This window comes from Mesorhizobium sp. LNHC209A00, from assembly GCF_000502915.1.
Taxonomy (GTDB): Bacteria; Pseudomonadota; Alphaproteobacteria; order Rhizobiales; family Rhizobiaceae; genus Mesorhizobium.
Genome location: NZ_AYWT01000002.1, coordinates 511697 through 738086, shown reverse-complemented (window position 1 = coordinate 738086; position 226390 = coordinate 511697). Strand labels below are relative to the sequence as shown.

The 226390-nt window shown below is 64.4% G+C and carries 219 protein-coding genes, 1 tRNA gene and 3 pseudogenes (2 of these 223 cut by a window edge); 124 read left to right on the top strand and 99 right to left on the bottom strand.

Annotated features, from left to right (window positions below; genetic code table 11):
- A protein-coding gene (locus tag X739_RS159055) for a threonine/serine dehydratase (RefSeq protein ID WP_023793426.1) crosses the window boundary here: on the top strand, positions 1-460 show its 3' portion. The gene continues 515 nt to the left of window position 1, outside the view; 460 of the gene's 975 nt are visible here — the last part of the coding sequence; its start codon lies off the left edge, out of view; the stop codon is at positions 458-460.
- A gap of 21 nt (positions 461-481) precedes the next feature.
- Here X739_RS159055 and X739_RS159060 read toward each other — a convergent pair whose 3' ends face one another.
- The 4 genes and pseudogenes from X739_RS159060 to X739_RS159070 all read right to left on the bottom strand — a co-directional run bounded on the left by X739_RS159060 (position 482) and on the right by X739_RS159070 (position 4212).
- On the bottom strand, positions 482-1618 hold the full coding sequence (locus X739_RS159060; protein ID WP_023771976.1) for an ABC transporter permease: 1137 nt from the start codon (positions 1616-1618) through the stop codon (positions 482-484).
- Positions 1615-2535 carry an ABC transporter ATP-binding protein gene (locus X739_RS159065; protein WP_023793423.1) on the bottom strand — a complete coding sequence of 307 codons (921 nt, stop codon included), beginning with the start codon at positions 2533-2535 and terminating at the stop codon, positions 1615-1617. The genes X739_RS159060 and X739_RS159065 overlap by 4 nt, the downstream gene beginning before the upstream one ends.
- Positions 2532-3496, bottom strand: a pseudogene (locus X739_RS01000000165840) (HlyD family efflux transporter periplasmic adaptor subunit). The gene X739_RS159065 and the pseudogene X739_RS01000000165840 overlap by 4 nt, the downstream one beginning before the upstream one ends.
- A complete protein-coding gene (locus X739_RS159070) occupies positions 3493-4212 on the bottom strand; it encodes a CerR family C-terminal domain-containing protein (protein ID WP_023793421.1) in 720 nt (239 codons plus the stop codon). The pseudogene X739_RS01000000165840 and the gene X739_RS159070 overlap by 4 nt, the downstream one beginning before the upstream one ends.
- Before the next feature lie 91 nt (positions 4213-4303).
- Here X739_RS159070 and X739_RS159075 point away from each other — a divergent pair, with 91 nt between their 5' ends.
- The 3 genes from X739_RS159075 to X739_RS159085 are packed head-to-tail and all read left to right on the top strand — an operon-like array spanning position 4304 to position 6592.
- Positions 4304-4777 (top strand): CYTH domain-containing protein, encoded by a 474-nt coding sequence (locus tag X739_RS159075; RefSeq protein ID WP_023793419.1) that lies wholly within the window; start codon positions 4304-4306, stop codon positions 4775-4777.
- On the top strand, positions 4774-5718 hold the full coding sequence (locus tag X739_RS159080; protein ID WP_023793417.1) for a CHAD domain-containing protein: 945 nt from the start codon (positions 4774-4776) through the stop codon (positions 5716-5718). Before X739_RS159075 ends, X739_RS159080 begins: the two co-directional genes overlap by 4 nt.
- A gap of 46 nt (positions 5719-5764) precedes the next feature.
- Complete coding sequence (locus tag X739_RS159085; RefSeq protein ID WP_023782009.1) at positions 5765-6592, top strand: YiiX/YebB-like N1pC/P60 family cysteine hydrolase; 828 nt, start codon at positions 5765-5767, stop codon at positions 6590-6592.
- A gap of 79 nt (positions 6593-6671) precedes the next feature.
- On the opposite strand, the gene X739_RS159090 is transcribed toward X739_RS159085, so the two are convergent.
- Positions 6672-8048 (bottom strand): adenylate/guanylate cyclase domain-containing protein, encoded by a 1377-nt coding sequence (locus tag X739_RS159090; RefSeq protein ID WP_023782008.1) that lies wholly within the window; start codon positions 8046-8048, stop codon positions 6672-6674.
- Between the two features lie 280 nt (positions 8049-8328).
- Positions 8329-9120, bottom strand: a complete 792-nt coding sequence (locus X739_RS159095) for a helix-turn-helix transcriptional regulator (protein WP_023771983.1) — start codon at positions 9118-9120, stop codon at positions 8329-8331.
- Between the two features lie 114 nt (positions 9121-9234).
- Between X739_RS159095 and X739_RS159100 the strand changes: the two genes are divergently transcribed.
- The 3 genes from X739_RS159100 (at position 9235) to X739_RS159110 (ending at position 11183) form a co-directional block, all read left to right on the top strand.
- The gene (locus X739_RS159100) at positions 9235-10095 is read left to right on the top strand and encodes an ATP/GTP-binding protein (RefSeq protein WP_023793413.1); all 861 of its coding nucleotides are present in this window, start codon (positions 9235-9237) and stop codon (positions 10093-10095) included.
- Positions 10096-10197: 102 nt separating this feature from the next.
- Complete coding sequence (locus tag X739_RS159105; RefSeq protein ID WP_023793411.1) at positions 10198-10578, top strand: nuclear transport factor 2 family protein; 381 nt, start codon at positions 10198-10200, stop codon at positions 10576-10578.
- Positions 10557-11183: a DNA-3-methyladenine glycosylase gene (locus X739_RS159110; RefSeq protein WP_023771986.1), complete on the top strand. Its 627-nt coding sequence runs from the start codon at positions 10557-10559 to the stop codon at positions 11181-11183. Before X739_RS159105 ends, X739_RS159110 begins: the two co-directional genes overlap by 22 nt.
- On the opposite strand, the gene X739_RS159115 is transcribed toward X739_RS159110, so the two are convergent.
- The 4 genes from X739_RS159115 to X739_RS159130 all read right to left on the bottom strand — a co-directional run bounded on the left by X739_RS159115 (position 11173) and on the right by X739_RS159130 (position 14572).
- On the bottom strand, positions 11173-12903 hold the full coding sequence (locus X739_RS159115; protein ID WP_023793408.1) for a SulP family inorganic anion transporter: 1731 nt from the start codon (positions 12901-12903) through the stop codon (positions 11173-11175). The two genes, X739_RS159110 and X739_RS159115, sit on opposite strands and share 11 nt — an antisense overlap.
- Before the next feature lie 62 nt (positions 12904-12965).
- Complete coding sequence (locus X739_RS159120; protein WP_023771988.1) at positions 12966-13244, bottom strand: helix-turn-helix transcriptional regulator; 279 nt, start codon at positions 13242-13244, stop codon at positions 12966-12968.
- Between the two features lie 273 nt (positions 13245-13517).
- A complete protein-coding gene (locus X739_RS159125) occupies positions 13518-14222 on the bottom strand; it encodes a phosphatase PAP2 family protein (protein WP_023793405.1) in 705 nt (234 codons plus the stop codon).
- Positions 14223-14230: 8 nt separating this feature from the next.
- Positions 14231-14572, bottom strand: coding sequence for a hypothetical protein (locus tag X739_RS159130; protein WP_015314759.1), 342 nt, complete (start codon positions 14570-14572; stop codon positions 14231-14233).
- A gap of 169 nt (positions 14573-14741) precedes the next feature.
- Here X739_RS159130 and X739_RS159135 point away from each other — a divergent pair, with 169 nt between their 5' ends.
- Both X739_RS159135 and X739_RS159140 read left to right on the top strand, forming a co-directional pair.
- Positions 14742-16133 carry a sensor histidine kinase gene (locus tag X739_RS159135; RefSeq protein ID WP_023771990.1) on the top strand — a complete coding sequence of 464 codons (1392 nt, stop codon included), beginning with the start codon at positions 14742-14744 and terminating at the stop codon, positions 16131-16133.
- Entirely contained in the window at positions 16130-16792 is a 663-nt protein-coding gene (locus X739_RS159140) for a response regulator transcription factor (protein WP_023771991.1), read from the top strand. The genes X739_RS159135 and X739_RS159140 overlap by 4 nt, the downstream gene beginning before the upstream one ends.
- 162 nt (positions 16793-16954) lie before the next feature.
- On the opposite strand, the gene X739_RS159145 is transcribed toward X739_RS159140, so the two are convergent.
- On the bottom strand, positions 16955-17449 hold the full coding sequence (locus X739_RS159145; protein ID WP_023793402.1) for a hypothetical protein: 495 nt from the start codon (positions 17447-17449) through the stop codon (positions 16955-16957).
- 277 nt (positions 17450-17726) lie between these two features.
- Here X739_RS159145 and X739_RS159150 point away from each other — a divergent pair, with 277 nt between their 5' ends.
- Complete coding sequence (locus X739_RS159150; protein ID WP_023793399.1) at positions 17727-19730, top strand: PhoX family phosphatase; 2004 nt, start codon at positions 17727-17729, stop codon at positions 19728-19730.
- Positions 19731-19864: 134 nt separating this feature from the next.
- The gene (locus tag X739_RS159155; protein ID WP_023793397.1) at positions 19865-20089 is read left to right on the top strand and encodes a hypothetical protein; all 225 of its coding nucleotides are present in this window, start codon (positions 19865-19867) and stop codon (positions 20087-20089) included.
- Positions 20090-20121: 32 nt separating this feature from the next.
- Here X739_RS159155 and X739_RS159160 read toward each other — a convergent pair whose 3' ends face one another.
- Positions 20122-21309, bottom strand: a complete 1188-nt coding sequence (locus X739_RS159160) for an NAD(P)/FAD-dependent oxidoreductase (RefSeq protein ID WP_023793395.1) — start codon at positions 21307-21309, stop codon at positions 20122-20124.
- A 444-nt stretch (positions 21310-21753) separates the two neighbouring features.
- Between X739_RS159160 and X739_RS159165 the strand changes: the two genes are divergently transcribed.
- Positions 21754-22791 carry a phosphatidylglycerol lysyltransferase domain-containing protein gene (locus X739_RS159165; RefSeq protein WP_023782002.1) on the top strand — a complete coding sequence of 346 codons (1038 nt, stop codon included), beginning with the start codon at positions 21754-21756 and terminating at the stop codon, positions 22789-22791.
- Positions 22792-22819: 28 nt separating this feature from the next.
- Here X739_RS159165 and X739_RS159170 read toward each other — a convergent pair whose 3' ends face one another.
- A complete protein-coding gene (locus X739_RS159170) occupies positions 22820-23581 on the bottom strand; it encodes an ABC transporter permease (RefSeq protein ID WP_023771996.1) in 762 nt (253 codons plus the stop codon).
- Positions 23578-24504, bottom strand: coding sequence for an ABC transporter ATP-binding protein (locus X739_RS159175; RefSeq protein ID WP_023782001.1), 927 nt, complete (start codon positions 24502-24504; stop codon positions 23578-23580). Before X739_RS159175 ends, X739_RS159170 begins: the two co-directional genes overlap by 4 nt.
- Positions 24505-24799: 295 nt before the next feature.
- Between X739_RS159175 and X739_RS159180 the strand changes: the two genes are divergently transcribed.
- Together X739_RS159180 and X739_RS159185 are read left to right on the top strand one after the other, a co-directional pair.
- On the top strand, positions 24800-26161 hold the full coding sequence (locus X739_RS159180; RefSeq protein WP_023793391.1) for a cytochrome ubiquinol oxidase subunit I: 1362 nt from the start codon (positions 24800-24802) through the stop codon (positions 26159-26161).
- 286 nt (positions 26162-26447) lie between these two features.
- Positions 26448-27452: a cytochrome d ubiquinol oxidase subunit II gene (locus tag X739_RS159185; RefSeq protein WP_023771999.1), complete on the top strand. Its 1005-nt coding sequence runs from the start codon at positions 26448-26450 to the stop codon at positions 27450-27452.
- Between the two features lie 79 nt (positions 27453-27531).
- Here the strand turns inward: X739_RS159185 and msrA are convergent, their stop codons facing one another.
- The 4 genes from msrA to X739_RS159205 all read right to left on the bottom strand — a co-directional run bounded on the left by msrA (position 27532) and on the right by X739_RS159205 (position 30781).
- Positions 27532-28257: a peptide-methionine (S)-S-oxide reductase MsrA gene (msrA, locus tag X739_RS159190; protein ID WP_023772000.1), complete on the bottom strand. Its 726-nt coding sequence runs from the start codon at positions 28255-28257 to the stop codon at positions 27532-27534.
- A gap of 150 nt (positions 28258-28407) precedes the next feature.
- Positions 28408-28704: a hypothetical protein gene (locus tag X739_RS159195; protein ID WP_023772001.1), complete on the bottom strand. Its 297-nt coding sequence runs from the start codon at positions 28702-28704 to the stop codon at positions 28408-28410.
- Between the two features lie 113 nt (positions 28705-28817).
- Complete coding sequence (locus X739_RS159200) at positions 28818-29522, bottom strand: DUF1223 domain-containing protein (RefSeq protein WP_023772002.1); 705 nt, start codon at positions 29520-29522, stop codon at positions 28818-28820.
- Positions 29523-29701: 179 nt separating this feature from the next.
- On the bottom strand, positions 29702-30781 hold the full coding sequence (locus X739_RS159205; protein ID WP_023772003.1) for a pilus assembly protein TadG-related protein: 1080 nt from the start codon (positions 30779-30781) through the stop codon (positions 29702-29704).
- Positions 30782-30989: 208 nt separating this feature from the next.
- Between X739_RS159205 and lepA the strand changes: the two genes are divergently transcribed.
- The 5 genes from lepA (at position 30990) to X739_RS1000000170285 (ending at position 34432) form a co-directional block, all read left to right on the top strand.
- The gene (lepA, locus tag X739_RS159210) at positions 30990-32795 is read left to right on the top strand and encodes a translation elongation factor 4 (protein ID WP_023793385.1); all 1806 of its coding nucleotides are present in this window, start codon (positions 30990-30992) and stop codon (positions 32793-32795) included.
- Between the two features lie 239 nt (positions 32796-33034).
- Positions 33035-33214 carry a hypothetical protein gene (locus X739_RS159215; RefSeq protein WP_023772005.1) on the top strand — a complete coding sequence of 60 codons (180 nt, stop codon included), beginning with the start codon at positions 33035-33037 and terminating at the stop codon, positions 33212-33214.
- Between the two features lie 22 nt (positions 33215-33236).
- A complete protein-coding gene (locus X739_RS159220) occupies positions 33237-33893 on the top strand; it encodes a Fic family protein (RefSeq protein ID WP_023772006.1) in 657 nt (218 codons plus the stop codon).
- A gap of 116 nt (positions 33894-34009) precedes the next feature.
- Entirely contained in the window at positions 34010-34150 is a 141-nt protein-coding gene (locus tag X739_RS1000000170290; RefSeq protein WP_156939378.1) for a hypothetical protein, read from the top strand.
- 30 nt (positions 34151-34180) lie between these two features.
- The gene (locus X739_RS1000000170285; protein WP_245273787.1) at positions 34181-34432 is read left to right on the top strand and encodes a hypothetical protein; all 252 of its coding nucleotides are present in this window, start codon (positions 34181-34183) and stop codon (positions 34430-34432) included.
- Positions 34433-35210: 778 nt separating this feature from the next.
- Here X739_RS1000000170285 and X739_RS159225 read toward each other — a convergent pair.
- The 3 genes from X739_RS159225 to X739_RS159235 form a co-directional block, all read right to left on the bottom strand.
- The gene (locus X739_RS159225; protein ID WP_023793381.1) at positions 35211-36851 is read right to left on the bottom strand and encodes an ABC transporter substrate-binding protein; all 1641 of its coding nucleotides are present in this window, start codon (positions 36849-36851) and stop codon (positions 35211-35213) included.
- 347 nt (positions 36852-37198) lie between these two features.
- Complete coding sequence (gene secB / locus X739_RS159230) at positions 37199-37696, bottom strand: protein-export chaperone SecB (RefSeq protein WP_023772008.1); 498 nt, start codon at positions 37694-37696, stop codon at positions 37199-37201.
- Between the two features lie 392 nt (positions 37697-38088).
- Positions 38089-38586: an FxsA family protein gene (locus X739_RS159235; protein WP_023793378.1), complete on the bottom strand. Its 498-nt coding sequence runs from the start codon at positions 38584-38586 to the stop codon at positions 38089-38091.
- 198 nt (positions 38587-38784) lie between these two features.
- Here X739_RS159235 and X739_RS159240 point away from each other — a divergent pair, with 198 nt between their 5' ends.
- Genes X739_RS159240 through X739_RS159255 form a run of 4 tightly spaced genes read left to right on the top strand, consistent with a single transcriptional unit; the run spans position 38785 to position 41506 of the window.
- The gene (locus X739_RS159240) at positions 38785-39492 is read left to right on the top strand and encodes a Tim44/TimA family putative adaptor protein (protein ID WP_023793376.1); all 708 of its coding nucleotides are present in this window, start codon (positions 38785-38787) and stop codon (positions 39490-39492) included.
- 21 nt (positions 39493-39513) lie between these two features.
- Positions 39514-40614: a murein transglycosylase A gene (locus X739_RS159245; protein WP_023793374.1), complete on the top strand. Its 1101-nt coding sequence runs from the start codon at positions 39514-39516 to the stop codon at positions 40612-40614.
- Positions 40611-41141 carry a Smr/MutS family protein gene (locus X739_RS159250; protein ID WP_023781992.1) on the top strand — a complete coding sequence of 177 codons (531 nt, stop codon included), beginning with the start codon at positions 40611-40613 and terminating at the stop codon, positions 41139-41141. The genes X739_RS159245 and X739_RS159250 overlap by 4 nt, the downstream gene beginning before the upstream one ends.
- Positions 41138-41506, top strand: a complete 369-nt coding sequence (locus X739_RS159255; RefSeq protein ID WP_023793371.1) for a helix-turn-helix transcriptional regulator — start codon at positions 41138-41140, stop codon at positions 41504-41506. Before X739_RS159250 ends, X739_RS159255 begins: the two co-directional genes overlap by 4 nt.
- Positions 41507-41552: 46 nt before the next feature.
- Here X739_RS159255 and X739_RS159260 read toward each other — a convergent pair whose 3' ends face one another.
- The 4 genes from X739_RS159260 to X739_RS159275 form a co-directional block, all read right to left on the bottom strand.
- On the bottom strand, positions 41553-41792 hold the full coding sequence (locus X739_RS159260; RefSeq protein WP_023772014.1) for a hypothetical protein: 240 nt from the start codon (positions 41790-41792) through the stop codon (positions 41553-41555).
- Positions 41793-42152: 360 nt separating this feature from the next.
- The gene (locus X739_RS159265; protein ID WP_023772015.1) at positions 42153-42767 is read right to left on the bottom strand and encodes a transglutaminase-like cysteine peptidase; all 615 of its coding nucleotides are present in this window, start codon (positions 42765-42767) and stop codon (positions 42153-42155) included.
- A gap of 159 nt (positions 42768-42926) precedes the next feature.
- The gene (locus X739_RS159270; protein ID WP_023793368.1) at positions 42927-44204 is read right to left on the bottom strand and encodes a polyhydroxyalkanoate depolymerase; all 1278 of its coding nucleotides are present in this window, start codon (positions 44202-44204) and stop codon (positions 42927-42929) included.
- Positions 44205-44484: 280 nt separating this feature from the next.
- Complete coding sequence (locus tag X739_RS159275) at positions 44485-44853, bottom strand: septal ring lytic transglycosylase RlpA family protein (RefSeq protein WP_023772017.1); 369 nt, start codon at positions 44851-44853, stop codon at positions 44485-44487.
- A 309-nt stretch (positions 44854-45162) separates the two neighbouring features.
- On the opposite strand from X739_RS159275, the gene X739_RS1000000169915 reads away from it, so the two are divergent.
- Positions 45163-45348: an LPXTG cell wall anchor domain-containing protein gene (locus X739_RS1000000169915; RefSeq protein ID WP_023781990.1), complete on the top strand. Its 186-nt coding sequence runs from the start codon at positions 45163-45165 to the stop codon at positions 45346-45348.
- Positions 45349-45396: 48 nt separating this feature from the next.
- Here the strand turns inward: X739_RS1000000169915 and X739_RS159285 are convergent, their stop codons facing one another.
- The 4 genes from X739_RS159285 to tauA form a co-directional block, all read right to left on the bottom strand.
- Positions 45397-45585 carry a hypothetical protein gene (locus X739_RS159285; protein WP_023772019.1) on the bottom strand — a complete coding sequence of 63 codons (189 nt, stop codon included), beginning with the start codon at positions 45583-45585 and terminating at the stop codon, positions 45397-45399.
- A 19-nt stretch (positions 45586-45604) separates the two neighbouring features.
- On the bottom strand, positions 45605-46465 hold the full coding sequence (locus X739_RS159290; protein WP_023793364.1) for an ABC transporter permease subunit: 861 nt from the start codon (positions 46463-46465) through the stop codon (positions 45605-45607).
- Positions 46462-47235 (bottom strand): taurine ABC transporter ATP-binding protein, encoded by a 774-nt coding sequence (locus tag X739_RS159295; protein WP_023793362.1) that lies wholly within the window; start codon positions 47233-47235, stop codon positions 46462-46464. Before X739_RS159295 ends, X739_RS159290 begins: the two co-directional genes overlap by 4 nt.
- A 110-nt stretch (positions 47236-47345) precedes the next feature.
- Positions 47346-48359, bottom strand: coding sequence for a taurine ABC transporter substrate-binding protein (tauA, locus tag X739_RS159300; protein ID WP_023793360.1), 1014 nt, complete (start codon positions 48357-48359; stop codon positions 47346-47348).
- Between the two features lie 631 nt (positions 48360-48990).
- Here tauA and X739_RS159305 point away from each other — a divergent pair.
- Positions 48991-49479 (top strand): Rrf2 family transcriptional regulator, encoded by a 489-nt coding sequence (locus tag X739_RS159305; RefSeq protein WP_023772023.1) that lies wholly within the window; start codon positions 48991-48993, stop codon positions 49477-49479.
- A gap of 31 nt (positions 49480-49510) precedes the next feature.
- On the top strand, positions 49511-50854 hold the full coding sequence (locus X739_RS159310; RefSeq protein WP_023772024.1) for an FAD/NAD(P)-binding protein: 1344 nt from the start codon (positions 49511-49513) through the stop codon (positions 50852-50854).
- 546 nt (positions 50855-51400) lie between these two features.
- Here X739_RS159310 and X739_RS159315 read toward each other — a convergent pair.
- On the bottom strand, positions 51401-52171 hold the full coding sequence (locus X739_RS159315; RefSeq protein ID WP_023793356.1) for a type 1 glutamine amidotransferase domain-containing protein: 771 nt from the start codon (positions 52169-52171) through the stop codon (positions 51401-51403).
- Between the two features lie 39 nt (positions 52172-52210).
- Here X739_RS159315 and X739_RS159320 point away from each other — a divergent pair, with 39 nt between their 5' ends.
- Positions 52211-52642, top strand: a complete 432-nt coding sequence (locus tag X739_RS159320) for a helix-turn-helix domain-containing protein (RefSeq protein ID WP_245273786.1) — start codon at positions 52211-52213, stop codon at positions 52640-52642.
- A gap of 82 nt (positions 52643-52724) precedes the next feature.
- Here the strand turns inward: X739_RS159320 and X739_RS159325 are convergent, their stop codons facing one another.
- Complete coding sequence (locus tag X739_RS159325) at positions 52725-53372, bottom strand: cysteine hydrolase (protein ID WP_023793354.1); 648 nt, start codon at positions 53370-53372, stop codon at positions 52725-52727.
- The gene (locus X739_RS159330; protein WP_023772027.1) at positions 53369-53701 is read right to left on the bottom strand and encodes a hypothetical protein; all 333 of its coding nucleotides are present in this window, start codon (positions 53699-53701) and stop codon (positions 53369-53371) included. The genes X739_RS159325 and X739_RS159330 overlap by 4 nt, the downstream gene beginning before the upstream one ends.
- A 209-nt stretch (positions 53702-53910) precedes the next feature.
- Between X739_RS159330 and X739_RS159335 the strand changes: the two genes are divergently transcribed.
- The 3 genes and pseudogenes from X739_RS159335 to X739_RS1000000170280 form a co-directional block, all read left to right on the top strand.
- Complete coding sequence (locus X739_RS159335; RefSeq protein ID WP_023772028.1) at positions 53911-55350, top strand: pyridoxal-phosphate dependent enzyme; 1440 nt, start codon at positions 53911-53913, stop codon at positions 55348-55350.
- Positions 55347-56516, top strand: a complete 1170-nt coding sequence (locus tag X739_RS159340) for a PLP-dependent aspartate aminotransferase family protein (RefSeq protein WP_023772029.1) — start codon at positions 55347-55349, stop codon at positions 56514-56516. Before X739_RS159335 ends, X739_RS159340 begins: the two co-directional genes overlap by 4 nt.
- Positions 56517-56623: 107 nt before the next feature.
- Positions 56624-56743: pseudogene (locus X739_RS1000000170280) on the top strand (transporter); the annotation flags it as partial.
- Between the two features lie 73 nt (positions 56744-56816).
- Here X739_RS1000000170280 and X739_RS159345 read toward each other — a convergent pair.
- Positions 56817-57002, bottom strand: coding sequence for a hypothetical protein (locus tag X739_RS159345; RefSeq protein ID WP_023772030.1), 186 nt, complete (start codon positions 57000-57002; stop codon positions 56817-56819).
- A 168-nt stretch (positions 57003-57170) separates the two neighbouring features.
- Here X739_RS159345 and rsmI point away from each other — a divergent pair, with 168 nt between their 5' ends.
- Complete coding sequence (gene rsmI, locus X739_RS159350) at positions 57171-58067, top strand: 16S rRNA (cytidine(1402)-2'-O)-methyltransferase (RefSeq protein WP_023772031.1); 897 nt, start codon at positions 57171-57173, stop codon at positions 58065-58067.
- An 81-nt stretch (positions 58068-58148) separates the two neighbouring features.
- Positions 58149-58526 carry a YraN family protein gene (locus tag X739_RS159355; protein WP_023772032.1) on the top strand — a complete coding sequence of 126 codons (378 nt, stop codon included), beginning with the start codon at positions 58149-58151 and terminating at the stop codon, positions 58524-58526.
- Between the two features lie 259 nt (positions 58527-58785).
- Here the strand turns inward: X739_RS159355 and X739_RS159360 are convergent, their stop codons facing one another.
- Positions 58786-59592: an undecaprenyl-diphosphate phosphatase gene (locus tag X739_RS159360; RefSeq protein WP_023793346.1), complete on the bottom strand. Its 807-nt coding sequence runs from the start codon at positions 59590-59592 to the stop codon at positions 58786-58788.
- A 232-nt stretch (positions 59593-59824) separates the two neighbouring features.
- Here X739_RS159360 and X739_RS159365 point away from each other — a divergent pair, with 232 nt between their 5' ends.
- From X739_RS159365 to X739_RS159415, 11 genes are all read left to right on the top strand, one after another.
- Complete coding sequence (locus X739_RS159365) at positions 59825-60517, top strand: glutathione S-transferase family protein (protein WP_015314714.1); 693 nt, start codon at positions 59825-59827, stop codon at positions 60515-60517.
- Positions 60498-61652, top strand: a complete 1155-nt coding sequence (gene queG / locus X739_RS159370) for a tRNA epoxyqueuosine(34) reductase QueG (protein WP_023793343.1) — start codon at positions 60498-60500, stop codon at positions 61650-61652. The genes X739_RS159365 and queG overlap by 20 nt, the downstream gene beginning before the upstream one ends.
- Positions 61649-62557 carry an SDR family oxidoreductase gene (locus tag X739_RS159375; RefSeq protein WP_023793340.1) on the top strand — a complete coding sequence of 303 codons (909 nt, stop codon included), beginning with the start codon at positions 61649-61651 and terminating at the stop codon, positions 62555-62557. The genes queG and X739_RS159375 overlap by 4 nt, the downstream gene beginning before the upstream one ends.
- 64 nt (positions 62558-62621) lie before the next feature.
- The gene (gene mepA, locus X739_RS159380; RefSeq protein ID WP_023793338.1) at positions 62622-63728 is read left to right on the top strand and encodes a penicillin-insensitive murein endopeptidase; all 1107 of its coding nucleotides are present in this window, start codon (positions 62622-62624) and stop codon (positions 63726-63728) included.
- 345 nt (positions 63729-64073) lie between these two features.
- Positions 64074-65114: a glucokinase gene (locus X739_RS159385; RefSeq protein WP_023793336.1), complete on the top strand. Its 1041-nt coding sequence runs from the start codon at positions 64074-64076 to the stop codon at positions 65112-65114.
- A gap of 81 nt (positions 65115-65195) precedes the next feature.
- Positions 65196-67055 carry an ABC transporter ATP-binding protein gene (locus tag X739_RS159390; RefSeq protein ID WP_023781978.1) on the top strand — a complete coding sequence of 620 codons (1860 nt, stop codon included), beginning with the start codon at positions 65196-65198 and terminating at the stop codon, positions 67053-67055.
- A complete protein-coding gene (dapB, locus tag X739_RS159395; protein ID WP_023793333.1) occupies positions 67052-67891 on the top strand; it encodes a 4-hydroxy-tetrahydrodipicolinate reductase in 840 nt (279 codons plus the stop codon). The genes X739_RS159390 and dapB overlap by 4 nt, the downstream gene beginning before the upstream one ends.
- A gap of 87 nt (positions 67892-67978) precedes the next feature.
- Positions 67979-68599, top strand: a complete 621-nt coding sequence (locus X739_RS159400) for a 2,3-bisphosphoglycerate-dependent phosphoglycerate mutase (RefSeq protein WP_023793331.1) — start codon at positions 67979-67981, stop codon at positions 68597-68599.
- 73 nt (positions 68600-68672) lie between these two features.
- Positions 68673-68757 (top strand) — tRNA-Leu (locus tag X739_RS159405).
- A 151-nt stretch (positions 68758-68908) separates the two neighbouring features.
- Positions 68909-70588 carry an FAD-dependent oxidoreductase gene (locus tag X739_RS159410; protein ID WP_023793329.1) on the top strand — a complete coding sequence of 560 codons (1680 nt, stop codon included), beginning with the start codon at positions 68909-68911 and terminating at the stop codon, positions 70586-70588.
- Between the two features lie 69 nt (positions 70589-70657).
- On the top strand, positions 70658-70966 hold the full coding sequence (locus X739_RS159415) for a UBP-type zinc finger domain-containing protein (protein ID WP_015314705.1): 309 nt from the start codon (positions 70658-70660) through the stop codon (positions 70964-70966).
- A gap of 39 nt (positions 70967-71005) precedes the next feature.
- On the opposite strand, the gene X739_RS23090 is transcribed toward X739_RS159415, so the two are convergent.
- Both X739_RS23090 and X739_RS159420 read right to left on the bottom strand, forming a co-directional pair.
- Positions 71006-71185 carry a hypothetical protein gene (locus X739_RS23090; RefSeq protein ID WP_032922059.1) on the bottom strand — a complete coding sequence of 60 codons (180 nt, stop codon included), beginning with the start codon at positions 71183-71185 and terminating at the stop codon, positions 71006-71008.
- Between the two features lie 95 nt (positions 71186-71280).
- Entirely contained in the window at positions 71281-73239 is a 1959-nt protein-coding gene (locus X739_RS159420) for a BTAD domain-containing putative transcriptional regulator (RefSeq protein WP_023793326.1), read from the bottom strand.
- A gap of 248 nt (positions 73240-73487) precedes the next feature.
- Here X739_RS159420 and cysK point away from each other — a divergent pair, with 248 nt between their 5' ends.
- From cysK to X739_RS159435, 3 genes are read left to right on the top strand one after another with little or no spacing between them, the layout of a single operon-like run.
- Positions 73488-74576: a cysteine synthase A gene (gene cysK, locus X739_RS159425; RefSeq protein WP_023793324.1), complete on the top strand. Its 1089-nt coding sequence runs from the start codon at positions 73488-73490 to the stop codon at positions 74574-74576.
- A 12-nt stretch (positions 74577-74588) separates the two neighbouring features.
- Positions 74589-76076, top strand: coding sequence for an aspartate aminotransferase family protein (locus tag X739_RS159430; protein WP_023793321.1), 1488 nt, complete (start codon positions 74589-74591; stop codon positions 76074-76076).
- Positions 76077-76126: 50 nt separating this feature from the next.
- On the top strand, positions 76127-76483 hold the full coding sequence (locus tag X739_RS159435; protein ID WP_023793319.1) for a hypothetical protein: 357 nt from the start codon (positions 76127-76129) through the stop codon (positions 76481-76483).
- Positions 76484-76515: 32 nt separating this feature from the next.
- On the opposite strand, the gene X739_RS159440 is transcribed toward X739_RS159435, so the two are convergent.
- Positions 76516-78036 carry a winged helix-turn-helix domain-containing tetratricopeptide repeat protein gene (locus X739_RS159440; protein ID WP_023793317.1) on the bottom strand — a complete coding sequence of 507 codons (1521 nt, stop codon included), beginning with the start codon at positions 78034-78036 and terminating at the stop codon, positions 76516-76518.
- A gap of 253 nt (positions 78037-78289) precedes the next feature.
- On the opposite strand from X739_RS159440, the gene X739_RS159445 reads away from it, so the two are divergent.
- The 6 genes from X739_RS159445 (at position 78290) to X739_RS159470 (ending at position 85152) form a co-directional block, all read left to right on the top strand.
- Positions 78290-78526, top strand: coding sequence for a hypothetical protein (locus X739_RS159445; protein WP_023772049.1), 237 nt, complete (start codon positions 78290-78292; stop codon positions 78524-78526).
- Between the two features lie 118 nt (positions 78527-78644).
- Positions 78645-79016, top strand: coding sequence for a hypothetical protein (locus X739_RS159450; RefSeq protein WP_023772050.1), 372 nt, complete (start codon positions 78645-78647; stop codon positions 79014-79016).
- Between the two features lie 173 nt (positions 79017-79189).
- A complete protein-coding gene (locus X739_RS159455; protein WP_023793313.1) occupies positions 79190-79816 on the top strand; it encodes a CDGSH iron-sulfur domain-containing protein in 627 nt (208 codons plus the stop codon).
- A gap of 189 nt (positions 79817-80005) precedes the next feature.
- Entirely contained in the window at positions 80006-82048 is a 2043-nt protein-coding gene (locus X739_RS159460) for a hydantoinase/oxoprolinase family protein (RefSeq protein ID WP_023772052.1), read from the top strand.
- 136 nt (positions 82049-82184) lie between these two features.
- Positions 82185-84353, top strand: coding sequence for a malate synthase G (locus tag X739_RS159465; RefSeq protein WP_023772053.1), 2169 nt, complete (start codon positions 82185-82187; stop codon positions 84351-84353).
- 178 nt (positions 84354-84531) lie between these two features.
- Complete coding sequence (locus X739_RS159470; protein ID WP_023772054.1) at positions 84532-85152, top strand: class I SAM-dependent methyltransferase; 621 nt, start codon at positions 84532-84534, stop codon at positions 85150-85152.
- Positions 85153-85233: 81 nt separating this feature from the next.
- Here the strand turns inward: X739_RS159470 and X739_RS159475 are convergent, their stop codons facing one another.
- The 3 genes from X739_RS159475 to gshB all read right to left on the bottom strand — a co-directional run bounded on the left by X739_RS159475 (position 85234) and on the right by gshB (position 88833).
- The gene (locus X739_RS159475) at positions 85234-86766 is read right to left on the bottom strand and encodes a YifB family Mg chelatase-like AAA ATPase (RefSeq protein WP_023772055.1); all 1533 of its coding nucleotides are present in this window, start codon (positions 86764-86766) and stop codon (positions 85234-85236) included.
- 139 nt (positions 86767-86905) lie between these two features.
- Positions 86906-87514, bottom strand: coding sequence for a class I SAM-dependent methyltransferase (locus tag X739_RS159480; protein WP_023772056.1), 609 nt, complete (start codon positions 87512-87514; stop codon positions 86906-86908).
- Positions 87515-87891: 377 nt separating this feature from the next.
- Positions 87892-88833 carry a glutathione synthase gene (gene gshB / locus X739_RS159485; RefSeq protein ID WP_023772057.1) on the bottom strand — a complete coding sequence of 314 codons (942 nt, stop codon included), beginning with the start codon at positions 88831-88833 and terminating at the stop codon, positions 87892-87894.
- Positions 88834-89051: 218 nt separating this feature from the next.
- On the opposite strand from gshB, the gene X739_RS159490 reads away from it, so the two are divergent.
- From X739_RS159490 to X739_RS159530, 9 genes are all read left to right on the top strand, one after another.
- On the top strand, positions 89052-90287 hold the full coding sequence (locus X739_RS159490; RefSeq protein ID WP_023772058.1) for a glycosyltransferase family 2 protein: 1236 nt from the start codon (positions 89052-89054) through the stop codon (positions 90285-90287).
- Positions 90284-90706, top strand: a complete 423-nt coding sequence (locus X739_RS159495) for a GtrA family protein (protein ID WP_023772059.1) — start codon at positions 90284-90286, stop codon at positions 90704-90706. The genes X739_RS159490 and X739_RS159495 overlap by 4 nt, the downstream gene beginning before the upstream one ends.
- 125 nt (positions 90707-90831) lie before the next feature.
- Entirely contained in the window at positions 90832-92649 is a 1818-nt protein-coding gene (locus X739_RS159500) for a hypothetical protein (RefSeq protein WP_023772060.1), read from the top strand.
- Between the two features lie 185 nt (positions 92650-92834).
- Positions 92835-94184, top strand: coding sequence for an EAL domain-containing protein (locus tag X739_RS159505; protein ID WP_015314675.1), 1350 nt, complete (start codon positions 92835-92837; stop codon positions 94182-94184).
- Between the two features lie 167 nt (positions 94185-94351).
- Positions 94352-95119 (top strand): SDR family oxidoreductase, encoded by a 768-nt coding sequence (locus X739_RS159510; protein ID WP_023772061.1) that lies wholly within the window; start codon positions 94352-94354, stop codon positions 95117-95119.
- The gene (locus X739_RS159515; RefSeq protein ID WP_023772062.1) at positions 95116-96075 is read left to right on the top strand and encodes a 2-dehydro-3-deoxygalactonokinase; all 960 of its coding nucleotides are present in this window, start codon (positions 95116-95118) and stop codon (positions 96073-96075) included. Before X739_RS159510 ends, X739_RS159515 begins: the two co-directional genes overlap by 4 nt.
- Positions 96072-96710, top strand: a complete 639-nt coding sequence (locus X739_RS159520; protein ID WP_023772063.1) for a 2-dehydro-3-deoxy-6-phosphogalactonate aldolase — start codon at positions 96072-96074, stop codon at positions 96708-96710. The genes X739_RS159515 and X739_RS159520 overlap by 4 nt, the downstream gene beginning before the upstream one ends.
- A complete protein-coding gene (locus X739_RS159525; RefSeq protein ID WP_023772064.1) occupies positions 96710-97591 on the top strand; it encodes an SMP-30/gluconolactonase/LRE family protein in 882 nt (293 codons plus the stop codon). The genes X739_RS159520 and X739_RS159525 overlap by 1 nt, the downstream gene beginning before the upstream one ends.
- Positions 97592-97727: 136 nt before the next feature.
- The gene (locus X739_RS159530) at positions 97728-98786 is read left to right on the top strand and encodes a hypothetical protein (protein ID WP_023772066.1); all 1059 of its coding nucleotides are present in this window, start codon (positions 97728-97730) and stop codon (positions 98784-98786) included.
- Here X739_RS159530 and X739_RS159535 read toward each other — a convergent pair.
- The 6 genes from X739_RS159535 to dnaK form a co-directional block, all read right to left on the bottom strand.
- On the bottom strand, positions 98783-99070 hold the full coding sequence (locus X739_RS159535; RefSeq protein ID WP_023772067.1) for a DUF1330 domain-containing protein: 288 nt from the start codon (positions 99068-99070) through the stop codon (positions 98783-98785). The two genes, X739_RS159530 and X739_RS159535, sit on opposite strands and share 4 nt — an antisense overlap.
- A 26-nt stretch (positions 99071-99096) precedes the next feature.
- Positions 99097-99810 (bottom strand): orotidine-5'-phosphate decarboxylase, encoded by a 714-nt coding sequence (gene pyrF / locus X739_RS159540; RefSeq protein WP_023772068.1) that lies wholly within the window; start codon positions 99808-99810, stop codon positions 99097-99099.
- Complete coding sequence (locus tag X739_RS159545; RefSeq protein WP_023772069.1) at positions 99807-100403, bottom strand: NADPH-dependent FMN reductase; 597 nt, start codon at positions 100401-100403, stop codon at positions 99807-99809. Before X739_RS159545 ends, pyrF begins: the two co-directional genes overlap by 4 nt.
- Positions 100404-100637: 234 nt before the next feature.
- The gene (gene pmtA, locus X739_RS159550; RefSeq protein ID WP_023772070.1) at positions 100638-101243 is read right to left on the bottom strand and encodes a phospholipid N-methyltransferase PmtA; all 606 of its coding nucleotides are present in this window, start codon (positions 101241-101243) and stop codon (positions 100638-100640) included.
- A 104-nt stretch (positions 101244-101347) separates the two neighbouring features.
- A complete protein-coding gene (dnaJ, locus tag X739_RS159555) occupies positions 101348-102475 on the bottom strand; it encodes a molecular chaperone DnaJ (RefSeq protein ID WP_015314665.1) in 1128 nt (375 codons plus the stop codon).
- A gap of 223 nt (positions 102476-102698) precedes the next feature.
- Entirely contained in the window at positions 102699-104615 is a 1917-nt protein-coding gene (gene dnaK, locus X739_RS159560) for a molecular chaperone DnaK (RefSeq protein ID WP_023772071.1), read from the bottom strand.
- A 242-nt stretch (positions 104616-104857) separates the two neighbouring features.
- Here dnaK and X739_RS159565 point away from each other — a divergent pair, with 242 nt between their 5' ends.
- The 5 genes from X739_RS159565 to X739_RS159585 all read left to right on the top strand — a co-directional run bounded on the left by X739_RS159565 (position 104858) and on the right by X739_RS159585 (position 114647).
- A complete protein-coding gene (locus X739_RS159565) occupies positions 104858-107071 on the top strand; it encodes a hypothetical protein (RefSeq protein ID WP_031251959.1) in 2214 nt (737 codons plus the stop codon).
- A 10-nt stretch (positions 107072-107081) separates the two neighbouring features.
- Positions 107082-110942, top strand: coding sequence for a hypothetical protein (locus X739_RS159570; RefSeq protein ID WP_023793305.1), 3861 nt, complete (start codon positions 107082-107084; stop codon positions 110940-110942).
- 219 nt (positions 110943-111161) lie between these two features.
- The gene (gene rpe, locus X739_RS159575) at positions 111162-111839 is read left to right on the top strand and encodes a ribulose-phosphate 3-epimerase (RefSeq protein WP_023772073.1); all 678 of its coding nucleotides are present in this window, start codon (positions 111162-111164) and stop codon (positions 111837-111839) included.
- Positions 111840-112227: 388 nt separating this feature from the next.
- Entirely contained in the window at positions 112228-112965 is a 738-nt protein-coding gene (locus tag X739_RS159580; RefSeq protein ID WP_023772074.1) for a GntR family transcriptional regulator, read from the top strand.
- A gap of 155 nt (positions 112966-113120) precedes the next feature.
- Positions 113121-114647 (top strand): malonyl-CoA synthase, encoded by a 1527-nt coding sequence (locus X739_RS159585; protein ID WP_023793302.1) that lies wholly within the window; start codon positions 113121-113123, stop codon positions 114645-114647.
- Positions 114648-114680: 33 nt separating this feature from the next.
- Here the strand turns inward: X739_RS159585 and X739_RS159590 are convergent, their stop codons facing one another.
- From X739_RS159590 to X739_RS159610, 5 genes are all read right to left on the bottom strand, one after another.
- On the bottom strand, positions 114681-115793 hold the full coding sequence (locus X739_RS159590; RefSeq protein ID WP_023772076.1) for an NAD(P)/FAD-dependent oxidoreductase: 1113 nt from the start codon (positions 115791-115793) through the stop codon (positions 114681-114683).
- 10 nt (positions 115794-115803) lie between these two features.
- Positions 115804-116976 (bottom strand): N-acetylglucosamine-6-phosphate deacetylase, encoded by a 1173-nt coding sequence (gene nagA / locus X739_RS159595; RefSeq protein ID WP_023772077.1) that lies wholly within the window; start codon positions 116974-116976, stop codon positions 115804-115806.
- Positions 116973-118022: an SIS domain-containing protein gene (locus X739_RS159600; protein WP_023793299.1), complete on the bottom strand. Its 1050-nt coding sequence runs from the start codon at positions 118020-118022 to the stop codon at positions 116973-116975. Before X739_RS159600 ends, nagA begins: the two co-directional genes overlap by 4 nt.
- Positions 118019-118801, bottom strand: a complete 783-nt coding sequence (locus X739_RS159605) for a GntR family transcriptional regulator (protein WP_023772079.1) — start codon at positions 118799-118801, stop codon at positions 118019-118021. The genes X739_RS159600 and X739_RS159605 overlap by 4 nt, the downstream gene beginning before the upstream one ends.
- Positions 118798-119679, bottom strand: coding sequence for an N-acetylglucosamine kinase (locus X739_RS159610; RefSeq protein ID WP_023772080.1), 882 nt, complete (start codon positions 119677-119679; stop codon positions 118798-118800). Before X739_RS159610 ends, X739_RS159605 begins: the two co-directional genes overlap by 4 nt.
- Before the next feature lie 199 nt (positions 119680-119878).
- Here X739_RS159610 and X739_RS159615 point away from each other — a divergent pair, with 199 nt between their 5' ends.
- The 7 genes from X739_RS159615 (at position 119879) to X739_RS159645 (ending at position 126804) form a co-directional block, all read left to right on the top strand.
- Positions 119879-120829 (top strand): N-acetylmuramic acid 6-phosphate etherase, encoded by a 951-nt coding sequence (locus tag X739_RS159615; RefSeq protein WP_023772081.1) that lies wholly within the window; start codon positions 119879-119881, stop codon positions 120827-120829.
- Positions 120830-120945: 116 nt separating this feature from the next.
- Positions 120946-122205, top strand: coding sequence for an ABC transporter substrate-binding protein (locus tag X739_RS159620; RefSeq protein ID WP_023772082.1), 1260 nt, complete (start codon positions 120946-120948; stop codon positions 122203-122205).
- A 230-nt stretch (positions 122206-122435) separates the two neighbouring features.
- The gene (locus X739_RS159625) at positions 122436-123365 is read left to right on the top strand and encodes a sugar ABC transporter permease (RefSeq protein ID WP_023772083.1); all 930 of its coding nucleotides are present in this window, start codon (positions 122436-122438) and stop codon (positions 123363-123365) included.
- 10 nt (positions 123366-123375) lie between these two features.
- The gene (locus tag X739_RS159630; RefSeq protein WP_023772084.1) at positions 123376-124215 is read left to right on the top strand and encodes a carbohydrate ABC transporter permease; all 840 of its coding nucleotides are present in this window, start codon (positions 123376-123378) and stop codon (positions 124213-124215) included.
- Entirely contained in the window at positions 124212-124679 is a 468-nt protein-coding gene (locus X739_RS159635) for a DUF4304 domain-containing protein (RefSeq protein ID WP_023772085.1), read from the top strand. The genes X739_RS159630 and X739_RS159635 overlap by 4 nt, the downstream gene beginning before the upstream one ends.
- Positions 124680-124682: 3 nt before the next feature.
- Positions 124683-125738, top strand: coding sequence for a Gfo/Idh/MocA family oxidoreductase (locus tag X739_RS159640; RefSeq protein WP_023772086.1), 1056 nt, complete (start codon positions 124683-124685; stop codon positions 125736-125738).
- A 67-nt stretch (positions 125739-125805) separates the two neighbouring features.
- Positions 125806-126804: an ABC transporter ATP-binding protein gene (locus X739_RS159645; RefSeq protein ID WP_023772087.1), complete on the top strand. Its 999-nt coding sequence runs from the start codon at positions 125806-125808 to the stop codon at positions 126802-126804.
- A 245-nt stretch (positions 126805-127049) separates the two neighbouring features.
- Here the strand turns inward: X739_RS159645 and X739_RS159650 are convergent, their stop codons facing one another.
- The 5 genes from X739_RS159650 to X739_RS159670 form a co-directional block, all read right to left on the bottom strand.
- On the bottom strand, positions 127050-127895 hold the full coding sequence (locus tag X739_RS159650; RefSeq protein WP_023772088.1) for a fumarylacetoacetate hydrolase family protein: 846 nt from the start codon (positions 127893-127895) through the stop codon (positions 127050-127052).
- 199 nt (positions 127896-128094) lie between these two features.
- Positions 128095-128826 carry an SDR family oxidoreductase gene (locus X739_RS159655; RefSeq protein WP_023772089.1) on the bottom strand — a complete coding sequence of 244 codons (732 nt, stop codon included), beginning with the start codon at positions 128824-128826 and terminating at the stop codon, positions 128095-128097.
- Between the two features lie 170 nt (positions 128827-128996).
- Complete coding sequence (locus X739_RS159660; protein WP_023793292.1) at positions 128997-131369, bottom strand: aldehyde dehydrogenase family protein; 2373 nt, start codon at positions 131367-131369, stop codon at positions 128997-128999.
- 68 nt (positions 131370-131437) lie between these two features.
- Positions 131438-132484 carry a deoxyribose-phosphate aldolase gene (gene deoC, locus X739_RS159665; RefSeq protein WP_031251958.1) on the bottom strand — a complete coding sequence of 349 codons (1047 nt, stop codon included), beginning with the start codon at positions 132482-132484 and terminating at the stop codon, positions 131438-131440.
- Positions 132485-132695: 211 nt separating this feature from the next.
- Positions 132696-133523 carry a ferredoxin--NADP reductase gene (locus X739_RS159670; RefSeq protein WP_023793287.1) on the bottom strand — a complete coding sequence of 276 codons (828 nt, stop codon included), beginning with the start codon at positions 133521-133523 and terminating at the stop codon, positions 132696-132698.
- 219 nt (positions 133524-133742) lie between these two features.
- Between X739_RS159670 and X739_RS159675 the strand changes: the two genes are divergently transcribed.
- From X739_RS159675 to X739_RS159690, 4 genes are all read left to right on the top strand, one after another.
- Entirely contained in the window at positions 133743-135827 is a 2085-nt protein-coding gene (locus X739_RS159675; RefSeq protein WP_023793285.1) for a hydantoinase/oxoprolinase family protein, read from the top strand.
- A 1-nt stretch (position 135828) separates the two neighbouring features.
- Positions 135829-137538, top strand: coding sequence for a hydantoinase B/oxoprolinase family protein (locus X739_RS159680; RefSeq protein ID WP_023793283.1), 1710 nt, complete (start codon positions 135829-135831; stop codon positions 137536-137538).
- Between the two features lie 111 nt (positions 137539-137649).
- Entirely contained in the window at positions 137650-138426 is a 777-nt protein-coding gene (locus tag X739_RS159685) for an ABC transporter substrate-binding protein (RefSeq protein ID WP_023793280.1), read from the top strand.
- Positions 138427-138475: 49 nt separating this feature from the next.
- Complete coding sequence (locus X739_RS159690) at positions 138476-139606, top strand: aminomethyltransferase family protein (RefSeq protein WP_031251957.1); 1131 nt, start codon at positions 138476-138478, stop codon at positions 139604-139606.
- Positions 139607-139908: 302 nt separating this feature from the next.
- Here X739_RS159690 and X739_RS1000000169135 read toward each other — a convergent pair whose 3' ends face one another.
- The 4 genes from X739_RS1000000169135 to X739_RS159705 form a co-directional block, all read right to left on the bottom strand.
- A complete protein-coding gene (locus X739_RS1000000169135; RefSeq protein ID WP_023781936.1) occupies positions 139909-140127 on the bottom strand; it encodes a hypothetical protein in 219 nt (72 codons plus the stop codon).
- The gene (locus X739_RS159695; protein ID WP_023793275.1) at positions 140127-140783 is read right to left on the bottom strand and encodes a methionine ABC transporter permease; all 657 of its coding nucleotides are present in this window, start codon (positions 140781-140783) and stop codon (positions 140127-140129) included. Before X739_RS159695 ends, X739_RS1000000169135 begins: the two co-directional genes overlap by 1 nt.
- Entirely contained in the window at positions 140764-141846 is a 1083-nt protein-coding gene (locus X739_RS159700) for a methionine ABC transporter ATP-binding protein (protein ID WP_023793272.1), read from the bottom strand. The genes X739_RS159695 and X739_RS159700 overlap by 20 nt, the downstream gene beginning before the upstream one ends.
- 82 nt (positions 141847-141928) lie before the next feature.
- Positions 141929-142783 (bottom strand): MetQ/NlpA family lipoprotein, encoded by an 855-nt coding sequence (locus X739_RS159705; protein ID WP_023793270.1) that lies wholly within the window; start codon positions 142781-142783, stop codon positions 141929-141931.
- Between the two features lie 2 nt (positions 142784-142785).
- Here X739_RS159705 and X739_RS1000000169130 point away from each other — a divergent pair, with 2 nt between their 5' ends.
- The 14 genes from X739_RS1000000169130 to X739_RS159770 all read left to right on the top strand — a co-directional run bounded on the left by X739_RS1000000169130 (position 142786) and on the right by X739_RS159770 (position 156815).
- The gene (locus X739_RS1000000169130; RefSeq protein ID WP_156939821.1) at positions 142786-143172 is read left to right on the top strand and encodes a hypothetical protein; all 387 of its coding nucleotides are present in this window, start codon (positions 142786-142788) and stop codon (positions 143170-143172) included.
- Between the two features lie 78 nt (positions 143173-143250).
- Positions 143251-143733 (top strand): hypothetical protein, encoded by a 483-nt coding sequence (locus X739_RS159710; RefSeq protein ID WP_023793268.1) that lies wholly within the window; start codon positions 143251-143253, stop codon positions 143731-143733.
- A 196-nt stretch (positions 143734-143929) separates the two neighbouring features.
- A complete protein-coding gene (locus X739_RS159715; protein ID WP_023772100.1) occupies positions 143930-145024 on the top strand; it encodes a transporter substrate-binding protein in 1095 nt (364 codons plus the stop codon).
- Positions 145021-145698 carry an ANTAR domain-containing protein gene (locus tag X739_RS159720; protein ID WP_023793265.1) on the top strand — a complete coding sequence of 226 codons (678 nt, stop codon included), beginning with the start codon at positions 145021-145023 and terminating at the stop codon, positions 145696-145698. Before X739_RS159715 ends, X739_RS159720 begins: the two co-directional genes overlap by 4 nt.
- Positions 145676-146581 (top strand): ABC transporter permease, encoded by a 906-nt coding sequence (locus X739_RS159725; protein ID WP_023793262.1) that lies wholly within the window; start codon positions 145676-145678, stop codon positions 146579-146581. The genes X739_RS159720 and X739_RS159725 overlap by 23 nt, the downstream gene beginning before the upstream one ends.
- A 13-nt stretch (positions 146582-146594) precedes the next feature.
- The gene (locus X739_RS159730) at positions 146595-147515 is read left to right on the top strand and encodes an ABC transporter permease (RefSeq protein WP_023793260.1); all 921 of its coding nucleotides are present in this window, start codon (positions 146595-146597) and stop codon (positions 147513-147515) included.
- A gap of 67 nt (positions 147516-147582) precedes the next feature.
- Positions 147583-149226, top strand: coding sequence for an ABC transporter substrate-binding protein (locus X739_RS159735; RefSeq protein WP_023793258.1), 1644 nt, complete (start codon positions 147583-147585; stop codon positions 149224-149226).
- Positions 149216-150160, top strand: coding sequence for an acetamidase/formamidase family protein (locus X739_RS159740; protein WP_023772104.1), 945 nt, complete (start codon positions 149216-149218; stop codon positions 150158-150160). The genes X739_RS159735 and X739_RS159740 overlap by 11 nt, the downstream gene beginning before the upstream one ends.
- A 97-nt stretch (positions 150161-150257) precedes the next feature.
- Positions 150258-152021, top strand: coding sequence for an ABC transporter ATP-binding protein (locus tag X739_RS159745; RefSeq protein WP_023793255.1), 1764 nt, complete (start codon positions 150258-150260; stop codon positions 152019-152021).
- Between the two features lie 202 nt (positions 152022-152223).
- Positions 152224-153432: an ABC transporter substrate-binding protein gene (locus tag X739_RS159750; protein ID WP_023772105.1), complete on the top strand. Its 1209-nt coding sequence runs from the start codon at positions 152224-152226 to the stop codon at positions 153430-153432.
- Complete coding sequence (locus X739_RS159755; RefSeq protein ID WP_023772106.1) at positions 153429-154223, top strand: ABC transporter ATP-binding protein; 795 nt, start codon at positions 153429-153431, stop codon at positions 154221-154223. Before X739_RS159750 ends, X739_RS159755 begins: the two co-directional genes overlap by 4 nt.
- Complete coding sequence (locus X739_RS159760) at positions 154216-154926, top strand: ABC transporter ATP-binding protein (RefSeq protein WP_023772107.1); 711 nt, start codon at positions 154216-154218, stop codon at positions 154924-154926. The genes X739_RS159755 and X739_RS159760 overlap by 8 nt, the downstream gene beginning before the upstream one ends.
- Positions 154927-154933: 7 nt before the next feature.
- Positions 154934-155821: a branched-chain amino acid ABC transporter permease gene (locus X739_RS159765; RefSeq protein ID WP_023772108.1), complete on the top strand. Its 888-nt coding sequence runs from the start codon at positions 154934-154936 to the stop codon at positions 155819-155821.
- Between the two features lies 1 nt (position 155822).
- On the top strand, positions 155823-156815 hold the full coding sequence (locus tag X739_RS159770; RefSeq protein ID WP_031247918.1) for a branched-chain amino acid ABC transporter permease: 993 nt from the start codon (positions 155823-155825) through the stop codon (positions 156813-156815).
- A 28-nt stretch (positions 156816-156843) separates the two neighbouring features.
- Here X739_RS159770 and X739_RS1000000170275 read toward each other — a convergent pair.
- The 8 genes and pseudogenes from X739_RS1000000170275 to X739_RS159805 all read right to left on the bottom strand — a co-directional run.
- Positions 156844-157026: pseudogene (locus tag X739_RS1000000170275) on the bottom strand (restriction endonuclease); the annotation flags it as partial.
- 59 nt (positions 157027-157085) lie between these two features.
- On the bottom strand, positions 157086-158066 hold the full coding sequence (locus tag X739_RS159775) for a 2-dehydropantoate 2-reductase (protein ID WP_023772110.1): 981 nt from the start codon (positions 158064-158066) through the stop codon (positions 157086-157088).
- Positions 158063-159589 carry an acyl--CoA ligase gene (locus tag X739_RS159780; RefSeq protein WP_023772111.1) on the bottom strand — a complete coding sequence of 509 codons (1527 nt, stop codon included), beginning with the start codon at positions 159587-159589 and terminating at the stop codon, positions 158063-158065. Before X739_RS159780 ends, X739_RS159775 begins: the two co-directional genes overlap by 4 nt.
- 259 nt (positions 159590-159848) lie before the next feature.
- Entirely contained in the window at positions 159849-161435 is a 1587-nt protein-coding gene (ggt, locus tag X739_RS159785) for a gamma-glutamyltransferase (protein ID WP_023772112.1), read from the bottom strand.
- A gap of 63 nt (positions 161436-161498) precedes the next feature.
- Complete coding sequence (locus tag X739_RS159790; RefSeq protein WP_023772113.1) at positions 161499-162299, bottom strand: ABC transporter permease; 801 nt, start codon at positions 162297-162299, stop codon at positions 161499-161501.
- Positions 162296-163222 carry an ABC transporter permease gene (locus X739_RS159795; protein ID WP_023772114.1) on the bottom strand — a complete coding sequence of 309 codons (927 nt, stop codon included), beginning with the start codon at positions 163220-163222 and terminating at the stop codon, positions 162296-162298. The genes X739_RS159790 and X739_RS159795 overlap by 4 nt, the downstream gene beginning before the upstream one ends.
- Positions 163219-164304: an ABC transporter ATP-binding protein gene (locus X739_RS159800; protein ID WP_023772115.1), complete on the bottom strand. Its 1086-nt coding sequence runs from the start codon at positions 164302-164304 to the stop codon at positions 163219-163221. The genes X739_RS159795 and X739_RS159800 overlap by 4 nt, the downstream gene beginning before the upstream one ends.
- 73 nt (positions 164305-164377) lie before the next feature.
- Positions 164378-165418 carry an ABC transporter substrate-binding protein gene (locus tag X739_RS159805; RefSeq protein ID WP_023772116.1) on the bottom strand — a complete coding sequence of 347 codons (1041 nt, stop codon included), beginning with the start codon at positions 165416-165418 and terminating at the stop codon, positions 164378-164380.
- Between the two features lie 215 nt (positions 165419-165633).
- Here X739_RS159805 and X739_RS159810 point away from each other — a divergent pair, with 215 nt between their 5' ends.
- Positions 165634-166335 (top strand): GntR family transcriptional regulator, encoded by a 702-nt coding sequence (locus tag X739_RS159810; RefSeq protein WP_031240303.1) that lies wholly within the window; start codon positions 165634-165636, stop codon positions 166333-166335.
- 27 nt (positions 166336-166362) lie between these two features.
- Here the strand turns inward: X739_RS159810 and X739_RS159815 are convergent, their stop codons facing one another.
- From X739_RS159815 to X739_RS159845, 7 genes are all read right to left on the bottom strand, one after another.
- Complete coding sequence (locus tag X739_RS159815; protein ID WP_023793248.1) at positions 166363-167295, bottom strand: alpha/beta hydrolase; 933 nt, start codon at positions 167293-167295, stop codon at positions 166363-166365.
- Positions 167296-167340: 45 nt separating this feature from the next.
- Entirely contained in the window at positions 167341-168123 is a 783-nt protein-coding gene (locus X739_RS159820) for a carnitinyl-CoA dehydratase (RefSeq protein WP_023793246.1), read from the bottom strand.
- Entirely contained in the window at positions 168116-170194 is a 2079-nt protein-coding gene (locus X739_RS159825) for an acetate--CoA ligase family protein (RefSeq protein ID WP_031251955.1), read from the bottom strand. Before X739_RS159825 ends, X739_RS159820 begins: the two co-directional genes overlap by 8 nt.
- A gap of 86 nt (positions 170195-170280) precedes the next feature.
- Positions 170281-171444, bottom strand: coding sequence for an acyl-CoA dehydrogenase (locus X739_RS159830; RefSeq protein ID WP_023772121.1), 1164 nt, complete (start codon positions 171442-171444; stop codon positions 170281-170283).
- 4 nt (positions 171445-171448) lie between these two features.
- On the bottom strand, positions 171449-172543 hold the full coding sequence (locus tag X739_RS159835) for a carnitine 3-dehydrogenase (protein WP_023793241.1): 1095 nt from the start codon (positions 172541-172543) through the stop codon (positions 171449-171451).
- Positions 172540-173169, bottom strand: a complete 630-nt coding sequence (locus X739_RS159840) for an HD domain-containing protein (RefSeq protein ID WP_023772123.1) — start codon at positions 173167-173169, stop codon at positions 172540-172542. The genes X739_RS159835 and X739_RS159840 overlap by 4 nt, the downstream gene beginning before the upstream one ends.
- Positions 173170-173251: 82 nt before the next feature.
- Entirely contained in the window at positions 173252-174169 is a 918-nt protein-coding gene (locus X739_RS159845; protein ID WP_023772124.1) for a 3-keto-5-aminohexanoate cleavage protein, read from the bottom strand.
- Positions 174170-174248: 79 nt separating this feature from the next.
- Here X739_RS159845 and X739_RS159850 point away from each other — a divergent pair, with 79 nt between their 5' ends.
- A complete protein-coding gene (locus X739_RS159850) occupies positions 174249-175226 on the top strand; it encodes a GlxA family transcriptional regulator (protein WP_023793238.1) in 978 nt (325 codons plus the stop codon).
- 11 nt (positions 175227-175237) lie between these two features.
- Here X739_RS159850 and X739_RS159855 read toward each other — a convergent pair whose 3' ends face one another.
- Positions 175238-175447 carry a hypothetical protein gene (locus X739_RS159855; RefSeq protein ID WP_015314600.1) on the bottom strand — a complete coding sequence of 70 codons (210 nt, stop codon included), beginning with the start codon at positions 175445-175447 and terminating at the stop codon, positions 175238-175240.
- Positions 175448-175656: 209 nt separating this feature from the next.
- Positions 175657-176982: a xylose isomerase gene (gene xylA, locus X739_RS159860; protein WP_023781909.1), complete on the bottom strand. Its 1326-nt coding sequence runs from the start codon at positions 176980-176982 to the stop codon at positions 175657-175659.
- Positions 176983-177095: 113 nt separating this feature from the next.
- Here xylA and X739_RS159865 point away from each other — a divergent pair, with 113 nt between their 5' ends.
- A complete protein-coding gene (locus X739_RS159865; RefSeq protein WP_023772128.1) occupies positions 177096-177458 on the top strand; it encodes a nuclear transport factor 2 family protein in 363 nt (120 codons plus the stop codon).
- Positions 177459-177757: 299 nt separating this feature from the next.
- On the opposite strand, the gene xylB is transcribed toward X739_RS159865, so the two are convergent.
- The 3 genes from xylB to X739_RS159880 all read right to left on the bottom strand — a co-directional run bounded on the left by xylB (position 177758) and on the right by X739_RS159880 (position 181526).
- On the bottom strand, positions 177758-179212 hold the full coding sequence (gene xylB, locus X739_RS159870) for a xylulokinase (RefSeq protein ID WP_023772129.1): 1455 nt from the start codon (positions 179210-179212) through the stop codon (positions 177758-177760).
- Positions 179213-179291: 79 nt separating this feature from the next.
- Complete coding sequence (locus tag X739_RS159875) at positions 179292-180617, bottom strand: tetratricopeptide repeat protein (RefSeq protein WP_023793234.1); 1326 nt, start codon at positions 180615-180617, stop codon at positions 179292-179294.
- A 285-nt stretch (positions 180618-180902) separates the two neighbouring features.
- Entirely contained in the window at positions 180903-181526 is a 624-nt protein-coding gene (locus X739_RS159880; protein ID WP_023772132.1) for a LysE family translocator, read from the bottom strand.
- Positions 181527-181953: 427 nt separating this feature from the next.
- Between X739_RS159880 and X739_RS159885 the strand changes: the two genes are divergently transcribed.
- The 4 genes from X739_RS159885 (at position 181954) to X739_RS159900 (ending at position 186548) form a co-directional block, all read left to right on the top strand.
- Complete coding sequence (locus X739_RS159885; protein WP_023772134.1) at positions 181954-182724, top strand: L,D-transpeptidase; 771 nt, start codon at positions 181954-181956, stop codon at positions 182722-182724.
- A 153-nt stretch (positions 182725-182877) separates the two neighbouring features.
- Complete coding sequence (locus X739_RS159890; protein WP_023781905.1) at positions 182878-184044, top strand: diphosphate--fructose-6-phosphate 1-phosphotransferase; 1167 nt, start codon at positions 182878-182880, stop codon at positions 184042-184044.
- A gap of 50 nt (positions 184045-184094) precedes the next feature.
- Positions 184095-184814: an MBL fold metallo-hydrolase gene (locus X739_RS159895; protein WP_031251954.1), complete on the top strand. Its 720-nt coding sequence runs from the start codon at positions 184095-184097 to the stop codon at positions 184812-184814.
- 186 nt (positions 184815-185000) lie between these two features.
- Positions 185001-186548, top strand: coding sequence for a DegQ family serine endoprotease (locus X739_RS159900; protein WP_023772138.1), 1548 nt, complete (start codon positions 185001-185003; stop codon positions 186546-186548).
- Between the two features lie 58 nt (positions 186549-186606).
- On the opposite strand, the gene coaA is transcribed toward X739_RS159900, so the two are convergent.
- From coaA to hisB, 9 genes are read right to left on the bottom strand one after another with little or no spacing between them, the layout of a single operon-like run.
- The gene (gene coaA, locus X739_RS159905) at positions 186607-187566 is read right to left on the bottom strand and encodes a type I pantothenate kinase (RefSeq protein ID WP_023772139.1); all 960 of its coding nucleotides are present in this window, start codon (positions 187564-187566) and stop codon (positions 186607-186609) included.
- 24 nt (positions 187567-187590) lie between these two features.
- The gene (locus tag X739_RS159910; RefSeq protein ID WP_023793227.1) at positions 187591-187914 is read right to left on the bottom strand and encodes a phosphoribosyl-ATP diphosphatase; all 324 of its coding nucleotides are present in this window, start codon (positions 187912-187914) and stop codon (positions 187591-187593) included.
- 59 nt (positions 187915-187973) lie between these two features.
- The gene (gene hisF, locus X739_RS159915; RefSeq protein WP_031251953.1) at positions 187974-188765 is read right to left on the bottom strand and encodes an imidazole glycerol phosphate synthase subunit HisF; all 792 of its coding nucleotides are present in this window, start codon (positions 188763-188765) and stop codon (positions 187974-187976) included.
- Positions 188765-189601, bottom strand: a complete 837-nt coding sequence (locus X739_RS159920) for an arginase family protein (RefSeq protein ID WP_023793223.1) — start codon at positions 189599-189601, stop codon at positions 188765-188767. Before X739_RS159920 ends, hisF begins: the two co-directional genes overlap by 1 nt.
- Positions 189598-190347: a 1-(5-phosphoribosyl)-5-[(5-phosphoribosylamino)methylideneamino]imidazole-4-carboxamide isomerase gene (hisA, locus tag X739_RS159925; protein ID WP_023793221.1), complete on the bottom strand. Its 750-nt coding sequence runs from the start codon at positions 190345-190347 to the stop codon at positions 189598-189600. Before hisA ends, X739_RS159920 begins: the two co-directional genes overlap by 4 nt.
- The gene (locus tag X739_RS159930; RefSeq protein WP_023793218.1) at positions 190348-190638 is read right to left on the bottom strand and encodes a DUF1330 domain-containing protein; all 291 of its coding nucleotides are present in this window, start codon (positions 190636-190638) and stop codon (positions 190348-190350) included.
- Between the two features lie 3 nt (positions 190639-190641).
- Positions 190642-191292, bottom strand: coding sequence for an imidazole glycerol phosphate synthase subunit HisH (hisH, locus tag X739_RS159935; RefSeq protein ID WP_023793216.1), 651 nt, complete (start codon positions 191290-191292; stop codon positions 190642-190644).
- 1 nt (position 191293) lies between these two features.
- Complete coding sequence (locus X739_RS159940) at positions 191294-191770, bottom strand: DUF2628 domain-containing protein (protein ID WP_023793214.1); 477 nt, start codon at positions 191768-191770, stop codon at positions 191294-191296.
- 4 nt (positions 191771-191774) lie between these two features.
- Positions 191775-192374, bottom strand: a complete 600-nt coding sequence (hisB, locus tag X739_RS159945; RefSeq protein WP_023793212.1) for an imidazoleglycerol-phosphate dehydratase HisB — start codon at positions 192372-192374, stop codon at positions 191775-191777.
- 233 nt (positions 192375-192607) lie between these two features.
- On the opposite strand from hisB, the gene hslV reads away from it, so the two are divergent.
- The 5 genes from hslV to X739_RS159970 all read left to right on the top strand — a co-directional run bounded on the left by hslV (position 192608) and on the right by X739_RS159970 (position 196775).
- The gene (gene hslV / locus X739_RS159950; RefSeq protein ID WP_023772148.1) at positions 192608-193159 is read left to right on the top strand and encodes an ATP-dependent protease subunit HslV; all 552 of its coding nucleotides are present in this window, start codon (positions 192608-192610) and stop codon (positions 193157-193159) included.
- Positions 193160-193206: 47 nt separating this feature from the next.
- On the top strand, positions 193207-193722 hold the full coding sequence (locus X739_RS159955) for a GNAT family N-acetyltransferase (protein ID WP_023781893.1): 516 nt from the start codon (positions 193207-193209) through the stop codon (positions 193720-193722).
- Between the two features lie 8 nt (positions 193723-193730).
- Positions 193731-194330 (top strand): DUF2585 domain-containing protein, encoded by a 600-nt coding sequence (locus tag X739_RS159960; RefSeq protein ID WP_023772150.1) that lies wholly within the window; start codon positions 193731-193733, stop codon positions 194328-194330.
- A gap of 4 nt (positions 194331-194334) precedes the next feature.
- Entirely contained in the window at positions 194335-195645 is a 1311-nt protein-coding gene (gene hslU / locus X739_RS159965; protein WP_023793208.1) for an ATP-dependent protease ATPase subunit HslU, read from the top strand.
- A 170-nt stretch (positions 195646-195815) separates the two neighbouring features.
- Positions 195816-196775, top strand: a complete 960-nt coding sequence (locus tag X739_RS159970; protein ID WP_023793206.1) for a DUF1402 family protein — start codon at positions 195816-195818, stop codon at positions 196773-196775.
- A 151-nt stretch (positions 196776-196926) separates the two neighbouring features.
- On the opposite strand, the gene X739_RS159975 is transcribed toward X739_RS159970, so the two are convergent.
- From X739_RS159975 to X739_RS159985, 3 genes are read right to left on the bottom strand one after another with little or no spacing between them, the layout of a single operon-like run.
- Positions 196927-198156: an FAD-dependent oxidoreductase gene (locus tag X739_RS159975; RefSeq protein ID WP_023781891.1), complete on the bottom strand. Its 1230-nt coding sequence runs from the start codon at positions 198154-198156 to the stop codon at positions 196927-196929.
- 5 nt (positions 198157-198161) lie between these two features.
- Positions 198162-198476 carry a MocE family 2Fe-2S type ferredoxin gene (locus tag X739_RS159980; RefSeq protein ID WP_023793203.1) on the bottom strand — a complete coding sequence of 105 codons (315 nt, stop codon included), beginning with the start codon at positions 198474-198476 and terminating at the stop codon, positions 198162-198164.
- A gap of 26 nt (positions 198477-198502) precedes the next feature.
- Positions 198503-199594 carry a fatty acid desaturase family protein gene (locus X739_RS159985; protein WP_023793201.1) on the bottom strand — a complete coding sequence of 364 codons (1092 nt, stop codon included), beginning with the start codon at positions 199592-199594 and terminating at the stop codon, positions 198503-198505.
- Between the two features lie 136 nt (positions 199595-199730).
- Between X739_RS159985 and X739_RS159990 the strand changes: the two genes are divergently transcribed.
- From X739_RS159990 to X739_RS160015, 6 genes are all read left to right on the top strand, one after another.
- The gene (locus tag X739_RS159990; protein ID WP_023793199.1) at positions 199731-200762 is read left to right on the top strand and encodes a LacI family DNA-binding transcriptional regulator; all 1032 of its coding nucleotides are present in this window, start codon (positions 199731-199733) and stop codon (positions 200760-200762) included.
- 556 nt (positions 200763-201318) lie between these two features.
- Positions 201319-202260, top strand: a complete 942-nt coding sequence (locus X739_RS159995; RefSeq protein WP_023772156.1) for a sugar ABC transporter substrate-binding protein — start codon at positions 201319-201321, stop codon at positions 202258-202260.
- A gap of 108 nt (positions 202261-202368) precedes the next feature.
- Complete coding sequence (locus X739_RS160000) at positions 202369-203445, top strand: ABC transporter permease (protein ID WP_023772157.1); 1077 nt, start codon at positions 202369-202371, stop codon at positions 203443-203445.
- Between the two features lie 2 nt (positions 203446-203447).
- Positions 203448-204215, top strand: a complete 768-nt coding sequence (locus X739_RS160005) for an ATP-binding cassette domain-containing protein (RefSeq protein WP_023772158.1) — start codon at positions 203448-203450, stop codon at positions 204213-204215.
- Between the two features lie 114 nt (positions 204216-204329).
- Positions 204330-205325: an inositol 2-dehydrogenase gene (gene iolG / locus X739_RS160010; protein WP_023772159.1), complete on the top strand. Its 996-nt coding sequence runs from the start codon at positions 204330-204332 to the stop codon at positions 205323-205325.
- A 32-nt stretch (positions 205326-205357) separates the two neighbouring features.
- Positions 205358-206152 carry an SDR family oxidoreductase gene (locus tag X739_RS160015; RefSeq protein WP_023772160.1) on the top strand — a complete coding sequence of 265 codons (795 nt, stop codon included), beginning with the start codon at positions 205358-205360 and terminating at the stop codon, positions 206150-206152.
- Between the two features lie 35 nt (positions 206153-206187).
- Here X739_RS160015 and X739_RS160020 read toward each other — a convergent pair whose 3' ends face one another.
- Both X739_RS160020 and X739_RS160025 read right to left on the bottom strand, forming a co-directional pair.
- Entirely contained in the window at positions 206188-206613 is a 426-nt protein-coding gene (locus tag X739_RS160020) for a type II toxin-antitoxin system VapC family toxin (protein ID WP_031240294.1), read from the bottom strand.
- Complete coding sequence (locus tag X739_RS160025) at positions 206610-206855, bottom strand: type II toxin-antitoxin system VapB family antitoxin (RefSeq protein ID WP_023772162.1); 246 nt, start codon at positions 206853-206855, stop codon at positions 206610-206612. The genes X739_RS160020 and X739_RS160025 overlap by 4 nt, the downstream gene beginning before the upstream one ends.
- A 265-nt stretch (positions 206856-207120) precedes the next feature.
- Here X739_RS160025 and X739_RS160030 point away from each other — a divergent pair, with 265 nt between their 5' ends.
- The 3 genes from X739_RS160030 (at position 207121) to X739_RS160040 (ending at position 209188) form a co-directional block, all read left to right on the top strand.
- Entirely contained in the window at positions 207121-208212 is a 1092-nt protein-coding gene (locus X739_RS160030; RefSeq protein WP_023772163.1) for a 3-deoxy-7-phosphoheptulonate synthase, read from the top strand.
- Between the two features lie 117 nt (positions 208213-208329).
- The gene (locus X739_RS160035) at positions 208330-208695 is read left to right on the top strand and encodes a metalloregulator ArsR/SmtB family transcription factor (RefSeq protein ID WP_023772164.1); all 366 of its coding nucleotides are present in this window, start codon (positions 208330-208332) and stop codon (positions 208693-208695) included.
- Complete coding sequence (locus X739_RS160040; RefSeq protein ID WP_023772165.1) at positions 208673-209188, top strand: SRPBCC family protein; 516 nt, start codon at positions 208673-208675, stop codon at positions 209186-209188. The genes X739_RS160035 and X739_RS160040 overlap by 23 nt, the downstream gene beginning before the upstream one ends.
- Positions 209189-209231: 43 nt before the next feature.
- On the opposite strand, the gene X739_RS160045 is transcribed toward X739_RS160040, so the two are convergent.
- Positions 209232-209867, bottom strand: a complete 636-nt coding sequence (locus X739_RS160045; RefSeq protein WP_023793192.1) for a LysE family translocator — start codon at positions 209865-209867, stop codon at positions 209232-209234.
- Between the two features lie 129 nt (positions 209868-209996).
- Between X739_RS160045 and X739_RS160050 the strand changes: the two genes are divergently transcribed.
- Entirely contained in the window at positions 209997-210695 is a 699-nt protein-coding gene (locus X739_RS160050) for a YafY family protein (protein ID WP_023793190.1), read from the top strand.
- Positions 210696-210715: 20 nt separating this feature from the next.
- On the opposite strand, the gene X739_RS160055 is transcribed toward X739_RS160050, so the two are convergent.
- A complete protein-coding gene (locus X739_RS160055; protein ID WP_023793188.1) occupies positions 210716-211825 on the bottom strand; it encodes a Gfo/Idh/MocA family oxidoreductase in 1110 nt (369 codons plus the stop codon).
- Positions 211826-211977: 152 nt separating this feature from the next.
- On the opposite strand from X739_RS160055, the gene X739_RS160060 reads away from it, so the two are divergent.
- The 11 genes from X739_RS160060 (at position 211978) to X739_RS160110 (ending at position 222693) form a co-directional block, all read left to right on the top strand.
- On the top strand, positions 211978-212823 hold the full coding sequence (locus X739_RS160060) for a MurR/RpiR family transcriptional regulator (RefSeq protein ID WP_023772168.1): 846 nt from the start codon (positions 211978-211980) through the stop codon (positions 212821-212823).
- A gap of 157 nt (positions 212824-212980) precedes the next feature.
- Positions 212981-214915 carry a 5-dehydro-2-deoxygluconokinase gene (gene iolC, locus X739_RS160065; RefSeq protein ID WP_023793185.1) on the top strand — a complete coding sequence of 645 codons (1935 nt, stop codon included), beginning with the start codon at positions 212981-212983 and terminating at the stop codon, positions 214913-214915.
- Between the two features lie 38 nt (positions 214916-214953).
- Positions 214954-216804, top strand: coding sequence for a 3D-(3,5/4)-trihydroxycyclohexane-1,2-dione acylhydrolase (decyclizing) (gene iolD, locus X739_RS160070; RefSeq protein WP_023793183.1), 1851 nt, complete (start codon positions 214954-214956; stop codon positions 216802-216804).
- A 122-nt stretch (positions 216805-216926) separates the two neighbouring features.
- Entirely contained in the window at positions 216927-217844 is a 918-nt protein-coding gene (gene iolE, locus X739_RS160075) for a myo-inosose-2 dehydratase (RefSeq protein WP_023793180.1), read from the top strand.
- Positions 217845-217906: 62 nt separating this feature from the next.
- Positions 217907-218125, top strand: coding sequence for a DUF3329 domain-containing protein (locus tag X739_RS160080; RefSeq protein ID WP_023772172.1), 219 nt, complete (start codon positions 217907-217909; stop codon positions 218123-218125).
- 4 nt (positions 218126-218129) lie between these two features.
- On the top strand, positions 218130-218942 hold the full coding sequence (gene iolB, locus X739_RS160085; protein WP_023793178.1) for a 5-deoxy-glucuronate isomerase: 813 nt from the start codon (positions 218130-218132) through the stop codon (positions 218940-218942).
- Between the two features lie 151 nt (positions 218943-219093).
- A complete protein-coding gene (locus X739_RS160090; protein ID WP_023793175.1) occupies positions 219094-219801 on the top strand; it encodes a DUF1045 domain-containing protein in 708 nt (235 codons plus the stop codon).
- A 34-nt stretch (positions 219802-219835) separates the two neighbouring features.
- Positions 219836-220975: an alpha-D-ribose 1-methylphosphonate 5-triphosphate diphosphatase gene (locus X739_RS160095; RefSeq protein WP_023772175.1), complete on the top strand. Its 1140-nt coding sequence runs from the start codon at positions 219836-219838 to the stop codon at positions 220973-220975.
- Complete coding sequence (phnN, locus tag X739_RS160100; RefSeq protein WP_023772176.1) at positions 220972-221601, top strand: phosphonate metabolism protein/1,5-bisphosphokinase (PRPP-forming) PhnN; 630 nt, start codon at positions 220972-220974, stop codon at positions 221599-221601. Before X739_RS160095 ends, phnN begins: the two co-directional genes overlap by 4 nt.
- 124 nt (positions 221602-221725) lie before the next feature.
- On the top strand, positions 221726-222478 hold the full coding sequence (locus X739_RS160105) for a COG4280 domain-containing protein (protein ID WP_023772177.1): 753 nt from the start codon (positions 221726-221728) through the stop codon (positions 222476-222478).
- Positions 222478-222693, top strand: coding sequence for a hypothetical protein (locus X739_RS160110; RefSeq protein ID WP_023772178.1), 216 nt, complete (start codon positions 222478-222480; stop codon positions 222691-222693). The genes X739_RS160105 and X739_RS160110 overlap by 1 nt, the downstream gene beginning before the upstream one ends.
- A gap of 94 nt (positions 222694-222787) precedes the next feature.
- Here X739_RS160110 and X739_RS160115 read toward each other — a convergent pair whose 3' ends face one another.
- The 3 genes from X739_RS160115 to X739_RS160125 form a co-directional block, all read right to left on the bottom strand.
- Entirely contained in the window at positions 222788-223783 is a 996-nt protein-coding gene (locus X739_RS160115) for an ABC transporter permease (RefSeq protein ID WP_023772179.1), read from the bottom strand.
- 12 nt (positions 223784-223795) lie between these two features.
- Positions 223796-225340 carry a sugar ABC transporter ATP-binding protein gene (locus X739_RS160120; protein WP_023781874.1) on the bottom strand — a complete coding sequence of 515 codons (1545 nt, stop codon included), beginning with the start codon at positions 225338-225340 and terminating at the stop codon, positions 223796-223798.
- A gap of 120 nt (positions 225341-225460) precedes the next feature.
- Positions 225461-226390 carry the 3' portion of a sugar-binding protein gene (locus X739_RS160125; protein ID WP_023772181.1) on the bottom strand. 33 nt of this gene lie beyond the right edge of the window, so the window shows 930 of its 963 coding nt (coding positions 34-963); the start codon falls outside the window, past its right edge; its stop codon occupies positions 225461-225463.

Below are 226390 nucleotides of genomic sequence, written 5' to 3'. Positions count from 1 at the left end.
TGTCTCGCTCGACGCGGTCGTCATCCCCTGTGGCGGCGGCGGCCTGACCAGCGGCATCTCGGTTGCCGTGAAGGATACCTCGTCCGGCACCGCGATCTGGGCGGTCGAACCCGAGCATTTCGACGACACGCGCCGCTCGCTGGCGGCGGGCGCCAGGGTGTCGAACGAGCCGGGCCATAGTTCGATCTGCGACGCCATCCTCACCGCCGAGCCGGGTGCGATCACCTTCGAGATCAACCGCCGCAACCTCGCCGGCGCCGTCGCCGTCTCCGAGGATGCCGTCAGGCAGGCGATGCGCGACGCCATGGCCTTTGTGAAGCTGGTGGTCGAGCCCGGCGGCTGCGTCGCGCTGGCGGCGCTGTCATCGGGCGAGATCGAGCTGTCGGGCAAATGCGTTGCCGTGGTGCTGTCCGGCGGCAATGTCGATTTCGGCACCTATGCCGGGATCATGGCGGCGTAGGGCGGCACGGTTCAGCTCTCGTCAGTCCAGCGTGCGCCTGAACCGCACCAGCGCAACGCCGGCGAACAGCGCGACAAAGACCACCAGCCAGCCGATCTCGGTCGCCACCGCCGGCAGTTCCGCGCCCTTCAGCATCACCGCGCGGGTGATGCGCAGGAAATGCGTCAGCGGGAAGATCTCGCCGAAGGTCTGCGCCCAGTCCGGCATGCCGCGATAGGGGAACATGAAGCCCGACAGCATGATCGAGGGCAGGAAGAAGAAGAAGGTGAGCTGAAGCGCCTGCATCTGCGTGCGTGCGATCGTCGAGATCGTGTAGCCGAGCAGCACCAGCGACAGCACGAACACCAGCACCGCCGACAGAAGCAGCGTCATCGAGCCGGTGAACGGGATGGCGAACAGAAGCTTCGACGCCGCCAGCACCACCCCCACTTGCACCGCTCCGACCGCCAGGTAGGGCAGCACCTTGCCCATCATGATCTCCAGCGGGCTCGACGGCATCGCCAGGAGATTCTCCATCGTGCCGCGCTCGGTCTCACGCGTCAGCGCGATCGAGGTCATCATCACCATCGTCATCTGCAGGATGACCCCGAGCAGGCCGGGCACGATGTTGTATTGCGAGATGCCTTCGGGATTGTAGCGGCGGTGGACGACGACATCGAGCTGGCCCCTGGCGGCTTCCGCCGCGGCTTCCTGCGTGCCCTGCGCTCTCAGCAGCGCCTGGCCGGCGATGGTGCCGAGCGTCGAGATGGCGCCGCTGGCGACCGCCGGATCGGTGGCATCGGCCTCGATCAGGATTTGCGGCTTGTCGCCGCGCTCGACGCGCCGGGCGAAATCGGCCGGGATGGTGACGACGAAAGCGACGTCGCCACGCGCCATCAGGAACTCGGCCTCGTCCGCGCTTTGCGCGACATGGTCGAAGCGGTAATAACCCGTGGTCTGCAGCGCCGCGACCATGGCGCGGGTATAGGGATCGCTGCTGGTCGCCACCAGGGCCGCCGGCAGGCTTTTCGGGTCGTTGTTGATGGCGTAGCCGAACAGCACGAGCTGGATCAGCGGCACGCCCAGCATCATGGCGAAAGTGATGCGGTCGCGCCGCATCTGGATGAACTCCTTGATCAGCAGGGCGCCGAGCCTGGCGAAGGAAAAGACGCTGTTCATGCCATGTTGTCCTTCGATCCCGACATGAACTGGATGAAGACATCCTCCAGGCTGGTTTCGCCCGGCGTCACCGTCACGCCCTTGTGCTCTCTCTCGACATCGGTAAGCGCGCCCTCGAGCTTCTCGCGGTCGGAACCGACGACGTGCAGCGTCGCGCCGAACGGCGCCACCTGGTCGACGCCGGGGCGGCCTTGCAGCGCTTGCGCCACCTCGTCGAGCTTTGGACCCTGCAGTACGAAGGTGGTCAGGCCCGCATTCTTCACCACCTCGGCGACGGTGCCGGTGGCCAGCATCTTGCCATAGGAGATGTAGCTGATGCGGTGGCAGCGCTCGGCCTCGTCCATGTAATGTGTGGACACCAGCACGGTCAGCCCGCCGCTCGCCAGGCGATGGATCTCGTCCCAGAACTCGCGCCGCGCCTTCGGGTCGACGCCGGCCGTCGGCTCATCCAGCAGCAGCAGTTTCGGCTTGTGCATGATGCAGGCGGCCAGCGCCAGGCGCTGCTTCCAGCCACCGGACAAGGTGCCGGCCAGCTGATTGCGGCGCGTCGTCAGCCCGAGCTCCTCCAGTGTGCGCGAGACATAGTCCTCGACCGGCCGCAGCCGGTAGAGCCGCGCCACGAATTCGAGGTTCTCGCCGATCGTCAGATCCTCGTAGAACGAGAATTTCTGCGTCATGTAGCCGACTTCGCGCTTGATCCTGAGGCTGTCGGTGCGGATGTTGAAGCCCAGCACCGTGCCTTCGCCCTCGTCCGGCGTCAGCAGGCCGCACATGATGCGGATGGTGGTGGTCTTGCCCGAGCCGTTGGGGCCGAGGAAGCCGACGATCTCGCCCTCGGCGACCGACATCGTTACATGGTCGACGACGGTCTTGTCGCCGAAGCGCTTGACCAGGCCGTGAACGTCGATGGCGTTCATTTTCCCATATCCGCGAGATCGACATCGACGATCTGGCCGGGCTGCAGCGGCCCCGCATCGCCCTCCGGCCGCGCCTCGACGAGGTAGACCAGCTTCTGCCGGTTTTCGAGGGAGTAGATCACCGGTGGGGTGAATTCGGGATCGGGCGAGACGTAGCTGACGCGCGCCTTCACCCCCGGGCCGCAGCCGTCGCAATGGACGCGGAGCAGGCTGCCGACCTTGACCGAGGAGAAGGCGCTTTCCGGAATATAGACGCTGAGCTTCACCGCGCCGTCGGGAAGCACCGAGATAACCGGCGCGGTCGGGCCCGCCGTGTCGCCGGGATTGCGGATGACGTCGTTGACGCGGCCTGGCGAAGGTGCCGCCAACACCCGTTTGGAGAGCCGCCATTGCGCCTGATCCAGTGCCGCCTGCGCCTGTTTGACCTGATTGTCGGCGGCCTTGATCGTTTCGGCGCGCGCCGGCAGGCCGCCGACCGCCAGGTTGGCCTCCGCCTGGCCGACCTGCGCATTGGCCGTCTCCAGCGTCGCGGAAGCCGTGTCGAAATCTGCCTGCGTGCCGGCGCCGCGTTTGAACAGGTCGCTGGCGCGGTCGAATTTTCGCTTTGCGTCGGCGGCCTGTGCCTTGGTCATGTCGACCTCGGCCTTCAGCACGGCGATCTCTTCCGGCCGCTTGCCGACCTGGAGATCGGCATACTGCGCCTGCGCCTGGGCCAGCGCCGCCTGCGCTTGCGCCACCGCGATCNCACCGCGATCTTGGCGTCGGCATTTTCGAGTGTCACCACGGTGGCTCCCGGCATGACGCGGTCGCCTCGCTTCACCGCCACCGTATCGACCTGCGCCACCTCGATCGGCGCCAGGAGCACATAATCGCCCTCGACATAACCGACGGCGAGCGGCGCCACCGGCGCGCAGGCGCCGAACAATTGCGCGGCGAGCGGCAGCGAGCACAGAAAGCTCATTGTTTTGATCCCTTCATTCCTGGTCCCTTCCGGGCGGCCAGTATGGCGCCGAGATTGTCCGTGGTGACCGCCACCACCTTGGCGGCCTCGGCGGCGCCGATGTCGCGCCAGCCCATGCGGCGCATGACAGCCTCGCGGCCGATGCGGAAATAAATGACCTGCCCGATCAACGTGAACACAGTGAGCCGGGTGCGTTCGCTCTCGGCCGGCTCTCCGGTGGCCTGCTCCCAGATCTGGCACAGCCGGCGGTGCGTCGGCTCAAAGACGCCGTCATAGATGCGGTCGAGCGCCGCCGTCGGATAAGACAGCTCGCGCAGCACGAATTGCACGATCTCTCCGGCCTGCGGCTGAGCCACGATGAAGCCGACCATCCGCTCGAGCGCCGTGAAGAGCTGCGCGCCTGCCGCTTCCGGATCGCTTGCCGCCGCCTGTCCATGGCCGAGCCTCTCGCCTGCGCCCAGTGCCTGCCCGGCGACGGCCTGGATGGTCGCGACGATGAAGTCGGCGGCAGCGGCGCGAAGACCTTCCTTGCCGCCGAAATGATAGGCGATCGAGCCTATATTGGCGCCCGCCTCGGCGGCAATCTGGCGCGTCGAGGTGCCGTCGAAGCCCTGCCGCCCGAACAGTTTCAACGCCGCCTGGACCAGCGCGGCGCGCGTCGGCTCTGCCGGGGAGATCTCGCGGCGGGGCCGCCTGGCATCTGGCAATTTTATCATGCAAAAGACTTTAATCAATCGATTGATTAAAGTCAACTTGCATGCGGCGCTGTCTTGCCATCGCGCGCGGCAACCGCTTTAGTGCGCGGCCATGGGCAAGGAAGTCGAGCGTAAATTCCTGGTCTCCAGCACCGCATGGCGGGATCTGGCGGAAGCCGATATCCGCATTCTTCAGTTCTATCTCGCCACGGCACCCGGGCGAACCGTCCGCATCCGCATCAGTGATGGCGCCTCCGCCAAGCTGACGCTCAAATTCGGCAGCAGCGCGCGCGAGCGCGACGAATTCGAATATTCGATCCCGCTGGCGGAGGCGGTGGAGATGCTGGACTTCGCCATCGGACGTGTCATCGAGAAGACACGTCACCATGTTAGGCATCGCGGCTATCTCTATGAAGTCGATGTCTTTGGCGGTGCACTGGCGGGACTTGTGGTGGCCGAGCTCGAGACCCCAGAAGAGGTTCCGGACGAAATGCTGCCTGATTGGCTCGGCCGCGAAGTGACCGGCGAGCAGAAATTCTACAACGCGTCGCTCGCCCTCGGGGGGATACCGGAGATCGCCGCATGAGCTTTCGTATCGATCCGCGCCTGCCGCTGACCGGGGAGGTCAGGCGTATCCTTGCCGAGGAGATCGGCAAGGCCCTGCAGCATCTGGAGATGGCGCACACCCGGCCGGAACAGGGGCTGCATAAGTGCCGCAAGCGGCTCAAGAGCGCGCGTGCCTTGTTGCGCCTGGTTCGTTCCGGTGACGAAACTTTCTGCGCCACGGAAAACCAGTGCTATCGCAATGTCGCGGCGCTGCTTGCCGGTCCGCGTGAAGCCACGGCCCTGATCGAAACCATCGATCGGCTGGCGGCGGACTTTGGCAGGGAAAGCACCGGTAGCGGGCTTGATGCCGTGCGCGACAGGTTGATCGTACGCCAGCATGATCTGCACGAAGGCGCCGGGCTGAAGGCGGCGATCGGGGCGGCCACCGCCGCCTGCGAAGACGGCCTGAAGCGCATTGGAACCCTTGCTTTGCCCGATCAGCCGGAACAGGCCGCCGACGTGCTTGCCGAAGGCGCCCGCGTCGCCTTGCGGCGCGCCAGGAAGGCGCTCGACAAGGCCGGCGCGCGCGGTGAAGCCGACGATTTCCATGACCTGCGCAAGGCTGCCAAGACGCATGGCATGCACCTGTCGCTGCTGGGCAGGCTGTGGCCGACCCCGATCAAGGCGCGGCGCAAGGCCGTGGATCAACTGGGCGAGCGGCTGGGTGAACTGCATGATGTGTTCGTCATGCGCGCGCTGCTCGAGGCGGACAGCGAGCCGCTGGGGCCGCCCGAGGACACAAAACTTCTCGGCAAGTTGCTCAAGCGCTCGGAAAAGAGCCTCAGGAAAGCCTGTCTCGCCGAGGCCGCCGAACTGTTCGGCGACAGCCCCAGGCGCGCGACGAAGAAGCTCGCCCGCAAGGCGCGCGACGATCTCGCCGGCGCTGCCTCGCTGGAAGACACGAACGCCGCCGCCAATTGACCGCGGCTGGCGCCCAGCCGCCCGTCCGTGGTAATCGCCTTATGGAATGACCAAGCCCGGCGACACGCTCCTGGATCGACTTGGCCGCTGGCTTGCGGGCCGGCTGCAGGACGAATCCTCCGGCTACGAACCCTATACCCCATCGGAACCAGAAACGCTGCGCCGCACGCTGGAGCCGGGCGACATCCTGCTGATCGAGGGCAACCAGAAGATTTCGGCGGCGATCAAGTACCTCACCCAGTCAACCTGGTCGCACGCGGCTTTCTATGTCGGCGACGCGCTGGCCGAACCGGAGGACGGTACGGAACGGCGGCGGCTGATCGAGGTCACGCTCGGCGAAGGCAGCGTCGCCGTACCGCTGTCGCGCTACCGGACCTACAACACCCGCATTTGCCGCGCGAGCGGACTGGCGCCGGAGGATCGCGACAAGGTGGTCGCCTTCATGATCGGCAAGCTCGGTTTGAAATACGACCTCAAGAATATCTTCGACATGCTGCGCTATTTCCTGCCGACGCCGCCAGTGCCGGTGCGTTGGCGGCGCCGCATGCTGGCGTTCGGTTCCGGCGACCCGACACGCGCCATCTGCTCGACGCTGATTGCCGAGGCCTATGGCCAGATCCGCTACCCGATCCTGCCCGAGATCACCCGCGCGCCCGGCCGTGCCTCGGCGCAGTCGAACTATTCGCGCAGGGAAATCCTGCACATCCGCCACCACTCGCTCTATACGCCACGCGATTTCGACCTGTCGCCGTTTTTCCGCATCGTCAAACCGACGCTGGAATATGGTTTCGACTACCGGCAGATGGTCTGGGACGACAAGGCAAGCACAGACGCCGAAGCCGCAAAGGCCGGAACAATCGCCTCGGACACGTGATGGCTTGGGCCTGGGTCAGGACATGCCCTGTGGCGCGGCCTGTCCGACGAGGTGCATGCGTTTCACATGGCGGCCTACATCATGCCGAAACCGCTACAGGGCCCTGGTTTTCGGCTCTGTGTTCGACCCAGACATGGACCGGTTCGTCCCGGCCGCGGATGCTCACCGGTCCATGATCGCGCGCATTCAACTGTGTCGTGGGCGATTCCGCCTTCGCGGCCTCGATCAGTCGTGATCCAAAACAGATATTCGCCTGAACCTCACGGCACAGCGACTGCAAACGGCTGGCGACGTTGACGGTGTCGCCCACCACCGCGAAGGACAGATTGCGCTCGCTGCCGACAGCGCCGATGACGACTGCGCCGTATTGTGCACCGATCCGAACGTCCAACGGCGGATATCCCCTGGACACACGCTGCACATTCCAGTCTTCGAGAGCGGCGATCATCGCTTCAGCGCACTGAATGGCGCGAGTCGCGTCGTCATGGCTGGCTTGCGGAACCCCGAATGTCGCCATGATGCAATCGCCGATATAGTTATCGACGGTGCCGTGGTGGTCGAAAATAACCTGCTCCATGCGACGGTGGAACTGACGCAGAAGTTCAAACACTGCTTCGGCCGGATGATCCTCGGAATAATGTGTGAAGCCGACGATGTCGGCGAACAGCACCGCGATATTCTGCCGGCGGACCGGGCCGAAGGGCTCGTCATCCGTGGCGAGCTGGTCGACGACGTTGGGCGAAAAATGCCGGGCAAGATTGGCGCGGGCACGCTCTGCCTTGACATAGTCCTCCGACAGACGTCGGGAACGAGAGACGACCAGCGCCATGATCGCGCCGATAATCAGCACAACCAACACATTGGTCGCCTGCGCGAACGTATCGACGAAATTGGGGTTGAGATAGAGCCTCAACCGCTCTGTCATCGGCAGCGAATAGAGGTTCGTCGCCGGAATGACGGTTCCCGGATGAAAAATCACCCATCCCACCCCGATCGCCCACGTCAAGGCTGCGAGCGCGCCGAGATAGAGCGCCAATCGTGTCGAAAGGGTCAGCGCGCCAAGGCACACGAAAATCAGCAGGAATTTGAAGCTGCCCTCGCGCAGTTGCATTGCGGCCGGCACCACCTCCGCGGAAAACGGGTTGGGCGTTACCAGCAGAATGGTCAACAGAATGATGTCAAGCGTACCGACGAGGTAACCGATCCACCATGGCCCCGTGCGACGGCGCACAAGAAGAAACTGGATCAGGCCGACGAGCTGGAACAGCACGAGGCCCGCCAGCACGAAGAGCAGTGAGGCATCCCAGCGGCTGATCAATGAAAAGAAGCAGGAGATCACAGCGAGCGATGCCGTACGCGCCCAGAACTGCAATGCAGCACCCTGGCGTTCTGCGCGCTCCCGCAAATTCTTCAGGCGCGAATAGCGGCGAAGTTCAAGTGTCGGTGAGGTCGGCATAGCATCACTTCGATTTCACGGGGACGAGTCACGCATTCGGCAAACTCGCCTAATACAGTCTGGCCCGCCTACTACAGTCTGGCAAATCAGTGTGCGAATTCTATCATGAATGTTGGTGCCGGATCTGTTCTATCCCAACGCGCCCTACCGGCGCGGTCGGTATCGCGGGCCGCGTGGCTGGTCCGGGCGGCCAGCCGGTGGCGAATGGTGGCAGTCGGCGCCGCGGGAGCGGTGCGCGACAAGCTCAGCCGCCAGGTGCAGCCAGGCTCGGGATGATTGGTCAGGCCGGCAGGGGGTGGCGTTTTGCAGGAGCGGCGGGCTGGGCGCCGGCATCGCGCGGATGCGGGCCGATCGGCATGATCGCGGGAAACGGCGTCGCCCCGAAGGCAAACGTCCATTTGTAACCGGTGAGCCCGTCCTCGGGCGTCGTATGCTGGTCGTGATGGGCGAGCAGTTTGGCGCGCTCGGCCAGCTCCTCCGCCTCGCGCCGCACCATCTCCGCCGTCTCCGGACGCATCCGCCTGGAGAAGCTGACGAAGGTCGCCCCCTTATCGATATGGCTGATGGCCCAGCCGATGAAATTCTTGTTGGTCATCTCGAACAGCGGCCTGAGTGGCCCCTCGAAATTCCACTGGATCGGCGTTTCGACCAGCAATTTCGCCGACAGGCCACGGCCAAGCGCGATCAGGCCGAGCTGCTCGAGGTCGCGCAGATAGAGGAACATCGAGGCCTCGCTCAGGCCTTGCGAACGCATGATGCCTTCAGGCGTGAATTTCTCCGAGAGCATGACGAAGATGAACAGCAACGCCGGCCGGCCGGCGAGCCGGCGCTCGATCTCGGGCGCGATGTGGTTGACCGGCCCCGGCCCGCGGTTCATCGAGCCGAGCACGTTGTCCAGCTCGACACCGGCGGCGGCACAGATATCCACCAGCCGGTCGAGCTTGCAGTTCTTCTCGTGGAAGATGCGCTTCACCGTCGGCTCGGAAATGCCCATGCGCTCGGCAAGCTCACGATAGGTGACACCTTTCGCCTTCAGCGTCCGCTTCAGCGCCTCGAAGATCAGAGCGTTCATGGGATGCACCTCTTGCCGGCATTTTAGTATCGATATTCGAGACTAGCGGTAATCGAGCTTCCGGAAAAGTATCAAAGACACTAGCTACCCGCCTGTCATCACAGGAGAACAGCCATGAACCGTTTCATCCTCCCAGCCTTTGCCGCCATCATCGGCATCGCCACCGCACCCGCCGTCCGGGCCGGCGAACTCTGGCGCGCCACGGGCCTCGAACAACCGGAATCGGCGCTGTTCGATGCCGCCAACAATCGCATCATCGTCTCCAACATATCAGGCAATCCGGGCGAAGCTGACGGCAACGGCTATCTCAGCCTGCTGTCGCTGGACGGCAAGACGGTCACCCAGCATTGGACCGACGGCATGGACGCGCCCAAGGGCATGGCGATAGCGGGCGGCAGGCTCTATGTCGCCGACATCACCAAGATCCGCGTCGTCGATCTGGCCAGCGGCAGGCTGATCGCCAGCATCGCGGTGCCGAATGCGGTCTTCCTCAACGACATGACCTCGGACCAGACGGGCAAGGTCTATGTCAGCGACATGCTGGCCGAGACGATCTATCGCATCGACGGCGACAAACCGGAGCTGTTCGCCAGGGATGCGTTGCTGGCTTCACCCAACGGCGTCTTCGCCGATGGCGACAGGCTGATCGTCGCCTCCTGGGGCAAGGGCATCAAGGCGGATTTCAGCACGGCGGAGCCCGGCGGGCTGCTGGCCGTCGACCTCGCCACGAGGAAAATCACGCCTTTGCCCGGCGCGCAGAACTTTGCCGACCTCGACGGCGTCGTCGCCATTGGCGACGCCATCTATGCCACCGCCTACATGACCGGCACGCTCTACCGGTACAAGGCCGGCGGAACCCCGGAAGCGGTGGCGCATTTCAAGCCCGGCAGCGCCGACATCGGCACCGACGGCAAGTCGATCCTCTATGTGCCGCTGATGAGCGAGGGCGAAGTGGCGGCATTGAAGCTCGACTGAGCACCGGCGCTTCGGGGTCGATCCATGCGACCCATGCTAACAGCCGTGGAATGGACCGTGCTCCGACGGTCGATCCCACGGTAATGGTCAAGGAGGATTGCCATGGACGACCGGGAAATCAGGGCGGCCCTGGATCGCCACTGGGCCGCCTCCGATGCCGGTGACTTCGAGGCCGAACACGAGATCTACCGGGAGGATGCGGTGCTCGACTATCCGCAATCGGGCGAGCGCATCCGCGGCCGGCGCGACATCCAGTCGTCGCGCGCCGCGCAGCCGGACCGCAAGCGCTTCAGCGTGCGGCGGATCACCGGCGCCGGTAACCTCTTGGTCACCGAATATGTGCTGACCTATGACGGGCGGCCCTCCTATACGGTCAGCATCATGGAGTTCCTTGACGGCAAGGTCGCCCGCGAGACGCAGTATTTCGGCGATCCGTTCGAGCCGGGAGCTTCGCGGGCGCAATGGGTCGAGCGGATGCCGTGAGTCACGGGGAGGATCATCAGCCGCTCGCCCGCTCCGAGCTGCCGGACGATACGGCCGCCCTCGCCCGGTTTCTCGTCGGCAAGCTGGTGGTGCGCGACTTGCCCGAAGGCAGGGTCAGCGGCCGCATCGTCGAGACGGAAGCCTATGTCGTCGGTGACGCGGCCGGGCACGGCTTTCGAGGGATGACGCAGCGCAACCGGTCGCTGTTTCTCGAAGCCGGGCACGCCTATGTCTACCTCGCCTATGGCACCTCCTTCATGCTGAATGTCTCGAGCGAGACGCCAGGGGTGGGGACCGGTGTGCTGATCCGGGCGCTGGAACCGCTGGAAGGCGTCGCGATCATGCGGCTGAACCGAGGCGTCGAGCGCCTGCGCGACTTGGCGCGGGGGCCCGGAAGGCTGGCCGCGGCGTTGCGGATAGATCGTTCGCTCGACGGGATCGACCTGTGCCGGGAAGGCCCGCTGTGGCTCGCCCACGATGAATGTGAGCCCTGTGCGATCGGACAGGGCATCAGGATCGGCATTTCGAAGGACGCCGACCGCCTGCTGCGGTTCTACGTCAGGGAAAGTCCGTTCGTCAGCGGCCCGGCATCGCTCAATCGTTGAGAGACAGCTGCTCCGCCCCTTGTTTCCCCGCCAATTGGCCCCGCGCGTCGCGGATCGACGCGGCATAGGTCACCAGCGGCGGCTTGACGCCGTGGTTGATCAGCATGCGCCGGATCTGCGGCGAGGCGCCCGAGATGATGAAGCGCACGCCGGCGCGCCCCGCCTTGTGGGCCGCGCTTTCGATGACATTGGCCGCCGTCGAATCGAAAAGCGGCACGGCCGAACAGTCGAGCACGAAGTTGCGGCGCTGGTCGGCGATGCGGTCGAGCACGCTGCCGACGGTGGACGCGGCACCGAAGAAGAAGGCGCCCGAGATGCGGTAGACGACGGTGTCGGCGTCGCTTGCCTCCGCGGAATCATAGGCGCGGGCGCCGCCGACGCTGTCGGCGACGTCGTCCTGCGCCAGGTCCGCCTCGACCGCGACGGACTTGGCCATGCGGCCGATGAACAGGATCGAGCCGAGCGCGAAGCCGACGACGATGCCTTCGGTGAGATCGCGGAAGACGACGATGAGGAAGGTCGCCATCAGCACCAGCGCATCGCCGCGCGATGCCATGAGCAGCGTGGCGAAGGCTTGTTTCTCGACCATGTTCCAGCAGACCACCGCCAGGACGCCGGCAAGGGCCGCGAGCGGGATGTAGCTGGCAAGCGGCGCCGCCACCAGCATCAGCACCAGCAGGATTCCCGAATGGACCATGCCCGAGACCGGGCCGTGCGCGCCGGCCCGCACATTGGTGGCGGTGCGGGCGATGGTGCCGGTGGCGCAGATGCCGCCGAACAAAGCCGACGCGACGTTGGCGAAGCCCTGCGCCACCAACTCGCAATTCGAGCGGTGCCGCCGGCCCGTCATGCCGTCGGCGACGACGGCCGACAGCAGCGATTCGATGGCGCCGAGCAGCGCGAACGCGATGGCGTCCGGCAAGACGTCGAGCATCCTGCCGAAGCTGACGGGTGGCATGCCAGGCCATTCCAGGCTGCGCGGAATGCCGCCATAGCGCGTGCCGATCGTCTCGGCCGGCAACGCCAACAGCGCCACGACCAGCGAGGCGAGCCCGATGGCGATCAACATGGCCGGCCATTTCGGCCGCCAGCGCTTCAGGAAGACGATGGTCGCGATGGTCAGCGCCGCCACGGCGGTCGCCGCGAGGTTGATCGTGCCGGCTGCTTCGCCAAGCTCGATCAGCTTGGGCACGAACGGTCCGGGCTCCCGGCCCGGCAAGGTCAGCCCGAACAGTTCGACGATCTGGCCGGAGAAGATGATGACGGCGATGCCGGCGGTGAAGCCGACAGTGACCGGATAGGGAATGAACTTGATGTAAGTGCCGAGTCGGAGATAGCCGATAGCAAGCAGGAACACACCGGCCATCATCGTCGCCAGCAGCAGGCCGTCAACGCCGACGCGCGCCACCGTCGCCGCCACCAGCACGATGAAGGCGCCGGCCGGCCCGCCGATCTGGAAGCGGCTGCCGCCCAAGGCCGAGATGATGAAGCCGCCGACGATGGAAGTGTAGAGGCCTCGCTCCGGCGTCACGCCAGAAGCGATCGCGATCGCCATCGACAGCGGCAGCGCGACGATGGCGACAGTCAGCCCGGCGATGACGTCGGCCTTGAAATGCGGCAGGCGGTAGCCCTCCCGCCAGACGGTCACCAACTTCGGCGTGAACAGCTCGGAGAATGTCGGCTTCACCGCCTGATGCACTGCCTGACGCGCTTGATCCATGAACTGCCCCTGCAAAAGGCGGCGGGATCGTCGGCAGGACTGTCGGCGGTCGCCGTCGCGATTTATTCCGGCTCAGCCTTGGGTTCCGGCGGCATGGCGGGCTTGAGGCGCACGCCCCTGCCGCCGCGCTCGCTGGCCTGGTTCTCGCCGATCAGTTCCACCCCGGCTTCGTCGAGAGCCTGGATGACCTTCATCAGCGTATCGACCACGCCCCTGACCACGCCGCCGCTCGCCTCCATGCGCTGGATGGTGGGAAGCGAGACGCCGGCGCGCTCGGCGAGCGTCCTCTGGTCGATGCCGGCCAGCGCCCTTGCGGCGCGCATCTGCGCGGCAGTGATCATCGGCCGGAATCCCCGTCTGAGCCTGCTGACATAACGTATAATACCATTATTATCATGTTTCAAGCATCATTAATGAAGTTTTAGACGTAACCACTGCCGGCTAATATCCATTTTCTTCGGTACTCACCAAGGATTTCGGGTAGGGTGGTGCAACAGAGGCAGGGGGTACGCGGGTGAACGTTTTCAAGACCTTGGTGATATCGGCAGGCTTGCTGTCGACGGTTTTGTCGCTGACAGGCTGCGGAGGCCACCTCATCAACAGGTTGATCTGACTCAGTCAGGCTCCTCGCTCACCGCCCTACGCCGTTGCAGAAGCCTCGCCACCAACCAGCATAGCATCGCCCAGGCGAAGCCGGCACACCAGCCCGCCAGCACATCCGACGGCCAGTGGACGCCGAGATAGATGCGGCTGACGCCGACCAGCACTGTCGTCAGCACCGCCAGGAACAGCACGTAGACCTTGGTCGTCCGGCCCGGCAGGAAGCGCGCCGCCAGCGAACCGAGCGTGAGGTAGGTCACCGCCGACAGCATGGCATGGCCGCTCGGGAAGGAAAGCGACATCTCGTCGACGAGATGCGAAACCAGTTCCGGGCGTGGCCGGTCGACGCCGACTTTCAGCAGGCTCGACAGCACCTGGCCGCCCGCCACGGCAACGAACATGAGAAGCGCCGTCGCCGGGCGGCGAATCAACAGCAGATAGATGATCGTCGCCGCCGTGATCAGCACCAGAACACTGGAGCTGCCGAGACTGGTGATATCGCGCATCGCGCCTTCCAGCCATGGCGGACCGATCGGGATCGCCGGTTGACCGGCCCGGCGGAATGCAAGGAGGATTTCGGTATCGAAGGCGTGCGGCGTGGTGGCCCGTGCCACCTCCATCAATTCCTCGAACCCCCACAGCCCACCGGCGATGACCAGGCCGGCCAGCAGCACCGGGAATTCCACCCGGTTGAGCAGAGCCTTCGCGACGTTCTTCATCGGCACCGTTACATCCGCCCTTGCAGATACGGTCCAAGCGTGATCAGCGCGACTGCGGCGATCGCCAGCGCGATGCCGGCCGCCTGCAGCGCGTTGACGCGCTCGCCGAAGAACACCAGCGCAACGACGTTGACCGAAACCAGCTGGATCACCGCCGAAAGGCTGAACGATACCGACATGCCGAATTCGCGGATCAGCCGCAGCATGATCAGATTGCCCAGCGAATAGAGCGCCAGCGTCAGCAGGATCTTGCCCAGGCTGGGCGCCAGTCCCCATTGCTTGGCGGCGGTAGCCGCCAGGAGGAAGATCACCGTCGAAAAGCCGAGCTGCAGAAGTCCCGAAAAACTCAACGTCCCGTCCCCCTTCGAAGCGGCTTTCGCCTGATAGCGCCGACCTTGTTTCCGAAGCGTGCCGGTACGTCAAGCGACGTCGTTCAAACGAGGGTCTTGGCAACCGCGAGGCTGAAGCTCAATGTGCCGCAATCGCCCAGCCTGTCGATAAAAGGGCGGCAAGGGGTTCATGATTCGTATTTTTCAGAACTTGGCGCGGCGCTGGAGCGAGCTTTCCCTTGCTCTGCAATTCGTCGTTGCCGGCGGTTTTGGGCTCCTGGTCGTCATGGTGATCGTCGGGACCTGGGTGACGACGCAGATCCGGGACGGCGTCATTCGCAATTCGGCCGCCACGACGGCGCTCTATGTAGACAGCGTGATCGCGCCGCTGCTGCCCGACCTGCGCAAGAGCGAGGAGCTCAGCGCATCCGTCAAGCAGGCCCTCGACGAGACGCTCGGCCAGGGCGCGCTCGGCAAACGCCTGGCGTCCTTCAGGCTCTGGCGCCGCGACGGCACGATCCTCTATTCGAAGGACCCGGTTTTGACCGGCCGCCGCTTCGACCTGAACGACAATCTGCGTTCTGCCTTCCAGGGCAGCGTCGTTGCCCAGTTCGATACGTTCGACGAGAACGAAGACAAGGAGCGGGCCGCGGGTGTGCCGTTGCTCGAGATCTACAATCCAGTGCGCGAGCCCTGGTCCGGCGAAGTGGTCGCCGTCACCGAATTCTACGAGGTCGCTAGCGATTTCAAGGCGACCCTTGCTTCCGCCCTGCTGTCGAGCTGGCTGGTCGTGGCAGGCACCACCTTGACGGCATTCCTGCTTCTGTCGGGAATTGTCCTGCGCGGCAGCCGCATTATCGACGACCAGCGCGGGGCGCTGCGCCGCCAGGTGGCGGAGCTGCAGGGCCTGGTGACGCAGAACAGCGCCTTGCGGCATCGTGTGCAGCGGGCGTCCCGCCGCGCCACGGCGCTCAACGAAAGATATCTGCGCCGGATCGGCGCCGATCTGCATGACGGCCCTGCCCAGCTCGTGGCGCTGGCCGCGCTGCGCATGGACAGTCCGGTGTTTACCGGCGACGGCCATGGCAGCGAAGGCCGCTCGACCGAGGTCGCCATGATCCGCAAGACGCTGGAGGATGCAATGCGCGAAATACGCGGCATCTGCACCGGTCTGGTCCTGCCGCAGATAGAAACGGCGGCGGCGGCGGACGTTCTGCGGCTGGCCGTCGAGGAGCATGAGCGCCGGACGGGCACATCGGTGACGCTTACGATGCCGAAACATTTGCCGGAGCCTGGCGCTTCTGAGAAGATCAGCATTTATCGCTTCGTGCAGGAGGGGCTGAACAATGCCTACCGCCACGGACGGGGCAAGGATCAGGCGGTGCGTGCAGGCATGAAAAATGGTCGGTTTTTCGTTGAAGTATCGGACGGCGGACCGGGCTTCGATCTGGCGCGGGCAGAGGGGTTGGGCCTTGCCGGTCTCAGGGAGCGGGTTGAAAGCATTGGCGGCCAATTCGAAACACTGACAGGGCCGAAAGGCACGAAGCTGGTGATCCGTCTTTCGGTCGAGGAGCAAGCATGATCGGCGCCATCCGCATTGCCATTGTCGACGATCATCCGCTGTTCCGCGAAGGCGTGACGCGCAGCCTGTCGGAGATCGGCGGCTTCGAGATGGTCGGCGAAGGTGCGACCGCGCAGGACGCGGAGCGCATCGCCTCGACCATGCAGCCCGACATATTGCTCATCGACATTTCCATGCCGGGCGGCGGCCTGGCCGCGGTTGCCAGCATCCTTGCCGACCATCCCGCCCAAAAGATCGTCATGCTGACCGTTTCGGAGGCGAATGCCGATGTGACCAAGGCCTTGAACGCCGGGGTGCTCGGCTATGTCCTCAAAGGTGTCGGATCGCGCGCGCTTGCCGATATCCTGCGCAACGTGGCAACCGGCGAAAGCTATCTTTCGCCGATGCTGTCAGCCCGGCTGCTTTCCGATGTGCAGTCCCTGCAGCCCGCCAACGGGGTCGCGGACCGGCTGCGGCAACTCACCGGCCGGCAGACCGAAATACTGCGGCTGGTGGCGGAGGGACTGAGCAACAAGGAAATCGCCTTGCGCCTGGAGCTGCAGGAGAAGACCGTCAAGCATCACATGACGGGGGTGCTGTCGAAACTCAACGTGCGAAACCGTACTGAAGCGGCCCTCATCATGCGCGAGTTTCGCGACCGCGACAGGGACCGTTCGTAGCCATCGCGGAACGCCGCGAGACGAGGTCACCTCCGCCGGGGGCGGCGGAGGTGACGTGTGAAACTGGTCGTTGCCTGTCGACCAACTTCACAAGGCCGAAATTCAGGGGGCCGAAATTCATGGGGCCGAAATTCATGGGGCCGAAATCCAAATCGCCGAAATTCAAAGCGCCTTGAGCCGGCTGGCATCGGCCGGTGTGGCACGGCGATCGATGATCGTGCGGCCGAGCTTATCCATCATGCTGAAACGGCCGTTCTCGATCTTTTCCGTCAAGCCGTCAGGGTGCTGAACTGTAATCTTGTTGCCGTCCACGTCGACCGTGTCGCCGGTCATGGCGTTGACATGGCTTGTGCTCTGGTCGCCCTGGCCCTGGCTCTTACCCTTTCCGCTATTCCCGCCGCCGCTGTTTCCGCCATTGCCACTGTTGCCGTTGTTGCCGCCACCGTTGCCGTTGTTACCCCCACCACCGTTGCCGCCATTGCCACCGCCATTGCCGCCGCCACCGCCGTTGCCGCCCTTGTCGGCATGTGCGGTCGCGGCATCGAGTCCAGGCACGAAGCCATGGAAGACTATTTCATAGGGAGCGATGGCTAGCGCCAGGACGGCCGCCGATCCGATAGCCAGACGGCAACAACGGGCCGTGATCGATCCACGCATACTGATCTCCGTCGATTGAGCCGGCGTGCCCACCCCAACGTTGCAGTGCAACAACATCGCCGAAAGACGTGGTGGCCGGAAGCGACCCCCGACCGTTGCGTTTGTCCCCCAGGACCTTTGCAGGCGCAAGATCGGACCAAAGTCCCAGGGCGACGCGTGGAGAATCGCCCTCGCGAGTGAGCAGCAGCGGAGATACCATGTCACGAAAATGTGATCAGCCTGCCGTAAGCGGTCGAACAGGCAACAAGCTCCAGCCAAAACCAAGCCAGAGGTTCCCATGACCGAACATCGATCCCCCGACGCCCGATTCCGCACCAGCCTGCTCGAGGAAAACGAGGGCCCCGCCAACAATCCTAGCCAAAACCGCACCATGGGCGAGATCATCGCCGCGCGATTCTCGCGCCGCGGCTTCCTCAAGGGTTCGCTTGCTGTTTCGGCGATCGCCGCCACCGTCAGCCCGCTGGCCATGATCGCCGCCGACGATGCCCGTGCCGCGGAAGGTTCGGCCTTCAAATTCGACGAGCTGGAGGCCGGTATCGACGACAAGCACCACGTCGCGCCCGGCTACGACGCCGACGTTTTGCTGCGCTGGGGCGATCCGCTGTTTGTCGATTCGCCGGAATTCGACCCCACGAAGCAGTCGGCGCAAGCCCAGGCCAGGCAGTTCGGCTACAACAACGACTATGTCGGTTACATCCCGCTCGACGGCTCGGCCGAACATGGCCTGCTGGTGGTCAACCACGAATACACCAACCCGCATCTGATGTTCCCGGGCATCGTCAAGATCGTCGAGAAGGACGGCAAGAAGTCGGCCGAGGTGGCGCCGCTCTCGAAGGAGCAGGTCGATGTCGAGATGGCCGCCCATGGCGGCACCATCGTCGAGATCCGCAAGGAGGGCGGCAAATGGCGGGTGATTCGCGACGGCAAGCTCAACCGCCGCATCACCGCCAACACCGAAATGGCGTTGTCGGGCCCGGTCGCCGGCCATGACCGCGTGAAGACCAATGCCGACCCGTCCGGCGTCAAGGTGTTCGGCACCATCAACAATTGCGCCGGCGGGGTCACGCCCTGGGGCACCTATGTGATGTCCGAGGAGAACATCCATGGCTACTTCTCCGGCGAGCTGCCGGAGGGCCACAAGGAGGCCGCCAACTACAAGCGCCTCGGCATTCCGGAAGGCGCCTATGAATGGGGCGCGCACTATGACCGCTTCAACCTGGCCAAGGAGCCGAACGAGCCCAACCGCTTCGGCTGGATCGTCGAGGTCGATGTCAACGACGCGGCCTCGGTACCGCGCAAGCGCACCGCCATGGGCCGCTTCAAGCATGAGGGCGCCGAATCGATCGTCGCCAAGGATGGTCGCGTGGTCTTCTATCTCGGCGACGACGAGCGCTTCGACTATGTCTACAAGTTCGTCACCAAGGGCATGTTCAACGCCGGCGACCGCGCGGCCAACAAGGATATGCTCGACGACGGCACACTGCATGTCGCAAAATTCGCGGAGGACGGCTCGGTCGAATGGATGCCGATCGTGTTCGGCCACGGCCCGCTGACGGCGGAAAACGGTTTTGCCGGCCAGGCCGACGTGCTGATCGAGACACGCCGCGCCGCCGACCTGCTTGGCGCCACCAAGATGGACCGGCCCGAAGACATCCAGCCCAACGCCGGCAACGGCAAGGTCTATGTCATGCTGACCAACAATTCCAAGCGCAAGGCCGATCAGGTCGACGCCGCCAACCCGCGTGCCGAAAACGCTTTCGGCCACATCATCGAAATCGTCGAGGACGACGGCGACTTCGCCGCCACCAAGGGCAAGTGGGAAGTGCTGCTGAAATGCGGCGACCCGTCGGTGGCCGCCGTCGGCGCCACCTTCTCCACCGCGACGAGCGCCAATGGCTGGTTCGGCATGCCCGACAATTGCGCGGTCGATTCGGCCGGGCGCCTGTGGGTCGCCACCGACGGCCAGGGCCCGAAGGCCACCGGCCGCACGGACGGCCTGTGGGCGGTGGACACGGAAGGATCGGCGCGGGCGACCTCGAGACTGTTCTTCCGGGTGCCGATCGGCGCCGAGATGTGCGGCCCGCAGTTCGCGCCCGACGATCAGACCGCCTTCGTCGCCGTCCAGCATCCGGGTGACGGCGGCGAGGATTGGGAAGCGTTCGGCCGGCCCTCCTATTATGAGGACCTGTCAACCCGCTGGCCCGATTTCAAGCCCGACATGCCGGTGCGGCCGGCGGTGGTCGCCATCACCAAACAGGGTGGCGGCAAGATCGCCATCTGAGGTCAGGCGAGACAAAAAATGAGAGGGGCTCCGGCGATCCGGGGCCCCTCCTTTGTGCGACATCGTATTCAAGCCTCGGGAAAGATTGGAAATTTACACGTGGCGCCCTAGATCGTGATCAGGAGATCATCGCCATGCCCAAGTCGATCTACGACCGTGGCCTGCTCAAACCTGACGAAGTGGCCACCTTGCAACGTGTCTTCGACGAGGCCTGCCGCCGACGGCAAGCGCATCCCGAATCCGCCGAGGCGCGTGAATTGGCGCTCACCTTGCTGGCCCTCTACAATGCCGGCATGGTCGACGAGGAGATGCTGACCGAGGCTGTCGGTTTCCGGCGGCTGGCGCCGAAATCGGCGTGAGGCCGACGGAAAATGTTGTCCTATGCGGTCGCTCAGCGTGATGCGCCGGAGGGGCGGGATGAGCCGGCGATCCGAGCAGCTATCGCCTTGGCCAATATGCCGGCATTGGCAAAGCAGCCGCGGATGCTCGGCCGCATGCCGGTGAACCACAGGCCGGGCAGTTTCGGATCGGCCTGGCCGCCGTTGAAGAGCGGAACGCCCTTGTCGTCGAGCACGCCGAGATTGCCGACCATCCGCTCCAGCCCGGTGCGGTAGCCCGTCGCGGCAATGACGATGTCGGGAGCGATCAAGCTGCCATTGGCCAGGATGACGCCGTCGCGGGTGAACTCCCGTACCCCGGGCACCACCACGATCCTGCCCGATTTGATGGCATCGACGGCGCCATCGTCGGCGGCGATCGCGGTGTAGTCCGAGCTCAGGCGACTGGCGCCGCCGGCGGGCGCGGGTGGCATGCCGAATTTGGTGAGATCGCCGAATACCAGGCGCTGCGTCACCGCCATCACCGCATCGGCGACGCGCAGAGGCAGGCGCGCCATGAGCGGCGAGAGGCGGTGCACGGCGATCTTGCCGACGCGCTTGGGCAAAAGGGCGGGGCCGTTGCGGGCCGACAGCCAGACAGCGGCGGTATCGACACCCGCCAGATGATTGAGTGCGTCGAAGCCCGAATTGCCGGCGCCGACAACCAGAACCTTCTTGCCCGCATAGGCCTGGGCATCGCCAAAATCCGCCGAATGGATGATCCGGCCCGCGAACGCCTGCATGCCCGTCCACTGCGGCGTGAAGGGTTCCCGGTCGCGGCCGGTGGCGACAACGACATGACGCGCCAGGCGCGAGCCGGCGCCGGTGCGCACGAGCCAGTGATCGCCCCTGAACGTGATGGCCTCGACGGAAACGTCAAACTCCACCGGCAGACGGTTCGCCTCATGGAAATCGCTCATATGACGGATGACGACGTCCCGGTGCGGAAAAGCGGGGGTGCCCTTGGGATAGGCAAGGCCGGGCAGCGCCGATAGATCGCGGTGGGTGTTGAGGTGCAGCTGCTCGTGGCGCCGGCGCCAGGGCTCGGCCAGCCGGCTTTCCTTCTCCAGGATCGCCGTCGCCACGCCGGCCTTCATCAAGGCCCTCGCGACGGCCAGCCCGGCGGCGCCGGCGCCAATGACGATCGCCGGCTCGACCGTCTCCGCCTGCTCCACCATCGATCTGCTTGTCGTATCAGCCATTCACTCTCGAATCCCATTCGCCCTCGCGGCAGCCCCTGAAGGCTCGCAGGCCGCTGTAACAGTTTGATCGCGCGCAAGAACCCGAACGGCAACTCGATGCCGATTTTCGATGGTCCCGCGCCGAGGCGGCTTCGCTTCCGGAGCGTTCCACCGCCCGGCGCAAACAGCCGGTCGCGGCACCGCGTCAAAACCACGACATGGAGCGGATTACCCGCTTCTGTCCGAATACATACAACCTATATGGCATATCGGCGACATCGGCGATAATCAGGTCGCGGCAAAGTGATTGATTCGAGGTCCGGGGGCAGGCGGATCTCGTCACGGACGCGGGCATTCGAAACCGGCAACCCGATTTCGGCTTCCCTGCGGAAAATCAAGACGCCGTGGCGCGTCTTGCGTGTCGTCGGACACGTCGCGCCACGGACGGCACGCGGAATCTCGACCATGCCCTCCTTGCGGATCTATTTCGACAACATCCTCGAGGGGGCCTCGCCCAAGGTCGAGCGCCGGGCGCTGACGCATGTCGAACGGCTGGCGCTGGTGCGCCGCCATGGCGGCTTCTCGCTCGCCTATTCCACCGCCGTGCAAAGCAAGCTTTCCTATTTTGGCGATGCCGACGGTTACATCGCCTTCGGCACCAAGATGAAGCATCATTTCGCGCTCGGCGATCCGGTGGCGGCGCCGGATCGGCGGCCCGATTACATCAGACGCTTCGTCGAGAGCGCCGGCGGCCCGTGGTTCGTGCAGATCGGCGAACAGACCGCCCAGGTCCTTGCCGGCCTTGGCTACAAGATCAACCGGCTGGGCATCGACACGCGCCTTGTTCTGCCCGACCATGACTTTTCCGGCAAGCGGAACGAAACGGTGCGTTATTCCGAGCGCTGGCTGCTGAAAAAGGGCTTTTCATTCGAGGAGGACAAACGCACGATCCATCTCGACGAGATCTCCCGGCTGTCTCAAAACTGGCGCGGCGACCGCATCGTCAAGCGATGGGAGATGGGTTTCCTCAACCGACCGTTCTACGATCAGCTCGGCACCGATATGCGCCGTTTCGTGCTGCACGGTCCCGATGGCGATCTGGTCGCCCTGCTCGATTTCGATCCGATGTTCGCCGACGGCAAGGTGATCGGCTACACCACCGCCTTCAAGCGCAAGCATATCGATGCCTCGCCGCATGCCGAGATCGGCCTGACCAAATTCGCCGTCGACCGCTTTCGCGACGAGGGCATTTCGGTGGTGACGCTCGGCCTGTCGCCGCTGGTCGATATCGGCCCGAGCGGATTTTCCGAAAGCGAGTTCTGGCGCAACACCTTCCAGCGCGCCTACGATTCGCCCTGGGTCAACCGCCGCAGGTTCAACCTGCAGGGACAGGCGGCATTCAAGCGCCGCTTCCACGGCGCCGAGGAGCCGGTCTATATCGCCTTTCGCGAGGGGACCTACATCGAGATGCTGGGATTGCTGCGGCTGGTCAAGGCCATTTGAGGCCTCCCCTCACGACTTTAGGGCCGCGTCAGTTCCTCAGCCGGTAGCCGGTCCGGAAGATCCAGGCGACGATCGCGATGCAGACGGCCAGGAACACCAGCGTCATGCCGAGGCTGACGACGACCGAGACATCGGCCTTGCCGTAGAAACTCCAGCGGAAGCCGCTGATCAGGTAGACCACCGGGTTGAACAGCGTGATCGTCTTCCAGATGCCAGGCAGCATGTGGATCGAATAGAAGCTGCCGCCGAGGAAGGTCAGCGGGGTGATGATCAGCAGCGGCACCAGCTGCAGCTGCTCGAAGCTTTTCGCCCAGATGCCGATGATGAAGCCGAACAGGCTGAAGGTCACCGCCGTCAGGATCAGAAAGGCGAGCATCCAGAACGGATGTTCGATGTGCAGCGGCACGAACAGCGAGGCCGTGGCCAGGATGATCAGGCCGAGGATGATCGACTTGGTCGCGGCGCCGCCGACATAGGCGATGACGATCTCCAGGTAGGAGACCGGCGCCGACAAAAGCTCGTAGATCGAACCGACGAATTTCGGGAAATAGATGGCGAATGAGGCGTTGGAGATCGACTGCGTCAACAGCGACAGCATGATCAGTCCCGGCACGATGAAGGCGCCATAGGCGATGCCGTCGATTTCGGTGATGCGCGAGCCGATGGCGGAGCCGAAGACGACGAAATAGAGCGACGTCGAGATGACCGGCGAGATGATGCTCTGCAGCACGGTGCGGAACGCACGCGCCATCTCGACCCGGTAGATCGCCCATACCGCACGCAGGTTCATGGCTCTTGCCTCAGGAGATTGACGAAGATCTCTTCGAGCGAGCTGTTCTTGGTGTCGAGGTCGCGGAACTCGATGCCGGCGGCCTCGAGATCCCTGATCAGCGAGGCGACGCCCGGCCGGTCGCTCTGGTTGTCATAGGTATAGATGAGTTGTGTGCCGTCCGGCGACAGTTCGAGCGCGTAGCGCGAGAGCCCGCCGGGCACGTTGCCTAGCGGCGCGCGCAGCTCCAGCCTCATCTCCTTGCGGCCGAGCTTGCGCATCAGTTCGGCCTTGCCCTCGACCAGGATGATCTCGCCGCGGTTGATGACGCCGACGCGGTCGGCCATGGCCTCGGCTTCCTCGATATAGTGCGTGGTGAGGATGATGGTGACGCCGTCCTCGCGCAGCCGGCGCACCATCGCCCACATGTCCTGGCGCAGCTCGACGTCGACGCCGGCGGTCGGCTCGTCGAGGAACAGGATGCGCGGCTCGTGCGACAGCGCCTTGGCGATCATCAGCCGCCGCTTCATGCCGCCCGACAGCGTGATCGCCTTGGCGTCCTTCTTGTCCCACAGCGAAAGGTCGCGCAGCACCTTCTCGACGAAGGCCGGATTGGCCGGCTTGCCGAACAGGCCGCGGCTGTAATTGACGGTCGCCCAGACGCTCTCGAAGGCGTCGATGGTGAGTTCCTGCGGCACCAGCCCGATCATGCCGCGCGCGGCCCGATAGTCCTTGTTGATGTCATGGCCATCGACGGTGACGGTGCCCGACGAGCGGTTGACGATGCCGCAGACGATCGAGATCAGCGTCGTCTTGCCGGCGCCGTTGGGGCCGAGCAGCGCGAAGATCTCGCCGCGTTCTATGTCGAGGCTGACTTCCTTGAGCGCGGTGAAGCCGGTGGCGTAGGTCTTGGAGACCCCGGAAATGGACAATATGGAGGGCATGGTTGAAAACGGCTGCCTGAAAGAGGTGACTTGATATAGGCCTGTTGTCGCCCGGTGCAACCGCAAGTCCATGCCCTGCTGCCAGTTCTGGACATCGAAGCTCGAGGCTGGCCAGGAATGCGCCGCGTCTATCCGGAAAATTGTCCTGCGGCGTTCAGCCTCGCGGCAGGACGCCGCTTTGACCTGACCCTGCTTCGGGCCTATCCTTCGCCGGTATTGGAAGCAATCCCAGGAAAATGTGAACGGTTTTCCGTCCGGAATGCGTCGAAAAAAATAATAGCAGCCGGAGCCCGCCATGGACCCGCTCATACTGTCGCGCATGCAGTTCGGCGCGAATATTTCGTTTCATATCCTGTTTCCGACAATCACCATTGCCCTTGGCTGGGTGCTGCTGTTCTTCAAGCTGCGCTACAACGCGACCAGTGATTCCGCCTGGATGCGCGCCTATTTCACCTGGGTGAAGGTGTTCGCGCTGTCGTTTGCCATGGGCGTGGTTTCGGGCGTCACCATGAGCTTCCAGTTCGGCACCAACTGGCCGGGCTACATGCAGCATGTCGGCAACATCGCCGGGCCGCTGCTCGCCTACGAGATCCTTACCGCCTTCTTCCTCGAAGCGGCCTTTCTCGGCATCATGCTGTTCGGCTTCCGCCGCGTCTCCAACCGCATCCACACGCTGGCGACGGTGCTGGTCGCCGGCGGCACGACGCTGTCGGCGTTCTGGATCATCGCGCTCAATTCCTGGATGCAGACGCCGGCCGGCTTCGAGATGCGCGACGGCGTCGCGCACGCCGTCGACTGGTGGGCCATCGTCTTCAACCCGTCCATGCCCTACCGGCTGGTGCACATGCTGCTCGCTTCGGGGCTGACGGTGTCGTTCCTGATCGCCGGCCTGTCGGCGCTGCGCTACCTCAACGGCGACCGTTCGGAATCGATGTGGAAGGCGCTGCGCACCGGCGTCTTCACCGCGGCGATCCTGATCCCGGTCCAGATCCTGGCCGGCGACCAGCACGGGCTCAACACGCTGGAACACCAGCCGCAGAAGATCGCCGCCATGGAGGCCAACTGGAACACCGGTCCCAACGTGCCGCTGGTTTTGTTCGCGCTGCCCGACGAGGCGGCCAGGGAAAACAAGTTCGAGGTCGCGATTCCGGACGGGGCCAGCCTTATCCTGCGGCACTCGACCGCCGGCGTCGTGCCAGGGCTGAACGACTATCCTGGCAACCATCCGCCGGTCTTTCCGCTCTTCTGGAGCTTCCGCATCATGGTCGGCACCGGGCTTTTGATGCTCGCCGTCTCCTGGTCGGCCGCCTTCTTCCTCAAGCGCCGGCACGCGCTGCCAAGACCGCTCGCCATGCTGATGGTGCCGATGGCGTTGTCGGGCTGGCTGGCGACGCTGGCCGGCTGGTACACCACCGAGATCGGCCGCCAGCCCTGGCTGGTGACCGGCGTGCTGAAAACCGCCGACGCCGTCGGCCCGGTGGCCGGCAACCATGTCGCGCTGACGCTTGCCATTTATCTCCTCCTCTACGTGCTTTTGCTGATCGCCTATCTCGGCGTGCTGGTGCACCTGGCGCTGAAGGCGGCCAAGGATGGCGACACCTCGCCGCTGCCGGGGGTGATGAAGACGGCCATGTCGCAACCGGCGGCGGGAGAGTGAGCATGTCTTCATCGCAGGTCCGCGCCGCCCCTCACCTGCCTGCCGGCATCCTCTCCCCGTATAGCGACGGGGAGAGGGGCGCTGTCGTCGCCGGTTTCGCCAATCATCATCGTGGTAGCAGGAAGGGCGCCGGCGCTGCGGCCAGCCTCCTACTCCCCGTCACTATACGGGAAGAAGTGCCCGGCAGGGCGATGAGGGTCAGCGCCAACCCCGACAATCGATTTAAAACGATTGCTTCAAGCGGTAGGGCAGTGCACCCGGCCCATCGCGGCTGGGAGATATACCGATGACCTTCGACTGGCCAACCGCCCTCCCGCTGATCTTTGCCGGCCTGATGGGCCTTGCAATCCTGATCTACGTCATCCTCGACGGCTTCGACCTCGGCATCGGCATCCTGTTCGCCGCCGCCGAAGACACTGAGCAGGACACCATGATCGCCGCGATCGGCCCGTTCTGGGATGCCAACGAAACCTGGCTGGTGCTGGCCGTCGGCCTGCTGCTGGTCGCCTTTCCGCTGGCGCACGGCGTCATCCTGACGGCTCTCTACATTCCGGTCTTCGTGCTGCTGGTCGGCTTGATCCTGCGCGGCGTCGCCTTCGATTTCCGCGCCAAGGTGCCGGCGGGGAAGAAACATCGCTGGAACCGTATTTTCTTCCTGGGCTCGCTCATCGCCTCGCTGGCGCAAGGCTATATGCTGGGCGTTTACGTGCTCGGCCTCGATGTCGGACCAGGCGGCATGGCGTTTGGCGTGCTGGTGGCGTTTTGCCTGGCGGCGGCCTACGCAGCGATGGGCTCCGCCTGGGTGATCTACAAGACCCAAGGCGCGCTGCAGAAGAAGGCGGTGCTCTGGCTGCGCACCGCCCTGGTGCTGACCGCGCTCGGCATGGCCGCCGTGTCGCTGGCGACGCCGTTCGCCAGCCCGCGCATCTTCGCCAAATGGTTCGTCTGGCCTGAGATGCTCTATCTGTCGCCGCTGCCGATCGTGTCGGCGCTGCTGTTTGCCTGGCTGTGGCGGCAGACCTTCCATCTGCCGAGACCTGACGATCGCCATTCGCTGACGCCGTTCCTGACGCTGGCCGCCATCTTCGCGCTCGGTTTTGCCGGCCTGGCCTGGTCGTTCTATCCCTATGTGGTGCCCGATCGCCTGACCATCTGGCAGGCGGCGTCGGCGCCCGAAAGCCTGGCGATCATCCTGGCCGGCACCGTGGTGGTGCTGCCGGTCATCATCTTCTATTCGTTCTATGCCTACCGCGTGTTCGGCGGCAAGGCGACGGATCTGACGTATGATTGAGGCTTGTTAGAGCGGCAGGCAGGCCGGCGGGGCAGGCTGTCCCGCCGGCCTGTCGTCCTTTGTGCACCCTCGCGAGCAACTAATTGCTCGCCGACAGCACCAGCACCGGCTTTTCGCTATAAAGCGCCGGGAAAAGCGTCTTCAAATTCGCCACCTTGGGCAGGTCGTTGTAGACGATGTAGGGATAGGTCGGGTTCAGCGTCAAAAAGTCCTGGTGGTAGTTCTCGGCCGGGTAGAAGGTCTTGCCTGTCTCCAGCGTGGTGACGATCGGCTCGCCGAACACTTTGGCCTTGTCGAGCTGGGCGATGTAGCTCTGCGCGATTTTCTTCTGGGCGTCGTTCTCGGCGAAGATCGTCGAGCGGTACTGGGTGCCCGAGTCCGGACCCTGGTAGTTGAGCTGGGTCGGGTTGTGGGCGACCGAGAAATAGACCTGCAGCAGCTGGCCGTAGGTCACCTTGGACGGATCATAGGTGATCTCGACGGACTCTGCATGGCCGGTGCGGCCGGTGCCGACCGTCTCGTAGACGGCGTCGTCCTTGGCGCCGCCGGTATAGCCCGAGACCGCCTTGCTGACGCCCTTGACGTGCTGGAACACGCCCTGCACGCCCCAGAAGCAGCCGCCGGCGAAGATCGCCTTCTCGCTGCCGGTGGCGGCCTTTTCATCGATTGCCGGCGGTGGGATCTTCACGGCATCCTCGGCGGAAATGGCCGGCGTCAGCCAGAAGGCGGCGCCCGCGACGGCAAGGGCGAGTGCGGCGAGCGCGCCGCGGACAAAGCCTGTCGAACGGTTGTTGATAGTGGTCATGGTTGCAGTCCTCATGGCTTCCATTTGGGATCAGTCTATTGGATCAGCTACGGTGGCGCGATGCGTGAGTTGCGGCGGAGGCTCACATTCGCGTGCGCCTCCCGACTGTCCCCGGCTGGACAGGGAGCCGCCAGGGACAGAAGGCCAATCTCAATTGGCGGTGGCATCCGTCGCCGGCTTCATCGCGTCCGTCGCCGGTTTCATCGCATCCGTGGCGGGTTTCATGGCATTCGCGGCTGGCTTCATGGAGTTGGTGGCCATCGGGTCGGCCGGCTTCATCGCATCGGTTCCCGGCTTCATGGCGTCCGCGGCCGGCGCCATGGCGTTGGCGGCGGGCTTCATCGCATTGGTGGCATCGTCGGCATGCGCGATGCCGCCGGCAAACAGCGCCGTGGAGCACAAAGCGAGGGCGAGCGCAGGCAGCGTCAAGCGGGAGAAAGTGGTCATGGTCGGTTCCTTGGGTTTAGGGTTGTTGGCACGCCTTGTGGCGGCCGGGCTCTTGCACCGCTGCTCATGCGGCGGCGCAAATCTCTGTTTGAACAATTCCGCTCGAACGCGATCTAATTGGCGGCTGCGGCCAGGATCGGTCCGCCGCCGGGCGACTGCACCAGCACGGCGGTGCTGAGGCCGCCCGAGGCCGCCGGCAAATCGAGCGTCTTGGCGACGCCGCTCCAGCTGCCGAGTTTTGTCAGCGCATGCACGACATTGGCATGCGGCAAGGTGCGGCCGGTATTTTCGCCGCGCGCCACCGGCACCTCGACGACACCCTTGGTGTAGCGCACCAGCCAGACATCGGCGTGGCCGCCCGGAGCGGCGCCGGCGCCGATCGCGACCTTGCCGCCCTCGAGCGACAGCGACGGGCCTCCGGCCTTGGCCGTAGCCGCGATCAGATGTTCGATCTCGCCGGGCGCGGCGCCGACGACGTCGGCATGGCCGTTGACCACCACTTGCGGCGTGAACGGCCCGTCATGGCCGAGCGGCGGCTCGTAGGACACCTGGCGCTGGGTGAATTCCTGCTTGCCGAACGTGTCCTTCCAGCCGAGGTAGTCCCAGTAGGTGACGTTGAACGACAGCGCCAGCACGCCGGGGCGGTCCTTGACCTTGATGAGGTTGGCGTTGGCCGGCGGGCACGACGAGCAGCCCTGGCTGGTGAACAGCTCGACCACGGTGAGCGGTTGGGCGATGGCGCCGGCAAGCGATCCGGCGAGCGCCAGCGCGGCGAGGCCGGACAGTGCGAAAAACCTGCTTGATAGGACTGGCGACATCGGCTTGCTCCGTGGGGACGACGCCACGATGCGCCGCTCATATCCCCACTTCGCCGCGACCGACCGTTTCGTTACGGCACTCACCGGTTTGTGATTGAAGGCGCCTCTTCCCTGCGGGCGTCATTGGCGAACTCGGTCGCCGCATCCGATCTCCCCCACGCGGGGGGAGATCGTCCACGTCACTGCGTCAGTGCCGTCTCCGAGGGTCGCTTGTTGAAGTCGCATTTGCCGGTGACGTTGTAGAAGAAGTCGGCGTTGCTGACAGGCGCCGGAACCGAGTTGCCGCCGTCTTCCCAGGCCTGATAGGCTGTCGAGCCGCAAGGCACGACGCTGAAGATATCGACCATCTGGCCGGTCGCGGTCTCATTGTAGGTGATCTGGTTGGTCTGCGGATCCTTGACCCCGCTGTAGAGTCGGTTCGAGGTGGTCGGATCATTTGTCTGGAGATATTGCGGGTTCCCCGATGGCACATACATCTGCAGAGAGAGGCCACCCATCTGGCTGACGTCGATCGATGCGCCGGAGCCGTTAGCGGGGTACATCGTGTCGACACAGTAATAGGACGTGCCACTCGCATCTTTCAGGAGCGTCACGCCGTTTGGCGGGTTTTTGCCGACGGTGCAGACCTGCTTCTGCACCAGCGTGGTGACGGTCTTGCCGGTTGAATCGGTGGTGAGGACGTTGACATTGGTGGTGCCATAGCCCTTCGGGTCCCCGGTGTTCCCATAGGTGTAGTCGATCGTCATCAGCGGCTTGGCCGTCGTCGCGCCGAATTGCGTGCCGTAGAGCGTCATCTTCTTGTTCCAGTAACCCGACACCCCGGAGACCTTGAAGGTGGCATTCACCAGTGCCGGCGGCTTGTTGACCGCCGCGCCGACGGCGATCGGTACGGTGTTGATCCTGGCAATCGACATGAAAACGGTCGGCATGGCGAAGCTTGCCGTGGCCTGCGCCGTGGTGGCGGTGGTGGTGTTGCCAGCCACGAAGTTGGTCAGCGTCGCGGTGCCCTGCCCGCCATTGGCGGCGAAGGAATCCTGCAACAGCGTCTGGCGTTGCGCCAGCGTCGACGTGGTGTCCATGGTGGTGATCGTCAGGATCGCGGCATCAAGCGCCTGCTGCTGGTTGGATTTGGTCTGGACCGCGCCGGTATAGTCGACCGAGAAGCCGATGACCGCGATCAGCGGCATCAGCATCACCAGGAAGAGCGGCATCATCGACCCGCTGCGGGAGCGGGCAAACCCGCGCAAAACCCTGAACATTTCAAACCCCCGACAGACAATAGCGAGCGTGCAATTACCACGCAGCCGCCAAACCAAGCTCTAATGTGATCGATCAAAGTTTATGCATTCCTCCCTCGAGGGCCGGTTTTTCCGATTCTTTTGCCGATCTCACCGCTTTGTGAGTGGTAAGGTAGCCCTTGGGCGCCAAGCCTTGCCGCCGCTTGCCGCCCCTGCTAAAGCGCGCGGCATGAGCACGCCCCTCGACCACATCCGCAATTTTTCCATCGTCGCCCATATCGACCATGGCAAATCCACGCTTGCCGACCGCCTGATCCAGTCGACCGGCGGGCTGGAGCTGCGCGACATGAAGGAGCAGGTGCTGGACTCGATGGACATCGAGCGCGAGCGCGGCATCACCATCAAGGCGCAGACGGTGCGGCTGAAGTACCGCGCCAACAATGGCGAGGACTATATCCTCAACCTCATCGACACGCCCGGCCATGTCGACTTCGCCTATGAAGTGTCGCGGTCGCTCGCCGCCTGCGAGGGTTCGCTGCTGGTGGTCGACGCTTCGCAAGGCGTCGAGGCGCAGACGCTCGCCAATGTCTACCAGGCCATCGACAACAACCACGAGATCGTCGTGGTGCTGAGCAAGGTCGACCTGCCGGCCGCCGAGCCCGAACGCATCCGCGAGCAAGTCGAGGAGGTGATCGGCATCGACGCCTCCAATGCCGTGCTGATCTCGGCCAAGACCGGCCTCGGCATTCCCGATGTGCTGGAAGCCATCGTCCACCAATTGCCGCCGCCGCGCGAGGGCGATGCATCAGCACCCTTGAAGGCGATGCTGGTCGACAGCTGGTACGACGCCTATCTCGGCGTCATCGTGCTGGTGCGCATCATCGACGGCGTGCTGAAGAAGGGCCAGACCATCCGCATGATGGGCACCGGCGCCAAGTACCTGGTCGAGCGCACCGGCGTGTTCACGCCCGCCCGCATCAATGTCGACGAGCTCGGCCCCGGCGAGTTCGGGTTCTTCACCGGCTCGATCAAGGAAGTGGCCGACACCCGCGTCGGCGACACCATAACCGAGGACAAGCGCCAGACCGCGCACGCGCTGCCCGGCTTCAAGCCGGCGCAGCCGGTGGTGTTCTGCGGCCTGTTCCCGGTCGACGCCGCCGATTTCGAGGACCTGCGCGCCGCCGTCGGCAAGCTGCGCCTCAACGACGCGTCCTTCTCCTATGAAATGGAAACCTCCGCCGCGCTTGGCTTCGGCTATCGCTGCGGCTTCTTGGGTCTCTTGCATCTCGAAATCATCCAGGAACGGCTGGAGCGCGAGTTCAACCTCGACCTCATCGCCACCGCGCCATCAGTTGTCTACCGGCTGCTTCTCAACGATGGCTCGGTCAAGGAGTTGCACAACCCCGCCGACATGCCCGACGTGGTGAAAATCGCCGCCATCGAGGAGCCGTGGATCCGCGCCACCATATTGACGCCCGACGACTACCTCGGCGGCATCCTGAAACTTTGCCAGGACCGGCGCGGCATCCAGGCCGACCTCTCCTATGTCGGCAAACGCGCCATGCTGACTTACGACCTGCCGCTCAACGAAGTCGTCTTCGACTTCTACGACCGGCTGAAGTCGATCTCGAAAGGCTACGCCTCGTTCGACTATCACCTGACCGACTATCGCGAGGGCGACCTGGTGAAGATGTCGATCCTGGTCAATGAGGAGCCGGTCGACGCGCTGTCCATGCTGGTGCACCGCACGGCGGCCGAAAAGCGTGGAAGACAGATGTGCGAGAAGCTGAAGGAGCTGATCCCGCACCATCTCTTCAAGATCCCGATCCAAGCCGCCATCGGCGGCAAGGTCATCGCCCGCGAAACCATCTCCGCCCTGCGCAAGGACGTGACCGCCAAATGCTACGGCGGCGACGTGTCCCGCAAACGCAAGCTGCTGGACAAGCAGAAAGAGGGCAAGAAGCGGATGCGGCAGTTCGGCAAGGTGGATATCCCGCAGGAGGCGTTTATCCAGGCGCTGAAGATGGGAGATTGAGAAGTCAAACGGTTCTTGATATGTTCTGGATGAGAAGAGCCACACCGCCCGGAAGGTCTCCAACCTTATCTTTACGGCCATCCTCTGCTGGTGGTTGGCTTGGTAGGGCTAGGTGTTTGGGCTATGCGCGATGCGCGGTTGGCCTTCATACAAATTCATTGGCAAATTCGGCTGGTATCACGCATGCTCGCCAAAGTGATTTGCGTTTACCAGTTAGGCGATAAGCGCAGGAGGTATCAATGACTGAAGCACTGAAAAAACTGATTGAAGCTACCAAGACGCTCGATCAGACAAAAACCGATAAGGAACAGCAACGCCGAAGCTTTGCTTATGGTAATACGAAGTTCGAGAACGATAGAATAACTCGTGAAATGGTCGATAAGCAGGCGGAACTTTTGAGCAAAAGTGCTAAGGGTTAATTGTCGGCTGAAGGTCATTATAGTGGTCGATTCCACACAACGTCACAGCCGAGCATTTGAAGCTGAGCTGATATCGGACCCGGAGCTTAAGGCGGAGGCTGAGGCCAGGAATGGCCTGAGGCAGTATGATTACGGCATCCAGACGGTTTATCAGGCGCTTGACCGCGGCAGCTTCAAGCTCCGACCGTCTCTGATACTTGCCTTGCAGCGAGAAGCGCTGGCTGGAATTAGCGCATATGCGGGTAATTTTCGGCCCGCAGGCGTTGAAATAGTTGGCAGTAAACACAAACCGGCTGAAGCTCACCTTGTGCCAGAACTAATTGAAGAGCTTTGTGACTACGTCAACGAGAATTGGGACAAGACAACGGCTATACATCTCGCAGCATACATAATGTGGCGACTTAATTGGGTGCATCCTTTTGCCGATGGTAACGGTCGGACATCCCGTATATTGTCCTATGTTGTTTTGTGTATAAAGGCGGAGAGCGTGTTTCCCGGAACACCAACCATTCCGGAACAGATAGTAGAGAACAGAAATCCGTACTTCGATGCATTGGATGCGGCGGACGCTGCCTCCAAAGAGGGGCGTATCGATCTTTCTCAGATGGAAGAATTGCTGTCTGGAATGTTGGCGCGGCAGCTAACAAACGCTTATGAAAAGGCTGGTGGTCGAGCTTAGAGTTCGCTCGGCTAACGGCTGCCCTCATCCTTCCTTCCCTTTCGCTTAACTCTCACTACGTCGCCTCTCTCTGTGGTGCCTTCGGCCTTGCCGGCACCTTCGTCGCCGGCGCGCCGTTGCGCGAAACCCTTTGGGCGATCGATGGCGTAGCCCTCGTCGTGGCCGCAGCACTTCTGAGCATGAAATACCAGCGTCTCGGCAATGATTGCGTGGCGGCAGGGTTCCTGACCTTCCTGGCTGGCGAGAGTCTGCTTTAGGCCGGCAATGCGGCGGGGCTGGAGGCGAGCGTGCCTTCCTATGTCGGCGGCATCTCGCTGTGGGCGGCGGCGCTGATGCTGATCAGCGTGCCCAATACCTTCGCGGTATGGATGCGGTTCACCGCCTTCATCGCTGCCGCGCTGTTCCTGGCCTCGGTGGGCATGGTGCTGTGGGGTACGCCCTTGCTGCCGACCTCGGCGCCGCTGCCGGCGGCAGGCTATCCCTTCCTGGTGGCGACCTTTGCCGGTTGGATCTGGACGTTGGTGAAGCTGGCGCGGTGAGCGGGACCGCCTTGTCTCCATGCGTCGGCGCCGCCCCTCACCTGCCTGCCGGCATCCTCTCCCCGCGGGGCGAGGGACGCTGTCGTGGCGGCTTTCGCCAATCGCCACCGCTTGCACAAAAGGCGCCGGCCTTGCTGCCAGCCCCTCTCGCCCGTTTACGGGGAGAGATGTCCGGCAGGACAGTGAGGGGCGGCGCCGACCTTGGCGATAGGAACAGTCCGCCTGAACCATGGCCGGCCCGTATTGACATCAGGTCCACGCATTGGACGCGGGCCGATTGGGGGATTATCCGTGAAAAAGATCTATGCAAAACCGACGCTGAGCAAGCGCGAGACGCTTTCGGCCGTGACGGCTGTCGCGGTCCAGTGTCGGTCTGCCTGCGCTAAAGACGTTTTCTGGGAACGGGCAGGCCTGCTGCCGCCGCTCGCGTTCCCGCGACAAATCCCAGCAGGGTTGGTACGAATTCATACCAACCATCCGGCTCGGTTGATCGCGCGGCGCGGGGCCGGTACACAAATCTGGCGGCGGACCTTCATCAGGTCGCTAGTGGCCGGCGCGGGGCTCAGGCAATTGTCTCACAGGCATCGCGCCGGCCATCTTTCCCGAACGATATGAGTGTGGACCAAAGGCGCTCCACATCGCCAGGAGGTCCCGGTTTGACCTTCGCCAGTTGGATCTGAACGCTGCTGGGGACCGGGCTGGTACGTCGAGATCATCCCCCGTCCGCGACAGGAAGAACAGCGTCGGCGCGACGTCCAAGATTGGCGCCGCGCCCGCGTCAGCTTTCAATCCAGACCTTCTCGAAATGCTGCTCCAGCGCCTGGTGCTGTTCGCAGCCTTCGATGCCCTTGCGGTAGGTCCGGTAGACGGAGCGCCAGTAGGGCTGGATGATGATGCCTGAGTCGCGCAGATTCTTCTCGATCTTGGCCATGATCTCCTTGCGCGCCTTGGGGTCGGGCATGGCGAGCGCCTTGTCGAGCAGCTCGTCGAACTCCTTCGAGGCATAGGCGCTTTCGTTCCAGGCGGCGCCCGACTTGTAAGCCAGCGCCAGCACCTGGACGCCGAGCGGGCGGCCGAGCCATTCGGTGCACGAGAAGGGATATTTGCTCCAGTCGTTCCAGAAGGTGGCGGCGGGCAACACGGTGCGCTTGATCTTGAGACCCGCCTCGCGCATCTGCGCCGATATGGCGTCGCCGGTGCTCTTCTGCCATTCGACGTCGACCGAGATGAGGTCGTACTCATGGTCGGCCTTGCCGCTATCGGCCAGCAGCTTCTTCGCCGCCTCCATATCGCGCTTGGCCGGGCCGATATCGGCATATTCGGGGTGCATGGGGCCGACATGGTGGTTGTCGGCGGGCTTGCCGCGGCCGTCGAGGCCGAGCTTCAGCACGGCGGAATTGTCGACGGCGAGCTGCGCGGCGCGGCGCACCTTGATGTCGTCATAGGGCGGATTGGCGACATTGAAGCGGGCGACGATGGTCGAGCCGGTGGCGATCTCGGAATTCTTCAGCCCCATCTTGTCGGTCTGCGAGACGGCGTCGGAAGCGGTTTCGTGGTCGGTGTCGATCTCGCCGGATTCGAACGCCGACAGCATGGCGTTGGGGTCGGAGCCGTAGTCGATCCACTGGATGCCATCCAGATAGAACTCGCCCTTCCACCAGGGCTTGTCCCTGCGCTTGACCTCCGCTCCCGTCTCGGCGTCCCATTTCACCAGTTCGCACGGGCCGGTGGTGATCGCCAGCGCCTTCATCGGATCGCCGTCGCCATCATAGGAGCGGTGCATGATCAGCGCCGGATAGTCGGCCATGCCGGCGATCAGCGAAATGTCCGGCTTCGGCAGATTGAGCTTGATCGTGTAGTCGTCGAGCTTCTCGATGCCGCCATCGACCACCTTCTTGGTGTCGGCATTGACCAGCGCGCCCATCCGCGCGGCGACCGAGTTGCCGGCAACGCCGGCCTCGCACCAGCGGGTGAGGTTGTGGATCACGTCGTCGGCGTTGAAGGCGTCGCCGTTCGACCAGGTGATGCCCTTGCGCACATGCAGCGTCAGCGTTTTGGCGTCATCGCTCATCTCCCATTTTTCGAGCAGCCAGGGCTCGAAGGAGAAGTCGGTGTTCCAGCGCACCAAATATTCGTTGCAGTGGCGCGCGACGTTGGACATTTCGACGCCGTCGAAGGTGCGCGGGTCCTTGAACCCCTTGACGTTCATGGCGACGCGCAGCACGCCGCCCTTCTTCGGCTCGGTTGCGCGGGCAGGCGTCGGGGCAATGCCGCCCAGCGCAAAAGCGCCGGCGGCGCTGACGCCGAGGCCGGCCATCAGCGCCAGATATTCGCGACGGCTGATGCCGCCCGCCTTGAAATCGGCGGCGACAGGTTTGGCGCGCGGGTGAAGTTTGCGGTCGGTCAGCATGAATTTCATCGTCGTTCCCTTTGTCGTTGGTGCATGCCCAAAAGTGCCCAGCAGCTTTAGGACGAGGCATGCACGGAAACAGGCTGCGCCCCGGCGGACAAGCCGACGCGGCGCCGCTGCGACCGCCGGTGCGCCATTGCCTGAGAGGGAATGATAGGGCTGGGTGACGTGGCGGAATGTTCTGGAATCCGCAGGACTTGTGCGGAGCTCCGCAGGGACCGTTGCCTTCGTCATCCTCGGGTCTGCGCCGCGTCGCCGCGCTCCTTGCTCCGCCCGTCACGACGAAGCGATGGCGGCGCCCAACAAAAAACCCGGCAAGAGGCCGGGTTTTTCAAGCGATGCCTGTCAGCCGCGGATCAGCTCACCTGGACCTTTGACGCGGCCTGGTCCTCGGCCAGCTTCTGCTGGAACATCTGCGCGAAGTCGATCGGGTCGAGCATCAGCGGCGGGAAGCCGCCATTGCGCGTCGCCTCGGCGATGATCTGGCGGGCGAAGGGGAACAAAAGGCGCGGGCATTCGATGAACAGGATCGGCAGCATGTGCTCCTGCGGGAAGCCCGAAATGGCAAAGACGCCGCCATAAACCAGCTCGACGTTGAACAGCACTTCCTGGTCGAAGGAAGCCTTGGCGTTCAGCGTCAGATTGACGTCGAACTGCTTGTCGGAAAGCGGGTTGGCGTTGACGTTGACATTGATGGCGATGCCGGGGGCCTTGTCGCGGCCGCGCAGCGAGTTCGGCGCGCCGGGGCTTTCGAAGGACAGGTCCTTCACATACTGGGCCAGCACGTTGAGCGATGGCTGCGCCGCGTTGCCGTTGCCGTTGGCGCCGACCGGCGCGTCATCATTGCTGGCCATGAGCCTTATCCTTTTCCCCTGGGCAGTCTCGCTCACCGAATTGAATCGGGGCTGACCGAATTGAAATCGGGCGTTCGCTACCATGGCCGGCATGACAAGACAAGGTTTGCCGCCCGGTGGTTCCGAGGCAATCGACGCGGACGCTTTGTGACGGGAAGATCATCGCCGAGGGCAGTGCCGCCCCTCACCTGCCTGCCGGCATCCTCTCCCCTTATAGTGACGGGGAGAGGGGTGCTGTCATCGGCGCTTTCGCCAATCGCCAACGTTGCAGGATTGAGCGCCAGCGCCGCCCCAATCAGCCCTTTCTCCCCGTCACTATACGGGGAGAAATGTCCGGCGGGACAATGCGGCGCCGGCCTCGACAAAACAGACCGGAACGCCGCGGCCGCGAGCTAGTCGTCCTTCAGCCGCCGCCACGGCGAATTGTGGTCCGGGCCGCGCTTCAGGTCGTCCTCGCGCGAATAGTCGCCGTCGTCGAGGTCGATGACCTTGTCGCGCTGCCGGCGGAAGCCGCCGGTGGAGAAATTGCTGGCCACGACGATGCGGCCCTTCAGCTTGCTCCAGGCAAGGTCGCGCACCGGCGGCAGGAACAGGAGCAGGCCGACAATGTCCGTGATGAAACCGGGAATGATCAGCAGGATCGCCGCCACCACGATCATGGCGCCATGGGCGAGCTGGCCGCTGGGGTCGCGGCCGGCGGCCATCTCGGTGCGGATACGGGTCATGACGCCGAAACCCTGGTGGCGCAGCAAAAGCACGCCGGCGAAGCTCGAGGCCAGCACCAGGCCGACCGTCGCCAGCGCGCCGACCTCACGGCCGACGACGACGAAACCGGCGATTTCCAGCAGCGGAAGCGCCAGGAGAAAGAGGGGAAGCAGCGAAATGCGCAAGTCTTTACCGATCATTCGATTGTTTTGTCCCCCTGGCGGCCAATCGCCGCTGGCACGGAGGCTGTTAGATAGGTATGCCTGCCTTTGATTTGAATGATTGCGCCTTGCGTTCTATATGCTTTGAATGGTGAACGCTATGCGACCGCGGCCTTCGGCTGGACGGTCCGGCCTAGAGGCAGGGATTGATTGGCGGAAAATATGGGCTTCTTCGACTTCGGCACGATTTTCTTCCTGATCGCGGCGGTGGTGATCTTCTTCCAACTGCGCAACGTGCTGGGCCGCCGGACCGGTAGCGAGCGGCCGCCTTTCGACCCCTACACGGCGGCGCGCACCGACAAGGACGCCACGCAGAAGCCCGAGAACGTCGTTTCGCTGCCGCGCAAGCGGGCGCCTGGCGAGCCGGCGGCGGCCGACACCTATACGGCCATCGACGCCTTCGCCAAGCCCGGCACCGATCTCAACAAGGGCTTGCGCGCGATCAAGGACAACGACTCCTCCTTCGACCCCAAGGGGTTCGTCGACGGCGCCAAGATGGCCTATGAGATGATCGTCATGGCCTTTGCCGACGGCGACCGCAAAACGCTGAAGAACCTTCTGTCCCGCGAGGTCTATGACGGCTTCGTCGCCGCGATCGGCGAGCGCGAGGCCAAGTCGGAGAAGATCCAGTCCTCCTTCGTCGGCATCGACAAGGCCGACATCGTCTCGGCCGAGATGAAGGGCGGCGAGGCGCATGTGACGCTGCGCATCATCAGCGAGCTGATCTCGGCGACGCGCGACCAGGCCGGTACGGTCATCGACGGCGATCCCGAGACGGTGGCCGAGGTCAAGGATGTCTGGACCTTCGCCCGCGACACACGCTCGCGCGATCCGAACTGGAAGCTCGTCGCCACCGAAGAAGAAGACTGAGTCCGAAAAAGGCAGGCTCCGGTGTCGCTGTCGCCTCTCCTTGTAGAAAGGTCCTTCGGCGGCCTGCCCGGCTGGGGCGACGACGACCACCTGCCGGCCTTCGCTGCTTTTGCCCGGTCCGCCTTCCATGTGCCGGTAAAACCCTATCGCAGCGGTGCGCTCGGCGTCGATTTCGGCGCCTTCGCAGGGGCCTATGCGCAAGCACGCGAAGCCCCTGCCGCCAGTTCGTCCGAAGCGCGTGCCTTCTTCGAGCGCCATTTCGTGCCCATGCTGGTGCGGCCGGACACCGGCGCCGGTCTCGTCACCGGTTTCTACGAGCCGCAAGTCGAGGCATCGCCGGTACGGACGGAGCGTTTCTGCGTGCCGCTGCTGTCGCGTCCGGCCAATCTCATTGACGTGGACGACGCCAACCGGCCCGCCGGGATGGATCCTTACCTCGCCTTCGCGCGCCGGACCGCCGACGGGCTGGCCGAATATCCCGACCGTGGCGCGATCGAGCGCGGCGCGCTCGCCGGCCAGGGGCTGGAGATCGCCTGGCTGGCCGACAAGGTCGATGCCTTCTTCATCCATGTCCAAGGCGCGGCGCGGCTTGTCATGACGGACGGGCGGCTTAGCCGCGTCACCTACGCCGCCAAGTCAGGCCAGCGCTTTACTGGCCCCGGCAAAATCCTGAGCGGGCTCGGTGAAATCCCGCTGGCGCAGGTGACGATGCAGTCGATCCGCGCCTGGTTCAAGGCGCATCCGGAGCGGGTCGACGAGATCCTGTGGCAGAACCGCTCCTACATCTTCTTCCGCGAGGCTGCAGTGGAAGATGCCGCGCTCGGTCCGATCGCCGCCGCCAAGGTGCCGCTGACGCCGGGCCGCTCGATGGCCGTCGACCGGCTGCTGCACACATTCGGCACGCCCTTTTACATCGACGCGCCGACGCTCACCGCCTTCGATGAAAGGCCGTTCCGGCGGCTGATGATCGCGCAGGACACCGGCTCGGCCATAACAGGGCCGGCGCGGGGCGACCTGTTCGCCGGCTCGGGCGATGCCGCCGGCGAGATCGCCGGCGTGGTGCGCAACGCCGCCGATTTTTATGCGCTGGTGCCGCGCGCGCTGGCCGGGGGCGCGAGATGAGCAAGCGCGGGGATAAGCTCAGCGACGACGATCGGGTGCTGTGGAACCTGGTGGCGCGCACCGCCAAGCCGCTCAAAGGCCGCGCCGCCGTCGACATTCCGGACATGGCCGTCGATGCCAGGCCGACGCCGGCGCAGCCGGTCCAGCCTTCCGCCAACGCGCCGGGCACGGTAAAGCCGAAGATCCAGCATGTCACGCACCGCCTCGACGAGCCGACGCTGGACAAGCTGCAAAAAGGCCGGCTGCCGATCGAGGGCCGCGTCGACCTGCATGGCATGACGCAGGACGAGGCCTATTCGCTGCTGTTCTCATTCCTGCACCGGGCGCATGCCGGCGGCGTCCGCTATGTGCTGGTCATCACCGGCAAGGGGTCTTCCTCGGGCGGCGATGGCATCTTGCGGCGCGCCGTGCCGGCCTGGCTGTCGACACCGGCGTTCCGGCCGCTGGTTTCCAGTCACGACCATGCCGCCCGCAACCATGGCGGCTCGGGCGCGCTTTATATCAGGTTGCGGCGGGCGCGCTCATGACGCCGTTCGGCGAGCGGCTGCGGGCGCTGCGCGCCGAGCGCGGCGTCAGCCAGAAGGACATGGCGGCGGCGATCGGCGTCAGCGCCGCCTATCTCTCGGCACTGGAGCACGGCAGGCGCGGCGCGCCGACCTGGACGCTGATCCAGAAGATCATCGGTTATTTCAACGTCATATGGGACGATGCGGAGGAGCTGGCGCGGCTGGCCGAAACCTCGCATCCGCGGGTGAAACTCGATACGTCGGGTCTTTCCCCCACCGCCACCGAACTTGCCAATCTTCTGGCCGAGACCATCGAGAAACTCGATGAGGCCGAGCTTCTGCGCATTACCGCTTCGATCCGCGCGGCGCTGGGCCGGCGGTCTTAGCTTGACGGCGCCCGTCGGCGAGCAGCAGGCGGGCGCCGTGCTGAGATCAATTCTTGCCGGCTGTGCTGCCGCCATTGCCGCCACGACCATGGTCGCCATGACCCTGGCCCCCATTTCCACCGCCCAGGCAGTCCGAAGCGCCGGCCTCGCCGCAACAGCGGCCGGCCCACAAATCGTTGAGGTTGGTGTTGGCGCAGCTTGGAATGGTCTGCCCGGCCAGAGCGGATCCGGTCAGCGCCGCAACGGCAGCCGCGGCGAGGAGAGTATTGCGCAGAAAAGCAGTCATTTGAAATCTCCATGATTTGGGTTTCTATCGTTCACGGCTATGTGTCGCCGGGCGAACGGAAATGGTTCACGCAGGGATGAAAGATTTACTGGAAGGCGACGCGAGACGCGCGATCGGCAATGTTAGCGCCGCCCCTCATCTAACGGCATCTTCTCCCCGGAGAAGGCGAGAAGGGGCAACCTCGCCACCCTTCTTGCACTACTAACAATTGGCAAAACCGTTGATGACGGCACATTTCTCCCCGTCACGGGGAGAAATGCCCGGCAGGGTAATGACGGGCGGCGCCGGCCATCGCAAGGAAAAAGCGGGAAGACACTTTCGGCACGAGAGCTGCGCGGTTCGAACCCGCGGCGCTCTTTGCTACTGCACCGAGCCGACCAGGACCTGCTGGCCGCCGCGGATCGAGACCCAGCGGCCGGTGTTGTCGATCGCCTGCCGCTTGAGGAAGCGGTAGCCGGTCTGGTCCCAGGACTTGACCTTGTCGGTCAGATTGTCGAGCACATAGTCGCCGCCGTCGGTGCGCACCGTCAGCACGGCGTGGCCTTCACCGTCGGGCTTGCGGACCACGGTTATCAGGAGGTCGGCGAGCGACATGCCCATGCGGGACAGCTGGCGCCGCTTCTCCAGCACGTAGTCCTCGCAGTCGCCGACGCCCTTGTCCGGATAGGCCCAGACCTCGTCCTTGCCGTAAATGTCCATGTCGCTCATCGGCTTTACGGCGGCATTGACCCTGGCGGTAACGTTGACCAGCTTGCGCATCAACCCCTCGGTCAGGACCGCCGGCGCGAGATTGGCCGGGCGGATCGAGCATTCGCCCGGACGCTGCTTGCAGAAATCGTAGTGGCCGATCGGCTGCGAGGTGAGGCCCCCGGTCGCCATGGCGCCCGAAGCCCAGGCCGGTGCCATCCAGCCCCCCGTTAACGCCAGCCCTGCTGCCGCGCATACGCGCAGCCTTCGCATGGTTGAGGAATTCATTGTCCCCGCTCGCCCTGTTGTTAACGAAACGTTAAGGGCGATTTACACTCCGTGTCAATTACGACGTCGGCCTCATTTACGGCATGGTTACCAGCAGGGAGACGCAGCGGCCCTTGTGCAACAGAATCGGACCCGCGGCCGGTTCCGTTTGCAAACCGCCTACCGCTTGGCGGTGCGGACCAGCTTCGGCTTCACCGGGACGCGGTTCTGGCGGCCATAGCTGGTGATGAAGTCGACGATGCGCGGCACGATTTCGGAGCGGAAGCGCGAGCCGTTGAAGACGCCGTAATGGCCGACTGCCGGCTGCATGTAGTGCGCCTTCTTGTCGCCGGGGATGTTGACGCACAAATCCTGCGCCGCCTTGGTCTGGCCAAGACCCGAAATGTCGTCGTTCTCGCCCTCGACCGTGAACAGGGCAACGTTGCGTATGACGGACGGATCGATCCTGGTGCCGCGATGCGTCATCTCGCCCTTGGGCAGCGCATGGCGCACGAAGACCGTGTCGACCGTCTGCAGATAGAACTCCGCCGTCAGGTCCATCACCGCCAGATATTCGTCATAGAAGTCGCGGTGCTTTTCGGCGTTGTCGCCATCGTGCTTCACAAGGTTCATGAAGAATTCCTTGTGGGCGATGATGTGGCGGTCGAGGTTCATGCTCATGAAGCCGGAAAGCTGCAGGAAACCGGGATAGACCTCGCGGCCGAAGCCCGGCACTGGCCAGGGCGCGCGCATGACGACATTGTCGCGGAACCAGTCGATGCCCTTTTCCTTGGCCAGCAGGTTGACGGCGGTCGGGTTGCGGCGGGTGTCGATCGGTCCGCCCATCAGGGTCATCGTCGAAGGCACGAACGGGTCGCCCTTCGCTTCCATCAGCGCCACGGCCGCAAGCACCGGCACGGAAGGCTGGCACACGGCCATCACATGCGTGTCGGGACCCAGCGTGTGCAGCATGTCGATGACGTAGTCGATATAATCGTCGAGATCGAAGCTGCCATCGGCCAGCGGGACCATGCGGGCGTCGACCCAGTCGGTGATATGGACGTCGGCATAGGGCAGCATCGCCTCGACCGTGCCGCGCAGCAGCGTGGCATAGTGGCCCGACATCGGCGCCACGATCAAAAGCTTCGGGTCGGCCTTGCGCCCGGCAGGAACGGCGCGCTCGAACCGGATGAGATTGCAGAACGGCTTCGACCAGACTGTCTTTTCGGTGACCGCGACGCTCGTCCAGTCGACCACCGTCTTGGCTAGGCCGAATTGCGGCTTGCCGTAGCGGCGCGTGGTGCGCTCGAACAGCTCGGCGCCCGCGGCGATCGAACGGCCCCAGGGCGTATGCGAAACCGGGTTGAGCGGGTTGGAGTAGAACAACCGGACCGCGTCGGCATAGAGCCGCGCCGGCTGCAGGGCGGCGTGGTTCATTTCGTAGAGCTGGTAGAACATACGTTACCCCGCGACCGAAGGGACGACGATCAGCGCCGTGCCCAGATGTCTCGCGGGAACGTTAACAACTAATTGCTGCGATGCAATACGTCACGTGGCGTGACCAATGCTTCTTTCGTTGAAAGCCTTTAAAACCGGGCACGGCCGGCCCAGCCGGCTCAATGTGCAGTGCCGAAATGTGTACGATATGTGTCGCCTGCACCCGACCATGATCCCGAAAGTTCCCGGTTGCTCCGCTGATCCGCGGTCGGCAAGAGATCATGGTCAGGAGACGATCAAATCAGACGCGCGCCATGCAGACGGAAGTCTGTCCGGAGCCGACGAAGCCGAGCTGGCCGGCGGCGCCTTTCGACAGGTCGAGCACCCGGCCCTTGATGAAGGGCCCGCGATCGTTGATGCGCACGACGACGCTGCGGCCGTTGTTCTTGTTGGTGACCCGCAATTTGGTGCCGAAAGGCAGGGTGCGGTGGGCGGCGGTCATCGCCGAGGGGTTCATGCGCTCGCCCGATGCGGTCCTCGAGTGCAGCGCGTACCAGGAAGCGCGGCCACACTGACCGGCGGCGGCGGTTGCCGAAGTGGCGGAAGCGCCTACCATCAGGCCAGCAGCGATCGTTACCGCGACAAGCGCGGTCTGTTTCGTGGTCTTCATATTTGGGGGATGGCTCCGTTTTTGACAGACCCAAGCCGTTAGGTGGGAAATAAGGCAGGAAATGCGGCAGTGATCTGGCGGTTCCATGGCAAGATCACACGTTTGGAGTCGGGGGGTAACAGTTTGTCAGGGATTTTCGGACCGGACTTCATCAGTTATCGATGATGTTCGTGCCGATATCCGAGATCCGTTTGACAAGATCCGGGATTAATCTCCAAGTAGAAACCGCTGGGATCGAGCCACTTCCTCTGGCTCTTTCATCGCGGCTATGGCGCCGCTGTCGATCGACTGGGAAAGCGAGATCCGACAATGAAACTGACCAAGAATCTGCTGGCGTTGATTGTACTCGCGATCGGTGCGTTGTGGTCGCTGCAAGGCATCGGCGTGGTCGGCGGCAGCTTCATGACCGGCCAATCGCAATGGCTCTATATTGGCCTCGCCGCTATGCTGGCCGGCCTGGCGGGACTGGTATGGGCGAACCGTAGGCAGGGTTGAGGTTCGAGCAAACGCGCCCGGTGCTGAGCGCGCCGGCCGTGACCGCGTTCACTGCGACCAGTACTGCCAGGCCCAGTAAAAACTCTCGTCGCGCGGTGGCAGGCGATCGCGCCCGGCGCGAAGATGGACCGGCGCCGGCGAGTGCGGGCTGTCCTCACTTGCCGCGTTCTCATCGGAAGCAAGGCCGAGCAGCCAGGCGCCGACATGGGCAAACAACACCGCGGTGGAATGGGTCATCGTCATTCTCCTTTTCCGATCATTCCCGCCCCGCCCATGGGACCAGCACGCGCTCGATGCGGCGGATGGTGAATTCGAGCACGAAGGCGATGGCCGCGATCACCAAGATGCCCATGATCACCACGTCGGTGACGAGAAACTGGGCCGCCGACTGGATCATGAAGCCAAGCCCGCGCGTCGCCGCCACCAGCTCGGCCGCGACCAGTGTCGACCAACCGGCGCCGAGCGCGATGCGCAGGCCGGTCAGGATCGAGGGCAGGGCGCTGGGCAGGATCACGTGGCGGACCACTTGGCGCCGAGTCGCACCAAGCGAACGCGCGGCGTTGATGCGCTCCCGCGAGACGCCGCGGACGCCCGAGGCGGTCGACAGGGCGACCGGCGCCAGCATGGCGATGGCGATCACCAGGATTTTCGAAGGCTCGCCGATGCCGAACCAAATGATGACCAGCGGCAGGTAGGCCAGCGGCGGGATCGGCCGCAGGAATTCGAGCAGCGGATCGAAGATGCCGCGCCCCACCGTGCTGATGCCGATGGCGAGCCCCACCGGCACCCCGACCAGGATGGCGGCGACCAGCGCGGCAAAGACGCGGCCCAGACTGGCGACGACATGCTGCGACAGCGTCGCGTCGACGAAGCCGTCGTTCATAGCCACGATGAACTTGTTCCACACGGCAAGCGGCGAGGGCAGGAACACCGGCGACACCAGTTGCAGGCGGGCCGAGAGTGTCCAGAGCGCCAGCACCGCCAGGATGGTGGTGGCGCTGACCATGCGCGCCGAAACGCCCGTCCGTTTCGCCCGTGGCCTGGACCAGGGCACCGACAGGCCGTCGGTTTCGTCTGTCCTTGAACCGGGCCGTTCCGTGTAGGAGGAAATGGTCATGCCGCCTCTCCCTCGAAGATCGCGTCGGTCAGTTCGCCGCGCGCAGCCCCGAAGGCCGGATCGGCCTTGATGGCGCGAATGGGCTCGCCTGCCGCGTAACGCCTGGAGAAGCACGGCTCGAAGGTTCGCACCACGCGGCCCGGGCCGGGCGCCAGCACGACGATGCGGGTGGCGAGCACCAGCGCCTCCTCGATGCCGTGCGTGACCATCAGCACGCCGGCATGGCTTGCCGTCCAAAGGTCGAGCAGCGTCGTCTGCATGCGCTCGCGCGTCAGCGCGTCAAGCGCGCCGAGCGGCTCGTCGAGCAGCAGGAATTCGGGTTCGGCGGCGAGCGCCCGGGCAAGGCCGACACGCTGGCGCATGCCGCCGGAGAGCTCCCAGATACGTTTGTCGCCGGCTTCAGCGAGTTTGACCAGCGCCAGCAGTTCATCGGCGCGGCGCGCCCGTTCGGCTGGCCTCACACCGCGCAACCTGAGCGCGAAGGCGACGTTCTCGCGCGCCGTGAGCCACGGAAACAGAGCATCGTTCTGGAACACCACCGCCCGATCAGAACCGGGCCCGGTGATCGGCTTGCCATTGACCGTGGCACTGCCGCGCGCGGGCGTGACCAGGCCTGCCGCGACGTTGAGCAGCGAGGTCTTGCCACAGCCGGAGCGGCCGACAAGGACGACGAAATCGTCCTTGGCAACGCCGATCGACACGTGCTCGACGGCGGGTGCCGGCTGGCCGTCATAGTGGATGGAGATCTTGTCGAGCAAGAGATGCTGCATGGGCCTCGCCGATTTGAAGGATATCCGCCTGCCCCGAAACCGCGCGTCGTCTGCGACTTCGGGACAGGCAACGCGCGGCGTCAGGGAAGGAGAGCCGCGTGTGCGACGCGTCAGTTCGAGGCCAGCGCCTCGGTGACGTATTTCGAAGTGACATATTTCGAATAGTCCGGCAGCACCGCGTCGACCTTGCCTTGCTCCTTGAGGAAGGCGGATGCCGCCGCGATCGCAGTGACCGTGCCGCCGCCGAGGAACTTCCCGGATGCCTGCTCTTCAAGGGTGGGGAAGACGTAGCCCTTGAGCAACTCCGGCACCTCTTCCAGCTTGGCGCCCGTGAGCTTGGCGATCGCCGCGGCCTGCGGCGACGACACCGACCAGGCGTCGGGCTTGGCGAGATAGTCCCCATAGGCGGTGCCCGTCACCTTGACGAAGTCGCGCACGGCTTCCGGGTTCTTCTCGGCGAAGTCGGTGCGCACTATCCAGGCGTCGAAGGTTGGCGCGCCCCAGGCGGCGACCTGCGAGGAATCCAGCACCACCTTGCCGGATGTCTTGATCTGGCCCAGCGCCGGATCCCAGACATAGGCGGCGTCGATATCGCCGCGCGCGAAAGCGGCGGCGATTTCCGGCGGCCTTAGGTTGAGGATCTGGACCGATTTCGGATCGACATTCTCGTGCTTGAGCGCGGCAAGCAGGCTGTAATGCGTCGTCGACACGAACGGCACGGCGACCTTCTTGCCGGCGAGGTCCGCGACCTTCCCGATGCCGGCGCCGTTGCGGGCGACCAGCGCCTCGGATTGCCCGATCAGGCCGACGACGAAAATGGTCTGGATCGGCAGTTCTCGGCTTGCGGCGGCCGCCAGCGGGCTCGAGCCGACATAGCCGATATCGACCGAGCCGGAGGCGACGGCGGCGATGACATCGGCGCCGGAATCGAACTTGCGCCAATCGATGCTGGCCTTGGTGGCCTTCTCATAGGCGCCGTCGGCCTGCGGCACTTTCGAGGGCTCGACCACCGTCTGGTAGCCGATGGTGATCTTCAAGTCGTTGGCCATGGCCGGGCCGAGGAAGGCGGCGCCGGTAAGGGCAGCGGAAGACAGGAGGAGGATGCGTCGCGAAATGCTGGACATGAAAGGCTCCTTGAAAGGAAAAACCGGATTGCATGTCCATAGTTCGCTAATTCCATGGTTCTTGTAGAGTTAAATCCTTCCAAGGAAGAGGAGCTTGTTGGAAAAAAGCCACCGCCGGCGGGTCGCCACGGCGGAAGTGACGGTTGCCGGCGTCCAAGAGCGGCGGCCCACCAACTTTGACCCGAGGGCGCGACCTCGACGGTTGCAGATACAGACAGGTTCAAACGAGATTCCGATTTTTCCCTACTTCCTGCGAACTTGTGCTTCAAACTGCAGAGAATTTGAAACCGGGTTCCGCGTACCGGCATTTAAGTATAGCAACCTTATGGACATAGGAGTGAGGTGCCGATGCCAGGCCATACCAAGCGTATTATGGCGACCGCTGGGGCCACTGGGTTCCGGCTGCAGGCCTTCGTGCAAGTAAGCCATGTTTTCCGTGTCATCGGTGTCACAAGTCGGGGGTAAAATCGCCACAACGGCTTGAAAACCAAGCAAGATCAACCGCAATTGGCTTGAATATCATGTCGCTGGAATTTATGTGTCATGGTGGCTTCGGCGCGGCGGGGAGGCACCCGAGGCGTTTCGCAACGGATGGCTTAGGGCCATCGCAGGACAGAGAAACGTTCGGTTCATGCTCACCAAAAAAGGCAAGTACGGCCTCAAGGCGCTCGTACATCTCGCGCACATGCCCGCCGGACGGCTCGCCTTCGTCGGCGATATCGCAACCGGCAACAACATCCCGAAGAAATTCCTCGACGCCATACTGGGCGAGCTGCGCAATGCCGGCTTCGTCCAGAGCCGCAAGGGCAAGGAGGGCGGCTATCGCCTGGCCCGGCCCGCCGACGAGATCAAGGTCGGCCACGTCGTGCGCGTCCTCGACGGGCCGTTGGCCCCGATCCCCTGCGCCAGCCGCACACAATATCAGCGCTGTGAAGATTGCAACGAGGCGACATGCCAAGTCCGACATCTGATGCTGGAAGTCCGGCAGGCGATCGCCGAGGTGCTCGACCAGCGCAGCCTCGCCGAGATGCGCGACATTGCCGACGACCTCCCGGTCGCGAGGGACGACCTGCCGGTGGTGCGGAACGGCCTGTCGGTCGCGGTGAAGGCCCAGGCCTGAAATCGGTACTTCGCAGGGGGCTCGCTCGCGCATGACCGGGCGAACCAACCCGACCCGTTCCATCATCATCGTTGGCGGCGGCGCTAGCGGCGTCGTGCTGGCCGCGCATCTGCTCAAATCGCCCAATCCGGACCTGCGCGTCACACTGATCGAAAAACGCCCGCATTTCGGCCAGGGCATCGCCTATTCGACGCTGCTGTCGGCGCATGTGCTGAATGTCAGCGCCGCCGGCATGAGCGCCTACGCCGACGATCCCGGCAATTTCTGGCGCTGGCTGCTGGAGCGGGGGTTTGCGACACCGGAGCAGGCTCCGGTCTATGCGCCGCGCAGCCTCTATGCGCTTTATCTCAAGGAATTGCTCGACGACCTGGAAGCGCGCGAGCGCGAGGCCGGCCGGCTGCGCCTGATCCGCGAGGAGAGCCTGTCGATCACGCCGACTGCGTCCGGGGTCGAGGTGGCGCTCGCCAACGGCACCAGCGTGGTCGCCCATCTTGCCGTGCTCGCCACCGGCCATGACGAACAGCCCGCGCAGGGCCATGCGATCCGGATGGGCTCGGAAGCCGACACCGCGCTTGATCCCGATAGCCGTATCCTGGTGCTGGGCACGGGCTTGAGCATGGTCGATGCATTCCTTTCCCTGGAGCAGCGCGGCCATCGCGGCGACATCATCGCGGTGTCGCGGCGCGGCCTGCTGCCCTCGCCGCATCGCAAGGGCAATCCGATCAAACTCGACGTCGCCGATATCCCGCTCGGCACCCAGCTCTCCTATTTCGTCGGCTGGTTCCGCGACCTCATTCGTGAGAACCAGAAGGCCGGCGTCGACTGGCGCGACGTGGTGGACGGCCTGCGCCCCTTCAACCAGAAGATCTGGCAGAACTGGCCGGCCTCGGCCAAGCGCCGCTTCGTCGAACACACCAAGGCCTGGTGGGACATCCATCGCCACCGCATGGCACCCGAGGTCTACGCCAGGGTGACGGAAGCCGTGCAATCGGGCCACGTCCGGCCGCTCGCCGGGCGCGTCGTCGGCGTCACGCCGGGCGACGGCTTCGCGGTGGAGGTCCAGTCGCGCCATACCCAGCGTCTCGAAACATTCGACGTCGCCCGCATCTACGATTGCTCGGGTATCGTGCGCGACATCTCGACCTCGCCGAACAGCGTGGTGCGCTCGCTGGTCGGCCGCGGTCTGGCGCGGCCGGATCCGCTTCGCATCGGCCTCGACGTCTCGGCCAATTGCGAGATCATCGCCGCCGACGGCACCGTTTCGCGAAAAATCCTCGCCGTCGGCCCGCTGACGCGCGGCACCTTCTTCGAGATCGACGCCATTCCCGATATCCGCGTCCAGTGCGCCAGGCTGAGCAAGCGGTTGCTAGGGTAAGCAATCTCGGCGGGTGATCGCCTTCCGCGATCGCACCATATCCGGCTGAGTGCAGTCTGGTATCTATTCGGCCGGAACAACTTCTGTCTTTAACTATAAGACGGCAGGACTAAAGTCTTGCGCGCTGGTAGGCCTTGGTCCGAGAGGCCTTCAAACGTTCTGTTCTTGTCCATTGGACGTTCCGTACTTTAGTCAATTGATATATATACGAGACGTGACGCAGTCCCGTTGCCAAGGCGTTCTCATCCTCGACCGTGCGGAAGTGCATTTCAGCCGGCGCGAAGAGCCATTCTGGTTCGGCGCATCGATCACCGCTCTCCTAGTGGCGACATCGCGCGCCCAGCTTACGAGTTCAAGCTGGCCGCGGGCTATCCAGCGGACAAAGAATGGCCGGTGCGGGGATGCTTGGGTTGGAAGCAGGTCGCACCGGCCATCGCGGGTTAGGCTTCGATTGGGATCGTCCCCCGCATGGCCAAGCTACACATATATTAGCGATTGCTCAACTAAGACTGAAGTCCCTCCAGCTACCGGCCGGAGGGATGGCGTTCAGCCGCCCAATGCCTCACACACAGCGCGCGCGGTCTCGGCGCCGGAAAAATTCTGCTGGCCGGTGATCAGGTTGCCGTCGCGCACCGCAAAGGCGCGCCACAGGCCGGCCTGGACATAGTTGGCGCCGATCGCCTTCAGCTCATCCTCGATCCGCCACGGCATCAGATGTTTGCCGCGCTCCAGCGCACCCATCCCCCAGGTCGCTTTGTCGGCGAAATCCTCCTCGATATTCGCGAACCCGGTCACCGTCTTGTCGGCGACGAGCAGCGAACCGTCGGCGCGCCTGGCATAGCGCAGCAGCGCTGTGCCATGGCAGAGCGCCGCGGCCACCTTGCCCGCTTCGTGGAAGGCGACGAAGATCCGTTGCAGCGCTTCCGCCCGGGCGTAGTTGAACATCGGCGCCTGGCCGCCGGCGACGACGATCGCGTCGAAGCCGTCGAGCGCGATCTCCGCGACAGGCCTTGTGTTGTCGACCAGGCTCGCCAGTTTCGGGCTCGAGATGAAGCCGAGCGAGATGAGGTCGGTTTCCGAATAGCCCGAGGGATCACGCGGATCGCTCAGCGCGTCCGCCTCGCATCTGCCGCCATCGGGCGAGAAGATCTCGACGTCGTAACCCCGCTCGGTGAAAACGAACCACGGATGCGTCAGCTCGCTCCACCAGAAGCCGACCGGCCAGCCGGTCGTGGTCGAGACGGCCGGATTAGCGATGACGATCGCCACCCGTTTCGGCCTGCGCGCATTGACCGGATTGGTATCCCGTACACTCATCCTGGCTCTCCTTCATGAAGCTGTCGCCGATAAAGCCGAATGCTGCAATCTGGCCGTATGGGCGGGCAAAATCCGCTTTCGCCGCCGCCGGGCGTTGCCTACGGTGGCGGCATGGCACCACGCGGCAGACTTTACGGTTGTCCAGTCGAGTTCGCGCTCGACGCACTGGGCGGCAAATGGAAGACGGTAATCCTGGCCCGGATCAAGCAAGGTCCGCTGCGCTATTCCGAGTTGCGCCGATCGATCCCTTCGCTTTCCGACAAGATGCTGACGCAGCGCCTGGCCAACCTGGTCGAGATCGGCTTTGTCGCGCTGGAGGCGTCGCCCGACGGCAAGGGACGCTATGTCTTGACCGAGCGTGGTCGCGATCTGGCCGCCACGCTGCAAGCGCTCTACGACTGGGGCGATGTGCACGGGCGCGCGGACGGCGTCCGCTTCCGCACCGACACAGAGACCCGGCAAGGCGCCTAGATCTTTTATTTTACGCAATTCCCTAGGGAAAGCGCGACGCGCTTTTCCCTGGAAAACCGATCGCACTTTTCCTGGAATTGCTTTAGCTCCCGCCGGCAAGCGCGCCGCAAAAACCCGCGACATCGGTGATGGCAGCCTCGCCGAGGAAGCCAAGCGTGGCTATCGAGCGGTCGCGGGCCTCACGGTTGCCGAAGCCGCAGGCGTCCTCGATCACCACGGCGACAAAACCATTGTCGGTCGCCTGGCGAACGGTCGGCTCGATGCCGATCTCCATCGCCACGCCGGCGAGCGCGACGGCGCGCACACCGCAATCGCGCAAGGCAAAGCTCAGCGCCGTGGAATCGAAGGCCGACATGGTCAGCTTGTCGAACACCGCCTCGTCGGCGCGTGGCGCGAGTTCGGGAACGATCTTCGTCGCCTCGGCATCGCGCGGGAACCAGGGCTCGACCGTGTCTGGACTGTCACGCCGCTGCCAGGCCATGGCGGTGCGCAGCTGGGTGGCGCCCATCCACCTGCGTGGCAAGGAGAGATGGCGTGTGAACGCCACCCGCATGCCGGCCGAGCGGGCTGCTTCGAGGACGCTGCCGGTGCGCTCGACGATGTCGGCCGCGCCAGCGATCTGGCGGCAGATGCCGACCTGCATGTCGTAGATCACCAGCGCCATGCGGCGGGGATCGCACCATTCAGCCAGGCTGGCGGGGATCTCGATGTCTTCGCTGGATCGGATCATGCTGCCGTCCGGTCCCATGGCTTGGCGATGTCGACAGTCGGGTCGAACAGATATTCGAGCGGCAAGGGGGCGGGGTCGAAGGCAAGAAAATGCCATTCCAGCAGCCCGGCCTTCGACAGCGGGAAGTCGTCGGTGTAGTTTCTTGCTTCTTCGACGCTGTCGAGCTCGAAAACGACGATGACGCCGCCGACATCGGCGCGCGCATGGTTTTCGCGCACGATGCCTGCCTTCCAAAGCCGCCAGACATTCGAGACTTCATCGCGCAAATAGGGTTTCAAATCGTCGAGGGTGACGCCGGGCTTGAAGTTGTCATAGGCGAGGATCTTCATCGGCCGTCTCCTTGAATTGATATGGCGAATGTTCGGCTAGCACGGCGAAATCGGCGGCGGCAACGAACGAGGTGGTTCGTTAGACGCCTCGCCTGGGACGGGCCCATGGAATTTCATTCCCCGTCTGGCCACCGGATTGGCACGATCTATCTTCTTTCCAACTGCGATCGGCTGGAAAAGACGCTAGGTTGACCCATGGAGGCTCCGACATGAGCGAGCATAGAAAAACCACGGCCGACAGTGGCTCCTCGGACAGCGCACTCTCGCGCCTGCGCCCGCCCTATGCGTCGTTGCTCGATCTGATAGGGCAGACGCCCATCGTCGAGCTGACCAAATTCGACACCGGAAAATGCCGGCTGTTCATCAAGCTCGAGAGCCAGAACCCTGGCGGCTCGATCAAGGACCGTATCGCGCTGTCGATGATCGCGGCGGCCGAGAAACAGGGCAAGCTGAAGCCCGGCGGCACCATCGTCGAGGCGACAGCCGGCAATACTGGCCTTGGCCTTGCCCAAGTCGGCATTCCCAAGGGGTACCGCATCATCCTGGTGGTGCCCGACAAGATGTCGCGTGAAAAAATCCAGCATCTGCGCGCGCTGGGCGCGGAAGTGCGCATGACGCGTTCCGATGTCGGCAAGGGCCATGCCGAATATTACCAGGACATGGCGGAGAAAATCGCCGCCGAACTGCCCGGTGCCTTCTACGCCAACCAGTTCGCCAATCCGGCCAACCCGCTTGCGCATCAGACGACCACCGGCCCGGAGATTTTCTCGCAGCTTGACGGTGATGTCGACGCGGTGGTGGTCGGCGTCGGCTCGGGCGGCACGCTGACCGGGCTTGGCCGCTACTTCGCCGAGGTGTCGCCGAAGACGGAGATGGTGTTGGCCGATCCGGTCGGCTCGGTGCTGGCGCCGCTGATCAAGACCGGCAAGATGGAAGAGGCGGGAAGCTGGACGGTGGAAGGTATCGGCGAGGATTTCGTGCCGCCCAATGCCGATCTGTCTCTGGTCAAGAAGGCCTATTCCATCACGGACAAGCAGAGCATGCTGGCGGTGAGGGATCTGTTGTCCCGGGAAGGCATCCTGGCCGGTTCGTCTTCGGGCACTTTGTTGTCGGCGGCGCTGCGCTATTGCCGCGAGCAGACGGTGCACAAGCGCGTCGTCACCTTCGTCTGCGACAGCGGCAACAAGTACCTGTCAAAAGTGTTCGACGATTTCTGGCTGGCCGAGCAGGGCTTGGCCGAACACGAACAGCATGGCGACCTGCGCGACCTCGTGATGCGCACTCACCGCACTGGCGATACCGTCTATGTCGGGCCGGACGAGAGCCTGCTCAACGCCTATGGACGCATGCGCCGCTCCGATGTCTCGCAACTGCCGGTGCTCGACAATGGCAAACTCGTCGGCATCGTCGACGAGAGCGACATCCTTGCCCATGTCGACGGCCCCTATGACGGGCGCTGGGAGCGCTTCAACGGCCCGGTGCGCACGGCCATGACCTCGAACCTGCACACGCTGCAGGCCAGCCAGACGCTGGACGCGCTGCTGCCGGTGTTCGACCGCAACGAGGTCGCCATCATCTTCGACGGCGACGAGTTCGTCGGCCTGATTACCCGCATCGACCTGATCAACCATTTGAGGCGCGCACGATGACAACATCCGGAAAGAACCGCCTGGCGTTCTCGACGCGCACCATCCATGGCGGCCAGAGCCACGACCCGCTGACCGGTGCGGTGATGGTGCCGATCTACGCCACCTCGACCTATGGCCAGCAGTCGCCCGGCGTGCACAAGGGTTTCGAATATGCCCGCAGCCAGAACCCGACGCGCTTCGCCTTCGAGCGCGCCGTGGCCGATCTCGAAAGCGGCTCGGCGGCTTTCGCGTTCGCCTCCGGCCTGGCGTCGATCGCCACGGTCCTCGAATTGCTCGATTCGGGCGCGCATATCGTCGCCACCGACGACATTTATGGCGGCTCGTTCCGGCTGATGGAGCGGGTGCGAAAGCGCTCGGCCAATCTGCAGATTTCCTTCGTCGATTTCACCAATCTGGCCGCGGTTGAAGCCGCGATCCGGCCGGAAACAAAAATGCTTTGGGTCGAGACGCCGACCAATCCATTGCTGCGTATCGTCGATCTCGAAGGCGTAGCGGCGTTGGCGAAGCGCAAGGGGATCTTGTCCGTCGCCGACAACACCTTCTGCAGCCCCTATATCCAGCGGCCGCTGGAGCTCGGCATCGACATCGTGGTCCATTCGACAACGAAATATTTGAACGGCCATTCCGACATGGTCGGCGGCGTTGCCGTGGTCGGCGACAACAAGGATCTGGCCGACCGGCTGAAATTCCTGCAGAACGCCATCGGCGCCATATCAGGTCCGTTCGACAGTTTTCTGGCGTTGCGCGGTTTGAAGACCCTGGCGCTCAGGATGGAGCGCCATTCCGCCAACGGCCTGAAGATCGCGCAGTGGCTGGAAGCGCGAAAAGATGTGCGCCGCGTCATCTATCCCGGGCTTGCCAGCCATCCCCAGCACGCCATCGCGGTGCAGCAGATGCATGCCTTCGGCGGCATGATCACCGCTGTGCTCGATCGCGACCTTGCCGGCACCAAACGCTTTCTCGAACGCACGCAGCTGTTCACGCTGGCCGAAAGTCTTGGCGGGGTGGAGAGCCTGATCGAGCACCCGGCGCTGATGACGCATGGTTCCATTCCCGCCGAGAAACGGGCTGAGATCGGCATATCGGATTCGCTGGTGCGGCTGTCGGCGGGGATCGAGGATGGCGACGATCTGATCGCCGATCTGAATCAGGCGCTGGGGGGCTGAGTGCCTTCGGCATGACCAAGGAGCCCGCGTTGCTCGCTGCATGCTCCGAGGCGCGCCTTGCTCCGCCCCACGGACTGATGGCCGTCTCGCCGATCTGAGCCAGATCAAGCGTCGTGTTTGTGGCGGTGCTTTCCGCGATCCTTCTCGGCGTGCGACTCTCCGGAGCGCACCGGCTTGGAGTTGTCCTTATCGCGGCGCCCTCGGTGCTGGTCGCCTATCGGAGATAGCGGCACGCCGTGGCGCGCGGTTTTCGTTTCGAGACGGGTGATGAAGATATCGAAGCGATTGGGCATCGTCCGGTCAGTGCTCCGTCGTACTGTCGGGTTTGTTGTCGGAAAGCCTGACGTCTGTCGGCAAGGCACTCGCGGCCTGCTTGGTCAGGCTGGTGTCGTTCCGGGCTGGCAGCCGCTTGTCCTGGCGTGCGGCAATCCGGTCGCGACCGGCATAGTAGGGTTCGAAAGCATCCTGTATCGTCAGGCTGTCCATCCTGTCCTCCCTTGGGAATCAGGGGCTAAATCTGCCAAAACCGGTTTCGTTCCCTACTGTGGCGAAGGAATGGCGATTGGCTTAAATCAGTGTGAGTTTTGCAAGCCGGCGCCAGCCATGCCAAATGGGTTTGGCGGGCCAAACAGGGGCTGCACGGAGACGGCATCGGTGACTGGCGAGACGGGCAAGCGAAGCTATGTGGTCGGACAGACCGAAATCGCGGCCCGTCCGCTCGATCCGGCGCTCTACCTTGTGGCGACGCCGATCGGCAACCTCGCCGATATCACGCTGCGCGCGCTGGAGACGCTGGCCTCCGCCGACATCGTCGCCTGCGAGGACACGCGCGTGTCGCGCGTGCTGCTCGACCGCTACGGCATTCGCCGCCGCACCACGGCCTATCACGAGCACAATGCCGGCGAGGCCGGGCCGAAATTGATCGCGGCGCTCGAAGCCGGCCAGAGCGTGGCGCTGATCTCGGATGCCGGGACGCCGCTGGTCTCCGATCCCGGCTACCGGCTGGTCGGCGAGGCACTCGACCACGGCCTCCGCGTCGTGCCGATCCCCGGCCCGTCGGCGCCGCTTGCCGCGCTGACGGCGTCGGGCCTGCCGTCGGACGCCTTTCTGTTCGCAGGCTTCCTGCCGGTTAAATCGGGACAACGCCTGGCCCGGCTGGAGGCGCTGAAAGCCGTGCCGGCAACGCTGATCTTCTTCGAATCGCCGCGCCGGCTGGCCGAGTCGCTCGGCGCCATGGTCGAGGCGCTCGGCGGCGAGCGCAAAGCCGCCATCGGCCGGGAATTGACCAAGACGTTCGAGGAGATGCGCACCGGCACGCTGCGGGCGCTCGCCGACCACTACGCGGCGGCCGATACCCCCAAGGGCGAGATCGTCGTCTGCGTCGGCGCCGCCGAGGCCAAGACCGACGAACCTGAAGACATCGATCGCCTGCTTTTGTCGCTCGCCGCTGAAATGCCCGCTTCCAAGGCGGCGGCGGAAGCGGCGAAAATGACCGGCGGCCAGAAACAGACGCTGTATCGGCGGCTGCTCGAGCTCAAGGACAGACCATGATCCCGAACCGAAGGTCAGCGAGTGCAAAAAGCGGAAACCGGTTTTCAGAAAAGGTCATGGCCGAGCAAAGAGAGAGAAGCGGTGGCTGAGCGCCCGAGCGCCAGCCGCCAAAAGGCCTACCGGCGCGGCCATCGCGGCGAATGGCTGGCAGCGGCCGCGCTGATGTTGAAGGGCTACCGGATTCTCGCGCGCCGCCACCGCACCCGCTTCGGCGAGATCGACCTGATCGCGCGGCGTGGCGACCTCGTGCTGTTCGTCGAGGTCAAGGCGCGCCGCACGCTGATCGAGGCCATGGAGGCGATCGGCCACGAATCGGAGCGCCGCATCGAGGGTGCGACCGATATCTGGCTGTCGCGGCAGCCCGATTATGGGAGGCTATCGATGCGCTTCGACATGGTCGCCGTGCTGCCCTGGCGCTGGCCGGTCCATGTCCCGAATGCGTTTTATGGAAGGAGTTAGGCTCGTTGCCGGAGGCAATCCATTCGTCGAGGTTAGCGCTGCCCCTCATCGCCCTGCCGGGCACTTCTCCCCGTATAGTGACGGGGGAAGGAGGCTGCCGCACCCTTGGCGCCTAACCTGCAACGCGTTGATGGTTGGCGAAACCGGCGGTGACAGCGCCCTCTTCCCGTCACGCTACGGGGAGAGGATGCCGACAGGCAGGTGAGGGGCGGCGCTGACGTTCGGGGATAGGTGACTGCAATCGAACCGGTCGCTGCGCTCACCCCCAGATCATCAGGGCCACCAGCCCGGCGATCCCCACCACCAGGCGCCACCAGCCGAACAGCGAGTAGCCGTTGCGCGAGACGTAGTCGAGCAGGTATCGCACCACCACCAAGGCCGTGACGAAGGCGGCTACGAAGCCGATGGCGATGATCGGCAAGTCGGCCGAGGTCAGCACGTTGCGGTTCTTGAACAGGTCGAAGGCAAAGGCGCCGACCATGGTCGGGATGGCGAGGAAGAAGGAAAATTCCGCCGCCGCCCGCTTGTCGACACCCAGGAGCAGCGCGCCGACGATGGTCGAACCCGAGCGCGACGTGCCGGGGATCAGCGAGAGGCACTGGAACAGGCCGATCTGCAGGTAAAGTCTGGTCGGGAAGCGCTCAACGTCGCGATAGACCGGCTTGAGGTTCATGCGGTCGACGACCAGCAGCACGACGCCGCCGATGATCAGCATGATGCAGATCAGTCGGGGTGATTCGAACAGCACCGTCTTGATGAAATCATGCGCCAGCGCGCCGATGATCGCCGCCGGCAGGAAGGCTATAAGGATGCCGATGACGAAATGCCGAGTCAGCCGGTCATGCGGCAGGTCGAGGAGCATCTGCCACAGGCGCCGGAAATAGGCGTTGAGGATCGCCAGGATGGCGCCGAGCTGGATCAGGATCTCGAAGGCTTTGCCGGTCGACTGGAACCCGAGGAAATGGCCAGCGAGCAGGATGTGGCCGGTCGAGGACACCGGGATGAATTCGGTCAACCCCTCGAGCAGGCCAAGCAGCAGGGCTTCGACGATGGTCTGGCTTTCCATTTCTACCTCGGCATTGGCGTGACGGCTAACAGAATGGCTTGCTTGTCATGGCGCCGAAGTCCCCCTATAGGTCGCAACACCCCTGACGGCCCGCTAGCCGGGCGGCCAAGACTTACCGGTGCGCCCTGCGATTCGCCAGTGTGGCAATCCGGAATTCGCCACACCTGGGACGAGCGCGATGCGCGAATTCCGGATTCTGAACCATACCAGTGCGCTTTATCATCGCGGAACCATGCTGACGCTTTTCCACCATCCCATGTTCGCCACCTGCCGCTTCGTCCGCCTCGCCTTTGGCGAGTATGGCGAGGAGTTGGCGCTGATCGAGGAAAAGCCGTGGACGCGGCGCAAGGAGTTCCTGGCGCTGAATCCGGCCGGGACACTGCCGATCCTGCTGGCCGAAGGCGACGTGCCGATCATCGGCGCGACGGTGATTTCCGAATATCTCGACGAGACGCGGGGCGTGCTCAAGCGCGACAAGCGGCTGTTCGCCGAGGACCCGATGCAGCGCGCCGAAATCCGCCGGCTGATCGACTGGTATCTCAACAAGGCCGAAAGCGAAGTGACGCGCCATCTGGTGCGCGAACGCGTGCTGAAGCCGGTGATGCCGGAAACGGCGGGCGGCGGTTCGCCCGATTCAGGCGCCATCCGCGCCGCGCGCGCCAATATCCGCCAGCACATGAAATACACCAACTGGCTGGCCGGCACCCGTCACTGGCTGGCCGGCGGCAGGGTCACCTATGCCGATCTGGCGGCCGCCGCGACGCTGTCGGTGCTCGACTATCTCGGCGAGATCGACTGGCGCGAACACCCCGCCGCGCGCGAATGGTACACGCGGGTGAAGTCGCGGCCCTCCTTCCGGCCGCTCCTGACCGACCGCGTGCGCGGCCTGTCGCCGGTATCGCACTATGCGGATCTCGACTTCTGACGCGCCAAAACTGCGCGCGCTGATCGACGCGGAGGCGCGGCGCGCCGGCTTCGACGCGGTCGCCGTCACCGCCCCAGATGCCATCCCGCTGGCGCCGGCCCGCCTGGCCGAATTCATCGCCGATGGCTTTCACGGCTCAATGGACTGGATCGCGGAGACGATTGCGCGCCGCGCCGAGCCATCCACGCTGTGGCCCGCCGTGCGCTCGATCGTCGTGCTGGCGATGAATTACGGGCCGGGCCATGATCCGCGCGACGTGCTGGCCAAGCGCGATCGCGGCGCGATCTCGGTCTACGCGAAAAACCGCGACTATCACGAGATCATGAAGGGCCGGCTGAAGCAGATCGCCGGCAAGATCGTCGCGCGCGCCGGCGGCGACGTGAAGGTCTTCGTCGACACGGCGCCCGTGATGGAAAAGCCGCTGGCTGAAGCAGCGGGCCTGGGCTGGCAAGGCAAGCACACCAATCTGGTCAGCCGTGAGCACGGCTCCTGGCTGTTCCTCGGCACCATCTTCACCACGGCCGAACTGGAACCGGACAAGCCCGAGATCGACCATTGCGGCTCCTGCCGTGCCTGCCTCGACGCCTGCCCGACCGACGCGTTCCCCGCGCCCTACAGGCTCGATGCCCGGCGCTGCATCTCCTACCTCACTATCGAGAACAAGGGGCCGATCCCGCATGAATTTCGGGAAAAGATCGGCAACCGCATCTATGGCTGCGACGACTGCCTCGCCGCTTGTCCTTGGAACAAATTCGCCCGCGCCGCGTCCGAGGCCAAGCTCGCCGCGCGCGACGATCTGCGCGAGCCGCCGCTCGCCGATCTTTTGGCCCTCGACGACGCTGGCTTCCGCGCCTTCTTCTCCGGCTCGCCGATCAAACGCATCGGCCGCGACCGTTTCGTCCGCAACGTGCTGATCGCCGCCGGAAATTCCGGCGATGGCGCACTTGCCGGCGTCGTCCGGGATCTGCTCGGCGATGCCTCGCCGCTGGTGCGGGGCGCGGCAATATGGGCGCTGGCGCGGCTGGTGCCGGAAACCGAATATGCCGAACGGGCCGCGAACGGCTTGAACAGCGAGGACGACGCGGCGGTGCGCGAGGAATGGCGCCTGGCGCGGCCGAACAGGGCACATGCATGAGCGAAAAACAGGTCTTCATTTTCGGCGCCGGTTATTCGGGCAAGGCCTTTGCCCGTGCCAATAGGGGAGCCGCCACGATCGCCGGCACGACACGCTCCGAGGAAAAATTCGAAGCGCTGCGCCAGGCCGGCATCGTCCCGCTGCTGTTCGACGGCAAGTTGACGAACGAAATCGGCGATGCGCTGGAGAAAACCACGCATCTGGTGGTTTCGGTCGGTCCGGAAGAAGCCGGCGATCCGGTGTTGAATGCCACCCGCCAGGCAATCGCAGGGATGCCGGAGCTGGAATGGATCGGCTATCTCTCGACCGTTGGCGTCTATGGCGATCATGGCGGCGCCTGGGTCGACGAGACGGCCGCCTGCCGGCCGGTGTCGAAGCGCTCGGTCATGCGGGTCGAGGCCGAGCAGGCCTGGGAGAAGCTCGGCCGGGAAATCGATTGGCCGGTGGCGATCCTGCGCCTCTCCGGCATCTACGGTCCGGGCCGCAACGCGCTGGTCAATCTGGAGAACGGTACTGCCAAGCGGCTGGTCAAGCCGGACCAGGTGTTCAATCGCATCCATTGCGACGACATATCAGGCGCGCTGTGGCATCTGATCAGCGGCAATAGAGGCGGCATTTTCAACGTCACCGACGATGAACCGGCGCCGCCGCAGGATGTCGTCGCCTACGCCGCACATCTGATGAGCGTTGAGCCGCCGCCCGAAATCCCCTTCGACACCGCCCAACTTTCGCCCATGGCGCGGTCCTTCTATGGCGAGAACAAGCGTGTCGCCAATGCGGCGATCAAGGCGGCGGGCTATCGGTTTCGCTTTCCGGACTATCGCGCCGCTTTCGACCATATGTGGGCAAGCGGCGACTGGCATGACGGTGCGCCGCGCAGCCCGATGAGGGGCGCGGAGGGCTAGGATGATCGAAGCGTGGCGCTTGGCGTGGTATGATTCGGCGATTGCAGGCACGGGGGTGCGGTTCATGAAATCATCGATGCGGCCGCTTGGCGCAAGAAATGCGTTATTGGCGGCAGTGCTGGCTCTGGCAGGCCTCGCCGCGCAGCCGGCAGCAGCCGAGGAACGGGCGAAAGACCTGTTCGGCGCCGAGAAGCTGCCGACGGCCACCGCCCCGCAATCCTTCGGCTTCTATTCCAAGGGCTGCTTTGCCGGCGGTGTCGCCATCCCCATGGACGGCCCGACCTGGCAGGTGATGCGGCCCTCGCGCAACCGCCGCTGGGGTCATCCGGCCATGATCGCCTTGATCGAAAAGTTGTCGCGCGACGCGGTCGCCGACGGCTGGCCTGGCCTTCTGATTGGCGATATCGCGCAGCCACGCGGCGGCCCGATGACGACGGGCCATGCCTCGCACCAGATCGGCCTCGACGCCGACATCTGGCTGACGCCAATGCCTGACCGCACGATGACCAGGGCACAGCGCGAAAACATGAGCGCCACCTTGATGGTCGACGAAAAGACGCATCTGGTGAAAGACGCGCTGTGGACGCCGCAGCACACGGCGTTGCTCAAGCGGGCAGCGAGCTATCCGCAGGTCGAGCGCATCCTCGTCAATCCGGGCATCAAGAAAAAACTTTGCGATACCGTTAAGGGCGACCGCTCCTGGCTGCGCAAGATCCGACCGTTCTGGGGCCACGACTATCATTTCCACATGCGCATAGGCTGCCAGCCGGGCTCGCCCAATTGCAAGGCGCAGGAAACGACGCCCGATGATGACGGTTGCGGCAAGCCGCTGGCCTGGTGGTTCACGGAAGAGCCGTGGCGCCCCAACAAGAACCCGGATGCGCCGAAGGCGCGCGACCTGATGACGATGGCGAACCTGCCCAAGGAATGCCGCGCCGTGCTCGACGCACCCGGACCGGCCTCCGCCGAGGCGGCGACCTATTACAGTGGCGCCGTGCCGGTCGCGGTGGCAGGGCCCGAACCGGAAACGCCGTCGCAGCCTGCCACCACCGCCAGTGGCGGCGGCGATTTGCCGGGCGCGGCAAATGCTTTCGCGGCGACGCCCAGAATGGGCGCGCCCGTTCCCCGGCCACGGCCGCCGGTTCCCGGGTCACAGCCGCCGGTGAACTGATTGCCAGCAGGTCATTTCCTGCGTCCAAAGATTGCCGCAGACGAGCCGATCGCCGAAGCGGGCGTTGCCCCTCATTGTCCTGCCGGACATTTCTCCCCGTATAGTGACGGGGAGAAAGGAGCTGATCGTACCGATGACGCCCTTCTTTTAACGTTGGCGATTGGCGAAATCATCGACGTGAGCGCCCCTCTCCTCGTCTCTATCCGGGGAGAGGATGCCGGCAGGCAGGTGAGGGGCGGCGCCTGCGCTTGAAAACCGGCACTGAAGCGGCTTTCCCTTTGTGGGGTCATGCGCTAGTCAACGACCGGGCGGTGAGAGGCCGCCGAAAAGAGGCGGACGAAGAGCATGGCAGGCGAAGACGACACCTCGTTGCGGTTTCCGATCCTGATCGGTGACATTGGCGGCACCAATGCGCGCTTTTCGATCGTGCTCGACGCCAATTCCGAGGGCGGCGAGCCGATCATCGTCCAGACCGCCAATTACAACACCATCGATGAGGCGATCCAGGCGGCGGTGCTCGACCGCTCCTCGGTCCGGCCCAATTCGGCGGTGCTGGCCGTGGCCGGCCCCGTCGACGGCGACGAGATCGAGCTCACCAACTGTCCCTGGGTCGTCAAGCCGAGGCAGATGTTCGCCAATCTGGGGCTGAGCGACATCGTCGTGCTCAACGATTTCGAGGCCCAGGCGCTGGCCGTCGTGGCGCTGGGCGAAGAGCATATGGAAAAGATTGGCGGCGGCACGCCGGAGCCCAATGCCGGCCGCGTCGTGCTGGGTCCGGGAACCGGGCTCGGCGTCGCCGGGCTGGTCCACGCGCTGCATCACTGGATCCCGGTGCCCGGCGAAGGCGGCCATATGGACATCGGGCCGCGGACGCCGCGCGATTTCAAGGTCTTCCCGCATATCGAGAAGCTCGAGGGCCGCATTTCGGGCGAACAGATCCTGTGCGGACGCGGTCTCGTCAACGTCTACCGGGCGGTGGCCAAGGCGGATGGCAAGCCGTCGCCCTTCACCACGCCGGCCGAAGTCACCGCTGCGGCGCTGGCCAAGACCGATCCGGTGGCGCAGGAAGCGCTCGAGACCTTCGTCACCTGCCTCGGCCGCACCGCCGGCGATCTGGCGCTGGTGTTCATGAGCCGGGGCGGCGTGTTCCTCACCGGCGGCATCGCGCAAAAGATCGTGCCGGCGCTGAAACAAGGCAATTTCCGCGCCGCCTTCGAGGACAAGGCGCCGCACAGCGCGCTGATGCGCACCATGCCGGTCTATGTCATCACCCACCCACTGGCCGCCCTTCTCGGCCTTGCCGCCTATGCCAGGAACCCCTCGCTGTTCGGTGTCCAGACATCGGGCCGGCGCTGGCGCGACGAAGTTAGTCACCCCAAGGCATAGGCAAGCCGGCTGCTTGGCGTTAATAATAGGGGGGCCGAATTGCCCGGCCACGGGACGCGGAAACCGACAAAGCCCTCTGATTTGACACTTCAAACTCCAAACAAGCTGAAAGCCAGGCCCGGCGAGGTCACAGCGGTGCTGCGCCGCATTCTCGCTGAGAACAGCCGTGACTATCGCTGGACCTATGTGATGGTCATCACCTGCTCGCTGATCGTTTCGGGCACGACCGCCTTCACGGCCTGGATCATGGCCCCGATGGTCAACCAGATCTTCTACGAACGGCGTGGCGACGCGATCGTGTGGATCTGCGCCGGCTTCATGGCGGCCTTCCTGCTGCGCGGCTTTGCCGGCTATGGCCAGGCGGTGGCGCTGGCCAAGATCGGCAACAATCTGGTGGCGCGCTACCAGAAGCGCATCTTCGATCACCTGATGAAGCTCGGCGTCGGCTTCTTCAACGACACGCGTTCGGGCCGGCTGGCGGCGCAGGTCAACGAAAACGTCGGCGGCATTCGCGACCTCCTGTCGTTGACGCTGACCTCGATCACCCGCGACGCGGTGACGCTGATCGGCCTGCTCGGCGTCATGGTCTACCAGGATCCGGTCCTGTCGCTCAGTTCGCTGCTGATCGGCCCGCCGCTGATCTGGGCCGTCGTCTACCTCACCCGTCGCGTGCGGCGCATAACCCGCGAATCCGTGCTGATCAATTCGCGCCTGATCGGCGCCGTTCAGGAGGCCACGCAAGGCATCGCCATCGTCAAGGCCTTCACCATGGAGGACGAACTGTCCGGCCGCATCGGCAAGCTCGCCAGCGACGCCGAACAGCGCTCGAACAAGATTGCCCGCGTATCCGAACGGCTGTCGCCGATTTCCGACATGCTGGCCGGCTTCGCCGTCACTTCCGTCATCGCCTATTCCGGTTACCGGGCTCTGGTTCTCGGGCAGCCGCCGGGCGCGGTCTTCTCGTTCATCACCGCGCTGATCCTGGCCTATGATCCGGCGCGCCGCCTGGCACGCATGCAGGTCGGCATGGAACGGGCGCTGGTCAATGCACGCATGATCTACGAGCTGCTCGACCTCGAGCCGAAGCAGGGTGACGCGCCTGGCGCCACCAAGGCAAACTTCACCACGGGCGAAGTGCGCTTCAACAACGTGTCCTTCCGCTATGTCGAGGAGGCGCCTGTCCTTCAGGACCTCAGCTTTGTCGCCGCGGCCGGCAAGATGACCGCCGTCATCGGCGCGTCCGGTGCCGGCAAGACCACGCTGGTAGCGCTGCTGCAGCGCTTCTACGACGTCGAGAGCGGCGCGATCGAGATCGATGGCCAGGACATTTCCAAGGTCACCAAACAGTCGCTGCGCGGCTCGATAGCCTATGTTTCGCAGGCGCCCTACCTGTTCGAAGGCACCATCCGCGACAACATCCGCTATGGCCGCCCCTCGGCCACCGATGCCGAGATCGAGCAAGCCGCGCGACTGGCCGCGGCCGACGAGTTCATCCGCCAGCAGCCGCAAGGTTATGACACGCCGGTGGGCGAGAATGGCGCCACGCTGTCCGGCGGCCAGCGCCAGCGCGTGTCGATCGCCCGCGCCATCGTGCGCCAGGCACCGATCCTGCTGCTCGACGAGGCGACATCGGCGCTCGACAACGAGGCGGAAGCGCGCGTCCAGCAGGCGCTCACCAAGGTCATGGAAGGGCGCACAACCATCGTCATCGCGCACCGCCTGTCCACCGTGGTCAATGCCGACCACATCATCGTGCTGGAACAGGGCCATCTGGTCGAAGAGGGCACGCACGCCTCGCTGATGGCCGATCCGCACAGCGTCTATGCCCGTTTCCACCGGATACAGGGCGTCAAGGGCCTGGGGCTTGTCGACGACAGCGCCCCGGTCGAGACGTCGGTTCAGGAACTAGAGACCCAGAACATCGCCGGGAGCACGGCATGAGCGAGACAACATCAGGCAAGCCGGCCAGCGATATGGGCCTTGTGGTGGTCGGCGCCGCCGGCCGCATGGGCCAGACGCTGATCCGCGCCATCCACGCCATTCCGGGCGCCTGCGTCATCGGCGCGGTCGAGCGCCCGGATTCGCCTCACCTGGGCAAGGATGCAGGCGAACTCGCCGGCGTCGGCCGCATCGACGTGGCGATCGGCAGCGATCCGTTGCCGGTCTTCGCGAGGGCCGACGGCGTGCTCGATTTCACCACCCCGGCCTCGACGGTCGAGTTCGCCGGTTACGCGGCGCAGGCGCGCATCGTCCATGTCATCGGCACGACAGGCTGTTCGGCCGACGACAACGCGAAAATCGCTGCCGCGGCGCGCCACGCGACCATCGTCAAGTCGGGCAATATGAGCCTCGGCGTCAATCTGCTGGCGGTGCTGGTCGAACAGGCGGCACGCGCGCTCGATGCCGATGATTTCGACATCGAGATCCTCGAAATGCACCACAGGCACAAGGTCGACGCGCCTTCGGGCACGGCGCTTCTGCTCGGCGAAGCGGCCGCCGCCGGGCGCGGCATTGCACTGGCCGGAAATGATGTGCGTTCACGCGACGGCCATACGGGTGTGCGACAAACCGGCTCGATCGGTTTTGCCACGCTGCGCGGCGGCTCGGTGGTCGGCGACCACAGCGTGATCCTGGCCGGCACCGGCGAGCGCATCACGCTATCGCACCACGCCGAGGACCGCGCGATCTTTGCCCGCGGTGCCGTCAAGGCCGCACTTTGGGCGCATGGCCAGAAGCCGGGACTGTATTCAATGCGGGACGTGCTTGGGCTTGCCTGAAACGACCCTGAACCATCTTCGTTCTTACGCAGGACGGAAAACCGTTACACACTTTTCCTGGAATGCTCAGACCCCAGAGGAGCAAAAATGTCGAGAACCCTCGTGCTCGTGCGCCACGGCCAGAGCGAATGGAACCTGAAGAACCTGTTCACCGGCTGGCGCGACGTCGACCTGACGGAGCAGGGCCATGCCGAGGCCAAGGCCGCCGGCCAAAAACTCAAGACGCGCGGCCTGAAGTTCGACATCGCCTTCACCTCGGCGCTGATCCGGGCGCAAAAAACCTGCCAGCACATTCTCGACGCCGTCGGCCAGAGCGACTTGCGGACCATTCGCGACCAGGCGCTGAACGAGCGCGACTATGGCGACCTCTCCGGCCTCAACAAGGACGACGCGCGCCAGAAATGGGGCGAGGAGCAGGTGCATGTCTGGCGCCGCTCCTATGATGTGCCGCCGCCCGCCGGCGAAAGCCTGAAGGACACCGGCGCCCGCGTCTGGCCCTATTACCTGCACGATCTGCAACCTCATGTGCTGCGCGGCGGCACGGTGCTGGTCGCCGCGCACGGCAATTCGCTGCGCGCGCTGATCATGGCGCTGGACGGCAAGTCGGGCGAGGAGATCGTCAAGCTGGAACTCGGCACCGGCGTGCCGGTGATCTACCAGCTCAATGCCGATTCGACCGTGGCTTCGAAGGAAGTGCTGGAAGGCTAAGCCGGCAAGCGAGCAGCGGGTTTAAAAAAGCGCGTTGACAGCAATCGCTTGCCCGCTTATTGAGCCCGCACCAGCCCAGATGGCGGAATTGGTAGACGCGCACGGTTCAGGTCCGTGTTCCGCAAGGAGTGGAGGTTCGAGTCCTCTTCTGGGCACCAAATTCCAGTTTCGAACCATTCGACCGGTTCAGAAACCCTGAGAAAAAGCCCGGTTCGTCCGGGCTTTTTTCTTGCGCGATGACCTGCCCTCCTGGCCAGTCCACGAACAAACCGCTTCAAACCGCGCGCCCCCTTCGCTACGCTCGCAACCATGTCTCAATCCAGCACCGCGATCTTCGGCGCCCGCCGCGACCAGGCCTTTCCCGTCCTCGCCGAGGCGGACATCGAGCGCATGCGCCGGTTCGGTGAGGCCAGCACCTATGCCGCCGGCGAGCACATTTTCGAGGCCGGCGATGTGTCCCCGGGGCTGATCGTCGTCCTGGCGGGCAAGGTAGATATCACCCAGGACGGCAAATTTGGCCGGCGCGAGACGATCGTCACCCATGGGCCCGGCAACTTCGCCGGCGAGCTGGCGCAGCTTTCGGCCCATCCCTCGCTGGTCAATGCGCAGGCGGCCGAGCCGGTCGAGGCGTTCGTCATCTCGTCGCGGCGGCTGCGCGACCTGATGGTGCAGGAGGCCAATCTCGGCGAGCGCATCATGCGGTCGCTGATCCTGCGCCGCGTCGGGCTGCTCGAGAGCGGCACGATTGGTCCCATCATCGTCGGACCTGCCGATAATGGCGACGTCCTTCGCCTGCAAGGCTTTCTCGCCCGCAGCGGCCAGCCCCACCGCGTGCTCGATTCCAAAACCGATCCTTGCGCGAAAACCCTGTTCGAGCACTTCCATGTCGATCCCCACCATCTGCCGGTTGTGCTGTGCCCGAACGGCAGGCTGCTGCTCAATCCGGCGGAGAAAGACCTCGCCCGCTGCATCGGCCTGCTAAGGCCGGTCGACGCCAGCAAGATCTATGACGTCGCTATCGTTGGCGCCGGGCCGGCCGGTCTGGCGGCGGCGGTCTACGCGGCCTCGGAAGGGCTGTCGACCATCGTGCTCGACTGCCGTGCCTTCGGCGGCCAGGCCGGCGCTTCGGCGCGCATCGAGAATTATCTCGGCTTCCCCACGGGCATTACCGGCATGGCGTTGATGGCGCGCGCCTACAACCAGGCGCAGAAATTCGGCGTCGAGATGGTCATCCCCGACGAGGTGAAGCTGCTCGGTGCCGCCACCGACGGTGCGCGTTACCAGCTTGCGGTCGGCGACGGCGAGACGGTGCGCACCCGCTCGGTGGTGATTGCCAGCGGCGCGCGCTATCGCCGCCTCGATGTCGCCAATCTCGCCGAGTTCGAGGGCACCTGCGTGCATTATTGGGCCTCGCCCATCGAAGCACGGCTTTGCGGCGGCCAGGAAGTGGCGCTGGTTGGCGCCGGCAATTCGGCCGGCCAGGCGGCCGTCTATCTGGCCAGCCAGGTCAGGAAAGTGGTGCTGCTGGCCCGTGGCGGCAGCCTCGAGGCCTCGATGTCGCGTTACCTCGTCGAGCGCATCAGGGCGCAGCCGAACATCGAGGTGCTGACCGGCGCCGAAATCGAGGCGCTGGACGGCGAGGACGGCAATCTTGCCACGGTACGCTGGCGCGACCGCTCGAGCGGCGCCTCGACGACGCGGCCGATCCGCCATCTCTTCCTGTTCATCGGCGCCGACCCGAACACCGATTGGCTCGCCCAATCCGACGTGGCGCTGGATGCCAGGGGTTTCATCCGCACCGGATCGGACATAGCATCGGCGCATGGCGTGATGGAGACCAGCCGCAGCGGCGTGTTCGCCATCGGCGACGTGCGCTCCGGCTCGGTCAAACGCGTCGCGGCGGCTGTCGGCGAGGGCGCCCAGGTGGTGGCGGCGTTGCATGCATTTCTTGCGCGGGACGGCAGCCAGGCCGACGCGCCTCACGTATGATCCCGCAAAGTAGGAACCGGTTTTCGGAAAAGATCATGCTTCAAATGAGAGATAGGTCGGGAGAGTGTGATGGCGGATGAATGCAAACACGCCGCTGGGATCAAGGACGTGACGCCGAGCGCGCTCGGCTGCGAGGAGTGCCTGAAGAGCGGTTCGTGGTGGGTGCATCTGCGGCTCTGCCGCACCTGCGGTCACGTCGGCTGCTGCGACGACTCCCCAAACCGCCACGCCACCAAGCATTTTCATGCCACCAGCCATCCCGTCATAGAGGGCTACGACCCGCCGGAAGGCTGGGGCTGGTGCTATGTCGACGAGGTCTTTCTCGACCTCGGCGACCGCACGACCCCGCAGAACGGCCCGATCCCGCGCTTCTATTGAGTGTTTCCCAGAGCCGGGGAAAAGCCGGTTCGGCCTGCTTTATCGCACCGAGCCCGTGACGGTCCGGTCGACATCCGGAACGGATTTGCGATCGTTGCCGGCAAGGGCTGCAATAAGCAGCAGGCTGGCCACGACCGGAACGAACAGCACGGCGATGCGGGCCTGTACATGAAGGATGGCGCGCCATTCGCTGCGCTTGTCGGGGCTGTCGCTCATCATACTCACTTTGCCATGGATCCCCCGCGAGGTCACATAGGCCCTAACGGTTAAGCAAGTCCTTCCGACTTCGTTAACGCAGCTATTCAAGGACGGGTTCAGCCGAGCCCGATCCGCCTGGCGCCTTGCCGAAACAACGCCTCGGCATCCGGCTCGAAGCGGAACGTGGCGATGAAATCGTCGGCGCGGTAGTCCGGCAACGTCTTGCGGATGCCGGCGGCAAAGGCGCGCGCCTCGTCGAGGCGCCCCGCCAGCGCCAGGCAATGTGCCGCGATCGCCAGGATGATGGCGTGCGCGTTGGGCCGGGCCGCTGCCTTCAGCGCCCATCCAGCCGCCTCCTCGAACTGGCCAAGCCGGACATGCGCCATGGCCCGCGCCCCCAGCATGCCGAACAGCAGCGGATCGAAAGGGCTGAGATGGCGCGAATGATCGGAAGAGCCGATCGCCGCCTGCGGGTCGCCCGACTGCGAATGGACGAAGGACAGCGCGTAATGGCCGAGCGCGAAATTGGGGCTGAGTTTGACCGCCTGTTCCAGTTCGCTGAGCGAGCCGTCCTGTTCGCCGCGCAGCCACAGCGCGCGGCCCATGGCCCAGTGCGCGGCCGGATTGTGATCATCGACCAGCAGGCTCTGGCCGGCGCTCTCGAAGGCGAGCGCGCTTTCCCGGTCGCGGTCGCCCCAGCGCTGGAAGGCGTTCTGCCAATGAGTAAAGGACAGGCCGGCATAGGCGCGGGCAAAGGTCGGATCGAGTTGCAGAGCCCTGGCAAAGAAGTGCCGCGCCGTTTCGTTCTCGGCCTGTGTGAAACGGTACATGTGCCAGAGGCCGCGATGATAGGCCTCCCAGGCGTTGAGCGAGTTGGGCGCCTTGAGCAGGGCGCGGTTGCGCTCGACGGTTTCGATCTCGGCCGAGATCGACGACACGATGCTGTCCCCAATGTCGTCGAGCACGGCGAAGATGTCGTCCGGACGGCACTCGAAAGTCTCGGCCCAGACGATCCTGGCAGTACGCACCTCGACCAGTTCGACGCTGACGATCAGGCGGCCGGCCGGGTTGCGCACCGCGCCGGTGGCCACATAGTCGACATTCAGCCGGCGGCCCGCCTCCTCGGGCGCGATGGCTTCCTCGGCCAGCGCAAACACCGATCCGCGCGCGATGACGAAGAAATCCCGCAGCTTGGCGAGACGGGTGATGATATCGTGCGTGAAACCGTCGGCCGGTCCGCCGCGCGTCTCTCCGGCAAACGGCATCACCGCCAGCGAAGCGTGGCTCGGCTTGGTGGTCTCGGCGACGGTCGGCCCGGCCACCGGCTGCGATACCATGGACAAGGCGGCCGGCCGCCGCTCGCGGATCGCATGCCAGGCCGCGCGCAGAGGCGCGAAATCCAGGTCTTCCGACCCGAACAGCTGCTCGGCCGCCGCCAGATGTTGCTCGGCCGCGCCGACGGCGCCACGCCGCGCCAGACTGGCCAGCAGCGCCCGGTGCGCGCGCTCCTCGAACGGCGACAGTTCCAGCCATCTGTCGAGATGAGCGACGGCTTCGTCGCAATCCGCCGGCAAGGTTTCGACGAGCCTTTCCAGCACGGCCACGTGCCAGGCACCGAAGCGACGGCGTTGTGCCGTCAGCCAGCTGTTGAAAAGCGGGCTTCGCGATAGCTCCAGGCCGTCAAGGAACTCGCCGGCGAACAATTTCGCCAGCGCCTGCAGGCGCTCGACACCAAGCGTTGCGATGCCTTCGAAGCCGGCGCGGCTGACCTCCAACGCATCGACAAGGCAGGCGCCGAGATCGAGCGCGACCGTATCGTCCTGCGTGCGGACACGGCGCCGGTCCGGCGTGTCGAGAGCGCTGCGCAACTTGCTCAGGCACCAGCGCAGTTCGCCTCGCGGATCGTTGGGCACGTCCCACAGAAGTTCGCACAGGCGGCTGCGCCCCACCGGATGTGGCGCCAGCACGAGGTAGGCAAGCAGCGCTCGCAGCTTGCGCGAGGCCGGCAACGCCGTTGGCACGCCGTTACGGGTGATCGCCAGCGGCCCGAGCAGCCGCACCGACAGGCACGGCATGCCGCTGTCCTGCCTCGACGCTGCGGATTCCACGTCCGTTTCCACGCCTGCTCCCACGCTGGCCTGCCGGCCCTTGCTCTAGCACCAAACATGACACGGCGCATCCGGCGGCGAATCTCGTGCCGGCAGCGGTCCTTGCCGCATCGCTGGAACGTCAGTGTTAGCGCGGCAAGGTCTCGAAACCTCGCCGCCTAGGCCGCCGGTTTGTAACCGGCCCGTGAAGATCAACACGATCGAGGAGATCAACGATGTTGAACACACAAAGCATCAGGAGCACCGCAGGGCGCGGCCGCCTGTTCGATAGCATTCTGGACACCGTCGGCGACACGCCGGTGGTGCGCATCAACAATCTCGCGCCGGCGCATGCGACCATCTTCGTCAAGGCCGAGTTCTTCAACCCTGGCGCCTCGGTGAAGGATCGGCTGGCGCTCAACATCATCGAAGAGGGCGAGCGCAGCGGCGCGCTGAAGCCGGGCCAGACCGTGGTCGAGGCAACCAGCGGCAACACCGGCATTGGCCTCGCCATGGTCTGTGCGCAGAAAGGCTATCCGCTCGTCGTCACCATGGCCGACAGCTTTTCGGTCGAGCGCCGCAAACTCATGCGCATGCTGGGCGCCAAGGTGGTGCTGACGCCACGCGCCGAAAAAGGTTTTGGCATGTACAAGAAAGCGATCGAACTGGCCGAGGCCAATGGCTGGTTCCTTGCCCGCCAGTTCGAGACCGCCGCCAATGCCGCCATCCATGAAGCAACGACCGCGCGCGAAATCCTAAACGATTTCGCAAGCTCCCGGCTCGACTGCTTCGTCAGCGGCTATGGCACTGGCGGCACCGTCGTCGGCGTGGCGCGCGTCTTGCGCCGGGAACGGCCCGATGTCCGCATCGTGCTCTCCGAGCCGGCCAATGCGCAACTGATCGGCAGCGGCAAGGCGCAGCAGCGCGGGGCCGGCGGCGCCCCCGCCGCCAGCCATCCGGCCTTCGAGCCGCATCCGATCCAGGGCTGGACGCCGGACTTCGTCCCCAACGTGCTGCAGGAGGCGATCGACGCCAGCCTCTATGACGAGGTGATGCCGATCGCCGGGCCAGAAGGCATCAAATGGGCTCGGGCGCTGGCCCAGAAGGAAGGAATCTTCACCGGCATTTCCGGCGGCGCCACCTTCGCCGTGGCGCGTCAGGTCGCGGAGAAGGCGCCACCCGGATCGGTGATCCTATGCATGCTGCCTGACACAGGCGAGCGCTACATGTCGACACCGCTGTTTGACGGCATCGAGGCCGAGATGGACGCCGACGAAATGGCCCTGTCGCGCTCGACGCCCGGCTGCCAGTTTCCGGCGGCTTGACGGGAGGCTGTCATGGACATCGCGCAGGAAAGCCTTGGCGTGTCGGCCGAGGAAACGCTTGACCCCGCCGACTGGGCCGGTTTGCAGGCCTTCTCGCATCAAATCATCGACGATGCGGTGGACTACCTGCGTGAGGTGCGCGAGCGCCCGGTTTGGCGGGAAATGCCCGGCGAGGTGCGGGATCTTTTCACCGCACCCCTGCCGCGCTCGCCGGCACCGCTTGCCGTCGTGTACGGAGAGGTCTCCCGCACCGTTATGTCCTATCCCATGGGCAACATCCATCCGCGCTTCTGGTCGTGGTACATGGGGTCCAGCAACTTCACCGGCGCGCTCGGCGATTTCCTCGCGGCGATCCAGGGCTCCAACCTGGGCGGCGGCAACCATGCCGCCGGGCTGATGGACGGCCAGGTGGTGAACTGGTGCAAGCAGATGCTGGGCTTTCCGGCCTCGGCCTCCGGCACGCTGGTCAGCGGCGGCTCGATGGCCAACATCATCGGGCTGACGGTGGCGCGCAACGTCAAGGCCGGCATCGACGTGCGCGAGCACGGCGTCGCCGCGATCGAGAAGCCGCTGCGCTTTTATGGCTCGGACCAGATCCATTCCTGCCACCGCAAGGCGATGGAAGCGCTGGGCCTGGGCAATCGGGCGCTGCGCCGAATCCCGACGGATGCCGGACTACGGATCGACATATCGGCCTTGCGCGCGGCGATCGTCGAGGACCGGGCAGCCGGGTTCAAGCCGGCCTGCGTCATCGGCAATGCCGGCACGGTCAACACTGGGGCGATCGACGACCTCCGGGCGCTTGCCAAACTCGCTCACGAGGAAGGCCTTTGGTTCCATGTCGATGGCTGCATCGGCGCGCTGATCGCCATCGCCCCGCAAAATGCCCACCGCGTCACCGGCATCGAATGGGCCGATTCGGTCGCGCTCGATCCCCACAAATGGCTGCATTCGCCCTTCGAGGTAGGCTGTGCCCTGGTCAGGGACGCCGCCGCGCACCGCCGGACATTCGCGGTGACGCCGGAATATCTGGAATCGACACCACGCGGCCTCGCTTCCGGCGAATGGCTACACGATTATGGTCTGCAGACGTCGCGCGGCTTTCGCGCCTTGAAAGTGTGGATGGCGCTGAAGGAACATGGTGTCGAAAAGTTCGGCCGCCTGATCGACCAGAACATCGCGCAGGTCTCCTATCTGGCCGGGTTGATCGAGGCCGAGCCTTCGCTGGAACTGGCGGCAGCGCCGACCATCAACATCGTCTGCTTCCGCTACCAGCCCGGGTTGGCGGGCGAAGCGCTGAAGGCGCTCAACACCGAGATCATGCTGCGGTTGCAGGAGCAAGGCATCGCGGCGCTCTCCGACACCACCGTGCATGGCGGGCATTGGCTGCGTGTGGCGATCACCAACCATCGCACCCGACGCGACGATCTCGATCTGCTGGTGCGTGAACTGGTGAGGCTCGGGCATGAGATCACGGCACAGGGCCACGTGTCTTCCTAGTTTCCGGCCGCCGTGCGAACCTGCCCGCGATGATTCGAGGGAGGTCGGCGGTGACGCTGTTTCGCATGCTTGCGCTGGCGGCACTGGTCCTGGCCAACTCGGCCAAGGCCGCCGACATGGCCTTTTTCGTCAAGAACCTGCGCAAGGAGGGGGTCGCGGTCGAGCTGTTCAGCCGCGATCGCGAAACCGTCTGGCCGGGCAACGACAAGGTGTTCCTCGTCGATCCCGGCTCGCGGAAATCAGTGCCGATCTCCTGCAACCAGGGCGAACGCATCTGCTACGGCGCCTGGGTCGATGGCAATGACAAGATTTCCGCCGGCGTCGGGCCAGACAACGACCAGCCTTGCGATACCTGCTGCTTCATCTGCGTGGAGCACACGACCGAAACCATCGACCTTGTGCCGTAGCGGCGCTTCGGTGCAGAAGCCAACCCGGTGCGTCAGTCCGGAAGGCCGGCCTTGCGAAAGCCATCGACGAAGTGCTCGCGCGTCGCGTCGTCGCGGAAGGGCTCCGTCCAGACCCAATGCCGGGTCGTGAAATGCGGGTTGCCGACGAGGAACAGTTCTACCTCCGTGCGCGCCTCCTCGAGCCGACCAAGTTGCGCAAGGCTTGCCGCAAGGAAGCGGCGTGAGCTCGTGCGGTAAGTCTCGTCCCGGCGCAGCGTCTCGACGGCGGCTGCGTAGTCGCGCGCCGCGTATTGCGCCTGGCCGAGCGTCAGGTAGTACCAGCTCGGTGGAAACGGGTTCAGCCGGAACGCCTTGCGGATTTGCTCCAGGGCCTCCTCGACCCGCCCGGCCAGGGTCGTTATATCGGACAATGTCGCCCAGGCATCGGCCTCGTTCGGGTCGAGTTCGAACGCCCTGGCGAATTCGGCATCCGACTCCGCGAACTTATGCTCATAGGCAAGCAAATTGCCGAGCACCCAGTGGCATCCTGCATCGTTGAGATCGATCGCGACCGCCTTGCGCGCCAGCTCCAGGGCAATGCGGCGGTTAGGGTCGATCGGCTCGCCCCAATGCACCCATCCCATCCAGTGGTTCATGGCAAGCCAGCGATAGGCCTCCGCGTAGTGGGGATCGAGCGCAACCGCGCGCGTCAACATCAGATGCGCTTCCCGTGCGGTCTGCGGCGAATCATCGATCAGCTTGCGCGCCCGCACGCACAAGTCGTAGGCGTCGAGATTGGTGGGCCGGTTGCGTGGCGGCGGCGCGCGCAGCCGGCCAAGCAATGCCTCCACGATCTTGGCGGTCACCTCGTCCTGGACGGCAAAGATATCGTCCAGGCCGCGGTCGAAACGTTCCGCCCATAGATGGTCGCCGCTCGCCGCGTCGACCAGCTGCGCGTTGATGCGTACCCGCCCCGCATCGCGCCGCGCGCTGCCCTCCAACAGATAACGAACGCCGAGTTCCCTGGCGATCTCGCGCACGTCCATTGCCTTTCCTTTGTAGGCGAAAGTCGAATTGCGCGCGATGACAAACAGGCCGGAGATCCTCGACAGGTCGGTGATCAGGTCTTCGGTCAAGCCGTCGCAGAAAGAGTCCTGCCCGGCATCGTTGCTAAAATTGACGAAGGGCAGCACCGCTATGGAAGGCTTGTCCGGCAGCGGCAAGGGTTTTGGCTTGGCGCCGGCGAGCTGTTCGACGGCCCCCGTGAAGCGATAGCCGACGCGCGGAACGGTCGTGATCCATTCCCCGCCTCCTTCACCCACAATGCCTGGCGGGCCGAGCAGCTTGCGCAACTGCGCGATCTGGACGGTGAGGTTGCCTTCCTCGACGGCCGTGCCGGGCCACGCCGCGTCCATCAGTTCGGCTTTTCCCAGGATTTCGCCGGGTTTTGCGACGAGCGCCGCAAGCAACTTCAGCCCCCGATAGCCGACGGCCACGGGATCGTCGTTCCTAAGCAGCGTTCCCGCGCCCGGATCAAGCACGAACGGACCAAAGGCGAAGCGCTCTCCCTGCATGGGCGCATCTATAGAGCAATTCCGGGAAAAGTGCGAAGCGGTTTTGCCGGGAAACGCGTGGCTAGCTCTCCCCGAGAGTGGCGTCAAAACAAAGAGTTATCGCAAGTTTGGAACTTTTGAGAACTATTTGGGAGGGCTTAATTACGGCGCCGCTCATATCCTGCAGAATTCAATCTCTTTCCGGGTGAGGTCCACGGTTCGCGACGGTGTCGGACCCCCAAACCCAATGGAGGTTGCCCCAATGGAGGTTGCCATGAACAGTACAATCACATCGATCCAGCATCGGGCAGTGCGGCCGGGTGTGCCCGTCCAACGATCGTCGCATCCGCGCTCCCTGCGAAGCATGGTGGCAAGCTGGCGCGAGCGGACACGCTTTCGCTGGGACCTCAAGCGACTATCGGAGGTCAGCCCGCATTTGATCGATGACATCGGCATGACGACACGACAGGTCGAAGCAGAGATCGCCAAACTGCCATTCTGGCAGCGCTAAGGCGAAAATGCCGCGACGATTTGGAGGGGATTGCCGAGCATCGTGCCTTTAGCATCCGCCCGCGTCATGTCATGATCCTGCATCGGCCGTGGGGGCCGATTCTACATCGGGGGTTTCCATGTCCTTCACATCCGCGCGCCGGCTCGCCGCCGCGTTTTCGCTTGCCGTCCTGTTTGTACCAGCCGCCCATGCCGGCGACGTCACCTTCGCTGTCAAGAACAGCCATCCCAACGCGATGCGCCTCGAACTCTATAGCCAGGACCGCGACTATGTCTGGCCGGGCGATGGCAAGGATTTCTATCTCGACGACGGCGAGACCAAGTCGTTGCCGATATCCTGCAACGAAGGCGAATCGATCTGCTACGGGGCCTGGGTCGATGGCGATGAGGGTACCTATTGGGGCGTCGGTCCCGGCAACAAGGAAAAATGCGAGGATTGCTGCTACACCTGCAGCGGCGGCGAGACCGAGGAGATCGATCTGGTCCCCTGACCGGTTTGCCAGCTTGACGGTTTTCCTGTTCGAGCCATAGCTTGGCCATGCATGCCGCCCAAAACCGGTTCGCGGCTTTGGCGCAACGACATGCATGGAACCAAGACCATACCAAGGGCACGCCGCGCCTGTGCATTCAGACGCGGCGTACTCCAGGCAACAGGAGCATCGCGATGGCCGGCACGGTCGAGGGTGAAAAAATCGACGTCGGGTTTTCCGGCAAGCGCTGCATCCACTCGCGCAATTGCGTGCTCGGCGACCCGCATGTCTTTGTGCCCAATGCGCCGGGCCAATGGATCCATCCCGATGCGGCCAGCGTCGAGAAGATCGTCGCGCTGGCCGAGAACTGCCCCTCGGGCGCCATCACCTATGCGCGCAAGGATGGCGGCCCGCGGGAAAAGCCGCCCGTGGTCAACACCGTGCGGCTGCGCGAAAACGGCCCGCTGGCGGTGCATGCCGAGATCGTGCTTGGTGCCGAGACGTTTTTCCGCGCCACACTTTGCCGCTGCGGCGCCTCGCAGAACAAGCCGTTCTGCGACAACAGCCATATCAAGGCGGGCTTTGCCGCCACCGGAGAACCGGCGCTGAAGGACACGCCGGCGCTGGAGGTCCGCGACGGCCCGCTGCGGGCGATGCCGACCACGAACGGCCCGCTCAAGCTCGAAGGCAATGTCGAGATCGTTACCGGCACCGGCCACACGGTCGACCGCACCACGAAGGTCTTCCTGTGCCGCTGCGGCCACTCGGCCAACAAGCCGTTCTGCGACGGCAGCCATAAGAAGGTTGGGTTCGTGGGATAGGTGGGTAGCCAATCTCCCTCTCGGGGGGAGATGTCCCGCGGGACAGAGGGGGCGCCTCTTGCCAACCTTTCAATATGTTCTCCACCGCGCCAGTGCCGCGTCCCTTGGCCCATCTCTCCCGGCTTTATCCGCAAGCCGGCATCGGCTAAGGGCAGGCAACCAAACAATCTGCCCGGACTTTCGCCCAAAATGACCGCCAAGACCAAGCCCGCCCCTCTCTTCCTCGGCATCGACACCGGTGGCACCTACACCGATGCCGTGTTGTGGTCCGAGACCGAAGGTCCGCGGGAGGGGCCGAACAAGGGCAAGGTGCTGGCCAAGGCCAAGGCGCTGACCACGCGGCATGATCTGGCCGTCGGCATTTCGGGCGCCGTCGATGCGGTCCTGGAAAAGGCGGGCACCAATCCGGCCGACATCAAACTGGTCTCGATGTCGACGACGCTCGCCACCAATGCGCTGGTCGAGGGCCAGGGCGGCCGCGTGGCGCTGGTCATGATCGGCTTTTCCGAGGCCGATCTTGCCCGCGACGGTTTGAAGACGGCACTCGGCACCGACCCGGTGGTGTTTTGTGCGGGCGGCCATGATGTGCACGGCAGCGCCGCCAAGCTCGACCTGTCCGGATTGGAGGCGATGCTGCCGGAACTCGGCGTGTCGGTGTCCGGCTTTGCCGTATGTGCCTATTTCGCCACCCGCAACCCGGCGCACGAGATCGCCGCCCGCGAGCTGATCCGCGACAGGACCGGCCTGCCGGTCACGGCGAGCCATGAGCTATCGGCCAAGCTCGGCGGTCCGCGCCGGGCGCTCACGACGCTGCTCAATGCCAGGCTGATCTCGATGATCGACCGGCTGGTGGCGGCGACCGAGGGGTTCCTTCAGGCCCGCAACATCGCCGCTCCTTTGATGGTGGTGCGCGGCGATGGCGCACTGGTTTCGGCGGCGTTTGCCCGCCAGCGGCCGATCGAGACGATCCTCTCCGGTCCCGCCGCCAGCCTGGTCGGCGCCCGCCACATGACCGGGTTCGACAACGCGGTGGTCTCCGACATTGGCGGCACCACCACCGACGTGGCGGTCCTCGATGGCGGCCGGCCGCGGCTCGATCCGGAAGGCGCCACCGTCGGTGGTTTCCGCACCATGGTCGAGGCGGTCGCGATGCGCACTTTCGGCCTCGGCGGCGATTCCGAAGTGATGCTGGAGGATGGCGCGCTCAATCCGAAAATTCTGCTCGGGCCGCGCCGCCTGGTGCCGCTGGCGCTGTCCGGCATGGCGCATGGCGAGGCGGTGACCGCGGAACTCGAACGCCAGTTGCGCGCGCCCAACACAGGCCGCATGGACGGCCGCTTCGCGGTCCGCACCGGCGTGCCGGACAGGCTCGCCGCGGGGCTGACCGCCCCGGAGGCAAAGCTCTACGAAGCACTCGGCGCGACGCCGCTTGCCCTCGACAGGCTGCTGACCTCGAATGCCCAGAATGCCACGCTGAACCGCCTGGTCTCGCGCGGGCTGGTGCATATCTCGGGCTTCACCCCGTCGGACGCCGCGCACGTGCTTTGCAAACAGGCGAACTGGGATGCCGCCGCCGCCCGGCTTGGCGCCGAACTGTTCGCCCGCAGGCGCGATGGCCGGGGCCAGGCGATCGCGGCCTCCGCGGAAGCGATCTCGGAACGGGTGCTCTTGACCCTGACGCGCTGGTCGGCCGAATACATCCTGGAGACCGCTTTTGCCGAGGACGGGCTCGACGGCGCGGCGACGGTGGCGCATGCGCTGGTGCAGCGCGCCGTCGATGCCCACCCCGGCATCGCCCGCCTCAGCGTCGCGCTCGACCGGCCGGTCATCGGGCTCGGCGCTTCGGCGCCGCTGCACTATGCCGGCCTGGCGCCCTTGGTCGGCAATGACTGCGTCGTGCCCCGGGATACCGACGTCGCCAACGCGCTTGGCGCCGTCGTCGGCCAGGTCAGGGTTTCGGCGGAGGCCCGCGTCAGCCAGCCCACGGAAGGCCTGTTCCGGCTTGCCTCGGGTGAGACGGTGCGCGATTTCCTCGACGAGACGGCGGCGATCGCGGCCGCCGAGGCCGATGTGCGGGCGATTGTCGCCCAGCGGGCTCTTGATGCCGGCACCGACAGTGCCGAGATCGACGTGGCGACGGAGTTCCGGGTCTCGACTGTCGAAGCGCAGCGCATGTTCATCGAAGCGCATATCGTGGCGGTGGCCTCGGGCAGGCCGAGGATAGCGGTGTGAGGAGAAGAGCCATCTCCCCCTCGTCGGGAAGATTGGCTAACCGCCCAAAATGCCCCACCTTCACCCTAAGCTGAATTGACCCTGCACCCCCTGACATGCCAAACGCCCCGCAACGCCTTTCATCTGGAGTAGCCTGATGACCGATCGCATCGAGATCGCCGGATTGCGCATTGCCCGCGAGCTGCATGACTTCGTCGTCGACCAGGCTTTGCCCGGCCTCGGCATCGAAGCGGCGCGTTTCTGGGACGGGTTCTCGGTCATCATCCATGATCTGGCACCCAAGAACCGGGCGCTGCTGGCAAAACGCGATGCCATGCAGGAAAAGCTCGATGGTTGGTATCGCGACAATGGCGCGCCCATCGACATGGACGCCTACAAGGCGTTCCTGAAGGTGATCGGTTATCTCGTGCCGGAAGGGCCGGCCTTCAGCGTCTCGACCGACAATGTCGACCCGGAAATCGCGGTCGTGGCCGGACCGCAGCTGGTGGTGCCGGTGATGAACGCGCGCTATGCGCTCAACGCCGCCAATGCACGCTGGGGCTCGCTCTATGACGCGCTCTATGGCACGGACGCCATCCCCGAAACGGATGGCGCCGAGAAGCGCAAGGGCTTCAACCCGGCGCGCGGCGCCAAGGTCATCGCCTGGGCCAAGGATTTTCTCGACCAGTCCGTGCCGCTCACCTCCGCAAAATGGGCAGGGGTCAACGGCCTGTCGGTCGCCAACGGCGCCCTGAAGCTCAGCGCCGGCGCCGGCTCGACGACGCTGGCCGATCCCAGGCAATTCGTCGGCTATCGCGGCGACGCCGCCAATCCGCAAGCCGTGCTCCTGGTGAAAAACGGGCTGCATGTCGAGATCGTCATCGACCGCGACAACCAGATCGGCCGCACCGATCCGGCTGGCATTGCCGACGTCATCCTGGAATCGGCGCTGACCACCATCCAGGACTGCGAGGATTCGGTCGCGGCCGTGGATGCCGAGGACAAGGTCGTCGTCTACCGCAATTGGCTCGGCCTGATGAAGGGCGATCTCGCCGAAGAAATCAGCAAGGGCGGCAAGAGTTTCGTCCGCAAGCTCAACCCCGACCGCGCCTACATCGCCCCAGCCGGCGGCACGGTGACCGTGCCTGGCCGCTCGTTGATGCTGGTGCGCAATGTCGGCCACCTGATGACCAATCCAGCGATCCTGGACCGCGACGGCAACGAGGTGCCGGAAGGCATCATGGACGCGGCGATGACGGCCCTGATCGCGCTGCACGATGTCGGGCCGAAAGGACGGCGGATGAACTCCCGCGCCGGCTCGATGTATGTCGTGAAACCCAAGATGCATGGCCCGGAGGAGGTCGCCTTCGCCGTCGAGATGTTCGACCGTGTCGAAGCCCTGCTCGGCATGGCCCAGAACACCATCAAGATGGGCATCATGGACGAGGAGCGGCGCACCACAATCAACCTCAAGGAAGCGATCCGCGCCGCAAAGGAGCGCGTGGTGTTCATCAACACCGGCTTCCTCGACCGCACCGGCGACGAGATCCACACCTCGATGGAAGCCGGCCCGATGATCCGCAAGGGTGACATGAAGCAGGCCGCCTGGATTTCCGCATATGAGGCCTGGAACGTCGACACGGGCTTGGAATGCGGGCTCGCCGGTCATGCCCAGATCGGCAAGGGCATGTGGGCGATGCCCGATTTGATGGCCGCGATGCTGGCCGAGAAGATCGCCCACCCCAGGGCCGGCGCCAACACCGCCTGGGTACCGTCGCCAACGGCGGCGACGCTGCACGCCACGCACTATCACAAGGTCGATGTCCATGCGGTTCAGGCCGCGCTGAGGACCCGCCCGAAGGCGAAGCTCGACGACGTATTGTCGGTGCCGGTGGCCGTGCGGCCCAACTGGACGCCCGACGAGATCCAGCGCGAACTCGACAACAACGCGCAAGGCATTCTGGGCTATGTCGTGCGCTGGATCGACCAGGGCGTCGGCTGCTCCAAGGTTCCCGACATCAACGATGTCGGGCTGATGGAAGACCGCGCCACGCTGCGCATCTCCTCGCAGCACATCGCCAACTGGCTGCGCCATAAGGTCTGCTCGGAAATCCAGGTGATGGATTCCTTGCGGCGCATGGCGGCAATCGTCGATCTGCAGAACGTCGGCGACCCGCTCTACCGGCCGATGGCCGCCGACTTCGAAAAGTCGATCGCCTTCCAGGCCGCCTGCGACCTGGTGTTCAAGGGAACAAGCCAGCCCAACGGCTACACCGAGCCGGTGCTGCACAAGCGGCGGCTGGAGCTGAAGGCCCATCAAGGGTAGGACGATGTCGCGTTGAAAGGGTTTGGAGCGCCGACTGGATGTCGCCGGTCCGCGTCGGCGAAGACGGCGGCGTCAGCCCAGCGGCAATGTCGTGCCGAAGGCGGCAGGCTCTTATGGCTGGATACGGTTCCTTTGCTTTTTTCAGCTAGTGTTGGCTGGAAGGCTGCGGAGCATTGGCATGGCCAACACGATGGCGATCGAAAAGAAACTGTTGAATTCCGTCCATGACCGGGCGGTTTTCCAGCGCCGCGTGCGCATCCTGTGTCAGCGGCTGGCCGACGAACTGGGCCCGGCCGGCACCGTTCTCGATCTTGGCTGCGGCGACGGCTCCATCGCCAAGGCGATCATGGAAAAAAAGCCGGGGCTGACGTTTCGCGGCATTGACGTGCTGATCAGGCCGCAAACCCATATCCCGGTCGAACTGTTCGATGGCGGCACCATTCCCGCCGCGAATGGCTCCTATGACTGGGTGACGATCGTCGATGTACTGCATCATGCCGACCACCCGGGCCATCTCGTGCGCGAGGCGGCCCGCGTGGCGCGCAAGGGCGTTGTCATCAAGGATCACCTGCGCGAAGGCTTCGCGGCCTACCAGACGCTTCGTTTCATGGATTGGGTGGGCAACAAGGGGCACAATGTCCGCCTGCCTTACAACTATCTCTCCAAGGCGGAGTGGGACGCCGTTTTTGCCGCCGCGGGTATCACACCCCGCACCTGGCGTGAGAAGCTGTCGCTCTATCCGTTCCCGGCCAGCGTGTTTTTCGACCGTCGCCTGCATTTCATCTCGACCTTGCGATAGGCAAGGCGGACCGGCTGTTGACAGCTTCATTGACGGGCGCCGTGAAGGTGGGGTGCATGCGTGTGCTGCCGCGGGCAGGCCCTACGCCGCCTGCGCCACGCGCTCCGAACTCATGCGATAGGAAATTGCTTCGGCCAGATGGATGCGGCCGACAGCTTCGCTGGCGTCGAGATCGGCGAGCGTGCGCGCCACTTTGAGCACCCGGTGGTAGGCCCGCGCCGAAAAGGCGAGTTTTTCGCTGGCATCCTTGAGCAGCGACAGGCCGGCGGCGTCCGGCATGGCGATCGTTTCGATGACGGCTGGAGAACAATGCGCGTTGGTGGTGGCGCTGTTGACGCCGAGCCGCTCGAAACGCTCACGCTGAATGGTGCGGGCACGCGCCACCCGCAGCGCCACGTCGGCGCTCTTTTCCGCCCGGTCGGGCCGGATCAGGTCGCTGGCCGAGACCGCCGGCACTTCGATCCTGAGATCGATGCGGTCGAGCAGCGGACCTGAAATACGCGCCTGGTAATCGGTGCGGCAACGGTCGCCGCGCAGGCAGCGATAACCCGGTTCGCCGGCCATGCCGCAGCGGCACGGGTTCATTGCCGCCACTAGCTGGATGCGGGCCGGATAGGTGACGCGATGGTTGGCCCGTGCGATCATGCAGTCGCCGGTTTCAAGCGGCTGGCGCAGCGCATCGAGTGTCTGCGGCGTGAATTCGGGAAACTCGTCGAGGAACAGCACGCCGTGATGGGCAAGCGACACCTCGCCCGGCCGCGCGCGCAGGCCGCCGCCCACCATCGCCGCCATCGAGGCCGAATGGTGCGGGGCGCGGAACGGCCGCCGGTCGGTCAGCTTGCCTTCGCCGAGTTCGCCGGCCACCGAGGCGATCATCGAGACTTCGAGCAGTTCCTTCGGCGCCAGCGGCGGCAGGATCGACGGCAGGCGCTGCGCCAGCATCGATTTGCCTGAGCCTGGCGGACCGATCATGAGCAGATTGTGCCCGCCGCCGGCCGCCACTTCCAGAGCCCGCTTCGCTGTCTCCTGGCCCTTGATGTCGGCAAGGTCGGGCAGGTCGCGTGCCGCCGCGCGGATGCCGGCCTCCGGGCGCGACAGCACCTGCGTGCCGCGGAAATGATTGGCGATCGCAATCAGGCTGCGCGGCGCGAGAATGTCGAATTCCCGCCCTGCCCAGGCTGCTTCCGGCCCGCAAGCGAAGGGGCAGATCAGCCCTTTGCCTTCGCCATTGGCGCCGATTGCCGCCGGCAAGGCACCGGCAACGGCGGTGATCGTACCGTCGAGCGATAGTTCGCCCAGCACGACATAGCCAGCCAGCATGTCGCCCGGAATAGCGCCAAGGGCCGCCATCAAGCCGAGAGCGATCGGCAGATCGTAGTGGCTGCCTTCCTTCGGCAGATCGGCAGGCGCCAGGTTGACGGTCACCTTCTTCGACGGCATCGACAGGCCCGACGCATGCAATGCCGCCTGCACCCGCTCGCGGCTTTCCGCCACCGCCTTGTCTGGCAGGCCGACGATATGCATGTTGACCTTGCCGGGCGCGATCATCACCTGCACATCGACCGGCACCGCCTCGATGCCCTGGAAAGCGACCGTACGAACCCGCGCCACCATTGTCTGCCCCCGATGCCGGCTCGCCCTTGCCCTTGTGAACGGGCCGCGAGTGACGTCAACGCAAGACAACCACGGATTTCAGGCCAAGGCAAGAACATTACAGGAACAAAAGTAGAGTAGACGCATGGCTCGCGCCCGATCATGACGGCCTCATCGCCAAGAAGGTGTTCCAGCCCTGCTCATTTCTACCGATGCGGAAGCTGTGGCTGAGAAGCTCCATGCAGGCGGCCTCGATGCGCGCCGCGAAGGCGTCCCTACGCCAGTCGACGGTATGGTACTTGCCACCCGTTTCGCCGTCACCATCTCGCATCGAGACGACGAAGGCACCGCCTTGGCGCGACGAACGCGCAATCTTCTCCAGAACATGGTCGATCTGGTCGCGAGGCACATGGATCAGCACGGCGAGCGCCACCACCGCGTCGTAGGGACCGCCAAGCTCGTCGGTGATCACGTCGAGGAGTTCGCCTGCCTTGCCGCGCGCGGCCTGCAGTTCGAGAAAGCGCCGCGTGGCGTCGGTTCGCCGGACCTCGACCCCAAGGCCCTCCAGGAAGTCCGCGTCGCGGCCCGGGCCGGATCCGATTTCCAGGATGCGGCCGCCCGCTCCGGCGATCGCGGCGGCGCGCTCGAGCGCGGCCCTGTCGTTCGGGTGAGGAACATGCCCAACGATCTCGTCATAATGGACCGCATAGTCCTCATACGACTCTATCGTCCGACGGCTTTGGGCCAGAACCTCTGCCGGTATCTTCATCGTGTTCTCCCATCGGTGTGTGTCTGACGGATTTGGTCAAATCGAGAACATCACGCGAACTGGCAGTTTGCGCCGGTTGCAGCCGGGTGGCGTCCGGTTGCAAAAGCGGAACATGGTTAATACAAAATGAAAACGGAAAACAGGGCCGCGAAGCATGATCGCGGAATGGCGGTTGTGCCGCCATTCATCGTCGGGCTCGGTATCTAGCTCTTCGTTTCGTTAGACCGGTGTCACGGCGAGGGATGTGCGGTGACGTTTGGCGTCGCCGCTTTTTTTGGATATTGGCGCAGCCATCAGCACGGTTGTCAGCCTGATAGCGTTGGCCGTTGCCATACTCAACCGGCTGCCTCATTAGGATCTGTGAAAGAGGCTTGCGCCTACTGCCGCTTTTCCTCCACGCAATCCCAGAACAGGCTGGCGATGTCGGCGCCGCCGAAGCGCTTGACCTCGCGCACGCCGGTCGGCGAGGTGACGTTGATCTCGGTCATGTAGTCGCCGATGACGTCGATGCCGACCAGGATGAAGCCGCGCTCTTTCAGCGACGGCCCGATGCGGGCACAGATCTCTCGCTCGCGTGTCGTCAACTCGGTCTTTTCGGCGCGGCCGCCGACATGCATGTTGGAGCGGGAATCGTGCTCGGCCGGCACCCTGTTGATGGCGCCGACCGGCTCGCCGTCGATCAGAATGATGCGTTTGTCGCCCTTGCGCACGTCCTTCAGGTAACGCTGCACGATATAGGGCTCGCGAAACATCTGGCCGAACATTTCGAGCAGCGAGGCGAGATTGCGGTCGGCTTCCAGCATATGGAAGATGCCGGCGCCGCCATTCCCGTAGAGCGGCTTGACGATGAGGTCGCCGAACTCCTTGCGGAAGGCGGCGACTTCGAGCGGATCCTTGGTGATCAGCGTATCCGGCATCAGGTCCGGGAACTCGGTGACGAAAATCTTTTCCGGGCTGTTACGCACCCAGGCCGGGTCGTTGACGACCAGCGTCTTTGGATGGATGCGCTCGAGGATGTGGGTCGTGGTGATGTAGTTCATGTCGAAGGGTGGGTCCTGGCGCAGCAGGACGACGTCCATTTCGGACAAGTCGGTGCGCACCTTTTCGCCCAGCGAATAGTGGCTGCCCTTTTCGTCGCGCACCGTCATCTCCTCGACGCGGGCAAACACCTTGCCGTCGCGCATCGACAGCCGGTCGGGCGTGTAGTGGAACAGCTGATGGCCGCGCCGCTGCGCCTCCAGCGACAGGGCGAACGAGGTGTCGCCGGCGATCGACACGGTGGAGACATGGTCCATCTGGACGGCGATTTTCAACTTCATGGCAGGTCCCCAGCGTAGTCGACGCAAGCGATATAAGCGTCGCGGCGCGTTCTGCCAATCGCGACGTTTTGAACATTGGGATCAGCAAGGCGCGTCTGCCGGTTGCAGACAAGACGAGGACTGACGTCATCGCTTTCTTAAGCCTTGCCGTGCGACGGTAAGCTCCGAATGCAGCGGCCGACCTGACGCAGCGCCGGGCACCCGATGGAACGACGATCATGAACGCGCTCACTGCCGTCCGCGCAGCCTCGACCCAGCAGCTCGAACTCACCATCCTGATGCCATGCCTCAACGAGGCCGAGACGCTCGCCGTCTGCATCGGCAAGGCCAGGGCGTTTCTCGACCAATCCGGCATAGCGGGCGAGGTGCTGATATCAGACAATGGCAGCACCGACGGCTCGCGGGAGATCGCCGCGCAGGGCGGTGCTCGTGTCGTCCCGGTCGCGCAGAAGGGCTATGGCGCGGCGCTTCTGGGCGGCATCGCCGCCGCCAGGGGTCGCTTCATCATCATGGGCGACGCCGATGACAGCTATGATTTCGGTGCACTGGAGGCATTCGTGGCGCGGCTGCGCGGCGGCGCCGATCTGGTCATGGGCAACCGCTTCCGGGGTGGCATAGAGGCTGGCGCCATGCCGCCCCTGCACCGCTATCTCGGCAATCCGGTGCTAAGTTTCGTCGGCCGCCTGTTCTTCCGCATCAAGACCGGGGATTTCCACTGCGGTCTGCGCGGCTTCAACGCGGACAGCATCAGGAAGCTCGATCTGCAGACCACCGGGATGGAATTCGCAAGCGAAATGGTGGTGCGCAGCGCGCTTGCCGGCCTGCGTATCGAGGAAGTGCCGACCACGCTCAAGCCCGACGGCCGCGGCCGGCCGCCGCATCTCAGGACCTGGCGCGACGGCTGGCGGCACCTCAAATTCCTGCTGGTCTACAATCCGCGCTGGATGTTCTTCATTCCAGGCGCGGTGCTTTCAGGCCTCGGCACGCTGTTCGCGGCGCTGCTGGTGTTCGGCCCCTTGCGGGTGGTCGACAATCTTTCGCTCGATCTCAACACCTTCGTCGCCGCCTGTTTCATGATCGTCACCGGCATCCAGCTCATCACCTTCGGTGCCATTTCGCGATACTATGCCGAAATTACCGGCATCCTGCCGCGAAGCCGCGGGTCGGACTGGCTGACCAGGACCATCAGCACCGACCGTCTCGCCGCCAATGCCGGCATTTGCTTTGCCGCCGGCTTCCTGTTCTGCCTCTATGCCGTCATGCGCTGGGCCCATCTCAATTTCGGCCCGCTAACCGATTCCGAAATTCCACGCATCGTCGTGCTCGGGTTGAGCCTGATCGTCATTTCCTTCCAGGCCTTCTTTTCGGCATTCCTGCTCGGTGTCCTGGAAATCCCGGTCAAGCGACTGAAAGCTGGCCTTTCCCAGGAAGCGCCGGCCAGCGAACAGCAATGACCGACGTGCTGCCGGCGCTTGTCCATGCGCGCCCGTTCCGCTTCATGGTGGTGGGCATCGGTGCGGCGGGATTGTTTTTCGCGCTCTCGTGGCTGCTGGTTTCGCTGGGCGTTTCGCCGTTCGCCGGCAGTGCCATCGCTTATGCAACGGCGTTCGTCATTGCTTATCGGGCGCAACGGGGCTGGACGTTCGGTGCGGAACACGATCACAAGGTCGCGTTCCCGCGCTATCTTACGCTGCAAGCCGGATGCGCCGCTTTTGCCGGCCTTGTCTCGCAGGTGGCGGTGACGCATTTCGGCCTGTCGCCCGTCGCCATGTCGGCGCTGGCGACGGCCGTGACAAGCACCATCAGCTATGTGGTCTCGAGACTGTGGGTGTTTCCGGCGCGCGGCCACGGCAAACTCGGGAACACCGTGTAGCGGTTGTCCGTCCGGTCGAGCCAAGACCAGGAGTGGTCCAGCGCCTCCGCGACGCACCGTGCTTTACGCTTTGTGAAGCGAGAGGCACTAGCCTGTAGTCCCGACCATCGGCCGAAAGTCGCTCCATGACCGCTGCCCATGCCGCGATGCCTTCAAAGCACACCGCCCGTCCCTCCTGGCGGGCGGACATGCTGGCGGCGCTCCTCGCGGCCCTGGTGCCGCTCCTGGTCTATGCCATCGCCGGATTTCCACAACTGGCCAACCCGGCGGGCGACAATGACAGCCTGCTGCAGCTGGTCGAAGTCCGCGATCTTCTGGCCGGCCAGGGCTGGTTCGACCTGCACCAGTACAGGATGGGACTGGACGGCGGCTTCGTCATGCATTGGTCGCGGCTGCTCGACGCGCCGCTGGCCCTTGGCGTCCTTGTCATGTCGGCCCTGACAGGCAATGTCGCCCTGGCTGAACAGGTCGTGCAAGTCGCCTGGCCTGCCCTGCTGTTCTGGCTGGCGGTCTTCTTCCTCATCCGCGCCGCGCGCGCTTTCGCCGGCGGCCACGCTGTCCTGCCCGCCGCCGTCGTCGGTGGCGCCGCGCTCTACTACCTCGGCATTTTCTCCCCAGGTTCGCTGGATCATCACAATGTGCAGCTGACGCTGATCCTGGCGAGCCTTGCCTTGCTGCTCGGGGCTCCCTTGCTCCGGCCGGCCGCCTTGCTTTCGGGCATCTGCGCCACGCTGAGCGTGGCCATCGGCATGGAAAGCGCTCCCTACGCCGGCACCCTTGGCGCCGCTGTCGCGCTGCTGTTTCTTGGCGATAGTGCTCGGGAAAGGCTGACCGCGAGGGATTTTGGCCTCGGCGTCGCCGCTGTTTCGGCTCTCGTCTTCGTCGCCACCGTCCCGGCATCCGCATGGACCCAGGCACAGTGCGACACATTTTCGATTGTTCAGTTCGCCGTCGCCGGACTTGCCGGCGCGGGGCTGGCGATCATCGCCTCGTGGAAGGCCGCCAGTGCGACCGTCGCCGGCCGCCTGGCCTCGCTCGGCCTGCTTGGGCTAGCCCTTGCCGCTGTCGTCGTATTCCTGTTCCCGCAATGCCTGGCCTCGCCCTATGCCAACCTCAATCCGCGCCTCAAGGAGATATGGCTCAGCCATATCGATGAGGCGCAGCCGATTTTCCAGATCGTCACCCATGATCCGGCCAGGGCGGTGGCCCGGTTTGCCACCCCGCTGGTGGCCATCATCCTGATGGCGCTCCGTATCGGCCATGGCTGGCGTCGGCAGGACAGCCTTGTCGGCTCGCTGCTGGTGGTGGCGTTCCTGGTCAGCGCCTGGGAAGTTCGCGGCTCGACCTTCTCCATCGCCTTCGCGGTGATCCCGCTTGCGGCATGGATCGCCCGCTGGCGCCAGCGTGCGCAAACCAGTCCGTCCAACGGCGCCGCACTCAGGATGGCCGCGGCCTGGCTGATCTCTGTAAATGCAATCTGGGCAGGCGCTGCCGGGGCGGCGTCTAGTGCTTTCCAAACCGACGCGGCGGCCACCAGTGCCAAGGCCGACGATGCGGCTTGCCTTGGCAAGGCCTCGTTCGCGGCGCTCGGCCGGATGCAGGCCACGACAGTCCTTTCGCTGTCCAACCTCGGCTCACCGATTCTGGCCTTTACCAGTCATCGCGTGCTGGCCGGGCTGTACCACCGCAATGTCACCGGAAATCTGGTTGCACTGGATGCCTGGCTGGGCTCGGAGGCGGACGCCAAAACCGTCATCGAAAGCCGCCATGTCGGCCTTGTCGCGCTCTGCCGTGGCAATGCGGAAAGCCACCTGCTCCTGGCCAGGGCACCGGAGGGGTTCCTCGCCAGGTTGATGAGCGGCGATGTGCCGAACTGGCTGGAGCCGGTGGCACAAACCCGAGGTGCCCCGCTGGAGCTTTATCGCGTCAAACCAAAGGGCTGAAAATCCAAGTGTTTGACGCATCTTTTAGCCGGCTTCACGACGGTGTCGCGGCGAAAGCCGGACCCCATTTTTCGGGATCGTGCTCCGGCCACGAAAATCGGTCAGTGGGATACGTTTCCTAAAGGGTTTGCTGCCAGTCTGGAAATAAATTCCGACGACAAAAGCAGGGACGAACAGGGACACCGATGCAAACTCCGTTTGGCACCGGTCAGGCAAACAGGGAAAGCACGGATCTGGCGTTCACCGATCCGTTGACCGGGCTTGGCAATCATCGCCGCTTCTTCGACAAGGTCGATCGCCTGATCAGCGACCGTTCCGACGATCCCGCGCCCTTCACGGTCGGCATTCTCGACCTCGACGGCTTCAAGCCGATCAACGACCTTTTCGGCCACAAGGCCGGCGACGACATCCTGATCCAGGTGGCGATGCGGCTGCGCGCCTCGATGGACGGCCATTCGACGGTCTGCCGCATCGGCGCCGACGAATTCGCCTTCCTCTACCCGCTGGTGTTCTCTGAGGAGGCGGCGGCGGAAAAATCCCGTATGCTGATCGAGATCCTGTCGGCGCCCTACGATGTCGGCGAGCGCACCGCCAGGCTCTCGGCCTCGGTCGGATGCTCATTGTTCTATTCCGGCGACGAGACTACCGAGATCCTCATCAACAAGGCCGAAACGGCGCTTTACCATGCCAAGCGCTCCGGCCGCGGCCGCGTCGTCGTCTATACCCGCGAGATGGAGGAAGCCGCCAAGCGCGTCACCCGCATCGAGCAGGCGCTGCGCCGCGCCGTCTCGGCCGGCGAGGTGGAGCCGCATTTTCAGCCGATCGTCGATCTCACCACGCGCCGCACGATCGGCTTCGAGACGCTGGCGCGCTGGACAGACCGCGACCTCGGCGCGGTGCCGCCGACCGTCTTCATCCCCATCGCCGAGGAGCGCGGCATCATCGGCCCGCTGTCGCAGCTCGTGCTGCGCAAGGCCACCGAGGCTGCCAGGAGCTGGCCAAAAGACCTGTTCCTGTCCTTCAACCTGTCGCCCTCGCAGCTCGTCGACCAGAACACCGGCCTGCACATACTGGCGATCCTCGACCGCACCGGCTTCGATCCGCGCCGGCTGGAGATCGAGATCACCGAGACCGGCCTGATGAACGACCCGGCCTCGGCCGCGCAGATCGTCGAGGATCTGCGCCGCGTCGGCATACGTGTCTCGCTCGACGATTTCGGCACCGGCCAGTCCTCGCTCGGCCGCCTGCGCGAGTTCCATTTCGACAAGCTCAAGATCGACCGCGCCTTCGTCTCCTCCATTCTCGATGACCGGCCGTCCGAACACATCATCCGCGCCATTCTCGCCATGTGCGAAGGGCTTGGCATGGACGTCGTCGCAGAAGGCATCGAAGAGGAAGCGCAGGCCGACCGGCTGGTCCAGTTCGGTTGCGCCGGCGGGCAGGGCTATCTGTTCGGCAAGCCGGCCGATGCCGACGCCACATTGGGCTATCTCCGGGATTCCTTCCGTGGCGCCTTGCGCGCCAAGGCGATCTGAGCGGCAGGTTTCGGCGCTGCCCGCCATGCGGCGATGCCTCCTGGCGGGTCAAGCGCGGGCGCGATCGCCTTTTTGTCAGACATAAGCCCGGAAATCAGTCTTTTCGCCCTTGCCCGCCGGACGTGTCTGGCTAGGATGCGCGCCGGTTGACCCGGAGACGAAAAATCATGATGCCATCGGCGTATTTTGCCGACCTCGAAGGCGCTTCGGTGCTGATCACCGGCGGCGGCTCCGGCATCGGTGCGGCGCTGACCGAAGGGTTCATGCGCCAGGGCGCCAAGGTCGCCTTCATCGACATCGCCGATGCGCCCAGCACGGCGCTTGCCGATCGCATCGAGAAGGAGGTCGGCCATCGTCCGCTCTATCTCAAGACCGATCTGCGCGACGTCGAGGCTTTGCGGGCGTCGGCCGTGAAGGCAGCCGAGGCGCATGGCGACCCCACGGTGCTGGTCAACAACGCCGCCTGGGACGAACGTCATGCCGTCGAGGATGTCACCGTCGAGTTCTGGGACAACAACCTTGCCATCAACCTGCGGCCGCATTTCTTCACCGCGCAGGCCGTGGCACCAGGCATGAAGCGTGCCGGCGGCGGCTCGATCATCAATTTTACCTCGACCTCCTATCTGATCAACCATCCCGACATGCCGGCCTATACCGCCGCCAAGGCGGGCATACTCGGCCTCACCAAGGGTCTGGCCGGCAAGCTTGGCCCCGACCGCATCCGCGTCAACGCCGTCGCGCCCGGCTGGGTGATCACCGAGCGGCAGCAACAGCGCTGGGTCACCGAACAGGCGCTTGCCGCCCATGTCGCCAAGCAGTGCATCAGGGACGTCATGCGGCCGGACGATATGATCGGCACGGTCCTGTTCCTGGCCTCGGATGCCTCGCGCATGCTGACCGCGCAGATGCTGGTCGTCGATGGAGGTTTCCTGTGAGCCCGGAGTTTGCCAGCAGCGTGCCGGCAGTCGCGGCGCTCGATTGGGGCACGACCCGCCTTCGGGCCTGGCTGATCGACGGCGTCGGCAAGGTGCTTGCGGAGCGTCGCGGCGACGATGGCCTGATCACCGCGCGCGAAAAAGGCTTCGCCAACGTTCTGGAGGGCCATCTGGCAGCGATGGGCGCGCCGGAGGAATTGCCCGTCATCATCTGCGGCATGGCCGGCTCGCGCCAGGGTTGGCTGGAGGCACCCTATCTCGGCGTGCCGTCGCCGCTCGGCGCCATTCTCGGCGGCGCCGCTAGGGTGCCCGGGCAGAAGCGCGACATCCGCATTATTCCCGGCCTCGCCCAGCGTCTGGCCGACGCGCCCGATGTCATGCGCGGCGAGGAGACGCAGCTTGCAGGCGCCGGCCTGCCGGCCAAGGGCCGCGAATTGGTCTGCATGCCCGGCACGCATTCGAAATGGGTTCTGGTGGAGGACGGCGCCGTCGCCGGCTTCGGCACCTGGCCGACGGGCGAGCTGTTTTCCGTGCTTGCCGCGCACTCGATCCTGCGCCACTCGCTGGGTGAACATCCGGGCCCGGTTGCTCCAGACAATCCTTTCTTCCGCCGCTGGTGCGAAACAGCGCTAGGCGATGGCGGCGACGTCACCTCTCGGCTGTTTGCCATCCGCGCCGCCGGCCTGCTCCAGGACCTCGAGGCCGATGATGCGGCCGCCTGCCTGTCCGGCTTGCTGATCGGCGGCGAGATCGCTTCTGCCCGGCGCCGGCATGGCGCCGGCGCGATATCGGTCGTGCTGATTGCCTCGGGCGCGCTGGCCGGGCTCTACCAGGCCGCCCTCGGCCTTGCCGGGCTTGGTGTGCGGACAGTCGACGCGGACGAGGCTGTACGCGCCGGTCTCATCGAGGCCGCGCGGGAGAATGGCATGATTACCAGAAGTGGAGCCGCCATATGACCGAGACCGCACCCTTTCCAAAACTCAAGCGCGGCCTGGTCGCCATCCTGCGCGGCCTCAAGGCAAGCGAGGCGATCGCCATCGGCCAGGCATTGTTCGATGCCGGCATCGAGGCCATCGAGGTGCCGCTCAATTCGCCCCAGCCGTTTTCGTCGATCGCCAGGCTTGTTCAAGTGCTGCCGAAGACAGCTTTGGTCGGCGCCGGCACGGTGCTGACAGCGGCCGACGTCGACAGTCTTCACGCGGCCGGCGGACGACTGCTGGTCAGCCCCAACATCGATGCCGAGGTGATGGGCCGCGCCGCGCGTTACGGCATGGTCACCATGCCTGGCGTGTTCACCCCGACCGAAGCCTTCCAGGCGATCCGGCTCGGCGCCTCGGCGCTGAAATTCTTTCCGGCCAGCGTGCTCGGCGCATCGGGCATTTCCGCGATCCGGGCGGTGCTGCCGGCGCAGACGCTGGTCGGCGCGGTCGGCGGTGTTTCGGAAAAGGACTTTGCCGGGTACAAGGCGGTTGGCGTGACGGTCTTCGGGCTTGGCTCCAGCCTGTTCAAGCCAGGCATGAGCGTCGATGATGTGGCGGCGCGCGCCTACGCAGCCGTCACTGCCTGGGATGAGGTATTCGGAGAAGCATGATGAGTGAACCGATCGTTGCCGTCTTTTCCGATCATGTCTGTCAGCTCGGCGAAGGGCCAAGTTACGATCCCGGCACGGATGCGCTGTTCTGGTTCGACATTGTCAACAGCCAGCTCATGGAAAAGCCCTTGGCGGGCGGTGCGCTGAAAATCCACGAGCTTGGCCAGATGGCAAGCGCGATCGCGATCATCGATGACAAGCGACAGCTGATCGCCACCGAAACCGGGCTTTTTGTCCGCGACGTCGCCACCGGCGCAATGACGCTGCACACCGCCATCGAGGCCGACAACCCGGTCACCCGTTCCAACGATTCCCGCGTCCATCCCTGCGGTGCCTTGTGGGTCGGTACCATGGGCAAGGGCGAGGAGAAGGGCGCGGGCTCGATTTACTGGTTTTTCAAAGGCGAACTGCGCCGCCTGTTTTCGGATATTACCGTGTCCAACTCGATCTGCTTTTCATCCGACGGCGCGCTTGCCCACTACACCGACACCTCGACCGGATTGCTGATGCGCGTTGCCTGCGATCCCGCGACCGGCCTGCCCGTCGGCGAGCCGAAGATCTTCGTCGATCACCGCTCAGCCAAGGGCTATATCGACGGTTCGGTGCTCGACCGCGACGGCATCCTGTGGAACGCCGTCTGGGGTGGCAGCGTCCTCGAGGCCTATGGGCCGGACGGCAAGCTCGTCCGCACGGTCGCCATGCCGGTGACGCAGCCATCCTGTCCGGCCTTCGTCGGCAGGAATGCCGATCGGCTGGCCGTGACCTCGGCCTGGTCGGGCAAGAATGAAAAGCAGCGTCTGCTCGACCTGCAGGGCGGCATGACCTTCCTGATCGATATTCCTGTCAATGGCCGCCTGGAACCGCGCGTCCTGATCGCCTGACTTTGCGGGGCCACGGGGCCACGGTTCTCAATCCCGGCGCTGTCACGCAGGCGTCCGGCGCGCGTCGATTTCGCGAAAGCCGATTGCGCGGGCCGTGCGATGGTAGGTCATCGCACTGTCGGGAACCTGCCACATCATGCCAATGCACAAGCCGAAACTCATCCTTGTCCACGAACCCGAAAAGGTGTGTTTCGACCGCTTGCTCGCCGAAGGTCATGCATCGCAGCGGGCCGCCGAAATCTCGTCCTATCTGGCGCAGTCAACCGATCTCGCTCTGGAATTCGATGCGCTGGCCACCGCCTGCGAGGCGCGCGGCCTGTCCTTTGCGCCGGTGGTGCTCGACGATGCCGCCAAGGTGCTCGACGGTGAGGATCCGCGAAGCGCGCTGGTCTGGACGCTGACCGACGGCGTCGCCTATTTCCGTGGCGGCGCGGCCCCCGCTTTGGCAAGACTGAGCGGGTTCAACACCATCGGCGCCGACGATTCGCTGTTCGCGCTCTGCCAGGACAAGTTCCGCTCCGGCGCCGTGCTTGGCGCGCTCGGCCTGCCGGTGCCGCGGGCCGGTCTTGCCCGGGATGGCAAATGGCTGGTCGAGGCGCCCGCTTCCGCCGCCGGCTGGTTCGTCAAGCCCAACCGGCTCGGCGCCAAGATCGGCATCTGGCCGGATTCGCGCGTAACCGATCTCGATCACGCCCTGGAGCTTAGCCGGCGTGTTTTCGCCGCCTATCACGACGATGTCGTCGTCCAGCCCTATGTCGCCGGCCGCAACGTCCGCGCCAGCTTCCTTGGGCTGATGCGGGATACCGGCGTCGAAGCGCTCGGCGTCGCCTTTGTAGAGTCGGGAGGTGATTTCCAGACCATGGAAGACAGTTTGGCGCTCTATGGCGGGACCGGCGAAGCGGCAAGGGCGGCGGGCCAATATGCCGAGCCGGTACTGCTCCCGGTTGGCGAAAGTCAGCCGGGCGCTGATGCCGCAATCCGCCGCATCGCGCAAAGGCTGATCACCGGGCTCGGCCTGCGCGACGTGTTTTCCGTCGACCTGCGCGTCGAGGCCGACGACACGGTTCATCTGATCGAGTTCGAGGTCTGTCCCGGCCTGCCCTGCTTCGATTTTCGCGCTTATTGCGCCTCGCAATGGGGGCTGAGCCTGGCCGACGCGATGGCTGAAACCGCGGCGAACAGGCTTTCGCGCTAGATACCCTCGACCAAGACGATCTCGCCGTCGGCGACCTTCTGGCGGATGGCGACGGCGCGTTGGTATTCCGGCGAGTGGTAGCAGTCATGCGCGGCGGCCAGCGATTCGAACTCGATAAGCACATTGCGCTCCCGCCCTGGGCCCTCGGCCTTCTCATGCTCGCCGCCACGGGCCAGGAATTTCGCGCCGAAGCGCTCGAAAGCTGGTTTTGCCGCCGCGACGTAGTCCTTGTAGCCTTCCGCGTCACGCACATCGACGCGGGCGATCCAGTATCCCTTGGGCATTCTTTTTCTCCTTCCGTGCCGGCTCGTCAGGCCGATCGCATTTCTTCGAGTATCGCCTCCGCCGCGGCGCGCCGGTTGCTGGCCGCGACGATCGGGCGGGCGACGACAAGATGGCTGGCGCCGTTGCGAATGGCTTGCGCCGGGGTCACCACCCGCTTCTGGTCGCCATGGTCGCTCCCCGCCGGCCGGATGCCGGGCGTCACCACCGCCATGTCCGGGCCGACGATGCGGCGCACCGCTTCGGCTTCCGCGGCCGAGCAGACGATGCCGCCCATACCGGCATGCAGCGCCTGTTCGGACCGCCTCAGCACCAGCGTGTGTGGGTCATATTCATAGCCGGCATCGATCATGTCCTGCTCGTCCATCGAGGTCAGCACGCTGACGGCGAGCAGGCAAAGCTCGCTGCCGCGCGCGGCCTCCACCGCCGCCTGCATCGCCTTGGGATAGGCGTGGATGGTCAGCATGGTCATGCCCATCTTGACGATGTTCTCGACGCCCTTGGCCACCGTGTGGTCGATGTCGAGCAGCTTCATGTCGAGGAAGATTTTCGTCCCACCGCTGGCCAGCTCCCTGGCAAAGTCGAGGCCGCCGGCAAAAGCCAGCTGATAGCCGATCTTGTAGAAGGAGACGACGCCGTCGAGCTCGCGCACCGCCTGCTCGGCCTCCTTCACGGTCGGCACGTCGAGGCCGACGATCAATCGCTCCTGCATGGAATGAGGCTGCATGGTTGCGGCGGTCACGCCTCGACCCGGATCGACAGCATGCGCGAGGTTTCGATCAGCGTGCGGCATAGGTGCTCCATCGATTTGTGCAGTCTTTCGTCACGGAAATGGCCGTCCCCGTCGAAGGCGTCGCCACCCTCCGGCACCGAGCATTCCGGTGTCACCACTTCCATCTGGCAGCGCACCAGCACGGCACGCAAATGGTTGATGCAGCGGATGCCGGCGAAGTGCCCGTTGGAGGACGAGCAGAGGCCGGCGATCTTGCCGGCAAGCGGCCTGACCGACCGGCCGCCATCCCGGCGCACCCGGCTCACCCAGTCGATCGTGTTCTTGAGCAGCGGCGGAATCGAACCGTTATATTCGGGTGTCGCGATCAGCAGCCCGTCATGGGCGGCAATCAGCCGCGCCAGCCTCTGGGCGTTTTCAGGAACGCCGTTTTCCTTTTCCAAGTCCTCGTCGAGGATCGGCAAGGGGTAATCGGCAAGCGAAATACGGGTCACCTCGGCACCTTGCACCGCAAGTTCCTTCTGCGCCACGTCGGCGGTCCTGCCGCTATAGGCGCCGCTGCGCACCGAGCCGGCGAAGACGAGGATTTTCGGGATCACTGCCATGGGCCACCCTTGTTCCCGGACAGGTACAGCCGGAGGCCGCGCAAATCAACGCGCCAGCGCGAAAATCGAAAACGACCTGGCGTAAACGCCTGATGGGTGCGTCGAAATTCAGGTCAGGGCGAGTCGAAAATGGCTGATGCCGAGAACCGGAGCGGAGCGTACTTTCGTACGTGAGCACCGGAAGCGCAGGTGTCAGCCATTTGCAGGCCGGCCTCACCTGAATCTCGGCGTATCCTAATGTGCCTCGCGCCGGTAGATCCACAGCTGCGTCGGCGGGATGTTGCGGAAGATGAAGTCGAAATGCTTCACCGTGTAGTTGCCGCGGCCGGCCGGGATCGGCGACATCGGACCATAGGTCAGTTGCACGATCGGCCGTCCGACCGGAATGCGGTCGAGCAGGCTCTCGATATAGGCGATGCGCTGGGCGACCGGGAAATTGAGCAGCGGCACGCCGGAAACAACGCTGTCGAACATCATCCCGCTCCTCTCGCCAAGCGTGGCGTCGAGGTTGAAGGCATCGCCCTCGATGACGTTGACGCCGGGGTAGATCTGGCGCAGGTGGCGCACGAAATCGGTGGAATATTCGACCGCGTAGAGGTTTTCGGGCCGCACGCCCTGGGCGAGGATGGCGCGGGTGATGACACCGGTGCCGGGGCCGACCTCGAGCACCGGCAGGCCGGACTTGGGATTGACGATCGAGGCCATCTTGCGCGCGGTGATCGAACTGGTCGGAACGATCGAGCCGACCGTCTTCGGCTTGTCGATCCAGCCCTTGAAGAATTTGAGTTCGTCGTCGAACTTCTCGGCAAACGCCTTCCGCAGTCCGTGACCACGTGCCATGCAAGCTCTCCTCAGCGCGCCCCTTGAAGCTACTTAACACCTGGATGACGCAAGGCAAGGCGCGGCCTTGCCTATGGCGTGGATAAGATAGTTTTCGTCGCGTCTCAACGCTCGCCGAAAGACTCGAAAAAGTCCTTCATGCGGGCGAAAAAGCCGCTCGATTGGGGGGAATTGTCCTGCGAGGAGAGCTGTTCGAACTCTTCCAGCAATTCGCGCTGGCGACGCGACAGGTTCTGCGGCGTCTCGACCGCGGTCTGGATGTAGAGGTCGCCGACATTGGGCTGGCGCAGCACCGGCATGCCCTTGCCCTTGAGCCTGAACTGGCGTCCGTTCTGCGTACCTTCGGTCACCTTCACCTTGGTCTGCGTGCCGTCGAGCGTCGTCACCTCGAAGGAGCCGCCAAGGGCAGCGGTGGTCATCGAGATCGGCACCTTGCAATAAAGATCGGCGCCGTCGCGCTGGAAGAATTCGTGCGGCTTGACCGCCAGAAAGATATAGAGGTCGCCCGATGGCCCGCCGCGCAGTCCGGCCTCACCCTCGTTGGCCAAGCGGATACGGGTACCGTCCTCGATGCCGGCCGGGATGTTGACCGACAGCGAACGCTCCTCGGTGACACGGCCCTGGCCGGCGCATTTCGGGCAGGGATCCTTGATTGTCTGGCCACGGCCCTGGCATTGCGGGCAGGTCCGCTCGATCGAGAAAAACCCTTGCGTGGCGCGCACCTTGCCGTGGCCGTTGCACATCGAGCAGGTGACCGGCTGGGTGCCCGGCTTGGCGCCGCTGCCGGAGCATTCCGTGCAGGAGATCGAAGCCGGCACGCGGATTTGCGCGGTCTTCCCCGCGAAGGCTTCCTCCAGCGAGATTTCCATGTTGTAGCGCAGGTCGGCGCCGCGCTCGCGGCCACCGGAAGAGCGGCGCTGGCGGCCGCCCATCATGTCGCCGAAAATGTCCTCGAAGATGTCGGCGAAGCCGCCGGCGCCAAAGCCCTGCGCGCCATTCATCCCACCCTGCTCGAAGGCGGCATGGCCGAAACGGTCATAGGCCGCGCGCTTCTGCGGGTCCTTCAGCGTCTCGTAGGCTTCGTTGATTTCCTTGAACTTGTGCTCGCAGGAATGATCGCCGGGGTTGCGGTCGGGATGGAACTGCATGGCGAGCTTGCGAAAAGCGCTCTTGAGCTCCTTCTCGTCGGCGCCCTTTTGCACGCCCAGCGTTTCGTAGAAATCAGCTTTCATTTTTTCCCGCAGTCCGGATGTTCAACGTCTTGATGCAATGTTGCGTCGTTTGCCGGCACGTTGTTTCGATTTAGGAGCGGTGCTGCCCGTATGCTAGGGCCGGCGCGAACTTGTCCGTCGTTTTGAGTGATTTTTTCTGAAGTGCGCGCCACTATTTCAGCAAGGGTTGCAAAAAAGCCCGGCCTTGCGCCGGGCTCTTCGCATTATCCTGCCGTCAGGCTGCTCAGGCCGACTTCTTCTTGTCGTCGTCTTCGTTGATTTCCTCGAAATCGGCGTCGACGACGTCAGAGTCCTTGGCGGCATCCGCCTTGGCGTCGGCTTCCGCCGCTTCCTTCTGCGAGGCCTCGTACATGGCCTGGCCAAGTTTCATGGAAGCTTCGGCAAGCACCTGGCTCTTGGCCTCGATGTCGGCCGGATCGTCGCCCTCGGCAGCGGTCTTCAGCGCTGCGATCGCGTCCGAAATCGCCGTGCGCTCGGCCTCCGAGACCTTGTCGCCATATTCCTTCAGCGACTTCTCGGACGAATGCACCAGGGCTTCGGCCTGATTGCGGGCCTCGACCACGGCGCGACGCTTCTTGTCGGTATCGGCGTTGGCCTCGGCATCCTTGACCATCTTCTCGATGTCGGCGTCGGAAAGTCCACCCGACGCCTGGATGCGGATCTGATGCTCCTTGCCGGTACCCTTGTCCTTGGCCGAGACGTTGACGATGCCGTTGGCGTCGATGTCGAACGTGACCTCGATCTGCGGCACGCCGCGCGGCGCCGGCGGAATGCCGACCAGGTCGAACTGGCCGAGCGCCTTGTTGTCGGCGGCCATTTCACGCTCGCCCTGGAAGACACGGATGGTCACGGCGGACTGACTGTCTTCGGCCGTCGAGAACACCTGGCTCTTCTTGGTCGGGATCGTCGTGTTGCGCTCGATCAGCCGGGTGAACACGCCGCCCAGCGTTTCGATGCCGAGCGACAGCGGCGTCACGTCGAGCAACAGCACGTCCTTGACGTCGCCCTGCAGCACGCCGGCCTGGATGGCGGCACCGAGTGCCACGACCTCATCCGGGTTGACGCCCTTGTGCGGCTCCTTGCCGAAGAACTGCTTCACGATCTCCTGGATCTTGGGCATGCGGGTCATGCCGCCGACCAGGACCACTTCGTCGATCTCGCCAGCCTTCAGGCCGGCATCCTTGAGCGCCGCCTTGCACGGCTCGATGGTGCGCTGGACGAGGTCTTCGACCAGGCTTTCGAACTTGGCGCGCGTCAGCTTCAGCGTCAGGTGCTTCGGTCCGGTCGCGTCGGCGGTGATGAAGGGCAAGTTGATTTCGGTCTGTGTCGTCGACGACAGCTCGATCTTGGCCTTTTCAGCCGCCTCCTTGAGGCGCTGCAGGGCGAGCTTGTCATTCTTCAGGTCGATGCCCTGTTCCTTCTTGAACTCGGCCGCCAGATACTCGACCAGGCGCATGTCGAAGTCCTCGCCGCCGAGGAACGTGTCGCCATTGGTCGACTTCACCTCGAACACGCCGTCGCCGATTTCGAGTACCGAAATGTCGAAGGTGCCGCCGCCAAGGTCATAGACGGCAATCGTTTTGCCTTCCTTCTTGTCGAGGCCATAGGCAAGCGCTGCCGCGGTCGGCTCGTTGATGATGCGCAGCACTTCCAGGCCGGCGATCTTGCCGGCGTCCTTGGTGGCCTGGCGCTGGGCGTCGTTGAAATAGGCCGGAACGGTGATGACCGCCTTCTCGACCTTCTCGCCCAGATAGGCTTCCGCCGTTTCCTTCATCTTCTGCAGGATCATGGCCGAGATCTGCGAGGGCGACTGCTTCTTGCCGCCGGCCTCGACCCAGGCATCGCCATTGTCGCCCTTGACGATCTTGTAGGGGACAAGCTTCTTGTCCTTCTCCGTCACCGGATCGTCATAGCGGCGGCCGATCAGGCGCTTGACCGCGAAGATGGTGTTTTCAGGATTGGTGACCGCCTGGCGCTTGGCCGGCTGGCCGACGAGGCGTTCGCCGTCGCCCGAGATGGCGACGATGGAAGGCGTCGTGCGCGCGCCTTCCGCATTCTCGATTACCTTCGGCTCCTTGCCATCCATAATGGCGATGCACGAGTTGGTGGTGCCGAGATCGATACCGATTACTTTTGCCATTTTTCTAGTCTCTCCGCTAAGCAGGCTCTCAGGACCCGGGTAAGGCGTTCCGACGAAAGCCCCTGTTCACAAGAAATACCGTCCACCCACCGGTTCTCCGGCGCCGCACGGCTTGGCGCGTATATAAGAACAGGCGGCATCGCGCGCAAGCATTCTGCGCAACGCTTCCATGAACCTTTCCGCGCCGGCCCGCGACTGATGTCCAGGTGCCGCATGGCGCGGCCCCGGAAAGGAAGCCCCCCATGACTAGCAACCCAGAGACTCCATGGTCTCCGGGACCAACAGGAGCTCGGCGCGACCACCGCCTTCGGGACGGGGTCGATGCGCTGGGCTTCCCGCTGATTCCGTTGACCCTGCGCAGGAGCAGGCGTATCGTCACTGCGAGGAAAGCAGACAATTCGATCAGGGAAGAACGAGCCGGACCACCGCGCCTTGCCCTGATTTGCGCGGCAAGTCCGGACGTCTCTCCCCTGGACTACGGGGGTAGTGTCATGTCTCGCATCCGCGGCGCGTTCGTGCTTTTTTTTGAGTTCGACAACCGCTTGCGCGGTGCCTTGCAGGCCGGTGGCCTGCTGGCTCTGGCGCTTGCCGCCAACCTGTGGCTGAGCGCCGCCGCCCAAGCGCAGGAAACCCAGATCATCTATCCCGGCTCGATGGCGGTCACCGGCTTTCCCGGCACCATCATCCCCAATTTCGACGAGGGGCTGCCGCCCGGCGTCGATCCGGTCGACGAAACCTTCATCGACATCTCGCGCGCCACCTTGCGCGTCTTCGACGTTTCACACCTGGGTGGTCCGGCTTCGGGCCAGCTCGTCTTCACGCCGCCGCCCTTCGAGGTGACAGCAGGCCAGATCGGTGAGGTGTTCGGCCTCACCTATGATGACGCCGTGCGCGACGGTGTGCCGTCTGGCGTTCCCAACCTCTATGCGGCCGCTACCTCGCTGCATGGCATTGAGATCGTCACGCCGGACGCAGACAAGGACGGCAGGCCGGAGCGGCAGCGCCGCGGCACGGCGGGCGCCACCTTCATGGAGGGCCAGTTCGGCACCGAAAACGGCGGCGGACCGGGCACCATATGGAAGATCGACGGCATCACCGGCCAGGTCGCCAAATTCGCCGACATCGACACCAACAGCGGACCCGGCATCGGCAATATCACCTTCGATCCCGCCCACCGCCAGTTCTTTGCCTCCGATCTCGACACCGGCCTGATCCATCGCATCGACGCCGACGGCAGACTGGTCGACACGTTCGACCATGGCGTCGCCGGCCGGCCGGCGCATGGGCTGGCCCCGGTCGCCGACGACGGCGCGGTGATGGACGTACAGGGCGCGGCCTTCGACTCCGAGGACCCCGACAGCTGGGGCTACACCCAGGACGAGCGCCGGGTCTGGGCCGTCTCCTATCATGGCGGCCGGCTCTATTATTCGGTCGGCGAAAAGTCGGAAATCTGGTCGGTGGGCATTGCTCGCGACGGCACCTTCGCCGGCGATCCCCGCTGGGAACTGACTGTGAAGGCCGACAAGGACTACGCCGTCACCGACATCGCTTTCGACAACAGCGGCTTCCTGTATCTCGCCCAGCGCGGCCCGATCGAAAACCGCTATGATTACAGCCGCTTCGCCGATTCCGGCAAAGGCGAGGTCATCCGCTACTTCAGGGAAAATCCCGACGATCCCTCGACGGAATCGGTCTGGGTGGAAGCGCCGCAGGAATATGCGGTCGGCTTCCCGCAAGGCAACAGGCAGTCGGCCGGCGGCCTCGATCTGCAATATGGCTACGATGCCGACGGCAATCTCGACACCTCGGTCTGCACCCAGACCTTGGTCAACACTGGCGACAAATTGCGCGACAACCCCGAGTTCGCCGAAAAGCTCGCCGTGGGCGGGCCGCTTGCCGTGCATGGCGTGCAGATCACGCCCAAGGAGCTGGTCAAGCCGGACAACGTGCCGCCCTTCGGCTCCTGGTTCGTCGATTTCGACGGCTATTTCGAGGATCCCGAAGTGGAAGGCCATGTCGGCGACGTCGCCGTCTGGCATCCCTGCGAGGGCCGGGCCGGCTATTATGAGGAAATACCGGGCGGTTATGAGCCCCCCTTCTACCCGCCGGATTTCCCACCGCCCGGCAATCTGCCTCCGTGTCTCGACGTGGAGGACGTGCAGTATTACTGCACGCCGCGCGGTCTCGAGGCCGATCTCTATCTCCATGACCATGCCGGCTTCGGCGGCGATTCGATCAAGGCCCAATCCAGGACGCCAGGCGTCGCGGTGACCTCACCTATGTCGCATGCACCGGGCAAGCCCTACACGATCGACATCACCGGCCACTATCCGGGCGACAGAGTGGATGTTGGACTTTGCTTCTACAGGAAGTCCGACAAGGACAAGGGTGGCTACTACCCTTGCTGCAAGATGACCTTGCCGCTCCGGACCCCAGCCGTCAGTTGCGAACGTTGAGGAGGCAAAGATGAACAGTCTTGCCCCATTCCCGCTCGCGGCCAAATCTCCCAAAACCGTCATGGAGACGATCATGAAACCCCTGTCACTCGCCAGGCGCGGCGCGCGCTGGCTGATGGCGGCCGGGATCGCGGTCGCCCTTGCGCCCGCACTGCCGGCATCCGCCGCCCAGACCGTCCAGGCTCTCACCAGCCAGGATGTGCAGCCGCTGCAGTTTGACAATCCGCGCATCATCAACCCGGAACCCGGACGTGTCGTGCCGTTCTTCACCAAGACCGGGGGCCAGCGCAGTTGCGACTATGTCTTCTATACCTTGACCTTCGGACTGCGCGGCAATCCGCAAGGCTTTGCCAATCCGGCCCTCGAGGCCGCGCTGAAGAAAGCCCGGCTCGACTTCAAGGACCAGCTTCCGCACGGTCTTTCGATCGTCAATGTGACCGTCTCCGGCGACGGCACCGATGCATCGGGTGGGGCCTTGCCGGGCGCTGTCGTAAGCGCTTCGGCCGGCCCCAACGACACGGCGACGGTTTCCGATTTCCGGATTTCCGCCAGCGATCTCGATGGTTCGGGCGCACTGAACGAACGCGTCATCACGTTCCGCATCACCGCCAAGATCGACCACGGCGCGTTTCCAGCGCCGGTCAACGTCGACAACCAGGGCATGATCAAGGTCACCGGCGGCACCGGCACGGGCACCATTATCCTGTCGCACGATCCGGGCAAGCCGGACGACGGCAACATCGCGACCGGGGAAAAGACCTCGATCCGGATCGACCTCACCAAATGCGACAAGCAACCCCCGCCTCCAACCGACCACGGGTGTTTCAAGGTCGAACGCGGCACGGTTGACTGCGTGCCCGGCGGTGGTGCCTTCATCTATCACATGCCTGTCGGCCCCGAAATGAGCGGCAAATGGGTGCAGGTGTCGACGACCTCATCAGGCATCAGCATCGTCCCCGACACTCAGAAGGTGCCGGCGGGCGGCGGCGTGCTCAACTGGAAGATCGTCGGCGCGTCACCCGGCGACGTCATCCACCTCATCGTCACCGGCATCGAGACCTATGCCGGACCGAAGGAGGGCTGGGGCCTGTGCTGCACGCAAACCATCGACATCGTCATCCCGCGTGACCAGAGGTGCCCGCCCAGGGATAAGGAACCGGACCTCAAGGTTGAAAAGCATGCCGACGTCACACGCTGCACGATGGGCGGCGGCTGCGACTTCACCATCCGCGTCACCAATGTCGGCACAGCGCCTTACAACGGTAAGATCGTGCTCGACGAGGTGACGCTGCCGGCCGGCTCGACGCTGAGTTCAGGGCCCAATCCGCCCTGGGTCTGCGCGCCGGGAACCACCCCCATGACGTGCACCTACCCGGTGACCACGCTCGCTCCGGGAGCCTTTGTAGACCTCAAGCTCGGCTTCAAGCCGGCCGGAGGCTGGCAAGGCAGCGTGCTGCGCAACTGCGCCACCTACAATTACGGCGCCAGCGGCAAGCCGCTGTTCGGCAGCCAGGCCAATGACCGGGGCTGCGCCTCGATCCCGATCTGCCGCCGCGGCGACCGCAATCCGGATTGCCAGCCGCCAGTCGAGAAGAAGGTCGACCTGATCCTTAAGAAGCGTGCCCGCACCGAAGTCTGCACCGCCGATGGCGTCTGCACCTTCATCATTGACATCATCAACAACGGCACATCGACCTATAACGGGCCGCTGACGGTGATCGACAACTACCCCGGCGGCGCGCCGGCATCCTCGACCTTCGGGCCGAGCCCGCCCTGGACATGCGGCCCTAACGGCCCCGGCCAGTTCCGCTGCGACAATGCCGGCATCTCGCTGCCCGCGGGCGCTTCGACGCCGATCTTCGTCAAGGCGGTCATGGCGGCCGGCTACCGGTCCGACACGGTCGAGAACTGCGCCGAGGTGAAGGCCATCCCCGGTGAGGTCGATCTCACCAACAACAAGGCCTGCGCCAAGGAACGCATCCGCCATCCCAACAGCGGCCAGCCGACCTTGCGCATCACCAAGGCGTGCAACGGTTCGCTGGCCGGCGCGGCGCTGGTGTCCTGCCGCATCACCGTCGCCAATGTCGGCACGGCTGCCCCCACCGGTCCGGTGCGGGTCGACGATGCCGCCACGCTGGTGTCGGGCGGCGCGCCTGTCCAGATCCAGACCGTGACCCCTGACGGCGCGGAATGGGCATGCGGACCGGTTCCGGCCAATGCGTTGTCGTGCCAGATACCAGGCGCCGTCATGACGCCTGGGACCTCAAGGCATTTCGACGTGACGGTTTGGGCCAATGGCGAATTCGAGAACTGCGCGCGCGGCTCCTATGGGCCGGCGCAGGGCGACGACGTCGTCTACCCCATCGGCCAAGCCTGCGCCAAGGGCGGCGGCTCCTCGACCATCCGTGTCGAGAAGACCGGCGACCGCGAATGCAGGCTGAGCCAGCCCTGCTCGTTCGACATCACCATCACCAATGACGGGACGAGCCCCTTCTCGGGCCCGGTCCGCATCGGCGATGCGATCGGCGTCGATGGGCTTGGCCGGCTGGAAGGCGTCGCGATCACTTCGATCGAGCCGCCCTTCGGCTGTTCGCCGGAACCGACGACCTTGCCGGCCTCCTGCATCGCCAACCTGACGCTCGGCGCCGGCGAAAGCCGCTCGTACCGTGTGACAGTGGTCATCCCTGACGATGGGCGTCTTGCCAACTTGCAGGGTAATGTCAACGGCCGGAACTGCGTTGGCGTGCTCTCTCCCGAGACACGGGTGCAGAACGGCGGCGACGTGCTGTCCAACGACGCGACCAATGTGCAGGGGGATCGCGGTAAGGCCTATGCCTGCCATCCCTTCATCATCACGCATGAGGTGAAGAATCAGTGCTCGCCGGGCTTTGTCATGAACGACGCCGGCAGATGCGTCTGCCCGGAAGGCACCACCTTCCGCAACGGCCAGTGCACCGGCGGCGGCACCAATGTTCTGCCGACACCTCCACCGCCGCGCTGCGTGCTGCTCGAAGGCCAGATCCGCACCGAGGACGGACGTTGCGTCTGCCCGCGCGGCACGGAGCTGGAGAACGGAAAATGCGTCGGGACCGACAAGCCCGAGCAGTGCACCATCCGTGGTCAGGTCCACAATGCGGACGGGGACTGTGTCTGCCCGCAAGGCACCGAGGTGCGAGACCGGGCCTGCCGCCAGATCCGGCCAAAGCCGCAGCAGTGCCGCATCCCTGGCCAGTTCCGCAATGCCGATGGCGATTGCGTCTGCCCGCAAGGCACCGAGCTGCGCAATGGCGCCTGCCGTCCTGTCGGGCCGAGGCCCGAGCAGTGCACCATCCGTGGCCAGGTCCACAATGCGGACGGGGACTGCGTCTGCCCGCAAGGCACCGAGGTGCGAGACCGGGCCTGCCGGCCGATCAGGCCGAAGCCTGACCAGTGCACCATCCGAGGCCAGGTCCATGACTCAGATGGCAATTGCGTTTGCCCGAAGGGTACCGAGGTGCAAGGCAATGCCTGTCGGCGCAAGCAGCCGCAGTTGGAGCAGTGCGACATACGCGGCCAGGTCCGCAACAAGCGCGGCGAATGCCTCTGCCCGCGCGGGACCGAGGTGATCGACGGCGCGTGCCGCAAGCCCAGGCAAGAGAGCGAATGCGCGCCGGGTTCGCAGATGGTCAACGGCCAGTGCCAGCCGATCTTCAGGCGGCACTGTCCGGAAGGCATGGTCGGGCGCTATCCGAACTGCCGGCCGATGCGCGGGCAGCCATCGCTGGAAATCGATCCGGGGCAGTTGCTGCAATTGCTGCCGCGGCGCAGGCAGCCGATCGACCAGCAGCAAGACCCGGTGCCAAACAGGGTGCTGAAGCTCCAGCAGCAGTAAGCACCCGCGCGACACCAAACGAAAACCCGCTGGAGCAATCCGGCGGGTTTTTCTTCATGATCCAGGCAGGCGAAGGTTGGCGGCGACAGGATCGGGAACGCCGCGACATTACCCTGCCTGTGGAACCGCTGTACTGGCGCCCTCGACAAGTCCCCGGGAGCACTTTAGGCAGTCGGTACGCAGCGATCGTAGCAAAAGGGCGCCCGGAAAGGCCGCGAGATGAGCAAAAAAACCTTGATCGCACCGTCGGTGCTGGCATCGGATTTCTCGAAGCTCGGTGACGAGGTCGAGGCGGTGGCGGCGGCCGGTGCCGACTGGATCCATCTCGACGTGATGGATGGGCATTTCGTGCCAAACATCACCTTCGGCCCGCCTGTCATCAAGGCGATCCGCAATCGCACCAAGGCCTTTTTCGACTGCCACCTGATGATCGCGCCAGCCGACCCCTACCTCGCCGCCTTCGCCGAAGCCGGCTGCGACGGCATGACGGTGCATGCCGAGGCCGGGCCGCATCTCGACCGCTCGTTGCAGACAATCAGGAACCTCGGCAAGAGGGCGGGCGTCTCGCTCAATCCGGCAACGCCGGAAACGGCGATCGAATATGTGCTCGACCGGCTCGACCTGATCCTGATCATGACCGTCAATCCGGGTTTCGGCGGGCAGGCCTTCATCCCGGCAATGGTCGACAAGGTGAGAAGGATCAAGGCGCTGATCGGTGACCGGCCGATCCGCATCGAGATCGACGGAGGCGTCTCGCCGGAAACCGCCCCCTTGGTCACCGCTGCCGGCGCCGACGTGCTGGTGGCCGGTGCCGCCATCTTCAGGGGTGGCAGTGTCGAGGCTTACCGCGCCAATATCGAAGCGATCAGGGCGGCGGCCGACAAGGCCGCCGGCTAACATAGCGCGGTCATTCCGGGGCCAATTGCTGCGGACCGGCGTCGTTGGAAGGGCGTGGTCTGCCGCATATCCGAATCAGGCTGCGCGGCGATCTGATTCGGGCAGTCGCCTGCTGTCTTTGCGCGCGACAGAAAAGATGCTCGCATGGGAGCACAAGAAACAGATGATCCTGCGTGCATACAAACCACGTTAAACTTCTGCTGGTTGTAGAAATATTCGAATTCTCGCGATCGGCTCCGCGCATTTGCGTATATTTCATTGTCCTAAAGTACAATAGCGCGATCTTCTGCTTGAGTGCCGGAAGCGTAGCGCTGTATGGTACACGTACGGAGAGAGAATTTCGGACTCGAATTGCCCAAGACGACAGTAAGGGGACAAGGAGTCGCTTTTGACGTACGGAGCTGCCAATCTGAGCGACGACGGGACCGGAGCCAAGAGCACACTTGCCAGCACGGTCTATCATCAATTGCGTGATGATCTTCTCGGCGGCGCTCTTGAAACCGAAAGCAAGCTGCGCGTCGAGTGGGTCGTTTCCAAGTATGGCGCCGGTGCCTCTCCGGTTCGTGAAGCCCTCAATCGCCTTGCCTCCGAAGGTCTCCTTGGCCGCCATGACCAGCGTGGCTTTTTCATCATGCCGGTCAGCGCGACGGAACTCGAGGAACTGACGCGCACCCGCTGCTGGCTCGAGGAGCGGGCCCTGCGCGAATCCATTGCCCACCGGACCGCCGAATGGGAAGAACAATTGGTGCTGGCGCTGCATCGGCTGGGGCGGGCCTCACGGCTTTCGTCGCAAAGTAGCTCGTCGCTCAATCCGGAGTGGGAGAAAGTGCATCGCACTTTCCATCGGGTGCTGATCTCGGCGTGCCGGTCGCACTGGCTGGTTGGCTTCTGCGACCAGCTTTCCGATCACGCCTACCGCTACAGGCAAATGGCCAATGACGGGGAGAGCATCCAGCGCGACGATTTCGCCGAACATCGGTTGATTGCTGAAAATGCGCTGGACGGAAATGCGGATGGTGCCGTCCAGGCCCTGATCGATCACTACCAGCTGACCGCCGCCATGTGCATGGAACGCTTCAGGCAAGGCGAGGCACCCGCCGGTCCGGGTCAGCGCGCCCAGCGTTGACGGCTGTTTGGTCGGCGCCCTCTGCCGTCCCATCCCTCGAATCTTTTCGGTGGACGCAGGGCAGCCTGTCGCGGCCTTGACGGCAGGGCTGGGAAACGCGAACTCTTCGTCGCGTGCCGCCGAGACCGCGGCCGGCATCACCCTGGGAAGATGTCATGAGCAATCATCTGTTCGATGCGTTCCGGTCCCGGATGCCGGCGCCTGGGCATATGTTGATGGAAACCAATGATGGACGCTCGCTCACCTATGGCGACATGCTGGCACGCTCGGCGCAGCTTGCGCATGCGCTCCTGCAAATGGATGTCGCGCCCGGAGACCGGGTTGCCGTGCAGGTCGAGAAGAGCCCGGAGATGGTTTTGCTCTATCTCGCCTGCGTGCGCGCCGGCGCCGTCTTCCTGCCGCTCAACACCGCCTATACGCTGGCCGAGCTCGGCTATTTCTTTGGGGATGCGGCACCTCGGGTGATCGTCTGCGATCCGGAACGGTCGGCGGACATCCGTGGGATGGTCGAGCCGTCCGGTGCCGTCGTGGTCACGCTCGACCGCGGTGGCCAGGGATCCCTGGCGGACCAGGCATCGCGTCAGTCTTCCGAGTTCCACGATGTGGAGCGCGGCGCGGACGACCTTGCGGCGATCCTCTACACGTCGGGAACGACCGGCCGTTCGAAAGGCGCCATGCTCAGCCATGAGAATCTCGCCTCGAACGCGCGGGTGCTGGTCGAGCAATGGCGGTTCACCAGGGATGACGTGCTGATCCACGCTCTGCCGATTTTCCACACGCACGGCCTGTTCGTCGCCACCAACGTCACCCTGATGGCCGGCGCCTCGATGCTGTTCGAGCAGAAATTCGACGCGGGCCGCATCGTCTCGCTGCTGCCGCGCGCCACCGCCCTGATGGGCGTGCCGACCTTCTATACCAGGCTGCTGAAGCAGGACGGGCTGGATCGCGAGGCGGCGAAAAACATCCGGCTGTTCGTGTCTGGTTCCGCGCCGCTGCTGGCCGAAACGCACAAGGCCTGGCGAGACCGTACCGGCCACGCCATCCTCGAGCGCTACGGCATGACCGAGACCAACATGAACACCTCCAATCCTTATGAGGGCGAGCGGCGCGCCGGAACGGTCGGCTTCCCCTTGCCCGGCGTGTCGCTGCGCATCGCCGATCCCGATTCCGGCAAGCCGCTTGCCCAGGGCGAGGTGGGCATGATCGAGGTCAAGGGCCCGAACGTGTTCCGCGGCTACTGGCGCATGCCGGAAAAGACCAAGGCGGAATTCCGCGCCGACGGCTTCTTCATCACTGGCGACCTCGGCATGATCGACGCCGACGGCTATGTCCACATTGTCGGTCGCGGCAAGGACCTGATCATCTCAGGCGGCTACAACGTCTATCCGAAGGAGCTCGAAAGCGAGATAGACGCGCTCGACGGCGTCCTGGAAAGCGCCGTCATCGGCCTTGCCCATCCGGACTTCGGCGAAGGCGTCACCGCTGTGGTCGTGCGCTCGCCCGCGTCGCGGATCAGCGCGGCCGAGATTCTCGACGCTATCACCGGCCGCATGGCGAAGTACAAGCATCCCAAACGGGTGATCTTCGTCGACGACCTGCCGCGCAACACGATGGGCAAGGTGCAGAAGAACCTTTTGCGCGACAGCTACAAGGATCTCTACATCCCAAGCAAAGCCGGCTAAGCAGATATCGCGCTCCGGCCCGCGAACGCTGGCTCAGGTCGGGTACAACAGTTCGGCGACATGGTCTGCGATGGCCAGGCTCGCCGTCAGGCCTGGGCTCTCGATGCCGAACAGATTGACGATCCGGCCCACGCCATGATCGGCCGGTCCCTGAATCACGAAGTCCGCCGCGGGCTGCCCGGGTCCCGAGAGCTTCGGCCGGATGCCGGCATAGGCCGGCTGCAGCGCGCCATCCGCGAGATCGGGCCAATAGCGGCGGATCGCCTCGTAGAAGACGGCGCTTCGGCTGGGGTCGACCGTGTAATCCACGCCGTCGATCCATTCGACGTCGGGGCCAAAGCGCGCATTGCCGGCCAGATCGAGCGTCAGATGGACGCCAAGACCCCCTTCGACCGGACCCGGATAGATCAGCCGCGAAAAGGGTGACCGCCCTGGAAGCGCGAAATAATTGCCGCGCGCCAGCCACTGCCGGGGGATGACATCCCATGGGAAACCCTCGATCCGACTGGCCACGGCCTGCGCATCGAGGCCGGCTGCATTGACGAAAGTGCCGGCCTCCACGGCGAAGGTCTCGCCATTGGCGTCTCGCGTGTCGAGCCGGATCCGATCGGCTTCGATCGTCGCCCCGGCAACGGAGGTGAGGAAAGCGAAGGACGCGCCTGCTGCTTCCGCGTCACTGCGTAGCGACAGCATCAGCGCGTGGCTGTCTATGATGCCCGTCGATGGCGACAGCAGCGCGCCGGCGCATCTCAGCGCCGGCTCCAGGCTTTCGGCCTCGGCGCGTGTCAAAAGCTCGAGATCGTCCACCCCACAGCGCTTCGCATTGGCCTCGATCGCCCGCAGCCCGTCCGTCTGGCCGGGTTCGCTGGCGACGATCAGCTTGCCGGCGCGGCGATGGCCGATAGTGTGTTCGGCGCAGTATGCATAGAGCTGCCGGCGCCCTTCGACGCACAGCCGGGCCTTCAGGCTGCCGGGCGCATAATAGAGCCCGGCATGGATGACTTCGGAATTGCGTGAACTGGTGACGGTGCCGATCGCGTCGGCCTTTTCGATCACCACCACCTCGCGGCCCGACAAGGCCAGCGCCCTGGCGACGGCAAGCCCGACGACACCTGCTCCGGCGACGACACAATCGATTGTCAGCATGGCCTCGCTCTCAGCGCGGAGCGACAGCCTCGAACACCTTGTCGCCGCCGATCCAGACCCTTCCTATGTCAAGATCGTCCGACAGCGCAACGATGTCCGCTGCCGTCCCATTCGCGAAGCGGCCAAGCCGGTGCGACTGGCCGATCGCCTGGGCCGGGTAGAGCGAGGCCATGCGCAAGACTTCGGAAAGCTCGAGCCCGACAGTGCGGTGCATGAACCGGATGGCCGAGATCATGTCGAGGTCGGCACCGGCCAGCGTCCCGTCGGCAAGCCTGAGGCTGCCATCCCTGCGGTAGATGGTGCGGCCATTGAGCGTGAACGAACTCATCTCGGTGCCGATCGTCGCCATCGCGTCGGTGACCAGCACGATCCTGCCCGGTCCCTGCTTGGCGTCGAGCGCGATCCTGATCGTGGCGGGATGGACATGGATGCCGTCGGCGATCAGCCCCGCCGACAAGGCGCCGATGTCGATGGCGGCGCCCGCCAGCCCGGGCTCGCGGTTGCCGATCTGGCTCATCGCGTTGAACAGATGCGTGACGACGCTGGCGCCGGCCTCGGCGAAGGCTTTTGCCGTGGCATGGCCCGTGTCGGAATGGCCGAGGCTGACGATGATCCCGGCCTCGGCCAAGGCCTTGACGCGGGTAGGGTCGACGGATTCCGGCGCGATCGTGGTGAGCAGCACCGGCAGCTTCTGGCGCGCCGCGATCAGCATGGCCTGGTCGGCGTCCGTCATCGGCCGGATCAGCGCCGGATCATGCGCCCCCTTGCGGGCAATCGACAGATGCGGACCTTCCAGGTGCAGGCCGAGAAAACCCGGCACTTTTTGCAGCACTGCCGCTTCGCCGGCGGCGATCGCGGCGGCCGTGATTGCGGGCGTGTCGGTGATCAGCGTCGGCAGCAGCGCCGTCGTGCCGAACGGCGCGTGCGCGCGGCAGATGGTTTCGATCGAGGCGACATCGGGATGATCGTTCAGCATCACGCCGCCGCCGCCATTGACCTGGATGTCGACGAAGCCTGGCACCAGCATGCCGCCGCCGGTGTCGATGGCGCGGATATTCCCGGGCAGCGCGCCTTGCGGCAGCATGGCTTCGACGAGGCCGCCGCGCACGACAAGGACCGCGCCTTCATGCCAGTCGTCGCCGTCGAAGATGCGGGCGCCCGTCAGGGCAAAACGGTCGCTCATACGGTCTCCGTCACCTTGCGAAGGTTGCGCGGCGCGTCCGGATCGAGGCCGCGATGGCGGGCAAAGGCCTCGACGAACATGTAGAAGGAGACGATCAGCGTTAGCGGATCGGTCAGCGGGTGACCGGTGGCGACATGCGGCAGGCGCGTGGCGCGATTGGCGAGCGCCGAGGTGACGAAAACCGGCGCGCCTTTTGCCGCCAGGCTGTCGGCGGCGTCGGCGACCGAGGGCTCGGACGCGTCGCGAGCGGCCAGCGCCAGCACCGGAAAGTCGGGACCGATCAGCGCCAGCGGGCCATGCATCACTTCGGCCGCGCTATAGGCCTCGGCATGCATGCCGCAGGTCTCCTTGAACTTCAGCGCCGCTTCGTTTGCCATCGCCGCCGACGGACCGCGGCCGAGAATGAACAGCGATCTTTGCTTCTCGATCGTCTCGGCCAGCACGNCAGACGTGTGCTCTTCCGATCTGTCGCAGCCGATCGCCTTGCCGAAATGGTCGGGCAGGCGGGCCAGAGCCGCGAGAAGCGCTTCGTCGCCGGTCGAATGCGCCATTAAAGCGAGACCGGCAACGGCGGAATTGATGAAGGTCTTGGTTGCCGCGACGCTGCGCTCCGGCCCGGCGAGGATGTCTATCGCATAGTCCGAGGCGCGCGCGAGCGGCGAATCTGCGGTGTTGGTGACGGCAATGGTCAGCGCGCCGCCGGCCCGTGCGGTTTCGGCCATCGCGACGATGTCGGGGCTCTTGCCCGACTGCGAGATCGCCAGGCAGGCCGAGCCGTCAAGCCGGAGCTTGCGGCCGTAGATCGAGGCGATCGACGGCCCGACCGAGGCGACGGCAAGGCCCGCGGTCAATTCGACGGCATATTTCATGAAGGTGGCGGCATGATCGGAGGAGCCTCGCGCCACGGTGACGACGAAATGCGGGTCGCGCTCCTTGATGCCGCGCCCGGCTTCGGCCAGCACGGCACCGGAGCCGTCGAGCAGGCGGGCGACGGCTTGCGGGATTTCCTCGATCTCGCGCTGCATATGAGTGGCGTTGGCAATCATGGTCGGCCCTCTTCGCTCGGCCCTGTCAGCCGCAGTTCGGCGACGAAATCATAGGCGTCGCCCCGGTAGATGGAGCGGGTGAACTCGATCACCTTGCCGCTCGCCAGGTAGGAAATACGTTCGATATGCAGGCCGGCAATGCCCGGCGGCACTTCGAGCAGGCGCGCATCGCCTTCGCCGAGATTGGCGGCGGAGATGCGCTGCACCGCGCGCACCGGCCGGTTGCCGGTCAGTTCCAGTGCGGCGTAAAGCGACGAACCGATGCCAGCCGGATCCGGCAGCACGCTGGCCGACAGCGAAGCGCGTTCGATCGCCAGCGGCGTGTCGTTGGCGATGCGCAGGCGGGCCACGCGTGCCACCAGTTCGCTCGACGAGAGGCCAAGCACCATCATCTCGTCGGGCGAGGGCGCGTAGAGGCCGCGGTCGAGCCAGGCCGAACGCACCGCCATGCCGCGCCGCGCCATGTCCTCGGTGAAGGAGGTCAGCCGCGACAGCGACTGCTCGACGCGCTCCATGCGCGGGGCCACGAAGGTGCCCGAACCGTGGCGCTGCACCAATACGCCGCCCTTGACCAGGTCCTGCACCGCCTTGCGCACGGTGACGCGCGAAATGTCGGCCTTGGTGGCGATGTCGCGCTCGGATGGCAGCGCGTCGCCTGGGCCGATCAGGCCGCGGTTGACGGCGTCCTCGATGCTTTTCCTGAGCTGCAGGTAAAGCGGCGCGCCGCTTTGCGAGGATTGTTTGAGCGTGGCGAAGATCTGGTCGGCGGCATCGCTCATCGCGCAGCCTCCACACGTGCAGCGAAAAGGCGTGCCGCCATCTGCACAGCACCGCCTAGCGCATCGTCGAGCGGTTCCTTCAGCAGGGTGCGGTAGCGCTCCGACAGGCGCGGCGCATAGAGCGGCGCCAGCCCGCCGAGCAGGCAGAGCGGTGCTCCGGCGGCGAGGTCGAGCGCGCCAAGCGAGGCCTCGACATCGGCGACCGCCTTGTCGAGTATCCAGTTGGCGACGATGTCGCCTTTTTGCGCATGTTCGAATACTTTCGGCGCGAAGCCGCCGAAATCGCCGGGCTTGGCGTTGGTCGTGAATTCGACCACGTCCTCGGGATTATTGCGGAAAACGGCCATCATGCTGTCGGTCAGCGGCGAGGCTAGGCGCACGCCATCATGCGCGAGCAGTGTCTGCTCCAGCAGGTCGCGGCCGATGCGGGCGCCGCTGCCCTGGTCGCCGACCTGAAATCCCCAGCCGCCGATGGCGCGGGACTTGCCATCCTTGCGCGCCATATAGGCGGTACCGGTGCCCAGGATCGCCATCGCACCGTCACCGGAACCGACCGCGCCTTCCAGCGCGATCTCCGCATCGGTCTCCACGCGGCTGGTGCTGAACGGCAGGATCGCCTCGAGCTGTTGCCGGTACGTGCCGACATTGGCGCCGGCAAGGCCGAGGATGGCGGGTGTTTGCGGGATCAGGTCCGGATCTTGCCCGGCGGCGATGAAAGCCTGCCGCGCCGCATCGACGATGTTCGAGCGGGCGCCGGTGAGGTCGGTGCGGATGTTGGCGGCGCCGCTTTTGGCGCGGCCGACGACAGCGCCGTCCGCCGTTGCCAGCGCGGCCCTGCAGCTGGTGCCGCCGCCATCGATACCGAGCACGAATTTCACACGATTTCTCCTCCGGCAGGATAATACCAATAAAATACCAATAGCCAAGGGTTAATTTCCGTTTCAAAAAGATTAAGCGGTATCTCATTGAAAAGGTTCCGCAATTCGTCGGCTCACCGATTTCCCGTCCGCGAATTCGTTAATGCATGTGGACAAGTGGTATTTTTTTGGTATTGTTTTGTCGATTGGAGGAACTGGGATGGCCGAAACGCGCACCGAAGCGTTGCATGGGAATGCCGAGGGGCTGGATATCCGGGCTCCCGAAGTCATCCTTGCTTCGCTGGCCGATGCGCAGGTCGAGGCCGCGAAAGCGGTCCGAAACGCCATTCCCTCCATCGCCAGGGCAGCCGAGATCATTGCCGGCTGCCTGAGCGACGGCGGCAAGCTCGCCTATGCCGCAGCCGGCAGCTCCGGCCTGATGGCGCTGGCCGATGCGCTGGAATTGCCGGGCACGTTCGGCATCCAGCGCGATCGCATTGCCATCCTGATCGCCGGCGGCGACAACGCCTTGAGGGCACTGGCCGGCGGGCCCGAGGACGACACCGAGGCGGCCACGACGGCGGTTGCCAATGCCGGTATCGGCGTGGGCGATTGCCTGATCGCCCTTTCCGCCAGCGGCACGACGCCCTATGCGGTGGGCGCCATCGAGGAGGCGCGGCGCCGGGGTGCCGCCACCATCGGCATCGCCAACAACAAGGGTTCGGCTCTGCTCCAGCAGGCCGACACCGCCATCCTGCTCGAGACGCCGCCGGAAGTGATCGCCGGTTCGACCCGCATGGGCGCCGGAACGGCGCAGAAGATCGCGCTCAACATGCTGTCGACACTGACCGCCGTTCATCTTGGCCATGTCCATGACGGCTACATGGTCAACCTCCTGGCCGACAATATGAAGCTGCGCGACCGGGCGGCGCGCATCGTCGCCGCCGTCAGCGGCCGCGGCCAGGAAGAGGCCGTCAGCCTGCTCGAAAAGAGCGGCGGCGCGGTCAAGACAGCCATTCTGCTCGCCGCCGGCGCCGACAGCGCCGATGCGGCGCGGAAGATACTGGAACGGACAGGCCAGAAGCTGCGGCCAGCCCTTTCCGCGCTGGGGCATGATCCCGAAAAGTGGAAACCGCTTTTCGGAAAAGATCACGCTCCAACAAAGAAATAGGCCAGTTTCATCCCGATTCCCATCGGGGTGAAACGGGCTTGCGAGGGGAACAAGGGCTCCAAAGCCTGGGTTCTCATCAAAACCGAACCTGAAAAAGGTCAACAGGGAGACTGAGCATGACAACGAAACTACTGACGGCACTGCTTCTGGGCACCAGCATTCTCGGCTCGGCCGGATTGGCTCACGCCGAGGACGTAACGCTCAACATCGAAAGCTGGCGCGGCGACGACCTTGCCATCTGGAAGGACAAGCTGATCCCGGCCTTCGAAGCCAAGAACCCCGGCATCAAGGTGGTGTTCGCCCCCTCGGCCCCGACCGAGTATGACGCCGCCCTCGGCGCCAAGCTCGCCGCCGGCTCGGCTGGCGACCTGATCACCTGCCGCCCCTTCGACAAGTCGCTCGAACTGTTCAAGAAGGGCAACCTTGCCGACCTCTCGGCGCTGCCCGGCATGGACAACTTCTCGCCGGTCGCCAAGTCCGCCTGGCAGACCGATGACGGCAAGGCGAGCTTCTGCGTGCCGATGGCATCCGTCATCCACGGCTTCATCTACAACAAGGACGCCTTCGACAAGCTCGGCATCAAGGTGCCTCAGACCCGTGACGAGTTCTTCGCCGCGCTCGACAAGATCAAGGCCGACGGCACCTACATCCCGATGGCGATGGGCACTAAGGATCTCTGGGAGGCCGCGACCATGGGCTACCAGAACATCGGCCCCAACTACTGGAAGGGCGAGGATGGCCGCAAGGCGCTGATCAAGGGCGATCAGAAGCTGACCGACAAGGACTGGGTCGCGCCGTATGAGGAACTGGCCAAGTGGAAGCCTTATCTGGGCGACGGCTTCGAGGCCCAGACCTATCCCGACAGCCAGAACCTGTTCACGCTCGGCCGGGCCGCCATCTATCCGGCCGGCTCATGGGAAATCGGCCTGTTCAACACCCAGGCCCAGTTCAAGATGGGGGCCTTCCCGCCGCCGGTCGAGAAGGCCGGCGACACCTGCTACATCTCCGACCATACCGATATCGGCATGGGCCTGAACGCAGCCTCCAAGCACGCGGACGCGGCCAAGACCTTCCTGTCCTGGGTGGCCTCGCCTGATTTCGCCACCATCTACGCCAACGCGCTGCCGGGCTTCTTCAGCCTGAACTCCGCGCCGGTGAAGATGGAAGACCCGCTGGCGCAGGAATTCGTCTCCTGGCGCGGCAAGTGCAAGTCGACGATCCGCTCGACCTACCAGATCCTGTCGCGCGGCACGCCGAACCTCGAAAACGAGACCTGGGTTGAATCGGCCAACGTCATCAACGGCACCGATACGCCCGAAGCCGCGGCCAAGAAGCTGCAGACCGGTCTCGACAGCTGGTATAAGCCGGCCAAGTAAGAGCTCAGGCAGCGGAGCCGGCTGGGCGCATGCCCGGCCGGTTCCGGATTATCCTGTTTTCATATTGCGATTGTCGGCTCTGCCTCACGGCCTTACCCTTGCTGTTGGGGAAGGCTGGCTGACCAGTCGCAGGCTTTTGTCTTGCCGCGCCGGGCAAGGTTTGGGCCACGCATCGGGGCATCATCTAGCATCACATCATCTGGAACCGAGAGACGGCGGGGACCGAACTCATGGCCGCACAAACACGACCCAAAAGACCATTCCGCTGGCATATCGCCGTCTTCCTGGCGCCGGCGGTGCTCGTCTACACGGCGATCATGATCCTGCCGCTCGCCGGCACGCTGCAGCTCTCGCTGTTCCGCAATGTCGACCAGTCCCAGATATTCGTCGGCCTGGACAATTTCCGCACCTTGTTCGGCGACCCCAACTGGTCGGTCAATTTCTGGAATGCGCTGCGTAACAATGTCTGGTTCTTCATCATCCACATGCTGGTGCAGAACCCCGTCGGCGTGCTGTTGGCGGCAATTCTCTCCAGCCCGAGGCTGAGGTTCGCCGCCTTTTACCGCACCGCGATCTTCGTGCCGACCATCCTGTCCTTCGTCATCGTCGGCTTTGCCTGGAAGCTGATCCTGTCGCCGCTATGGGGCGTGGCGCCGCATCTGCTCGACTTCGTCGGGCTGAAGAGCCTGTTCACGCCCTGGCTCGGCAAGGAGCAATACGCGCTGACCGCGCTCAGCCTGATCTCGGTGTGGCAATTCATCGGCATTCCGATGATGCTGATCTATGCCGCGCTGCTGTCGATCCCGGAAGAGGTGCTCGAGGCGGCCGAATGCGATGGCATCACCGGCCTGTCGCAGTTTTGGAAGATCAAGCTGCCGCTGATCCTGCCGTCGATCGGCATCATCTCGATCCTCACCTTCGTCGGCAATTTCAACGCCTTCGACCTGATCTACACCGCGCAGGGCGCGCTCGCGGGTCCCAATTATTCGACCGATATTCTCGGCACCTTCCTCTACCGCGCCTTCTTCGGCTTCCAGTTGCAGGTCGGCGACCCCAACATGGGCGCGACCATCGCCACGATCATGTTCCTGATCATCCTGGGCGGTGTCTGCGTCTACCTCTTCCTCATCCAGACGCGCCTGCGTCGCTACCAGTTCTGAGGGGACGAAGATGAGCATCGCCACCCGTTCACTGCCCCGCGCCATCGGCGCCCACGCGATCCTGCTGACCTACACGGCGATCGCGCTGTTTCCGGTGATCCTGGTCATCATGAATTCGTTCAAGTCCCGCGCCGGCATCTTCGGCGCGCCGCTGACGCCGCCGACGCCAAAGACGTTCGACCTGATCGGCTACACCACGGTGATCGGCCAGGGCGACTTCATCCATTATTTCCAGAACAGCCTCGTCGTCACCGTCGGCTCGCTGTTCTTCGTGCTTCTGTTCGGCGCCATGGCTGCGTTCGCGCTGTCGGAATATCGCTTTCGCGGCAACACGATGATGGGGCTTTATTTAGCGCTCGGGATCATGATCCCGATCCGGCTCGCCACCGTCGCCATCCTCCAATTGATGGTGGCGAGCGGGCTGGTCAACACGCTGACCGCGCTGATCCTGGTCTACACCGCGCAGGGGCTGCCGCTCGCCGTCTTCATCCTGTCCGAATTCATGAAGCAGGTGTCCGACGATCTGAAGAACGCCGGCCGCATCGACGGCCTGTCGGAATACACCATCTTCTTCCGGCTGGTCGTGCCGCTGGTGCGGCCGTCGATGGCAACCGTCGCCGTCTTCACCATGATCCCGATCTGGAACGATCTGTGGTTTCCGCTGATCCTGGCGCCGTCGGAAGAGACCAAGACGGTGACGCTCGGCGCCCAGCTTTTCCTGGGCCAGTTCGTCACCAACTGGAACGCCATCCTGGCAGCACTGTCGCTGGCGATCCTACCGGTGCTGGTCCTCTATGTCATCTTCTCGCGGCAGCTGATCCGCGGCATCACGTCGGGGGCCGTCAAGTGAGCGACGGTCAGGAGATTGTCGGACAGGCCCTTGTCGAGACGGCGAGCCGGCATGGATTTCGCGGTGTGCGCGCCAAGAATTTCTACCGGGAATGGCCGGAGACGATCTGCGTGCTGAACCTTCAGAGGTCTTCCTGGGGGCCGCGGTTCTATATCAACGCTGCTGTCTGGTTTACGCGGCTCGGGCCGGAGCGCCGGCCGAAGGAATACAATTGTCACATTCGTTGGCGCGTTAATTCCTTGATGGGAGACGAGCAGTCAAAGGCATTCGAGCAGGCCCTCAATCTGGAGCAGCTCTTGTCTGACGATCAGAGGCTTTCATTGGTCAAGGACGGAGTCGATGCCTACGGCTTCAGGCTTCTGTCTCGCTGCGACAGCGAACAAGCTGCCTTGCAGGTCGCGGACGAATGCGAGCCTCATGTCATGGTTGCTCTCAAGGCTCGCACGCAAGAAAAGGTGAATTGATACATGACTGAACCCCTTCGCGTCGTCGTCGCCGGCCTCGGCAATATGGGCCGCAGCCATGCGCTGGCCTATCACACCAATCCGGGTTTTCAGATCGCCGCGCTGGTCAACCGCTCCGACGTGCCTTTGCCTGGGGGGCTTTCCTTCTATGGCATCAGGCGTTCGTTCGATGACGCCCTGCGCGACGAAAAGCCCGACGTCGCCTGCGTCGCCACCTATTCCGACAGCCATGCCGATTATGCGGTGAAGGCGTTCGAGGCCGGATGCCATGTCTTCGTCGAAAAGCCGCTGGCAACGACGGTGGCCGATGCCAGGCGTGTCGTCGCGGCAGCCAAGGCCAACGGCCGAAAGCTGGTGATCGGCTATATCCTGCGCCACCACCCGTCCTGGATCCGGTTGATCGCCGAAGCGCGCAAGCTCGGCGGTCCCTACGTGTTCCGCATGAACCTCAACCAGCAATCCTCGGGCCATACCTGGGAGACGCACAAGCAGCTGATGCAGACGACATCGCCGATCGTCGATTGCGGCGTGCATTATCTCGACGTCATGCTGCAGATCACCGATGCCAAGCCGGTCGAGGTGCGCGGCATGGGCGTGCGGCTGACCGAGGAAGTCGCGCCTTCCATGTACAATTACGGCCATCTGCAGGTGCTGTTCGATGACGGCTCGGTCGGCTGGTACGAGGCCGGCTGGGGTCCGATGATTTCGGAAACCGCCTTCTTCGTGAAGGACGTGATTTCGCCCAAGGGCTGCGTGTCGATCGTCATGAAGGAGGGCGTGAAGTCCGACGACATCGACACCCACACCAAGACCTCGACCATCCGCCTGCACAGCGCCGCGACCGGCGCGGACGGCAAGTTCGTAAAGGCGGACGAGATGCTGTCGATGGAAGGCGAACCCGGCCATCAGGATCTCTGCGATCTCGAACAGGCTTTCGTCCTCAAGGCGATCCGCGAGGATATCGATCTCACCAGACATATGGACGACGCGGTGCGGTCGCTCGCCGTCTGCCTTGCCGCCGACGAGAGCGTGCGCGGCGGAAAGGCGGTGCGGCTATGATTAGGCTGTGGTCTTCCGCGCCCTACGGCGCCCGCTTGGCGCCCACTCATCAATTTGGAGGACTGCCGTGGGCTCGCTAAAAATCGAGAACGTGAAAAAGGCATTTGGGCCGGTCGAGGTGCTCAAGGGCATCGACCTTGAAGTGACGGATGGCGAGTTCGTCGTCTTTGTCGGCCCTTCGGGTTGCGGCAAGTCGACATTGCTCCGGGTCATCGCCGGTCTGGAGGATTCGACCTCGGGCCGGGTGCTGATCGATGGCGAGGATGTCTCGGTCACCCCGCCGGCGAAACGCGGCATCGCCATGGTGTTCCAGACCTATGCGCTCTATCCGCATCTGACGGTGAAGAACAATATGGGCCTCGGCCTCAAGCAGGCGAACACGCCGGCGGCGGAAATCGACCGCCGCATCGGCATCGCCTCGTCCATGCTGTCGCTGGAGCCCTATCTCGAAAGACGACCTGCGGAACTTTCCGGCGGCCAGCGCCAGCGCGTCGCCATCGGCCGCGCCGTGGTGCGCGAGCCGAAACTTTTCCTGTTCGACGAACCGCTGTCGAACCTCGATGCGGCGCTGCGCGTCAACACGCGGCTGGAGATCGCGCAACTGCATCGCCGGCTGAAGGCGACGATGATCTACGTAACCCACGACCAGGTCGAGGCGATGACGCTGGCCGACAAGATCGTGGTGCTCAATGCCGGCAAGATCGAGCAGATCGGCGGCCCGATGGAACTCTACAATTCGCCGGCAAACGAGTTCGTCGCCGGCTTCATAGGCTCGCCGAAGATGAATTTCGTCGACGGCGCCCGGCTCGGCGAGACAGCCAAGACCATCGGTGTGCGGCCGGAGCACCTGACGGTCGATCCGAAATCCGGCGCCTGGAAGGGCACGGTGGTGCATGCCGAACATCTCGGCGCCGACACCAATCTCTATCTCGACTGCGAGAAAGCCGGCCTGATCACCGTGCGCATTTTCGGTGTTTATGACGCCGAGCCCGGCGCGACGCTTTATGCGACGCCGGAGCCAGGGAAGACGTATCGGTTTGGCGCGGATGGGAAAGTGCTGAAGTAGTATCGCAACATAGGTTTGCGCCGCCCCTCATCCGCCTGCCGGCACCTTCTCCCCGTATAGTGACGGGGAGAAGGAAGGTAGCTCCAGCGCCGGCGATTGGCAAAAGCAGTAACGACAGCGCCGTTCTCCCCGTTCTACGGGGAGAAGATGACGGCAGCCAGATGAGGGGCAGCGCCAGCGCCTAAAATGTCACGCCTAGAGCAATTCCAGGGAAAGTGTGAAACGGTTTTCCGTCCGGAACTGCTCTAAACGTCAGCCTTGAACGTCTGCTTCTGCTGACCCAATCCCTCGATCCCCAGCTCGACAACATCACCAGCCTTCAAGAACACCGGCGGCTTCATGCCGAGCCCGACGCCGGGCGGGGTGCCGGTCGAGATAATGTCGCCGGGGTGCAGCGACATGAACTGGCTGAGGTAGGAGACGAGATAGGCCACTCCGTAGACCATGGTCTTGGTCGAGCCGTTCTGCATGGTCTTGCCGTTGACCGTCAGCCACATCTTCAGGTTCTGCGGGTCTGATACTTCGTCCTTGGTTACCAGCCACGGGCCGGTCGGGCCGAACGTGTCGCAGCTCTTGCCCTTGGTCCATTGGCCCTGGCGCTCGGCCTGGAAGGCGCGTTCGGACACGTCATGGGAGACGCAATAGCCGGCGACATGGTCGAGCGCGTCGGCTTCGCTGACATATTTGGCGGTTTTGCCGATGACCACGCCGAGCTCGACTTCCCAGTCGGTCTTCTCGGAGCCGCGCGGGATCAGCACGTCGTCGTCCGGGCCGACGATGGCCGAGCTTGCCTTCATGAAGATGATCGGTTCCGGCGGCACGGTGGCCCCGGTCTCGGCGGCATGGTCGGAATAGTTGAGGCCGATGCAGATGAACTTGCCGGTGCCGGCAACGCAGGCGCCAAGGCGCGGCTTGCCGGAAACCGCCGGCAGCGACTTCGCATCGAGCTTCGAAAGCATGTCCAGCGAGGCCGGATGAAGTGTCGTGCCGGCAATATCGGCGACATGGGCGGAGAGATCGCGGATCGTTCCATCCGCATCGAGCAGGCCGGGACGTTCGCTTCCCACCTCGCCATAGCGCAGCAGTTTCATGCATCTTCTCCTGATTGCGGCCTCGTGGCCGTCCTACAAACTCTCCGCCGGGGCGGCCGTCCTCTGGAACCCGCCGGAGCCTAGCCATGGGCCTGCTTAACGACAAGCGCGAACAGCCTCTATTGGCGGCCGGCGGGCGGGATTTTCAGACTTCCCGATCCTGCACCAAACCCGATGTCCGGTTGTCCCCAGGCAGCGCTCAGATCGACCAGCCGCCGTCGATATTATAGGCCTGTCCGGACGTGTAGCTGGCGCCGGCCAGGTAGACGGCGAGATCGGCGATCTCCTCTGGCGTGCCGAGCCGGCCCATTGGCTGGCGGGCGATGAAAGCGGCGCGGGCGGCGTCGTAATCGCCCTGGGCGTGCATGCGGTCCTGCAGCGACGGGCTTTCGACCGTGCCGGGGCAGATGGCGTTGCAGCGTATGCCCTTGCCGACATAGTCGGCCGCGACCGCCTTGGTCAGCCCGATCACGGCGGCCTTGGTGAGGCCATAGGCGAAGCGGTTTGGCACGCCCTTGGTCGAACTGGCGAGCGAAGCCATGTTGATGATCGACCCGTCGCCACGCTCCAGCATGCCGGGCAGCACCGCCCGGATGGTTCGGATCATGGCGCGCACGTTGAGATTGAAAGCGAAATCGAGATCGGCGTCCTTCATCTCCAGGATCGAACCCGAATGGACGAAACCGGCGCAATTGAACAGCACGTCGACGGCGCCGATCTCGGCAAAGGCGGCATTGACCGCCTCGTCGTTGAGCACGTCGACCTTACGGGTCTTGATCCCTGATGTCTTGGCGAGTTCCGCCAGCAGCGTCTCGTTGATGTCGGTGGCATGGACGGTGGCGCCAGCCTTGGCGAAGGCCAGCGCGCTCGCCTTGCCGATGCCTTGCGCCGCTGCCGTGATGACAACGACCTTGCCCGCCAGTTCCGCCATGCTTTGTTCCTCGCCTGCTTGGGTCAATTGCCTTTATCGGCTGCCGGCGAAAGCGTCATGTGCCAGTCAGGCGCGATTGTGCGGCCGGTGCCAGTTCACTGATAAAGATGTTTTTTCTCGTTAAAGAACATATGGCCAGGCGTCAAGCCCGATCGCGATCACTCTGGGCCTTAGTCGCCGTAAGGCACCCAGACATTCTTCACCTCGATGGCACGGCGCAGAAAAACGTCACCGCTGGCATCTTCCGAGGCCCAGTCGAGACTGCGGCCGTTGCCGCTCCAGACGCGTTTGAGGTTGCCGATGGACTCGGCTTCCGCCTTGGCGCAGGTATCCGCGTCGGTGAACAGCCACAGTCCGTCGACGTCGTCGTGCTTGGCCAGCACGACGGCAAGCTCCGCGGTGCGTCCGGTGATGATGTTGACGGCGCCGGCCGGCACATCGGAATATTCGATGACCTGATAGAGATCGGTGGCCAGCAGCGGATACCGTTCCGACGGCACGGCGACCACCGTGTTGCCCATGGCCAGCGCCGGCGCGACCAGCGAGATGAAGCCGAGCAGGGGCTGATCGTCCGGCGCCACGATGCCGACGACGCCAACAGGCTCGTGCAGCGCCAGCGTCACGGCACGCGCTGGCGGGTGGTGCACGCGTCCCTCGAACTTGTCGGCCAGGCCGGCATAGAGGAACAGCCGCTCGATCGAGAGCTCCACCTCGTCCCGCGCGGCCTTGGCATTGGCTCCGGTCAGTTCGGTGAGCCGGGCGGCAAATTCTTCCGCGCGGCCGGAAAGGTTCTCGGCCAGGTAATAAAGCACCTGCGACCTGTTGTAGGCGGTCGCCTCCGGCCAGCTTTTGCAGGCGCGGGCAGCCGAAACCGCATCGCGGATATCCTTGCGGCTGCCGAGCCCGACTTCGCCGGCGAGCTTGCCCTTGGCGGTGGCGACGGCAAGCGAGTAATTGCCGTCCGGCCGCACCTGCTTGCCGCCGATGAACAGCTTCGCCGTGCGGTCGATAGCGACGCCGTCCGCCTGTTCCACGGGCTGCGCCGAAGACGTCGCTGGTTTGATCACCGGGCCGAGCGGCAGTTTTGCCGAGAGATATTCGAACATGCCCTCGCGCCCGCCCTCGCGGCCGAAGCCGCTCTCGCGATAGCCGCCAAAGCCGCAGGCGGCGTCGAACATGTTGGTGCCGTTGACCCAGACCACGCCGGCCTTCAATTGCGGCGCGACATGGAGCGCCAGGTTGACGTTCTCGCTCCATACCGAGGCCGCGAGGCCATAGCGCGTGTTGTTGGCGAGTTCGATCGCTTCCTCGGTGTTGCGGAAGGTCATGGTGGCGAGCACCGGCCCGAACACCTCTTCTTGCGCCAGGATATTAGCCGGCGGTACACCGGTGGCGAGCGTCGGCAGGTGATAATAGCCGGAAGACGGCAGCGTTGCATCCGGCTGCCAGCAGACGGCGCCCTGCCGGGCACCTTCGGCGATCAGTCCCTTGACCCGGTCGAGCTGGGTCAGATCGACCAGCGGGCCGATATCGGTGTTCTTGTCGAGCGGGCTGCCGACACGCAGCCGGCTCATCCGCGTCTTGACTTTGGCGATCAAGGCGTCGGCGATGCCTTCCTGTACCAGCAGCCGCGAACCGGCGCAGCAGACCTGGCCCTGGTTGAACCAGATGCCGTCGACCAGACCCTCGACGGCGCTGTCGAGATCTGCGTCCTCGAAGACGATGAAGGCCGACTTGCCGCCAAGTTCCAGCGACAGTTTTTTCCCTGACCCGGCGGTGGCCTTGCGGATGATCTTGCCGACTTCCGAGGAGCCGGTGAAGGCGATTTTCTGGATGCCAGGGTGGTTGACGATCGCCGCACCCGCTTCCGGACCGCCCTGCACGATGTTGACGACGCCTTTCGGAACGCCGGCGCGTTCGCAGATCTCGGCGAACAGGATCGATGTCAGCGGCGTGAACTCGGCCGGCTTCAGCACCACGGTGCAGCCCGCCGCAAGCGCCGGTGCGATCTTCCAGGCCAGCATCAGCAGCGGAAAATTCCACGGGATGATCTGGCCGACGACGCCGACACCCTTTTGGCCGGGAAAATCCCTGTCCAGCGCCTGAGCCCAGCCGGCATGGTGAATGAAATGGCGGATTGCCAGCGGCACGTCGATGTCGCGGCTTTCGCGGATCGGCTTGCCGTTATCGATCGTCTCAACCACCGCGAACAGCCGCTGGTGACGCTGCATGGCGCGGCCGATGGCGTAGAGCACTTTCGCGCGCTGGTATCCGGAACTGGCGCTCCATTTCGGCAACGCCTTTGCGGCGGCAGCAACCGCCGCGTCGATGTCGGCGGCATTGGCATCGGACACCTTGGCCAACAGCTTGCCGGAAGACGGCTCGCTGGTGTCGAAGGTCTTGCCGCCGCCGGCCGCTTTCCAGTCGCCACCGATGAACAAGGCCTTGGAGAAATCGCGCCCGGCCAGCCAGGCATCGGCCTCGTTGCGAGCCTCCGGCGCCGGGCCGTATTCCATGGCGTGATAGCGTTCAAGGATATTCATCAGGTTCCTCCTTCACCCTCCCACTTGTGGGGAGGGTCGATCGGCAAAGCCGATCGGGGTGGGGGTGCTCAAGCCATCGCGTGGCGGTGATTGGCCGAATAATGCCCGGTCAGATGATGCTCGAGCTGACGTTCGATATCGGTCAGCAGGCTCGAGGCGCCAAAGCGGAACAGCTCGGGCTCCAGCCATGGACGGCCGAGTTCCTCCTTCATCAGCACCAGCCAGTCGAGCGACACTTTCGCGGTGGAAATGCCGCCCGCCGGCTTGAAGCCGATGAGATAGCCTGTTTCCTCGAAATAGGCCCTGATGGCGCGCACCATGGCGAGGCCGACGGGCAGCGTGGCGTTGACGCTTTCCTTGCCGGTCGAGGTCTTGATGAAGTCCGCACCCGCCATCATCGCCACCATCGAGGCCAGCATGACATTGCGCAGCGTGGCGAGGTCGCCGGTGCCCAAAATGACCTTGAGATGCGCGTCACCGCAGGCGGCACGCATCGATACGATCTCATTGTAAAGCTCGCGCCACTTGGCGCCGAACACCAGGCCGCGCGGGATGACGACATCGATCTCGTCGGCGCCGTCCTTCACCGAGGCCTCGATCTCCTGCAACCGGGTCGACAGCGGCGCCAAGCCATGCGGGAAGGCGGTGGAGACCGCGGCGACATGGATGCCGGTGCCGCGCACCGCGTCCACGGCCGTGGCGACGAAGGGATGGTAGACGCAGACGGCGGCCGGCCGGATGGTCTCGCCCGCAATGCCGAGACCTTCGATGATGTCGCGGCGCAGCGGGTTGATCGCCTTGGCGCAGAGCCGGCGCACGCGCTCCTCGGTGTCGTTGGAGTTGAGCGTCGTCAGATCCATGCAGGCGATCGCCCGCAGCAGCCAGGCCGCCTGGTTGTCGGCCTTGATCGAGCGCCGCTTGGTCAGGCTGGCGACGCGGCGTTCCAGCGCGGAGCGGTTGACGCTGCGTACCGATTCGAGAAAACCGAGGTCGAGTTTCAGGCCGGGATTACGCGTGATGTGATGGTCCAGCGGCACCGGCGTGTTCGCGGCGGCGCGTGCCGGCAGCGGCGTCACCTTGGTGCCAAGATCGGCTTCGCGGATGGTGCTGCTCATCTCCTGCCCTTTCATTCAAGTGGCGTGCGCTTGATATCTCGGCGCGCATCTTTACCCCAAAGCCGTCGACAGTTTTGGGCGACACGCACGAAGATAGCCCGCGAAGTCGCGCTTCACGAGTCCTCAAGCGAGGGATAGCTGAAAAAGGCCGCGAAAGCAGCTGATTTTTGACCGGAAGGTCAAAACCAGCTTTCTGGGAGACGCGCTGGCCTCAGCCGACGAAGGCGCGTTCGACGACGAAGCTCGAGGGATGGCTGAGCGAACCTTCCTGGAAGCCGAGGCTTTCGGCCAGCTCCTTGACGTCTTTCAGCATGTGCATCGAGCCGCAGATCATGATGCGGTCGGTTTCGGGATTGAGCTTTTCGATGCCGAGGTCGCTGTAGAATTTGCCGGAGCCGATAAGCGCGGTGATGCGGCCCATGCGCGCCGACTCTTCGCGGGTCGTCGAATTGTAGAGCGTGACGCGCCCAGTGGTCAGCTCGCCGATCAGCGGGTCGCTTTCGAGCGCCGCCACCAGTTCCTGGCCGTAGATCAGCTCGGCATTGTCGCGGCAGGTGTGGGTCAGGATCAGCTGATCGAACTTCTCGTAAGTGTCGGGATCGCGCAGCAGGCTGGCAAAGGGCGCGATGCCGGTGCCGGTCGAGATCATGAACAGGCGCTTGGCGGGGGTCAGCGCGTCGACGACCAGCGTGCCGGTCGATTTTTGGCGCATGATGACGGTGTCGCCGACCTGGATCTTCTGCAGTTCCGAGGTCAGCGGGCCATCCGGCACCTTGATCGAGAAGAATTCCAGCTCTTCGTCCCAGGCCGGGCTGGCGACGGAGTAGGCGCGATACACCGGCTTCTCGGCATTGGGCAGGCCGATCATGACGAATTCGCCCGAGCGGAAGCGCAGCGATTGCGGCCGGGTGATGCGGAACGAGAACAACCGGTCGGTATAGTGTTTCACCGAGACGACGGTTTCGGCATAGACATTGGCCGGAATCGGAAACTGCAGCGGGCGGGCTTCAGCGGTGTTGAACGAGGGCGTGGTGTTCATCAATTCCAACCTTCTCGCCCAATGACAGACGCGGGCGCCAAACTTTCCCGTGCGCGCCCGAACCATTCAGGTTCCGGCATGCCATGCACGCTACCGAAGCGGTAAGCTCTTGTGTCCGGAATTTATTAGTATACAAACGATATTTGCGTCAAGACGCCGCCGTAAAACACCTTTCCAAACTGCGGCATATCCGTAGTCCCAGCATTTCGGGTTTCGACAATGAAAGAGAATTTTTCGGTGCAGCCGCCGGATTCCCTGGGCAGCGTCGTCGCCGGCATCGATGTCGGCGGAACCTTCACCGACCTGCTCCTGATCGACGGCAAGGACGGTGGCAGAGTGTATCTGGCCAAGACCCCGACCACTGTCGACAACCAGGCCTTTGGCGTGGTTTCGGCGCTTGGCGCCACCGGCTTTCCGATCGACGGCATCGACCTCATCGTGCATGGTACGACCACCACCACCAATGCGGTGCTGGAGCGCCGGCTGGCCAGGACCGGGATGATCACCACGCGCGGTTTTCGCGACGTGATCGAACTCGGTAGGCGGACACGGCCGCAACCCTATGGCATGACGGGAACCTTCGTCCCGATCATTCCGCGCAACCTGCGCCTCGAAGTGTCGGAGCGCGTCGAGGCATCAGGTGCGGTGCGCACGCCGCTTGATGAAGCCGAGATGCGCGAGGCGGTACACGCGCTCATCGCGGCCGGCTGCGAATCCCTCGTCATCCATTTCCTCCACTCCTACGCCAACCCCACGCATGAGCGGCGCGCCGCCGAAATAGCCGCCGAGCTCTGGCCGAACGGCTACATCACCACGGGCCATGCGCTATTGTCGGAAGCGCGCGAATTCGAGCGCGGGGTGACGGCATCGGTCAACGCTTCGGTGCAGCCGATCCTGGAGCGCTATGTCGAGCGCCTGCGCACGGAATTGGCCGACAAGGGCTATGCCCGCGACTTCCTGATCATGAACGGCAATGGCGGCATGATATCGGCCCGCTTCGTCACACGTGAATCGGCCAAGACGGTCATGTCGGGGCCCGCCTCCGGCGTCATCGCCGCCGCCTACACGGGCAAGCGCGCAGGCTTCGAAAACCTCGTTACCTACGACATGGGCGGCACCTCGACCGACGTGGCGCTGATCCGCAACGCCGAGCCGGCTGTCTCGAACGAGATCGAGATCGAATACGCCATGCCCATCCATGTGCCGATGGTGGCGGTGCATACGGTGGGCGCCGGCGGCGGCTCGATCGCCCGCGTCGATGCGGCCGGCCTGATTCAGATCGGGCCGGAAAGTGCCGGCGCCAATCCCGGCCCGATCTGCTACGGGCGCGGCGGGACCGAGCCGACGATCACCGACGCCAACCTCGTGCTTGGCCGGCTAGCGCCGAAGAAGCTGCTGGCCGTCGAAAACCCAGTCACATCGGAGCGCGTCACCGGCATTTTCGAGGACAGGATCGGCAAGGCAACTGGCCTGTCGGGTGTCGAGGCCGCGGGCGCGGTGCTCAGGCTGGGCAACATGAAGATGGCCGGCGCCATCCGCATGGTGTCGGTGTCGCGCGGCCACGACCCGCGCGATTTCGCGCTGTTCGCCTTCGGCGGCGCCGGGCCGCTGCATGCGACGGCGCTCGCCCGCGAACTCGGCTTGCCCAAAGTGCTGGTGCCGGCGCGGCCCGGCATCACCAACGCGCTCGGCTGCGTCGTCGCCGATCTGCGCCACGACTTCGTCAACACCATCAACCAGCCCGTGGCTGTGCTGGACGAAAGCCAGCTCCACCAAGTACTGGAACGGCACCGGAACGAAGGCGAGGAGCTGATCGCCAAGGAAGCGGTGAAGCCGGAATCGATCCGCGTCTCCCACTCCGCCGACATGCAGTTCGTCGGCCAGACCCACATCATCAACGTGCCGCTACCGTCCTCGTCGGTGACCCGGAGCCAATTGCAGGCGTTGTTCGAGAAAGCCTATTTCGCCCGCTTCAAGGTGGAGTTGCCGGAAATCCGCGCCAACCTCGTCAATCTCAACACCTCGGTCACCGGCGTGCGTCCGGCGATCGACCTGTCACGGCTGATCGACCCGGCCGGGCGGGCGAAAACGCTCGACGCGGCGCGTCGCGAAATCCGACCGGTCTGGTACGCCGGGCGCTGGCACGACACGCCGGTCTATAGCAGGGAAAAGCTGCCGCTCGATGCGGTCATCGAAGGGCCGGCGATCCTCGAACAGATGGACGCGACCACCGTGCTCGAACCGGGCGACCGCGCACGCTCCGACGCCGACGGCAACATCATCATCGACATTGGCGAGGCCTGACATGTCAGTTGAGAACGCAAGGCTCGACGCAATCACGCTTTCGGTGCTCCAGGCCGCTTTGCAGCAGGTCTGCGACGAGATGGACCTGACCTTTTCCCGCGCCGCCTTTTCGCCCGTGATCGCCGAGGCCAATGACCGCTCGGACGGCATCTATTCCGCCGTCGACGGCTCGTTGATCGCGCAGGGCAGTCAGGGTCTGCCTGTGTTTGTCGGCGTCATGCAATATTCGACCAGGACGGTGATCGAGATGATCGCCGACGGCCGCTGCCTGGCCCCGGAGCCGGGCGACATCTACATCGTCAACGATCCCTATCTCGGCGGCACGCATCTGATGGATGTGCGCTTCGCCATGCCGGTCTATCGCGGTGAAAAGATCTTCTGCTGGTTGTCGAACACCGGCCATTGGCCCGACATTGGCGGCTCCGTGCCCGGCGGCTTCTCGGCTTCGGCGACGGCGGTCGAGCAGGAAGGCCTGCGGCTGCCGCCGGTAAAGCTGTTCAAGAAGGGCGTGCTCGACGCGGAAATCTACGCCATCATCTGCTCCAACATCAGGGTTGCCGACCAGCGCATCGGCGACATCCGGGCCCAGGCCGCCGCGCTGCTGATCGGCCAGGACAGGCTTAATGGAATCCTGGATCGTTACGGGGACGAAATCGTTGTCGAAGCGATCGCCGAATTGCGCCACCGTGCCGCCGAGCAGATGCGCGCCAACATAGCGGCCATTCCCGACGGCACCTACCGCTCCGAGGCTTTTGTCGATTCCGACGGGGTGGTCAACGAACCGCTGACCATCGCGCTCGCCGTCGAGAAACAGGGCGACACTCTGACCTTCGATTTTTCAGGCTCGTCAAAGCCTTGTGCGGGACCGATGAACAGCGTGCTGGCGACGACATTGTCCTCGGTCTATCTCGCCATGCGCCATATCTTCCCGGACGTGCCGATCAGCGCTGGTGCCTTCGAGCCGCTCGAGGTCAAGCGGCCGGAAGGCACTTTCCTCGACGCCAAATATCCGCGCCCCGTGTCTGGCTGTGCGGCCGAAGTATCGCAGCGCATCGCCGAGGCGGTGTTCGCGGCGATGGTGCAGGCGCTGCCCGACAAGGTGACGGCGGCCCCGGCCGGCTCCAGCGGCAATTTCGCGCTCGGCGGCAATGATCCGGCGCGCGGCCGCGACTACGTCATGTACCAGATCTCCGGTGGCGGCTATGGCGGCAATTCGGGGCATGACGGGCTGACCAATGGCTGCTCGACCATCGGCATTTCGAAGTCGCCGCCGGTCGAGATCATGGAGCAGGCCTTTCCGGTGCTCTATCGCCACTATGCCTTGCGCGAAGGCTCGGGCGGCGCCGGCAAGCATCGTGGTGGTTTTGGCCTCGCCTATGAGGTCGAGATCCTGCGCGGCGAGGCGCGAGCCTCCTTTGTAATGGACCATGGCCGTTTCGGTCCGCAAGGCGCCCTTGGCGGTCGGGACGGCGAGCCCAACAGCGTGACCGTGTTCCGCAACGGCGAGGAGCATGTGCCGCCGCACCTATCCAAGGAGCAGGACATCCCGCTGAAGGCCGGCGACCGCGTGCGCGTCGGCACGCCGGGTGGCGGCGGCTATGGCGATCCGCGTGAGCGCGATCCGGAACTGGTCGCACGGGACGTCCAGCTTGGTTATTATACGACGAAGCAAGCAAGGGATCTGTTCGGAGCCGAGGCACAAGGAACCTGACCGGACGCGGAGGAACTGCACCGCGCCGTGATCGCCGCGGCACATGTCGTTTTCGTCTCCGCCGGGAGCATGAAAGCCCGTAGATTTACCCGGTCAACGGAGATCTGGACCATGCGTCTTTTCGGTCGTTTCGTGCTTGCCGCTTCCGTGGCTTTTGCGCTTGCCACCGGTGCTGCTTCCGCCCAGGAGAAAAAACTGAGGCTCGGTACCGAGGGTGCCTATCCGCCCTTCAACCATGCCAATGCCGATGGCACGCTCGGCGGTTTCGACATCGATCTCGGCAACGCGCTGTGCGCGCAGATGAAGGTCGAATGCGAGTTCACCGTGCAGGATTTCGACGGCTCTATTCCCGCGCTCCAGGCCGGCAAGTTCGACGCCATCATCAACATCACCATCACGCCCGAGCGGGCCGAAAAGGTCGAGTTCACCCACAAATACTACCAGACGCCGCCGGCCATCGCGGTGCCGAAGGACTCAACCATCGCGGGCACCTCGCCGGACGATCTGAAAGGCAAGGTGCTGGGCGTGCAGAGCGCCACCATCCACCAGAATTTCGCCGAGCAGAAATATTCGGGCTCGACCGTCAAGGCCTACCCGACCGGCGACGACGCCCGCACCGACATGGCCAATGGCCGCCTCGATGCGATGATGGACGGCTCGATCATCCTGACCGAATGGTTGAAGAAGCCCGACGGCGCCTGCTGCAAGCTGCTCGGCACGCTGACGGCAGATCCCGCCATTCACGGGCCCGGCGTCGGCATTGCGCTGCAGAAGGGCAACAAGGAACTGGCCAACAAGTTCAACGCGGCAATCGACGCGCTGCGCGCCAACGGAAAGTACAAGGAAATCAACGACAAGTATTTTTCATTCGACGTCTATGGGAGTTGATCCCGGTACCAATCGAGCTCGGCGGCGCAACCCGGCGCTGCCGATTTGAATGATGGAGATTTTATTGGCTGAGCGTCGCTCCCCCTTCCACAGCAGCATCGTTGGGCTGGGTGCGGCCATGGGTCGGGTCGGCGGCGATTTCATCGCGGCCAAACATTATTCCGGCATCGCCGACGAACATTTGAATACGCGTAAAAATGTCGGCGTTCAGGACCTCAGCACCATGGGCAAGATGGACATTAAGGGTGCCGACGCCGAGGCGCTGGTCAACCATGTCATTGTCAATGACGCCGCGGCGATGGGGCCGGGCCAAGTACGCTATTCCACCGTCTGTCGTGAGGACGGCGGCATCATGGACGACCTCACCGTGTTCCGGCTGGGCGCGGAGCATTTCATGCTGGTGACCGGTTCGGTCAACCGCCTCAAGATGCTGCCCTGGCTCCAGCATCATGCGCAAGGGCGCAGGGCCTATGTCACCGACATCACTGCCGCCGTCGCCTTCCCGACCATCCAGGGCCCGCGCTCACGCGATCTCCTGAAGGCGATGATCTCGGACGCCGATCTCGACGAATTGAAACGCTGGGCGTTTATATCAGGCCATATCAACGGAACGCGGGTCTTGATTTCACGTACAGGCGTGACCGGCGAACTCGGCTTCGAACTGTTCGTGCCGGCCGACGAGGCGACCTCGGTTTGGGACGCGCTGATGCGCACTGGCCAAGCTTTCGGCTTGAAACCCTATGGCGTGCTGGCCATGTTCACGCTCGGCCTGGAAAAGGCCTATCCGGCGCACGGCATCGACATGGACGAGACGCGCACGCCGTTCCATGTCGGCCTCGACCGCTGGATCAAGTTCGATAAAGGCGATTTCATCGGCCGGGACGCGCTGCTCAAGGTGCGCGACAAGGGCCTCGACGAGCGCTGGACCGGGCTTTTCCTCGACGGCGACAAGCCGGCAGCGACGGATGCACGGGTGATGGCCGATGGTGAGAACGCCGGTGTGGTCACCTACAGCGACCACGGCTATTCCCTGGGCAAGGTGCTGGCGACAGCGCATTTGCGATTGCCGTTCACGGCTGTTGGAACAGAGCTCAGCATCGCCATCGATGGCAAGCCGGTACGCGCGGTGGTGGCGCCGATGCCGTTCTTTGACCCGGAAGGGGCGAGGCTGAGGGGCTAGCGCGGAATGATTTTGGTTTCCGCTTGGCGTCCATGATATGGTTCGCGGATGAAGTCTCCTGGTTCAAGAATCGGCCGTTCAGTAAGGCAGGTCATTTCGAGCTGACGAGCGCGCGTGGCGAGAAAATCAGCGCTGTCGAAGGCATGAAGCTGTCGCCCCGCATGGCCAAGGTACTCAACCACGGTGTGCGGCAGGGATTGTCGGGCGATGAGCGGCGCTCACTCATCAAGGAAGAAATCCGTAGGAACAGCCCTACAGTGTCATGGCAAGCAGTGATAATGGCGAGCGATCGGCGCTGCCCCTCACCTGCCTGCCGGCATCCTCTCCCCGTATATAGTGACGGGGAGGGGGTCGCTCACATCGACGATTTCGCCAATCATCGGCGTTGCTTGCAGAATGCCGGCGTCCAGGGCTAGCCCCTGTCTCCCCGTTCCACGGGGAGAGATGTCCGGCAGGACAGTGAGGGGCAGCGCTGACGTTGATGAGAAGGTCACGGCCACCCGGATGTTCAGCCGGCTCATCACCCCCGCCGATCCAGCATCGCCACCAGCCGGTCACCCACCCACTGGATGCCGCAGACCAGGATGATCAGCACGATCACCACGGCGATCATCACCGATGTCTCGAAGCGCTGGTAGCCGTAGCGGATGGCAAGGTCGCCGAGGCCACCGGCACCGATGGCGCCTGCCATCGCCGAGGCGCCGACCAGCGTCACCAGCGTCACGGTGAAGCCGGCCACGATGCCGGGTAGCGCCTCCGGCACCAACACCTCGCGGATGATCGTCCAGCGGTTGCCGCCCATGGCGCGCGCCGCCTCGATCAGTCCGTGGTCGACCTCGCGCAATGACACTTCGGCGATTCGCGCATAGTAGGGAGTGGCGGCGATCGACAGCGGCACGATGGCCGCCCATGTGCCGATCGAGGTGCCGACGATCAGCCGCGTCACCGGGATCAGCGCCACCAGAAGGATGATGAACGGGACCGAGCGGAAGCCGTTGATGACGGCGCCGAGCACGCGGTTCACCCATGGGCTTTCGGCGATGCCGCCGCGTTCGGTGGCAATCAGGGCCAGCCCGAGTGGCAGGCCGAACACCAGCGAGATCAGGCCGGAGGCGGCCGTCATCAGCACCGTCTCCCAGATCGATCGCAACAGAAGCTCAAACAGGATCGGTGACATGGCCAAGCACCTCCACCCGCGCCTGGCGGGATTTCAGGAATGTGACGATTTCCGCGAGGTGGCTCGCATCGCTGCCGGCAACGGAAAGGAACAGCGTTCCGACCGGCTGCCGCTGGATGTGGTCGATGCCGCCATGGACGAGGCGGAAGGGACCGGGCACCGCGGCCGCAAGGTCGAACAGCAGCGGCTCGCGCGCCGCCTCGCCCGCCACGTCGACGCGCAGAACCGTTTCGGTGCCGGCCCCCGGCACCAGCCGCGCCGCCAGTTCGGCCGGAAGTTGCGGCCGGATGGTCCCGAGCAGGCGTCTTGTGACGTCCGATTGCGGATCGGCAAACACCGACCAGACCGGCCCTTCCTCGACGATGCGCCCGGCGTCGATCACCGCCACGCGGTCAGCGATCGAGCGGATCACTTCCATTTCATGGGTGATCAAAAGGATGGTCAGGCCAAGCTGGCGGTTGATGTCCTTCAGCAGGGCGAGAATGGAGCGCGTCGTCTCCGGGTCGAGCGCCGATGTCGCTTCGTCCGACAGAAGCAGCGCCGGCCGCGCGGCAAGCGCTCGGGCAATGCCGACGCGCTGTTTCTGGCCGCCGGACAGCGACGCCGGATATGCCTTTGCCTTCTCCGACAGGCCCACGAGACCGAGCAGTTCCGCGGCCCGCTTCAGGCGCTCCGCCTTCGGCCGGCTCTCGATCTTGAGCGGCAGCGCCACATTGTCCTCGACTGTCTTGGCCGACAGCAGGTTGAAATGCTGGAATATCATGCCGATGCGCCGCCGCAACGGCTGCAACTCGCGCTCGCCAAGTCGGCTGATCTCGCGGCCTTCGATGAACACCTCGCCGGTGTCAGGGCGCTCCAGTCCGTTCAGGCAGCGGATCAGGGTGGATTTACCGGCGCCGCTGCGGCCGATGATGCCGAGAACCTCGCCCTTGCGCACCGTCAAGGAAATGCCGTCGAGCGCCGCCGTCTGGCCGAAGCGGCGCTTCAGGTCGACAAGGCGCACCACGTCCTGCGTGGTGGCCTGATCCGCGGCCTCGGTGGTTGCGATAAAATGCTGGTTCATAGGCAGGTCCCGAAATGCGATTGCGGCCCGCGCATCGCGCGGACCGCTTAAGCTGTCAACGGCACGTCGGTGCCCGCATAACTCAATAGGCGCTGAGACCGGTGCCCTTATAGACCTTGTCGAACTCGGCCTTCACAGCCTCGTTCTGATAGGACGCGACCAGCGTCTTCACCCAGGCCTCGTTCTCATGGCCGACCTTGACCGCGATGAAGTTGCGGTACGGATTGTCTGCGATCGGCTCCTGAGCGATGCGGTTCTCCGGTGTCAGGCCGCTTTTCAGTGCCCAGTCGGTATTGACCACGGCGGCGTCGAGATCCTCGACCGAGCGGCCGACGATGCCGGCGTCCAACTCCTTGATCTCGACCTTTTTCGCATTCTCGGCGATGTCGGCGGTGGTGGCGAGAATGCCGGTGCCATCCCTGAGCTTGATCACGCCCTCATTCTGCAGCACGCGCAACGCCCGGCCTTCGTTGGACGGGTCGTTCGGCACGCCGATCACCGCGCCCTCCGGCAGATCGGCAACCTTGGTGTACTTCTTGGAGTAGAGGCCGATCGGCCACACGCCGGTATAGCCGACACGCACGATGTGGTAGCCCTGCGTCTTGATCTGGTTGTCGAGATAGGGCTGGTGCTGGAAGGCGTTGGCGTCGATCTCGCCGCGCTCCAGCGCCTCGTTGGGCTGGGTGTAGTCGTTGAACACCACCGTGTCGATGCTGAGGCCCTTTTCGGCTGCTTGCGCGACGACGACACGCCAGACATCCTCGTCCTCGCCGCTGATGATGCCGACCTTGATCGCCTTCTTGTCCTCGGCCAAGGACGCATGCGGCGCCATCAGGCTGCCGATCGCGACAGCCGACGCGAACAGCAGAGCCAGGCCGCTGCGGCGGTTCAGGGGTGCCCATGGGGAAGATGGCAAAGTGTTGTTGGGATCGGACATGATTGATCTCTGCGGTTGTGAAGTCATGGCAGCAAGGCGGATTGCCCAAGCTTGTTCACATCGTCAGAAATTCTACTGATTTTATCAAAGAACGTGTTTCGCCGTTCTCGGCAAAGCCGGGAATATTCTCTCAAAAAATTCAGGCATGTGAGCACAGGACGCCGCCGGATCGACCATGGCGGCGCCGCGCTGCCATCCGGGATGTCGGGAAAGGCAGTCAAGTTTTCAACGAGCCCGCCTCTACCGACCGGCTGCGCAGATATCTCATCCGGTTCGACGCGAGCTTCGAGACATCGCCCGGAAACGATGGACGGCCTTCATTGGCTGCCGGCGGGTCCATCCATGGCGAAGTCAAAAGCTCTTCGGCTTGCTCAGCCACTTTTTCGTGAAGCTGTGCGGGTTGATCCGACCGTCGGCTTGCCTAGGTAGAGAGGGCGGCCGGGCGCCACGCGATCTCAATAATCGGTATGACATTTTCCTGCATTCGAAAGCTTGCCCTTTTAGCCCTCCTCGTCGTCATCGAGTCTTCCTGCGTCGTTCCCGAAGACACGTCGCGCATCGCCAAGATCGATCCCACGGCGGCTGCGGCACGCAAGGAGATGGTCGGCCTCAGCGAAGCCGACGTTCGAATGTGCGCGGGATTTCCGACCGCCACCGCCGATGTCGGCCAGTCCGGGCAGATCTGGACCTATAAGCGCATCGTCCAGCGCGGCAATCTCAGCGTCGTCGTTCCCGCCTTGGCCGTGGGGGCGATCCCGACGGTCGGCGGTTCCGTCAATGTCGCTCCAGGGGGTTACTGCGACACGCAGGTTCGCATGGTCGGCGGCCGTGTCGCCGAAGTTGCCTACGCCGGCGACAACAACCTGCCGAACAAGCGCGACGCGCTTTGTGTCAGCACCGTGGATGCCTGCGTGGCCTATGCCCGCCAACACAGGCCGGCGGCCAAATAGCGGCAGCGGATTTCGCGGGAACCAGCGGTGGCCGGACACTCGGTGTTTGACGCGGATGGCGTTGAGGGCTTGACTGACCCGCCGGACCGAATACGCTAGGGCAAAATACCGGCTCTGATCGCCGGGCGGCAAACATGCCTCGTATGCCTCGCCTTTCCGGCGCTGGCTGCGGGGCATTGTCATTTTGGGGATCGGTTTGAAACGGCGTATCGAGATCGGCATCCTTTATTCCCGCTCGGGAAGCTATCAGCTCGTCTCCGACGCGTGCCGGATGGGTGCTATGCGCGCCATCGCCGACATCAACGCCGACAGGAGCTCAGGCATCGAACTGGCGCCGGTAGAGCGCGACCCGCAAAGCAATGCCGACCGTTACGCGACGCTGTGCGAAGACATCTTCAGGACCAGCAGTGCACGCCATGTCGTCGGCTGCGTCACTTCCTGGAGCCGCAAGGAGACAATCCCTGTGCTGGAGAAGGCGGGCGGCATGCTCTGGTATGCCTGCCCCTATGAGGGCTTCGAGGCCAACGAGCATGTCGTCTACATGCATGCTTGTCCCAACCAGCATCTGGTGCCGCTGCTGGCCCATGTCGTGCCGCGCTTCGGCGCCAACGGTTTCCTGCTCGGGTCGAACTACATCTGGGGCTGGGAGATGAACCGTGTTGCGCGCGACCTCATCGCCGATGCCGGCGGCAAGGTGCTGGGCGAGCGCTATCTGCGCATCGGCGAGACCGACGTGTCGCGGCTGATCGCCGAGATCCGGGCGACGCGGCCAAGCTTCATCCTCAACAACCTGATCGGCACCTCGTCCTATGCTTTCCTTGCGGCCTATCGCGATCTGGCGGGCGAGGATGCGGCTTTCAGTCCTGAATCTTGCCCAGTGATCTCGTGCAACCTGACTGAAGGCGAACTGCCGGCGATCGGCGAAACGGGCAAGGGTCACCTGTCGGTCGGACCGTATTTCGCGCCACGGCCGGCCGCGTTCGCGTCGTCCTTCGAAGCCTCCGCCTATGCCTCGGTGCAGGTACTGGCCGACGTGCTGTCGCGCGATCCCGACGCCGGCCCGGCGGAATTTTCCAAGGCCTTCGCCGAGCGGCGCTTCTCCACCCGGCTCGGCCCGATCGCCATCGACGCCCATTCCCAGCACGCCACGCTGCCTGTCATCATCGGCCGGATCGCGGACGGCTACTTCGAAGTCGTCAGCCGGCAGCACGAGGTCGCGCCGGACCCGTATCTGTCGCGCTACGACCCCGCAAAGACATTCGGCCGGCCACGCTTGCGGGTGGTGTCTTGACCAGAACCCCGCGCATCCCCAACCTCGGCGGAGCCAGGGCCTTTGTCCTGCATCGCCCGCACCCGACGGTGCAGGCGATCACCAGGCAATTGTCGGCCATCGGCCTTGTCACCGTGGATTGCTGGCCGGAACTGGCGCCGGAGGCGCTGGCCGCCGACTTCGTCTTCTTCGACGCCGATCTCGGCTTCGACGAGCAATTCCCCTGGAAGCAGGGCGAGGCGCCGATGCCGCTGGTGGCGCTGATCGGTTCCGAGGCGCCGGGCCGCATTGAGTGGGCGCTGTCGCACAAGGCCGACGCCCAGCTCCTGAAGCCGGTCGGCAATGCAGGGGTCTACAGCGCGCTGCTGATCGCAAGGCAGAGCTTCGAGGCGCGAAAACATTTAGCCGGCGAAATTGCCGCGCTGCGCCAGCGGGTCGCCGAACGCCAGACCATCGTGCGGGCTGTCTCGGCTTTGTCGAAGGGCGGCGACGACGATCGCGCCTATGCGCGGCTGCGCTCGCTGGCGATGAGTTGGCAGGTCAGCGTCGAGGACGCCGCGCGGCGTATCGTGGCGATGACGGAGGAAGCCAAGATCGGGGAAACCAGGACCGGGGAAACCAGGACCGGGGAAACCAAGACCGGGGAAGCCCCGATCGAAGATGAGAGCGGCGATGACCAGCCCTATCGCGCCTGATCTCACGGCAGGGCGCATGCCGGCCAAGGCGCGCGCCGGTGTCTGGCGCCGGCTGGTCAAGCGCCGCCTTGCGCTGCTCGGCCTGGTCATCGTCGCCATTGTCGTCGCCGGCGCAATCCTGGCGCCATGGCTGACCGGCTATGACCCCAACGACCAGATGTTCGATGGTCTGACCATCGAGGGCTCGCCTCTGCCGCCAAGCGCGAAATTCTGGCTTGGCACCGACCTGCTCGGACGTGACCTGTTGACCCGCATCCTCCATGGCGCGCGCACCTCGCTGATCATCGGCATCGTCGCCAACGGCGTGGCGCTTTTGATCGGCACGCTGGTCGGCGTCACCGCCGGCTATTTCCGCGGGTGGATCGGCGGCGCACTGATGCGCTTCACCGATTTGATGATGGCGTTTCCGGCCCTGCTGCTCGCCATCTGCCTGGCGGCGGTGTTCCAGCCGAGCCTGTGGATCGTCGCCATGGTCATCGCGCTGGTCAACTGGGTGCAGACCGCTCGCGTCATCTACACCGAGACGTCATCGCTCGCCGAGCGCGAGTTCATTGACGCCGAACGCACCATAGGGGCGAGCGCGCCGCGCATCCTGTTTCGCCACATCCTGCCGCATCTCCTGCCGACCATCATCGTCTGGGGCACGCTCGGCATCTCGACCACGGTGCTGCTGGAAGCGACGCTCTCCTTCCTCGGCATCGGCGTGCAGCCGCCGACGGCATCCTGGGGCAATATCATCTTCGAGAACCAGACCTATTTCCAGGCGGCGCCCTGGCTGGTGTTCTTCCCCGGCGCCGCGATCCTGGCGCTGGCGCTGGCCTTCAACCTGATCGGCGACGCGCTGCGCGACATTCTCGATCCGACGCAGCGAGGGCGGGAATAATGGGGGGCCGGACATGATCGCCTACCTCGGCCGCCGGCTGATCCAGTCGCTGCTCATCCTGCTCGGCGTCTCGCTGATCACCTTCGCGCTGCTCTATCTCCTCCCCGCCGACCCGGTGCGCCAGATCGCCGGCCGCAGCGCCACGCCTCAGACGGTCGAGAACATCCGCCAGCAGCTCGGCCTCGACCAGCCCTTTATCGTCCAGTACTGGCACTACCTGATCAGGCTCGTCAGCGGCGATCTCGGCCGCTCCTACATCCAGCGCTCGGAGGTGACCGAACTCATCGTCTCGCGGCTGCCGGCGAGCCTGCTTCTGATGGTCGGCGCCATACTGTGCGAGCTGCTGATCGGCCTCTCGATGGGCCTGATCGCCGCCGTCAAGCGCGGCACCGCCACCGACCAGGCCCTGATGGTCGCCTCCTTCATCGGCGTCTCGGCGCCGCAATTCGTCGTCGGCCTGCTGCTGCTCTATGTCTTCGCCGTCAGACTGAGCTGGTTCCCGATCGGCGGCTATGGCACATGGCGCCATCTCGTGCTGCCGTCGCTCACCATGGGCATCCTCGGCGCCGGCTGGTACGCGCGCATGATGCGCTCGTCGATGATCGACGTGCTGCGCCAGGATTATGTCCGCACCGCGCGCGCCAAGGGCCTGGCTCGCGGCGCCATCATTTTCCGCCATGCGCTGCCCAACGCCATCCTGCCGGTCGTCGCCATGATCGGCATCGACATCGGCATCTTCATGGGCGGCATCGTCGTGGTCGAAAGCGTGTTCGGCTGGCCCGGCATCGGCCAGCTCGCCTGGCAAGCCATCCAGCGTGTCGACATCCCGATCATCATGGGCGTCACGCTGGTCTCGGCCTTCGCCATCGTGCTCGGCAATCTCTTGGCCGACATCATCGCGCCCTTCATCGACCCCCGTATCAAACTGAGATGAGTATCAAACCGAGATGAGCATCAACTCAGATGAAACCAGAAAACAAACAGAGAAAGGGAACATGACAATGAAGAAGTTTCTCGCATCGACCGTCGCGGCATCGGCGCTGGCGCTGATGCTCGGCATGACAAGCGCCCGCGCCGAGGACGCCGTCGACCCGAACGCCAAGCAGGGCGGCGCCATCACCATAACCTACAAGGATGACGTCGCGACTCTGGACCCGGCGATCGGCTATGACTGGCAGAACTGGTCGATGATCAAGAGCCTGTTCGACGGCTTGATGGACTATGAGCCGGGCACCACCAACCTCAAGCCCGACCTCGCCGAAAGCTATGAGATTTCGCCCGACGGCAAGACCTTCACCTTCAAGCTGCGCCATGGCGTGAAGTTCCACAATGGCCGCGAGATGACCGCCGACGACGTGAAATATTCGCTCGACCGCGTCACCAATCCGAAGACGCAGAGCCCCGGCGCCGGCTTCTTCGGCTCGATCAAGGGCTATGACGATGTCGCTGGCGGCAAGGCCGAGACGCTGTCCGGCGTCACCGTCGTCGATCCCTACACGGTTAAGTTCGAGCTGACCCGCCCGGACGCCACCTTCCTGCATGTCATGGCCATCAACTTCTCGCATGTCGTGCCGAAGGAAGAGGTCGAGAAATACGGCGCCGATTTCGGCAAACATCCGGTCGGCACCGGCGCCTTCAAACTGGCGGAATGGACACTTGGCCAGCGCATTGTCTTCGAGCGCAACGCGGACTATTGGCACAAGGGCCTGCCGCACCTCGACAAGATCACCTTCGAGATCGGCCAGGAGCCGATCGTGGCGCTGCTGCGCCTGCAGAAGGGCGAGATCGACGTGCCCGGCGACGGCATTCCGCCGGCCAAATTCGAGGAAGTGATGGCCGATCCCGAGCAGAAGGCGCGTGTCGTCGAAGGCGGCCAGCTGCACACCGGCTATGTCACCATGAACACAACCATGGCGCCGTTCGACAATGTGAAGGTGCGCCAGGCCGTCAACATGGCGCTCAACAAAGCGCGGATCATCCAGATCATCAACGGCCGCGCCGTGCCGGCCAACCAGCCGCTGCCGCCGTCGATGCCCGGCTACGACAAGGCGTATAAGGGCTATCCCTATGACGTTGCCAAGGCCAAGGCGCTGCTTGCCGAGGCCGGCCATCCCGATGGGTTTGAGACGCAGCTGTTCGTTATGAACACCGACCCGAACCCGCGCATCGCCCAGGCGATCCAGCAGGATCTGGCGGCGATCGGTATCAAGGCCAGCATCCAGTCGCTTGCCCAGGCCAATGTCATTGCCGCCGGCGGCGACAAGGCCGGCGCGCCGATGATCTGGTCGGGCGGCATGGCCTGGATCGCGGACTTCCCCGATCCGTCCAACTTCTACGGCCCGATCCTCGGCTGCGCCGGTGCGGTACCAGGCGGCTGGAACTGGTCGTGGTATTGCAACAAGGATCTCGACGCCAAGGCGGCCGAGGCCGATTCGGTGGTCGACCCGGCCAAGGCCGCCGAGCGCGACAAGATGTGGAGCGCCATCTACGACAAGGTGATGGAGGACGCCCCTTGGGCGCCGGTCTTCAACGAACAGCGCTTCACCATGAAGTCGGCCCGCATGGGCGGCGCCGACAATCTCTATGTCGACCCGGTCCATATCCCGATCAACTATGACAATGTGTACGTAAAAGATGTGCAATAACTGCGATTACACCATCCACGGGCGCCATCATCATTTCGGCTGGGACAATTCGTTCGTCCCGGCTGAGCGGGTGGCGCCCGGCTCGACCGTCGAGTTCCAGTGCCTGGATTCTTCGGGCGGCCAATTGCAGCCCGACAGCACCGTGGCCGAGATCGCCAAGCTCGATTTCGACCGGATCAATCCTGTGACCGGGCCGATCTTCGTCGAAGGCGCCGAGCCGGGTGACGCGCTGAAGGTGACGATCGAGATGTTCAAACCGTCCGGCTTCGGCTGGACGGCGAACATTCCCGGTTTCGGCCTGCTCGCCGACGATTTCCAGGAGCCGGCGCTCAACATCTGGAAATACGATGCCACCTCGCTGGAGCCGGCATTGTTTGGCAAAAACGCCCGCGTGCCGCTAAAGCCATTCGCCGGCACCATCGGCAATGCGCCGGCCGAAATGGGTCACCACTCGGTGGTGCCGCCGCGCCGCGTCGGCGGCAATCTCGACATCCGCGACCTTGCCGCCGGCACCACGCTCTACCTGCCGGTGGAGGTGGCGGGCGCGCTGTTCTCGGTCGGCGACACGCACGCCGCGCAAGGCGACGGCGAGGTCTGCGGCACGGCGATCGAAAGCCCGATGAACGTCGTGCTGAAACTCGACCTGGTGAAAGATGCTCGGCTGAAAACGCCGCGCTTCACCACGCCGGGTCCGGTGACACGGCATCTCGACGCCAAGGGCTATGAGGTGACGACGGGGATCGGGCCGGATTTGATGAGTGGCGCAAAAGAGGCCGTGGCGCAGATGGTCGACCTGCTCGCCGGCCGCTACCAGGTCGACCCGGTCGAAGCCTACATGCTGGCCTCGGTCTGCGGCGACCTGCGCATCAGCGAGATCGTCGACATGCCCAACTGGGTGGTGTCGTTCTACTTCCCGCGCTGCGTGTTTGAATGAGGCTGGGTTTGCGTCAAGACACGCCCGTTGTCCTGCCGGACCCGGCAGGACAGAGGGGTGCGTGCCGGAAAAGACCTCTCGGAACTCTCCATCTGCAATGACCTCAACTCCCGAACCAATCCTCACCATCGCCAACCTCCGCGTCTCGGTACGCGGCGAAGAGGGCGCCCGCGAGGTTGTCTCCGACCTGTCGCTGACGCTCAAGCGTGGCGAGACGCTCTGCATCGCGGGCGAATCCGGCTCCGGCAAATCCATGACCGCTCTGGCCATCATGCAGCTCCTGCCGCAGCCCGCCGCGCGTATCTCCGCCGGCACGATCCACCTTGGCGCCACCGAGCTGACCGCCCTCGACGATCGCCGGATGCGGCGGATTCGCGGCGACCGCATCGCCATGATCTTCCAGGAACCGATGACCTCGCTCAACCCGGTGCTGTCGATCGGTCGCCAGCTCACGGAATCCATCGAGGCGCATACCAGCCTGTCGCGCGACGAAGCCCGCCAGCGTGCCATCGAGGCGTTGAAGGCGGTGCGCATTTCGGAGGCCGAAAGCCGGCTAAGGCAATTTCCCCACGAGCTCTCCGGCGGCATGCGCCAGCGGGTGATGATCGCCATGGCTCTGGCGCTCGAACCCGACGTGCTGATCGCCGACGAGCCGACGACGGCGCTCGACGTCACCGTGCAGGGCGAGGTGCTGGAGCTGCTGCGCGACTTGCAGCAGAAGCACGGCACCAGCGTCATCCTGATTACCCACGACATGGGCGTTGTCGCCGAAATGGCCGATCGCGTCATCATCATGCGGCATGGACGCATGGTCGAGGAAGGCAAGACGTCGGACATTTTCGCCCGCCCGCAAGCCCATTACACGCGCGAGCTGCTCGCCGCCGTGCCGCGCATAGGCAGCGGCGCCGGCCGCCAGGAATCCAGGGATGCTGAGCCGCCGAGGCCGGCCAAGGTCGCCGAGGTCACCGATCTGCACGTCCGCTTCGACCTGCGCGGCGGCGTCTTCGGCCGGGTCACCCGCCGCGTTCACGCCGTCGAGGGCGTCAGCTTTTCCATCGCGCCCAACGAAACGCTGGCGCTGGTCGGTGAATCCGGCTGCGGCAAGTCGACCACCGCCAAGGCGCTGGCGGGGCTGGTGCCGTATAGCGGCGACATCGTCGTTGGCGGCCGCAATTTGTCCGGCCTCGGCCGCGACGAGCGCAAGGCGGTGCGCCGCGACGTGCAGATGATCTTCCAGGACCCCTACGCCTCGCTCGACCCGCGCATGCGCGTCGGCGACCTCGTCGCCGAGCCGCTGCTCATCCACGGCATCGCCTCGAAGGAAGAGCGCCGCGAGCGCGTCGCCGCGCTGTTCGACCGCGTCGGCCTGTCATCGGACCAGATGGAGCTCTATCCGCACGAATTCTCCGGCGGCCAGCGCCAGCGGGTCTGCATCGCGCGTGCGCTGGCGCTCAGGCCAAAACTGATCATCGCCGACGAAAGCGTCTCCGCCCTGGACGTCTCGGTGCAGGCGCGCGTGCTCGACCTCCTCAAGGAATTGCAGCGCGAATTCGGCGTCGCCTATCTCTTCATCTCGCACGACATGGCCGTGGTCGAGAATGTCTCCGACCGTGTCGCCGTCATGTATCTCGGCCAGATCGTCGAGATGGGCACACGCGACCAGGTTTTTTCCAACCCCCGCCATCCCTACACCAGGCGCCTGATCGAAGCCGTGCCGGTGCCGGATCCGGCTCGGCGCCGAAGCCGTTTCGCCCGCCTCGACCAGGAAATCCCCAGCGCCACGCGCCGGATCGGCGAGGCGCCGCTGAAACTGGCACTCAGCGATGTCGGCAACGGCCATCTCGTCGCCGCCGAGGTCTGAAGCCGTCCGGGCGCAAACAAACCCGGCGTGCGGCAGGTCGAGCTTCACATAGTCGTGTCGCACGCCATGGGTCGGTCTCGGCGTCATGAAATCCGTGGCCGCCCCTTGCCGTTCCACGTCATTTTCCTAATCTTCCATAGTGCTTGCGGATGACGATCGTAGGGGGCGGGCGGATTCATCCACATTGGGAGGAAGTAAACTCATGAAGCTTCGCCATGTCGTTTCCGCCGCGCTTCTCGCGGCCACCACGATCCCGGCCTCGGCCGCCGAGATTTCCGATGGCAAGGTCAAGATCGGCATCCTCAACGACCAATCCGGCGTCTATGCCGATTTCGGCGGCAAGTGGTCGGTCGAGGCGGCCAAGATGGCGGTCGAGGATTTCGGCGGCAAGGTGCAGGGAGCGCCGGTCGAGATCATCAGCGCCGACCATCAGAACAAGCCCGATATCGCCTCCAACATCGCACGCCAGTGGTATGACACCGAACAGGTGGATGCCATCATGGAGCTGACGACCTCTTCGGTCGCGCTCGCCGTGCAGGGGATCTCCAAGGAAAAGAAGAAGATCGACATCGTCACCGGTGCGGCGACCACCGACCTCACCGGCAAGCAATGCTCGCCCTACGGCTTCCACTGGGCCTACGACACCCATTCGCAGGCGGTGGGAACCGGCGGCTCGCTGGTGCAGCAGGGCGGCGACAGCTGGTTCTTCGTGACCGTCGACTATGCGTTCGGCTATTCGCTGAAGGAGCAGACCGCCAAGTTCGTCGAGAGCCATGGCGGCAAGGTGCTGGGCGAAGTGCGTTATCCCCTCGGCGCGACCGACTATTCGTCCTTCCTGCTGCAGGCGCAATCGTCGGGCGCCAAGGTCATCGGCTTGGCCAATGCCGGCCTCGATACCTCCAATTCCATCAAGCAGGCAGCCGAATTCGGCATCGTGCAAGGCGGCCAGCGCCTGGCCGCGCTCCTGTTCACGCTGGCCGAGGTGCATGGGCTCGGCCTGCAGGCGGCGCAGGGCGTCGTGCTGACCGAGGGCTATTACTGGGACCGCGACGACAAGAGCCGCGAATTCGGGCAGCGCTTCTTCAAGCGCACCAACCGCATGCCGAACATGATCCAGGCCGCGACCTATTCGGCGGTGACGCAGTATTTGAAGGCGATCGACAAGGCCGGCACCGACGAGACCGAAGCCGTCGCCAAGCAACTCCATTCGCTGCCGGTGGACGACGCCGTCATCACCGGCGGCAAGGTCCAGGCCGACGGCAACATGGTCCACGACATGTATCTCTACCAGGTCAAGACGCCCAGCGAGAGCAGCAAGGATTGGGACTATTACAAATACCTCGCCACTATTCCCGGCAAGGAGGCGTTCCTGAGCGAGAAGGACAGCGGCTGCGCGACGGCCGCCCAGTGACGGGCGCGGCCACGGTGCCGCCCGACCTGACCGACCAGGAGCCGCGGGTGGTGCTTTCCGCCCGCGGCCTGCGGCGTGACTTTGCCGGCTTCGTCGCCGTCAAGAATGTCGACCTCGATGTCCGCCACGGCAACATCCATGCGCTGATCGGACCCAACGGCGCCGGCAAGACGACCGTTTTCAACCTGCTGACAAAATTCCTGGCGCCGACCAGCGGCAGGATCGAGCTGCTCGGCCACGACATCACCCGCGCCTCGCCGGCCAAAGTGGCGCGGATGGGGCTGGTGCGCTCGTTCCAGATATCGGCGATCTTTCCGCATCTCAGCGTGCTCGACAATGTGCGGGTCGCGCTGCAGCGGCCGGCCGGGCTCGGCATCCAGTTCTGGCGCTCGCTGGCGGCCCTCGACCGGTTGACGCCGCGTGCCATGGAACTGCTGCGGTCCGTCGGCCTCGACGATGCGACGAACAGGCTGGCCGGCGATCTTTCCTATGGCAGGAAACGCGTGCTCGAGATCGCCACGACGCTGGCGCTGGGTCCCAAGGTGCTGCTGCTCGACGAGCCGATGGCGGGCATGGGCCATGAGGACGTGGCCACGGTTTCCGCCCTCATCCGCTCGGTGGCGAGTGACCGCGCGGTTCTGATGGTCGAGCACAATCTGACCGTGGTCGCCGATCTCTGCGACTGGATAACGGTGATGCAGCGTGGCGAGGTGCTCGCGGCCGGCGACTACGCCACCGTCAGCCGCGACGAGCGCGTCAAGGTGGCCTATATGGGTACCGCCGATGACTAGGGCTTCCCCCCTGCTCGCGGTCCGCGGCCTCAATGCCTGGTACGGCGAGGGCCATGCGCTGCACGGCGTCGATCTCGAAGTGTTTGCCGGCGAGACGGTCACATTGCTCGGCCGCAACGGCGTCGGCAAGACGACGACGCTGCGCGCCATCATGGGCCTGATCCGCCGGCGCACCGGCAAGGTCGTGTTCAACGGCGCCGACCTGATGCGGCTGCCGCTGCACCGCACCGCGCACCAGGGCATCGGCTTCGTACCGGAAGAACGCGGCATCTTCTCGACGCTGACCGTCGACGAGAACCTGGTACTGCCGCCGGTCGTCGCCTCGGGCGGCATGAGCGTCGAGGAAATCTTCGATCTGTTCCCCAATCTGGAGGAGCGGCGCAACAGCCCCGGCACAAGGCTGTCGGGCGGCGAACAGCAGATGCTGGCGATCGCGCGCATGCTGCGGACCGGGGTCAAGATGCTGCTCTTGGACGAACCGACCGAGGGCCTCGCTCCCGTCATCGTCCAGCGCATCGGCGAGCTGCTGGCGACGCTGAAGCAGCGCGGCATGACCATCCTGCTGGTCGAACAGAATTTCCGCTTCGCCAGCCGTGTCGCCGACCGCTTCTACCTAATGGAGCACGGCAAGGTCGTGGCCGGGTTTCCCACTGGCGAACTGGCGGACCGCATGACGCTGCTCCACGAAATTCTGGGTGTATGATGGCGCCATGACGATGATCTTCGGCATCCCCGTCCAGGCATTGCTCGGCCAATTGCTGGTCGGGCTGATCAACGGCTCCTTCTACGCCATGCTGAGCCTTGGCCTGGCCGTGATTTTCGGCCTGCTGCGCGTCATCAATTTCGCCCATGGGGCCCAATATATGCTGGGCGCCTTCATCGGCTATCTCCTGCTCACCCATCTCGGCATCGGCTATTGGCCGGCGCTGGTCTTGGCGCCGCTGATCGTCGGCATCTTCGGCGTCGTGGTCGAGCGCCTGGCGTTGTCGCGGCTCTACGACACCGATCCGCTCTACGGCTTGCTTTTCACTTTCGGCCTCGCGCTCGTGCTCGAGGGCATCTTCCGCTACTATTACGGCGTGTCGGGAAACCCCTACGCCGTGCCGCCGCTGCTGGCCGGCGGCACCAATCTCGGCTTCATGTTCCTGCCCATTTATCGCGGCTGGGTCGTGGTCGCCTCGCTCATCGTCTGCTTTGGCACCTGGGCGTTGATCGAGAAGACCAGGCTCGGTTCCTATCTGCGCGCGGCAACCGAAAATCCTCGCCTCGTCCAGGCCTTCGGCGTCAACGTGCCGTTGCTCTTGACCCTCACCTACGGGCTCGGCTCGGCCCTTGCCGGGCTCGCCGGGATAATGGCCGCACCGATCTACCAGGTCAGCCCGCTGATGGGATCGGATCTCATCATCGTCGTCTTCGCCGTCGTGGTGGTCGGCGGCATGGGCTCGATCCTCGGCGCCATCGTCACAGGCTACATGCTTGGCCTCGCAGAAGGCCTGACCAAGGTTTTTTACCCGGAGGCCTCCAACCTGGTGGTCTTCGTCATCATGGCGATCGTGCTTTTGGTCCGGCCGGCCGGCCTGTTCGGAAAGGACGCCTGAGATGACGGAAGAGACATCCGACATGGCCGGGCTTTCGCTGCGCGAGGCATCGGCCAACCCCTCGCCAAGGCTCGAATGGGTGCTGGTCGGGCTCGGCATGGCGGCACTGCTGGCGGCGCCGTTCTTCGTCTATCCGATCTTCCTGATGAAGATGTTGTGCTTCGCGCTGTTTGCCTGCGCCTTCAATCTCCTGCTCGGCTATACCGGGCTCTTGTCCTTCGGCCACGCCACCTTCTTCGGCGGAGCCGCCTATTTCACCGCGCACGCCGTCAAGGTCTGGGGCTGGCCGCCGGAAGCCGGCATCCTGCTCGGCATGGCTGGCGCCGCACTGCTCGGCCTCGTCATGGGCTTCTTCGCCATTCGCCGGCAAGGCATCTATTTCGCCATGATCACGCTGGCGCTGTCGCAGATGTTCTTCTTCTTTTGCGTGCAGGCGCCGTTCACGCAAGGCGAGGACGGCATCCAGGGCGTGCCGCGCGGCGTCCTGTTCGGTGTCCTCGATCTCAACGCCCCGATGAACATCTATTATGTCGTGCTCGTCGTGGTCCTGCTCGGCATCTTCGCCATCTGGCGCATCGTCAACTCGCCCTTCGGCATGATCCTGCGCTCGATCCGCGAAAACGAGAACCGCGCCATTTCGCTCGGCTATTCCGTAGCCGGCTACAAGCTCGCCGCCTTCGTCATGTCGGCGGCGCTGGCCGGGCTCGCCGGCTCGCTGAAGGCGATCGTCTTCCAGTTCGCCACGCTCACCGATGTCACCTGGCAGATGTCGGGCGAGGTCATCCTGATGACGCTGCTCGGCGGCATCGGCACCATGGTCGGCCCCATCATCGGCGCCAGCCTCGTCGTCGGCCTGGAAAACACGCTGGCTACATCAGGTTTCCCCGTGACCATTGCCACCGGCCTGATATTCATGGTGTGCGTGCTGGTCTTCCGGCGTGGGATTGTCGGCGAGGTTTACGCGCGGGTGCTGGGGCGGGCGGGAAAGGGGTGAGGGGCGGCCGCCGCAGCGCGGAAACATGTCACTGCTTAAAGCAGTGCTCACGGTGCCATTGTAGGAAATGAGGATGAGGGCGCTCAAGCGGTCGACGGGGTGGAAGCGCACGGCCTGACTTGTTGACGAATGCCCTTACGCTCTCAGGATCATTGACCAGCCGCGAAATCAGGATTTCCAGACCATCGTTTAGGCCGATCAATCCGCGATCGAGCTTGGAATATCTTACTCCCGTGCTGCCGGCCCATAAGCACCAAAGCTCAGTCCACCTCACCCATAACACCCGCGCTCCACCGCCAGCCGCCGCACCAGCGCCAGCACACCATCGATCGCCGGCGTCGGCTTCCCCACCAGTCGCCCAAGCTCCTGCACCGCGCCGACCAGCGCGTCGATTTCCATCGGGCGGCCGCGTTCCAGGTCCTGGAGCATCGAGGTCTTGTGGTCGCCGACGTCGCCGGCGCCCTTGATGCGGCGGTCGACGTCTATGGGGAAGCGCACGCCGAGGCTTTCGCCGATCGCTTGCGCTTCCAGCATCATGGCGCGGGCGAGCGTGCGGGTGCCTTCGTCGGCGACGATCGCGGCCAGCGTCGAGCCGGTCAGCGCAGAGATCGGGTTCAAGGAGAGATTGCCCCACAGTTTTATCCAGATTTCTGCGCGTATGTCGTCGCGCACCGGCGCCTGCAGGCCGGCCTTGACCATCTCCCCGGCCAGGAGCGTCGCCCTTTCGCTCTTTTCGCCCGAGGGTTCGCCGAGCGAGAAGCGCCGGCCCTCGACATGGCGGATCAAGCCGGGCGCATCGACCTCGACGGCGGGGTAAACCACCGAACCGATGACGCGCCGCGGGCCGAGCCGGTCCCAGATCGTGCCGCCGGGATCGACCTGATGTAGCCTCGTGCCTTCGAGCGCGCCGCTGGTTTTATAGAAATACCACCAGGGAACGCCGTTCTGCATGGTGACGACCGATGTGTGGTCCCCAAGCAGCGGGGCGATCTGGTCGAGCGCGGGCGCAACGGAATGCGCCTTCAGCGCCAATACGACATAGTCCTGTTCGCCAAGGTCTTCGGCCTTGGCGGCGGCCCTGACCGGGGCGGTCGTTTCCTGTCCGTCCTCGATCAGGCGCAGGCCAGTGGCCTTGATCGCTTCGAGATGCGCGCCGCGGGCCACGATCGACAGCTCGGTGCGGCCGGGGATGGCCAGCTTGGCCGCGAGATAGCCGCCGATGGCGCCCGCGCCGAAGATGGTGATCTTCATGATCGGAGCCCGAGCTTGGCGGCGAGCCCGATGCGCTGCAGCTTTCCGGTCGCCCCCTTGGGAATCTCCTCCAGGATCAGCACCTTGCGCGGCACCTTGAAGTCGGCGAGCCGCATCGCGGCGTGGGCGCGGATATCGCCCTCGCTGGCGCTCATGCCTTCGCGCAGCACGACCGCCGCCGCCACCTCCTCGCCGAGCTTGTCATGCGGCATCGCGAAGGTGACGACCTGCGCCACCGCCGGATGGTCCATCAGCACCTCGTCGACCTCGAGCGGCGAGATCTTCTCGCCGCCGCGATTGATGATCTCCTTCAGCCGGCCGGTGACCCTGAGATAGCCGTCATCGTCGAGCACGCCCTGGTCGCCGGTGTGGAACCAGCCATGCGCGAAGGCCGTGGCGTTGGCGTCCGGGTTCTTCTCGTAGCCTGAGGTGACATTGGGGCCGCGAATGACGATCTCGCCCGTCTCGCCGGCCCGCATCAGCCGCCCGTCCGGCGCCATGACCGCAACCTCGGGTCCGCCGGCCGCACCCACGCTGCCCGGCTTGCGCAGGCCCGGCGGCAGCCGGTTGGACGCCATCTGGTGCGCGGCCTCGGTCATCCCATAGGATTCGATCACCGGGCAGCCGAAGGTCGCCTCGAGCTCGGCCATCACCTGCGCCGGCAGCGACGCCGAGGACGAGCGGATGAAGCGCAGGCGTGCCGCCGACAGCGCTTCGGCATTGCGCGCCGCGCGCGCCAGGATCGCCTGGTGCATGGTCGGCACCGCCGTGTACCAGCTCGGCCTGGCGTCACTCAGCCACTGGAAGAAGCGCAGCGCGTTGAAGCCTGGCGTGCAATAGATGCTGCCGCCGGATGCCAGTGACGACAGCACCGCCGCGATCAGCCCATGGATGTGGAACAGCGGCATGATGTTGAGGCAGCGGTCACCGGCCGTCAGGCCGAGCGTCGCGCCGATATGACGGGCGGAGGCCGCGACATTGGCATGGCTGAGTGGCACCAGCTTGGGCCGCGACGTGGTGCCGGAGGTGTGCAGCAGAAGCGCGATGTCATCGTCCCCGGCCATGGCGGGCGCCGCCTGCGGTCCGACCGCCGCGCCGTCGATGGTGAAGCCGCCGGCCGGCGCATCCGGCGGCACGATGAGCCGCAGCACGCCGATGCCGAGGCGCTCGGCCACAGTCACGGCAGGGCCGGTCTCGTTCTCGGCGACCAGGATCGCCTTGGGGCCGATGTCGGTGAGATAAAAGTCGAGCTCGTCCGCCCGGTAGGCGGGGTTGAGCGGCGCCGTCGGGGCTGTGGCGGCGACAGCGATGAAGGCCGTCGCCATCTCCGGCCCGTTGGGCAGCACGATCGCCACCCGGTCGCCTCGGCCGATGCCGAGGGTGTGGAGCTGTTTGGCCGTGGCGGCGATCAGCGCGCGCAGTCCGCCATGGGTCAGCGCGGGCCTGTCGGGGGCCAGGATCGCTGGCGCGTCGTCCACGCCGGCGACGAGGCGGCGGGAAAGGTCTGTGTGGGTTTGGGTCATGGTCACCAGCTATGTTTCAAGACTATGGCTTGCGAAAGTCCATCGGACGTCAGCGCCGCCCCTCATTGCCCTGCCGGGCATTTCTCCCCCTATAGTGACGGGGAAAAAGTAGCAGTTTCGGCCTCGGTGCTTGTTCAGCGTAGGCGATTGGCGAAACCGTCGATGACATCACCTCTCTCCCCGTCATTATACGGGGAAAGGACGCCGGCAGGCGGGTGAGGGGCAGCGCCAACGCCCGGTAGTTGCCTTGCCAATCACCTCAATAGCCCAGCGCCATCCCGTCCTTGCGCGGATCGGATGCCCCCGTCAGCGTTCCCTTTTCCCAGTCGATCAGCACCGCCTGGCCGCCGCCGAGCGGATGGTGCGGCTCGGTGATCGCGTGGCCGCGCCGCCGCAGGCCTTCGATCGCCTCGGTGGGCACGTTGCGCTCGGCTTCCACTAGGCCGTCATTGTAGAACACGCGCGGCGCATCGAGCGCTTGCTGCGGGTCCATGCCGAAATCGATCATGTTGGTCAGAAGATGGACATGACCGAAGGGCTGGTAGCCGCCGCCCATGACGCCGAACGGCATCACCACGCGGCCGCTTTTGGTCGCCATGCCCGGCATGATCGTGTGCATCGGCCGCTTGCCGGGCGCGATGGCATTGGGATGACCTGCGTCAAGGCGGAAGCTCGAGCCGCGGTTCTGCAGCATCACGCCGGTCTTTGGGCCAACCACGCCGCTGCCGAAGGAATAATAGGTCGAGTTGATGAAGGAGACCGCGTTGCGGTCGCGGTCGACGATCGAGATATAGACCGTGTCGCTGCCCGGCAGCTGCACGTCGGGCAAATGGGTCATGGCGCGCTCGCGGTCGATCTCGGCGCGCAGCCGGTCGGCATAGGCGGCCGATAGAAGCGCCCTCACTGGCACCGGGACATGGTCCTGGTCGCCAACGAAACGGTCGCGGTCGCGATAGGCCAGCCGCCCGGCCTCGATTTCCAGGTGCAGGCGCTCGGCGCCGTTGGGGTCGAGCCCGCCGAGCTTGAAGCCCGACAGCACGTTCAGCATCAAGAGCGCCGTCAGCCCTTGGTTGTTCGGCGGCATCTGGTGGATCTCGTGGCCGCCATAGCTGACGCTCACCGGCGCCACATAGTCGCCCCTTGTCGCGGCGAAATCTTCCGCCGTGTGCAGCCCGCCCAGCTCCTTGAGCCGGCGCACCATGTCGACGGCGACCGCGCCTTCGTAGAACCCGGCGCGGCCCTGTTTGGCGATCACCCGCAAGGTCGCGGCCAGTTCCGGCTGCTTGTGCACGTCGCCGGCCTTTGGTGCCACGCCACCGGGCAGGAAGATGCGCGCGGCATGCTCGTCGGCGGAAAGATCGGTTTCGGGTTCGGCCCAGTCGAAGGCGACGCGGTCGTGCACGACATAGCCGTTCTCGGCATAGTGGATCGCCGGTGCCAGCACCTCGGCCAGGGTCTTGCTGCCATGGTCCTCCAGCAGCCGGCACCAGGCGTCGATGGCGCCCGGCACGGTCACCGCATGCGGTCCCTGCTTCGGTAGCTCGTTAAACCCCTTGTCGCGATACCAGTCGACGGTCGCGGCCGCCGGCGCCCGCCCCGAGCCGTTGAAAGCCAGCACTTGGCTTTGTCCCTTGGGGCAGTAGAGGACAAAGCAATCGCCTCCGATCCCCGTCGATTGCGGCTCGACCACGCCCTGCACGGCGGCGGCGCAGATGGCGCCATCCATGGCATTGCCGCCGGCGCGCAGCATCTCGATGGCCGCAAGCGTCGAGAGCGGATGCGATGTCGCGGCAATCGCTTCCGTGGCACGAACCGGCGAGCGGCCGGGAAACTGGAAATCACGCATCTGTTCTGGATATCCTAGGGCACTTGAAAGAATGGGTCACTTGAAGCGATGAGTCCGATGAAATCAATGCCGGCGGCCAAAGATCTGCGCCAGCGACAGCAGCAGGACAGACAGCACGATCAGGCAGGTCGAGATGGCGGCGATGGTCGGGTCGATCTGGTCGCGCAGCGCGTTGAACATGCGGCGCGTCAGCGTCGTGGTCTCCCCGCCCGAGATGAACAGCGAGACGACAACTTCGTCGAAGGAGGTGATGAAGGCAAACAGCGCGCCCGAGACGATCGAGAAGCGGATCTGCGGCATCGTCACCTGCCAGAAGGCAGCGACGCGTCCGGCACCCAAGCTGCGCGCCACCCGCTCCTGGTTCATGTCGTAGGAGCGCAGGCCCGACAGCACCGTCAGCACCACCAGCGGCAGCGCCTGCACCGTATGCGCGATGACCAGGCCGGTCAGCGTGTTGTTGAGGCCGATGCGCGCATAGAGGAAGAAGGTGCCGATGCCGACCAGGATCACGGGGATGATCAGCGACGCGGTGAGCAGCGCGTTGATGGTGCCGTTGAAGCGCAGCGTGCCCCGGTTGACCGCATAGGCGGCGGCAGTGCCGAGCGGTGTCGCCACCAGCGCGGTCATGACAGCGACCTTCACCGACACGATGGTGGCGTCGCGCCATTCCAGCGACTGGAAATAGCTTTCATACCAGCGCAGCGACCATTGCCGCGGCGGGAACTGCAGCAGCGTCGAATCCGAGAACGACATGATGAGGATGATGACCGACGGCGCGATCAGGAACAGCAGCACGAGGCCGCCGAAGGCGTAGAGCCACAGCCGTTGCCGGTGCGAGATCGGCAGTCCGACGCTGTCACTCATCGCGAACTCCATACGCCGGTGGCGTGCGCGCCGAGCAGCCACTGGAACAGGCCGAGAAGCGCCAGCGTGACCGTCAGCAGCACCACGCCGAGTGCCGCACCGGCGCCCCAGTTGGAATAGAGGCTGGTGGTCTGTTCCATACGCATCGCCCACATCACCACCTTGCCGCCACCCATCAGCGCCGGCGTCACGAAGAAACCGAGGCACAGCACGAAGACGATGACCACGCCGGAGGCGAGGCCGGGCACCGACAGCGGAAAGAAGATTTGCCGAAAGGTCGCGGCCGGGCCGGCGCCGAGGTTCATGCCGGCGCGCAGGCAGTCGGTGTCGATCGTCTTGATCGAGGCATAGAGCGGCAAAACCAGGAACGGCAGCAATATATGCGTCATGCCGATGACGACGCCCGAGAAATTGTTGGCCAGCGACAGCGGCTGGCTGATCACGCCGAGATCGATCAGCCAGCTGTTGATCAGGCCCTTGCGCTGCAGGATCACCAGCCAGGCATAGGTGCGCACGAGCACCGATGTCCAGAACGGCAGGATGACGAAGATCAGGCAGATCGACGCGGCCCGGCGCGGCAGCTGCGACAGCATGTAGGCCAGGGGATAGCCGAGCAGCACGCAGGCGCCGGTGACGATGAAGGCGACCTCGAAGGTGGTGATGAAGGTCCTGATGTAGGAGGCCTGCTCGAAGAAGCGCGCATAGTTGGCGGCGCTCAAGGCGCCGGTCTCGTCGAACAGCGACAGCCAGAACAGCCAGCCGATCGGCACGATGATGATGGCGCAGACGAGGAACAGGCTCGGCGCCAGCAGCGCCAGCAGCCGCAATGACTCGCGCCGCGCATCGGCGCGCAGGGCCTGCGTGTTCAGGTCCTGCCCCGCCGGCCTGACGGTCTCCGTCACGATGGCGGACTGCGCGCTCATCCCTCGGCCGCCACCAGGATCGTATCCTTGGCATCGAGGCCGAGCGTGATCGGCTGGCCGGGCGCCGGCAGCCTTGCCAGCACGTCGCTGCGGCAATAGTCGCGCAGCGTCACCTGGCGGCCGTCGCGCAGGCTGGCATAGCAGACGAAACTGTCGCCCTGGTAAATGATGTCGCTGACCGTCGCATCGAGCACATTGACGCCCGTCGACGGGTCGGATGCCGTGACCAGCCGCAGCTTCTCGGGTCGGACCACCATCAGATGCGGACCGGCCGGCGGCGTCGGTGCGCCGGTCTGGATCAGCCTGTCCTCATACCAGACCGAGCCATCGCGGCTTTCGACCGGGATGAAGTTCGATTCGCCGATGAAGCCGGCTACGAATTTTGTCTTCGGCGCGGCATAAATCGTTTCGGGCCTGTCGAGCTGTTCGATGCGGCCGCCGTTCATCACCGCGATACGGTCCGACATGGTGATGGCTTCGCGCTGGTCATGCGTGACATAAACCGTGGTCATGCCGAGACGGCGATGAAGCGCACGCAATTCGATCTGCATATGCTCGCGCAAACCCTTGTCGAGCGCCGACAAGGGTTCATCCATCAAGACGATGCGCGGCTCGAAGACGATGGCGCGCGCCAGGGCCACGCGCTGGCGCTGGCCGCCGGAAAGCTGGTCCACCCGGCGCTCGCCCAGGCCCTGCAGCTTCACCAACTCCAGCGCGTTCTCCACCCGCTGCGCCGTCTCTGTCGCACCAACGCCGCGCTGCTTCAGCGGAAAGGCGATGTTGTGGAAGACGTTCATATGCGGAAACAGCGCATAGTTCTGGAACACCATGCCGATATTGCGCCTGTGCGGCGGCGTGGTGATGATCTCGTCGCCGCCGACCTTGATCGATCCGCCATTGGCTCGCACGAAACCGGCCAGGATCATCAGCAGCGTCGTCTTCCCCGAGCCCGAAGGCCCAAGCAGCGTCAGGAACTCGCCCGCCTCGACATCGAGGTTCAGGCCACGCAGCACCGGCACGCTGCCAAATCGTTTCTCGATCGCCCGCATGCCGATCGGCAGCGCGGATGGTGCAATGGACAAGATCGTTATCTCCGAGGCAGAGACTGAAGGAGCGGGGCGGCGCTGGTGCCGTCCCGCAAGGTCAGGTTCCAGCCTATTGCTGGATCAGATTGTTGAACTTTTCCGTCGCCTCGACGAGGTTGTCGCGCCAGAACTCGGCATCCTGCAACACCTGCTTCTTGACGTTTTCGGGCGCCGAGTTGATGTCCTTGATCCGCTCCGGCGGGATCTTGCCGGTCTCGAAGGCCTTCTCGTTCACCGGTCCATTATCGACATAGAGCGGCAGATTGGCCTGCAGTTGCGGGCTGACGAACATGGCCAGCGCCTTCATCGCCGCGTCCTTGTTCTTGGCGCCCTTGGGGATGACCATGCAATCGGCGGTGAGCACGCCCTGGTCGAAGGAGAAGCTGACCGGCGCGCCTTCCTTCTTCAAAGTCCCGGCGCGGCCGTTCCAGATGCTCGCCATGTCGACTTCGCCATCCTTCACCAGTTGCATGGCCTGGGCGCCGGAGGTCCACCAGGCATCGACATGGCCACGGATCTTGTCGACCGATTTCAGCGCGCCGTCGATGTCGACGGGATAAACTTTGTCGATCGGCAGGCCGGAGGCGAGCGCTGCGACGCTCAGCGTCTCCGTCGCCTGGCTGCTGCTCAGTGCGCGCCGTCCCGGAAACTTTTCCACGTTCCAGAAGTCGGCCCATGTCTTCGGGCCCTTGTCCCCGAAGACGTCGGTCCGGTAGATCAGCACGACGGAAGTGTAGGAGATGCCGACCCAGTCGTCATGCACCAGCTTCGGGTTGATGCCGCTCTTGTCGATGATGCCGTAATCCAGCTTTTCGAACAGCCCTTCCTTCGAGCCGCGCGCGCATTCGTCGGCGCCGAGTTCGGTGATGTCCCATTTCACCGCATTGCCGGTCACCTGCAGCCGCACGTCATCGAGGCCGTTGGTCGTGTCTTCCTTGATGGTGATGCCGAGCGCATCCGCGGTCGGCTTGAAGAAGGCCTTGGTCTGCGCCTCCTGATAGGTGCCGCCCCATGAGGCGACGGTGATCGTGTCGGCGGCGACGGCCGGCACTGCCACGGAGGCAATGAGCCCGGCTATCGCTAAAGTTCTAAAGCTGGTGGTCCTGTTCATTTCAGTTCTCCGACCGGTGTTCCCATTTGTTTTTGATTTGGCATGCGATTTTGTATACAATTTAGAATGTAGCCGAGAGATCGGTGTTGTCAACCGCGACGGGCGCGATCGGCTGGACGGTGGGGACGGCGCCGCGGGCCGTGGCAAATTACGCCGACTGCGACTACAAACGAGGCGATGTCCGGCTGAAGCGGCCGGGGAACTGGAAACGGAACTTGGCCAAGGAACCAAAAAACACGCTGCGCGACTCGGTCTATTCCGCGCTCAAGGCGATGATCGTGACCGGCCAGATTCCGCCGGGCTCACGCGTCACTGAAAGCGACATCGCGGCAAAACTCAATGTCAGCCGCACCCCCGTGCGCGAAGCCTTCAACCGCCTGGAGCGCGACGGGCTGGTCACCGGCCGGCCGCGCCAGGGCTATGCCGTCACCGAGTTCGACATCAACATGTTCCGCGAGGCCTTCGCCATCCGCGAACTGCTCGACGGCCATGCGACGGAATTGGCGGCGGCCGCCGCGACCGAGAAGGACAAGGCGCGGCTGCGCGCCATGCTGGCCGAGTGCGAGCGGCTGGCCGCCATTCCCGATCGCACGACGCGCGAAAAATTCCAGGAACTGGAGGTCGGCATCGATCTCCACCGCGTCATTGCCGAAATCAGCGGCAATGTCATGCTGCATGGCATGCTGTGCGGCATCCTCGACAAGTGCCAGCATTATGTCTGGACCGAACTCTTGTGGCTCGATGAATGGAAGATCGCCCGCGACGAACACGCCGAGATCGTCGAGGCGATCTGCGCAAATGATATCATCCGCGCCGGCGCCCTGGCCCGCGCGCATGTGCGCGGTTCGCGCGAGAACGTGCTGCGCCTGCTGCAGGCGAAATCGGATTATCAGAGCTTCCTGGCCAAGGCGTCCTGAGCGGACCAGCCATTCTTCCTACCTGGTTCAGCCGCCCTTTCCGAGCGTGGCCACCGCGTCGACGATCCGGGTGAAGCTCGCGCGGGCGCGGCCAACGGTATGCCGAGCCCTGAGATAGCCGTGCACGAGGCCGGGTTCCTCGAACCAGGTGGCGCGCCCGCCTGCCGCGACGATGCGGTCGCGATAAACCTCGCCATCGGATGACAGCGGGTCGCACTGGGCGGTAATCAGCACGGTCGGCGGCAAATTGGCGAAATCGGCATCGGCCAGCGGATACAGCGTGATGTCACCGGTCTGGTCCACACCGCCGGTACGGACGTGTTTGTAGAATTCAAGGTCGCGCACCGTCAGCATGGGCGCCTCGGCATGCGTCACGTAGGAGCCGAGCGCGCGATCGCCGCCGAGACCGGGATAGATCAGCACCTGGCCGACCGGCTTTTTCGAATGGCCACGGGTCGCGTGCGCAACGGCGGCGCAAAGATTGCCGCCGGCGCTGTCACCGCACAGCAAGACGGGGCGGTCGTAGGTCCCGGCGGCCCATTCGAAGGCGCTCATCGCATCGTCGAAAGCGGCCGGATGCAGATGCTCCGGCGCCAGCCGGTGGTCGACCGAGACCACCTCATAACCGGTGCGGCCGCAAAGTTCGGCACAGACGTCGTCATGGCTGTCCAGCCCGCCAAGGATGAAGCCCCCGCCATGGAGGTAGAGCACCATGGCGGCGTGGTCCGGCTTTGCGTTGCGGTAGATGCGGACCGGTATGTTGTTGACAGGTGTGGTAATGGCGGTCGTCTCCGCCGTCACGCCTTGCGGGTAGCCGGCAAAGAACTCACGGCACATGCGATCGTAGATCTCGCGCTGCTGCGCGATCCTGTGATCGATCGTGTCGGGCGGATAATAGGAATTCGTCCGCTCGATGAAGGCCCAGGTCTCGGCGTCGATCAGTTTGACGTAGTCGGTCATGAAGGGAGACCAGCTTTAGGTGATGGCGCCATCATCTCCGCAGCGTCACTTCCCCTTCCACACCGGTTCGCGCTTTTCGGCGAAGGCGCGGAAACCCTCCATGCCGTCCTCCGACCCGTAGAGCGCATCGACCGTCGGCAGCTGCCGGCGCGTCACCTTGTTCATCGCCTCCTGGAAGGTCAACGATTCCGCCACCCGCGCGGTCTCCTTGATCGCTGCGAACACCAGTGGCGGGCCGCTGGCGAGCAGCCGGGCGATCTCCCAGACGCGGTCCTCGAGCTTTTCCTTGGGCAAAACCTCGTTGACCAGGCCCCAGCGATGCGCCTCGGCGACATCCATCCAGCGGCCGGTGAGCAAAAGGTCCATGGCGACGTGATAGGGCATGCGCTTAGGCAGCTTGATCGTCGCCGCGTCGGCCAGCGTGCCGGCGCGGATTTCAGGCAGCGCGAAGGAAGAATGGTCGGAGGCATAGATGAGGTCGCAGGACAGCGCCAGCTCGAAGCCGCCGCCCACCGCCATGCCGTTGACGCAGGCGATGACCGGCTTGTTCAGGTCGCGCAATTCCTGCAGGCCGGCAAAGCCGCCGACGCCGTAATCGCCGTCGACCGCGTCGCCGCTCGCGGCGGCCTTCAGGTCCCAGCCGGCGCAGAAGAACTTGTCGCCGGCGGTCTTGACGATGGCGACGCGGAGGTCGGGATCGTCGCGGAACGCCTTGAAGGTTTCGCCCATCAGCCGCGAGGTTTTCAGGTCGATGGCATTGGCCTTGGGGCGGTCGAGCGTGACCTCGAGGATCGAGCCTTCGCGGCGGGTCGAAATGACGTCAGACATTCTTGTTTTCTCCCAGCACCAGCAGCGCATCGGCGATCCAGGCGCCCTTGCCCTCGGAGCAGACGATCAGCGGATTGATGTCGAGTTCCTCGATCTCGCCGGCATTCTCCTGCACGAAGCCGGCAATGCCCGCGATGGCGTCGATGGCGGCCGCGAGATCGGCCTTCGGCCGGCCGCGATAGCCTTCGAGCAGCGGGAACAGTTTCAGGCCGCGCAGTGCGGCCTCGATGTCGTCGCGCGTTGCCGGCAGCATCAGCGTGACGCTGTCGCGCAGCAATTCGACCAGCACGCCGCCAGTGCCCAGCGTCATCACGGCACCGAACATCGGGTCGCGGGTGAAGCCGACGATCAGTTCGGCGACGCCGTCGCGCACCATGCGCTCGACATATAGCCCGGTGCCGAGCGGCAACAGATCATGCGCCGCGGTGCTGACCGATTCGGCGTCCTTGAGATTCAGGCTGACGGCGCCGACCTCGGACTTGTGGGTGACGCCAAGGGCCTTCAGGGCGACGGGGAAGCCGAGCGCCATGGACGAGATCACCGCTTCGACCGCATTGCCGGCGCGTTCGCCTTTCGGCACCGGAAGCCCGGCCTTGATCAGCCGCGCCTTGGCTTGCGCCTCGTCGGGCGTGGAATGGTTACCGCCGGCAGCACCGGAGGCGGAGGTATCCACCGGCTGCGCCTGCGGTTCGCGCCAGGCCCAGCCGATGAAGGCCGCGGCCTGGGCCGCATCCATCGCCTCGGAAATGCCGAACAGCGGCACCATGCCGCGCGCCATCAGCTCGGCGGTGTATTCCTCCGGCAGGTTCTCCGGCAGCGACGAGACGATGGCGCCGTGCGCCTTGTTGGTCTTCAGCGCCGATTCGAAAGCGCGCAGCGTCGCCCACCAGTCGGTCACCGAGCAGCGATCGGGACGCGGGAAGTCGAGCACCAGCATGTTGAGGTCGAAGCCGCCCGACACCATGGCGGTGAAGGTAGCGGTCATCGCCGGCTCGTTGTTCCAGATGAAGGTGTGATAGTCCAGGGGATTGGCCACCGCGACCAGCGGCCCGAGCGTCGATTTGACATGGGCGCGATGGGTGTCGTTCAGGACCGGGAAGTTGACCCACCGGCCTTCGGCGCTGTCGGCCATGACCGATGCCTCGCCGCCCGAACAGCTCATCGACGAGAGCTTGTAGCCGGGCAATGGGCCGGTGATGTGAAGCAGCTTCAGCGCCTCGATGAAGGAGGGGATGGAATCGACGCGAGCGATGCCAAGGCGCCTCAGGAAGGCGCCCGAGGCCGCATCGGACCCGGCAAGCGAAGCGGTGTGCGAGACGGTCGCCTGCCGCGCCTGTTCGGAGCGGCCCACCTTCATGGCAATGATCGGTTTTTTCAGCTCACGCGCCCTGGCGGCCAACCGCTCGAAGCCGGCTACCGAATCGAAGGCCTCGATGTGCAGGCCAAGCGCGGTGACCCGCTCGTCCTCGATCAGGCCAAGCGCCATTTCGGACAGGCCGGTCTGCGCCTGGTTGCCGGCGGTCATCAGGAAGGCGATCGGCAGGCCGCGCTTCTGCATCGTCATGTTGATGGCGATGTTGGACGACTGGGTGATGATGGCGACGCCCTTGCCGCCCTCCTCCAGCCTGATGCCGCCATGCTGGTCTGGCCACAAAAGCGCGCCATCGGCATAGTTGATCAGGCCGTAGCAGTTCGGTCCGATGATCGGCATCTGGCCGGCGGCGGCCACCAGCTCGGCCTGCAGCCTTTCGCCATCTTCGTCATAGGCCTCGGTTTCGAGGAATCCGGCGGCAAAGCAGACGGCGCCGCCGGCCCCGCGCTCAGCCAGTGCCTTGATCACCTCGATTGTCAGGTGCCGGTTGACGCCGACAAAGGCCGCGTCCGGCGCGCCGGGCAGATCGGCGACCGAGCGGTAGGCCTTGCGTCCGGCAACCTCGTCCTTGGTCGGGTGCACCGGCCAGATCTCGCCGGCAAAACCCATCTTGATCGATTGCGCGACGACCGCGGCGGCCTGCACGCCGCCGAACACGGCGATCGATTTGGGGCGCAGGAGGCGTTCAAGTTTATGCATGGTCATCTTTTCGTTTGAGCATGATCTCAGGACAAACGATCTCGTTTGCCCGACAAAACCGGACTCCGGCTTTCGCGGATCATGCTTTAAGCTCCGAAAGGACGCAGCAGCGCCCGCGAAATAATATGTCGCTGAATCTCCGACGTGCCCTCCCATATGCGCTCGACGCGGGCGTCGCGCCAGATGCGCTCCAGCGGCAGGTCATCCATCAGCCCCATGCCGCCATGGATCTGGATGGCCTCGTCGGCAACGAAGGCGAGCATTTCGGTGGCCTTCAGCTTGGCCATGGCCATGTCCTGGTCGGTGACGGTGCCCTGATCGTACTTCCACCCGGCTTCGAACACCATCAGGTCGGCGGCCTTGAGTTCCGTCGCCATGTCGGCGAGCTTGAACGACACGCCCTGGAACTTGCCGATCTGCTGGCCGAACTGTTGGCGCTGCGCGGCATATTCGACCGCATGGCCAAGCGCCCGCTCGGCACGGCCTAGGCAGGTGGCGCCGACCTGCAGGCGCGTGGCGCCGAGCCAGGAATTTGCGACGTCGAACCCCTTGTGCACCTCGCCCAGAACCTGGGATGCCGGCAACCGGCAGTCGTCGAATTCGAGAATGGCGTTGGTGTAGCCGCGATGCGAGACATTGCGATAGCCGTCGCGCACCGTGAATCCCTTGGTGCCCTTGTCGACGAAGAAGGCGGTGATCTTCTTGCGTTTTCCGCGCGGTGAATCCTCTTCGCCCGAGGCCATGAAGACGATGGCGAAATCGGCGAGATCGGCGTGGGAGATAAAATGCTTGGTGCCGTTCAGCACCCAGTCGTCGCCGTCCTGCACGGCGGTCGCCTTCATGCCGCGCAGGTCGGAGCCGGCGCCCGGCTCGGTCATCGCCAGGCAGTCCCATTTCTCGCCGCGGATGCAGGGGAAAAGATACTTTTCGCGCTGCTCCGGCGTGCCGGCGAGCAGGATGTTGGAAGGGCGCGCCACGCAGGTCCAGTGCAGCGCGTAATTGGCGCGGCCGAGTTCCTTTTCGTAGAGCAGCCAGGTCACGGTATCGAGCCCCGCGCCGCCGACATCGGCAGGCATGTTGGCGGCGTAGAGGCCGGCCTCGATCGCCTTGGCCTTGATCTCCTCGATCAGTTCGCGGCGCAGCACGCCGGTGCGCTCGACCTCGCGTTCATGCGGATAAAGCTCATTCTCGACGAAGGCGCGCGTCGTCTCGACAATGAGTTTCTGCTCTTCCGAAAGACCGAAATCCATGGTCTCAGCCCTTCTTCTTTTTCTTCGGCTTTTCGGCTTTCTTGACCGGCTTGGCGGTCCTGGCCCTTTCCGCTGCCTTTGAGGCCACTGGCTTCTTCGCCGCCAACTTGGCCAGTTGCCTCGTATAATCCTTGTGCAGCGCGCCGGCGCCCCAGCCCTTGCCCTTGTTTTGCTTCGACAGCGCATCCATGATCGCGACCAGATTGTCGTCGCGGATTCTTTCCAGTTCGCGGATCGAAAGGCCGTGCGCCTGGTCGTCCGACTGGGTGGCGATCAGGTCGACCAGTTCGTCGTTGAACTCGGGCACGTCCATCAGCTTGGTCCACGGCCATTTCAGGCACGGTCCGAACTGCGCCATGAAGTGGCGCATGCCGGCCTCGCCGCCGGCAACACGATAGACCTGGAACATGCCCATCTGCGCCCAGCGCAGGCCGAAGCCGTAGCGCATGATGTCGTCGAGTTCCTCGACCGTGCAGATGCCGTCCTTGATCAGCCACAGCGCCTCGCGCCAGGCCGCTTCGAGCAGGCGGTCGCCGACGAAAGCCTCGATCTCCTTGCGGATGACGACCGGCTTCATGCCGATAGAGGCATAAATCTCCTTGGCGACTTCGATGGCTTCGGGGAAGGTCTGGTCGCCGCCGACGATCTCGACCAGCGGCAGCAGATAGACCGGATTGAACGGATGGCCGACGACCAGCCGTTCCGGGTGCTTCTTCATCGCCACCTGCATGTCGGTCGGCTTGATCCCCGAGGTCGACGAACCGACGATGGCGTTTGCCGGCGCGTGGGTGTCGATCTCGGCCAGCACCTTATGCTTGAGGTCGAGCCGTTCCGGTACGCTTTCCTGGATGAAGTCGGCATCCGCCACCGCTTCGGCGATCGTCTTGGCGAAGATCAGCTTGCCCTCTTTCGGCAGGCCGCCCGGCATCATCTGCTTGTAGGCGCGGCGCGCGCCCTTCATCACTTCCGAGACCTTGCGCGAAGCTTCGGGATCAGGATCGAAGATCGACACGTCAATGCCGTTAAGCAACAGCCGCGCCACCCAGCCGGCGCCGATGACCCCGCCGCCAATGGCGGCCGCCTTGTTGATGATGCTCATTGAGAGGCTCCGGTTCTTGTCCTGGCGGTTTCGGGATCGGTGAGAGGCACGCGCTCGCCGGCGCGGATGACCGATGGGTCGTAGGCTTTGCGGGCGAAGACTTCGAGCACGAACGGCCGGAAGAAGTCGATCGGCAGCGTCTCATAGTCAGGGTCGAAGCTCGACTGGTCCCAGCGTTCGCAGAATTGGTCGCACTCGTCGAAATAGGCATGGCCGGCGAAGCGGTCGCGCGCATGGCGATTGCCGCCGAGATGGTGGGCGTAATAGAGGCGCTGGAAGTCGCCATGCTTCTCCACCACCCAGGTGCATTGCTCGCGCACGAAAGGTTTCAGGATCGAAGCGGCATATTCGTCATGATTGTAGGGCGCGTAGATGTCGCCGATATCGTGCAGCACGGCGCAGGCGATCCAGTCGATGTCGGCGCCGTCACGCCAGGCCCGCGTCGCCGCCTGCAGCGAATGGCCGAGCCGGGTGATCTTGTAGCCCGACAGGCCTTCGTCGAGCTGCACCAGCGCGTCGAGCAGCCGCTCGCCGGTCCTGGCCGCGTAGTCGATCTCGTGGGCGGTCAGGAACTCGTAGTCTTGCCTGTCGCCATCCTTCATGGCGGTGAATTTTACGGTAGCCATATCGACCCTCCTGCGAATTAGTCTTCTTGTTGTTTGAGCATGATATTATCCGAAAACCGGTTCCCACTTTTCGGGATCATGCTCACGCCGCGATCGGCGCTCGCTTGGTCAGATTGAGCTTCTTGCGCACTTCTTCCGGCCCCAGGATCCGGGCGCCGAGATTGGTGACGATCGAGGCGGCACGCTCGACCAATTGCGCATTGGTCGCCAGCACCCCCTTGTCGAGCCACAGATTGTCCTCGAGGCCGACGCGGACATTGCCGCCGGCGAGCACGGCGGCGGCAGCGTAGGCCATCTGGTTGCGGCCGATGGCGAAAGCCGACCAATTCCAGGTCGACGGCACGTTGTTGACCATCGCCATGAAGGTGTTGAGATCATCCGGCGCCCCCCACGGCACGCCCATGCAGAGCTGTACCAGCGCGTCCGGATCGAGCACCTTTTCCTCGACCAGTTGCTTGGCGAACCAGAGATGTCCGGTGTCGAAGGCCTCGATCTCGGGCTTGACGCCGAGCGCCGTCATCATGCCGCCCATGGCGCGCAGCATGCCGGGCGTGTTGGTCATGACATAGTCGGCCTCGGCGAAATTCATGGTGCCGCAGTCGAGCGTGCAGATTTCGGGCAGGCATTGGCGCACATGTTCCATGCGGTTGGTGGCGCCGCCCATGTCGGTCCCTTTTTCGTTGAGCGGCAGCGGCGCCTCGGGCGAGCCGAACACCATGTCGCCGCCCATGCCGGCGGTGAGGTTCAGGATGACGTCCACGTCCGCCGCGCGGATGCGCTCGGTCACTTCGCGGTAAAGATGCACGTCGCGCCTGGGCTTGCCGGTTTCGGGGTCGCGCACATGGCAGTGGACGATGGCAGCGCCGGCCTTGGCCGCGTCGATGGCCGAATCGGCGATCTGCTTGGGCGAGCGCGGTACGTGCGGTGAGCGATCCTGCGAGCCACCGGACCCGGTCACGGCACAGGTAATGAAGACCTCACGGTTCATCGCGAGCGGCATCGAAACTCTCCTCCCATTCGAAACAGCCCCTACCATCGCTCGACTTGATCAAGGCTGCTTTGCGTTTTACGAAGGTGACATGATCAAAAGCGAAAAGTCCGTCTTTCAGGCCGAACGTGAGACCCTCAAGGTAACGTTCCTGGTGTTTTCCGGCTCCTCGATCATGTGCGTCGCCTCCGCCGTCGACCCGCTGCGCGCCGCCAATCGCATTTCCGGCGAGACCCTGTTCGATTTCAAGCTGGTCTCGGTGACAGGCGAGGCGCCGGTCACCACCTGCGGCCTGCCGGTGGCCGTCAGCGGCCGTTTCGACGCCAATGAGACAACCGACGTTCTCGTCGTCGTCGCCGGTTTCGGTACCCAGAATTACGCGACGTCGGCTCTGCTTTCAGGTTTGCGTAGGGCAGCGCGTGCGGCCCGCGCGTGCGGCGGTGTCGAGGCCGGCACCTGGCTGGTAGCGCGCGCCGGCCTGCTGGAGGGCCGCAGCGCAACCACCCATTGGGAAGACATGGAGGATTTTTCGTCCGCTTTTCCCGGCGTTGATGTCCGGCCGGACCGCTATGTCATCGATGGGCCGGTGTTCACCTCGGGCGGCGCCTCGCCGACCTTCGACCTGATGCTGCACTTGATTCGCACGCGGCTCGGCATGGCGGTGGCGCTCGATGTCGCCAGCGTCTTCATCTACGACCAGGCGCGTGCCGCGACCGATGCCCAGCCGCTGGTCTCGCTCGGCCGGCTCGACGGCTACGATCCGCGCCTGGCCCACGCGATCCGCTTGATGGAAGCGCATGTCGACCAGCCACTGACCATCGACGCTGTGGCCAGGCGCGCCGGAGTGACGGCGCGGACCCTGGAAAGCATCTTTCGCAAGTCGATCGGCGAGACGCCGGGCGCCTACTATCTCAGGTTGCGCCTGGGTGCCGCGCGCCGGCTCGTGGTCGACACGCGGATCGCCATGGCGGATATCGCCGGGCGGACGGGGTTCTCGTCTGCGGCAGCCTTTTCGAGAGCCTTTTCGAGAGCTTTTGGCGAAGCCCCTGTCAGGCTTCGCCGAGGTTGAATCCAGCTGGCTCAGGCGGCGTTTTGCCGGTCGCTCCCGCCATCGATCTGTGAGCGCATCTGTCTGGCCAGATGGGTCTCGAAACGGCTGGCGACAGCACGATCCCATTCGTTGGACCGGCGCGCGCCATCCCTGGGATGCGGCATTGCCATCAGCCGGTCGATGATCGATCCGGCCTCGCCAGGTGAGAGCAGGGCGTCGATTTCACGTTCGTTCTGCATATCGGTTCGCCTCCTTCTTCCTCTCCCGCTACGAGCCATACCTATACGAGATTCGTGACGGCAGTTTGAAGGCAAGAGCGAGGTCATTGAGAGGCGGCAAGGGGCAAAACCTTGTCGTCGATTTCAGCTTGGCGCGAAAAAGGTTTCCGAGCGCCAAGCTTTCGAAATCGCATAGGGCGCCGGCTTGAATTGCCGACGGTCAGGCAGCGTCAGACGTAGCGGTTGACGATGTTTTCGAGCAGTTCCTGGCGGCCGGAGCGCGGCTGCGGCTCGATCTTCTTCTTCACCACGCGCTCGGCGATCTCTTCCAGTGTCCGCTTGCCCGACAGCATCGCCTTGGCCTCGGCGCTGTTCCAGCCGGCATAGCGCTCGGCGAGCGGACCCGACAGCGCCTTGTCCTCCATCATCTTCGCTGCCGCCTTGAGGCCGCGCGCGCAGGAATCCATGCCGCCGATGTGGCCGATCAGCAGGTCCTGCGGGTCGAGCGACTGGCGGCGCAGCTTGGCGTCGAAATTGGTGCCGCCGGTCTTGAAACCGCCGGCCTGGAGCACCTGGTAATACGCCAGCGCCATTTCCGGCACGTTGTTGGGGAACTGGTCGGTGTCCCAGCCCGACTGATAATCGTTGCGGTTCATATCGATCGAGCCGAAGACGCCGAGCGCGTTGGCCAGCGCCAGCTCGTGCTCGAAGGAGTGGCCGGCCAGGATGGCGTGGCCCTGCTCGATGTTGAGTTTGACCTCCTTCTCCAGGCCGAAACGCTTGAGGAAGCCGTAGACGGTCGCGACGTCGTAGTCATACTGGTGTTTTGTCGGCTCCTGCGGCTTCGGCTCGATCAGGATCGTGCCCTTGAAGCCGATCTTGTGCTTGTAGTCGACGACGAGATTCAGGAAACGGCCGGCCTGTTCCTGCTCGCGGGCAAGGTCGGTGTTGAGCAGCGTCTCATAGCCCTCGCGCCCGCCCCACAACACGTAGTTCTCGCCCTTCAGCCGCTTGGTGACGTCGATGCAGCTCTTCACCGTCGCCGCCGCATAGGCGAACACATCCGGATCGGGATTGGTCGCCGCGCCCGACATGAAGCGGCGGTTTGAGAACAGGTTCGCCGTGCCCCACAAAAGCTTGACGCCGGTCTGCTTCATCTTGCCGGCGAAATAATCGGCGATCTCATCCAGGCGGGCCGCACTTTCGGAGAAATCCTTGCCCTCTGGCCGCACATCGGCGTCGTGGAAGCAGAAATAGGGAGCGCCGAGTAGCGAGAACATTTCGAAGGCGACATCCGCCTTCAGCTTCGCCAATTCCATCGTGTCGACGCCGCCGGCCTTGGGAAACCAGGGACGGTCGAAGGTCTGGCCGCCGAACGGGTCGCCGCCCGGCCAGGCGAAGGAATGCCAGTAGGCGACGGCAAAGCGCAGATGGTCCTCCAGCCGCTTGCCGGCCACCACTTCGTCGGGATTGTAGAAACGGTAGGCTAGCGGATTGATCGAATCCGGTCCTTCATATTTGATTGTCTGGATGTCGCCGAAAAAGCCGCTGCTCATGGTTCTCTTCCTCTCCAAGATAAGTTTGCCCGATTACCTCAGGCGTAATTGGTTTCACGCCGGCGCTGGTCGAAAACGGTCCTGTCAAAACCGTCAAACCAAGGAGACAGACCATGACCGACCTCAACACGATCGCCCTGAACTACATCACCGCCTGGAACGAAAGCGATGCCGGCCGCCGGGCGGCCTTGCTCAAGGCTGCTTTCACCGAGGACGTCAGCTATCGCGATCCGCTCATGCAGGGCGACGGCCATGAAGGCGTCGCGGCGCTGATCGACGGTGTCCAGCAGCGCTTTGCCGGCTTCCGCTTCTCGCTGAAGGGCACGCCGGACGGCTTTGCCGACAGGATCCGCTTTTCGTGGAATCTTGGCCCGGAAGGTGTCCCTTCCGTCATCGAAGGCACGGATATCGGCGTCATCGAGAACGGTCGCCTGAAGAGCGTCACCGGGTTTTTGGACAAGGTTCCGGCGCAGTGAGGTTTTGCCGGCAAGTTGAGTGGCTCCGACTCTTACGGCAGTTGCTTGCCTAATCTGTAGAGGGGACCAATTGGCGAAGTCGGCGCCGCCCCTCATCGCCCTGCCGGGCACTTCTCCCCGTGTACTGACGGGGAGAAGGGGGCCGGCGGCAATCTCGACGCCTTTCCTGCGACGTTGGTGATTGGCGAAACCAGCAATGACAGCGTCCCTGTCCCCGTCTCTACACCGGGAGAGGACGCCGGCAGGCAGGTGAGGGGCAGCGCCAGCGCCCGCACGAGAGTAATGGGACAAGCGCCAACTCACGCGGTTACGGCCTTGATCGCCGGATAGAGCGCGCGGTAGCGGTGGTAGGCATCGGCGAAGGCGCCGCCAAGAGCTGCATCCGGCTCGATCGTGGCATCTGTCCTCGGCGCGGAGCACACGGCCAGCGGATCGGCGCCGGTCGCCGCGATCAGGCCCAGCCTGGCGGCACCGAAGGCAGCGCCGAAATCGCCGTCGGCGGGGATATCGACGGGCAATTGCAGCGCGGTTGCGATCGCCTTCAGCCAATAGCGCGAGCGCGAGCCGCCGCCGATCGCGGTCACGCGCGTCAAGGTCGTGCCGGCGGTTTTCAATGCTTCCAGGCTGTCGCGGAAGGCAAAGGCGACGCCTTCGAGCACGGCCTGTGTCAGCACGGCGCGGCCCGATTCATGCGCCAGGCCGGTGAACGAACCGCGAATGGCGGAATCATTGTGTGGCGTCCGCTCGCCCGAGAGATAGGGCAGGAAGGATACGCCGGTCGGCGCCTTCAGCGTCTCGCCGAGTTCGGATGTCAGTTCGCCCGCGCCCTTGCCCGTGATCTCCGACAGCCAGTTGAGGGAATCGGTTGCCGACAGGATGACGCCCATCTGATGCCAAGTGTTGGGCAGCGCATGGCAGAAGGTGTGCACCGCGCTGGCCGGGTTGGGCAGATAGGCGGCGTTGGCGGCAAACAGCACGCCCGATGTGCCGAGCGAGACAAAAGCGTGGCCGGCCCCCACCGTGCCCATGCCGCAGGCGGACGCCGCATTGTCGCCGGCGCCGCCAGCCACCGGGGTGCCCGCCGCGATTCCCCACCGCGACGCGAGTTCGGCGCGCAGGGCACCAGCCTTCGCGGTGCCTTCGACCAGCGCTGGCATATGGTTCTCGTGAAGCGATGTCGCGGCGAGCAGCTCCGCCGACCAGCGGCGCTTGCCGACATCGAGCCAGGATGTGCCGGCCGAATCCGACATTTCCGAAATGTGCTCGCCGGTCAACCAGAGCCGCAGGAAATCCTTGGGCAAAAGCACCTTTGCCACTTTGGCGAAGACAGCGGGCTCGTTGCTCTTCACCCAGGCGAGCTTGGGCGCGGTGAAGCCGGGAAAGACGATGTTGCCGGTGAGCGCGCGGAAGCGTGGATCGGCGTCCAGTGCCGCCGCCTCGACATGGCTGCGCGTATCGTTCCACAGAATGCAGGGGCGCAACACCTGATCGGCCGCATCGAGCAAGGTCGCGCCATGCATCTGGCCTGACAGGCCGATGCCCTTGATTGCCGCGAACTGCCCGGGATGTGCCGCCTTCAGTTCGGCGATCGCGTCTTCGCAGGCGCGTATCCAGTGCATGGGATCCTGTTCGGACCAGCCGGGATGAGGGCGAGAAACATCAAGCGTGCCATGGCCGGAGCCGATGACGCCCTGTCCGGCATCGATCAGCAGCGCCTTGACGCCCGATGTGCCCAGGTCGAGGCCGAGATACATGGTTTCCTCCCACGTTCTTATTTTTTTCGGAACCCGAAAAATATGTTGAGCCAGTTTTTAAGGCAAGATCCGCTCCGGGTCAATTCTCTGACAAATCGGCGGCGCGTCGCAAAAACAGCGCCGACAGCGGGCTGTCCGGGCGTGCAGTCGAACGCTCCGTCGTCAGCGCCCTGGCCAGCGCACCGTCGCCGACGCGCAGGGCGGCCTCTATCAGCGTCAGATCGATGACGTCGCGCTGCGCGTGGCTGCCGCCAAAGCGATGGGCGATGGCCCGGATCGGCCGGATCAGTCGGATGGTTTCGGCGTAGTTGCCCTCACCGAACGCCTTGATCGCAAGCGTCAGGGGATGACCGACATCCCGCGTGAAAGCGGCATTGTCGTCACCGCCCAGCATCGCCTCGCGCTGGGCTTCGAGCAATGTCCGGGCCGGAGCATCGAGCCCGGCGCCGACAAAGGCCATCATCGCATGGGCGTCGTTGAAGGCATAGTTGGAGCCACTGGCCTTGGGCACCCAATTGGCGGCCAGCGCCGTCCAGCGGTCGCCGACATCGACGCCGCCGAGATGAAGCCGCCACAGGATCGCCGATGCATCGACCATGTTGAGCGCCAGCGTCGATCTGGCGCCGTAGATCGGCCCGTCATAGAGCGCCAGCACCTCGCCGGTCTCGCCGAGATCGTAGTGGAACAGCGCCAGGTGCCACCAATTGTGGACCTGAAGGAAGCTTTCCTTGGTCCAGGCTTCGGGGTCGGTGCGCATCCAGGCGATGCCGTCCCTTTGCCGGCTTTGCATCTCCATCACATGCGCGACCGCATGTTGCGCCCACCCATCGCGCGGTTCGATTTCGACCGCCGTACGGCCGAGCCTTTCGGCCTGCGAATACTCAGCCATCTCTTCGAGCCCGAAGGCCTGCATGCCGAGGATCGCGTGGTAACCCGGCATGTCCGCCTGCCATGACGGCAGGGCGCGGGCGATGCGGTCGCGCAGCATGCGGGCGTTGCCGGTGAAGAAATCGACCTGGTGTCCGACCTGGAGCGCCACGGCGTCGAGCGGGAAATCGATCGCTATGTCCCGCAGAATGCCGGAGGCCTGATGCCAGTGTCCGTTGGCGAGGTTGCCGAGGGCAGAGACATGCGCCCGCTCGCGCGTTGTCGTTGCAAGCGGCAGCGCTGCCTCGTGGCAGGTCCTGGCCACGGCCGTCGCCTCCGGTTCGGTGGCAAGCCCGAAGAGGTAGCCCTTGAAGACATGCGCCATGACAAACCCGGGGTCCTGCGCGATGGCGCGATCGACGGATTTCACGGGATCGCCAATGAAGCACTGCAATTCGCGCACGGCCTGGCCGTAGGGCGCGAATCCCGCTTCCGTCGCGCCCGAAAATGCCAGGCCAAATGCGTCCCTGATGGCCATGCGAGAGTTCCCTGGTCGAGGCCCGATGGACATGATGCCCTCGGTCCAGCGTCATCTTAAAGCATAGGCCAAAGCTACGCCATTTCACGAGTCGCGCCGCGGCTCCAGGTCGAGCTCATTCGAGTTCGGCGGCGCTATCGTCGGCAAGGTGACGGACAAGGTCAGCATCTTCGCCACCGGCGACTACACCACCAACCTCGGCGGCGACGAACGCCGCATCCTCGCGGGCAATCTGGGCTTCAGCGTTAAACGATGAGGCCCTCCGGCCTCACCTGCGTCAGGACATCAATTGCCGGAACGCATCGCCACCGTGGCGATGCCGGCGCCGACCAGGAGCGTGCCGCCGGTGCGATTGAAGATGCGGATCGCCTTGGGATTGCGCACCACGTCGCGGGCGCGTGCCGCGATCAGCGCGTAACCGAAGGCGTTGGCGAAAGCGAGCGCCAGGAAAGTCGTCTCGAAAATCAACATCTGCATCCAGAAATCGGCATGCCGGTCGAGAAATTGCGGCAGGAAGGCGACGAAGAAGGTGATGCTCTTCGGGTTGAGCGCCGTGACCAGCCAGGCATGTGTCATCATCTTGGCCGACGACACCGCGTCGGTGCGTGGTTCGGCCTTCAGCGTACCGCCGGCGCGGAACAGTTTCACCCCGAGATAAATCAGATAGCCGGCGCCGATCAGTTTCAGGATAGTGAAAACAACAGCCGAAGCCGCAAGCAGCGCGCCGATGCCCAGCATCGACAAGGTCATGGCGGTGAAGTCGCCGAGCGCCACGCCGACTGCCATCGGCAAAGCGGTGCGCCAGCCCTGGCCCAGCGCATAGGAGACGACCAGAAGGATTGTCGGGCCCGGGATGATGAGGAGGATGGTGGACGCGGCAGCGAAGGCGGCCCAGTTTTCGAAGGACATGCTCGTCTCCTTTGAGCTCAAGGAAGAGGATAAATCCTTGGCTCCCGAAGAATGTAAAGGGTCGAATCCTTGTTTTCGCGTATTGCGGCCGGACAACCCGCACGACCCTTACGGGACTGCGACGTGAATTGCGCCAGCGGCAGCTAGGCATCAGTTCGCGCCGCCCAGCATGCTCACGATATCGGCCAGGCTGACATTGGCCCGAGAACCGTGGCGGCCGCGACAATGGCGGCGCCAAAAAGCTTGATGGCGGTTTTCAACGTCCTGCACATGTTTAATGGCGGCCGCGCGGGAGGGCGGAGCGGCGCCTCGGCAAGGCGCAAACGCAAGCAGCGCAAGGCATTCACGCTTTATCAACCATGAATGATGAAAATGCCTGCTATCCGGCCGGACCGTGCTTCCCGCCGACAGCCTAGGGTTTGGGTATATGCGTGAGTTGCCACAAGGTCCGACGCCGCCACGAAACGGCGACGCAGTCGAAGCCGATCTTCTTCTCTCCCGCCGCGCCGTCCTGTCCGGGGCGGGCGCTTTGGCATTGCTCGGCGTTGCCGGCTGCTCGACCTCGGGTGGTGGCGATCTGCCGGCGCTCCAGCTCGACGATACGGTCACCGGTTCGGTGCGGCCGATCCGGCCCTCGATCAGCGTCGACAAGAACATCACCAGCCCCGATGTCATGTATGCCTCCTTGACGGATAACGGCTTCAACGTGCCCGAGGTGCCCTATCTCAAGGTCAAGCCGGAGTTTCGCCGCCAGATCGTCGTCGATACGACCGGCGAGGCGCCCGGCACCATCGTCGTGCATCTCAAGGAACGCATGCTCTATCTTGTCCAGCCGGGTGGCGACGCCATCCGCTACGGCGTCGGCATCGGCAAGGATGGGTTCCGCTGGTCCGGCCGCGCCAACATCCAGTACGGCAGGGAGTGGCCGACCTGGACGCCGCCGCCCGAAATGATCCAGCGCAAGCCGGAACTGGTGAAGTGGCAGGGCGGCCAGCCCGGCGGCCTGACCAATCCGCTCGGGGCGCGTGCGCTCTACATCTACCAGGACGGCAAGGATACCGGCTACCGCATCCATGGCTCTCCGGAATGGTGGAGCATCGGCCAGGCGATGTCGTCGGGCTGCGTGCGCCTGATCAACCAGGACATCATCGACCTCTACAGCAGGGTCTCGAAGAAAAACCCGGTCGTCGTCATGTGATCGTCCAGCCCTCCGTTTCTCCCGTTGCGCGATGCGGCAAGACAGGCCAAGGTGACCTGAAAACCATCGCCTAGAGCCGGATGGTTTCAGGTCCGTTCGACCTGAAATCCGAATCCGTCTCTTTCGGCGTCATGCTCTAGGGAGACATCAAGCATGGCCGGAACTTTCGTCATCGCGCAGGGCGGCGGCCCGACCGCCGTCATCAACCAGACGGTCGTGGGCGCCGCGCTGGAGATCCGCGGGCGCCATCCCGGCGCCAAGGTGCTGGGCTCCCTGCACGGCGTGCGCGGCATCCGTGACGGGAACTATGTCGACCTCTCCGCCATCCCGGAGGACCGGCTGCGGCTGATCGCCGGAACGCCGAGCGCCGCCCTCGGGTCGACGCGCGACAAGCCGGATGCCGCCTATTGCGAGGTCATCCTGAAGGGCCTGCGGAAGGCGGGCGCCGACGCCTTCATCTATATCGGCGGCAACGACACCTCGGGCACGCAGCAGATCCTGACCGATGCCGCCGGCGGCAAGATCGCTTTCGTCCATGCGCCGAAGACCATCGACAATGATCTCGAGGAAAACGACCATACGCCCGGCTTCATGTCCGCGGCCGAATTCGTCGCTGGCGCCTTCCTGTCCGTCGATCTCGATTTCCGCGCGCTTCCCGGCATCTATGTCGGCATCGTCATGGGCCGCCATGCCGGCTTCCTGACCGCGGCGTCGGCGGCCTGGCAGCTCGATTCCGACAGCGGCCCGCATCTGGTCTACGTCCCGGAGCGGCCGTTCTCCGCCGCCGGTTTCATCGACGACGTGCGCGCCACGCTCGACCGCCACAAGCGCTGCATCGTCGCCGTGTCGGAAGGCGTCAGCACCGCCGACGGCAAGGCGCTGGTCGAAAGCCTGGTGCCGGCGGACAAGCTCGAGCGCGATCAGCACGGCAACGTCAAACTCTCGGGCAGCGACCTGCCGGCGGCGCTCGAACGGGCATTGGCCGAGGGGCTGCCGGGCAAGCGTGCCCGCGTCGATGCGCTCGGCTACATGCCGCGCGGCTACGTCGGCTCCATCAGCGCGGTCGATGCGCAGGAGGCCTTCGATGCCGGCGCCTTCGCCGTCACTGTGGCCGAACAGGGTGGCGGCTCGGTGGCGCTGCAATATGATGGCAGCAAGATAGTGCTGAAGAAGGTGCCGCTGAAGAACGTCGCCGGCAAGACCCGCCACATGCCCGACGATTTCATGAAGCCCGACGCCAACCAACTGTCCGAGGCCGGCATGGCCTATCTCAAGCGGCTGGTGCCGGAAAAATACAAGGTCGGAAAGCCGTTCGTCTGATGCCGGCTTCGCTGATGCCCGGCTCACACTTGATGCCCGGCTCACACCTGATGGATAACTGGTTCTCCAAGCGCATCGTCGACGACAGGACGACGATGCTGACCGAACCGTTCGTGCACGACTATGTGCGCGCCAATATCTGGCATTTCACCGGCCGCGACGCCGACCTTCTGGTCGACACCGGGATGGGCATCTGTCCGCTTGCGCCGGAGATAAGGACGCCTGAAGGCAAGCCGCTTCTGGTCGTCGCCACCCATATCCACCTCGACCATGTCGGCTCGCTGCACGAATTTCCGCTGCGGGCTGGGCCAAGGATGAGCGCGGCGCAATTCGAGAGCATGGATGAGGCCGCGACTTACGCTTACATGTTCCACGATCTAGAGGGCGCCGTTTCGAAATTGCCGGCGCCTGGCTGGAAGTCGGCCGACTATGCGATAGCGCCGGCGCCGTTGACGCGCATGCTGGACGAAGGCGACGTGGTCGATCTCGGCGACCGGCAATTTCGGGTGCTGCATCTCCCCGGACATTCGCCGGATTCGATCGCGCTGTTCGATGAGGCCAACGGTCTGTTGTTCAGCGGCGACGCTATCTATGATGACACGCTGATCGACGACTTGCCGGATTCCGACCGGGAGGCCTATGGCAACACGATGCGCCGGCTGCTCGACCTGCCGATCCGCATCGGCCTTGGCGGCCACGGCCCGAGCTTCGACGGCGCACGCATGCGCGAAATCGCGTCGGCCTATCTGCGGTCCGTAAGCGCACTCTGAATTAAATCTTCGTAAGGTTGGGCTAAAACCCTAAATCGCGCAGATCGGCGCCCTAGATAGTTGTGGTCGATCCGGCCGGCCGCCATGCGTGGCGAGGCAGGCAACCCAGGCCGTCGACACGCTGATGGGCACTTCTCACAGGAAGACCCGCGGCGCGGATCAACCCCTCGCCCGGACAGAACGACCATGTCAAACCTGAGCATTCTTGGTAGGCATCGCGTCGCCGCCCTGCTGGGCGCCGCGCTGCTGGTTTCTCCCTTTGTCGTCTCATTCGCCGACAGCGCGAACGGCGTCGGCACGGGCAACACGGTTGCAACGACGCAGACCCCCGTTGCCGGGACCACGGCCCCGAGCGGTTCGTTGGCGCCGATCGTGGCCACAACCAAGCCGGCCGTCGTGACCGTGACCACGGTCATGAAGGGACAGCCCGAGGTAATGAACGAAGCGTCGCCCTTCGATGGCACCTCGCCCTTCGATGACTACTTCCGCCAATACTTCGGCGATCAGGGCATGCCCGCTCCCAAGACGCCTCCGCAACAGCGGTCGCCGCGAGCCGAAGCGCTCGGTTCGGGCTTCATCGTCGGTGCCGACGGCACCATCGTCACCAACAACCATGTCGTCGACGGCGCTTCCTCGATAAAGGTCACGCTCGACGACGGCACGGAGCTCCCGGCCAAGCTGGTCGGTCACGATGCCAAGAACGACCTCGCCGTGCTGAAGATCAACGCCGGCAAGTCGCTGCCAACCGTGAAATGGGGCGACTCCGACAAGCTCATGACAGGTGATCAGGTGCTGGCGATCGGCAATCCGTTCGGCATCGGCACCACGGTAACGGCCGGTATCGTCTCGGCGCGGGGCCGCGACCTGCATAGCGGGCCGTTCGACGATTTCATCCAGATCGACGCGCCGATCAATCACGGCAATTCCGGCGGCCCGCTGGTGGACGTCAATGGGAGCGTCGTCGGCATCAACACGGCGATCTATTCGCCCAATGGCGGCAGCGTCGGTGTCGGTTTCGCCATTCCGTCGGACCAGGCTGAGAGGGTGGTCGCCAAGCTGATGAAGGGCGGCAACATCGAATACGGCTATCTCGGCGTCGAGATCCAGCCCGTCACCCCGGATGTGGCAGGCGCCATCGGACTGGATCATCCCGGCGGAGCCTTGGTCTCGCAGGTCAATGACGGCTCGCCCGCGGCCAAGGCCGGCGTCGAGACCGGTGACGTCATCACCGGCTTCGCCGGACAGGACGTCAAGGATCCCAAGGACCTGTCACGAGCCGTCGCCGACGTTGCGCCGGGTGCCAAGGAGAGACTGGATGTCTGGCGCAAGGGCAAGGCCATGCAGATCTCGGTGGAGGTCGGGCGCAACAGCGACGACGCGAAAACGGCCTCGACGGATGACTCCAGCGCGCCGGGCACCGAGCAGGGTTCCCGCGTGCCGGCCGTTGGCCTAGGCTTGATGGATATCACGCCGGACATCCGCCAGCAGATGAACCTCCCCGAGAACGAGCACGGTGCGGTGGTTGCGAGCGTCAATCCCGACAAGCCGGCGGCGACTGCTGGCATCCAGCCGGGCGATGTCATCGTCGCCGTCAACCAGGCTCCTGTGAAGAGTGCGAAGCAGGTGACCCAAGCCATTGCCCAAGCCGGCAAATCCGGACGCAAATCGGTGCTGCTTCTGGTGGAGCGTGGCGACACCCAGATCTATGTCGCCGTGCCGTTCGCCAATGGCTGACACATGAACAGCGGCTTGGCGGGCTTGTGGACGAGCCCGCCAAGCTGGGTTCTATCTGTTACAACTTGCGCAGCGCCACTTCCTCGATCAGATGGTCGGCGCCCTTGCGCAGGATCAAGTCGGCACGGGCGCGCGTCGGCAAGATGTTTTCGCGCAGGTTCTTCAGGTTGATGTTGGTCCACAGGCCCTCGGCGATCGCCTTGGCCGCATCCTCCGACAGCTGCGAATAGCGGTGGAAGAAGGAGTCCGGATCGCGGAAGGCGGTCTCGCGCAGCCGCATGAAGCGGGAAATATACCAATTGTGGATCAGCTTCTCGTCGGCGTCGATGTAAATGGCGAAGTCGAAAAAGTCCGACAGGAAGGGCACGATCTTGCCGTCCTGTGGCAGCTTGCCCGGCTGCAGCACGTTGATGCCTTCGAAGATCAGGATGTCGGGCCTGTCGATGGTGACGAACTCGCCGGGGATGACGTCATAGGTGAGGTGCGAATAGACCGGCGCGCGGACATCGGGCAACGCCGACTTGATGCCCGAGAGGAAACGCAGCAGCGCGCCGACATCGTAGCTGTCGGGGAAACCCTTGCGCTCCATCAGGTTTTCGCGGCGCAGCACCTCGTTGGGCAGCAGAAAGCCGTCCGTGGTGATGAGGTCGACCTTGGGGCTCGACGGCCATCGCGCCAGAAGTTCCTTCAGCACGCGCGCCGTGGTCGATTTGCCGACCGCGACAGAACCGGCAATGCCGATGATGAACGGCGTCTTGGCCACGTCGACGGCGTTGAAGAAGGCCTGGCGCTGCCGGAACAGAAGCTGGCTCGCCTCGACATGCGCCGACAAAAGCCGCGACAAGGACAGATAGATGCGCTTGACCTCTTCGAGGTCGACCGGGTCGTTGAGCGAACGCAGGCGGCGGAACTCGTCCTCACTCAGCGTCAGCGGTGTATCGGCGCGGAACCGCGACCATTGCTCGGCCGAGAAGAAGCGAAACGGAGAATATTTCTCGGTTGGCGCGAGCTGATCCATCGAGATACCTGCCCTTCCTCCCGATCAGCCCTTGGGCCGCGACGCCTTCTCGGCGATGCCCGAACGCCCGGTACGGGCTTCGAGCTCCTTGAGCACGTCGTTCAACGGAACACCCGAGATGCCGAGAACGACAAGCCAATGATATATAAGATCGGCACTTTCGGAAACGAGACCCTGTTTGTCGCCCTTCACGGCGGCGATCACGGTCTCGACCGCCTCCTCGCCGAGCTTCTGCGCCGCATTGTCGATGCCCCGGGCGTAAAGCTTGGCCGTCCACGAATCCGGATCGCCGGAATGGGCGCGGTGGCTGACGATTTTTTCCAGGTCGGAAAGCGAAAACTCGGCCATGTCGGTCTATCTTCTTGTTTAAGCCGGATTTTTCCCGAAGTCGGCTTCGGAAGCATGCTCTAGGACCTGTTGCCCAGCGAGTCCAGCCGCATCGGCAGGCCGGCCCCGGCCATATGCGCCTTGGCTTCGGCGATGGTGTAGGTGCCGAAATGGAAGATGGAGGCCGCCAGCACAGCCCCCGCATGGCCGTCGCGAATGCCTTCGACCATGTGGTCGAGCGTGCCGACGCCACCCGATGCGATGACCGGCGCGCGCACCGCGTCCGACACCGCGCGGGTCAGCGCGATGTCGTAGCCGGCCTTGGTGCCGTCGCGGTCCATCGAGGTCAACAGGATCTCGCCGGCACCACGATGGACCATTTTCCGCGCGAATTCCACGGCGTCGATGCCGGTCTTCTCCCGCCCGCCATGGGTGAAGATCTCCCAGCGGTCGGCCTCGCCGGGACCGGAGACTTTCTTGGCGTCGATGGCGACGACGATGCATTGGTTCCCGAACTTGTCGGCGGCTTCGGCGACGAAATCAGGGTTCTTCACCGCCGCCGTGTTGATCGACACCTTGTCGGCCCCGGCCAACAGCAATTTTCGGATGTCGGCCACCTGGCGCACACCGCCGCCGACGGTCAGCGGCATGAAGCATTGTTCCGCGGTGCGGGCGATGACGTCGAAGATGGTCTCGCGATTGTCCGACGAAGCGGTGATGTCGAGAAAGCAAAGCTCGTCGGCGCCGGCGGCATCATAGGCCTTGGCTGCCTCCACCGGATCGCCGGCGTCGATGAGGTCGACGAAATTGACGCCCTTGACGACACGGCCGTCCTTAACGTCGAGGCAAGGGATGACGCGGGCTTTCAGCATCAGCGGCCCTCTATCGTGGCAAGCAGATCGTTGAGCAGCTGCCCGACCAGCGGCGGCACATCGGCCTGGGCATCGAAGGCTGGATCGTAAGCGGAAACGGTAATGCCGACGACCGGCACCGCAAGCGCCATGGCGCAGGCCGCGTCGCGCAGTTGCTCCGGGTTCGGCCCGCCTGATGTGACGTAGCGATTGGCCTGCAGCGCCTTGGGATCATGCACGTCGAGATCGAGATGCATGTGCACGCTGTTGGCGCTGGCGGCCTTCAGTTTTTCCGTCGCTTGCGCCACGCCGGGACATTCCATCCGGATGACGGGCAATGTTTCGAGTAGTTTTTCCTCCGCCGGATCGAGATCACGGGCGTTGAGGAGCACGCAGCGCGCGGGATCGATCGGCCTGAAGCCGGGAATGGCCGCCGCCATCGGACGCCAGCACAGGCCGAGCACCGTCGACAGCGCCATGCCGTCGAGAAAGCCGTAGACGGACGTCTCGGGCGTGTTGAGGTCACCGTGCTGGTCGGCCCAGATGATGGCGTCGGCGCCTTCGCCGGCGACGGCGCCGGCCGATGTCAGGCAGTTTCCGGCCAGCACGATGGGAAACCGCCCCCTGTCGCGGGCCATGCGGACCTCGCCCGAGACGGCGTTGCAGACGGCAAAACCCGTGGCGATCTCGCGCTCCTGGCCGTCGCCGACCCTGCCGATATCCTCGACCATGACGTCATGGCCGGCAAGGGTCAGGGCATCGACGAGCCCGCCCGATATCAGCGCGTCGGGCCCCTGGCCCATGCCGCCATGATAGTGGCCGCTGTCATAGGAGGCCAGGATGAGCGAAACTTTCATGACCGCGGCTCCATCGCCGGCCGGCCGCGCAGGATCGCCAGCGCCTCCGCGGGATCGATGCGGCCGTCATAGAGGGCGCGGCCCGAGATCGCGCCTTCGAGTTTTTGCGCGTCGGGCATGGTCATGCGCACGATGTCGGCGATCGAAGCCAGCCCGCCCGAGGCGATGACCGGGATCGACACCGCGTCGGCGAGGTCGATGGTGGCGTCCCAGTTGATGCCGGTCAGCACGCCGTCGCGGTCGATGTCGGTGTAGATGATGGCAGCGACGCCGGCGCCTTCGAATTTCCTCGCCAGTTCGATGACGCCGAGGCTCGAGGCTTCCGCCCAGCCTTCGACCGCTACCTTGCCGCCCTTGGCGTCGATGCCGACCGCGACCTTGCCCGGAAACGCCTTGCAGGCCTGCCTGACCAGATCGGGATCGCGCACCGCCACCGTGCCGAGGATGACGCGGGCCAGTCCACGGTCGAGCCAGTCCTCGATCTGCTCCAGCGTGCGAATGCCGCCGCCGAGCTGCACCGGGCTCTTGGTCGCCTTCAGGATGGCTCCGACCGCGGCGCTGTTGACGCTCTGGCCCCGGAAGGCGCCGTTCAAGTCGACGACATGCAGCCACTCGAAACCCTGCTCTTCAAAGGCTTTTGCCTGCGCGGTGGGGTCATCATTGTAGATCGTCGCGGTCGCCATATCGCCGTGCTTCAGCCGCACGCATTGGCCGTCCTTGAGGTCGATGGCTGGAAACAGGATCACTCAGGCACCCTCGATGATCGCGAAATGTCCGCTCGAAGCCGCCAGTCTGTTCTGCAACGCTGTCTGGTAGGCTGGGGATCGATAGCAGCTGAGCGCGGTTTCATAAGAGTCGAACTCGACCACCACCTGCCTGTCAAATTCCGACCCTTCGGGATTGGTCACTTGTCCGCCGCGCACGAGATAGCGGCCTCCGAAAGACGAGACCGCATCGCCGATAGCGTCGCGGTAGCGCTGATACCCTTCCGGGTCTGTCACCGTCAGCATCACCAGCCAGTAGCCCTTCTTGCTCATGGTTCAGGGCCTCCAGCGCAGGAAATTGGTGATCAGCGCCAGGCCCAGCGCTTGGCTCTTCTCAGGATGGAACTGCGTGCCGGCGAGATTGTCACGGGCGACCGTGGCCGTCACCGGACCCCCATAGTCGGCGACCGCAAGGACCTCGTCCGGCTTTCTTGCGTCGAGATGGTAGGAGTGGACGAAATAGGCATGCAGTCCCGTCTCGCCGGTCGGAATGCCGGAGAACAATGGGTGCTTATGCCTCAATTCGATCGTGTTCCAGCCGATCTGCGGGATCTTCAGCGCCGAATCGGAAGGCGTGATCTCCTTGACGTCGCCCGATATCCAGCCGAACCCGTTGGTGACGGTCTTTTCGAGGCCGCGCTCGGACATCAGCTGCATGCCGACGCAAATTCCCAGGAAAGGCCGGCCCTTGGCGATGGCGACGTCCTCGACCGCCTCCCACATGCCTTCCACGGCACGCAGGCCGGCCGCGCAATCGGCGTAAGCGCCGACGCCGGGCAGGACGATGCGGTCCGCGGTGCGCACCCGGTCGGCATCGGCAGTCAGGTCGATCTCGGCCGCGATGCCGGCCTCGCGCGCGGCGCGCTCGAAGGCCTTGGTGGCCGAGCGCAGATTGCCCGAGCCGTAATCGATGATCGCAACCCGCATCTCAGCGCCGCCCCGGAATGTGGGTCAGCCCCAGCGCCATGCCCGGCTGCGCAGGGCGCGCCAAAGCGGCATCTGGAACGATGCGCGGCACGGGTGCTGCTTCGTCCGAAAGCCCTTCGACCTCAAGGGCATAGCGCATGTCGGCGTCGCTGAGCCAGCCGGCCTCGACGACGCCCCACTCATGCCAGCCGCGGCGGCGCAGCGCCGCGATGCGCAAGCCCTGGCCTTCCAGCCCGACGTAGAGCGAGACGAGCAGCGACAAAAGCGAGCCGCCAACACCAAGGCCAAGTCTCTGGCCAAGCATCGAGAGCACGCCCATGACGACAAAGGCGAGCGCCGCTTCGACCCACAGCCGGTGACAGGCAAGCCACAGCGGCGGCACCAGCAGGCCGAGCCAGGTGAAGCCGTCGCGGACGAAGGTCGTCGTGTCGACTTTCTCGCTGCGGCCAGGTGGCTCCATCACGACATAGGCGGTCATGAGGCTATCCCTTCAAAGAACCCTTGGTGGAGGGAACCGCGTCAGGCTGGCGCGGATCGCGCTCCAGCGCGGCGCGCAACGCGCGAGCCACCGCCTTGAAGCAGGTCTCGGCGATATGATGGTTGTTTGCGCCGTAATGGTTGGTGACATGCAGCGTGATGCCGGCGTTCTGCGCCAGCGCCTGGAAGAATTCGCGCACCAGTTCGGTGTCGAAGGTGCCGATCTTGGGCGACGAGAACGAGACGTTCCAGACCAGGAAGGGGCGGCCCGACACGTCGATCGCCGCGCGCGTCAGCGTCTCGTCCATGGCAAGGTCGATCGAGGCGTAGCGCATGATGCCGCGCCGCTCGCCCAGGGCCTTGGTCAGGGCCTGGCCGAGCGCGATGCCGGTGTCCTCGACCGTGTGGTGGTCGTCTATATGCAGGTCGCCCGTCGCCCTGACGGTCATGTCGATCAGGGAATGGCGGGAAAGCTGGTCCAGCATATGGTCGAAGAAGCCGACGCCGGTGGCGATGTCCGATTTGCCGGAGCCGTCGACATGGATCGACACGGAGATGTCGGTTTCCCCGGTCTTGCGGCTTGCATCGGCGGAACGAGGCGCCATCACTCTATCCTTGTGCCAGTGGGTCAGATCGTGACCGGTTCACGGGTCTCAAGCGCTCGCTGGCTTGAAAACGAGAGCCTTCTAGCAGCATGATCCGGCGATTGCCAGTTGCGATCCCGGCCGCTATCGAGCCGTTTGCAATCATTGGCCCCATGCATACATATGGCCGATCAAAGTCACTCGTACCGCGCCAAATCGCCTTTTGAAGGGATGGTGCGAATCGGAGCCAAGAAATGTCCAATGATTTGACCATGCACGCCACGACCATCGTGACCGTGCGCAAGGGCAACAAGGTGGTGATCGCCGGCGACGGCCAGGTCAGCCTGGGCCAGACCATCATGAAGGGCAATGCCCGCAAAGTGCGCCGCATCGGCAAGGGCGGCAATGTGATTGCCGGTTTCGCGGGCGCCACCGCCGACGCCTTCACGCTGCTGGAACGCCTCGAAGCCAAGCTCGAACAATATCCCGACCAACTGACGCGCGCCTGCGTCGAGCTCGCCAAGGACTGGCGCACCGACCGCTATCTGCGCCGGCTGGAGGCGATGATGCTGGTCGCCGACAAGTCGGTCTCGCTGGCGCTGACCGGCAATGGCGATGTGCTGGAACCCGAACATGGCGTCATGGCCATCGGTTCGGGCGGCAATTACGCGCTGGCCGCGGCGCGCGCGCTGATGGACACCGACAAGGATGCCGAGGAGATCGCCCGCAAGGCGATGCAGATCGCGTCCGACATCTGCGTCTACACCAACAACAATTTTGTCGTCGAAACGCTCGATGCCGCCTGAACCAGACCATGACCCCGCAAAGTGGGAACCGGTTTTCGGAAAAGATCATGGTCAAACAAGAAAGTAGCTACGATTTTCGGCCGGTGACCAAAAAGGACCTGCCGATGATCGCCGGCTGGCTCGCCCAGCCGCATGTCGCGGAGTGGTGGGACGATCCCGAGACGGAAATCGCCGAGATTGCCGATCACATAGACTCGATCTCCGTCGAGCCGCTGATCGTCGAGCTCGACGGAAAGCCGATCGCCTATCTGCAGAGCTATGACCCGCATATGGAAGACGGCCATCCCTATGCCGATCAGCCGTTCGGCACGCTGGGCATCGATGTCTCGATCGGCCGGCCGGAACTGATCGGCATCGGCCATGGCTCGGCCATCGTGCGTCAGTTCGTCGAAGACCTGTTCGAGGAAGGCGTGCCGCGTGTCGTCATCGATCCCGACCCCGCCAATCTCAGGGCCATCCGCGCCTATGAAAAGGCGGGTTTCCGGGCCATTGATCGCAGGCAGTCGATCTATGGCGACGTCGTGCTGATGGCGATCGATGCCGAAGACGCGCAAGAGGGGTAATCCAGGGCATGGTCACATCCAACGAGGACAAGGGCCTTTCGGCCTACGAGGACAGCTGGCGGATGGGGCTGCTGATCGTCGCCGGCCTGCTCGTCGGCCAGGCTCTCACCCTCTACCTGATGGGCCATCCGCCGATCTGCACCTGCGGCTATGTCAAGCTGTGGCATGGCGTGGTCAACAGTTCGGAGAATTCCCAGCACATTTCCGACTGGTACACCTTCTCGCACATCATCCACGGCTTCCTGTTCTATGCGCTGGCCCGGTTCCTGTTCCCGCGCTCGCCGATCGGCTTGCGGCTGGCATTCGCCGTCCTCGTCGAGGGTGGCTGGGAGATCCTCGAAAACAGCCCGTTCATCATCGAGCGCTACCGCGCCGGCACCATTTCGCTCGATTATTACGGCGACTCGATCATCAATTCGGTGTCCGACACACTCGCCATGGTGCTGGGATTTGTGATGGCGCGAAGGTTACCTATATGGGTGATCATCAGCCTCGCCATCCTCTTCGAACTGGGTACCGGCTACCTCATCCGGGACAATCTTACACTCAACGTGATCATGCTGCTGCATCCGTTCGAGGCCATCAAGCAGTGGCAAAGTGGAATTTAGTGATATGAGCACATTTTCTCCCCGCGAAATCGTTTCGGAACTCGACCGCTTCATCATCGGCCAGAAGGACGCCAAGCGCGCCGTGGCCATCGCCTTGCGCAACCGCTGGCGCCGCCAGCAGTTGGAGGGCCAGATGCGCGAAGAGGTGATGCCGAAGAATATCCTGATGATCGGCCCGACCGGCGTCGGCAAGACCGAGATCTCGCGCCGCCTGGCGCGGCTGGCCGGCGCGCCGTTCGTCAAGGTCGAGGCGACCAAGTTCACCGAGGTCGGCTATGTCGGCCGCGACGTCGAACAGATCATCCGCGACCTGGTCGAGATCGCCATCGGGCTGGTTCGCGAAAAGATGCGCGAGGACGTGAAGGCACGCGCCCATGTCAACGCCGAGGAGCGCGTTTTGGAAGCGCTGGTCGGCAAGACGGCGAGCCCGGCGACGCGCGATAGTTTCCGCAAGAAGTTGCGCGACGGCGAACTCGACGACAAGGAAATTGAAATCGAGGTGGCCGACACCGGCAATGGCGGCATGCCCGGCTTCGAAATTCCCGGCATGCCGGGCGCCAATATCGGCGTGCTCAACATCAACGACATGCTGTCGAAGGCAATGGGCGGCAAGAAGACCAAGCTGCGCAAGACGACGGTGAAGGAGTCCTACGACCTGCTGGTCAGCGACGAATCCGACAAGCTGCTCGACCAGGACGAGGTGGTGCGCCGGGCGTTGGACGCCGCGGAAAATGACGGCATCGTCTTCCTCGACGAGATCGACAAGATTGCCGCCAGGTCGGACATCTCGGGCGGCCCGTCGCGGGAAGGCGTGCAGCGCGACCTGCTGCCGCTGGTCGAGGGCACTACGGTGGCGACCAAATACGGGCCGTTGAAGACGGACCATATCCTGTTCATCGCCTCGGGCGCGTTTCACGTCTCGAAGCCGTCAGACCTGTTGCCGGAATTGCAGGGCCGCCTGCCGATCCGCGTCGAACTGCGTGCGCTGGAGAAGGACGACTTCGTCCGCATCCTGACCGAGACCGAGGCCAGCCTGATCAAACAGTATATCGCGCTGATGAAGACCGAAGGCGTCGAGCTGACTTTCACCGACGATGCCATCAATTCGCTGGCCGGCGTCGCCGTCGACCTCAATGCCAGCATCGAGAACATTGGCGCGCGGCGGCTGCAGACGGTGATGGAGCGGGTACTGGACGAGATCTCCTACGATGCGCCGGACCGCAACGGCACGGCCGTCACCATCGATGCCGCCTATGTCCAGAAGCATGTCGGAGACCTCTCCAGAAACACCGATCTGTCGCGGTTCATCCTCTGAACGAAGACGCCGGAGCAGTCCGGCGCGGCATCAAGTAACAACTCCGGCAGGAGCCATGTGTGGCCAGATGGTACCATCTGGCCACCTTTCGTCTCGCCGGATGAAGAGGCGCTCTCGACTCGACTAGGTGCTTTACCTAGTTTGCGCGGCAATTCTCTAGGCGGCGGCGCATGAAAAAACTCATCCTGGTCATTCTCGGCTTTACGCTGGCTGCGACGCTGTTCGCCGCCGACGCGGCGACATTGGTGCCGCCGGGCAACCGCAATGCCGAGCAACCTGATATTCCCGGCGCCTCCAGCCGCCGCACCCAGGCGACCAGCACCACCTTCCAGGCGAAATATCGCAAGGTCTATGCCTTGCTGCAGAACGACGCCGATCTGCGCGCCAAGATCAAGAAGGCGGCGAGCGCCTATGGCATTGACCCGATGCACATCGTCGGCGCGATCGTCGGCGAGCACACCTACAATGTCGACGCCTATGACCGGCTGCAGACCTACTATGTCAAGGCGATCTCCTACCTCTCGAGCAAGCTCTCCTTCGCCTATGATGGCGAGGACATCACTGATTTCGTGCAGCGGCCGGAATTCAGAAAATGCGCCGCGATTTCGGACAGCTACGATCTGTGGGAATGCCGCGAACAGGTTTGGAACCGCTCGTTTCGCGGCAAGACCGTCGGCGGCGAGGATTTCCCCGACAACCGTTTCGGCGCCACCTTCTTCCAGCCCTACTATGCCGGCCAGACCTTCGGCCTCGGCCAGCTCAACCCTCTGACCGCCCTGCAGATGAGCGACCTCGTGCACAAGGTGTCGGGCCTGCCGAAGCTCGATGTCTCCGATCCCAACTCGGTCTACAAGACCATCATGGATCCGGACCTGACGCTTCCTTACGTCGCCGCGACGATCAGGAAGTCGATCGACGCCTATAAGAGCATCGCCGGCTTCGACATTTCTGGCAATCCGGGACTGACCGCCACGCTCTACAACGTCGGCAATCCGGAACAGCGCGCCTATGCGCTGAAGGAGGAAAACGAAAAACGCCGCGCCACCGGCGAACCGGAGAAGCTGCCGGAAGAGAATTATTACGGCTGGCTGGTCAACGACAAGCTGGACGAGTTGAGGGCGCTGTTCTAGGCGTGAGAGGATACGCTCGACGATTTCGCCAATCGGTAGCGGTGCGTGAATCGCGGCGAGGTTGCCACAGCCCCCTTCTCCCCGTTCTCCGAGAGAAGATGCCGGCAGTCAGATGAGGGACGGCTGCGGCATCGACGGGTAGTGCGACCGTTCAGGCCGCCAGCAACGCCTTCAGCTTGACTTCAGGCGATCCCAGCGCGTCCGCCGACGGCTTCGCACGCTTGCCGATCAACATTTCGGCCAGCCTGATGTCGCGTGCCACCGCATTGCCTGGGCCGATTCCGCTGGCCGCCACCAGCCTGCCGTCGTCGGCCAAATGGAACAGGATGAAGGCGCCGTCGCCAAGGTCGCGGCGCACGGCCGTTTTGCCTTCGTCGGAAAGTCCCGCGATCTGCAGGGACAGGCCATACTGATCCGACCAGAACCACGGCACCGCCGCATGCGGCTCGCCAGCGCCCAGCATGTTCTTCGCCGCCAGTGCGCCCTGTTCCTGTGCATTGCGCCATGCCTCCAGCCGCACGCGGCGGCCGCCATAGACGGCAAGCGGGAACGAGCAGCAGTCGCCGGCGGCGAAGATGTCGGGATCGCTGCTGCGCAGTTCTGCGTCGACCGCGATGCCGTTTTCGATGGCCAGGCCGGCTTCCGCCGCGAGCCCGGTCACCGGCACGGCGCCGATGCCGATCACGGCGAGGTCGGCAATGATCTCCCGGCCGCCGGCAAGCGTCACCCGCACCTCCTTGCCGTCGTCGGCGATGGCGGAGATGCCTTCCCCGCAGACCATGTCGACGTCCTCGGCGACATGCGCGTCATGGATGATTTCGGCGATCTCGGCCGGAACGCCGCGCATCAGGATGCGCGACTGCGCCTCGATGACGGTGACCGAAGCGTCAAGCTTGCGCGCCGCCGCGGCAAGCTCTAGGCCGATGAAGCCGCCGCCGATAACCGCGATGCGATTGCCGGCGCTGAGATGAGCGCGGATGGCCAGCGCATCGGCGAAGGTTCTGAGATAGACGCAGCGCCCGCCAAGGCCAGGCATCGGCAGCTTGCGTGGGGTCGAGCCGGTAGCCAGCAGCAGCTTGTCGTAGGGCAGCACCGAGCCGTCGGACAGGCGCACCGTATGCGCCGCGCGATCGATCGCAATGGCCTGAACGGAATGGATATGCCGGATCGACTTTTCAGCCAGGATTTCGTCGCTGGCGATCGCCTTGATTGCAGGCGCGTCGCTGGCCATCGCCTCCTTGGACAGGGGTGGCCTCTCATAGGGCAGATGCGGCTCGTCGCCGACGAGCGTCACCGGCCCGTCATGGCCGAGATCGCGCAGCGTGAGTGCTGCCCGTCCGCCGCATTCGCCGGCCCCGATGATCACCATTCCTGGCGCCATGTCCTTCACCCGATCTGAACCAGCACTTTGCCCGCGTCAACCTTGACCGGATAGGTCCTGAGGTTGACGCAGACCGGCGCGCCCCTGGCCGCGCCCGTCTTGTAGTTGAAGCGGCCATTGTGCTTGGGGCATTCGATGATGTCGTCCATCACCAATCCGTCGGCGAGGTGCACCTTCTCATGCGTGCAAAGTCCGTCGGTGGCGAAATAGTCGTTGTCCGGGCTGCGATAGATGGCGAAGGTACGCCCCTCATGATCGAAGCGCATCACATCCTCTTCGTCGATGTCACCGGCGGCACAGGCCTCGACCCAATCGCTCATTCAGTCCTCCCTGCAGTCGTCGGATGTCATTCCGCCGCCGCGGCGACGGTGTCGTTGTGGAATTCCTCGCGGTACGGCCTGGCGGTCGGCGGCAGCTCGCGCTTGAGGAAATAATCCTCGTTGCGCAGCTGGCGGCGGAAGGCCGGGATCATCTCGCGGTAACCGGCCAGGATCGACGGCGTCGGCGCCGGCAGATCATGCTTGATCAGCGCGTGCAGCCTGGGCAGCGCATGATAGGGCACCATCGGGAACATGTGATGTTCGACATGGTAGTTCATGTTCCAGTAGATGAAGCGGCTGATCGGGTTCATGTAGACGGTGCGGCTGTTCAGCCGATGGTCGGTGACGTTGTCGGCAAGGCCGCCATGCTGGAGCAGGCCGACCATCACATGGTGCCAGGCGCCGTAGAGCCTGGGCAGGCCGACCAGCATCAAGGGCAGGAAAGACCCGGCATGGAGCGCCAGCGCTATTGCTCCTGCATAGATGGCCGTCCAGATGCGGGCAATATGGATCGCTTTGGGCTGCTCCTGTTCGGGAATGAAGGTTTTTTCCGCAGCGCTGATGTTGCCGGCGGCGTTGCGCAGCATGTCCGACATTGCGTGCCAGGCGTCGAGCACGCCGACAAAACCAAGGATGAGGCGCGCTAGGTCGGGCGGCCGCATCACCGAGATCTCGGGATCGCGGCCGACGATGATGGTGTCGGTGTGATGGCGCGTGTGGCTCCAGCGCCAGGTCACCGGGTTGCGCATGATCATGAAGCAGGCAATCTGATAGACCGCGTCATTCATCCACTGCGTCCGGAACGCGGTTCCGTGGCCGCATTCGTGCCAGCGTGAATCGGTCGATGAGCCGTAGAGCACGCCGTAGACGAAGAAGAACGGCACGCACAACCAGCTGCCCCAGAACCAGGCGCCGCCGACGCCGCTGATGATGAGGGCGGCCAGCCAGATCGCGGTGTCGCGGATCGCCGGGCCATCGGAGCGCTGCATCAGCTCCTTCATCTGCTTGCGGGGAATGTCGGTGTGATACCACTCGGCCGCCGATAGGCCGTTCTCGACGGCAAGGCGGGCGTCGCGGCCGATCAGGCTGTAGTCACGCCGGGACGGTGCTGCGGTCATGATTGCCTCCCAAGGCAAGGGGCTCGATACCCAGAAATAACGCCTCGCCATGATAGACTCAACATCACAAAGATAGTTTCTATCATTTCCTATCAAAGTCAGGTATCGATATCAGTGAATCGAGCGAGGGGCGATCATGGCGAAACGGCCGACCATCACTGATCTGGCGCGCGTCTCCGGCGTCAGCGTTGCCACGGTGGACCGCGTGCTCAACAATCGCTTGCCGGTGCGCGAGGAAACGGCGCGCCGCGTATACGAGACCGCGACCGAGATCGGCTATCACGCCGCCGGCCTGATCAAGCAGCGTATGCGCCACGAGTTGCCGGAATACCGGCTGGGTTTCCTGCTTTTGAGGGCCAATGACGTCTTCTACGCGGAGTTCGCGCGGCAGCTCGAACTCGCGGTATCGCAATCCCAGCGCTTCCGCGGCGTCGCCATCATCGACTTCGCCAGTTCGCTGGCGCCGGACGAAATCGTCGACCGCACGCGCAAACTGGCGGCCAAATGCAGGGCGGTCGCCCTGGTCGGGCCGGATCACCCGGCGCTGACGGTCACCGTCGAGGAGATGAAGGCCAAGGGGTTGCCGGTCTTTTCCCTGCTGTCCGACTTCGCGGCCGGCATTCGCGAGGGCTATGTCGGCCTCGACAATCGCAAGGTCGGCCGCACCGCGGCCTGGATGATCTCCAAGGCGGCGAAGCGGCCGGGCAAGGTCGCGCTGTTCGTCGGCAGCCACCGCTTCCACGGTCACGAACTGCGCGAAATCGGCTTCCGCTCCTTCTTCCGCGAACAGGCGCCGGACTTCACCTTGCTGGAAACGCTGGTCAATCTCGAGGCCAACCAGATCACGCAGGACACGCTGCTCGACCTGCTCGGCCGCCACCCGGACCTCGTCGGCTGCTATGTCGCGGGTGGCGGCATGGAAGGCGCGGTCGCGGCGCTGCGGCAGGCCAGGCCCGCCGAGATGCCGGCGGTCGTCTGCAACGAGATATCGGCGGTCTCGCGGTCCGCCTTGGCGGATGGGGCGCTCACCATGGTGATCTCCACGCCGCTGGCCGCCTTGTGCCGCGAACTGCTCGACCTCATGGCGCATGCCATCGAGACGGGTGCGGCCAACGCACCCGGCCAGACCTTCCTGCCGTTCGACATCTACCTGCCCGAGAACATCTAGCGAGCATTGACCTCGGGCACCGCGCCCGACGAGCCGCCACTGGCTGCCGATCCGCAACTACAGCACCAGGGGAAAGAAGCTCCACGCCCGCAGGCGAATTGGAGCTTTCTTCGATCTCAACGGCAAGCTCAGTGTCGAACGGCAAGTGAAGCAGGCGGCGGCGTGCAGGGTCTGGAGAGCGCCGCTCGATCTCTTGTTGCAGAGAGACATCTGGCATTTCTGAACGCCATGCCATCGCCCGCCCACGGCACCCAAGGAATGGACCCGGCGCGCAGACGCCGTTCGGCTCCGCCAGCATCCCCTGTCCGCCAAAATCGCACATCCGGTTCTGGAATCTCCCTTGACGCCTCCCGAGCAAATGGAATAAATATTTCACCAGGCATGTATTTTGGTTCTTTCGTTCCGGAAGATCTGTTTGATCAAGAGGCCTTGGCGTCCCGGCAAACGGCAGGCGCAACCCGGGGAGAGAGACGGTAATCGGGAGAGATTCCCCAGCCAGATCGGGGATTCCGGAGAGATCGGTGCAACCGGACACCAAAAGTGGAGGAGAAATACAATGAAGAAACTGCTTTTGGGCGTCGCCTTCGCGGCGCTGATGAGTTCATCGGCCATGGCCGCCAAGATCGGCGTCTCGATGGCCAAGTTCGACGACAATTTCCTCACCGTGCTGCGCAACGGCATGATCGAGCAGGCCAAGGGCATGAGCGGCGTCGAGCTGCAGGTCGAAGACGCGCAGAACGACGTCGCCAAGCAGCTCGACCAGATCAAGAACTTCGCCGCTTCCGGCGTCGACGCCATCATCGTCAACCCGGTCGACACCTCGGCCACGCAGGCGATGTCGGATGCGGCGGCCGCGGCCAAGATCCCGCTGGTCTACGTCAACCGCCAGCCGGTCAATGTCGACACGCTGCCCGACAACCAGGCCTTCGTCGCCTCGAACGAGGCCGATTCCGGCACGCTCGAAACCAAGGAAGTCTGCCGCCTGTTCAAGGAAGCCGGCAAGAAGGAAGCCAATGTCTATGTGATCATGGGCGAGCTTTCCAACCAGGCCGCCGTGCAGCGCACCAAGGACATCGACGATGTCATCGCCACGCCGGACTGCAGCTTCATCAAGATCATCGACAAGCAGACCTCGAACTGGGATCGCGACCAGGCGCAGAACCTGATGACCAACTGGCTGTCGACCGGCAAGAAGTTCGACGGCGTCATCGCCAACAATGACGAAAGCGCCATCGGCGCCATCCAGGCCATGAAGGCCGCCAACGTCGACATGAAGTCGGTTGTCGTCGGCGGCGTCGACGCCACCCAGGACGCGCTTGCAGCCATGCAGGCGGGCGACCTCGACGCCACCGTCTTCCAGGACGCCGCCGGCCAGGGCGCCGGGGCGCTGGATGCGGCGCTGAAGCTCGCCAAGGGCGAGAAGGTCGAGCACAAGGTCTATGTCCCGTTCCAGCTGGTCACGCCGGCCAACATCGACAAGTTCCTGAAGAAGAACTGAGCCGCGGACATACGGGGCGGCGCTCTCGCGCGGCGACAGCGCCGCTCCGCTTCCCTCGGCGCCCGAAAGGGGCTCGGGGACGGCCGCGGCTGACGGAGGATAGAAGAATTGGCACAGACATCTCACGGCGTCGGCGGGGTCAGCTATGACGCCAGGAAGCGCACATGGCCGGCCGAATTCAACGTCTTCCTGGCGCTCGTCATCCTCGTCGTCGTCTTCGAATTGATCGGCCGGGTCTTCCTCGGCGACAGCTTTCTGTTCAACACCCGCAGCGACGTCTCCGGCCTCTTCAACGAGGCGCGCCTGCAGATCATCATCCTGCAGGTGTCGATCGTCGGCATCATCGCCATCGGCGTCACCCAGGTGATCATTACGGGTGGCATCGACCTGTCCTCCGGCTCGATCGTCGGCGCGACAGCCATGATCGCCATGAGCTTCGCCCAGGTCGCGACCGTCAACGGCAATCCCAACCCCAAGGCGATGTTCCTGGCCCAGGGCTGGACCGACCTGCCCGTGATCGTCCCGGTGCTGGTGGCGATCGGCTGCGGCCTGCTCGCCGGCCTCGTCAATGGCGCGCTGATCGCCTACACGCGCATCCCGCCCTTCATCGCCACGCTCGGCATGATGGTGACCGCGCGCGGCATCGCCAAATGGTGGTCCAAGGGCCAGCCGATCTCGTTCCCGACGGACAGTTTCGCCGCGATCGGCAAGGGCTTGATGCCCGTCATCATCTTCCTGTCGCTGGCCGTGCTGTTCCAGCTGATCATGACCTACACCAGATACGGCAAGCACTGCTACGCGATCGGCTCCAACGAGGACGCAGCGCGCATGTCTGGCATCAAGATCGCCAACCACAAGATCCTCGTCTATGTCATCGCCGGCATTCTCGCCGCGCTCGCCGCCGTCGTGCTCTCCTCCAAGAACCTCACCGCCCAGGCCGGCATGGGCGTCATGTACGAACTCGATGCCATCGCCATGGCGGTCATCGGCGGCGTCTCGCTGTCGGGCGGCCGTGGCTCCATCATCGGCACGGTGATCGGCGCGCTGATTTTCGGCGTCATCATCTCCGGCTTCACCTTCCTGCGCCTCGACGCCTACTACCAGGAGATGGTCAAGGGCGTGATCATCGTCGGCGCGGTCGTTCTAGACCAGTGGCGCCAACGCATGCGGGCAATGAGGGCTTGACCATGTCAGACATCGTCCTGAAGACCGAGAACCTCACCAAGCGCTATGGCGGCGTGCATGCGCTCGAAGGCGCCAATTTCGAGCTGCGCAAGGGCGAGCACGTCGCCATCATGGGTGACAACGGCGCCGGCAAGTCGACCTTCGTGCGCCAGATCACCGCCGTCGAGCAGCGGACCAGCGGCCAGGTCTGGTTCGATGGCAAGGAAGTGAATTTCGCCGGACCGATCGAGGCCCGCGAGGCAGGCATCGAGACGGTGTTCCAGAACCTGGCTCTGGCCGACGACCTCGACGTGCCGTCGAACCTGTTCCTCGGCCGCGAGAAAGTCCTGTTCAATCTCGGGCCATTCTCGATCCTGGACCGCAAATACATGCGCAAGGCAACCGAGGCGGCGCTGGTCCGCACCGCGGTGAAGATCCCGAACCTCTCCAACACCATCCGCCATATGTCGGGCGGCCAGCGGCAGTGCGTGGCGATCGCCAGGACGGCGACCTTTGCTTCCAAGCTCATCATCATGGACGAGCCCACGGCGGCGCTCGGCGTGCAGGAGACGGCGCAGGTCGAAAACATCATCCGCACGCTGAAGGACAATGGCGAGCCGCTGATCCTGATCAGCCACAACATGCGCCAGGTGTTCGACCTTTGCGACCGCATCGTGGTGTTCCGGCGCGGCCGCATCGTCGCCAATCTGCGCAAGGAAAATACCGACGGGCAGGACATCGTATCCTATATCACCGGCGCCAAGACCGGCGAGGCGGAACTCGCGGCCTAAGGGCCGGGCTCGGAGGCGAGGTCATCGCCTTCCCGTCGATTTGTCTTGACCGGAAAATCGTTCAGCGCCCATGACCGGCGCCCCGCTCCGAACCATCCCCAGAGGAAAATATCCATGACTGTTCGCTTCGCCCTCCTTGGTGCCGGCCGCATCGGCAAGGTCCACGCCCGCGCCGTGGGTTCCAATCCCCAGGCAAAACTGGTCGCCGTGGCCGATGCCTTCGAGAAGGCGGCGAGCGAATTGGCTGTTGCCTATGGCGCCGAGGTGCGCAGCATCGACGAAATCGAGAAGTCCAAGGACATCGACGCGGTCGTCATCTGCACGCCAACCGACACCCATGCCGATCTGATCGAGCGCTTCGCCACGGCCGGCAAGGCGATCTTCTGCGAGAAGCCGATCGACCTCGACGTCAAGCGGGTCGAGCAGTGCCTGGCCGTTGTCGACAAGGCCAAGGCGACCCTGATGGTCGGCTTCAACAGGCGTTTCGACCCGCATTTCGCCGCCGTGCGCAAGGCTATCGTCGATGGCGCCATCGGCACGGTCGAGATGGTCATCATCACCTCGCGCGATCCCGGCGCGCCACCCATCGACTACATCAAGCGTTCGGGCGGCATTTTTCGCGACATGACCATTCATGATTTCGACATGGCGCGCTTTCTGCTCGGCGAGGAGCCCGTCGCGGTCAGCGCGCACGCCTCGGTGCTGGTCGACAAGAAAATCGGCGAAGCCGGCGATTTCGACTCGGTCAGCGTCATCCTCGAAACGGCTTCGGGCAAGCAGGCAGTCATCTCCAATTCGCGCCGCGCCACATATGGCTACGACCAGCGCATCGAGGTGCACGGCTCGAAGGGCATGGTGGCGGCCGAGAACCAGCGGCCGGTGTCGATCGAACTCGCCAACGAAAAGGGCTATACGCGCCCGCCGCTGCACGACTTCTTCATGACCCGCTACCTCGACGCCTATGCCCTCGAGATCGCCGCCTTCATAGCGGCGGCGACATCCGGCAAGAAGGCGGCGCCGAGCGGCGCTGACGGCCTGGTGGCGCTGAAGCTGGCCGATGCGGCGCTGAAGTCGGCGACCACGGGCAAGACCATTCGTCTCGACAAGTAAGAACCGGACCCCCAAGGCACAGGAGTAGAGCGATGAGCGCATCCGCCGATCGCAATTCGAATACACGCGCCATCGTCACCGGCGGTGCGCAAGGCATAGGATTCGCGGTCGCCGAAGCGCTGGCCGACGAAGGCTGCCGGGCGCTGGCGCTCATCGGCCGCTCGCAGGAGAAGGGCGACAAGGCTGTTGCTCATTTCAAGAAATCGGGCGTCGACGCGATCTTCATCAGCGCCGACGTCTCCAAGGTTGCCGACTGCAAGCGCGCGGTCGCCACCGCGATCTCGCATTTCGGCACGCTCAACGCACTGGTCAACGCCGCCGCCACCTCGGCGCGCGGCACGCTGGTCGAGACGTCAGAGGAGCTATTCGACCAGATATTCGACACCAATGTGCGCGGCCCGTTTTTCCTGATGCAGGGCTTGGTGGCGCATCTCTTGGAGAAAAAGGCGCCCGGGTCGATCGTCAACGTACTGTCGATGTCGGCGCATACCGGGCAGTCCTTCCTGACGCCCTATTCGACCAGCAAGGGCGCGCTGATGACACTGACCAAGAACGTCGCCAACGCCTATCGCTTCAACCGCATCCGCTGCAACGCCGTGCTGCCCGGCTGGATGGACACCGAGGGCGAGGACATCGTGCAGAAGAAATGGCACGACGCGCCCGACGACTGGCTGGCGAAGGCCGAAGCCGCGCAGCCGATGGGCCAATTGGTCAAGCCGGACCAGCTCGCGCGGCTGATCAGCTATATGGTCAGCCCGCAATCGGGCGTCATGACCGGATCGCTGGTCGACTACGACCAGAGCGTTGCTGGGTCTTTGCCGGAGTAGCTTCATGCGAGCGATCTGCGGGGCGCACATTGAACCTATCCTATGTCAGTCTTTGTGAAATCCTGACCGGTGTAGAGCAAAGCCAAATTATATGCCTTGCAACAGGCATAGGAAAAGCAATCGCCCATATTGAGCTGCGCCGGCGAATTGACACCCTTGCCGTAGTTTTGTGCGGCTTCGATGGCGAGCCGCCCGACTTCGGCCGAAATGACGACCTCGCCGATCCCCAAATCCTGCACGAAACGGTCCACGGCCGCATTCGCCTTTGCGACCGCCGTCGGTTGGACGGGTGAAGGCAGGGGGGTCTTTGAACGCGCCAAGGCCATTGCGGTCTCGAAACGAACGACCGCCGAAATGAAGAAAGGCCCGCCATGGGCATCCATCCGGGCGGCTAGTTCTCCTGCCGTGGGCTCCGGACGCAACAGAGCGACGACCGCCGAAGCGTCAATGAACAAGCTCATAATCCCCCTGAAAGCTCGTCCGAATAGGCTCTCATATCGAAGTCAGGATTATCCGCTCCGATTTCACCAGCCATTCTGACTGCCTCCGCCAAGCGTTCCGATACACTTTGGACACTGCGGGCGCGCTCAATTTCATGCGTCAGGGCCCGGCGAACCGCCTCCGCTTTACTCGGCGCCTTTGTGAGGCGCTGCACCTCAAGTACCAGCCGGTCGACTTCTCGGTCCTTCACATAAAGCGGCATCGGAGCATATCCTTTTTGGAATATCCAACATATACCTTCCTGCATATTCAAACAAGACCGCCATCAGGTGCGTGACATTAAACGCGAGTTCGGCTATAGCCCACGCATGATCAACCTGACCGCCACGTATTGGTACTTTAGGAGCTCGCTGGCGGCGGGAGGATTGCGCTCGATCTGAAGATTGCAGCAACAAGATCCGAACAGCCGCCAGACCTGGCGGCTTTTTTGTTTCAGCCGGCAGGTTCCCAAACAGGAGCAGAAAGCCGTGTTGACCACCACAGACGACCTCCGGGTCAAGGAACTGAGACTGCTGAGCACGCCGGACGAGGTGATGCGCGAGATACCGCGCTCACTCACGGCGACACGCACCGTTGCCGCCTCGCGCAACGCCATTCACTCCATCCTCACCGGGACCGACGATCGGCTTGTCGTCATCGTTGGCCCTTGTTCCATTCACGATCCGGTCGCGGCCGTTGAATATGCCAGCCGTCTGGCGGCGCTGCGCGAGGCACTGTCCGACCGGCTTGAGATCGTCATGCGCGTCTATTTCGAAAAGCCGCGCACGACGGTCGGCTGGAAAGGCCTGATCAACGATCCCGACCTCGACGGCAGCTTCAACATCGACAAGGGGCTGCGGATGGCGCGCAACGTGCTGTCCGCCGTCAACAATCTCGGCCTGCCGGCGGCGACCGAATTCCTCGACATGACGACGCCGCAATACATCGCCGACCTCGTCGCTTGGGGCGCCATCGGCGCGCGGACGACCGAGAGCCAGATCCATCGCGAGCTGGCCTCGGGTCTCTCCTGCCCGGTCGGCTTCAAGAACGGCACCGACGGCAATCTCAGGATCGCCGGCGAGGCCGTGAAGTCGGCCGCCCAGCCGCATCATTTCATGGCGGTGACCAAGGGCGGACGCAGCGCCATCGCGGCGACGACCGGAAACGAGGATTGCCACGTCATCCTGCGTGGTGGCGTTCAGCCCAATTACGATGCGGCAAGCGTCGAAGCCGCATCGGTCGAACTCGTCCGCGTCGGTATCGCCCCCCGTCTGATGATCGATGTCAGCCACGCCAACTCAACCAAGAAGCCGGAGAACCAGCCCAAGGTCGCGGCCGACGTCGCTGGCCAGGTCGCGGCGGGCGACGAGCGCATCATCGGCGTCATGATCGAGAGCAATCTCGTCGCCGGCCGGCAGGATGTGATGGCCGGCAAGCCGCTGGTCTACGGCCAGAGCATCACCGATGGCTGTATCGACTGGGCGACCACCGAGACCGTGCTGCACGGCCTTGCCGGCGCTGTCGAATGGCGCCGCTCGGCACGCCGCGCGATCATGGAGAGCCGGCAAGGCGCCGCCTGATCTGTGGAGCATAAGGGCGGCGCTTCCGGGTTTCAGCCCAGGACCACGCCGCTCTTAGGCCCCGCAGCTCCCCACCTCCTTGCATGCCGCCGATCCGCGTGTTACATACTGAACCAAATGGTTCAGTATCATCCTGCCCGCCTGGATTCCTCGTTCGCCGCGCTTTCGGACGCCACCCGACGCGGGGTTCTGGAGCAGCTCGGCCGTGCGGATGCTTCGATCACGGACCTGGCCCAGAAATTCCACATGACCCTCACGGGCATGAAGAAGCATGTCGGCGTCCTGGAGCAGGCGGGCCTCGTCACGACGCGGAAGGTCGGGCGCGTGCGGACCTGCAAGCTCGGCCTGCGCCGCCTGGAGGAGGAGACGGCATGGATCGAGAGATATCGCCAGCTCTGGGCCGCACGCTTCGACGAGCTGGACAAGGTTGTCGAGGAAATGAAACGGAAGGAGGAAGCCGATGGACGAAAAGAGAGCGAATGAGCCCACCCCCATGCAGAACCGCACGACGGTGGAACGAAAGTCCGACCGGGAGCTGGTCGTCACGCGAAGCTTCGACGCGCCGGCCCGCATCGTCTTTGAAGCGTGGACAAAGCCCGAGCTGTTCAAGCAGTGGTGGGCGCCGAAGTCGATGGGCATGTTGCTGCGTTCGTGCGAGATGGATGTTCGTGCGGGAGGCGGGTACCGTTTGGTGTTCGGGAGTGATGACTCGCACCCTGCCGAATTCTTCGGCAGGTATCTCGAAGTGACACCGCCCTCGCGCCTTGTCTGGACCAATGACGAAGGTGGTGACGATGGCCCCGTCACCACGGTGACCTTCGAGGAGAAAGGCGGCAAGACGCTGCTCATCATGCATGAGCTTTATCCCTCGAAGAAAGCCCTCGACGCCGCCGGCACCGGGGCGGCGGATGCGATGGCCGAGACGTTCGGGCAGTTGGACGAGCTTCTCCCCACGCTGCAGCAGGGCGCCGCCTGATCCTGCCGGCGCCAGAAGGGCGGCGGTTCGGTTCAGCCCGAGACTACGCCGCCCTCAGCCCTTCCCATGCAGTGAACACGGAGACCGCGAAGAGCAGCAGCCCGGCCGCCCGGCCGGCAAGAATGGTTACCCGTGGATTGGCGATCAGAAGCTTGCGGCTGCGGCCGGCCGATATTGCGAGCCCGCCATAGATCGCGGCCTGCGTCAGCGCGGTCAGCAGGCCCATCACCGTAGCCTGCATCCAGATCGGGCCGTACACAGGTTTCAGGAACTGCGGATAGACGGCGAGCACGAAGAGATAGGCCTTCGGGTTGATCAGGCAGGTCACCAAGCCCTGGCGAAACGCCTTCCATGCCGAGCGGCTGCCGGCGGGCCCGTCGTGACCGACGGTGATGGAGCTGCGCATCAGCGTGATGCCGATGAAGGCCATGTAGGCGGCGCCGGCAATCAGCAGCGGCTTGAACAGGATCGGCACGAAATGCATCAGCAGGCCGACGCCTATCGCGCCGTTCAGCGTGTGCACCATGCCGCCGACCATGATGCCGCCGGTCGCGGCAAGACCCCTGTCGCGCCCGCCGGTCAACGCATTGGCAAGCACGAACAGCATGTCCATGCCTGGAACGGCGATGATGCCGAACAGGAGGATAAAAAACAGCCAGAGATTTTCAGCATAGCCCATGTCAGTTGCCTGTCGTCACGCTCGGCTCAGCCTCCGCCGAACCCGTTGATTTTCAAACCGATAGGCAGTCCTATAGGCTGGCCCAACTGACGATGGTGTGTCAGTTGTAATTGGTGCCGGGTTAGAAAAATGCGCAAGGCGTCACGCCTGTTCGAGATCATCCAGATCCTGCGGCTGGCGCGCCAGCCGGTGACGGCGTCAATGATCGCCGGCCAGCTGGAAGTGACGATCCGCTCGATCTATCGCGACATCGTGGCGCTGCAGGCGATGCGCGTGCCGATCGAGGGCGGGCGTGGCATCGGCTACATCCTGCGCCCCGGCTTCGACTTGCCGCCGCTGATGTTTTCGATCGAGGAAATGGAGGCGATCGTCCTGTCGCTGGCGCTGCTGGAGCGCACGGGCGACGACGAGCTCAAGCAGGCGGCCAAGCGCGTCGGCGCCAAGATCGCCGGCGCCGTGCCGCCGCCCTTGCGCCAGACGCTCGACGCCAATGCACTGCATGCGTGGGGATTCGCCGCGCCCTCCGCAGGTGCGATCGATCTGGCGCTGGTGCGCCGCGCCATACGCGACGAGGAGAAGCTCGAGCTCTCCTATCGCGACGAACTTGGCCGCGCTTCCGAGCGCCTCATCCGCCCGATCGCTCTGATCTACTACGCCGAAACCGCCAACATCGTCGCCTGGTGCGAGCTGCGCCAGGCGATCCGCAATTTCCGCAGCGACCGGATCGAGGATTGCCGGCCGACCGGGCTACGTTTCAAGGGCGAAGGCGATCGTTTGCGGCAGGTCTGGGTCGATGGATGGGAAGTCAATGCAGCGGCCTCCGGCTAAAGCGACCAGCGCAGCGAATCCTACCTTACATCCACCCAGCGCTTCTCCTCGAAGGAGCGCGCCATGGCGTGCACGGTGCGCTCGATCTCCAGTCCTTCGGCGAACTCGAGGAGCCGGGCCGGCTTCCCGGCAATCCGTGTCAGCAATTCGTGGCATTCGATGATCTTGAGGTCGTTGAAGCCGAGGCCGTGGCCGGGCGCCGGGACAAAGAGGTCATAGGGTCTGTGCTGCGGCGCCACCAGAATGTTGCGATAGCCCTGTTCGGTGGCTCGGTCGGACGTCAGGTAGAGCTGGAATTCGTTCATCCGCTCCTGGTCGAACAGGATCGATCCCCTGGAGCCGAAGATCTGGATGGCGATGCGGCCTTTGCGGCCCCAGGCCGAGCGGTTGACCTGCAGCGTTCCGGCAATGCCGTTTTCCAGATGCATCAGCACGCTGGCGATGTCGTAGGTCTCCACCGCGCGTCGGCCGCCTGAAGCAAGCTTGCGGTCGGCATAGGGCTTGGCCATGTCGCAGATGACGCTGCCGACACGGCCGAACAGCGCCGAGACCAGCGACAGCGGATGCACGGCGAAATCGTCGAGCGCGCCGTAGCCGGAAGTCGCCTCGTGCTTCCAGAAGAACAGCGCCTCGGGATCGGCCATGAAGTCCTCGTCCATCTCGATGCGCAGATGGTTGACCTCGCCGATGATCTTTTCGTCGAGCAGCGCGCCGATGTGACGGATGGCCGGGCTCTGGATGTAGTTGTAGCCAAGCGCCGCGACCTTGCCTGATTTCTTCGCCGCGGCCGCCATCGCTTCGGCTTCGGCAAAGCTCGGCGCCATCGGCTTTTCGCACCACAGATGCTTGCCGGCTTCGAGGACAGCGATGGCCATTTCCGGATGGAACTGGTTGGGCGTTGTCAGCGACACGATATCGACCTCCGGGTCGTTGACGACGGCGCGCCAGTCACTGGTGGCCTTGGCGAAGCCGAACTCGCCGGCCTTGCGCTTGGCGAGATCCTCATTGACCTCGCCGAGATGGACGAGCCGTGGCTTGGCCGAATCGGGGAAGACGGCCCCGACGGCGCTCCACGCGATGGCGTGGCATTTGCCCATGAAACCCGTGCCGATAAGACCGACGCCGACCATTTTTCGTTCCTTCGCTGCCACAAAACCCGAGTGGATGAATTAGTCCATTTTTTCTAGGAATGGAATGTCTGCCTCATTTTTTATGGCGTTCTTGCGCAGGCTCGCTATGATGGGGCAGAGAGGGTGTCCAGACAGGCTTGGGCAGAGGGACGATGGACGAACAGGTACCTCGCGACTTCGAGACGCTGCGTGCCACGATTCTGGACCGGCGCGAGACCCTGCCCAAGCGCATCGCCCAGATCGCCGCCTATGCGCTAGACAATCCCGACGACATCGCCTTCGGTACCGCCGCCAGCATCGCCGCTTCGGCCGGCGTGCAGCCCTCGACCCTGATCCGTTTTGCCCAGCAACTTGGCTTCGACGGTTTTACCAGCCTGCAGCAGGTGTTCCGCGAGCGGCTGCGCGAGCGCAACTCTTCCTATGACGAGCGGCTGCAGGCGCTGCGCGCCAAGGCCGAGGGCGGCGCCGGCCACCGGGCGATCTTCGACGGCTTCATCGCCGCCGCCAGCACCTCGCTCAACGACATTTCCCGCACCCTGGACGATGCGCATCTGGAAGAGGCGATTTCGCTGCTGGCGAAGGCGCAGACCATCTATGTCTTGGCCAAGCGGCGCTCCTATCCGGTGGCTTCCTACATCGCCTATGCGCTCGGCAAGCTGAAGATCCGCAACCAGCTGATCGAATCGGCAGCCGGCCTGAATGCCGAGATGGTCGGCTTCGCCACACCGGCGGACGCCGTCATCGCCATCAGCTTCTCGCCCTACGCGCCGGCCACGATCGAGGAGGCGCGCGCCATTTCCGAGCAGGGCGTGCCGATCGTCGCCATAACCGACAGCTCGTTCTCGCCGCTCGCCCAGTTCGCCAGGGTCTGGTTCGAGGTTGCCGAGGCGGATTTCGCCGGCTTCCGTTCGCTGTCGGCGACGATGGCGCTGGCCATGGCGCTGACCGTCGGCGTCGGCGAGAAGCGGCGCGACGCCAGCCGTAAGCGCAAGGCTTGATCAGGCATTCCATCAAGGCAATTTTAGCCAAGGGAACGCTCATTCCATATTGACTATGGATTGGAATTATTATTTCATATTGCCGGCGCCACGCAGCCGCTCGCGCGTGTTACCCAAACAATGTTGTCCATGACGACACGACCGACGGGAGGTTCCAATGAGCGAAGCCGTGGACGCAAGACAGGCGCCGCTCGATGTCATCACCATCGGCCGCGCGTCGGTCGACCTCTATGGCCAGCAGATCGGATCGCGGCTGGAGGACATCACCTCCTTCGCCAAGTCGGTCGGCGGCTGCCCGGCCAATATTTCCGTCGGCACGGCGCGGCTCGGGCTGCGCTCGGCTCTGCTGACGCGCGTCGGCGACGAGCAGATGGGCCGCTTCATCCGCGAACAGCTGAAACGCGAAGGCGTCAACACCGACGGTTTGAAGACCGACAAGGAGCGGTTGACCGCGCTGGTTCTGCTTTCGGTCGAGAGCGAAGGCGTTTCGCCGATGATTTTCTACCGATCCGACTGTGCCGACATGGCGCTGGCCGAGGAGGATATCGATGAGGCGTTTATTGCCTCGGCCCGTTCGATCGTCGTCACCGGCACGCATTTTTCCCGCGCCAGCAGCGATGCCGCCCAGCGCAAGGCGATCCGCATTATGAAGGCCAGGGGTGGCAAGGTCGTGTTCGATATCGACTATCGCCCAAATTTGTGGGGCCTTGCCGGCCACGCCGAAGGATTTGAGCGCTATGTCAAATCCGACCGCGTCTCGGCCCGGTTGAAGACGGTGCTGCCCGATTGCGACCTCATCGTCGGCACCGAGGAAGAGATCATGATCGCGTCCGGCGCCGACGACTGCCTGAGCGCGCTGAAGACGATACGCTCACTGTCCTCGGCCACCATCGTCCTGAAGCGCGGCGCCATGGGCTGCATCGTCTATGACGGACCGATCAGCGACGATCTCGAGGACGGCGTCGTCGGCAAGGGTTTCCCGATCGAGATCTACAATGTGCTTGGCGCCGGTGACGCCTTCATGTCCGGTCTGTTGCGCGGCTGGCTCGGCGGTGAAAGCCTTGCCACGGCGGCGACCTGGGCCAATGCCTGCGGCGCCTTCGCCGTGTCGCGGCTGCTCTGCGCGCCGGAATACCCGACCTTCGAGGAGCTGCAGTTCTTCCTCGAGAACGGCAGCAAGCATCGCGCGCTGCGCAAGGACGAGGCGATCAACCACATCCATTGGGCGACGACACGCCGGCGCGACATGCCCTCGCTGATGGCGCTCGCCTGCGATCACCGTGTGCAGCTCGAGGATGTGGCGGCCAAGACAGGTGCCGATCCGGCGCGCATCCGCGATTTCAAGGTGCTGGCGGTCAAGGCAGCGGCCAAGGTCGCCGCCGGCCGCGACGGCTATGGCATGCTGATCGACGAGAAACATGGCCGCGAGGCGATGTTCGAATTCGCCCGCCACCCCTTCGCCTGGCTCGGACGACCGGTGGAACTGCCTGGCTCGCGGCCGCTGCGCTTCGAATTCTCGCAGGACATCGGCTCGCAGCTTACCGAATGGCCTGTCGACCACTGCATCAAGTGTCTGTGCTTCTATCATCCCGACGATCCGGCGGAACTGAAGGAAGAACAACAGCAGAAGCTGCGCGCGCTGTTCGAGGCCGCGCGCAAAGTTGGCCGCGAACTTCTCATCGAGATCATCGCCGGCAAGCACGGCAAGCTCGACGACACGACGATCCCGCGCGCGCTGGAGGAACTCTATGCGCTCGGCATCAAGCCGGACTGGTGGAAACTCGAACCGCAGGCGTCGAGCGGCGCCTGGGCGAAGATCGAGGCGGTGATCCTGAAGCACGACCCCTGGTGCCGCGGCATTGTTCTGCTTGGCCTGGAGGCGCCGCAGGACGAGCTGGAGGCCGCTTTCGCCGCCACGGCCAACGCGCCTATCGTCAAGGGCTTTGCCGTCGGGCGCACCATCTTCGTCCACGCAGCCGAACAATGGCTGGCCGGCAGGATGTCGGATGACGAGGCAGTCGCCGACATGGCGTCGCGTTTCGAACAGTTGACCGAAGCGTGGCTTGCCGCGCGCGGCCGCAAGGCGGCATAACAACACGCAACGGTGTAGCGACTGCGGAGGAAAACACCATGAGCAAGACAATCCGCCTGACGATGGCGCAGGCGCTGACCCGCTTCCTGTCCCGCCAGATGACCGAGATCGACGGGAGAAAAACGCCGATCTTCGGCGGCGTCTGGGCTATCTTCGGCCATGGCAATGTCGCCGGCATCGGCGAGGCGCTCTACCAGGTGCGTGACGAATTGCCGACCTTCCGCGCCCACAATGAGCAGGCGATGGCGCATGCGGCGATCGCCTATGGCAAGGCCAATTTCCGCCGCCGCTTCATGGCCGCGACCTCTTCGATCGGCCCCGGCGCGATGAACATGGTGACGGCGGCGGCCCTTGCCCACGTAAACAGGTTGCCCGTCCTGTTTTTGCCGGGCGACGTCTTTGCCAACCGCATTCCCGATCCCGTGCTGCAGCAGGCCGAGGATTTTTCCGACGGCACGGCGACGGTCAACGACTGCTTCCGCCCCGTGTCGCGCTATTTCGATCGCATCACCCGGCCGGAGCAGATCATTCCGGCGCTGAGCCGCGCCATGCAGGTGCTGACCGATCCGGCCGAATGCGGCCCGGTGACTTTGTCGCTCTGCCAGGACGTGCAGGCCGAGGCCCATGACTATCCCGAAAGCTTCTTTGCCGAGCGGATCTGGCGCCAGCGCCGGCCGCGCCCGGACCGTGGCGAACTGGCGGCGGCCGTGGCAGCGCTCAAGGGAGCCAGGAAGCCGCTGATCATCGCCGGCGGCGGCGTGCTCTACTCTCAGGCTTCGGACGAACTGGCCAAATTCGCCCAAGCCGCCGGCATCCCCGTCTGCGAAACGCAAGGCGGCAAGTCCTCGCTGCAGGACGATCACCAGCTCAACATGGCGGCGGTGGGTGTTACCGGCACTTCGGCCGCCAACCGGCTGGCGGAAGAGGCCGATGTCGTGCTCGCCATCGGCACGCGGCTGCAGGATTTCACCACCGGCTCGTGGGCGCTGTTCAAGAATTCCGGCAAGACCATCATCGGGCTCAACGTGCAGCCCTTCGATGCCGGCAAGCACCGGGCGCTGCCGCTGGTCGCGGATGCCTGGGAAGGGCTGGCCGAGTTGGGAACCGCGCTGCAAGGCTGGAAGGCGCCTGCCGCCTGGACCGACAATGCGGCCGCCGGCAAGAAGGCCTGGCAGGCCGCTGCGGCCAAGGTGACGGCCTCGACCAACGCTGCTTTCCCCTCGGATGCGCAGGTGATCGGCGCCGTGCAGCGCGCCATGGGCTCAGGCGTGACGCTGCTGCATGCGGCAGGCGGCCTTCCGGGCGAACTGCACAAGCTCTGGCAGGCCGGCGCGCCCGGCTCCTACCATGCCGAATATGGCTTCTCGACCATGGGTTACGAGATCGCCGGCGGGCTCGGCACCAAGATGGCCAAGCCCGACGAGGAGGTCGTCGTCATGATCGGCGACGGCTCCTACCTGATGCTCAACTCCGAGATCGCCACCTCGGTGATGCTCGGCCTGAAGCTGACCGTCGTGCTGCTCGACAACAGGGGTTTTGGCTGCATCAACCGGCTGCAGATGGCGACCGGCGGCGCCAACTTCAACAATCTCTTGCAGGACTCGCGCCACGAAATCCTGCCCGACATCGACTTTGCCGCGCATGCGGCAAGCATGGGCGCGATAGCCGAGAAAGTGCCGTCGATCGCCGAGCTGGAAAACGCGCTGCAAAAAGCCAAGAAGAACGATCGCACCACCGTGCTGGTCATCGACACCGATCCGCTGGTTTCGACCGATGCCGGCGGCCATTGGTGGGATGTGGCGGTGCCCGAGGTCTCGGCGCGGCCTCAAGTGAACGCCGCGCGCAAGGCCTATGACGAGAAGCGGCGGATGCAGAACGTCGGCGATTGATATCGACCGCCCAAGCTCCTCCCTTCTCCCCGTCACTATACGGGGAGAAGGTGCCGGCAGGCGGATGAGGGGCGGCGCCAACAGACAAGAAATGAAACTGTTTTTGGGACCGGAGTGACGACTTGAAAGCCAAATTGGGCATGTCCCCCATCGCATGGTGGAACGACGATCTTGCCGAACTGAGCGATGACGTGTCGCTGGAGGAATGTTTGCGCCAGTCGCGCTCGGCCGGCTTCACAGGCATGGAGATGGGCCGGCGCTTTCCCAACGACCCCGCCATCATGCTGCCGATCCTGAAGGCCGCCGACGTGACGCTGTGCGGCGGCTGGTTTTCGGGCACGCTGGTCGACGAGGAGATGGCTGCCAACAAGGACCGCATCCAGCCGATGATCGACCTGTTCAAGGCGGTCGACGCGCCCTGCATCGTCTATGGCGAGGTCGGCCGCTCGATCCAGGGCGACCGTACCAAGCCGCTCGCCACCAAGCCGAAGCTCACTGGCGACGAGATGAAGGCCTACGCGCGGCGCCTGACCGAATTCGGCGAATGGTGCGCCGGGCAAGGCATGCCGCTGTCCTATCACCATCACATGGCGGCTGTGGTCGAGACCGAGGCGGAGCTCGATGCCTTCATGCGCCATTCCGGCCAAGGCATCCCACTGCTGCTCGATGCCGGACACCTCGCCTTTGCCGGCGGCGACGTGCTGCGCGCCATCGACAACCACCACAAGCGCATCAGCCACGTCCATGTGAAGGATGTGCGCATGGGCGTGATCGAGAAGCTCGACCGCACCAGGCAATCTTTCCTCGATGCGGTGGCGCTCGGCGCCTTCACCGTGCCGGGCGACGGATCGCTCGATTTCGGCGCCATCGTGCAGCTCTTCGCCGACCATGGCTATGAAGGCTGGTTCGTGGTCGAGGCTGAACAGGACCCGAAGAAGAACCCGCCGTTGAAGATGGCGCAGGTTGGCCACAGGGAGCTGATGCGGGTGATGACATCAGCCGGCTACACGGTGGAGACGCAAGGTTTTCCGAATGCCTGAAGACTGGATTCGCCGTGAGGCGCGGTCTATCTGAGGACGGATTGCTGAATTCGGATGGCGCGATGAAAGATTATGAACACCCGTTCTTCCGTCCGCTTTGGCGGCGCATCGCCGTCGTGGCCGTCTGCCTGATCTGGTCGGTGATCGAGTTCGCGTCCGGCACGCCGTTCTGGGGCGTCATCGCGCTCGGTTTTGCCGGCTACGCCATCTGGCAGTTTTTCTATCTCTACAAGCCGGTGGACGAGAGCAAGGCCGCAAGCGAGACCGAACCGAAGGAGTAACCCGATGTCGAAACTGCTCGTCAAAGCCGACAAGGGCCATGGCCGCGTCGCCCATGTGACGCCGAAAAGCGCCGGCTGGACCTATGTCGGTTTCGACCTGCATCGGCTGAAGCCGGGCGAAAACGCGTCGGGAAAGACGGAAGACCGCGAAGTCTGCCTGGTGTTCGTGACCGGCAAGGGTACCGTGAAAGCCGGCGGCAAGGATCTCGGCCTGCTCGGCGAGCGCATGTCGCCCTTCGATGGCAAGCCGTGGTCGGTCTATGTGCCGCAGGGATCGGACTGGTCGGTGACGGCCGATACCGAGCTGGAACTTGGCGTCTGCTCGGCGCCCGGTCTTGGCGGCGGCCTGCCGGTCCGGGTGATCGGACCGGGCAATCTCGGCCAGGAGGTGCGCGGCAAGGGCACCAACACGCGCTACGTCACCAACATCCTGCCGGAAGGCCAGCCGGCCGACTCGTTGCTGGTCGTCGAGGTCATCACGCCCGGCGGTCACACGTCGAGCTACCCGCCGCACAAGCACGACCAGGACAACCTGCCTGCCGAGTCCTATCTCGAGGAAACCTACTACCATCGCCTCAACCCGCCCCAGGGCTTTGCCTTCCAGCGCGTCTACACCGATGCCGACAAAAGCGGACATCGCGCGCTGGACGAAGCCATGGCGATCGAGGATGGCGATGTGGTGCTGGTGCCCAAGGGCTATCACCCCTGTGCCGCCTGCCACGGCTATGACCTCTATTACCTCAACGTGATGGCCGGACCGAAGCGGACGTGGAAATTCCACAATGCTCCCGAGCACGAATGGTTGATGAAGGCCTGACCGTGTCGCCGTCCGGCCGAACTTATTGGTCCAGCTTGGAAAAATCGTCGGCTAAGGACCCGAAGTGTCGATTTGCCTTCTAAAACCCGTCAAAGCTTCGTCAATCCGTCATGGAAATCACCTATGGCAACAGTTCTGACGAGGACTTCCCATGCGCTATGCCATTTATTTCACCCCCCGGCAGGACGAGCCGCTGGCGCGCATCGCCGCGAATTGGCTGGGCCGCGATCCGTTCGGCGCCGCGACAAGGCCGGTTGAGGCCGTTGCCGATCTGTCGGCGGCGGAAGTGGCCTTCCACACCGCTTCGGCGCGCCGCTATGGCTTTCACGCGACGCTGAAGGCGCCCTTCCACCTGGCTGCGACGGAGACCGAACCCTCGCTCCGCGCGGCGCTGGATCATTTTGCCGAGGTTACGCCTGTCGTCACGATCCCGCGCCTGGTCGTCAGCCAGATCGACACCTTCTTCGCGCTGGTGCCGGATGGTCCGCTGCCGCCGCTCAACCGCTTCGCCGACGATGTGGTACGCGATTTCGATCGGTTTCGCGCGCCGCTGTCCGAGGCCGAGATCGAGCGGCGCAGCCCGGATTCGCTGAAGCCGGTCGAGTTTCGCAATCTCTGCCAATGGGGCTATCCCTATGTCTTCGAGACCTTCCGCTTCCACATGACCCTGTCGGGGCGGGCCGGCCCACGGGAAAGCCCTCGCCTGCGCGCCGCCATCGACAGCCTTTTCGCCGATGTGTTGCGCCAGCCCGTGCTCGTGGACGCGCTGACATTGTTTATCGAACCCGAGCCCGGTGCGCCGTTCATGGTGCTTTCCCAGCACGCGCTCGGACGCCGCCCGGCCCGAAAAATCGCCTGAACGAAACCCACTGCAAGACCAAGGACTACCCGCAATGACCGCCGAAACTGTTCTTTCCAACGCCCGCATCGTTCTTGCCGACGAGATCGTCGAAGGCTCACTGGTGCTGCGCGATGGCTTGATCGCGGGCATCGATGCCGGTTCGGCCCGGACCGGCGAGGACATGGGCGGCGACTTCATCATTCCAGGGCTGGTCGAACTCCACACCGACCATCTCGAGGGCCATTATGCGCCGCGGCCGAAAGTGCGCTGGAACCCGATCGCCGCGGTGCTCGCCCATGACGCGCAGGTGGCGACCGCCGGCATCACGACCGTGCTCGATGCCTTGCGCGTCGGCATGGACGAGGACGCCGACCTGACATTGGACGACATACGCAAGCTGGCCGATGCGATCGAGGACAGCGTCGCGCAGGATCGTTTGCGGGCCGATCACTTCCTGCACCTTCGCTGCGAGGTTTCAGCGCCGGATTGCCTCAACGCATTCGCCAATTTCGACGGTGACGAACGGGTCAAGCTGGCGTCGCTGATGGACCACGCACCGGGCCAGCGCCAGTTCGTCAATCTTGAAACCTATGCCTACTACTACCAGCGCAAGCTGAAACTCTCGGATCGCGATTTCCAGAAATTCTGCGAGAAGCGGATGGACGAATCGTCACGCAACTCCGGGCCGAACCGCGTCTTCATCGCCGCCGCCTGCCGGGAGCGCGGCATCGTGCTTGCCAGCCACGACGATGCGACGTCGGCTCATGTCGAGGAGGCCATCGAGCAGGGTGTGCGGGTCGCCGAGTTCCCGACCACCGAGGAAGCGGCGCGTGCGTCGAAGGCCGCCGGGCTCGGGGTGCTGATGGGGGCGCCCAATGTCATGCGCGGCGCCTCGCATTCGGGCAATGTCTCGGCACGCACCTTGGCCAGTGACGGCCTGCTCGACATCCTGTCGTCCGACTACATTCCCTTCAGCCTGATCCAGTCGGCCTTCTTCCTCGGCGACATGGTCGAAGGTATTTCGCTGCCGCGGGCCGTCGCCATGGTTTCGAAGAACCCGGCGCGGGCCGTCGGCCTCGACGACCGCGGCGTCATCGAGCAGGGCCGTCGCGCCGATCTGGTGCGCGTGCGCGTCGACGATCATGTTCCGGTCGTACGCACCGTCTGGCGGCAGGGATGCCGGGTGGCATGATGGTGTCGGCCTCGATCGAGCGCGAACTGTCCGCCGAAACCTTCCCGATCCGCCACGGCGTCTTCGTCGCTGTCGTGGGCCCCAGCGGCGCCGGCAAGGACACGGTCATAGGCTATGCCAAGGCGCTCTTTGCCGACGAGACGCAGCTGGAGTTCGTGCGCCGCGTCATCACCAGGCCGAGCGATACGGCGAGCGAGGACCACGATACGCTGGCCGACGCCGCCTTCGCGGAGGCCGAGGCTGACGGCGCCTTCGCCATCTCCTGGGAAGCGCATGGCCTGCGCTATGGCCTGCCTGCCGATGTCGACTGGTCTGTCACCAATGGACATGTCGCCGTGGCCAACGTGTCGCGCGCGATCATCCCCGCCTTGCGCGAGCGCTATGCCAATCTGGCCGTCGTCGAGATCACCGCTTCGCCCGAGGTGCTGGCGGAGCGGCTGGCGATGCGCGGCCGCGAGTCGCGCGGCGAGGTGCTGGCGCGGCTGGCGCGCAGCGCCAATATGAGCTTGTCCGGCCCTGGCGTCACGTCAATCGACAACAGCGGTCCGCGCGAAGTGGCCGGCGAACGTTTCGCGGAAGTGCTGCGCAAGGCCATGGCCTTTTCCGACATGTCGGGCCTGATCTGATCTGCCTTGTTTCACCCGCCTGCTTGCGCTGCCGCTGGAAACGCTCCGGGCTGCTGGCCGCGTGGGGTGATTCTGGATTACGATCCGCGAACTCGAAATGAGGTCGAGCCAGACAGGAAACTTCATGCAGACACTGACACCCGTCCTCTCGATAATCACGGCGGCATTTCTCGCCTCCCTGGTCGAGGTCGTCGAAGCTTTCACCATCGTACTTGCGGTGGGGGTGACACGCAGCTGGCGCCCGGCATTGACCGGCGCCGCGCTGGCGCTGGCTGTGCTGGCGGCCCTGGTGCTGGCCTTCGGTCCGCTGCTGGCGCTGGTCCCGATCACCACGCTGCAGTTCGTCGTCGGGGTGCTGCTCATCCTGTTCGGCATGCGCTGGCTGCGAAAAGCCATCCTGCGCAGCGTCGGCGTCATTGCCCTGCATGACGAGGAGGCGGCCTTCGCCAAGGAAACCGTGGCCCTGCACCAGCAGGCCGCCGATCGGCGCGCCGATTACCTCGCCGGGCTGGCCTCGTTCAAGGCGGTGCTGCTCGAGGGTGTCGAGGTGGTGTTCATCGTCATCGCCGTCGGCGCCGCGCATGGGCAGACATTTTACGCCAGCATGGGTGCGCTGGCGGCTTTCATCCTGGTGATGCTTGTCGGCTTGGCCGTCCACCGGCCGCTGGCGCGCGTGCCCGAGAATGCGCTCAAATTCGTGGTCGGGCTGATGCTGACCAGTTTTGGCATCTTCTGGACCGGCGAAGGCATCGGTGCCGATTGGCCTGGCGCCGATCTTGCCCTGCTCGCCATCTTCGCCATCGTCGCGCTGGCGTCCTTCGCCATGGTGCGCTGGCTGCGCGGTATCCGTCCAACAGCGGCCGGAGGACTCGCCTGATGAACGTCCTTCGTCTCGTTGCCAGGGAAGTCATCGGCATGTTCGTCGATGACGGCAATCTGGCCCTGCTGGCGCTGGTCCTGGTGGCCGCCGTTACCGCGGCGGTGAAGTTGCTCGCGCTGCCGCCGCTGCTTGGCGGCGCGCTGCTGCTGGTCGGCTGCCTTGCCATCCTGTTGCAAAGCGTTCGCCGCGCCGCACGACAGAGCGGCAGGTAATTTCAGCCAGGCATGGCGGATGACCAGAGGGTGCCGCGAAAGGCACGCCACCCCGTCACCCCTGCACCGGTAAGCTATTTCTGCCGGAAGGGACCTATTCCGCGGCGGCGCCGACAGCGCCCTTGCGGGCGGCATCGACCATCCGCCGTCGCGCCCGGAACACGCCCCATTGCTGGTCGACCAGCACGCCGATGAGGATGACGCCACCCATCACGGCGAAGTTGAGGGAGGAGGGAATGCCGAGCAGGTTGACGAGGTTCTGCAGTTCCTGCAGCAGCACCGTGCCGAGGATGACGCCGATCAGCGAGCCCTCGCCGCCGCGCAGCGAGAAGCCGCCGAGCACCGCGGCCGCAATGGCGTAGAGCTCGTAGAACTGACCGTGGCTGGCCGGCGAGATCGAGCGCGTGTACATGGCGAAATAGATCGCCGACAGCGCGGTGAGCACGCCGCAGATGACGTAGGCCGCCATGACGACGCGGCCGGTGCGAATGCCGGAATATTTCGCCGCCTCCTCGTTCTTGCCGATGGCGTAGAGATAGCGCCCGAACACCGAGCGGTGCAGCACCACCCACATGACGACGGCGATGACGATCAGCGCGAAAAAGGAGTTCGGCACGCCCCAGGAGCGGCCGGCGGTCAGGAATTCGAGATCGGGAAAATTCTGCCCGAAGGCAAAACCGGCGGTGCCGTCGGCGGTGTAGAAGCGCGCGACGCCGCGATAGATCAAAAGCCCGCACAAGGTCACGACGAAGGGCTGCAGCTTGAGCCGCGTGATCAGCCAGCCATGCGCCAGGCCGATGATGGCGCCGAGCACCAGGATGAGCACGAAGGCAATCGGCCATCCCATGCCGCGCACGGCGATGAAGTCGATGAACAGCGTGCCCAGCAACGCGACAACGGAGCCGACGGACAGTTCGATGCCGCCGGTGATGATGACGAAGGCCTGGCCGATGGAGAGGATGCCGAACAGGCCGATCAGGTTCGAGGTGTTGGCGAGGTTGATCGGCAAGAGGAAGCGCGGATTGATGATGGCGACGATTGCCCCGACCACCAGGATCAGAATCAGCAGGCCGAGATCTTTCTTTGTCATCGTCGTCTCCGCTTACGGCCTGTTCACCGGTTTGCCCACCGCGAGCAAAAGCACGTTTTCCTGGCTGAACTGATCCTTGTCGAGAATGCCCGAGATCTGGCCCTCATGCATGACGGCGATGCGATCGGAGACGCCGATCACCTCTTCCATGTCGGAAGAGATCATCAGCACGGCGACGCCAGCGTCGGCCAGCGCCCGCATCAGCCCGTAAATCTCGGCCTTGGCGCCGATATCGATGCCGCGCGTCGGCTCGTCGAGGATCATCACCTTCGGGTTCATGGCCAGCCATTTGCCGAGCACGACCTTCTGCTGGTTGCCGCCCGACAGCGTGCCGGTGCGCGTCTGCACCGAGGGCGCCTTGATGCCGAGGTTTTTCTTCTGCTTCTCGGCGGTGGCGGTCTCGGCACTTGCCGAGACCAGCGAGCGCCTGGCATGCGCCGGCAAATTGGGGAGTGAAATATTCTGCGCGATCGACAGGTCGAGCAGGATGCCGGTCAGCTTGCGGTCTTCCGGCACGAGGAAGATGCCTTGCGCGACGGCGTCCGCCGCGCTGGCCAGCGTTAAGGGCTTGCCGTTGAGCTCCAGCGTGCCGCCAAGGCTGGCTTCGATGCCGAAGAACACCCGCGCCAGTTCGGTTCGGCCGGAGCCGACAAGGCCGGCAAGGCCGAGAATTTCGCCGCGCCTGACCTCGAGATCGACCGGCCGGCTGGGGTAGGTGGGGGTGCGGACGGCCTTGGCTGCAAGCGCCACGGCGCCGGGCGCACGCGCCGCCTCGGAGGCTTTCTCGCGCTCCTTCAGCATGCGGCCGATCATCAGCTTGACCATCTGGTCGTGATTGATGTCGCGCTTGCCGAGCGTCCCGGCCAGCATGCCGTCGCGCAGCACCACGACGCGGTCGGCGACGCGCTCGATCTCGTGCAGTCGGTGCGAGATGAAGATAACGCTGATGCCATCGGCCTTCAGCGCCTTGATGACGTCGAGCAGCTTGTCGGTCTCGGCCAGCGGCAGGCTCGATGTCGGCTCGTCGAGGATCACAAGCCTCGCCTTGATCGACAGCGCCTTGGCGATCTCGACCATCTGCTGCTGCGCCAGCGACAGATCCGCGACCTGCGTATCGGCGGAGAAATTGGCGCCGACGCGCTTCAGCAGCGGCGCCACCATTTCGCGCAGCTTCGCGCGGTCGACCAGTCTCAGCGGGCCGGCGCGCAACGGCTCGCGGCCGAAGAAGATGTTGGCGGCAACGTCGAGGTTTTCGAAGAGGTTGAGTTCCTGGTGGACGAAGGCGATGCCCGACCCCAGGCTCCCCTCCACGCTCAGGCCTTTGTGGGCGGCGCCGTCGACCGTGATGGCGCCGCTGTCAGGCGTGGTGACGCCGCCGAGGATCTTCATCAGCGTCGATTTGCCGGCGCCATTCTCGCCGACCAGGCCGATGACCTCGCCCGGCCTGACCTCCATGGAAAACCCGTCGAGCGCCACGACCCCCGGATAGGTCTTGCGCACGTTCTCAAGGCTGAGGAACGGAGTGGTCGCAGCTATGGATGTGTCGGAATAATTCATCATGCCTGACAGCAGCCGGTGGGCCGAAATGCCCGTTCTGCAGACTGACGACCCCGGCAGGGTTCGTCAATGCGAACAGCCGGCTCAAGCGAAGTTGAGCCGGCTGAACTGCTTCTGGTCTTAGTTTCCAGCCATCGCCTTGAGATTGGCGGCGTAAGCGTCGACGTCATCCTTGCCGATGATCTTGGTCGGGATGATGATCAAATTGCCGGCCGGAATGCCCGATTTGTCACCCTTGAGATACGCGGCCATCAGCTTCATGCCCTGATAGGCCCATTCGAAGGGCTGCTGCACCACGGTGGCGGCGATCGTGCCTTCCTTGACGCCGCCCAGCGTGATCGGATCGTCATCGAAGCCGACGACGGTGATCGAGCCAAGCTTGCCGGCATCGCGCAGCGCTTCATAGATGCGGGGCGTGTTGTAGGAGTAGAAGCCGACCATGCAGGTGACGTCGGGGCTGGCGACCAGCGCGTCCTCGACATTCTTCTTGGCGCGCGCCTGGTCGATGTCGTCGCCGCGCACGTCGACCAGTTCGATCTTGGTGCCGGCGAGGCCGTCCTTCATGCCCTGGATGCGCTCCTTGGCATTGTCGGCGCCAAGCAGGCCGACGAAGCCCAGGCACTTGCCGCCGTTCGGCATCGCCTTCTTGGCGATTTCGGCCGCCTGCTTGCCGGCGTCGACATTGGAAGAGCCGATATAGGCGACACGCTTGGTCTGCGGGGCATCGCTATCGGTGGTGAACAGCGCCGTTTGCGAAGCGATCTTGTTCAGGCCATCGGTCGAGGTCTTGGGATCGACGGCCGAGACCATGATGCCCTTGACGCCGGCGGTCACCAGATCGTCCATCAGCCGCTGCTGGATGGCGACAGAGGATTGTTCGGGATACTTGAGTTCGAGCGTGTAGTCGGGCAGTTCGCCCTGCGCCTTCTTGACGCCGGCTTCGGCCGCTTTCCAGAAATCGGAAGCGCCGTTGACGACGAAGGCCAGCGTCGGCTTGTCGTCGGCGCGCGCGATTGCCGTCGCCGTCAGGCCGACAGCCAGGGCCGCGGC

Coding starts and splice junctions, on each gene's coding strand:
- X739_RS159225 (WP_023793381.1), bottom strand. CDS start 36,851: ATGAAATTCATGCTGACCGACCGCAAACTTCACCCGCGCGCCAAACCT.
- X739_RS159255 (WP_023793371.1), top strand. CDS start 41,138: ATGACGCCGTTCGGCGAGCGGCTGCGGGCGCTGCGCGCCGAGCGCGGC.
- X739_RS160060 (WP_023772168.1), top strand. CDS start 211,978: ATGGACGAACAGGTACCTCGCGACTTCGAGACGCTGCGTGCCACGATT.
- X739_RS159765 (WP_023772108.1), top strand. CDS start 154,934: ATGACGATGATCTTCGGCATCCCCGTCCAGGCATTGCTCGGCCAATTG.
- X739_RS159535 (WP_023772067.1), bottom strand. CDS start 99,070: ATGCCCAAGGGATACTGGATCGCCCGCGTCGATGTGCGTGACGCGGAA.
- X739_RS159865 (WP_023772128.1), top strand. CDS start 177,096: ATGACCGACCTCAACACGATCGCCCTGAACTACATCACCGCCTGGAAC.
- X739_RS160040 (WP_023772165.1), top strand. CDS start 208,673: ATGGACGAAAAGAGAGCGAATGAGCCCACCCCCATGCAGAACCGCACG.
- X739_RS159545 (WP_023772069.1), bottom strand. CDS start 100,403: ATGGCAGTGATCCCGAAAATCCTCGTCTTCGCCGGCTCGGTGCGCAGC.
- X739_RS160080 (WP_023772172.1), top strand. CDS start 217,907: ATGAAAGATTATGAACACCCGTTCTTCCGTCCGCTTTGGCGGCGCATC.
- X739_RS159940 (WP_023793214.1), bottom strand. CDS start 191,770: ATGACCGCCTATGTCGTGATGGAGCCACCTGGCCGCAGCGAGAAAGTC.
- X739_RS159335 (WP_023772028.1), top strand. CDS start 53,911: ATGAGCGAGCATAGAAAAACCACGGCCGACAGTGGCTCCTCGGACAGC.
- X739_RS159100 (WP_023793413.1), top strand. CDS start 9,235: ATGAACCGTTTCATCCTCCCAGCCTTTGCCGCCATCATCGGCATCGCC.
- X739_RS159090 (WP_023782008.1), bottom strand. CDS start 8,048: ATGCCGACCTCACCGACACTTGAACTTCGCCGCTATTCGCGCCTGAAG.
- X739_RS159340 (WP_023772029.1), top strand. CDS start 55,347: ATGACAACATCCGGAAAGAACCGCCTGGCGTTCTCGACGCGCACCATC.
- X739_RS159440 (WP_023793317.1), bottom strand. CDS start 78,036: ATGCAGGGAGAGCGCTTCGCCTTTGGTCCGTTCGTGCTTGATCCGGGC.
- X739_RS159420 (WP_023793326.1), bottom strand. CDS start 73,239: ATGCCGTGCCTGTCGGTGCGGCTGCTCGGGCCGCTGGCGATCACCCGT.
- X739_RS159880 (WP_023772132.1), bottom strand. CDS start 181,526: ATGTCCTTCGAAAACTGGGCCGCCTTCGCTGCCGCGTCCACCATCCTC.
- X739_RS159820 (WP_023793246.1), bottom strand. CDS start 168,123: ATGTCTGACGTCATTTCGACCCGCCGCGAAGGCTCGATCCTCGAGGTC.
- X739_RS159750 (WP_023772105.1), top strand. CDS start 152,224: ATGAAGCTTCGCCATGTCGTTTCCGCCGCGCTTCTCGCGGCCACCACG.
- X739_RS159640 (WP_023772086.1), top strand. CDS start 124,683: ATGACTGAACCCCTTCGCGTCGTCGTCGCCGGCCTCGGCAATATGGGC.
- X739_RS159690 (WP_031251957.1), top strand. CDS start 138,476: ATGATGGAGATTTTATTGGCTGAGCGTCGCTCCCCCTTCCACAGCAGC.
- X739_RS159490 (WP_023772058.1), top strand. CDS start 89,052: ATGAACGCGCTCACTGCCGTCCGCGCAGCCTCGACCCAGCAGCTCGAA.
- nagA (WP_023772077.1), bottom strand. CDS start 116,976: ATGAGCGACCGTTTTGCCCTGACGGGCGCCCGCATCTTCGACGGCGAC.
- X739_RS159885 (WP_023772134.1), top strand. CDS start 181,954: ATGCGTGAGTTGCCACAAGGTCCGACGCCGCCACGAAACGGCGACGCA.
- iolB (WP_023793178.1), top strand. CDS start 218,130: ATGTCGAAACTGCTCGTCAAAGCCGACAAGGGCCATGGCCGCGTCGCC.
- X739_RS159730 (WP_023793260.1), top strand. CDS start 146,595: ATGATCGCCTACCTCGGCCGCCGGCTGATCCAGTCGCTGCTCATCCTG.
- dapB (WP_023793333.1), top strand. CDS start 67,052: ATGAGCGAGACAACATCAGGCAAGCCGGCCAGCGATATGGGCCTTGTG.
- X739_RS159725 (WP_023793262.1), top strand. CDS start 145,676: ATGACCAGCCCTATCGCGCCTGATCTCACGGCAGGGCGCATGCCGGCC.
- X739_RS159670 (WP_023793287.1), bottom strand. CDS start 133,523: ATGAACACCACGCCCTCGTTCAACACCGCTGAAGCCCGCCCGCTGCAG.
- X739_RS159140 (WP_023771991.1), top strand. CDS start 16,130: ATGATCGGCGCCATCCGCATTGCCATTGTCGACGATCATCCGCTGTTC.
- X739_RS159465 (WP_023772053.1), top strand. CDS start 82,185: ATGACCGATCGCATCGAGATCGCCGGATTGCGCATTGCCCGCGAGCTG.
- X739_RS160115 (WP_023772179.1), bottom strand. CDS start 223,783: ATGACAAAGAAAGATCTCGGCCTGCTGATTCTGATCCTGGTGGTCGGG.
- X739_RS159125 (WP_023793405.1), bottom strand. CDS start 14,222: ATGAAGAACGTCGCGAAGGCTCTGCTCAACCGGGTGGAATTCCCGGTG.
- X739_RS159980 (WP_023793203.1), bottom strand. CDS start 198,476: ATGAGCGATTGGGTCGAGGCCTGTGCCGCCGGTGACATCGACGAAGAG.
- X739_RS159180 (WP_023793391.1), top strand. CDS start 24,800: ATGGACCCGCTCATACTGTCGCGCATGCAGTTCGGCGCGAATATTTCG.
- X739_RS159745 (WP_023793255.1), top strand. CDS start 150,258: ATGACCTCAACTCCCGAACCAATCCTCACCATCGCCAACCTCCGCGTC.
- X739_RS159155 (WP_023793397.1), top strand. CDS start 19,865: ATGCCCAAGTCGATCTACGACCGTGGCCTGCTCAAACCTGACGAAGTG.
- X739_RS159525 (WP_023772064.1), top strand. CDS start 96,710: ATGAGTGAACCGATCGTTGCCGTCTTTTCCGATCATGTCTGTCAGCTC.
- coaA (WP_023772139.1), bottom strand. CDS start 187,566: ATGGATCAGCTCGCGCCAACCGAGAAATATTCTCCGTTTCGCTTCTTC.
- iolG (WP_023772159.1), top strand. CDS start 204,330: ATGACTGTTCGCTTCGCCCTCCTTGGTGCCGGCCGCATCGGCAAGGTC.
- X739_RS159845 (WP_023772124.1), bottom strand. CDS start 174,169: ATGCCGCTCGCGATGAACCGTGAGGTCTTCATTACCTGTGCCGTGACC.
- dnaK (WP_023772071.1), bottom strand. CDS start 104,615: ATGGCAAAAGTAATCGGTATCGATCTCGGCACCACCAACTCGTGCATC.
- X739_RS159520 (WP_023772063.1), top strand. CDS start 96,072: ATGACCGAGACCGCACCCTTTCCAAAACTCAAGCGCGGCCTGGTCGCC.
- X739_RS159995 (WP_023772156.1), top strand. CDS start 201,319: ATGAAGAAACTGCTTTTGGGCGTCGCCTTCGCGGCGCTGATGAGTTCA.
- X739_RS159095 (WP_023771983.1), bottom strand. CDS start 9,120: ATGAACGCTCTGATCTTCGAGGCGCTGAAGCGGACGCTGAAGGCGAAA.
- X739_RS159415 (WP_015314705.1), top strand. CDS start 70,658: ATGGCGGATGAATGCAAACACGCCGCTGGGATCAAGGACGTGACGCCG.
- X739_RS1000000169135 (WP_023781936.1), bottom strand. CDS start 140,127: ATGAGCCGGCTGAACATCCGGGTGGCCGTGACCTTCTCATCAACGTCA.
- X739_RS160110 (WP_023772178.1), top strand. CDS start 222,478: ATGAACGTCCTTCGTCTCGTTGCCAGGGAAGTCATCGGCATGTTCGTC.
- X739_RS159710 (WP_023793268.1), top strand. CDS start 143,251: ATGACATTTTCCTGCATTCGAAAGCTTGCCCTTTTAGCCCTCCTCGTC.
- X739_RS159250 (WP_023781992.1), top strand. CDS start 40,611: ATGAGCAAGCGCGGGGATAAGCTCAGCGACGACGATCGGGTGCTGTGG.
- X739_RS159735 (WP_023793258.1), top strand. CDS start 147,583: ATGAAGAAGTTTCTCGCATCGACCGTCGCGGCATCGGCGCTGGCGCTG.
- X739_RS159135 (WP_023771990.1), top strand. CDS start 14,742: ATGATTCGTATTTTTCAGAACTTGGCGCGGCGCTGGAGCGAGCTTTCC.
- X739_RS159205 (WP_023772003.1), bottom strand. CDS start 30,781: ATGTTCAGGGTTTTGCGCGGGTTTGCCCGCTCCCGCAGCGGGTCGATG.
- hisF (WP_031251953.1), bottom strand. CDS start 188,765: ATGCTGAAAGCCCGCGTCATCCCTTGCCTCGACGTTAAGGACGGCCGT.
- X739_RS159770 (WP_031247918.1), top strand. CDS start 155,823: ATGACGGAAGAGACATCCGACATGGCCGGGCTTTCGCTGCGCGAGGCA.
- X739_RS160025 (WP_023772162.1), bottom strand. CDS start 206,855: ATGCCGCTTTATGTGAAGGACCGAGAAGTCGACCGGCTGGTACTTGAG.
- X739_RS159455 (WP_023793313.1), top strand. CDS start 79,190: ATGGCCGGCACGGTCGAGGGTGAAAAAATCGACGTCGGGTTTTCCGGC.
- X739_RS159985 (WP_023793201.1), bottom strand. CDS start 199,594: ATGACCGCAGCACCGTCCCGGCGTGACTACAGCCTGATCGGCCGCGAC.
- X739_RS159920 (WP_023793223.1), bottom strand. CDS start 189,601: ATGAAAGTTTCGCTCATCCTGGCCTCCTATGACAGCGGCCACTATCAT.
- X739_RS159240 (WP_023793376.1), top strand. CDS start 38,785: ATGGGCTTCTTCGACTTCGGCACGATTTTCTTCCTGATCGCGGCGGTG.
- X739_RS159475 (WP_023772055.1), bottom strand. CDS start 86,766: ATGGTGGCGCGGGTTCGTACGGTCGCTTTCCAGGGCATCGAGGCGGTG.
- X739_RS23090 (WP_032922059.1), bottom strand. CDS start 71,185: ATGATGAGCGACAGCCCCGACAAGCGCAGCGAATGGCGCGCCATCCTT.
- X739_RS159975 (WP_023781891.1), bottom strand. CDS start 198,156: ATGGCGCCAGGAATGGTGATCATCGGGGCCGGCGAATGCGGCGGACGG.
- X739_RS160035 (WP_023772164.1), top strand. CDS start 208,330: ATGGTTCAGTATCATCCTGCCCGCCTGGATTCCTCGTTCGCCGCGCTT.
- X739_RS159815 (WP_023793248.1), bottom strand. CDS start 167,295: ATGACCGACTACGTCAAACTGATCGACGCCGAGACCTGGGCCTTCATC.
- X739_RS159430 (WP_023793321.1), top strand. CDS start 74,589: ATGGACATCGCGCAGGAAAGCCTTGGCGTGTCGGCCGAGGAAACGCTT.
- iolD (WP_023793183.1), top strand. CDS start 214,954: ATGAGCAAGACAATCCGCCTGACGATGGCGCAGGCGCTGACCCGCTTC.
- X739_RS159075 (WP_023793419.1), top strand. CDS start 4,304: ATGGGCAAGGAAGTCGAGCGTAAATTCCTGGTCTCCAGCACCGCATGG.
- xylB (WP_023772129.1), bottom strand. CDS start 179,212: ATGTATCTCGGCCTCGACCTGGGCACATCGGGCGTCAAGGCGCTGCTG.
- X739_RS160020 (WP_031240294.1), bottom strand. CDS start 206,613: ATGAGCTTGTTCATTGACGCTTCGGCGGTCGTCGCTCTGTTGCGTCCG.
- X739_RS159165 (WP_023782002.1), top strand. CDS start 21,754: ATGCCCTCCTTGCGGATCTATTTCGACAACATCCTCGAGGGGGCCTCG.
- gshB (WP_023772057.1), bottom strand. CDS start 88,833: ATGAAGTTGAAAATCGCCGTCCAGATGGACCATGTCTCCACCGTGTCG.
- X739_RS160105 (WP_023772177.1), top strand. CDS start 221,726: ATGCAGACACTGACACCCGTCCTCTCGATAATCACGGCGGCATTTCTC.
- X739_RS159330 (WP_023772027.1), bottom strand. CDS start 53,701: ATGAAGATCCTCGCCTATGACAACTTCAAGCCCGGCGTCACCCTCGAC.
- X739_RS159275 (WP_023772017.1), bottom strand. CDS start 44,853: ATGAAGACCACGAAACAGACCGCGCTTGTCGCGGTAACGATCGCTGCT.
- X739_RS159650 (WP_023772088.1), bottom strand. CDS start 127,895: ATGAAACTGCTGCGCTATGGCGAGGTGGGAAGCGAACGTCCCGGCCTG.
- X739_RS160090 (WP_023793175.1), top strand. CDS start 219,094: ATGCGCTATGCCATTTATTTCACCCCCCGGCAGGACGAGCCGCTGGCG.
- X739_RS159700 (WP_023793272.1), bottom strand. CDS start 141,846: ATGAACCAGCATTTTATCGCAACCACCGAGGCCGCGGATCAGGCCACC.
- X739_RS160095 (WP_023772175.1), top strand. CDS start 219,836: ATGACCGCCGAAACTGTTCTTTCCAACGCCCGCATCGTTCTTGCCGAC.
- X739_RS159500 (WP_023772060.1), top strand. CDS start 90,832: ATGACCGCTGCCCATGCCGCGATGCCTTCAAAGCACACCGCCCGTCCC.
- tauA (WP_023793360.1), bottom strand. CDS start 48,359: ATGTCCAGCATTTCGCGACGCATCCTCCTCCTGTCTTCCGCTGCCCTT.
- X739_RS159175 (WP_023782001.1), bottom strand. CDS start 24,504: ATGCCCTCCATATTGTCCATTTCCGGGGTCTCCAAGACCTACGCCACC.
- X739_RS159990 (WP_023793199.1), top strand. CDS start 199,731: ATGGCGAAACGGCCGACCATCACTGATCTGGCGCGCGTCTCCGGCGTC.
- X739_RS159835 (WP_023793241.1), bottom strand. CDS start 172,543: ATGAGCATCATCAACAAGGCGGCCGCCATTGGCGGCGGGGTCATCGGC.
- X739_RS159740 (WP_023772104.1), top strand. CDS start 149,216: ATGTGCAATAACTGCGATTACACCATCCACGGGCGCCATCATCATTTC.
- X739_RS159265 (WP_023772015.1), bottom strand. CDS start 42,767: ATGAATTCCTCAACCATGCGAAGGCTGCGCGTATGCGCGGCAGCAGGG.
- secB (WP_023772008.1), bottom strand. CDS start 37,696: ATGGCCAGCAATGATGACGCGCCGGTCGGCGCCAACGGCAACGGCAAC.
- X739_RS159170 (WP_023771996.1), bottom strand. CDS start 23,581: ATGAACCTGCGTGCGGTATGGGCGATCTACCGGGTCGAGATGGCGCGT.
- X739_RS159565 (WP_031251959.1), top strand. CDS start 104,858: ATGACTAGCAACCCAGAGACTCCATGGTCTCCGGGACCAACAGGAGCT.
- X739_RS159760 (WP_023772107.1), top strand. CDS start 154,216: ATGACTAGGGCTTCCCCCCTGCTCGCGGTCCGCGGCCTCAATGCCTGG.
- queG (WP_023793343.1), top strand. CDS start 60,498: ATGCGGATCTCGACTTCTGACGCGCCAAAACTGCGCGCGCTGATCGAC.
- X739_RS159065 (WP_023793423.1), bottom strand. CDS start 2,535: ATGAACGCCATCGACGTTCACGGCCTGGTCAAGCGCTTCGGCGACAAG.
- X739_RS159110 (WP_023771986.1), top strand. CDS start 10,557: ATGGGTCGAGCGGATGCCGTGAGTCACGGGGAGGATCATCAGCCGCTC.
- X739_RS159680 (WP_023793283.1), top strand. CDS start 135,829: ATGTCAGTTGAGAACGCAAGGCTCGACGCAATCACGCTTTCGGTGCTC.
- X739_RS159120 (WP_023771988.1), bottom strand. CDS start 13,244: ATGATCACTGCCGCGCAGATGCGCGCCGCAAGGGCGCTGGCCGGCATC.
- X739_RS160055 (WP_023793188.1), bottom strand. CDS start 211,825: ATGGTCGGCGTCGGTCTTATCGGCACGGGTTTCATGGGCAAATGCCAC.
- X739_RS159185 (WP_023771999.1), top strand. CDS start 26,448: ATGACCTTCGACTGGCCAACCGCCCTCCCGCTGATCTTTGCCGGCCTG.
- X739_RS159930 (WP_023793218.1), bottom strand. CDS start 190,638: ATGAGCAAGAAGGGCTACTGGCTGGTGATGCTGACGGTGACAGACCCG.
- msrA (WP_023772000.1), bottom strand. CDS start 28,257: ATGACCACTATCAACAACCGTTCGACAGGCTTTGTCCGCGGCGCGCTC.
- X739_RS159450 (WP_023772050.1), top strand. CDS start 78,645: ATGTCCTTCACATCCGCGCGCCGGCTCGCCGCCGCGTTTTCGCTTGCC.
- X739_RS159505 (WP_015314675.1), top strand. CDS start 92,835: ATGCAAACTCCGTTTGGCACCGGTCAGGCAAACAGGGAAAGCACGGAT.
- X739_RS159105 (WP_023793411.1), top strand. CDS start 10,198: ATGGACGACCGGGAAATCAGGGCGGCCCTGGATCGCCACTGGGCCGCC.
- phnN (WP_023772176.1), top strand. CDS start 220,972: ATGATGGTGTCGGCCTCGATCGAGCGCGAACTGTCCGCCGAAACCTTC.
- X739_RS159970 (WP_023793206.1), top strand. CDS start 195,816: ATGAAAAAACTCATCCTGGTCATTCTCGGCTTTACGCTGGCTGCGACG.
- X739_RS159145 (WP_023793402.1), bottom strand. CDS start 17,449: ATGCGTGGATCGATCACGGCCCGTTGTTGCCGTCTGGCTATCGGATCG.
- X739_RS159290 (WP_023793364.1), bottom strand. CDS start 46,465: ATGACCATTTCCTCCTACACGGAACGGCCCGGTTCAAGGACAGACGAA.
- X739_RS159660 (WP_023793292.1), bottom strand. CDS start 131,369: ATGAATATCCTTGAACGCTATCACGCCATGGAATACGGCCCGGCGCCG.
- X739_RS159400 (WP_023793331.1), top strand. CDS start 67,979: ATGTCGAGAACCCTCGTGCTCGTGCGCCACGGCCAGAGCGAATGGAAC.
- lepA (WP_023793385.1), top strand. CDS start 30,990: ATGAGCACGCCCCTCGACCACATCCGCAATTTTTCCATCGTCGCCCAT.
- X739_RS159655 (WP_023772089.1), bottom strand. CDS start 128,826: ATGGCGGAACTGGCGGGCAAGGTCGTTGTCATCACGGCAGCGGCGCAA.
- X739_RS159825 (WP_031251955.1), bottom strand. CDS start 170,194: ATGCATAAACTTGAACGCCTCCTGCGCCCCAAATCGATCGCCGTGTTC.
- X739_RS159315 (WP_023793356.1), bottom strand. CDS start 52,171: ATGAGTGTACGGGATACCAATCCGGTCAATGCGCGCAGGCCGAAACGG.
- X739_RS159705 (WP_023793270.1), bottom strand. CDS start 142,783: ATGTCCGATCCCAACAACACTTTGCCATCTTCCCCATGGGCACCCCTG.
- X739_RS159840 (WP_023772123.1), bottom strand. CDS start 173,169: ATGGCTACCGTAAAATTCACCGCCATGAAGGATGGCGACAGGCAAGAC.
- X739_RS159200 (WP_023772002.1), bottom strand. CDS start 29,522: ATGTCGCCAGTCCTATCAAGCAGGTTTTTCGCACTGTCCGGCCTCGCC.
- X739_RS159150 (WP_023793399.1), top strand. CDS start 17,727: ATGACCGAACATCGATCCCCCGACGCCCGATTCCGCACCAGCCTGCTC.
- X739_RS159375 (WP_023793340.1), top strand. CDS start 61,649: ATGAGCGAAAAACAGGTCTTCATTTTCGGCGCCGGTTATTCGGGCAAG.
- X739_RS159830 (WP_023772121.1), bottom strand. CDS start 171,444: ATGGATTTCGGTCTTTCGGAAGAGCAGAAACTCATTGTCGAGACGACG.
- X739_RS159460 (WP_023772052.1), top strand. CDS start 80,006: ATGACCGCCAAGACCAAGCCCGCCCCTCTCTTCCTCGGCATCGACACC.
- X739_RS159585 (WP_023793302.1), top strand. CDS start 113,121: ATGAGCAATCATCTGTTCGATGCGTTCCGGTCCCGGATGCCGGCGCCT.
- X739_RS159260 (WP_023772014.1), bottom strand. CDS start 41,792: ATGACTGCTTTTCTGCGCAATACTCTCCTCGCCGCGGCTGCCGTTGCG.
- X739_RS159115 (WP_023793408.1), bottom strand. CDS start 12,903: ATGGATCAAGCGCGTCAGGCAGTGCATCAGGCGGTGAAGCCGACATTC.
- X739_RS159780 (WP_023772111.1), bottom strand. CDS start 159,589: ATGACCCAAACCCACACAGACCTTTCCCGCCGCCTCGTCGCCGGCGTG.
- X739_RS159625 (WP_023772083.1), top strand. CDS start 122,436: ATGGCCGCACAAACACGACCCAAAAGACCATTCCGCTGGCATATCGCC.
- X739_RS160050 (WP_023793190.1), top strand. CDS start 209,997: ATGCGCAAGGCGTCACGCCTGTTCGAGATCATCCAGATCCTGCGGCTG.
- hisH (WP_023793216.1), bottom strand. CDS start 191,292: ATGCGGGTTGCGATCATCGATTACGGCTCGGGCAATCTGCGCTCGGCC.
- X739_RS160045 (WP_023793192.1), bottom strand. CDS start 209,867: ATGGGCTATGCTGAAAATCTCTGGCTGTTTTTTATCCTCCTGTTCGGC.
- X739_RS159695 (WP_023793275.1), bottom strand. CDS start 140,783: ATGTCACCGATCCTGTTTGAGCTTCTGTTGCGATCGATCTGGGAGACG.
- X739_RS159285 (WP_023772019.1), bottom strand. CDS start 45,585: ATGACCCATTCCACCGCGGTGTTGTTTGCCCATGTCGGCGCCTGGCTG.
- X739_RS159310 (WP_023772024.1), top strand. CDS start 49,511: ATGACCGGGCGAACCAACCCGACCCGTTCCATCATCATCGTTGGCGGC.
- pmtA (WP_023772070.1), bottom strand. CDS start 101,243: ATGGCACGTGGTCACGGACTGCGGAAGGCGTTTGCCGAGAAGTTCGAC.
- X739_RS159410 (WP_023793329.1), top strand. CDS start 68,909: ATGTCTCAATCCAGCACCGCGATCTTCGGCGCCCGCCGCGACCAGGCC.
- ggt (WP_023772112.1), bottom strand. CDS start 161,435: ATGCGTGATTTCCAGTTTCCCGGCCGCTCGCCGGTTCGTGCCACGGAA.
- X739_RS159955 (WP_023781893.1), top strand. CDS start 193,207: ATGGTCAAACAAGAAAGTAGCTACGATTTTCGGCCGGTGACCAAAAAG.
- X739_RS159305 (WP_023772023.1), top strand. CDS start 48,991: ATGCTCACCAAAAAAGGCAAGTACGGCCTCAAGGCGCTCGTACATCTC.
- X739_RS159685 (WP_023793280.1), top strand. CDS start 137,650: ATGCGTCTTTTCGGTCGTTTCGTGCTTGCCGCTTCCGTGGCTTTTGCG.
- X739_RS160015 (WP_023772160.1), top strand. CDS start 205,358: ATGAGCGCATCCGCCGATCGCAATTCGAATACACGCGCCATCGTCACC.
- X739_RS159960 (WP_023772150.1), top strand. CDS start 193,731: ATGGTCACATCCAACGAGGACAAGGGCCTTTCGGCCTACGAGGACAGC.
- X739_RS159385 (WP_023793336.1), top strand. CDS start 64,074: ATGGCAGGCGAAGACGACACCTCGTTGCGGTTTCCGATCCTGATCGGT.
- X739_RS159855 (WP_015314600.1), bottom strand. CDS start 175,447: ATGCAGAACGAACGTGAAATCGACGCCCTGCTCTCACCTGGCGAGGCC.
- X739_RS159790 (WP_023772113.1), bottom strand. CDS start 162,299: ATGAGTGACAGCGTCGGACTGCCGATCTCGCACCGGCAACGGCTGTGG.
- cysK (WP_023793324.1), top strand. CDS start 73,488: ATGTTGAACACACAAAGCATCAGGAGCACCGCAGGGCGCGGCCGCCTG.
- X739_RS159215 (WP_023772005.1), top strand. CDS start 33,035: ATGACTGAAGCACTGAAAAAACTGATTGAAGCTACCAAGACGCTCGAT.
- deoC (WP_031251958.1), bottom strand. CDS start 132,484: ATGAGCAGCACCATCCGCGAAGCCGATCTTGGCACCAAGGTGACGCCG.
- X739_RS159795 (WP_023772114.1), bottom strand. CDS start 163,222: ATGAGCGCGCAGTCCGCCATCGTGACGGAGACCGTCAGGCCGGCGGGG.
- X739_RS159270 (WP_023793368.1), bottom strand. CDS start 44,204: ATGTTCTACCAGCTCTACGAAATGAACCACGCCGCCCTGCAGCCGGCG.
- hisB (WP_023793212.1), bottom strand. CDS start 192,374: ATGGCGCCTCGTTCCGCCGATGCAAGCCGCAAGACCGGGGAAACCGAC.
- X739_RS159900 (WP_023772138.1), top strand. CDS start 185,001: ATGTCAAACCTGAGCATTCTTGGTAGGCATCGCGTCGCCGCCCTGCTG.
- X739_RS159320 (WP_245273786.1), top strand. CDS start 52,211: ATGCTGCAATCTGGCCGTATGGGCGGGCAAAATCCGCTTTCGCCGCCG.
- X739_RS159530 (WP_023772066.1), top strand. CDS start 97,728: ATGCCAATGCACAAGCCGAAACTCATCCTTGTCCACGAACCCGAAAAG.
- X739_RS160005 (WP_023772158.1), top strand. CDS start 203,448: ATGTCAGACATCGTCCTGAAGACCGAGAACCTCACCAAGCGCTATGGC.
- X739_RS159345 (WP_023772030.1), bottom strand. CDS start 57,002: ATGGACAGCCTGACGATACAGGATGCTTTCGAACCCTACTATGCCGGT.
- X739_RS159615 (WP_023772081.1), top strand. CDS start 119,879: ATGGCCGAAACGCGCACCGAAGCGTTGCATGGGAATGCCGAGGGGCTG.
- X739_RS159445 (WP_023772049.1), top strand. CDS start 78,290: ATGAACAGTACAATCACATCGATCCAGCATCGGGCAGTGCGGCCGGGT.
- X739_RS159495 (WP_023772059.1), top strand. CDS start 90,284: ATGACCGACGTGCTGCCGGCGCTTGTCCATGCGCGCCCGTTCCGCTTC.
- X739_RS159620 (WP_023772082.1), top strand. CDS start 120,946: ATGACAACGAAACTACTGACGGCACTGCTTCTGGGCACCAGCATTCTC.
- X739_RS159480 (WP_023772056.1), bottom strand. CDS start 87,514: ATGAAGATACCGGCAGAGGTTCTGGCCCAAAGCCGTCGGACGATAGAG.
- X739_RS159910 (WP_023793227.1), bottom strand. CDS start 187,914: ATGGCCGAGTTTTCGCTTTCCGACCTGGAAAAAATCGTCAGCCACCGC.
- X739_RS159060 (WP_023771976.1), bottom strand. CDS start 1,618: ATGAACAGCGTCTTTTCCTTCGCCAGGCTCGGCGCCCTGCTGATCAAG.
- X739_RS159365 (WP_015314714.1), top strand. CDS start 59,825: ATGCTGACGCTTTTCCACCATCCCATGTTCGCCACCTGCCGCTTCGTC.
- dnaJ (WP_015314665.1), bottom strand. CDS start 102,475: ATGAAAGCTGATTTCTACGAAACGCTGGGCGTGCAAAAGGGCGCCGAC.
- mepA (WP_023793338.1), top strand. CDS start 62,622: ATGAAATCATCGATGCGGCCGCTTGGCGCAAGAAATGCGTTATTGGCG.
- X739_RS159295 (WP_023793362.1), bottom strand. CDS start 47,235: ATGCAGCATCTCTTGCTCGACAAGATCTCCATCCACTATGACGGCCAG.
- X739_RS159605 (WP_023772079.1), bottom strand. CDS start 118,801: ATGAGCGATGCCGCCGACCAGATCTTCGCCACGCTCAAACAATCCTCG.
- hslU (WP_023793208.1), top strand. CDS start 194,335: ATGAGCACATTTTCTCCCCGCGAAATCGTTTCGGAACTCGACCGCTTC.
- X739_RS159590 (WP_023772076.1), bottom strand. CDS start 115,793: ATGCTGACAATCGATTGTGTCGTCGCCGGAGCAGGTGTCGTCGGGCTT.
- X739_RS159195 (WP_023772001.1), bottom strand. CDS start 28,704: ATGACCACTTTCTCCCGCTTGACGCTGCCTGCGCTCGCCCTCGCTTTG.
- X739_RS159895 (WP_031251954.1), top strand. CDS start 184,095: ATGGATAACTGGTTCTCCAAGCGCATCGTCGACGACAGGACGACGATG.
- X739_RS159085 (WP_023782009.1), top strand. CDS start 5,765: ATGACCAAGCCCGGCGACACGCTCCTGGATCGACTTGGCCGCTGGCTT.
- X739_RS159160 (WP_023793395.1), bottom strand. CDS start 21,309: ATGGCTGATACGACAAGCAGATCGATGGTGGAGCAGGCGGAGACGGTC.
- X739_RS159325 (WP_023793354.1), bottom strand. CDS start 53,372: ATGATCCGATCCAGCGAAGACATCGAGATCCCCGCCAGCCTGGCTGAA.
- xylA (WP_023781909.1), bottom strand. CDS start 176,982: ATGAGCAGCGGCTTTTTCGGCGACATCCAGACAATCAAATATGAAGGA.
- X739_RS159070 (WP_023793421.1), bottom strand. CDS start 4,212: ATGATAAAATTGCCAGATGCCAGGCGGCCCCGCCGCGAGATCTCCCCG.
- X739_RS159875 (WP_023793234.1), bottom strand. CDS start 180,617: ATGGCCATCAGGGACGCATTTGGCCTGGCATTTTCGGGCGCGACGGAA.
- X739_RS160120 (WP_023781874.1), bottom strand. CDS start 225,340: ATGAATTATTCCGACACATCCATAGCTGCGACCACTCCGTTCCTCAGC.
- X739_RS159805 (WP_023772116.1), bottom strand. CDS start 165,418: ATGAACAGGACCACCAGCTTTAGAACTTTAGCGATAGCCGGGCTCATT.
- X739_RS1000000169915 (WP_023781990.1), top strand. CDS start 45,163: ATGAAACTGACCAAGAATCTGCTGGCGTTGATTGTACTCGCGATCGGT.
- X739_RS159775 (WP_023772110.1), bottom strand. CDS start 158,066: ATGAAGATCACCATCTTCGGCGCGGGCGCCATCGGCGGCTATCTCGCG.
- iolC (WP_023793185.1), top strand. CDS start 212,981: ATGAGCGAAGCCGTGGACGCAAGACAGGCGCCGCTCGATGTCATCACC.
- X739_RS159850 (WP_023793238.1), top strand. CDS start 174,249: ATGATCAAAAGCGAAAAGTCCGTCTTTCAGGCCGAACGTGAGACCCTC.
- hslV (WP_023772148.1), top strand. CDS start 192,608: ATGTCCAATGATTTGACCATGCACGCCACGACCATCGTGACCGTGCGC.
- X739_RS159510 (WP_023772061.1), top strand. CDS start 94,352: ATGATGCCATCGGCGTATTTTGCCGACCTCGAAGGCGCTTCGGTGCTG.
- X739_RS159630 (WP_023772084.1), top strand. CDS start 123,376: ATGAGCATCGCCACCCGTTCACTGCCCCGCGCCATCGGCGCCCACGCG.
- X739_RS159675 (WP_023793285.1), top strand. CDS start 133,743: ATGAAAGAGAATTTTTCGGTGCAGCCGCCGGATTCCCTGGGCAGCGTC.
- X739_RS159360 (WP_023793346.1), bottom strand. CDS start 59,592: ATGGAAAGCCAGACCATCGTCGAAGCCCTGCTGCTTGGCCTGCTCGAG.
- X739_RS159570 (WP_023793305.1), top strand. CDS start 107,082: ATGAACAGTCTTGCCCCATTCCCGCTCGCGGCCAAATCTCCCAAAACC.
- X739_RS159080 (WP_023793417.1), top strand. CDS start 4,774: ATGAGCTTTCGTATCGATCCGCGCCTGCCGCTGACCGGGGAGGTCAGG.
- rpe (WP_023772073.1), top strand. CDS start 111,162: ATGAGCAAAAAAACCTTGATCGCACCGTCGGTGCTGGCATCGGATTTC.
- X739_RS159890 (WP_023781905.1), top strand. CDS start 182,878: ATGGCCGGAACTTTCGTCATCGCGCAGGGCGGCGGCCCGACCGCCGTC.
- X739_RS159470 (WP_023772054.1), top strand. CDS start 84,532: ATGGCCAACACGATGGCGATCGAAAAGAAACTGTTGAATTCCGTCCAT.